A 195,691-nucleotide genomic window follows, 5' to 3' on the forward strand; every position below is an offset into this window, starting at 1 on the left:
AATGGGTCGCTCAAGCGGCCCTTTTGCATTCAAGCATAACGCGGGGTGGAGCAGCCCCGTCCGATCACAGGAAGCATCGCTTCCGAGAACGGACAAAACAAATAAACGACCGGGCTTCCGCCCAACGCCAGATCACTATTCCGCGGGGTGGAGCAGCCCGGTAGCTCGTCAGGCTCATAACCTGAAGGCCGCAGGTTCAAATCCTGCCCCCGCAACCAAATATCAAAAAAACCCCGTAGCACATGCTGCGGGGTTTTTTGATTCTTGGGGTGGACTACACCAGAAACCAAATCGCGCGGTCAACTTCCCGAGACCGCACGTTCAAGATCACTGGCTCTGAACAGCCCTTTCTGAACCAGAATATGTGAAGGTTAGAATCTGGGTTTGCTTACCGCTTCTGTCCTCTCATGAATAATCACATCTGGCGCTTTTATCCCGCGTGGTCTAAGCCATCGCGGGTTTGGCATGGAGAGTAGCTGTGAGCGATATCGACAGGAAACGAGCGGAGAGGTTGATGGGGGAGGTCGGGCTGGATGCTTTAGTCTTGTTTCAGCCAGAAGCCTTTCAATATGCAATCGGGGCTTCTGCTGGCGTTGCCACGATGTGGGGTAGGGCGGGCGCTGCGATTGCGCTGGTACCAGCGGATGCGATCTCGCCCCTTGGCGCGATTGCAAGTGATCATGCCGCAGGGGGCGTACGTCAGAAGGCACCCGATGTTGATCTTCGCACGCACCGTATATGGATCGATACGGTGGATCTCCTGGGGGTGAAGGATCCTGCTGACATTGACGATGCTTATAGAGCTGCCGGAGGAGGGGGAGCGAGGCCGGAAACATTCGATCGCGCCGTCAGCTTCAATCTCTTGTCTGATCTGTTGAACGAACGAGGCCTGGGTGGCGGAAAGATCGGGGTTGATCTCGAATTCATGCCTGCTGCCGATTTCGAGGCTTTGAAACGCGCCTTACCTCAAGTTCAGTGGGTTGATGGCTCACTCCTGTTGAGGCGCTTGCGCTCGGTCAAGACGCCGCGTGAAATAGCAAGGCTAAAGCGGGCGGCAATCGCCGCTGAGGGTGGGTTAAAGCGTATGATGGAGGCGGTTCGCCTGGAAGCATCTGTCAGAGATCTTTCCCAAGCCTGGCAGTCAGGTGCGCAAGATACGGCCACATCGGGTGATTTTACACTGAGTGGTCATTGGGATTTCATTTCTGTTGGGCCAAATCTTTCGGACGTGCGTGCCAAGGTCACGTCTGGTGCCCTTATCAAGGCAGACGTCGGAACGCTGGTGGAAGGCTATTCTTCTGATAGTGCCCGCACTTTTACCTATGGCCCGCCGTCGCCATTGGCGCGGGAGATCTTTAAAGCGCTCGAAACCGCTTTCCATGCCGGTCTCGAACAGATCAGACCGGGGAATAGTTTTGCGACGGTTCACGATGCAATGCTACGGTCCATGAGGCGCGATGGTTTTGGTGAATATTACAGGGGACATTTTGGGCACTCCGTTGGGGGTAGTGTCGGTATAGAGGAGTGGCCGTTCTTTTCGGCGAGCAACCAAGAGGTGATTGCGGCAGATATGGTGGTGGCGCTCGAAGCTCCATTCTATGGCCAGAATTTCGGTGCGTTGATGATCGAAGATCAGTTTCTGGTGACTCCGCATGGAGCCGAATGCATGAACAGTTTGCCGCGCGGACTGATCGATCTTGCCAGACGCGATGTTTGATGATGCGTCGCGATTGCGCGATGTTTGGCAAAGGCCCTTCCAATCTGCACTGTTCATCAATAATCATATCTATCAAAAGCCGGAGTTGCCCGCATGAAAGCTGTTCTGATCGAAGTCGACTGCCCTTGCCCCTAAGTTTTATCCAGTTTTGAGTTCGCTCCAGCGGTTTTGGTTTGCTGTATTTTGGTCAGTAGCGGCGGGTTGCGGTGCGGAGCCATTTCGGCTGCTTAAGCCCGCATCACTTTGCGGGTTTATTGCATGAGCGAAATCGGCAGGTGCCATCCAGCCGAGACCGGAGTGTGGCCGGTGATCATTGGCTGCCATCGGAACCAGCATCGGTGCTCGTGTACCTATTGCTCGCTTGCGACCGCCGCGCTTGTGCACTGTCAGCTTCGCGTTCTCGTCCTTCAGTGTCTTAAGCCGCTTGGCTTCCGAAACGTCCATGCCGCCGTATTTGGCCTTCCATTTATAGATGCTGACGGCAAAGCTCCAACACAGGCGTGCCGGCCTCATGCTCCTTCAATATCCCGATAATCTGCTCGTCTGTAAAACGGTTGCGCTTCATTCTCTGATCCTCTCAATCGGCCAGAGCTTACTTCAAAATCTATTCGTTCTAAGGGGCCAGGTCACGACGAACAGGAATCCGACTGCCTACGGATGGGTAAAGGTTTTATGAAAATATTTTCTGTATTGAAATTGAAGGCAAAAGCGAAGCGAGTGTTCGCAAGAGGCTTGTAACACGCTATTGGTGGTATATGATCGTGTTTCATGCCATTGGCTTGGTGTTTCAGGGAGGAGATAAAGCTATGTTCGGGATGGAAGCCAATTCCTATTCACAATTATCGCAGTGATAGTGAAAATATTTTTTTAATTTCACAGTTTGATGGCTTGTCCAGCAGATTGATCGACGCCGCTTTTGATGATGCAGGATTGAAAATCCATGAACCGAATCCGTAAACTCGACCACCTCCTGTCTCGTCTTCGGGAGCGTGTGTTTTTATCACTGGATTGCGATGTGCCGCTGGTGTTTCGCCAAGCCTTGTCCGGTGAGCGCGCAGCGGTGGCCTTGGAAAGTCGCGAGGGCTGGATACCGGTGTCGCGGGATCTGGTATGGGGTGAGCCAGATGGATATTACTGGTTTGGCGGTTCTGCGATTTTGCCGGCCGCCGCCGAGGGGCGTCGCATTGTCTGTCGGGTGGAAGCGGCGTTTGGCTCCGTGATGGGGCGGTGCGATCCGCAATGTCTGGTGCGCGTTAATGGACGCATCCAGCAGGGTGTTGATGGCAATCACCGGGAGTTTCTGCTGACGAACAGTGGCAAAGCGGGTGAGCAGTTCGATATTCTGATTGAGGCGGGCACGATTGAAGATCGTCGTCAGCTGGGGTTTGCGCTGCAAATGCAGGTGCATGATCTGGAGGTCGAGAACCTTTACTATGATCTGCGCGTGCCGCTGGATGTGGCGCGTTTGCTGAAAGAAGATGATCCGCGCCGTCATTTCATTTTGGGACGCTTGAATGCAGCCATTGATGTGCTGGATTTGCGCCCCGGCAATGATGCGCGCTTCAAGGCTTCGGTGGCTGCGGCGAGAGAGGTCGCGGCTGCGATCTATCAGGCGGTCGATTTCGAGGAAAAGCCGGTGATTGTTGCCACCGGCCATACGCATATTGACGTGGCATGGCTTTGGCGGGTGCGTGAAACGCGCCAGAAAATGGCCCGTTCCATGGCCACGGCTCTGTCCTTGATGCAGGATTTTCCCGATTACCAGTTCATGTATAACCAATGCGTGCTTTTGGATTATCTGCGCGAGGATTATCCCGAACTGTTCAGCCGCATCAAGGCTGAGGTTAAAACTGGCCGCTTTGAAATTGAAGGCGCGCTTTGGTTGGAGCCGGATGTGAACATCACCGGCGGCGAGGCGCTGGTGCGCCACATTCTCTATGGTGTGCGCTATCATCAGAAGACGTTTGATGTCCGGCCTCGGATGATCTGGCTGCCCGATACTTTTGGCTATTCGGCTGCTTTGCCGCAGCTGATGGCAAAATCCGGGCTGGATAGTTTTGTGACTCATAAACTGTCATGGAATGACACCAACCGGATGCCGAACGAGACCATGTTCTGGCAGGGCATTGATGGCTCACAGGTGGTGGCCTATTTCCTGACCACTCAGCCTTATGATTCCCAGACCTATAACACCACCTATTGCCCCAATCTCAAGCCAACCCATGTGATGGGGACGTGGCGGCGTCATGGCCAGCAGGATTTGAATTCTGAACTGTTTCTGGTCTACGGCCATGGCGATGGCGGCGGCGGCCCGACCCGCGAAATGCTGCACAATATTCGTCGCATGGAGCAGGGGATTCCGGGCTGCCCGACAGTAAAACACGCGCCGATGAGGCCGTTTTTTGAAGGCCTGATTGGCCGTATGCAGGCCAATCCAGAGCGTTATCCGGTGTGGGTGGGTGAGCTTTATGCGGAATTCCATCGTGGTACACTGACATCTGTTGCCAAAAACAAGCGCCATAACCGCAAGGCCGAGATTGAGCTGCGCGAATTGGAAACCTTGGCGGTGATGGCGCAGGTGCAGACCGGGGCGGCCTATCCCGCACAGGCTCTCAGAGCGCTGTGGGATATTGTGATGCTCAATCAGTTTCATGATATTTTGCCCGGTTCCTCGATTGGGGCGGTTTATGACGATAGTGATGTCGATTACGCCCGCTTTTTCGATGAGGCGAGTGTGCTGAAGCAATCTTTGCTGTCAGTATTGCCGCGCACCTCCGATGTGGTTGTGTTGAATGCCACGGCCCGCGCCCGCAGCGGTTTGATTTGCGATGATCAAAGCTTTGCCGCTCATGCCGAGCAGGTTCTTGTCGGTGCAGATGGAAAAACCCGTTTTGCGGCAATGGCGAGCGATGTTGCGCCGCTTGCTTTGGCAGAGCCTGCGACCGTGGTTTTACCGGTTGTTGCAGATGACCGGCTTTCGGTTTCGGTGCAGCACTTGACCAATGGTCTGGTGTCGGTGCGGTTTGATGAGGCCGGGCGCATCACAGCGTTGGTGGATGCAAAAACCGGGCGTGATATTTTGCCGCGCGGTGCTTTGGCCAACCGTTTGCAAGCCTTTCGCGATATGCCTGCCCAGTTTGACGCCTGGGATATTGATGATGATTTTGAAGATCAGATCTTTGAAATTGATCAGCTTGTGCGCGCAGAGGTGGTTGAAACAGGCCCCTTGCGGGCCGCAATCCGGTTTGAGTGGGCCTATGAGCGCTCAAAACTGGTGCAGGTCGTGTCTCTGCTGGCCGGTGCGCGGCAGGTGGAGATTGATACATTCATCGATTGGCATGAGCATAATACGTTGGTGAAAGCGGCGTTTCCGCTGGCCATCAACGCGGCGGCGGTGGATGCCGAAATTCAGTTTGGCCATGTCAAGCGCGCCACGCATCGCAACACATCCTGGGATCGTGCCCGCTTTGAATGCTCCATGCAGCGTTGGGTGGATATGAGCGAGCCGGATTTTGGTGTCGCGCTGCTCAATGATTGCAAATATGGTTATGATGCCAAAGGCACAGAGCTGCGCCTGACCTTGCTGCGCTCCCCCACCTATCCGTGGCCGGAGGCCGATCAGGGCGAGCACCATTTCCGCTATGCCTTGTTCATCCATGATGGCGACAAGAATGCGGTTCATTGCGCCGCTGAAGATTTCAACATGCCGCTTCGGCTGTTGCGCGGTGCGGTCAGCCCTGTTGCGGCAGATGTGTCGACAACGCCCCTGATTGAGGTGAAGACAAAAAATATCACGCTGGAAGCGGTTAAAAAGGCCGAGGACGATGATGGTGTGATCATTCGCCTGTGGGAGACAACGGGCGCGCGCCAATCCGCACATCTTGTGCCGGATGCACGTTTCAAAACGGCGAAGATTGTTGATCTGCTGGAAGAGGGCGGAGAAGCATTCGCTATTGGTAAGGATGGGCTAACGCTCACCTTCATGCCGTTTGAAGTCATCACGTTGAAATTGTCACAGCAACAGATTGCGCCGTAACACGTCAACGTTTTCAGGCAAAGGCGCAAACCCGCGCCTGAGAAGGCAAACAGCACACAATATTTTTGAAGTTGCCCGGTTCAAGATGAACCGGGCAGAATCTCGTGTCGAGGGAGAGCGACGTGGATACCTATCAAGATTTTCATCACATCATCGATCAGTTTCCGGAGGGCGAAAAATCCTTCATCGAAATTCCGTTTGAGGTTGGGGCGGATATCGAGCGGATTGATGTCAGCTATCACTTTCCTTTTGGTGGTGGTGGCAGCGTGATTGATCTTGGGGTTGCCCAGCATGGTCGCATGCGCGGCTGGACCGGGGCCGAGCGCGGCCATATCACGCTGGAAGCAGATCGTGCCACGCCCGGTTATGATAAAGGGCCGTTGCAAGGGTTCTGGCATGTGGTGCTGGGCATTGTCAAAATTGGCCCCGATTGCAAGGTGGATCTGCATATACGGCTGACGCCCAAACGGCAGCGCTGGCTGGTGGGCGATCTGCACAGCCACTCGGAACACTCCGATGGCGGGGTGACCGTGCTGGATGCGATTTATCGGGCGCGGGCATCCCGGCTCGATTTTGTGTCGATTACCGACCACAACACGGTGTCGCAAAATGCCATTTGCCCCGATGATCCGGGCATATTGGTCATTCCGGCGATGGAGTTGACGTCTTTTTACGGCCATACCAATTTCCACGGGTTGGCCCAGCCGCTCGAGGACTGGCGTTGTCGCTCGCCGAAAGACGTGGCAGACAAAATGCAGGAAGCGCACGATAAAGGGGCGACGATTGTCATCAATCATCCGTTCCAGAATTCCGCCGGTGGTCGCTGGCAATCCGGTTTTGATGTGGCCTTTGATGCCTATGAAATCTGGAATGGCAACTGGTCGGTGATGAACGAGCAAGGGCTGGCCTTCTGGCAGGAATTGCTGGTCGCTGGCCGTCGCATTCCAGCCACGGGTGGCAGTGATTTTCATTTAAAGAACCGCCGCCGCCATGGCTATCCCGCCAATAATCTCTATGCCGATAGCGGCTCGATTGCCGATATTCTCAAAGCCGTGCGCGATGGGCGCAATGTTGTCACCGCATCACCGGATGCGGTGATGGTGACGCCGCGGGGCGATGGCAGCCCGGTGTTTGGTGATCGGGTGGCCGCAGGCACAGCTTTGACATTTGCGTTTACCGGTCTTGTGGAAGGTGACGAAATTCGGGTTATCACCGAAGAGGGGGTGGTTGGCCATCGCCACGCTGATCAAACTACAATGACATTGGAGCGAACCTTCTCCGGCCGCTTTTTGCGCTTCGAGGTCTGGCGCGATCAAGCGCCGCAGCTGTTCACCAATCCCTTCTATGCGGAATAAATATATTTTTTTGACAGAAAATGAAATGAAAATATTTTTGTTCTTGATTTTTCGAGAGCGATCTACGAGCCTGTCTTAAAGGACGATTTTGCCCCCCATTGGAGGTGTGGGGTAGAATTTGGAAGAGGAGGGAAACATGACAATTAATAAAAATATTTTTACGGTATCGATTGCTGCGCTCATCATTGGCATGGGCGCGCAAGCCGCATTTGCGTTTCAACAATCCCCCATGCTGGATGCAGAGGTGAAGGCGGGCAAGCTGCCGCCGGTTGATCAGCGTTTGCCAGCTCATCCGCGTGTGCTGGATGTGGAAAGCATTGGCAAATTTGGCGGCACATGGCACCGCGCCTATAAAGGCCCCGGCGACCGCTGGGGACCGACCAAGCTGATTGAGGAGCGGGCGCTCAAATTCACCCAAGGGGCCGATGGCAAGCTAAAGATGATTCCGACCTTCATCGAAAGCTACAGCATGAGCCCGGATGGCAAGGAATTTACCTTCACGCTGCTCGACGGTTTGAAGTGGTCAGATGGCGTGCCTGTCACCACCGAAGACGTGAAGTTCTGGTACGAAGATGTCTTTATGAACAAGGATATCGTGCCGACCATTGATACGCTCTATGCGCCGGGCGGCAAGCCTTTGGAGGTGGAGATTGTTGATGGGCGCACCTTCAAGGTCAAATTTGCCCAGCCCTATGTGTATTTCCTCACCATTTTGGCGAAAGATTCCACCGGCGAGCCAAGTCTCGATCGTCCATCCTTCATTATGCCGAAGCATTATCTGAAGAATTTCATGCCGAAATATGCCGATAAGGCTGCCCTTGATAAGGTGGTGGCTGAAAAGGGCGTGAAGAAATGGTCTGACCTCTGGAGCTCCAAAGGACCGATTACGGCTTGGAACCAGAACCCCGATCTGCCTGTGATCACGCCGTGGAAAATTGTCACACCGCCGCCTGCCGATGTGATGGTGATGGAGCGCAACCCCTATTATTACATGGTTGATAAGGCGGGCAATCAGCTGCCCTATATCGACCGGATTGAGCACAAGCTGTTTGACGGTCAGGAAAATTTCAACCTGATGGTCGTTCAAGGCCAGATCGACATGCAGCAGCGCTACACTTTCAATGGTGATTTCACCTTCTATAAAGAAAATGAAAAGCGCGGTGATTACAAGGTTTTGAAGTGGATCAATGCGGAAACCTGGTCTCTGGTGCCCAATCTCACCGTCAAGGATCCGGGCCTGAATGCGCTGATCAACAACATCGATTTCCGGCACGCCTTGAGCATTGCCATTGATCGCGACACCATCAACGAATTGTCGCAATCGGGGCTTGGCAAGGCACGCTCTGCGTCGCCGGTTTCAAGTTCGCCCTATTATAATGAAGAGCTGGCCCAGCATTGGACCGAGCATGATGCGGATAAAGCCAACGAATTGCTCGACAAGATTGGCCTCACCAAGCGCGATGGCGATGGTTTCCGGCTGGACAAGGACGGCAAGCGGGTTTCCATTGTGGTGGAAACCTATCTGGATGCCTTTGCCAATACGCTGGAGATGATCCGCGATAATTGGCGTGACATTGGCGTGGAGCTGCTGCCGCGCGTGATTGACCGTACGCAATACGATTCCAATCGCGATAACAATAATTTCCAGATGCAATATACGCCGTTTGACCGGCTCTCGATTGTGCCTTCCGATCCTCGCCTGATGCTGGGTGACGATGGTTATGCCGAGCAATATTACACCTGGTATCAAACCAAGGGTGCTTCCGGCATGGAGCCGCCGAAGGATTCGCCCATTCGCTCGCTGTGGGCTGATTGGGATAAGGCGGCCGGTGCCAGCACGATTGAAGAGGCAGATGCTGCCACCAATCACATGATCAAAACCTTTGTGGAGCAGGGCTATGTCATTGGTTTGGTGGGTGAAACGCCAGCGCTGGTGATTGATAAAAACACCATGAAAAATGTCCGCGACGGTCTCATCAATGATGATGTGACCCGTGGTGAAGGCATTGCCTATCCGGCGCAGTTCTACTTCGACAAATAAGCGGGCAGGGCACTGTTGCGGTTGTGCCAAAATCCCCTCCCCCAACCCTCCCCACAAGGGGGAGGGAGCAGGTTGAGTGCTTTGCCACCCTTGTGGCAGCTCACAAGAAGGGTTGGGGAATTTATCCGGTTGCCCGGAACGCCAACAGACTCCCTCCCCCTTGTGGGGAGGGCTGGGGAGGGGTCTTTTTTTAACGCCCAACTTCTCGATTCTGCATCCAAAAAATATTCGGCCAACCCCATCACGGGCTGGCCTGACGTTCTGAAATTGGAACCGGCGGGTGTCATCACCCGGAGGAGGAGCCATGATCAACCTGATTGTCAGACGGATCCTGTGGGCCATACCCACATTGATTTTCGTCTCTTTTATATCTTTCGTCATCATCCAGCTGCCGCCGGGAGATTTTGTCACGGCCTATGTCGGACAATTGCGCCACAATGGTGAATATATCACCGATGTGCAGGAAGCCCTGATGCGCCAGCAATACGGGCTGAATGATCCGATTGTGCTGCAATATTGGCGATGGATCAGTGCGATTATCTTCCATGGTGATTTTGGCCGCTCGTTAGAGTGGAACATGGATGTCAAGGATATGATCTGGGATCGCCTGGGGCTCACGCTGGCCATCTCGTCGCTGTCCATGGTGTTTACCTGGATCATTGCCATCCCGATTGGCGTCTACTCGGCCACCCGGCAATATTCTTTTCTCGATTATGTTTTCACCATCTTTGGCTTTATCGGCAAGGGCGTGCCGGAGTTTCTGCTGGCGCTGATTTTGATGTGGCTCAGTTTCACCTATTTCAATCTCGATGTCGGCGGGCTGTTTTCGGCTGAATATGCCTCGGCGCCGTGGTCCTGGGCGCGGTTTGTCAATCTGCTGTCACACCTTTGGGTGCCGGTGGTGGTGCTGGGGGTGAGCAGCACGGCGGGGCTGATCCGCGTGATGCGCGCCAATATGCTGGACGAAATTGGCAAACCCTATGTAGAAACCGCTTACGCCCAAGGCATGACCGAGCGGCAGGTGGTGTGGCGCTATCCGGTGCGTATTGCCCTCAATCCGTTTATCTCGACGGTTGGCTGGGCGCTGCCAGCGCTGTTTTCCGGCGATATTATTGCCGCCGTGGTGCTGAACCTGCCCACCACCGGCCCGCTTTTGCTCAAAGCGCTTCAGATGCAGGACATGTATCTGGCAGGCAGTTTCATTCTCATTCTCAGCGTGTTCACCGTGATCGGCACAATGTTATCCGACATTCTGCTGGCCTGGTCCGACCCGCGCATTCGCTTCTCGTGAGGTGCCCATGACCGACTTGACCCAAAGTTCTCAAGCTGTTGTGGAGCCAAAGCAGCCCCCCTTGGCGGCAAGCGTCAATAAGGAAGAAGCGCTCTACACCGCCAAGCCTTGGACGCTGATCTGGTGGCGGTTCAAAAAGCACAGATTAGCCTTTGCCTCGATGATTTTTCTGGGCTTTTGCATTGTCATCACTGTGTTTGCCGATTTCATCTCGCCTTACAATCCGGGTGACATCAATAAGCTCAACACCTTTGTGCCGCCCACCCGTATTCACGTGATACATGATGGCAATCTGCAACGCCCGTTTATCTATGGCTTGAAGCGCAGCCGCGATCCTGAAACGGCGCGGGTGATCTATGTGGAAGACACTTCCAAGCCTTTGCCGATTTCGTTTTTCACCAAAGGCGATGCTTACGATCTTCTGGGTCTGTTTCCCACCAAGACACATTTGTTTGGTATTGAAGGCTCCAAGCAGAAGATCAACCTGATTGGCACGGATTCGCTGGGCCGCGATCTGTTTTCACGCATTCTCTATGGTGCCCGCGTCACGCTGTCTGCGGGCCTGATTGGCGTTGCCTTTGCCTTTTTCATCGGCATCTTCATGGGGGCTGTGTCCGGCTATTATGGCGGCGCGATTGATGGGGCGATCCAGCGGTTGATGGAATTTATCCGCTCCATTCCCACCATTCCGCTGTGGATGGGTCTTGCGGCGGCGCTTCCAATCACCTGGGATCCGTTGCTAGTCTATGTGCTGATCACCATTATTCTGGCCCTGATTGGCTGGACAAGCCTGGCGCGGGTGGTGCGTGGCCGGTTTTATTCGCTGAAAACCGAGGATTATATTTTGGCAGCGCGTCTATCGGGTGCCAGCGAATATCGCATTGTTACCAAGCATATGCTGCCCGCCATGACCAGCCATATCATTGCTGCCACCACGCTTGCTGTGCCGGAAATGATTTTGGGCGAAACAGCCTTGAGCTTTTTGGGCCTTGGGCTTCGCCCGCCGGTGGTGTCCTGGGGTGTGTTGCTTCAGGATGCGCAAAACCTGCGCTCGATTGCGCTGGCACCGTGGCTGTTGGCTCCGGGCATTGCGATTATTTTTGTTGTTCTCGCCTTCAACTTCTTGGGCGACGGTCTGCGCGATGCCGCTGATCCCTATGGCCATTGAGGAGGTAAGGAAACCATGACTCATTCTCCCATGCCACTCGAGCGTATTCTGCAATTAAACGATGTCGGCGTTCACTTCCCCACGCGCGACGGTCTGGTCAAAGCCGTCAATGGCGTGTCTTATCACGTCAATCGCGGCGAGGTGCTGGGCATTGTTGGCGAAAGCGGCTCTGGTAAATCGGTGACGGCGCGCTCCATCATGCGGCTCTTGCCGAAAAACGCGGTGGATGCAGGTGGTTCGGTGCAGTTTCGCAAGCGCGACGGTGAAGAAATCGTGCTGTCTGAGCAGGAGCGACTTGGCAAAACCATGCGCAGTTTGCGCGGCGGCGACATCGGCATGGTGTTTCAGGAGCCGATGACGGCGCTCTCGCCCGTGCACACCATCGGCACCCAGATCATGCGCACGGTGATGTTGCATCAAAAGGTGTCCAAAGCACAGGCGCGCCAACGGGCGATCGAGCTTTTGACCAAGGTGCAAATGCCGCGCCCGCAGGAGATTGTTGATAATTACCCGCACCATCTCTCGGGCGGCATGCGCCAAAGAGCAATGATTGCCTTGGCGCTGGCCTGTGATCCCTGTCTGCTGATTGCTGATGAGCCCACCACGGCGCTGGATGTGACCACGGAAGCGCAAATTCTGGAATTGCTGAAATCGCTTCAGCAAGAAATGGATATGGCGATTGTGTTCATCACCCATAATTTTGGCGTGGTGGCCGATATCGCCGATCGGATTGCGGTGATGTATCTGGGCCGGGTTGTGGAAACCGGCACGGTGGATGAGATTTTTTACGAGCCGAAACATCCCTATACGCAAGCGCTTCTCGGCTCCATTCCACGGCTTGGCAAAAGCCATGGCAAACGCCTGCGCACCATCTCTGGCATGGTGCCAGACCCCTATAATGTGCCGTCCGGCTGTTCCTTCCATCCCCGCTGCGAACGGGCGGTGGCGGGCGTGTGCAATGTGCGTGCGCCCGATGTGGTGCAATATGACAGCGGCCAGATTGCCCGCTGTCATTATCCCGGAACCGATATGCCCGACCCTGATCGCATGGAGGCAGCCCAATGAGCAATGCACTTCTCTCTCCGACATCCCAGGCTCTGGCCCCGATGGCAGAGGATACGCTTGTGTCTGTCCGCGAGGCCCGCAAGCATTTTCCCATTTATAAAGGTTGGATGCGCAAACAGGTTGGGAGCATCAAGGCCGTCGATGACATCAGCTTTGACATCAAGAAAGGTGAAACCTTTGGGCTGGTGGGCGAAAGCGGCTCAGGCAAATCCTCCATCGCCCGCCTGATCCTGCGTGCCTATGATGTCAGCGGTGGCTCCATTCTGTTTCGCCGTGGTGATGGCTCGGTGGTGGATATCACCGCGCTCAATGACTTCGAGATGCGCGATATTCGCCGCGAAATGCAGATGATTTTCCAAGACCCCTATTCGTCGCTCAATCCGCGCATGCGGCTTCTGGATCTGGTGGGCGAGCCTTTGGTCATTCATGGGTGGGGAACGCCTGCCGAAATCCGCGACCGCGTGGCTGAGCTTTTGGGATTGGTGGGTCTGCGCCCCGAATATGTGATGCGCTATCCGCATGCGTTTTCGGGTGGCCAACGCCAGCGTATTGGTATTGCCCGTGCCTTGGCATTGAACCCCAGTTTTATCGCCGCCGATGAAGCCGTCTCGGCGCTGGATGTGTCGGTGGCGGCGCAAAACATCAACCTGATGCAGGATTTGCAGGAAAAATTCGGCCTGACCTATCTGTTCATCACCCATGATCTTGGGATGGTGGAGCATATCTCGGATCGGGTGGGGGTGATGTATCTGGGTCGGTTGATGGAGGTGGGGCCAACAGCCGAGATGTTTGCAAAGCCGCTGCATCCCTACACCGAGGCCCTGTTGGCTGCCGTGCCGCAGCCCGATCCGCGTGGAAATCGCCTGCGTAAGCGTGTGCCGCTGAAGGGCGAAATTGCCGATGCCATGAATGTGCCAAAAGGCTGCGCCTTTCATCCGCGTTGCCCCTATGCTGATCAGACCTGCCGCGATGAAGTGCCTGCACTTCGCAAGATGGCAGGTGGGAGGTTGGCACGATGCCACCACGCCGAAAAGCTCGATTTGACCGGCGTTGCCGCCTCATAAACAGTATAGCGCGCGCAAAGAGCATTGACTCTGAATGGGATTACATCATGCTGATCGCAGTGATGCGGTTTTTTTGGTCTGTTTTCCCATCACGTTGATGCGATTTTACGGAATTTTGCCCGGCTTTTGTGCATTGCACCTTTGCGCGCGCGTTGACAGTGCTTATATTCCGTACCCTTGAACAGGCGGCTCTCGTGCTGCCTGACACTGCTTGTTGGGCCGCGTGAATATCTGACGATGGATAAAAGTCTTCTCCGTTACATTTGGCGGCACACGCGAAAACAGCAGATTTGGGTGCTGGCAATCGTCATCATTTCCATGCTGCCCTATTTTCTGGCGTTTGATTTGCCCAAGCGCATCATCAATGGACCCATTCAAGGCTCCGGCTTCGAGCAGCCAGATTCCCGTCAGGCCTTTCTGGCCTTTGATTACAAGGTACCCCTGACCGATTGGTCCTTGAATTTCGATGGAATTTCTCTTGATCGTTTGACCAGTCTCATGGCGCTCAGTGGCGTGTTTTTGCTGCTCGTCGTGATCAATGGTTTGTTCAAATTCTACATCAACACCTACAAGGGCCGTTTGGGTGAGCGATTGCTGCGCCGTATCCGCTATGAACTGGTTGACCGGATTTTGCGGTTTCCGCCCAGTTACGTGAAGCAGGTGCACTCGTCGGAGCTTTCCACCATCGTGCGAGACGAGGTGGAGCCGTTTGGCGGCTTTACCGGTGATGCCTTTGTGCAGCCCACATTGCTGGGCGGTCAGGCCATTGCGGCTCTGAGTTTTATTTTTTTGCAAAGCCTGTGGCTTGGCATGATTGCCGGCGTCATGGTCGCCTTGCAGGTCGGCATCATCCCCAAAATGCGCCGGCGCCTGATTGATCTTGGCCGCAGGCGTCAGATCACGGCGCGGCATTTTGCCGGGCGCGTTGGCGAAATTGTCGATGGCGTCGGCGCAATCCACGCCTATGATACCTCCAATTATGAACGCGCTGATATTGCCCAGCGATTGGGTCTGATTTACAAAATTCGCTACGATCTCTATCGTTGGAAGTTTTTTGTAAAATTTTTCAATAACTTCCTCTCGCAGTTGACGCCATTCCTGTTCTATTCGATCGGCGGTTATTTCGCGCTGCGCGGCAGTCTGGACGTCGGGCAGCTGGTGGCTGTTATCAATGCGTATAAAGACTTGCCGGGTCCGTTGAAGGAGTTGATCGATTGGGACCAGTCACGTCAGGATGTGCAGGTCAAATACGAGCAGGTTCTTGAGCAGTTCGAGCCGCAACATATGCTTGATCCCGCCTTGCTGGCCGTGGCCTTGACATCACCTCAAGGGCATGTGGGCCTGTTGCAGGCACAAAATGTGACGCTGCTGGATGGTAGTGGCGCAAAAGTTGTCGAGAATGTCAGCCTGAAATTGACACCCGGTGAAACGGTGGCGGTGATTGATAATCACGGCGGCGGTGGTGAGCTGCTGGCGGAAGCCTTCGGGCGCCAGAATTGGCCGGTGTCCGGCAAGGTCACGGTGGGGGATGTCGATATTCTCGAGCTGCCGGATTCAGTGGTTGGCCGGGCGATGTCTTACGTGTCTGCCGATGGCTATTTCTTCCATGCCAGTTTGAAAGACAATCTGATCTATGGATTGAAACATGCACCAACAAACTCAGTCAATTACACGGGTCGCGAGGCAGCGCAGCGGCGCTGGGATGTGCGCGAAGCGCAATTGGTTGACAACAGCGATCTGGATTTGAATGCCGATTGGCTGGATCGGCGCGCGACATCGGTGCTGAATGGCAAGCCGGGCGATTTGCGCGATTCAATTATTGGTGCGTTGGACGCGGTGCAGCTGACCAATGATGTGCTGGAATTGGCGTTGCATTCCATTGTTGATCCGCTGGAATATCCGGATCTGACCGAGCGGGTTGTCGAGCTGCGGCTGGCACTGCGCGAGGAGTTGCGCACCCTTGGACTGTCCAATCTCGTGGTTCATTTTGATCCCAGCAGCTACAATAGCGAAGCGACGGTCGGCGAAAATCTGTTGTTTGGCACGTTGAGGCCGGTCGCCGATATGCCGGTCTTCACCCATAAAAGCGATTATTTCTATGCCGTTCTGGAGCGGGCGGGACTTCTGAGCCTGTTCTATGAAATGGGCTTTATGATTGCCGAAAACCTTGTCGAGATCTTTGCGGGTTTGCCGGCCGATCACCCGTTTTTCCAGCAGCTCGATGTGCTGACCGCTGATGATGTCGTTTATTATCAGCAGATTCTTCAGCGTTTGCAGGGGCGCACCAAGCCCGCGCCGACCGAAGAAGAGCAGCGCGCCATGATTCGTCTGAGCTTCAATTATGTCGAGCCGCGTTATCGTCTGGGTGTGCTGACAGATGAAATCATGGATAAAATTGTCGTCTCGCGCGACCAGTTTCACGATAATTTATCACCTGAATTGCGCAATAGCATTGAACGCTACGATCCGCATCGCTACATGGCGTCGGCATCGTTGCGCGAAAACGTGATTTTTGGAAAACTGGCCCACCGTAACCCCGGAGCACTCGCGAAGTTTCGCGAAATTGCCCAGCGCCTTTCGATTCAAAAGGGTCTATCCGATCGCTTTCTGGCCCTTGGGCTGGAATTTGACGTGGGAAGTGGCGGGCGCCGCTTAACAATTGCCCAGCGCCATAAGCTTAATTTGGCGCGCGCCCTTGTGCGTCGCTGCGATTATTATATCTTTAATAAGCCATTGCCGGGTCTGGATCGGCGCGCCCAGGAAGATATTGTGCGAGATGTGCTTGCATTTTTGCAACAGCAGGACAATGATCCGACAATCATGTGGGTGTTGTCGAACACATCATTGTCAAAAAACTTTGATCGTGTTGTTGTATTCGACAATGGATCAGTGGTCGCGGACGGATCGTACGAGACTCTTGATAAAGAAAATGGTATCTTCAAAACGTTGGTGGCATAAAGTTTCATGCCACCTGCACAGAGGAGCTGGTGGCAAAGATGTTACTGAGAGACGAAGTGCAGTTATTGCGGAGCGTGCCCTACTTCAAGCATGTTGATCCATGCAAGTTGAAGTTGTTGGCTTTTGCCTCGCAACGGGTGACGTATAATGCCGGTGACGAGCTGTTTCATCAGGGTGACGGCGGGGATGCCGCCTACGTCATTTTGTGCGGACAGGTTGATCTTCTTAGCGAATTTCCCGGCGGCGAAACCAAATTGGGCGAAGCCAAGTGCCAATCGATCATCGGTGAAATGTCTTTGCTCTGCGACGGTCCGAGAACTGTCACTGCCCGTGCCACAACCCCGGTTGATGCGTTGCGCATTGGCAAGGAATGTCTTTCAAAAGTAATGTCTGATAGTCCACGGATGGGTCTTGAGATTAGCCGTGCCTTGGCCGAACGCTTGAGAACGGCAACGTCTGAGCTGGATAGCAGTCGCATGCGCCACGCTGATCCCGTCTGACTTGAGCTGTTTGAATGGCGTTTTGGGCTTTTCTAAGGCGTTTTAGTCTGTGGTATTTTGTCGCAGTTTTATCGGCTGCGACGATAGAGAAAATAGCGGTCCTTTTCGATCGTTTCCAACATGGGCAGCGCTTCCAGCCTGTCATGGTTCAGTGGCAGCCCGCACAGGGCAATTCCCCCAACAGTCAGCATTCCGGCCACCATATCCGGCAGCCACGTCAGCGTCACCGCGTCCTTGTCCGGGTAACCTGTGCCAATATCGGCGTGTACCATGGCAGCGCCGCAGCCGATGAAATCCTGACCTTTCTCGGCAATTTCACCCAAAACCAGATCACCTTCTGCTGGAATTGAGCTTTTGTGTGCGCCAAGCTGGCGGTCAAACGCGATAATGCGGTGGTTGGAAAAGTTTTCGCGCAGGTGGCTATAGGTGCGGCCATTGCCCAGACCCACTTCAAGAATGGGACCGTCTGGGAGGGGATAGGTGTCGCGAATGTGATTGAGCAGATCGCGCTGGGCGCTCATGCGGTTGATAAAGCTATCGAGACGGCTCATGAGGTTTCAAGCCTTTATAACAGTTTGGCCAGAAATCTGGCGACGGGCGAATGTGTTGCGGGTATCGACGATCAGCGGGCACCAATCGGCCAGCGTCTGGTAATCAACCGTGTCGTGGTCGGTGGCAATCAGCACTGCATCGAAGGATGAGAGATTGTCTTCACTCCACTCCACACTGCGCCGACCCTTCAGGTGGCTGTATTCGCGGGTCTTTGGAATTTCCGCAATAAACGGGTCAAAGTAGGAGACCTCCGCACCGCGTTCCAAAATGAGCTCCATCAGTCGCAGCGATGGGCTTTCGCGAATGTCAGGCACGTTTTTCTTATAGGCCAGCCCCATCACCAGCACACGCGAGCGGCTGAGCGCCTTGCCTGCCTTGCGATCCAGCGCTTCGGCCAACTTTTCCACCACATGATGGGGCATGGCGGTGTTGATCTCGCCAGCCAGCTCAATAAAGCGGGTGGGCTGGTCAAACTCGCGCGATTTCCACGTCAGGTAAAAGGGATCAATAGGAATGCAATGACCACCAAGGCCGGGGCCGGGGTAAAACGGCATATAGCCAAAGGGCTTGGTTTTGGCTGCATCAATCACTTCCCACACGTCGATGCCCATGGCGTCGTAAACCAGCTTCAACTCGTTCACCAGCGCAATATTGACGGCGCGGAAGATGTTTTCTGTCAGCTTCACGGCTTCGGCGGTGGCCGTGGACGATACCGGCACAATGGTTTTGACCACCGCGCCATAAAATGCCGCCATCATGGCCGATGCTTCTGCTCCATCACCGGCAATGACTTTCGGGATGGTGGAGGTTTCAAACTCGCGATTGCCGGGATCTTCACGCTCCGGCGAAAAGCCGAGGAAGAAATGCTCGCCTGCGCGCAATTCCGAGGTTTCCAGAATGGGCTTGACCACTTCCTCGGTGGTGCCGGGGTAAGTGGTGGATTCCAGCACAATCAATTGGCCGGGGCGCAAGGAGCGCGAAATCTGCCGACAGGTATTTTCCACGTAGGAAAGATCAGGATCGCGGTGGCGGGTGAGGGGAGTGGGCACGCAAATGGCAATCACATCATAATCGGCCAATTGCAAAAAATCTGTTGTGGCACTGAAACGGCCCGCCTCACATTCTGCTTCGAGAATATGATCCGGCACGGCTTCGATATAGCTTTTTCTGGCGTCAATGGCGTCGATTTTGCTGGCGTCAATATCAAAGCCCATCACGGTGAAACCGGCCCGTGCGATGCTCATGCCCAAGGGAAGACCCACGTAGCCAAGCCCGATAACGGCCGCTTTGGCGCTCTTGGACCGAATGCGTGCGAGCAAATCGGCGGCGATTGTGTGGTGAGACATGGCGGGATCAAACTCCGTGACACTTTTCGGATGTGCTTCAGTTGTCGTTGCCAAACCCATATGTCAAGGGTGCAGCATGGTGGTGACGGCGGATTGATGCTCTGTGATCGGTTTGAAAAATCATCTTCGCCTCTTGCAACTGCCATCAGAGTGGGCACATTGCGCCCATGAAAATAGCGTTTTATGCACCGTTGAAATCGCCGAACCATCCTGTACCGTCCGGTGATCGCCTGATGGCACGGTTGTTGCTGCGGGCTTTGCGTCTTGCCGGGCATGAGGTGGAGATTGCCTCGGACTTGCGCAGTTTTCATGCATCTTCAGATGTGGTCCTGCCAGATTTGCAGGGCTCAGCGACATCCGAGGTAACGCGACTGACGGCCTTGTATCAGAATGAGGGCAGACCCGATATCTGGTTTTGTTATCATCCCTATTACAAGGTTCCCGATCTGATTGGCCCTCGGCTGTGCCAGCAATTTGACATGGCCTATGTGACCGCCGAGGCATCCTATTCTCATCGGCGCAATCTGGGTATATGGGCTGGTTTTCAAGCGCAATTGCTGGAGCATGTGAAAACCGCAGTCTTGAACCTGTGTTTCACCGAGCGTGATTTTCGCGGCCTTCAAGCGGTGGCACCGGATGCGCATCTGGCACGCCTTGCACCTTTCATTGATGCGGCACCCTTTGTGTCCCGTTTGCCGCAGCCACAGCCGGGCGTGCTAGCCACCGTTGCCATGATGCGCCCCGGCGACAAGATGAGCAGCTATACGGGGCTGGCACAGGCGTTGGCAAAGCTGGGCGATACGTCATGGCGCTTGCGGGTGGTTGGGGACGGGCCGTGCCGGGACGAGGTGCAGGCGTTGTTCTCGCATTTTGCACCGGAACGGATTGAATGGTTGGGCGAGCAGCCGCCCGAAAGGGTGGCGGACGTTTTATCCACCGCGTCGCTCTATGTCTGGCCCGGTCATGGCGAAGCCTATGGTCTGGCCTATCTGGAAGCGCAGGCTGCGGGATTGCCGGTGGTGGCCGAAGCGGTGGCGGGCGTGCCTGAGGTGGTGGCGTCAGGCGTGAGCGGGCTGCTCACGCCGCCGGGTGATGCTGATGCGTTTGCCGAATCTGTTGCGCAATTGCTGAACAATGGCGCTCTGCGGGATACCATGGCCGAGGCGGCGCGGGCGCGTGTGAACATGCAACATGGACTGGAGGCAGCCTCAAAGCGCCTCTCCAGCCTGTTGCAGACTGCATTGGAGATACGTCATGTCTGAAGAGAGAGTGAAGCAGCGGCTCGATGCGCTGGCAAATCAAGGCCAGCAGGTAACATTCTGGCTGCGCGACGACGACGCCATAGAGCCAACGCCAGCGCTGGAGACGCTATTGCACCTGGCCAGCCGCTATCAAATCCCTCTAACACTTGCGGTGATCCCGCAAAACACCGGCGCGGCACTGGTGGAGCGCGTGGTGCAAGAGCCTGCCCTGTGTGTGAGTGTGCATGGTTGGAGCCATGTGAATCACGCCACCCCGCCCGAGAAAAAGCAGGAACTGGGTTTGCAGCGTCCGGCAGCGATGGTCCTAAATGAACTCAAAGCCGGGTTTGACAAGCTGAGAGACCTCTATGGAGCGCATTTCCTGCCGATGCTGGTGCCGCCATGGAACCGGATTGACGCAAGATTGCTGCCAGAGCTGTCCGCCCTTGGCTTTTCGGCGCTCTCTGTGTTTGGCCGCGAGAAAGTGCCAGCACCGATGCGGCTTCTCAACACCCATGTGGATGTGATGGATTGGCGCGGTACTGGCGGTGGACGCGATGCGGATGCCCTGTTTGCCGAGATTGCCGATTGGCTGGCGGCCGATGCCGAGCCGCTCAATGCGCTTGGCCTGCTGACCCACCATCTTGTGCATGATGCTGCGGTGTGGCGTTTTCTGGAGCGCTTGTTTCAACTGACGCATAATCACCCCGGCTGCCGCTGGATGTCAGCGAGAGCCATTCTTGCCACGGCATAATTCTTTGAATCGACATCGATTTCGAGAATTTTGCAAAAATCAGGACTGATTTTACCAGGATTTCCAGCCAATCAGCAGGCCGCCATCTTCTTGCTGTGCGGTTTCGCGTGCGGCTTCCACGGCTGAAAACTCGGCTTTTCGGGGCAGATTTGCCGCCACAAACTGCGCATCGGGCACGTTAAAGCTGGTGCCGCGAAACACCACGGTCAGCAAGACGGGGCCGGTTGACCACCAGGCTGGCGCATCCGGCAGGGCTGCCATGGCCTGGGGCATCGCCTTGATGATGCGGGTAAACACCGGATGAGCGGGCGGGCTGGCCAGCAGCGAATTGGTCAAAAGCAGGCTGCCCAGCCCCAGTTGACGCGGCGTGTCTTCTGCCAATGCGGTCAGGCCGGTCAGGGGCAGGCAATCGGCAAAGCTGATATCATCGCGGGCCGGATACCAATCGCAATCGAGATAGATTCCGCCAAAGCGTTCTAAAATCAGATAGCGGGCCACATCCACAGCACCCGGATAATCACCGCGCGCCAGCATATCTTGAAAACTCGGATGTTGGTCCAGCCCTTCGATGCGCAAATCGGCCTCACGCCAGAGGCGATAGGTCAAGCCATGACGAGCGCAATGGTCGGCCCAGGCGCTTGTGGCCAGCGGCAAAGCAAGGTCGCCCAGCCAGATTTGATGCAGCACCCGCGGCACCGGCAGCCGGTTAAGGGCTGCCATGGCCCGGCGCTCACCACTGTCAAACCGGGAAAACGGCAGAAGGATCGACGGTGGCGGCACCAGACTATATTGCAGGGCGATGATTTTGCTGCGGTCTTTTTCAAGCTTGGCAAGCTTCAGATAGGCCGCATGCAGTTTGCGCGGCAGACCCAATGCCGTACGAGGGCCAAGCCCGGCATGATCCAGCATGTTGTGGTCTGAGGCCAGCTGATTAAGTCGTTCATGGGCTTCCTCAAAGGAGCCTTGCTGTGCAAGGGCGATGCTCTGCGCGATCAGTGCGCGGCTCGCTTGTCTTAGGTTGCCGTCTTTTCCTGTGTCACGCATGACCTTCGTCCTGATATTTCTGAGTCCTGTTCGCCATCCATGGCTCAAAGAGCTCCCTTTACAGCGCATGCACCACATGTGGCACATAAAGGACGCTGTAGCATGTTATATCCACTTTATACGTCCTAAAACCTTTGCCGATCTCCGGAATGAATCCGTCGGCATCAGCTTCGCTCATGTATGAAGCCTTTATAGGCTGTTTCTAACCTTGTGGAATTTTGATGACGTGAAGGGAATTGATCTGAATGCATTTTGTTTTCATGCACCCGACTGGAAACGGCTACACTCCCGCTTCACCTTTGAACAAGCCCATGGGGGGAACGGAATCGGCCGTTGTCTATCTGAGCGCGGCGCTGGCGCGGGCAGGTGCCAAGGTCACCTTGCTCAACAATCCACAGGTTGAGGCCGTTATTGATGGCGTTCATCTGGTGCCGAACGATAAAATAAAGCCGGGCCTGATTGATCGCTGCGATGCGCTGGTGGTGGTGTCCACGGCTGTTGGCAGCCGCATTCGCGCCAGTTTCGGCAATAAGGTGCCGCTTTTGCTCTGGTGTCATCTCGATACGGATCAACCCTTCATTGGGGCCTTGCGCGAGGAAAAAGAACGGCAGGCATGGAATGCCTATGTCATGGTCAGTCAATGGCAGGCCTCGAAGTTTGTCGGTCATTTCGGTCTGGAGGCTGAACGCACCCATGTGATTGGCAATGCGGTCTCGCCCGCTTTTCTGGATTTGCCGCCCACACCGGCGTGGTTTGAAGCCGGGCAGGCTCCCACGCTGTTTTATGCCAGCACCCCCTATCGCGGGCTGGATATGCTGTTGCAGTGTTTTCCTTCCATTCGCGCCCGCGTGCCAGACGTGCGCTTGAAAATTCACTCCTCCATGGGAATTTACGGCGTGGGGGCGGCGTCAGACGGTTTTCGCTATCTTTATGAGCTGGCGCGTGGTCTTGATGGTGTCGATTATGTCGGCCCGGTGTCCCAGCCGGAGCTTGCTCTGTCCCTGCAATCGGCTGCGGCCTTGGCCTATCCCACCTCGTTTGAAGAAACCTCCTGCATTACTGTGATGGAGGCGATGGCGGCGGGTGCCGATGTGCTCACCACCAACAAGGGGGCGTTGCCGGAAACTTTGCATGGTTTTGGCTATATGCTGAACTCCGAAGACCTTAAAAATGAGTTCGGCACCCAGAACATGTTGGCCAACACGTTTATCGAGATGGTCGTTCATTCCCTTACCCAAGCCCGCGAGAACCCCGTTGAGGCGGGCTTGAAGCGAAAGGCACGGATGGAATTTGTGCGTGAAAACTATCTGTGGGACCGGCGTGCGCACCAGTGGATGGCTCTTGTTGAGCAATTGTCATCCCAAAAACGCGCTGCATCGCGTCGCTGATCCGAGGGCTATGGCGGGCATTGTATGTCCTGTACAAAATGCAGCGTTTCCGTCATAGACTTCACTGATATGCTAGGTTACGGTGGCCCGAATTTATACGGTGGGGTGGGAAGATAGACGCATGGCAGAATGCGCGGATCTGCTTTATGTGGATAAAATAAATGTGTCGTTTCCAATGCCCGGCGGCAATATTGAGGCGGTTAAATCCTTCAGTATGCGTGTGCGCCCCGGCAAGGTAACAGCTTTGGTGGGGGAATCCGGTTCAGGCAAGTCTGTGTTGGGTCGCTCGATCATGGGCATAGAAAGCCCGCTGGCGAAAGTCAGTGGCCATGTTTTCTTTCACGATCCCGAGATTGCCAAGACCGTGGATCTTTTGGCATTGCCGCATGACGGACGGCAAATCCGTCATATTCGCGGCAGCCGTGTCGGCATGATTTTTCAAGAGCCGATGACCTCTTTTTCGCCGGTGCATACGATCGGCAATCAGATCGAAGAGGTCCTCACCGTCCATGCGGTTTTATCGCCCAAGGAAAGACGGGCGCGCGTGGAAGAAATGCTCGGATTGGTCGGATTTGATAACCCGTCCCGCGTGTTTGACATGTATCCCTTTGAGCTGTCCGGCGGTATGCGTCAGCGCGCCATGATTGCCATGGCGCTGATTTGCAAGCCTGCCCTGCTGATTGCCGATGAGCCAACCACGGCGCTGGATGTGACCATTCAGGCCCAGATTCTCAAGCTTTTGATGGAGCTTCAGGAAAAGCTGGGCATGGCGATTTTGCTCATCACCCATGATCTTGGCGTGGTGGCTAGTCTGGCCGATGACGTGGTGGTGATCTACCGCGGTGAGGTGATGGAATCCGGCCCGGTTGAGGCGATTTTTCAAAATCCGCAACATCCCTATACCAAGGGCCTGATGGCCGCCGTGCCGCATTTTGACATGGATCGCGGCGAGCGCCTAAAGCCCTTGCGCGAGATCAAGGTTGACACAGCCGGTCTGATTGAGCGGCGTAGCACCCACCACAGCAGTTCCGATGTGCTATTGTCGGTGCGCAATGTCAGCAAGTCCTTTCAGACCAAGAATTCGAACGGGTTTTTCTCCAAGGCTTCGGCGGCAACCATTGCCGTCAATGATGTCTCTTTCGATATCATGCGCGGCGAAACGTTGGGGCTGGTGGGAGAAAGCGGCTGCGGCAAAACCACACTCAGCAAAATCTTGATGCGGGGCGTGAGCGCTGATCAGGGCTCGGTGCATTTTGATGATGGCAACGGCTCTATCGACGTGTTGAACGCCCAAGGCGCCGCCTTGCAGGCGCTTCGCACCAAGATCCAGATGGTGTTTCAAGACCCGGTGTCGTCACTGTCTCCGCGCATGACGGTGCGCGGCATTGTCGGAGAGCCCTTGGAAATTCACGGCCGTGGCAATCGTGCGTCGCGTCTGGATGTGGTGCGGCGGCTTATTCACTCGATCGGCCTGCCTGAATCGGCGCTGGGTCGTTATCCACACAGCTTTTCCGGTGGGCAGCGCCAGCGTATCGGTATTGCACGCGCACTCGCGCTGGGGCCTGATCTGGTGATCTGTGATGAGCCGGTGTCGGCGCTGGATGTGTCGGTGCAGGCGCAAATTCTCAATCTGATGAAGGATTTGAAAGCAGAACTGGGCCTGACCTATCTGTTCATCTCCCACAATCTGGCGGTGATCAATTATATGGCCGATCGGGTGGCCGTGATGTATGCGGGCCGCATTGTTGAGATTGCTCCGTGTGAGACCATCATGCGCAATCCGGTGCATCCCTATACCAAAAAACTATTGGCTGCCGTCCCCATGCCCAATCTCGATCACCCGCTGGATTTTGATCTGATTGGTCAGCCCTCAAAAGCGGCCAAGAAGCTCTGGGCCAAACAGTTTCATGATGGCGGGGATCCGCACAGTCTAACCCATGTGGATTTGGGGAATGGCCATCTGGTGCTGGCTCGGCGCAATGTGGATGCAAGGGAGTTACGCGCGTGATTACTCGGCGTCAAACCCTGGCTCTGCTCTCGGCCACTCTGCTGGCGCGGCCTGCCTTCAGCTTTGCTGCGCAAGATGTGGCGCGCGAGCCGGACAGTTTGAAAGAAGCGGTGGCGGCTGGCAAGCTGCCCCCCATGCAGGAGCGCTTGCCCAAGGTGCCGCGGGTTATTCCGCTGAGCGGTCCGGAGTTGTCGATTGGCCGTTATGGTGGCGATGTGCGCATGCTGATCGGCGGCCAGCGTGACATTCGCTACATCCCCATCATCAGCTATAGCCGCCTGATCGGCTATGATCTGCACTTCAACTTTCAGCCCGATATTCTGGAGCGGTTTGAGGTTGTTGAAGAGCGCATCTTCACCTTCCATTTGCGAAAAGGGCATCGCTGGTCGGATGGCAGCCCCTTCACCGCTGAGGATTTCCGCTATACTTGGGAGGATATGTTCCACGACAAGGAACTCTATGTCGGTGGCATTCCCACGGTGTTTCGCATCAATGACAAAGAGCCGGTGTTCGAGGTTCTTGACGAGGTTACGGTCCGCTATACGTGGGATGACCCCAATCCTGATTTTCTGGCCGAGCTGGCGTCGCCGGTTGCAACGCGCCTGATGATGCCATCAGCCTATCTCAAGCAATTCCATCGCAAATATCAAAAGCCGGAAAAACTGGCGAAGATGGTCGAGAAGAAAGGCTTGCAGGACTGGGTGGCGCTGCACCAGAAAATGTCACGCACGGTGCGGCCTGAAAATCCTGACCTGCCGACCCTCGATGCGTGGATGAACACCACCAAGCCGCCAGCGGGTCAATTTGTCTTTGTGCGCAATCCCTATTACCACCGGGTAGACGAAAACGGTTTGCAGCTGCCCTATCTGGACCGCATGGTGCTGGGGGTTGGCTCTGGTGATCTGGTGGCGGCCAAAACCGGCACAGGCGAGAGCGATCTGCAATTTACCAATCTGGATTTTACCGATTACACCTTTTTGAAAAGTGCCGAGAAGCGCTTTCCCATCAAGGTTGATCTTTGGAAGCGCACCCAAGGCTCGCGCATTGCCTTGATGCCCAATCTCAACTGCAAAGACCCGGTGTGGAATGCGCTGTTGCGCGATGTGCGGGTGCGGCGCGCCATGTCGCTGGCCATCAACCGCGATGAGGTCAATAAGGCGGTGTTTTTTGGCCTGGCCCAGCCAAGCGCCAATACGATTTTGCCAGAAAGCCCTCTTTTTAAACCTGAATATCGCGATGCTTACGCAAATTATGATGTCGATACCGCCAATGCGCTGTTGCAGGAGGCGGGCATTGTGCGCGAGGGCAAGCATGGAGTGCGAACCCTGCCGGACGGACGACCGGCGACATTGATTATCGAGACAACCGGCGACAGCGGCTTTGATTCCGATGTGCTCGAGCTGGTCACCGATCAATGGTACAAGATTGGCATTCGGGTGTTTGTGCATGTGGCCCACCGTGAGCTGTTTCGCCGCCGCATCACGGGTGGGGAAACGGTGATGTCGGTGTGGATGGGCTTGGACAATGGCATTCCGACGGCAGACATGTCGCCGCGTGAGCTGGCCCCGACCAGTGACGAGCAGTTGCAATGGCCGCTGTGGGGCCTGCACACCTTGTCCGGCGGCGGCGATGGCCGTCCTGCCAATCTGAAAGAAGCCAAGGCGCTGCTGGATCTGTTTTATGAATGGCGCCGCTCTGACACATTGGAAGAGCGCACCGCCATCTGGCATCAGATGTTGAGCCTCTATACCAGTCAGGTTTTCACCATCGGCATTGTCAATGGTGGTTTGCAGCCGGTGGTGCGGGCAAAAAAGCTGCGCAATCTTCCAGATAAGGGGCTCTATGGCTTTGATCCCACATCCTATCTCGGTGTCTATATGCCAGATACCTTCTGGTATGATGAGGAGGTGTAGATGATACGCTATATTCTCTGGCGCATTGCCGTGATGATCCCGACGCTGTTCATGATTTCGGTTTTGGTGTTCACCATTATCGAGCTGCCCCCTGGCGACTATTTTGAAAGCTATATCGAGGAAATGCGCGCGATTGGCGAAAAAGCCGATATGCAGCAGATTGATGAATTGCGCGCCCGCTATGGCTTTAACGAATCCGAGCCAGTGCGCTATTTTCATTGGATCACCGGCTTCGTTCAGGGTGATTTTGGCTATTCGTTTGAATATCGCCTGCCGGTGTCGGAAGTGGTGGGGGATCGGCTTTGGTTGACCATTCTGGTGTCCATGGTCACCATTATCATGACCTGGCTGATTGCCTTTCCGATTGGCATTTACTCGGCCACCCATCAATATAGCTGGGGCGATTACGGCCTGACATTTATGGGCCTGATTGGCATTGCCGTGCCCAATTTCATTCTGGCGCTCATTCTGATGTATTTTGCCAATATCTGGTTTGGCACCTCTATCGGCCATTTGATGGATCAGCAGTATCTCGGCCAGCCGATGAGCTGGGCCAAGGCCAAATCCATTCTGGAACATCTGTGGATTCCGGTGGTGATCATTGGCACGGCGGGCACGGCGGGCATGGTGCGCCGCGTGCGCGCCAATCTGCTGGACGAGCTGAACAAGCAATATGTGATGACCGCGCGCGCCAAAGGTCTGCATCCCTTCAAGGTTTTGATCAAATATCCGCTGCGGCTGTCTTTGAACTTCTTCATCTCCGACATTGGCTCGGTGCTGCCCACCATCATCTCCGGTGCCGAAATTACCGCCGTTGTGCTGTCATTGGAAACCACCGGACCGATGCTGATCCGCGCCTTGCAAAATCAGGACATGTATCTGGCGGGCTCGTTTTTGATGTTTCTGGCGGTGCTGACCGTGATCGGCGTGTTGGTCTCTGATATTGCGCTTGCCTTTCTGGACCCGCGCATCCGGCTTCAGGGCGGGAGAACGAAATGAGCGAGAGCGGTATGACATCTTCACCCACCGCGAACCATTATGTTTCCACGGCTCCGTTTGACCCTTATGCGGCGGAGCTTGGCGGAGCGGCGGAAGGCTCGGTCTTCAATCATGCCTCGCAGCTGAAATTGACCTGGTGGCGGTTCAAGCGACATAAGCCAGCACTTTTTGCCGGCATTTTGTTGCTGTTTGCCTATGCCATGATTGTCATTGTCGAGTTTCTGGCTCCCTATAATGTCCATACCCGCGATGTAGATCGCATTTATGCGCCACCGCAATCGGTGCATCTGTTTCATGATGGCTCCTTTGTTGGCCCCTTTGTGTATGGGCGCACCATGACGCTGGATATGGACACGTTGCGCCGCGTGTATACCGATGACAAAAATCGGGTCGAAAAACTGCGGTTTTTCTGCGCTGGCGACAGCTATCGCTTCTGGGGCATGGTTGATGCGAATGTTCATCTGGTCTGCCCGGCAGAGGGCGGCAGCCTGTTTATTCTGGGCACAGATCGCTTGGGTCGTGATGTGCTGTCGCGCATCCTTTATGGCGCGCGCATTTCGCTGACCATCGGCCTTCTGGGGGTGATGACCAGCTTTGTGCTCGGCATTGTCATTGGTGGTCTTGCAGGCTATTGGGGCGGCTGGTTTGATCTGATCGTCCAGCGCATTATTGAAGTGCTGCATTCCATTCCCAGCATCCCGCTTTGGCTGGCTCTGGCTGCGATTATGCCGGCGGATTGGTCACCGCTGGTGGTCTATCTGGGCATCACCTTCATTCTCGGCCTGCTGGATTGGACAGGATTGGCGCGGGCTGTGCGCTCCAAACTGTTGGCCTTGCGCGAGGAAGATTACGTGCTGGCCGCCCAGATGATGGGGGCTGGCAGCTCGCGCATCATTGGTCGCCATCTTATTCCCGGATTTATGTCCCATCTGATTGCCAGCGCCACTTTGACCATTCCCGGCATGATTTTGGGTGAAACCACCTTAAGCTTCCTAGGCTTGGGCCTGCGCCCGCCCATCACCAGCTGGGGCGTGTTGTTGACAGAGGCACGCTCTGTCAATGTGATCGCCCTTTATCCATGGCTGTTGTTTCCGGTGGTTCCAGTGATTGTGATTATCCTCGCCTTTAATTTTCTGGGGGATGGTTTAAGAGATGCCGCAGATCCATACAAATGACCAAAATCGCAATCTGGTCGTATAGGGTATGGAACACGGTTTGCCATACAACGTTAAATCGGCTGTATCACATCGCTTTGTCTGCGCTTTTGTCAAAAGCCCGATACAGTCATAAGGATATGTCGCATTGTCGGGTGCTCTAAACTCCGGTGCTCAGGAGATATTGTTTACATGTTGAAACGCCTTAGCAACGCGCGCATCTTGATGTACAGCCACGACACATTTGGTCTTGGCCATTTGCGACGCTGTCGCACCATTGCCCATTCGCTGGTCGAAGACTATCGCGGTGTGCAGGTTCTGATTATTTCGGGCGCAACCATTGCGGGTGCATTTGATTATCGTGCTCGGGTTGATTTTGTCAAGATTCCCAGCGTGATCAAGCTTCACAATGGCGAATATACATCGATGGATCGCCACATCGATCTGCATGAAACGCTGAAAATGCGTCAATCCATCATTCGTCACACGGCTGAGAGTTTCGAGCCGGATATGTTTATCATCGACAAGGAGCCGCTTGGCCTGCGCGGTGAGGTGGAAGACACGCTGGTTTACCTGAAAACCAAGGGCACGCGGCTGGTACTCGGCCTGCGCGACGTCATGGATGCGCCGCATCTTCTCGAGGCGGAATGGAAGCGCAATGATGTGCTGACCAAGATTGCCAGGCTCTATGATGATGTCTGGGTCTATGGTCCACCAGATTTTTATGACCCGCTGACCGGCATTGATGTGCCGCAGGCCCTGCGCGACAAGATGCAATTTGTCGGCTTTTTGCAGCGCAATGCGTTGACGGGCTCCCGTTCCGAGCATGCACCGGAGGGGGATTACCTGCTGGTTACCACCGGCGGTGGCGGTGATGGTGCCGATCTTGTGCGCGATGTGATTGCGGCCTATCAGGCCGATCCGACACTGGATCACAATGCGCTCGTGGTGCTTGGCCCCTATATGCCGGGCGAGATGCGGCAGAAATTCATGGAGGCGGCTGCAAGCCTGCCGAAACTCAAGATCATCGATTTTGACAATCGAATGGAAGATCTTATCTCGGGGGCCAAGGCCATTGTGGCCATGGGCGGCTATAATACCTATTGCGAAATTCTCTCCTTTGATAAACCAGCCTTGATTGTGCCGCGCACCGAGCCACGGCAAGAGCAGCTGATCCGGGCAACGCGGGCCGCTGAGCTTGGGCTGGTCAGCATGGTCTCTGCTGATGATTCCAGCAACAGCCTGGCCTTTGCACAGGCCATCAAGGATGTGATCAAGCGCGATCCGCCATCGGTCAACGCGCCGGGCATGCACCTTGAAGGCTTGCCGACGATTTCGCGTCTGGTGGCGGAAAGCATCGAAAATGGCGCAAAAAGCCACCTCTCGGTGGTGCAAGGATAAGTGAACGTGCAGTCTCCCCGGAAAATCACCGTTTTGCTCAAGGGCTATCCGCGCCTGTCCGAAACATTTATTGCGCAAGAACTGCTGGGTTTGGAAAAAGCGGGCTTTGAGCTGGAGCTGGTGGCCATGCGCCGCCCGACCGATAAAAAGCGTCATCCGGTGCATGATGAAATTCGCGCGCCCGTGCATTATCTGCCGGAATATCTGCATGAAGAGCCGTTGCGTGTTCTGAAAGCCTTGGTCAAGACCTGCCGCCTGCCGGGCTTTGGCACAATGCTCAAACAATTCTGCAAGGATCTGCCGCGGGATTTTTCGCGCAATCGCTTTCGGCGTCTGGGGCAGGCTATGGTGCTGGTGGCCGAATGGCCGGGCAAGGCCGAATGGTTGCACGCCCATTTCATCCACACACCGGCCTCTGTTGCTTTCTATGCCAGCCTGCTCGGCGGTTTGCGGTGGAGCGTTTCGGCTCATGCCAAGGATATCTGGACGTCAAAAGATTGGGATCTTGCCGATAAGCTCGCCCATGTGGATTGGGCCGTGACCTGCACTCGTGCCGGTTATGATCAGCTCAGCGCCTTGGCAAAAGACCGCCGGGCAGGCGACCGCAAGGTTGTGCATTTGAGCTATCACGGGCTGGACCTTCAGCGCTTTCCGCATTTCGATGGCCCGCGCTCAATGCGCGACGGATCGGACCCGCAAAATCCCGTGCGGCTGCTCTCGGTGGGGCGAGCCGTGAAAAAGAAGGGTTATGACGTGCTTTTGCGCGCTTTGGCCAGCTTGCCAGATGACATGGCATGGACCTTTACCCATATTGGCGGCGGTGATGAGCTTGCTCCCTTGAAGGCGCTGGCCAGCCAGCTTGGCATTGCCGATCGCATTACATGGAAAGGGGCAATGGATCAGCGCGATGTGCTGGCCCATTACCGCGACAGTGATGTGTTTGCGCTCGCCTGCCGCATCACCGCCGATGGCGACCGCGATGGCCTGCCCAATGTGCTGGTGGAGGCGGCAAGTCAGGGCTTGATGGCGGTTTCCACCACGGTGTCGGGCATATCGGAGCTGTTTGTGGATGGTGAGAATGGTCTTTTGGTCGCCCCTGATGACCCAACGGTTTTGGCCAATGCCTTGCAGCGGGCCATCTCCGATCCCGCCTTGCGCATAGGTTTGGGCCGCGCCGCCGAAGAGAAGGTGCGCCGGGATTTTGACTATCAAAACAGTATTCGCGATCTCACCACCTTGTTCAATATGAGCGCAAGGCAGAGCCGATGAGCAATTCCAAACGCCGCGTTTTATTTTACGTCCAGCATTTGTTGGGCATTGGCCATCTGGCACGCGCCAGCCGCATTGCCGATGCGGTGGTTGAAGCAGGCTTTGCGGTCACGCTGGTGACGGGCGGCACACCGGTCAAAGGCTTTCCGGGGGCAGGGGTGAACCATGTGCAATTGCCAACGGTGTTGGCGGCCACCGGCTTTTCCGGCCTCGTAGACAGTGAGGGTGTGCCGGTTGACGCTGCCTTTGAGCAAAAACGCACCGCAGTTTTGCTGGAAACCTTTCACACCGTTCAGCCCGATGTGGTGATCATCGAAGCCTTTCCCTTTGGTCGAAGACAGGTGCGGTTTGAACTTTTGCCTTTGCTGGACACGATCAAAGCGACAACGCCCAAGCCTCTGCTGTTGAGCTCGGTGCGCGATATTTTGCAAGAAAACCGAAAACCCGGACGTGATCAGGAAACCGCCGATCTGGTGCTCTCTCATTTTGATGGTGTGCTGGTGCATGGTGATCCCAATTTTGTGAAGCTGGAAGAGACGTTTCCTTTGGCCGCAAGCATCCGGGACAGGATTTACTACACTGGTCTGGTGGCGGCACCAAAGCCAGCACCCACCGATGATCAGTTTGATATTGTTGTCTCTGCGGGTGGCGGTGCCGTGGGGGCGGCGCTGATTGACGCTGCACTGGAAGCGCAAGCGATTTTGGGTGAAGACGACCGCTGGTGCCTGATCACCGGGCCAAATCTGCCGCAGGCGGATTATGATCGCTTTTCAGCAATGGCCCCGGATGCGGTAACACTCTATCGTTTTCGGCCCGATTTTCCGGCCCTTTTGCCGGGGGCAAAACTCTCCATTTCGCAAGCCGGTTACAACACCGTTTGTGATCTGTTGCGGGCAAAATGCCCAGCGCTTCTGGTGCCCTTTGCTGCCGGTGGCGAAACCGAGCAAACGGTGCGCGCCCAAAAGCTTGAAGCGCTTGGACTGGCCAAGGTGATTTTGGAAGACGGCATCAAGGGTGCCGCTATGGCAGAGGCGATCACCGCTGCCAAAGCCTTGCAATTTCCCGAAAACCTCACCGTGTCCCTCAATGGTGCCAGTGAGACGGCACGGCTGATCACCGAGCTGCTGGATCAAAGACCCAGCTGAGCATGATGCTCACGATACCATTCGACCGTGGCTCTTACCCCTTGCTCAAGGGTGATCATCGGCTTTTGGCCAGTGAGCGCCACCAAAAGATCGGGGCTGGCAAAGGTGCGGGGCACATCGCCCTGCTGCATGGGCAGCATCACGCGCTTGGCGGTCTGACCCATGATGGCTTCCAGCGTTTCAATGAAATCCATCAGCGCCACGGGCTGGCCCCCGCCAATGTTGATGACGCGAAACGGCGCGTTATGCGAGAGGGTATCCAGGCCTTCCGGTGCGCGCACGCGATTGTCTTCTGATGGCGCAATAGCAGAGAGGCGGATAATGCTGTCGATCAGATCATCAATATAGGTGAAATCTCGGCTCATCTTGCCTTCACCGTAAATCTCAATGGCTTCATCGGCCAGCATGGCTTTCATGAACTTGAACAGGGCCATATCCGGGCGGCCCCATGGACCGTAAACGGTGAAAAAGCGAAAAGCGGTGGTCGGCACTTTATAGAGATGGGCATAGCTATGGGCCATCAACTCCATGCCCTTTTTGCTGGCCGCATAAAAGGTCATCGGCTCGTCGGCGCGGTCCATTTCGCGAAACGGCACTTGTGGGTTGGCACCATAGATCGACGAGGTCGAGGCCAGCATCAAATGGCCGATTTGCAATTGCCGGGCAATTTCAACAATGTTCCACGAGCCAATCAGGTTGGAATCCAGATAGGCTTTGGGATTTTCAAGGCTGTAGCGCACGCCTGCTTGCGCCGCCAGATGAATGATGACATCGGGCTTGGCCGCATCGACGGCTTTTTCCAAGGCTGCCCGATCTTCCAGCATGGCGGTGACGCCGGTGAAATTGGGAAATTGCGCAAGTCCGGCATTGCGGGCTTCTTTCAGACGCAGGTTATAATAGGCCGTCATGCCATCATAGCCGGTCACGGTATGCCCGTCTTGCAGAAGACGACGGGCCAGATGAAAGCCAATGAAACCTGCGGTGCCAGTGATAAAATAGCGCACGATCAAAACCATATTGCTGGGGCGTAAAGCCCGGAATGACAGACTGCCGACGGCTGCATAGTGCAGTGTGACCTGATTGCCTGCTGCATAATTCCTTAAATCGGAATCGATTCAAGGAATTATGCAGCACATTAAAAATGTTACAGCGTCCTTCCTGCGCCATATATGGCGCATGTCGCTGTTGTGGCTGACGTTTAACAAAGGGTTGGGCCATCAAGTCAAGCGATTGGTGGAGAAAAGCGACAGGCTTTCGCTCTTTCTTTTTTCGCATGTAGATTATTGTTTTATCGAGGACAATAAAACGCGACATGCTTTATTGATGAAAATAAAAAACCGGCGCAATTTTGCGCCGGTTCCGTATTTCGCTGTGATGCTGTCGTCGTTCACGCCGCGTGGGCGGTCGTTGCACGGTGGGTTTGCTCGCTCCCCAGTTTGAACTGGTTGATCAAGGCCATCAGTGAATCGGCCTCGTCCGCCAATTGCCGGGTCGCGGCATTGGTTTCTTCCACCATGGCGGCATTGCGCTGGGTCATCTGGTCCATGCCATTGACGGCGGAGTTGACCTCGCCAAGAGCGGTGGATTGGTCGCGACTCGCCACGGCAATGGCTTCGACCCTTTCAGAAACAGTGACGATTTTGGTGGAGATTTCCGACAGCACCACGCCTGTACGCTGCACCAGTTCGGCGCCTGATGCGACTTCCGTGCTTGAGGCCGTGATCAATCCCTTGATCTGCTGGGCGGCACCAGCAGAGCGCTGGGCCAGTTCGCGCACTTCCTGTGCCACCACGGCAAAGCCGCGACCAGCCTCGCCAGCGCGTGCGGCTTCAATGCCCGCGTTCAAGGCCAGAAGATTGGTCTGAAAGGCAATTTCATCGATGACATCGATAATCTGCACAATCTGACCAGAAGCGGTTTCGATCCGCCCCATTGCGTCGATAGCGCTGGCGACAACATTGGAGGAGGTGTCGGCGGCACTCTTGGTTTCAGCCACAATGGTATTGGCTTCGTGGGCCTGTTCTGCCGAAAGCTTTACTGTTGTGGTGATTTCTTCCACGGCGGCTGCGGTCTGCTCCAGCGATGCGGCCTGCTGTTCGGTTCGTTTGGCCAGTTCATCCGCGGCAGCACTCATTTCACCGGCATTGCGCTGAATGGAATAGGTGTTGGAGCGGATCTGGCGCATGGTGTTTTGCAGATGCTCCAGAGAGGTGTTGAAGTCGGTCCGCAGTTGCTCAAGGCGACCGGTGAAAGGCGTATCAATGGTCGAAGAAATGTCTCCTTGCGCAAGGCGTCCAAGTCCAGAGGCCAGCGCATTGACAGCAAACTCAATCTGCCTATCCGTCTCCTGCTTTTCGAGATCGCGCAATTTGCGCTGCTCTTCCGCCTGACCGCGTTCTGCTTCGCTGCGATGTTCGATTTCAATTTTTGACAGCGCATTTTGCTTGAACACGCCAAGGGCGCGGGCCATTTCACCAATTTCGTCAACGCGGGTTTCTCCGCTGATCTTGGTTTCCAGCATACCATCGGCAAGGCGGCGCATGGCGGCGGTAATCTGCCCGATCGGGCCTTTGAAGGTTATCACAAGCCCGATGCCCGCAAAAATCGAGATGATAATTCCCAGCGTCATCGCGCCAATGGAGATGGAATTGACATCGCGGCGCTCTGCGTTGGCGTTGTTTTTCTGCACCTGCGCAAAGGCGGTCAATTGCTCCCAGATTTTATCGAGGTCATCATTGGCCTTGCCAAAACTCTTCTGACGCTCGCTGCGGATTTTGACCAGATCAGGGCTTGCGTTTTCCATCAGGTCGATGGCGTTGCTCACCTGTGTCTGTAGGGCTTCAAAAAAGTCGAGGGAGCCTGCGCTTCCTGCCAGCGTGGAGATATTGCTGCGGACGCCAATAAACTCGTCCTGGAGGTGCCTGAGGTTTTCTTCGGTCGGAGCGAGCATGAAGCTCGCGGCCATGATTTGGGTGGAATAGATGGAATTGACCAGATGACGTCCATCTTCCTGCACGGATTGCGCCAGAGACAGGGGCTGATCCAACTCACCAAACCGCTTTGTGGCGTCCTTCATTTTCTGCTGGGCGGCAAGACCGAGATAGGCGGACAATTGCACGAAATTGCGCAGCTTGGTTGCCATGGCATCGGCGGCTTCCGGTGATTTGTCGGTTGCTTTCACCATCTCATCCAACTGGACCAAAATAGTGCCGATGGTTTTTGCTGCCGACTTGTTTTTTTCCGGCAAGGCCATTTCCAGAAGATTGCGACGAAGGTTCATCTCTTTGAGATTTTTGGCAATCAGAGCAAATTTTTCTTCCGGGGTCGCAAGTTTGCCGAAACTGCGGTTGATATCGCCCAAAAATGTGCTTGTTTGTTCAATGGTGTCGGCATCGCGCAAAAGCTGCTTTGCGGCCCTGTCATCGCGCTGAATCGAGCTGGAGATGTCGCGCATGTGGTCGCTCAGGGTGGTTTGTGCCTGTACGATTTCACTGATGCCCTTTTTCATCTCCTCCGTCAGGCCCTCTTCCTTCTGGTGCAAAGACCAAAGCGTGCCAATCTGCGCCGAGACGCCATCGACCATGGTGATGGCCTGTTGCAGTTGATCGCGTCCTTCGGCGTCATCTGCCAATTGTTGCTGAGTTGTTTTCAGCATCTCCTGGGTTTTTGACAAATTGCCTGAAACAGCATCACGGGTTTGCACGGAGGCTTTGCCCAGAAATTTATCCATGGAGGCCGAGACATCGCGAAAGCCGCTCAGCGATTGCAGCACGCTGTTGGAAATCTCCATACGGCCTTGAAGCAGGCCGGATGCGTAAAGGCCCGTAAAGCCGACGGCGCTGATGCTGAGAACAAAAGGCAGAATAAAGATCAGGACTTTGGTCTGGATACGGAAACGTGACAACAATCGATCAACAAACATCGCTTCTAGGCCCCTCCAAAAGCCACGGCACCAAAGCCGAAATACCATTATGCCGGATCATTGCCTGATCACGACACGTTTTGAAAACCACCACGTTGCTACCTCACCCTTCAATCAATGCCTGAGCAAACCGCTTTATCGCAATAATCGAAAGGCTTGAGTGGTCTTCAACAGGTATCCTGATTACAGCGCCGTGCGCCATTTATGGCGCATAAAGGTTCGCTGTAACACTTTAAATCTACTGCATAATTCCTCAAATCGATTCCGATTTAAGGAATTATGCAGTAATCTACCGCGGCACCCATTTGGTAAAACAGGCTAAATACGGTAACGCTCCCATTTCGCTGCATGATGTCTTGAACCCACATGGTTTCGAGACCTTATGCAGCCATCAGTCCGCGGAACAATCATTGTGCCCGGCGCTGCTGCTTGGCTTACATCATTGCCACACTAAAATTTAGGGTATTTATATTAAGATAGGTTTAAATCCCTTGCGGTTCAGGGCATCTCACAGGATGGCAAGTTTTTGCTTACGCTTGCCTGGCCATGAAGCACTGTAAATTTTACAGCGCCTCTCACTCTATATGGCCGATATATGGCGCACAAAGGCTCAAAGTAACGCATTTAATCTGCTGCATAATTTTCACCTTAAACCGATTCTGATTTAAAGAATTATGCAGCAGGTTCGGCTGGTTCTATCTGAACCTGAGAGACCCTAAATCCCGTGGTCATGAATGGTATTTACTGCGAGCGGCTTTCGCTCTTTCTTTTTTCGCATGGACGTTCTCGTTTTACTGAGGACAATAGAACCCGATACGCTTTATACAAAGGCTCGAACATGCGAGAGCATCCTCGCCTTGAAGACATTGCAAATATCTCAAATGCATCAGACGCTTGAGATGTTTGCAAAAGGAATACCAAAAGTCATTTTCAATGACTTTTGGTATTAGAGTTTGTCAGGGAAAAGTGGAATCCGGTTTTCCCGAATAGACAAACGAAAACAAGGGAATCTAGAGTCTGTCAGGTTCAATCTCATAGTACACGACGCAAAGGCCTTTATGTGCCGTTTACCCCCCTCTGGCTTGCCAGCCATCTCCCCCACAAGGAGGGAGATCGGATAGGCGCTCCCGCTCGTTTTTAACAATGAACCTGTGATCTCCGACACATAGGACGTATGCTGTTGAGCAATAGGGCTGCTTTTGTCGATCTCCCTCCTTGTGGGGGAGATGCCCGGCAGGGCAGAGGGGGGTGAGCTATACGGTAAAACGTGTGCGTCGTGTACTCTGGTTCAATTTGAACCTGACAGACTCTAGCGCACGAAAACGCCTACGCTTGCGGTTCGGCCCAAAGCATCAATCACTGTCAAGGTCGAATAGCCGCTGCCCTTTGGCATCCAATTGGTGTTGCGGGTGCGCACAAGATCCGGCAGGGGCTGGCCATTGGCAAGCCAGCGGAAGGGCGCACGGCCTGCCTGCAATTTTAGCGCCAATGGCAAGGCCTGTCCGTCCTGATCTTTGCCCAGCTCCACATGGGAGCCTTCGGGCGGATAGACAATCACCGGGGCTTTTTCGCCAGCCCGCAGGCTGACCAATCCGTTGTTTTCTCTTGAAAACCGTTTCAGCCCGGCAGGCAAATCGGACTGTCTGGGGCGTTGGGTGCCGGAAAGTGCGGCGGGCAATGCGGCGTGTGCAATGCCGGACCTTGCGAAGGCCTGAAACAAAATGGGCGCGGCGGTGCCATAGCCGCTGAGGCCGGGAATGGCGCTGTTATCGGGCCTTCCGACCCACACGCCAATCACGGTGCGGCCGTCATAGCCAATCGACCAGCCATCACGATAACCATAACTGGTGCCGGTTTTATAGGCGATACGCTCTCTGGGGCTGCCAAGTGGTGGTGCGACGCCTGCGAGAATATCGGTGATGCTGGATGCGGCAGCCTTATCAAGCAATGGCTCTGGTTCAGGCGTATTGACACGCGAGGGCGTGCAGTTTCTCAGGCGTATGCTGCTGCCGTTGCGCGCCAGTGCGGTGTAGAGTGCCATCAGGTCTTTCAGCGTCGTGCCAGCCCCGCCAAGCGCCAGCGCCAGCCCCGGCGTTTCCTGCGACGGCAACTGGATTTTAATATTGGCTTTGCGCATCCGCGACAGCATCTGCGATGGACCAACCGCATTGAGCAGACGCACAGCGGGGACATTGAGCGACAGTTGCAACGCCTGCCGCACCGTGACATCGCCTTGATAGGTCATGTCAAAGTTTTTGGGTCGGTAGCCGTAGAAATCAGCAGGCCGATCTTCGATCATGGTTTCTTGGGCAATCATTCCCTGCTCAAACGCCAAGCCATAGATCAGCGGCTTGAGAGTGGAACCGGGGGAGCGTTCAGAATTTGTCATATCAATCCAGCCGGAGCGGCTGGCATCGAGATAATTGGCTGAACCGACATGGGCCAGAATCTCGCCGGTCTGGCTATCGGCCACCATGATAGCCACCGACACTTTCGGCGGAAGCCGCTGGGCCGCCTCTTGCGCCACGGTTTCCATGGCGACTTGAACGCTTTTGCGCAAAGTGGTGGGATAGAGATAGCTCTCTGGCCGCTTCCGCCGCTTTTCTTCCGCCAGATTGGCGGCCAGCAAGGGCAGTTCCAGACGGCGTCTCGGCAGGTGTGCGGCGCTTGCCTGTGTCCGATCAACGATGGAGACAATGCCTGCCGTTTCCATGCGCGCCAAGACGCGTTCACGGGCGTGAAGGGCGTTGTCGGCATAGCGGTCAGGCCTGCGGCGCTCCGGCAATTGGGGCAAGGCCACCAAAAGAGCGGCCTCGGCGGGTGTCAGATGTTTTGGCTCTTTGTTGAAATAGGCAAGGCTTGCCGCCCGCACCCCTTCCAGATTGCCGCCATAAGGCGCGTGGGTGAGGTAAAGATCAAGAATTTCTGCCTTGCTCAAGCGGCGTTCAATTTGCACAGCCCGCGCCATTTGCAGCAATTTCTGCGAAAAAGAGCGGGCTTTTCGCGGCTCGATCAGCCGTGCCACCTGCATGGAAAGGGTCGAAGCACCCGACACGATCCGGCCATGGCGGATCAATTGATAGGCCGCCCGCCCAATCGCCCAGGGATCGAGGCCCGAATGCTGATAGAAACGATGATCCTCATAGGCAATCACCATGCGGATCAACAGTGGATCGACATCGCTTGCTGTGGTTTTCAGCCGCCAGCGGCCTTCCGGCGTGGTGAAGGCGCGCAGCAATTGCCCATCGCGATCCTGCATCTCTGCCGAGTTCGCACCAATGCTGTCCAGCGGCGGAGGAAAGGCGCGATCAAGCCAGTTGAGCGCCAACCAGCTTGCTCCAGTCATCACCAGAACAACCAGTCCAACGACACCTATGATCCGACCACGCCGCCTCACGGGTTGGCTTTCACCTCCATGCGGCCAACGGCGGTGCGGGCATAGCGCTGCGGACGATACATATCTTCCACCGTGGCGGCTGGATGATCGTAAATGCCGGGGGTGACAGCCCGCACCACATAGGCAAGCACCATCTCGCCATTGTCCTGCCGGGTGCTATCGAGAGCCGCGACAAAACGATCGTTGCGGAATTCCAGATGGGCGGCTTGCGTGTCGCCGATCCAGTCGAAATTGGCGAGGCTGGCGCTGCCAACCAGCGCCGGATTGTCAATTTCAAGGCCTGCGGGCAAAAGATCGGTGATCAGCAATTGGGTTGGCAGGGGCTTGTCCTGCGTCACCTTCAGCACCACCACATAGCGCGTGTTCTGCGTGGCTTCGCTGATATTCACCGGCTCACCGTTGAGATCATAATAGCTGCGCTCAATGGTAAAGCCAGCGCTGGCTGCTGGCAGCGGATAACGCGGTGCTGCAACCGTTGTGACCGTGGTTGTGAGCGGTTCCTGACTGGTGTTTTGCAACACAACAGGCTGTTTCACCAAGGAATCGCCTTCAATCCGCGCCCGGTACGCGCCGGTATTGACCGCACCATTGACGGTCACGCTCATGCCGTCATCGCCCTTATCAACGGCGCGGGCGGCCAGCAGCAACCATGCCTCTTCCTGGGTGCTGGTGCTATCTTTAGCGTTCCAATCCTGAATGACCGATTTGCTCAACGCCGGAATGATGGACGGAACGGGACGCGATTCGGCAGCCAGCGCCAGAATGGCAGCACCATCGCGCAGTTGCGAACCATAATCGGAGCGCTCAAGGCTGACCGGCTTGATTGATCCTTGCTCGGACATGCTGGCGGCTTGCGCAAAAATGGTAGCTGCGCGGGCCGGATCGCCATAAAGCGACAGCGCTGCCGCCAGATGGGCTTTGGCCAGCGGCGTTGGGAAACGGTCCAGCATGGTATCGGCATAATAACGCAAATCACTGATGGCGGCCTTGCGATTTCTGGCCAGAACATAGAGCGCATAGGCAATGTCATTGCCCTTTGTCGCCACGTCCGTCTCGTAAGACAGCTTGTTGGAGAGATTATCCAGCGCCTGCACCAGCGCATTGTCTGGCACATCAAAGCCTTTTTCACGGGCGCGGGTCAGGAAATCACTGACATAGGCATCCAGCCACAGATCTTCCGAGCCGGGTGCCCAAAGGCCAAAGCTGCCCGCTGCGGCCTGATAGGACAGAACCCTATAGATGGCATCCTGCACCCGCCGCTTGATTTCGGCATCATCGGGCAGACCGGCCACTGAGGCCATCTCGTTGAAATAGAGCAGGGGCAGGGCGCGGCTGGTGGTTTGCTCGGCGCAGCCGTAAGGATAGCGATCCAGACTGGTGAGCAGTGCTGCGATATCCAAACTGGCACCACGCGACACAGACAGGCTGACAGAGGCACCCTCCATGATGCTATCGGCCAACAGATCAGCATCCACTTTCAGGCTTTGGCCAGCCGCCAGCGGTAGCTCACGGCGGGTGGTAACCGGCAGCGAGGCCGGGCGCACGGGCAGATCAAGCGACTGAGAGAGCGACAGGCCACTCGCATTGCTGAGCGCTACCGTAAGGACACCATCCCCGGTTTGAGTGGCGGTAATGGGCACGATCAGGCTTGTTTTGCCGCCAGCCGTCAAGGCAATGGTTTTTTGCGCATCCTTTGCGTCGACGCCAACTGCGGCATTGCCCGTGACAGAGAGGTTGTAATTGCCGTCTGGCGCATCGGTTGCCGCCAGATCAAGGCGCAAGCTGGAGGCATCGCCGGGGGCCAAAAAGCGCGGCAGCGAGGCGGTGACCACGACCGGATCGCGAATGATGACATCGCTTGTGGCATGGCCAACGCCGGTGCGCGACCACGCCACCGCCATCACCCGCACCGTGCCGTTAAACTGCGGAATGTCGAATTTGACCTCTGCCTTGCCATTGCGGTCAAGCTTGACCGGGCCGGAGAAGAAGGCCACCAGTTTTTCCTTGGGCGGGCTTGCCTGCAAGGCCATCATGCCGCCGTCGCCACCGCTGCGCAAAGCGCCGGTTTCACCCAGCGATCCATCAATGAGACGGCCATAGAGGTCGCGCATCTCAAGGCCCAATCGCCGCTGGCCAAAATACCAGCTTTCCGGGTCGGGAGCCTGATAGCGGGTGAGATTGAGAATGCCGACATCCACTGCGGCCACCATGACATAGGCGTCACTGCCGCCACCCGTCACCGACACCGGAATGGTCAGGGCTTGCCGCGGTTGCATCTGTTGCGGCGGATTGAGCTTCACCGCCAGCTTGCGCGGGCCGGGATCGATGTTGAGCCATGCCACACCAATGGAGCGGCTTGGCATGCGGCTTTCCTGCGCATCGCCGGGTCGCCACAGTGTTGCCGTGACATAGCTGCCCGCACCAAAACTCTCGGTGACCGGAATGGAAATCTCGCTATCACCCTCTGGCACGCTGGCTGTCTGGGTGGAAATCAGCGATTCCGAGCCAATGGTCAGCAAGACCTCGCCCGCAAAATGCGCAGAGATTTTCAGCTTGGCCGTGTCGCCCACCTTGTAGACGGGCTTATCGAGGGCAATCTCCAGCGCGTCTGGTGTCTCGGACGAGCTTGCCTCAACAAACCAGCCAGCGTTGAATTCTATGCTGCTTGCGGCAGCGCCCGCGCCTTGGCCATCAACCTCAAGCCGATAACGGCCCCAGTTCACCGAAACAGCTAAGTCTACGCCATCAGCGGCAATATCAACCACGCCATTGGCCACCTGTTTCGTGGTGGTGATCGGCTCATAGCGCCATGAATTGCCATCGCGATACCATTGGTAATTGCGCTCCAGCTGCACCAGCTTCCAACGGGCACCCGTGCTGGTTTCAGGCTTGCCGTTGGCGTCCAGCGCAATCACATGGAAATGGCCGGTGGCCCCTTCGCCCAGATCGCCAGAAAATTCGGGCTTGATGCCAATTGCGGGCTGCTCTGTCTGCACCGGCAGGGTCAATTGCCGCTCAACGGCGCGGCCGCTGCCTTCCTTCAGGCGCACTGAGAGTGTGGCCTCCAACAGGCGGGTGGTGGAGGGCAGATCATTCAGTTGCACATTGATCGTGCCATGGCCCTTGGCATCCAGTGGCTCAAGCCCGTCGAGCGTCAGGGTGGTGTTGTCACCTGCCTCTTCATCGGCAAGACCAAAAACGTATCCGGGCCATGACTTACTGCTGCGGGTGGGCTTGATCACCACATCGCCTTCCAGTGTCAGGCCTTCAGCTGGAGCACCATAAAGATAGCGGCCATCGACATCCACGGAAAGCGGTGTGCCGGGCGTAATCGCACTTTCCTTTGAGGTCAGATCAAACTCGATCCGGTCCGGCAGAAAATCGTCCACCAGGAAGGTTTTCTCGGCAATCGCCGCCTTTTTGGGATCGACATGGATGCCCAATGTCCATGTGCCGCGCATGACATTGCTATCGAGCGCCAGATCGACATTGTGGCCACCAAGGCCTGCACCGGTGCTGACCACGCGACGATATTCCACGCCGTCAGGCCGGGTGAAAATAAAGGTCAGCGGCAGGCCATCAATGGCTTCCGCGCCAATATCACGAGCCAGTGCGCCCACATGCACGGTCTCGCCGGGGCGATAGATGCCGCGCTCCGTCCAGGCATAAATATCAATGGCACCGGGGGCAGGCCTGCCGGTAACGCCGCGATCTGATAGATCAAAGCCTGCGCGGGTCATGTCCAGAAACACGTAGTCTTTGATGGGTTCTCCGGCTTTGCCGGGCTGTTCGGCGGTCAACACCGCAGGGGCAAGGGCGGCTCCGGCCCGCATCAGGCCGGGGGAGAAAATGGCGCGGCCATCGGCGTCGGTTGTGGCAGTGCCGAGGATTTCATTGTTCTTGGCCAGCAGTTTCAACTCAATACCGGCCAGCGGCTTGGCAGAGGCTAGGGAGCGGGCAAAGACATTCAGCCCGTCGGTTCCGGCAAAAGTGGACAGGCCGATGTCGGACACCAGAAACCATTGGGTGGCACGGTCGTCCCATTCATCGGACTTTCCGCTATTGGCAACTGCGGTCAGCACATAAATACCGGGCTTGCGCTCAGGCAAAACCTCGTCCACCGGAAAGCTGGTTGTCACTTCACGGTTCAGGCTGGTGGCAATGTCAATGCTGCCCTGCCAGATCAATTCACCATTGTCCTGCTCGATGCGGCTGGCGCTGTAGCCACTGAGCTGCGACAAAAACTGCGAATTGGTCATCAGCGGCGCAATGGCGCGATCACCGATGCGATAGAGCTTGAGATTGGCGCGATCCGTGTTCACCGACACCAGCGGAATGCCATGGCGGGCCGACGATGGCAGGACAAAATGGTCGCCGGTAAAGCGCACACTTGGGCTGCGGTCCCGCACATAGACCTGAATATCGGTCTTGGCAGTCAGTGGCTCATCCACGGAGGATGGCAGGCCTTCCCGCAATGAAATGGTATATCGCTTGCCATAGTCCAGCCCTTCCACGCAAAGCTGGCTGCCTTTGACCTCCATGGATTTTGGCGGCTGGCCATCCACAGTCACATAGGGTGTGTAATCGGTGCCCCGGGCAATCAGCGGATCGGAAAACTGGATGCAGGCGCGCGGAGATGCGCCATCGGCATCGACACTGTTGCCAGTGATGCGAAACCCCTTGGTGGATTTTAAAAGAAGATAGGCAGCACGCACAGAGGGGTTGGCATTCAGCTCCAGGCTGGCCTTATAGGCGCTTAAGCTTGCGCGATAGTTTTCATTGCCTTCCAGCCCCTTGGCCATCACCGCCAGCGCGGTGGCGCGCACTTTGGCATTGCGGGTCAGATCATAGCCGATGATGGCGGCATAGAGGCCCTGATTGGCGAGGTCGCGATTGTTTTTGATAGCATTTCCGGCGCGGGCAGCATCAATCCAAAGGGTGGCATCATCAGGGGCAATCAGCAGGGCTGAGAGAAAATCGCTCAAGGCGTCTTGCGCCTTACCGGCACTGAGTTTGCCATAGGCCTGCCCCATCAGGGTGTTGAGGCCAAGCTCCGAGGCGGTGGCTGTCTGTGGCAGATTTTCGCGAAAATCCTTGGCCTGCTGGCGCAAATCATCGGAAATAAAATCAAGCTTGGGCGCGCGGCCAAGATCTGGCTGCGCATCTTTGAGCACCACTTTGCCAGCAACGGCACCGGCAAAGCTGTTCAGCGTGTTGAAATCGGATTTGAGAAAGCACCAGCGGGCTTTGACATTATAGGTAAAGGCGCGGCAGGATTTGTCATCAACACAAGCGGTTTGGCATTGGGCCTGGGTGACATTTTGCAAGGTGCGAAGGTCAAACCCAGCATAGTCGCTATCGACTGTTGTTTCGACGATCCGGCTTTGATCTGCGGCCATAACAGGTTGGGTTTGCAGAGCGGAGATTACCACAAATCCCGCAATGGCCAATTTCAGATATGTGAACACGCCCAGGCTCCCCGTACCTGCACCACAGCAACGTTCGCCCCCAAAAGGCGCACAAAGCTTCGCTGTAGCACTCTATTTGCTGCATATTTTCGCCGTAAATCGATTCCCGTTTAAGGACTTATGCAGGACCAGTCATCGGCAAAATACTCTTCTTTTTTAACCGATTGGTGTCAATTGTCTTTTTCGGTTGTTGTCACATTCACATGCAGATTTCGGCCTGCCCGCCAGCCATGCCACGCAGCACCCAGACCAAGCGCCAGAAACAGCAGAGCAGAGGCGTTAAAACTGCCGGTGAAAGCGCGGATCAGCCCCACCAGAAGCGGGCCAATGGCAGCCAGACAATAGCCGACAAATTGCGCCATGCCAGATAGATGAGCGGCAATCTGCGGGCTGCCGGAGCGCAGCACAATGGTGGTCATGGCCAGTGCAATCAGACTGCCCTGGCCGACCCCTTGCAGGATGGCCCAGAGCCAGACGGTTTCGAGCGGCGCAAACAACAATCCGAACAGGGCAATCACCGCGACAAAAACAAAGGTGGCGTTGACCAATCGCTGATCTTTGCCGCGCACCGCCAATTGCGGCGCGATAATACAGGCGGCTGCCTGCACCATGACGGAGACCGACACAATACCCCCAGCGGTGACGCCATCCAGCCCGCGCTCGCGCAAAATCGGCACCAGCCAGCCAAACACGCAATAGGCCAAGGCCGATTGCAGGCCGGTGAACAGCGTGACATTCCATGCCAGCCGATCCTGCCACAGGCCTTTTACGCTGACGCGTATTTTCGCGCGTCTGGCATGGGTGGAAAAATTTTGCGGCAGCCACAGCAAAAACACCAAAAGGGCAGGCAGCGCCCAGATGGCAAGCCCAATGGAGTAGGAGCCGCTGGCATCCTTGATGGGCAAGGTGAGCCCGGCAGCCGCTGCGGCCCCACCACACAGGGCCATGGTGTAAAAGCCGGTCATCAGGGCTGTGCGGTTGGCAAAATCACGCTTGACCAATCCGGGCAGCAGCACATTGCCCACCGCAATGCAGCCACCGGCAAGGGCGGTTCCCAAAAACAGGGGTGTTGCCGCATGCAAGCCGCGCAAAGCGGTGCCGATGGTGAGCAGCAACATCATGACGCCCAGCGTTTTTTCTGCGCCAAACCGATCGGCAAGGCGTGGAGCGAGTGGTGAGAAGACGCCGAGGCAGACCACGGGCAAGGTTGTCAGCAGACTTGCGCCAAAGGCGGAAAGGCCGATCTGGTCGCGTATTTCGGGCAAAAGCGTGGAGGCGCTGGAAAACAGCGGGCGCAGATTAAAGGCAATCAACACAAGACTGATGCCGAGGATGATCCGCGAAAAGCGCGAGCGCGTCGCAGACACAGCGGGCACCTCATCGGGTTCGGCGTCGATCAAAAGCTCATCACCAAGGTCGAGCGTATCATGGGGCTGAGGCATTAATCGCGGCTTTCCGATGGAGTGTCTTGCGGTGTTGGTTGTGGTGCGGGCCGTGTTAGCACAAAAGTGGCGGAGGCGGCCAGAATGGTGGCGGTCAGAATGCGCACCCACAGCGGGGCGGAGGAGAAAAACCACATGACGCCAAGGCTGAGCGCCATCATTGAAACGGCGAGGATCTTGGCGCGTCTGGAAATCGCACCCTGTTTGCGCCAATCCATCAACGGTTGGCCAAAGCGGGGATGATCGAGCAACCAGCGCTCAAAGCGCGGCGAGGAGCGGGCAAACAGACCTGCGGCAAGAATCATGAACGGCGTGGTGGGCAAGAGCGGCAGAAAAATGCCAATCACGCCAAGCGCCACAAAAAACCAGCCAAGAGCAAACAACACCAGCCGCATTGTGCCTCCCAAAACGATACTGCCACCGGCTTTGAGGGGCCGGTGGCAGTGCATAGCACAGGTTTTGGTTTCAGGTTAGCCCTTGTGGGCTGCAACCGCTGCGTCATAGGCGGCCACTAGCTTGGCAGCTCTCGCCTTGACCACATCGGCCTTGTCGCCGGGCTTATAGAGGCTGGTGCCAATACCAAAGGCGCGGGCTCCGGCCTTGAGGTAATCGCCAAAATTGCTTTCACCCACGCCGCCCACGGCACCCAGCGGAATATGCGGTGGCAAAATCGCCTTGATGGCGTTGATGCCGCTTGGACCCAGCACGCTGGCGGGGAAGAATTTGATGGCGGAAGCACCCGCCTTGATGGCAGAAAGCGCCTCAGTAGGCGTAAACGCACCGGGCATGGAGACCATGCCAAGCCGTGCAGCCTGACCAATCACCGATGGGTCGGTGTTGGGTGTGACCACCAGATTGCCGCCGACATTGTGCAACTCTTCAACCGAGCCGGGCTCCAGAACGGTGCCTGCCCCAATCAGAATTTCGCTTGGTGCCAGCTTGCGGGCCTTTTCAATCGAAACAAAAGGTTCTGGCGAATTCAGCGGCACTTCAATGGCCTCAAAACCTTCTTCCAGCAGGGCTTCCACCACGCTTTCAATGTCAGCCGGGCCGATGCCGCGCAAAATCGCGACCAGTTCGCGCTTGAGGGTGGGCCATGGAACAATGGGAGAGGTCATGGGTATTATCCTACAAAAAGATGTTGGGCGGCCGCAAACAGGCCGTTGCGAACCAGCGCACTGCCATCAAGGCTTTGCGCCTTGGCACCAGCCAGCGTGAGAGCGCGAATATAAAGCGCTGACAATGATTTGGAAGCCACGATATGCACGGTTTTGCCGGAGGCGTAAAATTGTCGCATCCCGGCAATTTCTGCGCCGATCAACAGACCAGACAGACGGCTGGCGGCTTCATTCGGCTCCGGAGTGGATAGCAAACCGCCAGCACGGATCGAAAACAGGCTGGTGGTCAGCGAAAAGCCATCGCTCAATGCTTCAGCAACGGCGGCATCAAATGCCGCTTCATGGGTAGAGTGGTCGCCATCCTGTGGAATGGAAAGACGCAGGATCGATTGTTTGGACAGCAGATCAAACATCTCGCCCGTCATGGCGGTGCGAAAGCGTTTGACCACGCCATCGTCCAGATCCACCCATTTGCAATGGGTGCCGGGCATGCAGATGATGCCAGACGCTATGCCGCCAGCAACAACGCCTGCCAGCTGGGTTTCTTCGCCGCGCATCACATCAAACGGACCGGTGTCTTTCTGGCAAACACCGGGAAGAATGAAGACCTTGCGCGATGCTTTGGGCGAAACGGTATGCAGGTGCAGACCGGAAAGCGCAGTGGGCGTTTCCACATAGGGTGCTTCCAGCCATCCGGCCCGTGCGCCAGCCATGCCCGCGATCACCACGGGCAGATCGTCAGGCGCATTCAGCGCCTGAAGATTGTCTTCCAAAACGGTGGCAAACCGATTGTCTGCCGCGCAGGCTGACATGCCGTCTGCGGATTGGCGCTCGCCAAGGATTACCCCTTCAGCGTCCACCAGCCACAGACGAAAATTGCTGGTGCCCCAATCCACCAGAGCGGCAAAGGGGGCGTTTTGTGTGTTCATGTCAGCCATGCGAATAACCGTTACTGTTGCAGATCTTCTGGCAGCAGAGCGACCGGAATGTTCTGATAGCTCACCGGACGCAGGAAGCGACGGATCGCCATGGTGCCAACCGAAGTTGCGCCAAAGTTGGTGGTGGCCGGATAAGGACCGCCATGCACCATGGCATCGCAGACTTCCACGCCGGTCGGGAAGCCATTGGCCAGCACGCGGCCAGACTTGCGCTCCAGAATGGGCAGAAGCTTTTTCGCCGTTGGCGCGTCGTCATCATCCATATGCAGGGTGGTGGTCAATTGGCCGACAAAGCTTTCAGCAAGCTTCACCATTTCAGCTTCATCTTTGACGGTGACGAGAATGCCAAGCGGACCAAACACTTCCTCGCCCAACACATGGTTGGCCAACCAGTTTTCGCCGGTGGTTGCAAACAGGTAAGGCGTGGCGTTGCGCAAATCGCAAGTGGTGGTCAGAACGGCCTGAACGCCTTCGGTCGCGGCAATTTTGTCGGCACCCGCACGGTAGGCATTGGCAATACCATCGGTCAGCATGGTCTGGGCGTTGACGGCTGCCAGGGCCGTCTTGGCGGTTTCCAGGAAGGCGTCGGCCTCTGCACCCTCTGTGATGATGGCAATGCCGGGATTGGTGCAGAACTGGCCAGCGCCCATGGTGAGCGATCCAGCCCAGCCCTTGGCCAAGGCTTCGCCGCGTGCCGAGATAGCATTCGGTAGCAGGAACATCGGGTTGACCGAGCCCAGCTCGCCAAAGAACGGAATAGGCTCTGGACGACGCACGCACAGATCAAACAGCGCACGACCTCCTGCCAGCGAGCCGGTGAAGCCGACAGCGCGTGTCAGCGGATGCAGGCAGATGGCCTCGCCCGTTTCGCGGTTGCCACCCTGCACCAGCGAGAACACGCCGGGATGAACGCCGGTGCGCTTGATGGCGGCATCAATGGCTTGAGCAACGATTTCGGCAGTGCCGGGATGCGCTTCATGACCCTTGACCACAACCGGGCAACCAGCCGCCAAAGCGGAAGCGGTATCACCGCCAGCAGTGGAGAAAGCCAATGGGAAGTTGGATGCGCCAAACACGCCGACTGGGCCAATTGGCCGCTGCATCAGGCGAATGTCGGGGCGGGGCAGGGGCTGGCGGTCTGGCAGGGCAGCGTCAAAGCGGCGATCCAGATAGTCACCCTTGCGAATATGCTCGGCAAACAGTTTCAGCTGGCCGGTGGTGCGGCCGCGCTCGCCCTGCAGGCGGGCTTCGGGCAGGCCGGTTTCCTGAGAGCCAATGGCGGTGATGGCTTCGCCACGGGCGTCTATTTCTTCGGCAATGGCTTCGAGAAATTTTGCGCGCTCTTCACGCGATGAATAGCCGTAAGTGATAAATGCTTCTTCCGCAGCCTTGAAAGCGCGATCAACAAGCGCTGCCGAACCCGTGGCGTAAGAGCGGCTCTCTCCGCTTGATGGATGGGAGACGAAAGTGCCTGCGCCATCCACCCATTCGCCTGCGATCAGGTGCTTTCCGGTCAGATTCAATGTCATCCTGAATTCCTCTTTCTAAAAAATAAGATAGGGACACAAGCGCAAGGTCTGCTTGGGAGGTGCACTTGTGTCCTTTCAGAAGCTTTGAGTGCCTCTGTTATTCTATAAACGCTTCAACCTCGTGACGCTCTCCGGTGAGGAAAGCATCGGCAACAAGGCGAAGAGGCTGATAATCGGCATCGCTCTTGCGGGCGCGCACCAGTTCGGCAAAGCGGGTGTAGATGCGGGCATATTCGCGGTCCGGGCCTTCAACCGTCAGCTTGCCATCAATATAGAGTTCCGCACCGCCTTTTGCGAGGCGAAGCGTGCCTTTATCTGTCTCGACCACAATATCCCAGGTCTGTGGACCTTCCTGACGCCAGTCAAATTCGGCGCTGATGGGTGCTCCGGCGGCACTGCGCATCTTGAGACTGGCTGCAATTGGCTGCTGCCGATTGGAGGGAAAAGCCAGCGAGGCTTTTTCAACAATCGTCTGGCCGGGAATGATGGCGGTGAGAATGGAGAGCGCATTGATGCCCGGATCAAATACGCCAAAACCACCGGCTTCCCAGATCCATGCCTGACCGGGGTGCCAGCGGCGTACATCTTCTTTCCAGGTGATGGTGACGCTGGTGATTTTCTTGGTCGACAGCCATTCGCGGGCTGGCTCCACGCCATTGGCAAAGCGCGAATGCCAGGTGGCAAACAGCACAACACCGGCCATCTCTGCCATCTCAGCCAGCGCCTGCGCTTCGCCCATGGTGGCGGCTGGTGGCTTTTCCATCAACACGTCAAGGCCGGCAGCAATGGCCTTCTTGGCCATGTCAAAGCGCACTTCTGGCGGGGTGCAGAGCGAAATGGCGCGAATGTCTTTTCGGTTTTCCAAAAAGGCATCATAGCTTTCAAAATTCTCAGCGCCCTCAATTTTGCCGTTGCGGCTGATGGCAGCTTTGATGTCGAAATCGCGGCCTTCTTCGCAGGAAGGGATGTGCTGGTCACGGGCAATTTTGCCAACGCCAGCCAGGGCCAGCGCGATCTTTTGGGAGGAGGTCATGAGTTTGCCCCGATCTGATAATGCGTCAAAGAGAAATGCGCCGATCCGGCGCATTTCAGTGGCGACAAAGGATTAATGCGAGTCCTTGCCAACGGCTGAACCACGGCAGCCCTTGAGGAAGTCGAAGTCGGCCCCGGTATCGGCACCTTCCACATGGTCATGGAACAGCTTGGCATAGCCGCTTGGTGGTGCTTCCACATTCGGACGCCAATCGGCCAGGCGGCGCTGCATTTCCTCATCGGAAATATCCAGATGAATCTTGCGGGCATCCACATCCAGCTCGATGAAATCGCCATCCTTGACAATCGCCAGCGGGCCACCACGGGCGGCTTCCGGCGAGGTGTGCAACAGCACGGTGCCGTAAGCGGTGCCGGACATGCGCGCATCTGAGATACGCACCATATCGGTAATGCCCTTGCGCAGCACCTTGGGCGGCAGGCCCATGTTGCCCACTTCGGCCATGCCCGGATAGCCGCGCGGACCACAGTTTTTCAAAACCATCACGCAGGTTTCGTCAATGTCGAGCGCCTCGTCATTGATCTTGGCCTTGTAATCGTCAATGTCTTCAAACACCACAGCACGGCCGCGATGCTTCATCAGATGCTCGGACGCTGCCGATGGCTTCAGCACGCAGCCCTTGGGTGCCAGATTGCCGCGCAGAACAACGATACCGCCATGCTGGGTCAGGGCCTTTTCAACGGGCAGGATGACATCCTCGTTCCAGTTTTTGACATCCTTGACTTCGTCCCAGATGGTTTCGCCGGAAACGGTCAGGGCATCCTTGTTGAGCTTGCCTGCTTCGCCAAGACGCTTGATGACAACTGGCAGACCACCGGCATAGAAGAATTCTTCCATGAGGTATTTGCCCGATGGCATCAGATTGACGATGGTCGGGATGTCGCGGCCAAGGCGATCCCAATCGTCCAGCGTCAGATCAATGCCAACGCGGCCAGCCATGGCCAGCAGGTGCACAACCGCATTGGTCGAGCCACCGATGGCACCATTGACGCGGATGGCGTTTTCAAAAGCTGCCTTGGTCATGATGTCAGAGGGCTTCAAATCGTCCTTGACCATCTGCACAATGCGACGGCCAGACAGCTGCGCCATGACGCGGCGGCGGCTATCAACGGCTGGAATGGCGGCATTGCCAGACAGCGCCATGCCAAGGGCTTCGACCATGGATGCCATGGTGGATGCGGTGCCCATGGTGTTGCAGGTGCCGGAGGAGCGCGACATCGAGGCTTCGGCCTCGACAAACTCTTCCTGGGTCATTTCGCCCGCCTTGACGGCTTCCGAGAATTTCCACAGATGCGTGCCAGAGCCAACCCGCTCGCCACGGAAGTAACCGTTCAGCATCGGGCCGCCGGTGACGACGATGGAGGGGATGTCGGTAGAGGCTGCTGCCATTACCAGTGATGGCGTGGTCTTGTCACAACCTACCAGCAGCACCGCGCCATCAATCGGCTGGCCGCGCATGGCTTCTTCCACCGCCAGAGCCGCCAGATTGCGATACATCATCGCGGTTGGGCGGAAGGTGTTTTCAGAGGCCGAGAACACTGGCACTTCGACCGGAAAGCCACCGGCTTCCCACACGCCAGCTTTGACCTTTTCGGCCAGTTCGCGCAGGTGGCCGTTGCAAGGGGTCAGGTCCGACCAGGTGTTGAGGATGCCGATAATCGGGCGACCGTCGAACAGGTCGTGCGGATGGCCCTGATTTTTCATCCAGCCGCGGTGGTAGATGGTGTCGCGCGAGGTGCCGCCGTACCACGACTGCGAGCGCAGGGTGCGGGGCCATTCCTTAGGTTTGAAGCCACTCATGGTGTTTCTTCCCGTGTTTGGTGTTAACGCGGCGGCTTGATACCGCCTCTTGTTGTTCAGATTTTCTTCACTGCAAACGGCGTTTCCTCGGCAACCACCAGCGGGTTCTGCAAAGGCAGACCAAATTCTGGTGCGCTCACTTCAAACACATCACCAGCCTCAGTCTTGAAGCCATCGGCAAACGAGAGAGTGGCGGTGCCGAACATATGCACATGCAAATCGCCGGGCTGGCAGAACAGACCATATTTGAAGTGATGATATTCGAGATTGGCAATGGTGTGGGACATGTTGTCTTCACCCGACAGGAAAGGCTTTTCCCAAACCGTCTTGCCGTCGCGAAGGATTTTCGATGTGCCGTTGATGTTGGCAGGCAGATCCCCCACCAGCAATTCCGGGCCAAAAGAAGCCGGGCGCAGCTTGGAATGGGCGAGGTAGAGATAGTTGATCTTCTCGGTCACGTGGTCAGAAAATTCGTTGGCCAGCGTGAAGCCAATGCGCACCGGCGTGCCATCGGTATCGATAACATAAAAGCCCGCAATTTCCGGTTCCTCACCGCCATCAAGCGCGAAGGAAGGCGATTCCAGACCATCCAGCGGAGCCACGGCATTGACGCCCGTGCCCTTGTAGAACCATTCGGGCTGCACGCCCCAGGCTCCGTCCTTGGGCTTGCCGCCTTCCAGACCCATGCGGAACATTTTCATGCTGTCGCTCATGCCAGCCGTGTCAGCATGCATGCTGTCGCGGGCCGAGGCTGAACCGGTGTGGGTGAGGCCGGTTCCCGTGAGGAACATGTGGGCCGCATCGGGATGGCGCACCGGGCAATCCAGCTTGCCGCCAGCGGCAAGCGCTGCCAGATCAACTTTATCGCCTTCGCCCTGTTTGGCGATGAGGTCAGCAAGGCTCACCTTGGCAGCCAGCGCTGCCTTGGCGAGATCAAAGGTGGAGGAAAAGCCCGGAACGATACGCGCGACTTCACCCTGCCGGCAGATCACACCACCGGCTTTCAATTGCGAAAGATACATGACCCAGTTTCCTTAGGCTGCTTTGTTCTTGTTGTAGACGTCGAAGAAGACGGCGGCGAGAAGCACGAGACCCTTGACCATCTGCTGGAAATCAATCCCCAGACCAACGATGGACATGCCGTTGTTCATCACGCCCATGATAAAGGCACCAATCACGGCACCGGTAATTTTGCCAACGCCACCAGAGGCCGAAGCACCGCCGATAAAGCAGGCGGCAATCACGTCCAGCTCGAAACCACTACCGGCTTTCGGTGTGGCAGAGTTGAGGCGGGCTGCGATAATCATGCCGGCGAGGCCCGCCAGAACACCCATGTTGACAAAAGTCAGGAAGCTCAGACGCTCGGTGTTGATACCCGACAGCTTGGTAGCCTTTTCATTGCCACCCATGGCGTAAATGCGACGGCCAATTGTAGTGCGGCGTGTGACGAACGAGTAGAGAACGATCAGCGCCAGCATCACGACCAGCACGTTTGGCAGGCCGCGATAGGTGGACAGAAGATAACCAAGAGCCAGAACGGCACCGGATACCAGCAGGTTCTGCACGAGGAAGAAACCGAACGGCTCAACATCAATACCATGTTCGACGTTAACCTGACGACGACGCCAAGCGAGCACAAACAATGCGACAGCGCCGACCACAGTCAGAATGATCGATGTGGAGTGGAGGTCTCCCATATCCACCAGATCGGGCAAAAAGCCGGTGCTGATCAGCTGGAATTCCTTCGGGAAAGGACCGATGTTACGGCCACCGAGTACGAAAAGCGTCAGACCACGAAACACCAGCATCCCAGCCAATGTGACAATAAACGAAGGGATGCGGTGGTAGGCCACCCAATAACCCTGAGCCGCACCGATAATACCGCCGATCACCAAACAGATGAGTACGGTCGGGATAAACCCAAGCCCCCATTGTACGGTGAGAATGGCAGCCACAGCACCAATGAAACCAACAATAGAACCAACCGACAGATCGATGTGCCCTGCCACGATGACCAGCAACATGCCTAGCGCCATGATGACGATGAACGAGTTCTGCAAAACGAGGTTGGTCAGGTTGACGGGCTTGAACAAGATACCGCCGGTATAGAACTGGAAGAATACCATGATGGCCACGAGGGCAATCAGCATGCCGTATTCGCGGATATTGGCGCGAATGTAGGACGCGATCGACACCACGTTCTGCTCTTGCGAGGATGGATTGGCGGAACTCATTATTTATTCTCCCCTGAACGCATGATAGCGCGCATGATGCTTTCCTGGCTTGCCTCTTCTTTTGAAAGCTCTGCGACGATGCGTCCTTCGTTCATAACGTAGATGCGGTCACAGGTTCCAAGCAGTTCAGGCATTTCCGACGAGATCATCAGAACGCCCTTACCATCGGCCGCAAGCTGGTTGATAATGCTGTAGATTTCATATTTCGCGCCAACATCGATGCCGCGCGTCGGCTCATCCAGAATGAGCACTTCCGGGTTGGAAAACAGCCATTTGGACAAAACAACCTTTTGCTGGTTGCCGCCCGAAAGGTTGACCGTTTCCTGATAGATGCCGTGCGAGCGAATCCGCAGTTTTGAGCGATAATCGGTCGCAACCTTGATTTCCTTGATGTCATTGATGACACCGCCGCTGGAAACGCCAGGCAGGTTGGCAAGCGTCGTGTTGTGCAAGATCGTATCGGCCAGTACGAGACCCAGATGCTTGCGGTCTTCTGTCACATAGGCAAGGCCCGCATCAATGGCCTTGCGCACGGTCGATACGTCCACCGGCTTGCCATCCATATAGGCTTCACCGCTGATGCGGTGACCATAGGACTTGCCAAACAGGCTCATGGCAAATTCGGTGCGGCCTGCGCCCATAAGGCCAGCGATACCAACCACTTCACCACGCTTCACATGCACATTGATGTCGTGCAAGACTTGGCGTTCGCGGTGCTGGTGATGGAAGGCATTCCAGTTCTTGACCTCAAGAACGGTTTCGCCAATCGGCACGGAGCGCGGCGGATAACGATCTTCGAGATCGCGGCCCACCATATTGCGAATGATCACGTCTTCGCTGACTTCTTCCGCGTGACAGTCCAGTGTCTTCACGGTCATGCCGTCGCGCAACACGGTGATCTGGTCGGCCACTTTGCGCACTTCGTTCAGCTTGTGGGTGATGATGATCGAGGTAATGCCCTGTTTGCGGAACTCCATCAACAAATTGAGCAACGCATCCGAGTCGGTTTCATTCAGTGAAGCGGTCGGCTCGTCCAGAATGAGCAGTTTAACGCTCTTGGACAGCGCCTTGGCAATTTCTGCCAATTGCTGCTTGCCAACGCCGATATCCGTGACCAGCGTGCTCGGAGACTCCTTCAAGCCAACCATGGCGAGGAGTTTCTTGGTGCGACTGAACGTTTCTTCCCAGCTGATCACGCCTTTGGTGGCAATTTCATTGCCCAGGAAGATGTTTTCGGCAATCGACAACTGCGGCACAAGCGCCAGTTCCTGGTGAATGATGATGATGCCGATTTCTTCGCTGTCTTTGATAACTTTGAAGTTACGCACTTCGCCGTCATAGACAATATCGCCATCATAGCTGCCAGCGGGGTACACGCCGGAGAGAACTTTCATCAGGGTGGATTTGCCAGCCCCGTTCTCGCCCACCAATGCGTGGATCTCACCTTTGCGAACCTTCAGGTTCACATTCGCAAGCGCTTTCACGCCTGGGAACGTCTTGGTGATGTTCCGCATTTCGAGGATGGTATTTTCCATAATACTGTTCCAGAGCCACAGCCGCACGACCATGCTGATATCAGGCGCAAGCGCCGCAACTTTCAGCCATGATCTGCAACATACACTTGGAGCGCGATTTCATTTGAAAACCGCTCGCACTTAGCGCCATCTCAGCTTCCTGAGCGGATGGGCGAACAAAAAAGAAAGCCGGAATTTATGAGACATAAATTCCGGCTATTCCCTATTACTTCAGCTGGTCAGCCTTGTAGTAGCCGCCTTCAACCAGAACCTTCTCGTAGTTGGCCTTGGTCACAGCAACTGGCTTCAACAGGTAAGCTGGAACAACCTTCACGCCGTTGTCATAGGTCTTGGTGTCGTTGACTTCAGGTGTCTTGCCTTCCATCAGCGCGTTGACCATGTTGACGGTAACCTTTGCGAGGTCACGGGTGTCCTTGAAGATGGTCGAATACTGTTCGCCAGCAATGATCGACTTCACGGATGGGATTTCAGCGTCCTGACCCGAGATGTATGGCAGTGGCAGATCCTTGGTGCCGTAGCCTACGCCCTTGAGCGAGGAGATGATGCCGATGGAAATACCATCGTAAGGCGACAGAACTGCATTAACCTTGGCATCGGTGTAGTAAGCCGACAGCAGGTTATCCATACGGGCCTGTGCAACAGCACCGTCCCAACGCAGCGTACCAACCTTGTCCATGCCGGTCTGGCCAGACTTTACAACCAGAACACCGCTGTCGATGTAAGGCTGAAGAACCGACATCGCACCGTTGTAGAAGAAGAAGGCGTTGTTGTCGTCTGGCGAGCCACCGAACAGTTCAATGTTGAATGGACCCTTCTTGCCTTCCTTGAGGCCGAGGCCGTCAACCAATGTGCCAGCCTGCAACACGCCAACCTGGAAGTTGTCGAATGTTGCATAGTAGTCAACATTTGGTGTGTCACGGATCAGACGGTCATAAGCGATAACCTTGACGCCTGCATCATGAGCCTGCTTCAGCACGTCCGACAGCGTTGTGCCATCGATCGAAGCAATCACCAGAACCTTGTCGCCCTTGGTAACCATGTTCTCGATCTGCGAGAGCTGGTTTGGAATGTCGTCGTCAGCATACTGCAGGTCTGTCTTGTAGCCAGCTGCTTCGAGCTGCTTGACGATGTTGTTGCCGTCATCGATCCAGCGAGCCGAGGACTTTGTTGGCATGGCAATGCCAACCGTGCCCTTATCTGCTGCGAAAGCAGATGACGACAAAACAGCCGCGCCCAAAGCTACGGACGCAAAAAGCTTTACGATTTTATTCACGTGGAACCTCCCTTGGTTTCCAAATTTCATCCGCTGCATGTTTCCACCTCCGCTCCTTGAAGGTGTTGGACAATGCAGTAGCGGCCCCAGCTCCGTCTGTTCGCCGCGAAAGAATCCGGTAGGCTTTTTCAGCGCACATGATCCATACTGGACTCTTATAGCCGATTGTATGTCTTTCAAATGATTTATTTGACAATCCACATACCAAAGTTGATATATCGCCCATGGTCGCTCCGCTTCTCTCCCGCCTTCAGCCCAAGCACTTCAATCTGGTTCGCGCCATTTTTGAGCTTGGGCAGCTTAATCTTGCTGCCGTTCAACTTTCCATGACGCAGCCTGCGGCATCGCGTCTGCTGGCTGAAACCGAGCGCATTGTTGGTGCCGAGATCTTTGTGCGTACACCCAAGGGCATGGAGCCAACCGAGCTGGGGCAGGCCTTAGCGCGGCGTGCGGAAATCTTGCTGGAAGAAATGCGCGAAGCGATGCGCGAGGTGGATGCCATCAAGCGCGGCGCAACCGGCACGGTTCGGGTGGGGGCGGTGACTGGTGGTGCGCTTGGCTATATCGTGCCAGCCATTCGCGCCTTGAAAATCGAGGCGCGCACGGCTGATATTCATGTGGATGTGGCGCCCAGCGGCGCGCTGATTTCCAATCTGGTCTCGGGGCAGTTTGATTTCGTTCTGGGGCGCATTCCCGTTGGTGTTGATGCGCGGCAGTTTGATATTCGCCATGCGCGCACCGAAGAGGTGGATCTGATTGTGCATCAGACCCATCCGCTGGCCAATGCGACATCGTTGGGCATGGCGGATTTGCTGCATTTTCCCTGGGTGATGCAGGGGCCGGGCGCGCCGGTGCGGCAGGCGGTGGAACATGCTTTCATTCAGGCGGGTACCAGCCTGCCGGTTGATGTGGTCAACACCACATCGCTTTTGGTGATGATTGCGATGATTGCGACCTCAAATGCCATTGCGCCGCTGTCGCAGGAAGTGTCTGATTTGCTGTGTCGACAAACCACAGGTGCCGGCCTCAGTCGTCTTGCGGTCAAAATGCCGATTGTCGTCCTGCCTTATCACATGATCAGTCTGAAAAGCCGCAGCATGTCGACACTGGCTTCCCGGCTGCAAGATCTGGTGTTGCAGGAGTTTATGACCCGTTAGCGGCTCAAGCGTGAGATGGCGGTTTTTGTCTGCTGCCTTTCTTTTCGTGAATGCACCGTAAATGCGACATTTACTGTTCTGGAACGTACCGAAATCCTTAACAAAGGCTTGTGTCAGCAGTGTTAACTCTCTTTAATAACGCGACTGTGATGTGATCAGGACATCATGTCACGGAGACGTGGGAGGGGAGAGGCCGTAGCGTTTCAACCTACTCACATGGTGAGGGTCAGGAGGTGCGTTTTGACATTAAAAATTGGGTCGCCTAAAGAATTATATGCAGGCGAGGCGCGCGTCGCGATGACGCCCGATAGCGCGCAGGCTTTGCAGAAACTGGGGTATGAGTGCGTTGTTGAGGCTGGCGCTGGCAAGGCGGCGGGGTTTTCAGACGACGCTTATCGCGCGGCAGGCGTGACCGTGCTGAATACTGCGACCGAGCTCTATGCAAGTGCTGATGTGATCGCCAAGGTTCGCCCGCCTGAAGCATCAGAGGTGGAACACCTCACCCCCGGCAAAACGCTGATCTCCTTCTTCTATCCCGCCCAGAACAAAGATCTGCTGGAGCAGGCCAAGAACAAGGGTGCCGCCGTTATTGCCATGGATATGGTGCCGCGTATCTCGCGCGCCCAGAAAATGGATGCCCTGTCCTCCATGGCCAACATTGCCGGTTACCGTGCCGTCATTGAAGCGGGCAATAATTTTGGCCGTTTCTTCACCGGACAGGTGACGGCGGCTGGCAAGGTGCCACCGGCCAAGGTGCTGGTGATTGGTGCCGGTGTGGCCGGTCTGGCTGCCATTGGCACAGCCACCTCGCTGGGTGCGATTGTCTATGCTTTTGACGTTCGCCCGGAAGTGGCCGAGCAGATTGAAAGCATGGGTGCCAGCTTCGTTTATCTCGAATTTGAAGCCACTCAGGATGGTGCGGCAACGGGTGGCTATGCCGCACCGTCTTCGCCAGAGTTCCGCGAAAAGCAACTGGCGAAATTCCGCGAATTGGCCCCGGAGATGGATATTGTCATCACCACGGCGCTGATTCCGGGCCGCGATGCCCCAAAGCTGTGGCTGGCGGATATGGTCGCTTCGATGAAGCCGGGTTCGGTGATTGTTGACCTTGCCGCAGAGCGCGGCGGCAACTGCGATCTGACTGTGGCTGATCAGCGTGTGGTGTCGGACAATGGCGTGATTGTTGTTGGTTATACCGACTTCCCCAGCCGGATGGCGGCACAATCCTCGACGCTTTATTCCAACAACATTCGCCATATGTTGGCCGATCTGACGCCTGCCAAGGATGGCAAGCTGGTCCATAATATGGAAGATGACGTGATCCGTGGCGCGACGGTGACATTTGAAGGCGCGATCACCTTCCCGCCGCCGCCGCCCAAGGTGCAGGCCATTGCTGCCGCCAAGCCCAAGGAAAAAGCCAGGGAACTGACCCACGACGAAAAGCGGGCCAAGGAAGCGGCAGACTTCAAGGCGCAAACCACCAATCAGGTAAAACTGCTGGCGATTGGCACGGCGGTCATGCTGTTGGTGGGTGCCTTTGCCCCTGCAAGCTTCATGAGCCACTTCATTGTGTTTGTGCTCGCATGTTTCATCGGTTTCTCGGTGATCTGGAATGTCAGCCATTCGCTGCATACGCCGCTGATGGCGGTGACCAATGCCATTTCAGGCATCGTCATTCTGGGTGCATTGCTGCAAATCGGCTCCAGCAATTGGCTTGTGGTGATTTTAGCGGCGCTATCGGTGCTGATTGCGACGATCAATATCGTCGGTGGCTTCCTCGTGACACGGCGTATGCTCGCCATGTTCCAGAAGTCCTGAGGGGGAGAATAGATTATGGCAATTGGTATTGTTTCGGCGGCCTATATTGCGGCGGCTGTGCTGTTTATTCTCTCGCTGGGTGGCCTTTCTGGTCAGGAAAGCGCCAAGCGCGCCGTGTGGTACGGCATTGTCGGTATGGGGCTTGCGGTGATTGCTACCGTGTTTGGCCCGGATGTTGGTCACTGGTTTATCATTGTGTTGATGATCGCTGGTGGTTCGGTGCTGGGCTACTACGTGGCCTCGCGCGTGCAGATGACCGAAATGCCGCAGCTTGTGGCCGCTCTGCATAGTTTCGTGGGCTTGGCCGCGGTGTTTATCGGCTATAACGCCCATATCGAGGAAGCGCATGTGGCGCGCTTGGATGAGACGGCCCGTGCCTCGCTCACCGGCTTTGCCGCCATTCTGGCTCATAAACTGCCTGTCGAACTGGCGATCATGAAGGTCGAGGTGTTTCTCGGCGTGTTCATCGGTGCCGTGACCTTCACCGGTTCCGTCATTGCTTTCGGCAAGCTGGCTGGCAAGGTCGATGGCAAGGCCAAGAAATTGCCCGGCGGCCATATGCTCAATGCCGGTGCTGCGGCCTTGTCGCTCATTCTGTTGATCGCCTATTTCTATGGTGCAGGCGTCTGGACATTGATCCTGATGACGCTTTTGGCCTTCTTCATCGGCTATCACCTGATCATGGGCATCGGCGGGGCCGATATGCCGGTTGTGGTGTCGATGCTCAACAGCTATTCCGGCTGGGCGGCAGCGGCCATTGGCTTCACACTCGGCAATGATCTGCTGATCGTCACGGGTGCGCTGGTTGGCTCTTCCGGTGCCATCCTGTCCTACATCATGTGCAAGGCGATGAACCGTTCGTTCATCTCGGTTATCCTCGGCGGTTTTGGCACAACCACGGGTCCGGCCATGGAAATCACCGGCGAGCAGGTGGCCATTGATGCTGAAGGTGTGGCCGCCGCACTCAACGAAGCCGATAGCGTCATCATCGTCCCCGGTTACGGCATGGCGGTGGCGCAGGCGCAAGGCGCGGTGTCTGAACTGACTCGCAAGCTGCGCGATGCAGGCAAGAACGTGCGTTTTGCTATCCATCCGGTGGCTGGCCGCCTGCCGGGGCATATGAACGTGCTGCTGGCCGAAGCCAAGGTTCCTTACGACATCGTGATGGAAATGGACGAAATCAACGACGATTTCCCCGACACCGACGTGGTCATCGTCATCGGCTCCAACGACATCGTCAACCCGGCTGCCGAAGAAGATCCAAACAGCCCGATTGCTGGCATGCCTGTGTTGCAGGTGTGGAAGGCCAAGCAGGTGTTTGTGTCCAAGCGCGGCCAGGGCACCGGCTATTCCGGCATCGAGAACCCGCTGTTTTATAAGGAAAACACGCGGATGTTCTATGGGGATGCGAAGAAGTCGATCAATGATTTGCTGCCTATGATCAAGTAGGGTTTGTCGGGTCTGACAGACGCAAAGCCGGGTGGAGACGCCCGGCTTTTTTATGAATACGTGGGGCTTGCCAGCAAAAGCCCCTTTTGAATGCAGTCACGTCTGATGCTCCCAAGAATGGTGATCTCGAATTTGTGATATATCGTGACTTTTTCTATCGCTGCTCATAGAAATTTCTCACCAAAAGTAAAGGTAGGATTGAATCTATGAAAAAGCTCAATGTAATGCTCATCGCTTCCGTTGCATTTTTTGTGGCTGGTACAATTGCGCATGCTGAGGACCTAGTTTTTACCCTTAAAAATGGCACGCATTCGGTTTTGACAAACTTCTATACATCGCCCGTTGGCGTGAATGATTGGGAAGATGATGTCTTCGGTAAAGATGTACTCGAACCTGGCGAGAGCATTGAAATCACCATCGCCGATGGGCGCAGAACCTGCAAATATGACATGAAGTTTGAGTTTGAAGAAAATTCCGATCTCGACACAACAACGGATACGCAGGATCTTTGCAAATTGGGTTCCTATACGATCCACGAGTGAGACCTGCAAATGGTGGCGTCAGGCCTTTTCACGAGCTTGGCGCGATCGACTTTCAATCGAAGCTTGCAGACTTAAATGATGCAAGAGGCGGAGACGTTTGGGGGTATCTGACTGGCTACTGCATAAATCCTTAAATCGATTCTGATTTAAAGAATTATGCAGCAGCATATTGAGTGGGTGCGAAGAGCCTCCGCCGCGATCCCGTTCGTTGCGTTGTCGATAACGCAACGCGGTACTGAAAAATGCAGAGGTTTGGCATCACATAGGGGCTTGCTCGGCTGATTGCACCCGACTTATCAGCCGATAAAATTCACATCACCGCCCCGACCTGCCACGGCACAAATTCATTATCGCCCAAGCCCAGTATCTCCGACTTGGTCTTTTGTCCCGAAGCTGAGGCCAGTACCAAGTCGAGAATCTCGCGGCCCTTTTGCTCAATCGACACACCAGCGCTGATGATGTCGCCGCAATTGAGGTCCATGTCGTCGGGCATGTCTTCGAACAATTTGCTGTTGGTGGCGAGCTTGAGGGTGGGGGTGGGCTTGGAGCCAAAGGCCGAGCCGCGCCCGGTGGTGAACACCAGCATTTGCGCGCCGCCGGCAATCTGGCCGGTGGCTGATACCGGATCATAGCCGGGAGTGTCCATGAAGACAAAGCCGGGGATGTCGATGCGTTCGGCATAGTTCAGCACACCGGTGAGGGGTGTGCTACCTGCCTTGGCCGATGCACCGAGGGATTTTTCCAAAATGGTGGTCAGCCCGCCCAGTTTGTTGCCGGGGCTGGGGTTGTTGTCCATCGAGCCACGGTTCATTTTTGTGTAGTCTTCCCACCAGCGGATGCGCTCAATCAGTTTTTCGCCGATTTCAGCGGAGGCCGCACGGCGCAGCAGCAATTGCTCTGCGCCATAGATTTCCGGCGTCTCTGAGAGCACTACCGTGCCGCCCATGCCGACCAGCAGGTCAGAGGCCACGCCCAGCGCCGGATTGGCGGTAATGCCGGAAAAACCATCGGAGCCGCCGCATTGAAGTGCCAGTTTCAGTTCTGACGCTGGAATGGGTTCGCGCTGTACGGCATTGACGGTGGGCAGAATGCTTTTGATATGCTCGACAAGCTGGCGGATGGTGGCAGCCGTGCCGCCGCTGTCTTGAATGGTCAGGCCAAAGAAACGGCTGTCGTCGGCATTGCCGTAGAGGGTTTTCATCCGCGCCAGTTGCATCACTTCGCAGCCTAGGCCGACAAACACGGCAGCCCCGACATTGGGATGGGTGGCATAGCCCCAGAGCACCCGCTGCAAAAGATCGGCCCCTTCACCAGAGGAATCCATGCCGCAGCCCGTGCCGTGGGCAAAGGCGGCAACGCCATCGATGTTGGGGTAATCGGCCAGAATCCCAGAACGGTTGATCTCGTCGGCAGCGCGACGGATCACCGTGGCGGAACAGTTGACGGTGGCGCAAATGGCAATGAAATTGCGCGTTCCCGCCTGCCCATTGGCGCGGCGATAGCCCATGAATGTTGGGGTTTCAATGGCGGGAATAGCGGCCAGCGCCTTTTGATAATCCGCACCGACCTCATAATGTTGATCATGGGCACCAAAGGCGCAATTGTCGGTGTGGACATGCTCACCCGCTTTGATCGGGTGACTGGCATAGCCAATCACCTGACCGAATTTGATGATATTGCCGCCTTCAGCAATATCGGTTTTGGCAATCTTGTGGCCACGCGCCACAGGATGATCAAGGGCCTTCCCAAAGCCGAGCGGCTGCTCCCCGGCTTTGGCCGGATTGGTCAAAATCGCAACATTATCGTCAGGATGCAGCAGCACGGTTTTGGTGATGTCAGCCATAGCTTACGTTTCCATGTTCAAGGGCGCGGATCACACCGCGCAATTCGGCAAGACCGCGCAAACGGCCAATCAGCGGATAACCTACAACCGTGCCGCTGCCGATGTCAGACAGCAGCTCATGGCCGTGATCGGGCCGGAAGGGGATTTCCCAATCTGTGCGGCCTTCTGCCTTGCGGCGGGCTTCTTCTGCCACCAATGCTGCAATCAGCGCCACCATATCGGTGTCACCATCCAGATGGGCGGCTTCCTGGAAGGAGCCATCCGGCTCTTTGGCCACATTGCGCAAGTGGGCAAAGTGGATGCGGTCTGCAAAGCGCTTGGCAATCGCAGGCACATCATTGGCTGGGTTGGCCCCGAGAGAGCCTGAGCAAAGCGTTAGCCCATTGGCGCGGCTGTCTTGCTGCGCCATGATCCAGGCAATGTCGTCTTCGGTTGAGACAATGCGCGGCAGGCCCAGAATATCGCGTGGCGGATCATCGGGGTGCACACAAAAGCGCATGCCCAGGTCTTCTGCCGTTGGAATGATCTCGGCCAGAAACCGCGCATAGTTGGCACGGATTTCCGCGCGGCCAATGCCTTTGTAGCGCTTCAACGCCTCGCGCAAGCCGTTGATATCATAGCGATCGAAGGCACCGGGCAGGCCGGACATGATGCTGTTGAGCAGCGTTTGGCGGTCTTCCTCAGATGAAGCATCAAACCAGACTTTGGCCTCAGCCCGGACCTCTTCGCTGTAATCGGCCTCTGCACCCTCACGCTCCAGCATGTGGATTTCGAAGGCGGCCATATGCGGAGATGAGAAGCGCAAGGCCGTGCCGCCGCGATGGACGGGGGCATAAAGATGGGTGCGGGTCCAATCCAGCAGCGGCATGAAATTGTAGCAGATGGTGTGAATGCCATTGTCTGCCAGATTTTTCATCGATTGCCGATAATTGGCAAACAGCTGATCCAGATTGCCTTCGCCGCGCTTGATGTTTTCATGGATCGGCAGGCTTTCCACCACATTCCATGTCAGATCAAGGTCATTGCTGGCTATCTCATCACGCCGGGCGGCAATTGCCTCCGACGACCAGACTTCGCCATAGGGTATTTCATGCAGCGCGTTGACAATGCCATTGGCCCCTGTCTGGGCAATTTCACTCAGCGCGATCTTGTCGAACGGGCCATACCAGCGCCAGCTCTCTTTCATGCCTGCAATTCCTTTATTGTATCTCGCGCACCCTTGGTGGCAAGGCTTTCATAATGTTCCATCAAGCTCGATGTGAATGTTGGGTTGTCTGCTAATGTTGCCGGGAAAACCTCACGCACTGAGAGCAGCGCTGCGACCTTCTGTTTTGCGTCGGTTGCCCCATCACTCAAGCTTTTCAGTTTGGCAGCCAGCGGATCGCGCACATCAATGGCTTCGCCCTTTTCGTCCACGCCGCCAACGTAGCGCATCCATGCCGCAACGGCCAAAGCAAGGCCCTTGATAGAGCGGTTTGACGCCAGATTTTCAGTAATGGTGCCCAAAATCCGCTGCGGCAGCTTTTGTGATCCATCCATGGCAATCTGCCAGGTGCGATGGCGAATGGCCGGGTTGGAATAGCGCGAAAACAGCGCTGCGGTATAATCGGCAAGGCTCACACCTTTCGGTGCGTGCAGGCCGGGGGTGATTTCATTGTTCCAGAGGTTTTTGCAGAACGTCGCAAACACCGGATCAGCCACCGTCTCGGCAATGGTTTCATGGCCTGCCAGATAACCAAGGTAAGCCAGTGATGAATGGGTGCCGTTCAGGCAACGCAGCTTCATATGCTCAAACGGCGTCACGTTATCGACCAGTTGCACGCCAACCGCACCCAGATCAGGCCGCGCGCCATCGACAAACACATCTTCCACCACCCATTGGCGGAAAGGCTCGTGCATCACCGGCGAGGCGTCATAGGTGCCTGTTTTTGCGGTGAGGGCTGCAATGTCTTCCGGCTTGGTGGCGGGCACAATGCGATCCACCATGGTGGAGGGGAAGGCACCCTCAGCTGCAATCCAGTCTTTCAATTCAGCGGAAACCAGCCCGGCAAACTCCAGCACCACGCCACGCACCACCTTGCCGTTTTCCGGCAGGTTATCGCAGCACAACACCGTGAAGGGGCGGAGCCCTGCGGCTTTGCGCTTTTCAAGTGCGCGCACCAGAAAACCAATGGCCGAGGTCGGCTTTTCCGCATTCGCCAGATCGTGGATAATATCCGGATGGTTCTGGTTCAGCTTGCCGCTGGATGGTTCGTGGCAATAGCCCTTTTCCGTCACCGTCAGGCTGACGATTTTAACCGAAGGCGCAGTCATGGCCTCCAGCACAGCCGCCGGGTTTTCGCGGGCCACCAGCACACCGTTCAAAACGGTGACCACACGGGCGGTCTCGCCCTCTGGACCAAGTTCAACGGCGGTATAGGCAAAATCCTGCGGAGCCAGCGCATCACGCTGATCGGGCCGCATCAGGCTGACGCCAACAATGCCCCAGTCACCGCCGGATTTTTGCATGGCTTCTTCAATATAAACAGCCCCGTGGGCGCGGTAGAACGCGCCCAGACCCAGGTGGATAATTCCAGTTTCGGGTCTTTTGCCAGCCGGGCGGGTGAGGCGGGGGGAATTAGCGGGCAAGCCAGCCTCCATCAACATTCAAAATCGCACCATGGATATATTTGGCGGCAGGGGATGCCAGAAACACCGCAGCCCCGCCAATGTCTTCGGCATCACCCCAGCGGCCTGCGGGAATGCGCTCCAGAATGGCCTTGTTGCGGGCGGCATCATTGCGCAAAGCCTCGGTGTTGTTGGTTTCGATATAGCCCGGCGCAATGGCATTGACATTGATGCCTTTTGCCGCCCATTCATTGGCCAACAGCTTGGTCAGGCCCGCAACCCCGCTTTTGGATGCGGTGTAAGACGGCACGCGAATGCCGCCCTGAAACGACAGCATGGAGGCGATGTTGACCACTTTGCCGGTGCCATTGCGGGCAAACACCGCTCTGGCAAAAGCCTGAGTGAGGAAGAAAACCGCTTTCAGGTTCACATCCATCACCGCATCCCAGTCTTCCTCGGTAAAATCCACCGCATCGTTACGGCGGATAATGCCTGCATTGTTGACCAGAATATCAACCGGGCCGAGATGATCGAAAATATCCTTTCCGGCCATGGGGTCGGACAGATCAAGTTTGAGACTGGACGCTTTGCCGCCAGCCTTGGTGATCAGACCAATGGTCTCATCGACTGACGACCGGCCAGCGCAAATCACACTGGCGCCGGCCTTGGCAAGTGACACGGCAATGGCCTGACCAATGCCGGTGTTGGAGCCGGTGACAAGCGCCGTTTTATCTTTGAGAGAAAACAGATCGCTCACCGCAATGTCTCCATCGATACCATTTCCACATCCTTGTAATCAACATTGTCGCCAGCCATCGCCCAGATGAAGGTGTAATTGGCCGTGCCTGCGCCCGAATGGATCGACCATGGCGGCGAGATCGCCCCTTCTTCGTTTTTCAGCACCAGATGGCGGGTCTCGTCCGGCTCACCCATCATGTGGAAAGCGCGCTGGCCTTCTGGCAGATCGAAGTAGAGATAGGCTTCCATGCGCCGGTCATGCACATGGGCGGGCATGGTGTTCCAGATCGAGCCAGTGGCAAGCTTGGTCATGCCCACCACAAGCTGGCAGGATTTCATCACGTCGGGGTGGACAAACTGATAAATAGTGCGCTCGTTCGAGGTTTCCTGCGAGCCGAGCTTCACGTTGGCGGCCTCTTCAATCTTGATCAGGCGCGACGGGTAGGTGTGGTGAGCCGGGGCCGAGAGAATGTAAAAACGGCCAGCGCCTGAGAAGGTGATTTTGCCTGCACCCATGCCGAGATAGAGCATATCGCCCTTGCCCATGGTGTAGGTCGCGTCTGCTTCCACGGTGCCGTCGCCACCAATGTTGACGACGACCAGCTCGCGCCGATCAAGAATGGAGGCGGTGCCGCATTCCTTGACATGGTCCAGTGTCAGCGTGCCGCCCGCGGGCACAGCGCCACCCACAATCATGCGGTCATAATGGGTGTAGATCAGCTTGATTTCGCCATCTTTGAAAATATCGCCCACATGAAAGTGCTTGCGCAAATTGGTGGTGTCAAATGTCTTGGCCGTTTCCGGGTGAATGGCGTGGCGGGTTTCAACGCTGAGCATTGGGGCACTCCTTAAAAATTAGAGAAAATCATCACGACGGGGCGTGAAGGTATCAATCAGCACACCGGGCTGAAGTGCCCGACAGCCATGGAAGGCAAGAGAGGGAATGACAAAACTGTCACCGGGGCCGACTTCAAATCTGTCGTCACCAATGAAAAATTCAAACCGTCCCGATTGCACATAGGTAGACTGAATGTGGGGATGATTATGGCGGGCACCCTCGGCTCCTTCAGCAAAGGTAAAGCTGACCACCATCAATTCCGGGCTATCGGACAACACCTGCCGAATGACATTGTTGCCAGTGTCCACGGCTGGAAAGGTTTTCACGTAAGGCTCTGTCATCTTCAATCCTAATGAAACAGCTTTGGCAGCCACAGCGACAATGCCGGAATATAGGTGACCAGCATCAAGGTTGCGAAAGCGGCACCATAAAACGGCCAGATGGTGCGCATGGCCTGGGTAATCGGTATCTTACCAACAGCGCAGCCAACAAACAGCACGGCCCCCACCGGCGGTGTGCAAAGCCCGATACCGAGGTTGAGAATGAGGATGACGCCAAAATGCACCGGATCAACCCCGAATGCCGTGGCCACCGGCAGGAAGATGGGTGTGGTGATCACGATCAGCGGCGACATATCCATGAAGGTGCCAAGGATCAGCAACACGACATTCAAAAGCAGCAGGATGATGATCGGATTGTCGGAGACGCCTTTCAGCAGGGCCACCATCGAGGCTGGCACGCGGGTATAGGCCAAGAGCCAGCCGAAGGAAGAGGCGCAGCCAATCACCATCAGCACCATGGCGGTGGTGCGCACGGCACCCTTGGTGGCTTCCAAAAAATCATGCCAGCTCAAGGTGCGATAGACAAAAAAGGTGATGGCCAGCGCATAGACCACGGCGATGTTGGAGGATTCAGAGGCCGTGAAAATGCCGGAGCGAACGCCGCCGAAAATGATCGCCACCAGAATAAGACCCGGCACGGCTGAGACAAACAGATTGCCAAGGGCTTTCAGGCCGGGAAACGGCTCGGTGGGATAGCCACGGCGCTTGGCCACAAACCAGGCGGCAACCATCAAGGACAATGCCAGCAAAAGACCCGGAATAATGCCTGCGGTGAATAGATCGGCAATGGAAATGCGCCCGCCCGCCGAGATCGAATAGATGATCATGTTATGTGATGGCGGGATCATCAGCGCAATGATGGAGCCAACGACGGTGATGTTGACGGCATAGTCCACATCATAGCCGCGCGCTTTCATTTGCGGCACCATCAGGCCACCAACGGCAGAGGCATCGGCGGCAGCCGAGCCGGATACGCCACCAAACATCACCGAGGCCAGCACATTGACCTGGCCCAGACCACCGCGCAAATGCCCAACCAGAGCACCGGCCAGCGCCACAAGCCTGCGGGCAATATCGCCGCGCACCATCAGATCGCCAGCGTAGATGAAAAACGGAATGGCCATCAGCGCAAACACCGACACGCCGGAATTCAGCCGCTGAAACACCACAACGGGCGGCAGGCCGAGATAGAGCACGGTGGCAAAGCTGGAAATGCCAAGACAAAAGGCAACGGGTGTGCCGATCAGCAACAGGAAGACAAAGCTTCCAAACAGAACCCAAAGTTCCATGATTATTCCTCCACCGCTTCACCGAAGCGGGCAGTCGGCAGCCCTGCCAAGCGGCGTGCTATACGCTCAAGAGAAAACAAAACGACCAGAATGCCACCCAAAATCACGGGCACGAAATCAAAAAGCCCGGAAATGCCGAGGCTTGGAATGATATTGCCTGCAACATTGGCAGCCAGCGACCAGCCATACCAGACCATACCGCCGCCAAAACTGGCGACTGCCAGATCGGAAAGGCAATAAAATATCTGCTTGCCGCGCTCGGGAACAACATAGAGCAAGACGTCAAACGACAGGTGATAGCCTTCCTTGATGCCAACGGCCGCACCAAGGAAAATGAACCAGCCCATGATCATCACGGCAGAAGGCTCACTCCAGATAATACTACTGCCCAGCACATAGCGCCAGAACACCTGGGCGGCGATGATGGTTGTCATCAGCACAAGGCCAAGACCGGCCACCCAGAGCGCTGCCCGCGCCAAGGCACCGGTTACGGGTTCAAGAGATTTCATGAGAATTTGCAAGGCCGATACTCCGACACCATTGAAAATGGCCTGCGGAGACAATCCGCAGGCCGGAGCATTGCATTACTTGGTCGCCTGAATGCGGGCGACCATGTCCTTCAACTTGTCGGACTTGATATATTTGGCGTAGATCGGCTCCATGGCCTTGATGAAGGGGGCCTTGTCGATCTCGTCAACCACTTGCACACCAGCCGCACGGACTTTTGCTTCCGAGACTTTTTCCTGCTTCACCCAAAGGTCGCGCATGATCGGAACAGAGGCCTTGGCAGCTTCCTTGACCGCAGCCTGATCTTCCGGTGTCAGCTTGTCCCAGGATTTCCTCGACATCACCAGAACTTCCGGCACAATCAAATGCTGGTCGAGGGTGTAATATTTGGCCACTTCATAATGGCCGGAGCTGTCATAGGATGGCCAGTTGTTTTCGGCACCATCAATAACCCCGGTTTGCAAGGCGGAGTACACTTCGCCATAAGCCATGGGGGTTGCATTGGCACCCAGCGCCGAAACCATATCGACAAACATGTCGGACTGGATGACGCGGAACTTCATACCCTTCATATCCTCGAGGGATTTGATGGGCTTTTTGGTGTTGTAAAAGCTGCGCGAGCCGCTGTCGTAAAAGGCAAGGCCAATCAGATCATGCGCTTTGAAGGCGTCGAGAATTTCCTGACCGATCGGACCATCCATGACCTTGTGCATGTGATCGACCGAGCGGAAAATATAGGGCAGCGACGGCACTTGCGTTTCAGGCACAATATTGTTGAACGGTCCAAGTGAAACGCGATCAAGGTCAATCACGCCGTATTGGGTTTGCTCGATCGTGTCTTTTTCCTCACCAAGCTGCGATGACGAAAACACTTCAATGCTGATGCGACCCTTGGTCTTGTCCGACAGGATCTTGCCCATGGCCTTGACTGCCTCCACAGTCGGATAGCCATCGGGGTGGCTGTCAGCCGAGCGCAGCTTGATGTCAGCAGCGCTTGCAAACGCCACCGAAGCGACAAGCGCCACGGTGGTCATCATTGCTCGTCCCCAGTTGTTCAGAATGCTCATTTCCATATCCTCCCGTTTGGAAATCAAGGCTCTATCAGAGCCTGTAGGCCTTCTTTGCCAGCCCGTAGGCCAGATCATGTGCCACCTCTGGTGCTTCGTCCTCATCCAGACGGCCCGTCACCACGAGGTTGGCGAGATAGGCGCAATCCACCCGCCGGGCCACATCATGGCGGGCCGGGATCGAGCAAAAAGCGCGTGTGTCATCGTTGAAGCCAACGGTGTTATAAAAGCCTGCGGTCTCTGTTGTGCTTTCGCGGAACCGGCGCATGCCCTCAGGACTATCAAAGAACCACCAGGCCGGACCAAGCTTCAGCGCCGGATAGGCACCGGCCAGCGGAGCCAGCTCACGCGAATAGCTGGTTTCATCCAGTGTAAACAGAATGATGGTGAGGTCCGGGTTCATGCCCACGGCATCGAGAAGCGGTTTCAGCGCGCGCACATAGTCGGTGCGGGTGGGAATATCAAAGCCCTTGTCGCGTCCGTGTTTAGCCATGATGCCGGCAGAATGGTTGCGGTAGGAGCCAGGATGAATTTGCAGCACCAAGCCATCATCCAGGCTCATGCGGGCCATTTCGGTCAGCATATGGCCGCGAAAGGCATCGGCTTCGTCCGGGGTGATCTTGCCGCTCAGGGCTTTTTCAAACAGCGCCTTGGCTTGATCCTGCGGCAGATCTTCTGTGCGGGCCGTTGGGTGGCCGTGGTCGGAGCTGGTGGCACCATAGGATTTGAAAAAAGCGCGACGATTGCGGTGGGCCTCAAGATAGCCCTCCCATGTGGTGGCATCAACGCCCGCCAGAGCGCCAAACTTTTCAATATTCTCAGCAAAGCCTTCAAATTCCGGGTCTACCACCGGATCAGGCCGATAGGCGGTGACCACTCGGCCATTCCAGCCGGAGGCGCGGATCATCTCATGCCATTTCAGCTCATCCAGCGGGCTTTCGGTGGTGGCGATCACCTCAATATTGAAGCGCTCAAACAGGCTGCGCGGGCGAAACTCCGGCTTTTGCAGGCATTCGGCAATGTGGTCATAGGTCTCATCGGCGGTGGCAGCCGAGAGGCGCTTGGTGATGCCAAATACATCATGGAAGGCGTGTTCCAGCCACATGCGGCTGGGGGTTGCCCGCAGCAGGTGAAAATTGGAGGCAAACAGCTTCCAGATCTTGCGGCCATCGGTTTCTGTGGGGCCGCCATCCATGCGCGGCACGCCAAGCTGTGTCAGGTCAATGCCCTGGGAGTACAGCATGCGAAACACGTAATGATCAGGCACCACAAAAAGCTGGGCCGGATCGGGAAAGGCATTGTTTTCGGCAAACCAGCGCGGGTCGGTATGACCATGCGGGCTGACGATAGGCAGGGACTTGACCTGCTGATACAAGGAACGAGCAATGCTGCGGGAGGTTTCATCAATGGGAAAAAGTCTGTCGGGATGCAGCAATGTCTTGGCCTCCTCGCCCTTTCACAGCATGTGCAAAGGGCGCTATCAAGATGATCTCCTGTCTGGACAAACACAGACTGTCTGTGTGTGCTATCAGGCAGTTGCGAAACGGCAATTGCATTTCGCTGGTAATCTAATATGTTAGTATGCAAATTGAGTCAATGGAGCTTTCATGGTGGAACCTGTGAGTTTGCGAATTCTGGAGACGCAACGTGGCCCCTCGGTCACGGAGCAGGTTTTTGAGTTGCTCTATGCTCAGGTGGTCGAGCTTCTTCTGCCGCCAGGCACCAAGCTTTCTGAAGTGGAAGTGGCAAAGCAGATGGGGGTTTCGCGCCAGCCAGTGCGCGATGCGTTTTATCGCCTCTCCCAGCAGGGCTTTTTGCAGATCCGCCCGCAGCGCGCCACCGTGGTCACCCATATCTCCGAGCAAGGGGTGTTGCAGGCGCGTTTCATTCGCACAGCCCTTGAGATGGAAACGGTCAGAGCGGCGGCAGAACGTCTGAATGACGAACATCTTGCCGCACTTGATGATCTGGTGGCCCGGCAAATCAATGCCATTGAGGCTGGCGATAAAATGCTGTTTCACGGGCTGGATGATGAGTTTCATCGCCAGATCTGCGTGATGTCCGATCATGAATTTGCCTGGGCGCTGATCCGTGACAGCAAGGCCCATATGGACCGGGTGCGCTATTTAAGCCTGTCTTTCGGCGCGCAAAGCGCAATTGATGAGCACAAGCACATCATGGCAGCGCTTAAAGCGCGCGATGGCGATGCCGCCGCAGCCCATATGCGTGTTCACCTATCCGGCATTTTGTCGATTATCCGTCGCATTCGTGAAACGCACGGCCAGTATTTTGCCTTGGAATAATTGGCCTAGGTGAACTTGGCCTTGGTGATATATCCGCCTTCAAACAATTGAGTATGTTATGCGCAAACATCAGATTTTGACCATCGGCGAATGCATGGTGGAAATGGCTCCGCGACAGGATGAAGCCTACAATCGCAATTTCGCAGGCGACAGCTTCAATACCGCCTGGTATTTGCGGCAATTGCTGCCAGGCGATGATCAGGTCGGTTATTGTTCTGCTGTGGGCACCGACGGTATTTCCAATGCGATGCTGGCATTTATGCAGGCGGCTGGCATTTCGACGCATGCCGTGCGCCGTATCCCAAATCGCACCGTTGGCCTTTATATGATCGAGCTTGCCAATGGTGAGCGCAGTTTCAGCTACTGGCGGGGCGAATCGGCGGCAAAGCTTCTGGCCGAAGATCGGACCTTTTTGAGTGAGGCCGTGGCCGGGCAGGATTTGGTGCTGTTTTCCGGCATTACACTGGCGATTTTGTCAGAAACCCATCGCCAGCAATTGCTCAACGTATTGGGTGAAGCGCGCGCGCGTGGCACCACAATTGCCTTTGATCCCAATATGCGGCTTCGCCTGTGGCCAGATCAGCAGACCATGTGCCGAGCGGTTTCTGATGCTGCAAAACTTGCCGATATTGTCCTGCCATCTTTTGATGAAGATGGGCCAAATTATCAGGATGCATCGCCACAAGCCACGATTGAGCGCTACATTGCCGGGGGTGCCAAATGCGTCGTGGTCAAAAATGGACCAGATCGCATTCATGCCTTCTCCGAAGAGGAGGGGCATGTGGTGTTTGATCCGGTGCCGGTGGATGCGGTTGTCGATACCACGGCGGCCGGAGACAGCTTCAATGCCGGTTTTCTGGCGGCGCGCCTCACTGGCTCTGCCATGGTTGAGGCCTTGGCAAAGGGCGCATCGGTTTCGGCTCAGGTGATCAAAAGCCGGGGTGCTCTGGTGGCCATTGAGGGGTGAAATGCATCTATTCTTGGTTGCAAAAGACGATTAAGGCGGTATTTGCGGAATAATTTTCTGCATATTTTGGTGCGAAGCAATTTGTTTTCACTTGAACCGGCGCTTGGTTTGATTCTACGATGCCTTTCAAACGGTTTCAAAACCGTATTCTCTTTGTTTGTCAGCGATTTGTGTCTGGTCGGATCAATGCGTTGATAAATGTCAGGTCTTCATAGGATTCGCCATGCAACTGGTTTTCGATGGGCATAATGATGTCCTCCTGCGGCTCTGGAGGGCGCATTCGGCTGGTATTGATCCGGTGCGGCAGTTCATCAAAGGCACGAGCGAGGGGCATATTGATGCCCCACGCGCCAAGGCTGGCGGCTTGGCGGGCGGGCTTTGCGCCATTTACATCCCCTCCATGCATGATTTTGTGCTGACCGAGCCTGATGCACGCGGCCATTACAACACCCCGATGGATACGCCCCTGCCAAGGGCTTCATCGCTTGATATTGCCTTGCAAATGGCGGGCATTGCCTTTCGGCTGGAGCGCGCTGGAGGCTGGCGGTTGTGTCGCTCAACCACCGACATTCGTGCGGCCATGAAGGATGGCGCCTTTGCCGCCGTGCTGCATATGGAAGGCTGCGAGGCGCTTGATGCTGATCTGGCCACGCTGGAAACCTTGTATGCTGCGGGCCTGCGTTCGCTTGGGCCGGTGTGGAGTCGTCATAATATTTTTGGCCATGGTGTGCCTTTTGCCTATCCCATGTCGCCCGATACGGGGCCGGGCCTGACACCTTTGGGCTTTGAACTGGTGAGAGCTTGCAATAAGCTTGGTATCGCCATCGATCTGGCCCATATCACCGAAAAGGGCTTTTGGGATGTGGCCAGAACCACCGACAAGCCGTTGATTGCCAGCCACTCCAATGTTCACGCACTCACTCCTGTTGCCCGCAATCTCACCGATAAGCAGATGGATGCGATCAAAGAGAGCAAGGGGCTGGTGGGCTTGAACTATGCGGTGACCATGCTGCGCGATGATGCCCGTGATTTTGCCGAAACACCTCTGTCTGATATGGTGCGCCATATTGATTATATGGTGGAGCGGATGGGCATTGATTGCGTCGCACTTGGCTCTGATTTCGATGGGGCGACAGTGCCTGCGGAGATTGCGGATGCCAGCGGCAACCAAAACCTGATCGAGGCGTTGAGGCTTGCGGGCTATGGCGAGGCCGATCTTGCCAAGATTGCCCGCGAAAACTGGCTACGGGTGCTGGGCAGTGCCTGGCACGAATAATGTTCTTTGATCAAAACACGACACCTTAAAACACGGCAATAAGGGGACCGGCCTATGAAGATGACATTCGGCAATTCGATACGCCTTCTGACAACCAGCGCAGCAATGGCTTTGATGCTGGCAAGCGCGCCCAATGTGTTTGCGGCGACGCCCAAAGACACGGTGGTCGAGGCCTGGGCCTTTGATGACATTATTACGCTGGATCCCGGTGAGGCCTTTGAAATTTCGGCCGCTGAAATCACCGGCAACACTTATGACAATCTGGTCAAGCTCAACACCAAGGATACGTCCGAAGTGGTGCCCGGCATTGCCGAGAGCTGGAAAGTCTCCGACGATGGCCTGACCTATACGTTCAAGATCAAGCCTGACATCAAATTTGCCTCTGGAAATCCGATCACCGCGGCGGATGTGGCCTATTCGATTGAGCGCGCAGTCAAGCTCAACAAAAACCCGGCCTTCATTCTTCAGCAGTTTGGCCTCACCGGCGATAATGTGACAGAAAATGCCAAGGCGGTGGATGCATCCACCTTCCAGCTCAAGGTGGATAAGCCTTACGCCACCAGCTTTGTGCTCAACTGCCTGACGGCAACCGTGGGTGCGGTGGTTGATAAAAAGCTGGTTGAAAGCCACGCCGTGGCGGTAACACCATCCAAGGATTACAAATACGACACGGATTTTGGCAATGGCTGGCTGAAAACCCATTATGCCGGATCGGGCGCTTTCAAGCTGCGCGACTGGCGCGCCAATGAAATCATTGTCATGGAGCGCAACGATAATTATTACGGCGAAAAGGCCAAGGTTGCCCGCGTTATCTATCGCTTCATGAAGGAAAGCTCTGGTCAGCGTCTGGCGCTGGAAGCCGGTGACGTTGATGTTGCGCGCAATGTGTCACCCAATGATATTGCGGCTCTGTCCACCTCCAAGACCATCAAGCTGGATTCGGCCCCTAAAGGCACGGTCTACTATCTGGGCCTGAACCAGAAAAACCCCAATCTTGCCAAGCCGGAAGTGCGCGAAGCGCTGAAATATCTGGTCAATTATGATGCGATTGGCGGAACGTTGATCAAGGGCATTGGCACCATTCACCAAAGCTTCCTGCCCAAGGGTATTCTTGGCGCGATTGATGACAAACCGTATAAGCTGGATGTGGCCAAGGCCAAGGAATTGCTGGCCAAAGCCGGTTTGAAAGACGGCTTTACCGTGACCATGGATGTCCGCTCGATCGAGCCGATCACCAGCCTGGCCCAATCCATGCAGCAGACCTTTGCGCAAGCCGGTATCAAGCTGGAACTCATCCCCGGCGATGGTAAGCAGGTACTGACCAAATACCGCGCCCGCAACCACGACATCTATATTGGTGACTGGGGATCAGACTATTGGGACCCCAATTCCAATGCCGAAACCTTTACCAGCAACCCGGACAATTCCGACACGCCAAAATCAAAGACCCTGGCCTGGCGCAATTCCTGGGATGCACCTGAGTTGACCAAGGAAACGGCAGCGGCTCTTCTGGAGCGCGATACTGACAAGCGCAAGGCGATGTATGTTGACCTGCAAAAGAAGGTGCTGGCAGAGGGGCCGTTTGTGGTGATCTATCAGAAGACCGAAGTGGCGGGCTATCGCAACAATTTGCAGGGCTTCAAGCTGGGGCCAACCTTCGATTCCAACTTCATGAACACGGTCTCGAAAGACTGATTGAAAGGGTGCCGGATTGGCTTCTGTGGACCTTAAAGGCGGTGCCGGGCGTTCAAACGCTCGGTCTCGCCGACGCATTCGCACTGTGCTCGGCTTTGTCGTCACTGTTCTTACGACCTATATTGGCCTGCTGGCGGTGACGTTTTTCATCGGTCGGGTGATCCCGATCGATCCCGCCCTCACGATTTTGGGCGACCGCGCCCCACAAGCGGCGGTCGAGCAATTGCGCCGCACCATGGGGCTGGATCAGCCGCTCTATTATCAGTTCTACCTCTATATCAAAAACATTCTGGCTGGCGATTTTGGCACGTCTGTTTTGACCTCCAATCCGGTGATGGCGGATATTGCCCGGTTTTTTCCGGCCACCATCGAGCTTGCCACAGTCGGTACCCTCATTGGTGCGCTGGTGGGTATTCCCTTGGGCGTTCTGGCGGCGGTCAAGCGCGGCAGTCTTGCCGATCAGCTGGTGCGGGTGATTGGTCTTGTTGGCTATTCGGTACCCATCTTCTGGCTTGGCCTGCTGGCGCTGTTGGTGTTTTACGCCAAGCTGCAATGGGTTGCCTATCCGGGGCGGATGGATGTGGTTTATGAATATAGCTTCACGCCCATCACCGGCTTTTTCCTGCTGGATGCGATTATCCAGCAGCAATGGGATGTGCTGTGGGATCTGTTTCGCCATATCATCCTGCCCGGTGGCCTGCTGGGTTATTTTTCGCTGGCTTACATCAGCCGCATGACCCGCTCGTTCATGATCGCTGAGCTTTCGCAGGAATATATTGTTGCCGCCCGCGCCAAGGGCCTGTCGGAAACACGGATTATCTGGTTTCACGCGCTGCGCAATGCGGCCGTGCCGCTGCTGACGGTGATTGCTTTGTCTTATGCTGGCCTGCTGGAAGGCTCGGTGCTGACAGAATCAATCTTCTCGTGGCCGGGGATCGGGCTTTACATCACCAATTCCTTGCAAAATGCCGATATGAACGCGGTGCTGGGCGGAACCATTATCATTGGCTCTGTCTTCATTGGCATCAATCTTCTGTCGGATGTTCTCTATAAAACCCTTGATCCGAGGACGCGCAGCCGATGACTTTAACGGCCTCAAAAATTCCTTTGCGCGAGTGGCTGCTGTCTGATCGACCACAATCACGCCGACAGGCAAGGCTTGGTCGTGCTTATGTGATCTGGCGGCAGTTTTCAGCAAATCGGCTGGCTTTGCTGGGCTTGGGATTGATCCTGGCGCTGGTGTTTATCGCCATCTTCGCCAATCTTCTTGCCACCCACAATCCGGTTCAGGGCGATCTGGCGGGCGCACGGCTGTTGCCGCCAGGATCAAACGGCTTTTGGCTCGGCACAGACGATCAAGGCCGTGATATCTATTCCCGGCTGATTTACGGCTCGCGCCTCACGCTGCTGGTGGTGGTGTTGGTGGCCATCATTGCAGCCCCCATCGGGCTGATTGTCGGCACGGTCTCTGGCTATGCTGGCGGCTGGGTTGATGCCGTGTTGATGCGGATTACCGATATCTTTTTGGCCTTTCCCAAACTGGTGCTGGCTCTGGCCTTGGTGGCAGCCTTGGGACCGGGCATTGAAAATGCCATTTTGGCCATTGCTGTCACATCCTGGCCACCTTACGCGCGCATCGCGCGGGCCGAGACGATGACCTTTCGCAATTCCGATTATATTTCAGCCGTCAAGTTGATGGGGGCTTCACCCTTTCGCATCGTGCTGCGCCATATCATGCCCCTTTGTCTGTCCTCGCTGATCGTGCGGGTGACGCTGGATATGGCGGGCATTATCCTCACGGCCGCCGGCCTTGGCTTTCTGGGCCTCGGTGCACAGCCGCCCCTGCCGGAATGGGGAGCGATGATTGCCGATGGTCGCCGCTTTATTCTCGATCAATGGTGGGTTGCGGCCATGCCGGGCTTTGCCATTTTGCTGGTCAGCCTTGGCTTCAACCTGCTGGGCGATGGTCTGCGCGATGCGCTCGACCCCAAGGAGGCTGGCCAATGACACCTTTGTTGACGGTTGAAAATCTGAAAGTCAGTTTTCCAACTCGCACCGGGCTGGTCGAGGCGGTGCGCGGTGTGTCGTTTACCTTGGGCAAGGAGCGCCTCGGCATTGTCGGCGAATCCGGCTCTGGCAAATCCCAGACGGGGCGGGCGATTATGGGGCTGACACCCTCCCATGCGCGCATTACGGCAGACCGTTTGACCTTTGGCGATACCGATTTGTTGAGCCTGTCGGCCTCTAAGCGCCGCGCGTTGCGTGGCAAAAGCATGGCGATGATTTTGCAGGATCCGAAATATTCGCTCAATCCGGTGATGACCATTGGTCGGCAGATTGTTGAAACACTGTTGACCCATGAGCGGCTCTCAAAACGCGATGCGAAAACCCGTGCGCTGGCCATGCTGGAGGCGGTGCAAATCCATGACCCTGAGCGGGTGTTTGCGCTTTATCCGCATGAGGTTTCAGGCGGCATGGGCCAGCGGGTGATGATCGCGATGATGCTGGTGTGCGGCCCGCAATTGCTGATTGCCGATGAGCCAACCTCGGCGCTGGATGTGACTGTGCAGCTCGAGGTGCTGGATATTCTGGATGGGCTGGTGCGCGAGCGCGGCATGGGGTTGATTTTTGTCTCCCATGATTTGCGGCTTGTGTCGTCCTTTTGTGACCGCGTTTTGGTAATGTATGCAGGCCGAGTGGTGGAAGAGTTGGATGCTTCGAAACTCTCTGAGGCCAAGCACCCTTACACCCAAGGCCTGCTGAGCTGTCTGCCGCGACTTGAGGGTGATCAACACCCGCTGCCGACCCTGCAACGCAAAGCGGAGTGGGCGCTATGAGCACCGTGCTGTCAATTCAAAACATGTCGGTGCGCTTTGATGAATTTCTGGCGCTGGATGATGTCAGCCTTGATGTGCAGCAGGGCGAAAGCTTTGGTTTGGTGGGCGAGTCCGGGTCTGGCAAATCAACGCTGTTGCGCGCCGTTGCCGGCTTGAATGCTTTTGAAAGCGGCCGCCTGACGGTGGATGGCAAAGACTACACGGGCAAACGCCGTGATCAGGATTTTTATCGCACCGTGCAAATGGTGTTTCAGGACCCCTATGGCTCGCTTCATCCACGCCAGACGGTGGATCGTTTGCTGCTGGAGCCGCTGGTCATTCATGGTTTTAGCGATGTTGATCAGCGCATTGCCCGCGCTCTGGATGAGGTTGGCCTTGGCTCCGGCTTTCGGTTTCGCTTTTCCCATCAATTGTCCGGGGGGCAACGCCAGCGCATTGCCATTGCGCGGGCATTGATTGTCGAGCCGAAAATTCTGCTTTTGGATGAGCCAACCTCCGCGCTGGATGCGTCTATTCAAGCGGAAGTTCTCAATCTGCTGGAACAGGCGCGCAAGGATCGGGGATTGACCTTCGTGATGGTCAGTCATGATCTCGCAGTGATCAGCCATATGTGCGACCGGCTGGCGGTGATGCGTATGGGCAAAATGGTGGAAACCATGCCGGTGGATGCTTTGCGTCGCCGTGAGGTTGAGGCTGAGTATACGCATCAATTGATGACGGCCAGTGAGGGGTTTCGGCGCAAGTAAGCTGGAATGGCACTGATGTCAGCTTTGTCTTGCAAGAACCCCTCCCCAACCCTCCCCACAAGGGGGAGGGAGCAGGTTGAGGATCAGGCGAATGTTGTAAACCAGTCGTCCTATTGCCAAAAAAATCAAAAGCTTACTGGGGATTTCAGCAGAATCCCTCCCTCTTGTTCAGAGGGGTCTTTTTCGTCGATCTTGATGCTTGCGGTCCTTACGCCACCCGCCGTCCTTCGCGCCAGATTTGCTTGATGAAGGGGTGATCGTGCTGGTTGCCAACCTGCAATAGATCGGCCCTCTTGCCCACGGCAATTTCGCCACGATCAAACAGGCCTGCCGCCTCTGCTGGTGTTTTGCTGACCATGCGCACGGCGGCGGGCAGATCAAGGCGAAGCGCGCTATCTGCGGCGATCATGAAGGGTGCGTCAATCAGCGCGCGCGGCACATAATCGGAGGCGAGAATATCGCATAGGCCTTCCAGCAAGAGATCGCGCACGGCAATATTGCCCGATTGTGAGCCGCCGCGCACGATGTTGGGCGCACCACCGACAATCTGCATCCCCCGCCTTTGTGCCTCGCGGGCCGCTTCCAGTGTGCAGGGAAATTCGGAGATGCTGACACCTTCATCGGCGGCCATGTCCACATGCTCAATGTCGGTATCATCATGGCTGAGCATTGGCTTGTTGTGGCGCTTGGCAATCTCCACCACGTGCGGGCGCACATTTGCACCAATTGCTTTTTTGCGCTCAATCAGATCGGCCAGATGGGCACGCACCGCAGCTTCGCTCTGGCCCCAGGCCTTTTGCAATTTGACAATGTAGTCATCCAGATTGCGGGTTTGCCGGATACCGGGCAAATGTTCCATCACCGAGACCACCCGCACCAGATCATGGCTGATATTGGCCTCCATCAAGGCGGGGGTCTGCGGATCAATCACTTCGCAGCGCAGATGAATGAGGTGTTCGGCCCGAAACATGCCAGCGTTTTGGCATGTTTCCAGCGCCTCGATCATCGGGGCGAGAATTTCAGCGCGTTCGCTATCGTCATGGGCCGCACCCACACACAAACTGTCAAACACAGTGGTAATGCCCGCACCAATAATCTGCGCATCATGGGCCAAGGCGGCTTGCGCAAAGTTCCAGCGCACCGACGTGCGCGGATAGACGTGTTTTTCAAAATGGTCGGTGTGAATATCCACAAGGCCGGGCAATAGCAGATCACCACGAAGATCAATCGCGTCTCTGGCGTGGGTGATTGGCCCGATTGCAACGATGCGGCCGCCTTCGATTTCCACACAGCCGTTGACGATTTTATCGGCCAAAACAACACGGGCATTGGTGAGGACCAGGCGTTCTGTATTGGCTGCACGCATGTCCATAACCATCTTCTCCATTGTTTTGGGCCGCGACTCACAGCCTAGGCAAATCGTGCTGACGCTTTACAGCGCCGTGCGCCATATATGGCGCACAAAGGTTCGCTGTAGCACTTTATATCTGTTGCATAATTTTCTCTTTAAACCGATTCCGGTTTAAAGAATTATGCAATAGCGCTCTGTGATGACTGTTCTATGTCAGCCAAAGCAATCGCGCCATGCGCTTTGCGCATTTTCATACGGAAGGGCTGTCGCTTCATAGACACCACGGGCAATGGCACGGGCCATGACAAGGGTTGCCAGATGACAGAGCGCCATAAAATCAGAAGGTTGGGCCAGCGGTTTTGCCCCGGTTGCAGCCGCAAAGATTGTGTCGCCGTCAGCGGGTAGATGGGCAGGCAGCACGGCGCGCGCCAGACCATCCTGCGCCATGATGGAGAGCCGGTGGGCTTGTGCTTTGGTAAGCACGGCATCGGTGACAATCGCGCCAATGGTGGTGGCGGTAGGAGCAAGGCCTTTGGCGCGAAGGCAAATGTCATCATCGGTAAAAGACGCTGGCAGGCCGAAACCGCCAAATTCGCCCTTCTGCTCAAAGGGCGCGGCCCAAAAGTGCTTGGAGGTTCCAACCGTTGCTGTGCCCATGGCATTGACGGCAACAATGGCACCCACCGTATGGCCGCTGCTGCTGACGGCACTTGCCGAACCCAGCCCGCCTTTGAGGGTTGCAGTTGTCGCGCCCGTGCCAGCACCCACGGTGCCCAGCGCGAAAGCGCCTTGTTGTGCGGCGGTGAAAGCGTCAAAGCCCATATCGCGGTAAGGCGAATGCAGGCCCCAATCCTTGTTGCCACCGTTGAGCAGGTCCATCAAAATTGCCTGCGGAACAATGGGAACAGAAGTGGAGCCAACCGGATAACCACGGCCAATGCTGCGCAGGCCCGCCTGCACACCGCCTGCGGCATCGAGCCCAAAGGCGGAGCCGCCCGACAGCACCAGTGCGTCAACCTCAGTCACTGTCATTGCTGGATCAAGCAGAGCTGTATCACGCCCGCCCGGCGCACCGCCGAGCACGGAGCCGGAAGCACGAGCGGGTTGATCAAACACAATCACCGTGACACCGGAGCCAAGAGCCAGATCGGTGGCGTGACCAACAGCCAGACCGGCAATGTCTGTCAGCAGATTAAGCGGGCCGGGTCTCATGATGTCACTCCCGTATTATTTAAAAAAGCGCCCCGAAAGGCGCTTTTGATTTGGGTTCTAAACATGTCCGAACGCAAAACCGCGTCGCACTTTTGCTGGAAATGCTTACCGCTTCAACGACCGCGGATCGAGTGCATCGCGAATGCCATCGCCAATATAATTGACGCTGAGCACGGTGAGCGAAATCGCCAGTCCAGGCCAGATGGCGCGGGCAGGTGTGATCTGCAAGAAGTTCACGCCATCATAGAGCAGGCGGCCCCAGGTGGGGAAGTCGGATGGAAAGCCAAGGCCCAAGAAGCTGAGCGCAGATTCGGTAATGATCGCCGAGGCGATCCCCAATGTGGCCGACACCATGACCGAACTGAGCACGTTGGGCAGGATATGCTTGAGCAAAATCCGGTATTCGCGCATGCCGCTCGATTTGGCGGCCAGCACAAATTCCTGACTTTTGATGGTCAGCACATCGCCCCGCACAATGCGGGCCGTGTGCATCCAGCTGGTGATGCCAATGACGACAACGATCAGTAGGAAAATACCGGTGTTGGGACCAAAGGCCGAGCGCAGCGTATCGCGAAACAGCATGGTGATGACCAGAAGCAAAGGCAGAATGGGCAGCGCCAGAAACAGGTCTGTGATGCGCATCAAGATGCCGTCTATGCTCTTGAAATAGCCCGCCAGCATGCCAACGACCGTGCCGACAATCAACGCGATCAACATGGCGGTGATGCCCACGGCCAGCGAAATCTGTCCGCCTGCCAAAACTTGCGCGAACAGGTCGTGGCCGAGATTGTCGGTGCCAAACGGGTGAACCCAGGATGGTCCCTGATTTTTGTCACGGATATTCAGCTTGTTTGGGTCAACCGTATGGATCAACGGGCCAAGATAGACCGCCGCCACGATGAATACAAAAACGATCAGGCCAATGACGCCGCCGGTATGCCGCCTGAACTGACCCCATAGTTGCGCCGCGAAAGATTGCGAGCGCTGCGGTTCTGGTGCGGTTTCGAGTGTGGTTCCATCAGTCATAGCGGATCCTCGGGTCGAGAATGCCGTACAGCACGTCGGCAATAAGGTTGAACAGCACGATCAACACGGCGAAGATAAAGGTGAGTGTTTGCACCAGCGGCAGGTCACCACTTTGAATGGCGGTGATCAGCAATTGGCCAAGACCGTTGACGCGGAAAATCTGCTCGGTGATGATCGCACCGGAGAAAATGGTCGGAACGCCCAGCGCAATCACGGTGATCACCGGAATCATGCTGTTGCGCAGCACATGCACCAAAAGCACGGTCTTTTCTTTTACGCCTTTGGCGCGGGCTGTGCGAACATAGTCCTGATGCAGGTTATCCAGCATGGAGGCGCGCACAAACCGGCTGATCTGTGAGGTGTTGTAGAGTGTGAGCACCAGAACCGGTAACACCATCTGTTTGACTTGCAGCACAAACGAATTCCAGTCTGTCACCTGCAAGCTGGTATCGTACACGGAGGGGAACCAGTGCAGGGTGGAGCTGAACACCACAATCAGCAACACGCCGGTGAAGAAGGTGGGCACTGAATAGCCGACCATCGAGATGAAGGTGCCGATCTGGTCGAAGAATGAATATTGCTTGTAGGCCGAGATCACACCAAGCGGAATGGCCAGCATGACGCCAAACAGATAGGAAAGGCCGACAACCCAGAGCGTTTGCGGCATACGTTGCACGATCAGATCAACAACAGGGCTGCGGGTGGTCCACGACAGAACACGCAGGCGATTGCCATCGCCAATCTGCCAGCCGGTCACCTGTTGCAGAATATTCAAAGGCTCATTGATGAAGAACTGATGCAGCCATTTGAAGAACTGGATATACATTGGCTGATCAAGGCCAAGTGCCGCCTTCATCTGCTCCCGCACTTCCGGCGGAATCGTCAGGGGAAGATCGCCAAGGGGATTGTTGGGTGCCATCGCCAAAAGGGCGAAAATGATGAAACTGATGATCAGCAGGGTCGGGACTGCAAACATCAATCGCCGAAGTGTGTAGGTAAACATTTTTTTCCCGTCTCCGGTCGCGTCCCAAGCATCGGCATAACCGAAAAGTGTTGAGCGGCTTTCGGTCTATCCGATGCGTCAAGCAAATCCTTATCGGACCGAAAAATATCGAGCAGCTTTTGAATGATCTGGCCGCGAAACGCAATCCGCCCTGAACCGTATCGGGACCGAACGTATGACGATAGTTTGCGGACACACAGAATTACGCAGTCTGCATATGTGCATACAAGAAAAGCACTGGCCCTGCACGATTGCAGGGCCAGTTTTACGGATTATTTCTTGCGCGCCCAGTCAGCCACGTTCCACAGCTCGCTATCCCATGCGGTCATCTTGATGCCGGTGAGGGTATTGGCGAAGGCGGAAGGCTGACCACGATAGACCAGAGGGATCTGCGCCATGTCGTCAGTGAGCATGTCATTCAACTCTTTGACGATTTTCACGCGCTCATCCATCTTTGCCGTCTGGGAAAGCTTCTTGGACAATGCGTCATAGGCTTCATTGCAGTAGCGTGGCATGTTTTCACCCTGCCAGCCGGTCTTTGGCGAAGGGATCTTGTCGCAACGCCAGCCAGCCAGATAGGCTTCCGGGTCGGTGCCATCGAAGTTGTTGGTGTACATTTGCACATCCGCAAAGAACTTCTGGTACGTATCAGGGCTGGCCGGATCGCCACCGAAGAACACAGAGGCTGCAATGTTGCGCAGCTCAACGCCTACGCCAATCTGCGACCACATGTCCTTTACCAGAGCCTGCGTGCCCTGACGAACCGAGTTGGTCGAGGTTTGGTAGAGGAAGTTCAGCTTGACACCACCTTTGGCGCGGATGCCGTCAGAACCCTTCTTCCAGCCAGCGTCGTCCAGCAGCTTGTTGGCACCTTCGATATCCTGCTTCAGGCACCAGCTGTCGTTCTTGGTCGACACATAGGCGTCTGGACCGGGAACGATATTGCAGGTTGGCTTGCCGGAAAGGCCGTAGCCGGCTTCAACAATCACCTCACGGTCGATGGCCATGGAGAGCGCCTTGCGCACAGCCGGATCGGACAGGGCAGGGTGCGGACCAGCTTCCTTGGTGGAGCGCTTGTCGCCCAGCGATGGATCAACGGCGTAATGGTTGAGGTCGATACGCTCAACCTGACTGCCGAAAGATGTGATGATCTTGCCCTTGCCAGCCGCTTCCATGGTGGCCAGCACTTCCGGCTCAACCTGCATGTTCCAGGCGTAGTCATATTCGCCGGTTTCCAAAACGGCGCGCGCAGCAGACAGCGCATCACCGCCACCCTTGAGCGTGATGGACGCAAAGGCTGGCTTGGCTGCATCACGATAGTTCTCGTTGGCAACGAAGGTCACCACGTCGTTTGGCTTGAATTCCTTGACCTTGAATGGGCCTGTGCCAATCGGGCCAAAGTTTGCAGCCGTGCATTCCGGAGCCTTTGGTCCAAGGCAATCCTTGAACTGGGCTTCCTGAATAACAGGGGACTGGTAGCCAACAAAGGCGCTGTAAGGATAAGGCTTTGGACCTGTGAACGTCACCTTGACGCTGTCGTCACCGACGGCTTCAACATTTTTCACGCCTTCGAATTTCGCAGCCTGAGCGCAACCACCGCCTGGCGCTGTGCAATATTTCCAGGTGAAGATCACATCCTTTGGCGTCACAGGTGTGCCATCAGACCACTTGATGCCCTTGGCGAGCTTCCAGGTGATGCTGGTCATGTCTGCCGAAACGCCACCGTTTTCAATGGTTGGGATCGATTCAACCAGCTTTGGAATGATATTGCCTTTTTCATCAAAACCGGCGAGAGGCTCAAGCACGATCGATGAACTATAGCCTTCCTTGGTACCACCCGAAAGATAAGGGTTGAGCGTAGACACCGCCTGCCAGAACAGCAGTTTCAAATCACCATCGCTGCCGCGTTGGGCCATGGCGGGCGCCGTCGTCATCACGAGTGATGCGACAGATGCCGCCAAAATGAGCCTTACGTTACGCATATATGTTATCCCCTTGTTTTGTATGACTGCTTTCGGACGGGTTTCACAGTCTTGCTGCTTCACCAGGGTCGTCCTGTGGTGCCTTGTGGATATTGTGTGCCGTGCCGTGTCTAATCAGCACGAAGTTCCTGATGTGTGATGTTTTGTTGCGCTCCCCCTGCGCTCAACTTATGAGATATTCCCGTTGATATTGACTGGTTTGCCCAAATTTTGCGCTAGCAAAGCACAGGGTTATTTTTTGTTCAAGAAGAAAATTTTTTGAGAGGTCAATGTTTGATCCCCTTCGTCCGTCTTTGAAATTGCAAATGGCTTTTCTTGGCCTTTTCAAGTGATCTCAATGAGAGGCAACGCATTGTTTTTGCTTGATGATAAGCCCAATTTTTATCGCGACACTTTCACGCAATGGCATGTGCATAGCCGGTTTTTCCCCATTTCAGCGCAAGCTCGCAGCAGGTTTATTGCTGCGAGCTATTTTAGCGGCGCTGAAGATGTTACTTGGCTCTCTGCCAATCTGCAACATTCCAGAGCTGAGAATCCCAAGGGTTCAGCTTGGCATCTTTCAGCGTGTTGGAAATGGCCGATGGTTCACCACGATTGACCAGCGGAATCACCAGTCCGTCGTTGACGATCATGTCGTTCAGGGTGCGGATAATCTCTGCGCGGTTTTCAATGCCAGCGGTGGTGCGCAATTTGTCCACCAGGGCGTCATACTCCGCATTGCAATAGCGTGGGGTGTTCTGTCCCTGCCAGCTATTTTGCGGGGTTGGAATCTTGTCGCATTTGAAGTCCGTCATGAATTTTTCAGGATCGGTGCTTTCAAAGCCGCTGGCAAACATTTCCGCATCGGCATAAAATTTCTGGTAGGTGTCGGGGCTTGCCACATCGCCGCCGAAAAACACCGAGGCGCTGACATTGCGAAGTTCCACCTCGGCACCAATTTGCTGCCACATGTCCTTGATCAGCAATTGCGTAGTCTGGCGCACGGAATTGGTTGAGGTTTGGAACAGCAGCGACAATTTGACGCCGTTTTTGCTGCGAATGCCATCGGGACCGCGCTTCCAGCCCGCTTCATCCAGCAAGGCGTTGGCGGCAGGAATGTCCTGCTTCTCGCACCAGGTCTTGGCGGTTGATGCATAAATTTCAGGAGCGGGAATGATGTTGCAGGTTGGTGTGCCAGCCTTGCCGTAGCCTGCCTCAACAATCACGTCGCGGTCAATCGCCAGTGCCAGCGCGCGCCGCACCTTGGCATCGGACAGGAAAGGATGCGGCCCTGCTTCCTTGGTGGAGCGTTTGTCACCCAAAGATACATTGACCGCATAAGGGTTGAGCAGAATACGCTCAACAGTTGAGCTGAAGGCAGACGTGAGTGTGCCTTTGCCCTTCTGCGTCATGGCCTCCACAACTTCGGGCTCAATCACTGTGTTCCAGGCAAAGTCATATTCGCCGGTTTCCAGCACGGCGCGGGCAGCCGAGAGTGCATCACCACCACCCTTGAGAGTGACGGTGGCAAAGGCGGGCTTGGATGCGTCACGATAATTGGGGTTGGCTTTGAAATTGATAACGTCATTGGCCTTGAAATCGGTGACGACAAAAGGCCCGGTGCCTATGGGGCCAAAATTGGCGGCGGTGCATTGGGCGGCCAAGGCCCCAAGGCAATCCTTGAACTGGGCTTTTTGCAAAACGGGAGAAAGCTGACCGACAAAGGCGGTATAAGGGTAGGGGCGCGGTGTGGTGAAGGTGATTTTGACCGTGTGCGGATCGGGCGCGGTGATGGAAGAGACGCCATCAAATTTGGCGCGCTGGGCGCAGCCGCCGCCCGGTGCCATGCAATATTGCCAGGTGAAAATCACATCATCTGCGGTCACCGGGCTGCCATCTGACCATTTGACGTCTGGATTCAGCTTCCATGTAATGGTGGTCATGTCCTTGGAAACGCCGCCATTCTCGATGGTTGGAATCTCGCTCACCAGCCGTGGCATGAGATTGCCGTTTTCATCAAAGCCAGCCAGCGGCTCAATCACCATGGAGGCAGCATAGACTTCCTTGCTGCCGCCAGAGAGATAGGGGTTGAGGCTGGAAACGGCCTGCCAGAACAGGATTTTGACATTGCCATCCGTGCCGCGCGCGGCCATGGCTGGTGTTGCGGCAAGAAAGAGCGCGGTGGTCGAAGCCGCTGCCATAGCTTTCAGATATTTCATCGATATTGTCGCCCCATTGTCATTGCGCATAAGCGCCGATGCTTAAAAATTAAACCGTGTCGATGCAAGGCTAGTTTTTGGTCAGTTGATGCATTTCGAGCTTGCAAATCGTAAGCGTTGGTGAACAGTATGCCACTGAATATTGATGGGAACAGCATAAAAAGAGGTTATTCATGCCCATTTTGAACCGCGCCAGCGAATTGCAGGACGAAGTGACCGGTTGGCGTCGGCATCTGCACCAGAATCCTGAGCTGCTCTTTGATGTTCATCAGACGGCGGCATTTGTTGCGGACAAGCTCAAGGAATTTGGCTGTGACATCGTGGAAACCGGCATTGGCCGCACAGGCGTTGTCGGCATCATCAAGGGCAATCGCGGTGAAGGCAAAACCATTGGTATGCGCGCCGATATGGATGCGCTGCCGATTACCGAAATCACCGGCGCAGAATGGGCCTCAAAAGTGCCCGGAAAAATGCATGCCTGCGGTCATGATGGTCACACGGCCATGTTGCTGGGTGCGGCCAAATACCTGGCTGAAACTCGTAATTTTGCCGGATCTGTTGCGGTAATTTTCCAGCCTGCTGAAGAAGGCGGCGGCGGCGGTCTTGCCATGGTGCAGGACGGTATGATGGAGAAATTCAATATTTCGCAGGTCTATGGCATGCACAATTCGCCGGGCATTCCGCTGGGCAATTTCTCCACCCGCAAGGGCTCAACCATGGCGGCATCCGATACGTTCGAGATTGTCATCAAGGGCAAGGGCAGCCATGCGGCAGCGCCGCATTTGTCAGTCGATCCGGTATTGGTGTCGGCACATGTTATTCTTGCCTTGCAGTCGATTGTGTCGCGCGGCACCGATCCGCTGGAATCGCTGGTGATCTCGGTCACCACTACGCATGGTGGTGATGCTTACAATGTCATTCCGATGGATGTAACATTGACCGGCACCGTGCGCACACTGCTGCCGGAAATTCGCGATTTTGCGGAAAAGCGTTTGAGTGAGGTGGCAACGGCAACGGCCGCTGCCCATGGCGCTGTGGCCGAGGTGAGCTATCATCGCGGCTATCCGGTGACCTTCAACCACGACAATGAAACGGATTTTGCCATCGACATTGCCAGAAAAATTTCGGGCGAAAACCGGGTTGAAACCAATGCGGCCCCTAAAATGGGTGCGGAAGATTTTTCCTATATGCTGGAAAGCCGTCCGGGTGCTTTCATGTTCCTGGGCGTTGGCGATACGGCGGGGCTGCATCATCCGGCCTATGATTTTAACGACGAGGTCATTCCCTACGGTATCAGCTATTGGGTGACATTGGCCGAAACGAGCCTGGCGACTTGAAATAATCTTGCAGTCGGGCCATCCGGCTGCCACACTATAACGCTCCGGGACATGCCTCGAGGCTTGCCGGAGCGGCTTGATAAAAGGGGAAAACCAGCCGATGGCTGAAGACACAATGCAGGGGACGACGCCCGTTCTTTCCGTTCGCAATCTGACAACATCTTTCCGTGTCGGTGATCGCTGGAAAGCCGTTGTGCGGGACATGAGTTTTGATGTCGCGCCGCGTGAAACGGTGGCTATTGTTGGTGAATCGGGCTCGGGCAAGAGCGTGACATCGCTGTCGATCATGCAATTGTTGCAAAAAAACTTCAGCCGCATTGAAGGCAGTATCAAGCTCAATGGTCGCGAACTGTTGACGCTGGAGCCTGAACAGATGCGTCAGGTGCGCGGCAATGAAGTGGCGATGATTTTCCAGGAGCCGATGACCAGCCTCAACCCGATCTTTCCGATTGGAAAGCAGATCGCCGAGGCCATTCTTTGCCATCAGAATGTGTCAAAGGCTGAGGCAAAAGCCGAGGTTCTGCGTCTTCTGGACAAAGTGCGCATTCCCAATGCCAAGGGCCGGTTTGACGAATTTCCCCATCAGTTTTCGGGCGGCATGCGCCAGCGTGTGATGATTGCCATGGCGCTGGCGGCCAAGCCCAAATTGCTGATTGCCGATGAGCCGACCACGGCGCTGGACGTGACCATTCAGGGCCAGATTCTGGACCTGATCAAAGTGTTGCAAGACGAAGATGGCATGTCGGTGCTGTTCATCACCCACGATATGGGTGTGGTGGCCGAGATTGCCGATCGCACTCTGGTGATGCTGCGCGGTGAAATGGTGGAAAGCGGCACGACGGATGATATTTTCAACCGTGGCAAACACCCTTATACCCGCGCTTTGTTGTCTGCGGTGCCGAAGCTTGGCTCGATGAAGGGCCACGATTGCCCGCTGCGTTTTCCGGTGATTGACATCAAGACCGGCGATACCATTACCGAAGAATCTGAGGTGACGGATACGGTCGGTAGCAACCGTCCGATTCTTGAAGTGAAGAATCTGACTACCCGGTTTGACATTCGTGCTGGCATTCTGGGCCGCAAAGCCGGTGCCGTTCATGCGGTTGAAAATGTCAGTTTTGATCTGCGCCCCGGCGAAACCCTATCCTTGGTGGGTGAATCGGGCTGCGGAAAATCCACCACAGGACGTTCCATCACCCGCCTTGTTCAGCCAACCAGCGGTAATATTGAGTTGGATGGCTATAATGTCATGGGGCTTGGCAGCGGTGATTTGCGCAAAATGCGCCGCACCATTCAAATGGTATTCCAAGACCCCTTTGCCAGCCTTGATCCGCGCATGTCGGTGGGGGCCGCCGTCATGGAGCCCTATCTCGAACATAATCTTGGCACCAAGCAGCAGGCCCGCGAAAAGGCGGCTGATTTGCTGGAACGGGTTGGCTTGAGCGCGGATATGATGCGGCGTTATCCGCATGAATTTTCCGGTGGTCAGCGCCAGCGTGTGGCCATTGCCCGCACATTGATGCTGGATCCCAAGGTCATCGTTGCCGATGAAGCGGTGTCGGCGCTGGACGTGTCCATCAAGGCGCAGGTGTGCAATCTGTTGCTGGATTTGCAGGAGAGCTTTAATCTCGCCTATCTGTTTATCTCCCATGACATGGCCGTGGTGGAGCGGGTCAGTCACCGTGTTGCTGTGATGTATCTGGGTGAAATTGTTGAAATTGGTCCGCGTCAGGCAGTGTTTGAAAATCCGCAGCATCCGTACACCAAAAAGCTGATGGCAGCGGTGCCTGTACCGGATCCGGCGCGTCGCCACATTGCGCGTAATATCGCTAGCGATGAGATCAAAAGTCCGGTACGGCCCTTGGGCTTCCAGCCACCAAAGCGGGAGTATCGCGAAATCTCTGCGGGCCATCTGGTGCAGGTCTCCGAATAGCAAACTCTTGCTTTCTCACGTTTTTATGCTGGCATCCTGATGAAGGCTGCCAGCTTTTCTTTTTGTCAGTTCTGTGAAAGTTTTCGCTTTGTCATTGTAGTCTCGTCATGGCCTTTCCATATCAGTGCCGGTGTCTTGCATCGCAACGAAAAAGTCTGGAGTGTTCATGGTGGATTCTGAAAGCAGCGCGGGTGAACAGCACGCAGGTCATACCCATACAGATCATGGCCATGCTGTCCACGCCAACCGGCTCTCGGAAATCCTCAATCGTATTGCCAATGATGACACCCGTGAACGGGTATCGGTTGCCGACCTGTTCACAGCCATGGGCGATCGTGCTTTTGGCGCGCTGATCCTGATTTTTGCCCTCCCCAATATTGTGCCCACGCCACCCGGCACGTCGGCCATCACCGGGGCACCTCTGGTGTTTTTGTGTTTTCAGCTGATGCTGGGAATGCAGCCGTGGTTGCCGAAATTTATCGCCAATCGCTCCATGAGCCATGGCGATTTCAAAGCGATTATCACGCGGATTACACCCTGGCTGGCGCGTGGCGAGCGCTTTTTGAAGCCGCGATGGGAAGGCTTGGTGCGCCCCCCGGCTGAGTATGGCCTGGGCTTGATGGCCTTTATTCTGGCGATCCTTTTGGCACTGCCCATCCCCTTGGGCAATATGCTGCCCGCTTTGGCACTATCGCTGTTTGCGTTTGCTCTGCTTGAGAAAGATGGCATCTATGCCCTTGCGGGCAGCGTTGTTTTTGTCATCTCTCTTGTTGTGGTTGGCGGCGTTGTGCTGGCGCTTTTCAAAGCGGCGCTGTTGCTGCTGCACACCTCTTTTTGAGGCCGGGATGACAGACGGGTGTTGAGCTTTCACACCACACATCAAAACCGCATCCCGATAAAAATGATTTTTCTCCAGCATGGCGAAAGCTTGGGCTCCTAAGGTGGGGCCAAATGGCGCTGAGCGAGTGTGCGCGCAGGCGTCCGTTTGGCATCGCCCTACTGCATAATTTTCACCTTAAATCGGAATCGATTCAAGGTGAAAATTATGCAGCAACTTAAATGTGTTACAGCGTCCTTTGTGCGCCATGTGTGGCGCACGACGCTGTAGGTTTTCAGGCGATGACGCATGGATTGTGTTTTTTGAATACTGGAGTTTGCCAGGGAGAGGTGGAAACCGTTTTGCCGGGCAGACAAATTGCAACATGAGAATAGAGAGGCTTTCTGGCGGTTACTTCGCTTGCCAGATTGTTGAGGCAGAAACGACGCCGACCGCCTATGGCGCTTTTGCACTCGTCCGCAGACCGGGATCGGTTGAAGGATGGCGCATTTCAAAGCGATAGATCGGGTTTGGTGCCTGTGGATGCAACGTCGGAGCCTCCTTCTTGCACCAGACCGCAATGGCCTGGCTTTTTGCAAGGAGCATTGTCGGTGATGAGGGAAGGAATGCGGGTATCATGATGTCATTGCTCGGTTTTGTGCGGGGTTTTTCTGTCACGCGAGCCTATCATTTCGGCATGAAAAAGCTGGCCAACGGCCATATGCCTTTGGCCGCAGCAGCATTGAAGCGCGCGGCAAAGGGCGGTCATGTCGGTGCCTGCTATGAAATGGCGCGGCTGTATGAAATGGGCCGCGGGGTGATTTGCGATCTGGAGCAGGCCCGCCATCTGGCACAATTTGCAGCCGACGCAGGCCATGTGCCCTCGATGGCGCTGGCAGCCCGTTTGTTTTTGATCTCGCCCGAGCGCCGCGCTCAAACTTCTGGTAGCGCAGCCTCGCAATTGTTCTGTGAACCCGAACTGGCCCGCCATTATGCCCTTCTTGCCCATAGTCGCGGCAATGTGGATGGCTCCGCGCTGGCGGGCTATCTTCTGGCTTCAGGCATTGGTGGTGAGGTGGATGCCGAGACGGCTGTGGTGTGTTATGAACCCGCGGTCAAAGTCGGGCATGTGCGTGCCTTTTTAGGCATGGGCACGCTCTATGCTGGCGGTCATCTCGGTGAGGTGGATTATGCACGGGCATTGCCGTATTTCAAATATGCGGCAGCGGCAGGCAACAATACGGCCCGTCACTATCTTGCTTTGCAGTTTCTCAAAGGCCTCGGCACCGATGTGGATGAGGAGCGGGCGCTGCGCTTGTTGAGCGCCGCCGCCGCCAAGGGTTACCGCGCCTCCATTGAAGAATTGGCGACTTATTATCTGGATGAGACCCACCCGGAGCGTGATCGCCAGCGCGGTATGCGCTGGCTCACAGCCTTGGGGCGCATGGGCGACCAAAAGGCATGCCGAGAGCTGGAGCGGCGCTATCGGAACGGCATTGATGTGCCGGTCAATAGCATTGAAGCTGTGACATGGCTTGAAAAAGCTGCCTTGAAGGGCGATGTCGCAGCGCAGTTCCAAATGGCGGTGCTGGCGGCCACCGGAGGCGGCGAGGCCGAGCCGGATTATGCGCAGGCCAAGCTGTGGTTTGAAATGGCATCAGACAATGGCCACACCATTGCCATGGTCAATCTGGGGCGCTTCCGCATGAAGGGCGTCGGCGGCGATATTGATCTGGATGGCGCGCGTGACATTCTGGAACTTGCGATAGAATGTGGCGAAATGGCTGCCTTTGCTGTTTTGGGCGAGTTTTATGCCTATTACGCCGAACCAGCCGATCTTGATGCAGCAAGGGATATTCTCTTGCATGGCGTAGAGCGCGACGATCCTGTCTGCCGTGATCTTCTGTCGCGACTGGAAGACGATCTGGTCGCCAAAGTGGCCTGAATGGCCTTTGCTTGACGATTTTTCCTTGCCGCTGGGCTAGCGGATTCCCACATCAGGCTCAATTGTATGGAGAGCCTGATGATTCTTGATGCCGCCGCCTTGTCCTTTCGGAATTTGTTTGCGCCAGAAACCCGGTCTGTTTTCTGGAAAGTTCTGGGCCTGACGATTGCTGTGCTTGCCGCCTTGTGGCTTACACTGCGTGAAGCATTTGTCTTTTATCTGTGGCCGTGGTTTGCCAGCTTCTTTCCAGCCATGCCCGATTGGGCCGGATGGATGGTGTTTCTCATGGGGCTTTTTGCCAGCGTTGGGCTGGCTTTGGTGCTGGCGCTTTTGCTGGCCCCGGTCACCGCCATTATTGCCGGGCTGTTTCTGGATGATGTGGCCGAGGTGGTGGAGCGGCGCGATTATCCGTCTGATCCGGCAGGGTCGGCCATGCCGCTGTTTGATGCGCTTGTGCAATCGCTCCAGTTTTTCGGCATTGTCATTGTCGGCAATCTGATTGCACTGCTTCTCTTGTTTGTGCCGGGCATCAATATTGCCGCGTTTTTTCTGGTCAACGGCTATCTGCTGGGGCGCGAGTTTTTTGAATTTGCCGCCATGCGGCTGCGGCCCCGGCGCGAAGCCATGGAGTTTCGCCGCAAACATTCGGGCACCATTTTCCTTGCCGGTCTGGTGATTGCCGGCTTTTTGGCTATCCCGATTTTAAACCTGCTGACCCCTTTGTTTGCCGCGGGTTTTATGGTGCATGTGCATAAAAAGCTCTCGGCCAAGGATCCGCTGTTTTCAGCCGATAATTTGCGGCGGTAATTCTACCAGCGGCGCTGGCACATCGCAGGTCTTTTCCGGCGATTTGCACAGATCAGCCAGCACGCAGTTCTCGCATTCGGGCCTGCGTGCCTTGCAACAGTAACGCCCCAGCAGGATCAGCCAATGATGGGCGTGATAGAGATACTGTTTGGGAATAATCCGCATCAAGATTTCTTCAATCTCATCTGGCGTTTTGCCCGGTGCCAGCTTGATGCGGTTGCCAATGCGCAAAATATGGGTATCCACCGCCATGGTGGGAATACCAAAGGCCATGGACATCACCACATTGGCGGTCTTGCGGCCCACGCCGGGCAGCGTCATCAGCTCTTCGCGGGTTTTGGGCACTTCAGAGCCAAAATCATCAATCAGCTTTTGGCTCAGCAACATCACGTTTTTGGCCTTGTTGCGATAAAGGCCAATGGTTTTGATGTAATCCTGAATTTTCTCCTCGCCCAAAGCCACCATTTTTTCAGGCGTATCGGCCACTTTAAACAGCGCCCGCGTCGCCTTGTTGACGCCCGCATCGGTGGCCTGCGCTGAAAGCGCCACCGCCACCACCAGCGTAAACGGGTTCACATGCTCCAGCTCGCCTTTCGGCTCTGGCCGCTGCACCGAGAGGCGGCGAAACATCTCTTCCAACTCTGCCTTGGAATAAGCGCTGCGGGCCGCCCGTTTGGGTGCGGGTTTTGAAATTGACTTTTTCAAACTTTGGCTGCTTGATTTCATGCTATCGTCACAAAAAGGTTTGTGGGAGGGGACGTCGATGAACGAGACTGCCGATCAACCGATTTTCGCTGCCGAACTCGTACCCTATCGTTCGCTTGGCCGAAAGGGCTTTCGCATCATGCTGATGCTTTCCGGCCTGATTTGCTTTGGTTACGGTGGTTTTTTCCTCGCCACCGGCGCGTGGCCGATTGGCTTTTTCTTCGGGCTGGATTTTCTGCTGCTCTATGGCGCGTTTCGCATGAATTATCACGCTGCCAAAGCCCGTGAGGAAGTGACGGTGTCGCGCAGCCAAGTGATGGTTCGAAAATTCACCCCCGCTGGCAAAATGACCGAGTTTCAATGGCATCCGTTTTGGGCACGCTTCTTTGTGCGCCGCCATGAGGAGTTTGGCATTTTGTCCATGTCGGTCTACGGGCAGGGCCGCTCCACCGATATTGGCTCCTTTCTCAACCCCGATGATCGGGAAAGCTTTGCCAAAGCCTTTCGCGGCGCTTTGGCAACGGTCACGCGCCGCTTGTAATATTTGGCAAGAAACGGGTGGCGCTTTTTTGAAAGCCATGGTCAAGCTGTTGCAAGAGAAGGGCACGACCATGACATTTGCAAACGCTATTGATCTGAAAACGGCACAAGACATCACCCCGGACGGCGGCGATTATGAAACCGTGCGCCGGGTGATTGAAATGCTGACGCTGGACTATCGCGATCAGCCAGCCTTGGAAACCATTGCCGAAAAGCTTGGGCAATCCCCCAGCCAATTGCAAAAGACCTTCACCCGCTGGGCGGGCCTATCGCCAAAAGCCTTCTTGCAAGCGGTGACGCTGGACCACGCCAAACGCCTGCTGGGGCAGGAAGGCCTGCCGCTGCTGGAAGCATCGTTCGAGCTTGGCCTGTCCGGGCCGGGGCGGCTGCACGATCTGTTTGTCACCCACGAAGCCATGTCGCCCGGCGAGTGGAAGGCAAAGGGTTTTGGCCTCACCATTCGTCATGGTTTCCACCCGTCACCCTTTGGGCAAGCTCTGGTGATGGTCACAGATCGCGGCTTGGCAGGCCTTGGCTTTTGCGATCTCGGCGAGGAACAAGCCTGCTATCAGGATATGGCAGGACGCTGGCCCATGGCGACATTTGTTGAAGATCAGGCAGCCATCCAGACCTATGTGCAGCGGATTTTTGACCCCACCTGCTGGCAGGCCGAGCAGCCTTTGCGGGTGGTGCTGATTGGCTCGGATTTTCAGGTGCGCGTGTGGCAAAACCTGCTGACCATTCCCATGGGCAAAGCCGTCACCTATTCCAATATTGCCCAAAACATCGGCCAACCCACCGCCAGCCGCGCCGTCGGTGCCGCCGTGGGCCGCAACCCGATTTCCTTCGTGGTGCCATGCCATCGGGCGCTGGGGAAAAGCGGGGCGCTGACGGGGTATCATTGGGGGCTGACGCGGAAGCGGGCGATGTTGGGGTGGGAAGCGGGGCAGGTAGGGTGAGTTGGGCCCGCGCTTTTCGGCTTTGAGACATTGGAAAGCCGCTGATTCTGGCGGTCACATATGAATTCTTTCCCCCACATCCGCAATGGACAACTTGTCGGCAGAGAATATTCGGAAAGGCTCCAGCGGCAATTCATAGCCTCTAGCCTATTATGGCACTGGATATCTTTTCATGCAAGTCAATGATTTACGAGTGGCTTAAGGGGCTTTCTTACTGCGCTCCTGTAGATTACTCTTTCTTTTCATTCTTTGTTTGAACCGTGTTTGGTGATGCACAAGATGGTGTTTTGGCTTGCTGGTATTTTCAATTAACCAAGTCACCTTATCACGATCTATATAATCAGGAAGTTTGGTGTTTGCATTCCCAAAGGCCGAATTCACAGCATCAATAGATAGATTTAGAACACCGGACAGATCAGCACCGGACAAATCAGCTTCTGTCAAGTCTGCTCCTTCAAGATCGATAGAGCCTTTTACACTTAATCCTGTATAAGGATTTAACATATTATAACGCCCGCCAGTTGGGGCAACCACATTAGAAAAGTCTGCCTTACGGAGATCGCACGATCGCATGTCTACACCTTCAAATTTGGAATACGGAAACCTCGCTGCATATAAGCAGCACCCTCTTAGGTTTGTGTCAATGAATATAGCATTCGTGGCATCGAACCCCGACAGACTTGCATGCTCCAAGTTGGAGCCAATTAAAAGGCTCCATGTAGCAGTTGTGTAGCGGAGGTCAGCACCCTCAAGGTTCGTTCTACTTAGGCTACAATCCCAAAGGCTTTGGTCAGAAACGTTGATTCTGCGCAGTGCACCGATCACAGTTGTTTCAACTGACACTCCAATATTATTGAGCTGATCTTTTGTTGAAAATTTTTGAGATTTCGGCCAATCGATGTTCACTGTCCAAGGGGCGTTAAATTCAGCAGTGTCCCAATCACCGATCGGAATGACAGTTGCCATCGCTGAAGCGCTGGCGATAAGAGCGGAGACTGCGCAGCGCTGCTGCGTCGCAAGCTCGTTCCAAGATAATTCGGGTGCTATCTTGTTGACAGAAAAACCATGCATTAGCGCCCAGTTGATTAACTCAGTCAGTGAGTTTTTTTGCTTGGCCGCTGTATCTGGAGTTAGTTTCAAGCGCGCTTCATCATAGAGGAAACTAATAATTTCAGGTGTTAATTCGGCGAAACCAATGATTTGACACCACTGTTGTTCTAAGTCTTCTGGCTCATTTTCCTCGAGTGCTGTTGCTGTTTTCAAGGCGTGGTACAGTAGGCCTCGGGCAGCGAGGTACTCACCAAAGCTTTTGTGGATGAACTCAAAGCCGCTGCTTGCGTCTTCTTGCCCTGCACGGGTGTGAATATTTAAAGCAACAGATTTTAAGCTCGCTGCGGGAAAGTCCTTGAATTTCCTTTCGCGGTTCAAATGCAGTTTGCGGATTTGGCGAAAATCATTTTCGTCACCAGTGCGGCCATTGCCGCGCCATGCGGCAATCCCAAGGCATTCCATGAATTCAAAAAAAAGTGGCTCGTCGACACCCGCTGCCCGAAAATGCGGCTTGTTTTTGTTTCGCTCAAATATCTTCTGTAAGATGTCCTCATAAACGACGTTTTTGTTGTTAGCAGCAGTTTCCCAGTCATCTCCACAATATTTTGAGATAATCAAAAGATGCAGGAGAAGCGGCTCAACTGTAAGCTCTCTCATACTGGTGGATGTGATGGCATCTGGAATTTCTTTTGAGTTAAGACCTTTGAGAGTGGCCCAGTTCTTCCAGTAGTTCACACGTTGGTCAGCATCCATTAGATGCTCGGGGTCTCGAATATCGTCATCTGGTGACCTCATCATGCAAGTTGCATGATTCATCTTTGTGATGGGTGCGACGTTAAGCATGTGTTCTAAAGGTATGTTGGCAGCAGTCATTGCGGCTTGACATGCCAAATTGCGCCCCAAAACGAGTGCACGAATAGGCGTGCCATCGGTGTTCATTGGCGATAGCATAAGCTTGAGAGCAAGCAGGAGTTCGCGGGCGTTGCGCTCGCCCTCTTCATCTTTTGTCGACAGCTCATCCAGGCCGTCAAAGATCATTAGAATTGGTACTTCATCCGTTTTGCGCCAATCGAGGGGATTTCCGGGAAGGCCAGGACTGCCGGAGTGCCCGGTTGAAGTGTCACGGCGGTCAACATAGCGCGCAATGTCGTCATGTAGAGAACCTGTGAGTGTCATGTGCTGGAGCTGGAGAAACAGGACGCGATGCGCCCCCCGTTGGATCACTTCATGCGCGAAAGCACGGGCGAAAGAAGACTTGCCGCTGCCGGGGCCGCCAGTTACTACTCGAATGGGATTATGCCGTGCGTCACTGGCAAGCCAGTCGTGCGCGGTGCGGTGCAGGTTAGCTACATGGGCGGTCTTGTGTAATACTTCCGTACCATCCTTTTTCGCATCTTTTTTGGTTTGATGCCAAAAGCACCGCGGCGGGAGGTAAACAGCTTCCAACGGAATGATCTCCTCCTCATCGGGAGAAAATATAGGGGCGTCGGTGTATTGGTAAGAAACCCAATTCGCATGGCGTGCCCAGTGGCCATCACGGCGAGCACCTTCCCCGGCCAGTCCTGTAAGCCCGTCTTCAAGTACACGGAAATACACCGGATCTTCGCAAAGTGTACGACTTGAGCCTGTGCGTAAAGCCTGCTTAAAGCGTTCATCGAGAGTATCTACGCCTAAATCTGATCCTGTAGTCGCTTTCAGAATCATTGTCCCTAATGCTTTGTGAGCATTGTTAAATAGGGGTGATATGCCGGGGTTGGTCAATGCGAGGCCATCAAGCTCCTGCCCCTCGAACTGCGTTGAGGCTTCCAGAAATTCCTTTACAGCATCGTCTTTTTGTCCTGATAGCGGCGCTTTGATGAGTTGGGCTTTTAGTACATCGCTAGCTGCGTAGCTGAGTGTTTTATATGCCCAAATCCAGGCACGATGACCCGGTTCGTCTTCAGTTATACCTTTAAGTGCATCGAACCCTGATTTCAGATTTGAGAGAACGTTCGGGATATTAGGGCCGGTAGGGCCTAACGCCTCTAGAACGGCGACAATGCCGCTAAAGCCCGCATCGAAATAATTGGGCTTTTTCTTGGGAGCAGAAAGAATAATTGTCATCGATTAGCCTTTTCTTTGCACCATGTTAACCAATGGTTCCGAAGAGGCAGACCCACAAGTTGGAGCATCGTTTTAAATAGGTACCGCGGAGAATTTAGCTGTTATAGCTGGCGCTAAATGAGGCATCAATATATAAAATCTTAGGTTGAGGTTTGACGCAAAGTTTTGCGTATATTTTTTGCGTACTCAACTGATACCTGAAGCTGCATCGGTAGAGTATACCATGTGCTCTCGGAAGTTAGAGCTTTTATCTAAGCTACCCTCTCACCCAACCCCAACAACTCCCGCGCTGCCGCCTCATCAGTAATCAACGTATTACAGCCAATGCGGCGGATGGTGGCGCGGATGGCGGGGGCGCGGTGGGCACCGCCGGAGGCGATGACGATGTGTTTGGCTTTTTTCAGCGTGTCGAGATCGACAGACATCACCGTTTCATTGATCGGGTGATCGATGGTGCGACCGTCAGCGTCGAGAAAATTGAACATGGTGTCGCAGACGCAGCCAGCTTGTATCAGCTCTTCCAGCGTCTGGCGCGAGATAAACCCTTCTGAGAGCGAGGTGGATTGCGGGCGGATGTCGCCGCAGGAGACCACGGCGAGGTCGAGGTTTTCGGCCAGATCATAGATGGTTTTCAAGCCGCATTGCTCAATCAGCGCCCGTTTGGTGGCAATGGAATCCACCAGCAGCGGGGCCAGAAACATATAGCATTCCGCCCCAAGCTGGCTGGCCAGCCGCCATGTGTAATCAATCGGGTTGGTTTGGTGGACAGTGACAATGCCGCCCAGCAACGAGACGATTTTGCAATTTTCGCGGCGCGGCGGGCGAAAGCCGTTGAGCGAGGCCGTCATGGTGCGGCCCCAGCCGACGCCGATGGTGGTGTTATCGGTGATCACTTCGGTGAGAAACTGGCCAAGCGCCAGGCCAACGGCGCGGGCAATTGATGTTGCCTGCTGATCCTGCGGGGAGGGGACCACCACGGCCTCATCCAGCCCATAGGCCTTTTCCAGTTTTACCGCCAGTTCAACGCAATCATCAATGCCATCAGCAATCCAGATTTGCACTTCGGAGCGTTTCAGCGCCTCATCCAGCATACGAATAACGGTGGAGCGGCTAATGCCGAGCTTTTCCGCCACATCCTTTTGCGTCAGGCCTTGATTGTAGTAGAGCCATGCGGCGCGCAGCCGCTGCGATGACGCTTCGGATTGGGTGCTTTGGCTATCACGTCGCAGTTTGGCCACGGTGTCATGTCGTCCCCGTTTAGGATGGTTCACTATCGCAACGCGTGAAACATTTGTCAAATCGACAAGACAAATGTCTTGACTTCGCGCGGCTAACTGCCGATATTTGGAACAAAGAGGAGGCATTTTCGTTTGTTTTGCGAAACCAAATGCCCGATCAGCATTCACGCGAATGACCTGAAGGAATGAACGGATGACTTCGAAACTTGAACAGCTCCGCGCCATGACCACCGTTGTTGCCGACACCGGCGACATCGAAGCCGTGGCCCGCATCAAGCCGGTGGATTGCACCACCAATCCCTCAATTGTTCTGAAAGCCCTTGGCACAGAGATGTTTGCTGACGCCATTGAAGAGGCGGTCAAATGGGGCAAGGGCCAGAATGGCAGCTCTGAAGCGGTGACCGAAGCCGTTGCTGATCGTCTGGCCATCTCGGTGGGTGCGGCACTTGCCAAGCTGGTGCCCGGTCGCGTTTCCACCGAAGTGGATGCAGACCTTTCGTTTGACACACAAGCTTCGCTGACCAAGGCCCGCTCAATCATTGCTCAATACAAAGAGCGTGGCATTGAGAAGGATCGTATCCTGATCAAGCTGGCCTCCACCTGGGAAGGCATTCGCGCCGCCGAAGTGTTGCAGAAGGAAGGCATTGATTGCAATCTCACCCTGCTGTTCTCCAAGGCTCAGGCCATTGCCTGCGCCGATGCCAAGGTGTTTCTGATTTCGCCTTTCGTCGGCCGTATTCTCGATTGGTACAAGAAATCCACCGGCGAGAACTACACATCCGAGACCGATCCGGGCGTGGTGTCGGTGCGCTCAATCTACAATTACTACAAGGTCAATGGCATTGAGACCATTGTCATGGGCGCATCCTTCCGCAACGCGGGCGAAATTGAAGCGCTGGCCGGTTGCGACCGCCTGACCATTAGCCCGGCGCTGCTGGACGAGTTGGATTCGGCCACCGGCGATCTGCCCCGGCTGTTGTCTCCATCCAAGACCACGCCTGATCCGCGCGTGTCGCTGGATGAGAAGGCTTTCCGCTGGGCGATGAATGAAGATGCCATGGCAACAGAAAAGCTGGCGGAAGGTATTCGCGCCTTTGCGAAAGACCTGGGCACGCTGCGCGGCATGGTGGCCAAGAAGCTGGCTGCTTAAGGACGTTGAGAAAATGAAAAAAGGGCGCGGTGCAAACTGCGCCCTTTTTGCTTGCTCTTACTGATTGAAATCGTTTCTGCCCTTGCCAAAGGCATTCGGCACTTGCCAATCGCCATAGCGGTCGCGTTTGGGCCGAATTGGCATATCGAGATAAGGGCCGCCCGGCAGGCCGCCAATGCTGTCCTCCGGCTCACCGCCAGTCTTTTTCAAAAAGCGACCATCAACCCAGCCACTGATGCGCGGGCGATCATAGGTGGCAATGCGGCACCAATAGCCACCGCGGCTTTCCGTGCAGGTTTGCCGGTCCACAGGCGTGCCTTCATTCAACGTGTTGATAATGCGAAAATTGGGTCCGGCACCAGACAGCACCGGAAGGTCCGAGCCTTTCGGCAGACCTGTGACATGCCAGAGATAGGGATCAGGCATGCCGGTGGTGGGTGTCCGGGTTTGGCTGTCGCCGTCATTCATGGGCGGCGCTTCGATGACAGATTGGCTCATGGCAGGAGAGGTCGCGCACATCCATCCGAGACTGGTGACAATGAGCCCCGCTTTGATTGTCAACTGCATTGCCTTCTCCTTAACATCCGCATGCCGGATCATGATATTGCATAATTCTATAAATCAGAATCGGTTTAAGGAATTATGCAGCAGTGGCTGCGGCTTCTGGTTAAAACGTGCTGGGGGACGGACGTGATCGTATTTTAACGGCTGTCGTGCTCTATCTGCGGTTCTCTTGCGACAAAAAGCTGATATATCTTTGAAAAGGATAGACGTGTCCTTATCCATCTCCGAAAAGATTTTCATTTTTCGAGAGCGAACTCCAGACTTCGATGGCGTGAATGAAATCGAACCCGCTTGGCTATCTCTTTGCGTTCATCGCTTTCACGGTCTTTTCCATTCAGGATGGCATTTCCAAACATCTGGGTGACAGTTATTCGCCGATTGTGGTGGCCACGGTGCGCTATTGGGCCTTTGCCGCCTTTGCGCTTGTTATGGCCGCACGCTCCAAACAGGGCTTCAAGGTTGCGCTCAAAAGCACACGTCCTGTCTTGCAGATTGTGCGCGGTTTGCTGCTGGGTACGCAGATTCTGGTGTCGATATCTGCCTTTTATTATGTCGGGCTCGGTCAATCGCAGGCGATTTTTGCCTCCGGGCCGATTTTCATTGCCCTTTTGTCTGTTCCGCTGCTGGGCGAGAAAGTGGGCTGGCGGCGCTGGACGGCGATTTGTGTGGGGCTGGTCGGCGTGTTGCTGATTTTGTCACCGCGATCGGGAAGCTTTAACCCGGTGATGATTTTGCCGTTGATTTGCGCCGTATCTGGTGCGTTTTATGGCATCCTGACCCGGCTGGTCAGCCGCACGGATCCGCCCGTTACCAGCTTTTTTTACATGTGCATGGTCGGCTTTGTCGGGGCCAATTGCCTGGCACCTTTTTATTTTACGGCGGTTGCGCCTGCGGACTGGTTCTGGCTGGCGGCTCTTTGTTGCACGGGTATTGTCGGGCACCTTTGCCTGATCAAAGCCTATGAAAAGCTCGATGCGGTGGTGCTGCAACCGATTGGATATTTTCAGCTGGTGCTGGGATCGCTAATCGCCGTGGTTGTTTTTCAAGAGACGTTAAAAGTCAATATGGTGATTGGATCGATCATCGTTGTGGCGGCAGGTCTCTTCACCGTTTGGCGCGAACATGTGGTGTCGCGCCGGGCGAGCAACGCTAAAACCTGAATTTTATTCAATTTTTAGATGTAACCACGCGTTAACTACGCTGGTAAATTCCACCGTCTGTTGTGGCCCCTTACCGCCGAAATTAAGTGTTCCGCAATGCAATGAAGCCAATTGTCTCTTCAAGAGAAGTTGGAAAGGCGTGAAACAATGCGCCTTTTCCGCGGGATGTGGGTATCCTCATGAAGAAACTATTTGGCAAAATCCGCCTGACGCGGAAAATGTTATGGATATTTATCGGCGTATGCGTGGTGTGCAATGCCACGGGTGCGGCTGCCGTTTTCATTGGACGTGATCGACTGATCGGCCCATCCTATGCCGATTTGAATGGTCTTTCATGCATGGAGGTTGGCTCGGTTGATATTCATCACAAAGATCAGGTCTGGGTGCGCAAATACGTTTCTGTTGATCACGCCGATGGTGTAAATCGCATCAAAACTGCGTTGCGGGTGGCAAAAGCCGTTGCCGATAGCCGCAAAGTTGATCTGGTGCAGGTGGTGGTGCTCGATAAAAATGGCCCGACCGATCGTTCAGGCATCCGCGGCCACGCCATCGGGGCGGATGTTGTCTATATTCGGGATCCCAAGGCGCTTCCTTCGGGCGTGAACCGGCCAAAACTCACGGCGCGCTATGTGGATGCTAACGCGACAATCAACGGCGATTTTTACGGCACCACGGTGAACCTGCCAACCAACAATGCTGCGGCCATTATGGCCAAGATGACAGACAAGGTTGAATGCGAGAAGCCTGTTCCAGTTCTGCCCGAAGGCGAGCTGAAGGCCAAGGCCAGCGAAGGTGAAAAGGCAGCACCGGCCGAAAGCGCCCATGGTGGTGAAGGGGGCGCTGATGCAAAGCCAGCAGGCGAACACGGCACTGAGGCGGCAACGCCTGCCCCTGCGGAAGAAAAGCCCGGCATGATTGCCTCCATCAAGAACATGATTTTTGGAGCGGAAGAAAAGCCAGCGACTGACGCCCATGGCGACGCACAGCCAGCGGTGCCAAACATCGAAGGACCAAAGGCCGAGGCGCAGCCAAATTCGCATAGTGGCGAGGCATCTGCGAAAAAGCCTGAAGATCATGCCACACCAGAGCCTGTGACAAAGCCCGCAGAGATTGTTGCGACTGTCGAGCCGGTGGTCGATAACAGCGTGCTGACCTCTGTGAAGTCGATGATCTTTGGAGGCAAAAAATCCGAAGAGAATAGCAAGCCGGTGGTGGTAGACCAAAAGTCACATTAAAGGTTGTTGAGGAAACCATACAGCGCCGTGCGCCAAATATGGCGCACGGCGCTGTAACACATTTAATCTGCTGCATAATTTTCACCTTAAATCGATTCCGATTTAAGGAATTATGCAGTAGCCTCCGGCTTTTCTGATCAGACGGTCCCTATGGAAATGAAAAAAGCCCGCCGCGATCCTCTCGCGGCGGGCTTTTTTTGGTGGGTGGGTGGGGGGCTTTCTGATCAGTCTGCTTTGGCGCGGCGGGCCGGGAACAGAATGATGTCGCGGATCGATGGCGCGTTGGTCAACAGCATGATCAAGCGGTCGACGCCGATGCCAAGGCCGCCAGCCGGTGGCATGCCCTGATCAATGGCGTCGAGGAATTCATCGTCAAGCTGCTTGTCTTTTTCGCCTCGGGCATGGGCCTGCTCAAGCTGCTCGACCATGCGCTTGCGCTGCTCTTCCGGGTCGTTCAGCTCAGAGAAGGCGTTGCCGATTTCCCAGGCGTTGCAATAGGTTTCAAACCGCTCGACCAGACGTGGCTCGCCGGGGACTTCCTTGGCGAAAGGCGAAATGTCTTTCGGGAAATGGGTGACATGGCTTGGCTGGATCAGCGTGCCTTCGACCTTTTCTTCAAAGATGAAGGACAGGCATTCGCCCCAGGTCCAGTCTTTTTCAACCGCAAAACCTGCGGCCTTGGATGCCGCACGGGCTTCCTCGTCGGTCTTGATGGCCAGGAAATCAATGCCGGTGGCCTCCTTGACGGCATCGGGCATCGGCACGCGCTTGAACGGGCCCTTGAAGGAGATTTCCTTGTCACCAAAGGCAAATTCAGTGGAGCCGTGGATGCGCATGGCCAGATCAGCGAACAGGCGTTCCACCAGATCCATCACATCTTCATAGTCGGCGTAAGCCCAGTAGCATTCCATCATGGTGAATTCTGGATTATGCCGTGTGGAGACACCTTCATTGCGGAAGTTGCGGTTGATTTCAAAAATCTTGTCGGACAGGCCCGACACCAGCGTGCGCTTGAGGAAGAGTTCCGGCGCAATGCGCAGATACATGTCCTGCTTCAGCGTGTTGTGGTGGGTCTTGAACGGATCGGCAGACGCACCGCCGTAGATGGATTGCAGCATGGGGGTTTCCACCTCCATGAAGCCGTCGCTCTCCATAAAGCGGCGAATGCCGGAGACGATTTTGGAGCGCTGTTGAAAGCGCAGCTTGGATTCCTCATTGGTGAGAATATCCAGATGGCGCTTGCGATAGCGCACCTCGATGTCTGCCACGCCGTGGTATTTCTCCGGCATGGGCAGCAGCGTCTTGGTCAGCATGGTGATGGTTTCGGCATTGATGGTCAGCTCACCACGCTTGGTGCGGCGAACCTGACCTGTGACGCCGATAATATCACCGAGATCGATCATCGGCAGCATGGCGCGGGCCGCTTCCGGTGTCGTGTCCTTGTGGCTGAAAATCTGGATCTTGCCCGATGCATCGCGCAGGTCCATGAACATGCCGGAATTGCGCGAGGAATAGATGCGGCCAGCCACCGTCACCGTCTCGCCGGTCTCCGTGTCCGGCTCCAGCTCGGCGTATTTTTCCGCCAGTTCCGCTGTGGTTGTGGTGCGGTGAAAATGGGCGGGGTAGACATCGCCAATTTGTTCGCGCAGCAGCGCCAGTTTCTGGCGGCGCACTTCGGTGGCGTCGGAGGAGAGGGCGGTTTCGGTCTTTGTTTCGGTCATCTTGGTCGCCTATCGGGCACGGAATTTGAGATCAAGGGTGGTCACCCTCCCCGGTCGAGGGAGGGATGTGTTGCGCCAATCAGGCGGCACCAACCATAGTTTTCAGCACTTGAATGGCCACTTTAAGACGCTGACGCACCACAGAGCGGCCCAACAGCGCCATGCTGTCAAACAGCGGAAGTGAGCGCTGGCTGCCAGACACGGCCACAAACAGCGGCGGTGTCACCACGCGCAGCTTCTTGCCCATGCGCTCCGAGATGGCGCGCAGCTCTTCTTCAATGGTCGCCACATTCCATTCCAGAATTTTTTCCAGATCGGCCTGTACGGTGGTGACGATTTCCAATGTATCGGCAGGCGTGGTCTTGAGCCCGGCAAAAGAAGCGGGCGTCAGGCCGACATCGTTGGAGAGCATGAAGCCTGCAAGGTTTGGCAATTCGCCCAGCTTGGTCACGCGGCTCTGCGCCAGTTTCAGGGCTTCGGTCAGGCGGTCATTTTCGGATGCCCACTCAAACACCCGGCCCAAAAACTCTTCCGGTGTCAGCTTTTCGCGCAGCCAGCGGCCGTTCAGCCAATCCAATTTCTGAATGTCGAAAATCGCACCGGCCTTGGAGAGATTGTCTGGGTCGAAATTGGCAATCAGCTGGTCCATGTCCAAAAGCTCTTCGCCTTCGGCGATTTGCATGAAGAACAGGCCCAGGAAGTTCATCAGTGCTTCTGGCAGATAGCCCAGTGCCGAATAATAGGAAATCGAGGTCGGGTTCTTGCGCTTCGACAGTTTGGATTTGTCGGCATTGCGCATCAGGCTGAGGTGCATGAACACCGGCGGCTCAAGGCCGAGATATTTGTAGATCAGGATGTGCTTTGGCACCGAGGCCAGCCACTCTTCACCACGGGCCACATGGGTGATTTTCATCAGATGGTCATCGACCACATTGGCCATATGGTAGGTCGGCATGCCGTCTGCCTTGAGCAGAACCTGCATATCGACGCTTTCCCACGGAATCGACACATCGCCATAAACGCCATCGTGGAAATCACAAGAGCCGGAGGTGGGGATTTTCAGGCGCACAACCGAAGGCTCACCGGCTTCCATGCGGGCGGTGACTTCTTCGGCTTTCAAATTCAGGCAGTGGCCGTCATAGCCGGGCGGCTTGCCAGCAGCGCGCTGGGCTTCGCGCATCTGCTCCAGCCGCTCCGGCGTGCAGAAACAGCGAAATGCATTGCCTTCATTGACCATTTTATCGACGAAGGGACGATAGGTGTCCTTGCGCTCCGACTGGCGGTATGGGCCATAAGGGCCACCCACATCCGGGCCTTCGGCCCAGGACAAGCCGGTCCATTTCAGCGCATCCAGCACCTTTTGCTCAAACTCAGCCGTGGAGCGGGTCGCATCGGTATCTTCGATACGCAGGATGAACTCGCCACCGTGTTTTTTGGCAAACAGATAGTTGAACAGCGCGATGTAGGCGGTGCCAACATGGGGCTCGCCAGTGGGAGATGGAGCAATGCGGACGCGGACGCCGGAAGTGGTCATGGTTTTTCTCGTATTCGCATTCAGGCGGCCAAACGGGCACCTTGAGAATGATGATGTTAAAAAATGCAGAAATGCCCTTGGCAGGCATATTTTTCAGCAAATTTCCTTGTGCTTGCCTTAGGCCATATTCAAGGCCAAGCGTCAAGGAAAACCCATGAAACGCCCGCGCAGGTTAAGACTGGCGTGGCTTATAATAAAAATGGATTTGCGTGGAACCATTTTGAGCCACTCGCGTTTTTAGATCATAACACAGGTTGTGCCACGTATAGATGACGATAACAGCTGCGGCCGCCTTACCGCTTTTGACGTGATATATATGTGGCAACGGTTCCGCACTAACCGCGCAACCTTTGTTATGAAACCCTCCCCCAAGAGAGCCTGCGTACCCCACGCAGGCTCTTTTTCTTTTAAGAGCATCAATGCCCCCTCATCATGAGCGGAGGACACGTCGCCCTGATTGATCGTTTTAGGTCACTTTATCGGCCAGAACAGAATGAGGGTGGGGATGGCAACCACGATGATCAAAAATGACAGGGGCAGGCCAAGCCGTGGATAATCGCTAAAGCGATAGCCGCCCGGTCCCATCACTAGCGTGTTGCATTGATGGCCAATGGGGGTGAGAAAATCACAGCCCGCGCCAATGGCCACCGCCATCAGGAAGGCTTCGGGCCGATAGCCCAGATTTTGCGCAAAGCTTGCGGCAATCGGGGCCATGACCAGAACGGTGGCGGCGTTGTTGAGAAAGGGTGTGACGGCCATGGCGGTGACCAAAATCAGCGTCAACGCGCCATAGGGCGGAAGATTATGGGCAACATCACCAAGCCAGGCGGCAATGACGTCGCTGGCACCGGTTGTGCGCAAGGTGTCACTGACCGGAATCAGCGCTGCCAGCATCACCAGAATGGGGCCGTCCACGGCCTGATAAAGGTCATTGAGCGGAATGACCCGAAAAACCACCATGGCAACAGCGGCGGCAAAAAACGCAACCGCCACGGGCGCAATACCGAGCGCTGTTGACCCCATGGCGGCAATCAGGATCAAAACAGGGATCAACATGCTGCGGGTGGTGCCCAGCAAAATCTCGCGCTCGGCCAAAGGCAGACAGCCCAATTCTTTCAGCACAGCCGGCAACGCCTTGCGATGGCCTTGCAACACCACAACATCGCCGGGCCGCAGCATCACTTCGGCCAGACGCTCCTTGATGCGCTTGCCCTTGCGGCTGACGGCAAGAAGGTTGATCCCATAGGTATTGAAGAGCGAAATATCGCGCGCCGACAGGCCTTTGAGGGTTGAGGTTGGGCCAATCACCGCTTCAATCGCCGTCACTTCATTGCTGGAACCGCCTTTCTTGCCGGAAAGCTTGAGGGCGGACTGGCTGACCACCCGGTCCAATGCCTCGGAAGGGCCTTCGAGCAACAACGTGTCATTGGCTTGCAGCACGATATCGGGGAAGGGCGAGATACGGCTGTGGCCCCGCAAAATTGCCGTGGCAATGACCTCGCCAGAGGCGGGGCTAAGCAGATCACGCAGCGGCTTTCCCTTGAGGTTTGAGCCTTCGGGCAGGGTCGCTTCGGTGACAAAATTGGAACTGCCGAGCGCTTCTTGCACGGTTGGGTTCTGGTTTTGCCGCTTAGGCACCAGCCAGTAGAAAAACATCAGAAAGACCACACCTGCGGCAGCAAGCGTTGCCCCCACCGGGGTGAAGTCGAACATGGTAAAGGGCGTGCCAGTCAATTCGCCTCGCAGTCGCGAGACGACAATATTGGGTGAGGTGCCGATTTGAGTCATCAATCCACCCAGCAGGGCACCAAAGGCCATGGGCATCAGAAATATCGATGGAGGGTTGTTGGATTTACGGGCAAATTGAAAGGCAACCGGCATCATGATCGCCAAAGCGCCGATGTTTTTGATGAAGGCTGACAGCACCGTAACCGTCAGCACCAAAAGCAACATCTGGGCGCGCAGCGAAGTCAGATTGGGAAAGAATTTCTTGATGGCGGCATCAACAAGGCCGGAGCGGGCCACGCCCGCGCTGACCACAAGGGCGCTGCCAACAATGATAACAATGTCATCCGAAAAGCCGGAAAAGGCCTTGTCTGATGGCACGAGGCCAAGCGCAACGGCTGCCAGCAGGGTGAGCCCGGCGACCACGTCATAGCGTATCTTGTCCCACATGAATGCGAGCATCATGACGCCGATAACGGAAAAGGCGAGAATCTGTTGATGTGTCATGGATGTCCCGATGGTGCGAGGTCTTTGGCAGAATGCATCACACGGCGCATTTGTTCCAGCGTAGGTGCATGGCCAATCGCTGATCGACCATGCTGAGCGCCTGACAGACACTAATGCAGCGTATGCTGGTCTGGTGCCTTGCTTTGGCTTTTCTTTTTGCGGCGTGCCATCATGTTCAGCCCCTCGACCAGCGCCGAGAAGGCCATGGCGGCGTAAATATAGCCCTTTGGCACATGGAAGCCCATGCCATCGGCAATCAACGTCATGCCGATCATCATCAAAAAGCCCAGAGCCAGCATGACTACGGTGGGGTTTTTCTCAATGAAGCGCCCCAGCGGATTGGCGGCCAGCAACATAGCGGTGACGGCAACAATCACCGCAATAACCATGATGATGACATGCTCTGTCATGCCAACGGCGGTGATGATGCTATCGACCGAAAACACCAGATCGAGCAGCAAAATCTGACCAATCACCGCGCCCATTGTGGCTGTGGTTGAGGTGGTGAGAAACTCGCCGTCCTTGTCAACCGGGTCCACAGTATGGTGGATTTCCTTGGTGGCCTTCCAGACCAGAAAAAGACCACCAGCAATAAGGATCATGTCTTTCCATGAAAAGCCGTGGTCAAACAGCGTAAAGACTGGATCGGTGAGTTTGACGATCCAGGCCACGGTGCCCAGCAGGGCCAGTCGCATGACAAGGGCAAGACCAATGCCGATCCGCCTTGCTTTTTCCCGCTGTTGGGCCGGAAGTTTGTTGGTCAGGATGGAAATAAAAACCAGATTGTCGATGCCAAGCACAACCTCCATGGCGATGAGGCTGATAAGGGCGATCCACGCCGCTGGGCTGCTGGCTAAAACCAAAATGTCTTGCATATATGTCCCCGGTCTCCACTCCGCTGGTGATGGTGTGCGGAGTTTAACGCCTATATAAGCAGGAACATGCGCCTGAGTAGAGCCATCAACCGGCTTTATTTTGGACCGTAGCCGAGCATGAACAGGTGCAAAGCACTGTCAATCACCATATCGACCTCTTTTTCGAGGTCCTCTGCATTGGGCTGGCCAAACAGCCTTTCCTTGAAAAACGTGCCCGTGGCCAACTCAATATACTGGCGTGCCGCCAGTTGCACATTGTCAATGTGCAGATGCCCCAGACTGACTTGTTTGTGCAAAAAGACTTCCAGAACAGAGCGGGCATTTTCTGGCCCAAATTGCATGAAGCTGCGACAGAGGCCGGGCATGCGGTCAATCACACCCAGCAGGATGCGGATGGCGCCGGTCATCTCGCTTGTCAGAATATACATGGCAAATGTCTTGCCATATTTGTGCAGAAGATCTCGAACGTCGCCTTCTTCGGCCAAAATATCGCGCAAGGTGGCGGCAAATTTTTGCTTGTTGGTTTCAATCAAAGCCGAGAACAGGTCTTCCTTGTTCTCAAAATAAACATAGAGCGTTCCCTTGGAGACGCCAGCCTCGCGGGTGATGTGGTTCATGCTGGTGGCATCGAACCCATAGGTCATGAACGCACGCCTTGCGCCTTCGAGAATTTGCTCTCGTTTGGCCGGGTCTGCGCCGGCCGCGAAGCGACCTGCGCCGGGCTGGCAGCGCTTTTCTGCCTCCTGCTCTTCCTGAGTACCCGTCGCGATATTGGCTTCGTGTTCCAAAAATTAACCTCAAGATGTGTAATCGGCTGAATAAATCCTGATCGCGGCTTGATATGTGGCAAAAAACGCTCTATGTCAAATCGAACCGAACGGTTTCGTTCGATTAAATTTCTCTTTCGTTCCATTGATGGTGATTTTGATGTCTGTATCTCCCATAAAGGGCGCAGTTCGCGCTTCAGGTGTTTCTGATGATGCTGCGCTGCAACCTGGAAGTGGACAGGAAGAGACTGTGAGCAGGCAGTCAGGTGCCTCCGCCGAGGCTGCAAGCCCCGCCGGCAAGGTTGCTGCAAAATCTGCCAAAAAGCGCAGCCCGGTTTTGCCGGTGATCCTGTTGGCGCTTCTGGCTGGCGGTGGATATTTCGGCTACAACTGGTGGACCGAAGGCCGGTTCATGGTCGAAACGGATGACGCTTATATTTCGGGTGACATTGCAACAATTTCGCCAAAGGTGACGGGCTACGTTCAAACTGTTTCGATTGCGGATAACCAGCATGTCAAAGCGGGCGACGTCATGGTTACCCTTGATGATGGTGATTATCGCATTGCCCTTCAGCAGGCCCAGAGCCAGCTTGCCACCCAGAAGCTGACCGTTGACCGCGTGGCTGCACAAGTGATCGGCGGGGAAGCCGCTGTTCAGCAGGCGCAGGCGCAGCTGCTGGCCGCTCAGGCAACCCTGCATTCGGCAGAATTGACCTTCAAGCGTGTCACCGATCTTCGGGCGCAGTCTGTCATGTCACAGGCCGAGCTGGATTCGGCAACCTCTGCGCTGGAAACCGGCAAAGCCAATGTTGCGGCCGCCGTTGCGGCTGTTGCATCGGCCAACGCCAATCTTTCCGTGCTGAAAGCGCAAAAGGCTGAGGCCGAAGCGGGCGTGAAGACGCAGGAGTTGGCTGTTGCGCAGGCCCAGCGCAATCTGGATTTCACCGTTTTGCGCGCCCCCTATGATGGCGTCATTGGCAATCTGGGTGTGCAGGTGGGCAATCTGGTGTCGAGTGGTTCGCGGCTGGCGTCATTGGTGCCGGTTGACAAGCTCTATGTGGACGCCAATTTCAAGGAAACACAGATTTCCGATATTGTTCCTGGCTCGAAAGTGAAACTGCACGTCGATGCCTATGGCAAAACGCCGATTGAAGGCACGGTTGTGTCTTTGGCCGCTGGCTCTGGTTCGGTGTTTTCCATGCTGCCGCCTGAAAACGCCACCGGCAATTTCACCAAGATCATTCAGCGCGTTCCTGTTCGCATTGCTATCCCGCAAGACGTTCTGGACAAGGGCTTTCTGAAGGCGGGCTTAAGCGTTATTGCTGAAGTGGATACGCGCACGGCACCAAACAAGGACAGCGCAAAGTAAAGCGCGGAGTGCGAGGCAAGCGCTATGGCAGCGACAGTGACACCCACCGCGCAGGCGGCTCCATCCGACACCATTGATCCACGGGTCATGATTGGCTTTATTGCCATGGTGTTTGGCATGTTCATGGCGATCCTGGATATCCAGATCGTCTCGGCTTCCCTGTCCGAAATTCAGGCTGGCCTTGGGGCGGGCACGGAAGAGGTGGCCTGGGTGCAGACCGCCTATCTGATTGCCGAAGTGATCATGATTCCCTTGTCGGGGATTCTGGCGCGGATTCTGTCAACGCGGGTGCTTTTCACGCTGGCGGCCGCAGGCTTTACGCTGTCGAGCGCGCTGGCGGCGACCGCGACCGATATCAATCAGATGATCATCTATCGTGCCATTCAGGGCTTTATCGGCGGTGGTATGATTCCGTCGGTGTTTGCGGCAGCTTTCACGATCTTTCCGCCGTCAAAGCGCAGCTTTGTCTCGCCGTTGATTGGTCTTGTCGCGACCCTTGCGCCCACGATTGGCCCAACCGTTGGCGGCTATATTAGCCACGCCATGTCCTGGCACTGGCTGTTTCTGGTCAATGTTATTCCCGGCATCATCGTGTCTTTGACCGTTTGGTCCTTCGTGGATTTTGACAAGCCAGATCGCTCGCTGCTGAAGAAATTCGACTGGTGGGGGCTGTTGGCCATGGCGCTGTTTTTGGGTGCGATGGAATATGTGCTGGAAGAGGGCAACAGCAAGGACTGGTTCAATGACCAGCGGATTGTCTGGGGTGCCATTGTCATGACCGCAGGTGGCATCCTGTTTTTCTATCGGGCCTTCACCCAGGAATTGCCAATCGTTGATCTGAAAGCCTTCACCAATCGCAATTTTGCCTTTGGGTCGCTGTTTTCCTTCGTAATGGGCATTGGTCTCTATGGCTTGACCTATCTCTATCCTCTCTACCTCGCGCGGGTGCGTGGCTATGACAGTCTGGCCATCGGTGAAACCATGTTCGTATCCGGTCTCGCCATGTTCATGACGGCACCAATCGCGGGCAGGCTTTCGGTCAAGATGGACCCGCGCATCATGATGGCGTCAGGCTTTATCAGCTTTGGCGTGGGTACCTATATGGTCACCGGATTGACGGCTGATTGGGATTTTTATGAGCTGCTGATTCCGCAGATCTTGCGCGGCTGTGGTCTGATGATTTGCATGGTGCCGATCAACAATATTGCGCTGGGCACCTTGCCGCCAGAGCGCATCAAGAACGCGTCCGGGCTCTATAACCTCACCCGTAATCTGGGCGGTGCTGTTGGCCTTGCCATTATCAACACCATGCTGACCCAGCGCACCGATGAGCATTATGCCCGATTGGTTGAACATGTGAACCCCAGCAATCCGGCTGCCATGAACTGGCTTGCTCAGGTATCTGGTCGGCTTGGCATGTTTGGTCTGGATGGCGATGCCGCAGCGCTGAAAAAACTGGCAGGCATGGTCAATCAGCAGGCGTGGATCATGGCATTTATTGATGTGTTTCTTGGGCTTACCGTGCTTTTTTGTATCCTGACCGTGATGACGAGCCTGATTAAAAAGCCTTCTGCGGTGGTGCCCGCAGACGCGGGCCACTGATTTTTCGAAATCCACCGCCGTGGAGAAGCCGTCGCATTCCCCCCGATGCGGCGGCTTCTTTTTTCATAAATCTGAGGTACGTACATCAAAAAACCGTTTACGTGGTTTGCGTTCTCCTTTAAAGGAGATGTTGCGCTCAAGGAGGGGTGATGAAACCGACCGTTCACAGCATTGCCGCTCATGCCGGTGTCAGCCTCGCCACGGTGGATCGCGTGTTAAACGCGCGTCCCGGCGTTCGTGCTGCAACACGGGCGCGGGTGGAAGCGGCGGTGGAAGCCCTGGGCTTTGTGCGCGATGTGGCGGCGGCCAATCTGGCCAAGGGCCGAATTTATCCTTTCACCTTCATTTTGCCCGCCAACGACAATTCCTTCATGCGAGAATTGCGCAGCCAGGTGCTGGATGCCGCCAGCCGGGCAGGGGTGGAGCGGACCCGTATTGATATTGTCGATGTGCCCGCCTTTGATGGGGCGGCTCTTGTGGCTGCCCTTCAACAGGTGGCTGAAACCGGCCCCGCCGGTGTTGCGCTGGTGGCGGTGGATGCGCCCGAAGTTGCAGAAGCGGTCGCACAGCTTCGCCAATCAGGCGTTCCGGTGGTGACACTGGTGTCTGATCTCTCCAGCTCCGAGCGCGATCATTTTGCCGGCATTGATAATATTGCAGCGGGCCGCACGGCGGCAAGCTTGCTGGGGCGTTTTCTGAGCGGGTGCTCAGGCTCTGTCGCCATTTTGGCAGGCTCCATGCTGGTGCGCGACCATCGCGAGCGCTTTGAGGGTTTTTGTGCGGTGATGGCGGCAGAATTTCCATCGCTCACACTGCTGCCCGTACTGGAAGGGCTGGATGATCCGCTCCGGGTGGAGGCACTGTTGCGCGAGCAATTCGCAAGCCATGACATTCTTGGGCTTTACAGTCTGGGTGCCGGTAACCGTGGTCTGGTGCGGGCGCTGGAGACGTTGGAGGCCAGCAAGCGCCCTGCGGTGATTGCCCATGAGCTGACGCAGACGACGCGGGCAGCGCTGGAGAGGGGGTTGATGGATGCGGTGCTCAATCAGGATGCCGGCCATGAGGTGCGAAGCGCCATCCGGGTGCTGAAGGCCAAGGCCGATGGTGCGGCCGTGGTGGCAGCCCAAGAGCGTATTCGGCTCGACATATTTTTGAAGGATAACCTGCCTTAACGTGTGGCAGGTGATGGAGGAATAGATCATGTATCTCGGTTTGGATCTCGGCACCTCGGGTGTCAAAGCCATGTTGATGGACGGCGACCAAAAGGTGATCGGCTCTGGCCACGGCGCGCTCACCGTCTCGCGGCCGCATTCTGGCTGGTCGGAGCAGGCACCTCAGGATTGGATTTCGGCCTGTGAAGAGGCAATCGCTGGCCTCAAAGCGCAGTTTCCCAAAGAGCTTGCTGCCGTCAAGGGTATCGGCCTGTCCGGTCATATGCATGGCGCAACGCTGATTGATGCGCAAGATCAGGTGCTTCGCCCCTGCATTTTGTGGAATGACACGCGCTCCCATCAGGAGGCAGCCATGCTGGATGCCGATCCGCGCTTTCGCGCGTTGACCGGCAATATCGTCTTTCCGGGCTTCACTGCGCCCAAGCTGGTGTGGGTGAAAAACAACGAGCCTGAGATTTTCGGCAAAGTGGCCAAGGTGCTGCTGCCCAAGGATTATCTGCGGCTATGGCTGACGGGAGAATATCTCTCTGACATGTCGGATTCGGCGGGCACGTCCTGGCTGGATACCGGCAAGCGGGCTTGGTCAAAAGAGCTTCTGGATGCGACGGTTCTTTCCGAACAGCAGATGCCGAGGCTGGTGGAAGGCACCGCGCAGGCGGGCACATTGCGCAGCGAGCTTGCGAGCAAATGGGGCCTTGGTAGCAATGTTGTGGTGGCGGGTGGCGCTGGCGATAACGCGGCCTCTGCCTGCGGCATGGGTACGGTGGCCGAAGGCCACGCTTTTGTCTCGCTTGGCACATCGGGCGTGCTGTTTGCCGCCAATGGCTCCTATCTGCCCAAGCCGGAAAGTGCCGTGCATGCCTTTTGCCATGCGCTGCCCAATACATGGCACCAGATGGGCGTGATCTTGTCGGCCACCGATGCGCTCAACTGGTATTCCGGCATTAGCGGCCAATCGGCGGGCAATCTGACCGCAGAACTGGGGAATGAGTTGCAGGCACCCACTGGCGTGACCTTCCTGCCTTATCTCTCCGGCGAGCGTACTCCCCATAATGATGCGGCGATCCGGGGTGCCTTCATCGGCCTTGGTCATGATTCCTCTCGTTCCGTGCTCACCCAAGCCGTGCTGGAAGGCGTCAGCTTTGCCATTCGCGATAGCCTTGAAGCGCTGAAATCCGCAGGCACATCACTATCGCGCGTCACCGCCATCGGTGGTGGTTCGCGCTCGCGCTATTGGCTGGCATCCATTGCCACAGCCCTTGGCATTCCGGTGGATGTGCCAGCCGACGGCGATTTTGGTGCAGCCTTTGGTGCCGCCCGCCTGGGGCTGATTGCAGCAACAGGGGCTGATCCGGTTTCCGTCTGCTCGGCACCTGTGACGGAAGCGGTGGTGGAACCCGTATCCGCTTTGCAAGAGGGCTATGAGGCGGCCTATCAGCGCTATCGGGCGCTGTATCCAGCGATCAAGTCGCTTTGATCTGTTTGGGGATTGGCCATGACGCTGGTTTTGCAACGTATAGAAGACATCCTGCCCGTTGACGTCAACGACCTCGAGTTGTTGGCGCAGCAAGAGGGTTTTTCTCATGTTGCAAGGCTTGTTGCAGAGTGGAATGACGGGTTTCGGTTTGACCGTTTAGGGGAAATGTTAATGGCTGGCTGCCAAGGCGACATGCTTGTGGCCATTGGCGGGGTGACGATTGATCCGGCGCATCAAGACGCGCTGCGCATGCGTCGCTTTTATGTGCATCCCGATTACAGACGCCAGGGGATCGGGCGTATTTTGGCGAAAGCTTTGCTGGATCACGCCCTGTCTTTTCATCGGCCTTTGTTTGTTCATGCCGGAACGGCTGTTGCACCCGTGTTCTGGGAATCGCTGGGCTTCAGTAAGCATGAGCAGGACGGCCACACTCATCAATTCAAGAGAGTTTAAAATCAGGAGGAATACCCATGAGTACAGGTTTTTTTGGCGATATCACCAAAATCAAATATGAAGGCGAGGGCAGCACCAATCCGCTGGCCTTTCGCCACTACAATCCCGATGAAGTGGTGCTGGGCAAGCGGATGGAAGACCATTTGCGTTTTGCCATCGCCTATTGGCACACATTTGTTTGGCCGGGCACCGACCCGTTTGGCGGCAACACGTTTGAACGCCCGTGGTTTGAAGACAGCATGAAGGCTGCGAAATTGAAGGCCGATGTTGCCTTTGAATTCTTTCAGTTGCTTGGCACGCCTTACTATTGCTTCCACGACGCCGATGTGCGCCCTGAAGGTGCCAATTTTGCGGAAAACACCAAGAACCTCAACGAGATCGTTGATTATTTCGCCCAAAAGCAGGCTGACACCGGCGTGAAACTGCTGTGGGGCACGGCCAACATGTTCTCGCACCGCCGCTATATGTCGGGCGCTGCCACCAATCCTGATCCCGATGTGTTTGCTTTTGCAGCCGCCACGGTGAAGACCTGCCTTGACGCCACCCAAAAACTCGGCGGCGAAAACTACGTGCTCTGGGGCGGTCGTGAAGGTTATGAAACCCTGCTCAATACCGACCTGAAGCAGGAACTGGACCATATGGGCCGTTTCCTCAACATGGTGGTGGAGTATAAGCACAAGATCGGCTTCAAGGGCGCGATCCTGATCGAGCCAAAGCCGCAGGAACCTTCCAAGCACCAGTATGATTATGATGTGGCCACGGTTTATGGCTTCCTCAAGAATTATGGTCTTGAGAAGGAAGTGAAGGTCAATATCGAGCAGGGGCATGCGATTTTGGCCGGTCACACCTTTGAGCATGAGCTGGCGCTGGCCAATGCACTGGGCATTTTCGGCTCGATTGATATGAACCGCAACGATTACCAATCCGGCTGGGATACCGACCAGTTCCCCAACAATGTGCCGGAAATGGCGCTGGCCTATTATCAGGTGCTGCAAGCCGGTGGCTTCACCACAGGCGGTACCAATTTTGATGCCAAGCTGCGTCGCCAGTCGATTGATCCGGCGGATCTGCTGATCGGCCATATCGGCGGCATGGATTGCTGCGCGCGTGGCCTGAAGGCGGCTGCCAAAATGGTGGAGGACAAGGCTCTGTCTGCACCGCTGGACAAGCGCTACAGCGGCTGGAACAGCGATAGTGCCAAGGACATGCTGGCCAATGGCACGCTGGAAAGCATTGCCGCGCGCGTGGAGAAGGACAATATCAATCCGCAGCCAGTGTCCGGCCAGCAGGAATGGCTGGAAAACGTGGTCAATCGCTACGTTTAATCAACTTGCAGTCGTTGGCGGGGGAAGGTATTTGCCCCGCCAGCTTTTTGCCTTTGCCCGCTTTTCAGCGGCGATTTTTTCTTTTTCACCTTCGTGACCACAAAACCGCTTCACAGCGTCGAGAGAATTGAATACACCACCTGTAACGTTTCAGTATCATTTTGGAGGAGATGCATATGAAGACGATCAAGGGCCCCGGTCTGTTTTTGGGCCAGTTTGCGGGCGATGCCGCCCCCTTTAATTCCTGGGATTCTATTACCAAATGGGCCGCCGAAAAGGGCTATCTAGGCGTGCAGGTGCCCACATGGGCAGGCCAGCTTATCGATTTGAAAAAGGCGGCCGAATCCAAAGATTATTGTGACGAACTGGCCGGTATTGCGCGCCAGAACGGTGTCGAAATCACCGAACTGTCCACCCATTTGCAAGGCCAGTTGGTGGCCGTTAATCCCGTTTATGATGAAGCCTTTGATGGCTTTGCGGCCCCTGAAGTGCGCGGCAACCCCAAAGCTCGGCAGGAATGGGCGGTGGAACAGGTCAAATATGCGCTGAAGGCCTCCAACCATCTGGGTATTGCGGCCCACGCGACGTTTTCTGGCGCGCTGGCCTGGCCCTATATTTATCCTTGGCCGCAGCGGCCAGCGGGTCTGGTAGAAACCGCCTTTGATGAATTGGCCAAGCGCTGGTTGCCGATCCTCAACTATGCCGATGAGCAGGGCGTGGACGTTTGCTATGAAATTCACCCCGGTGAAGACCTGCACGATGGCGTAACATTCGAGATGTTTCTGGAGCGGGTCAAAAATCACTCCCGTGCCAATATGCTCTACGATCCTTCCCATTACGTGCTGCAATGCCTCGATTATCTTGACAACATCGATATCTACAAAGACCGTATCAAGATGTTCCACGTCAAGGATGCCGAGTTTAACCCCACAGGCCGTCAAGGCGTGTATGGCGGCTATCAGGGCTGGGTCAACCGCGCTGGCCGCTTCCGCTCGCCGGGCGATGGGCAGGTGGATTTCGGCGCTATCTTTTCCAAAATGGCCGCCAATGATTTTGACGGCTGGGCCGTGGTGGAATGGGAATGCGCGTTGAAACATCCAGAGGATGGCGCGCGCGAAGGCGCGGAATTCGTCAAGGCGCATATTATTCGGGTGACGGAACACGCCTTTGACGACTTTGCATCGAGTGGCACGGATGATGCCGCCAATCGGCGGATGTTGGGGCTTTAACAAAACGGAAAAGACCCCTCCCCAACCCCTCCCCACAAGGGGGAGGGGCTTAACCCGGCGGCTGGTCTTTTTATATCAGGCACAAGGTTGCAGCTCGGTTTCTCCCCCCTTGTGGGGGAGATGGCGGCAGCCAGAGGGGGTATCTCAGACCTCGAGGAGGACATTCCAATGACAATCGAAGCAAGCAAATCCGAACAACGCGCCCCAAAAATCCGCCTTGGCATGGTGGGTGGCGGGCAAGGGGCTTTTATTGGTGCTGTGCACCGCATGGCAGCAAGGCTGGATGATCATTATGATCTGGTGGCGGGGGCCTTGTCCTCAACGCCAGAAAAATCCTTAGCGTCTGGCCGCGATCTCGGTCTTGATCCTGAGCGCTGCTATGGATCGTTTGAAGAAATGGCGGAAAAAGAGGCCTCAAGGCCCGATGGCATTGAGGCCGTATCCATCGTCACGCCCAATCACGTGCATTTTGCCGCTGCCAAAGCCTTTTTGGAGCGCGGTATTCACGTGATCTGCGATAAGCCGCTGACCTCCAATCTGGAGGACGCCAGAAAGCTAAAAGAGGTCGCCGACAAGGCCAAGGCGCTGTTTATCCTCACCCACAATTACACCGGCTATCCCATGGTGCGCCATGCGCGCGAGCTGGTGCAAAGCGGAGAATTGGGCGATATCCGGCTGGTGCAGATGGAATATCCGCAAGATTGGCTGGCCGAACCCGTAGAACAGCAAGGCGCAAAACAGGCCGTCTGGCGCACCGATCCGGCTCAATCGGGCGTTGGCGGCTCGACCGGTGATATTGGCACCCACGCCTACAATCTCGGCTGCTTCATCTCGGGTTTGACCCTGCGTGAACTGGCCGCAGACGTGCACACCTTTGTGGATGGCCGCAGACTGGATGACAACGCCCACGTGATGCTGCGCTTTGAGGGCGGTGCCAAAGGTCTGCTCTGGTGCAGTCAGGTGGCTACTGGAAATGAAAACGGCTTGAAAGTGCGCATCTATGGCACCAAAGCCGGGATTGAATGGACTCAAGCCGATCCCAACTATCTGTGGTTTACCAAACTGGGTGAGCCAAAACAGTTGATCACCCGTGGCGGTGCCGGAGCAGGAAGCGCGGCAAGCCGCGTCACCCGCATTCCCGGCGGCCACCCGGAAGGCTATCTCGAAGCTTTTGCGACCATCTATAGCGAGGCAGCCCAAGCGATCAATGCTGCCAAGTCTGGTGTCGCGGTCGATCCAGCGGTTGTTTATCCAACCGTGGATGATGGCGTGAAGGGTGTGGCCTTTGTGACCGCCTGTATTGAATCGTCCAAGCAGAATGGCGCTTGGGTGAAAGTTTAAGGCCCGGAATCTGATATCGGCATGGGGAGAGAACAGGCTGCGCTTGCGGTGGTTTTTTCTTCCCCATGCCACCGCATTGGTCTAAACCGCTCTCTATATTAAATTGTGCCTGTCGATTGACCCTAAAGCCTGTCGCAGTGAATAGGATTAACTGCGACAGGCTTTAGGTCTTATTGTGTTGCATGTGCGTTATCGTTTCATTGAGGACAATGAAACGCGACATGCTTTAACGGGAGTTCCAGATGACCGATCCCAAGCTTCTTGCCGCTCGTTTTCCCAAAGATTTTCTGTTTGGCGTGGCCACGGCCGCTTACCAGATTGAGGGCGCAACCAAAGCCGATGGCCGCAAAGCCTGCATCTGGGATGCGTTTTCCAATATGCCGGGGCGGGTTTATCAGGGGCATAATGGCGATGTGGCCTGTGATCATTACAATCGCTGGGAAGCTGATCTGGATCTGATCAAGGATATGGGTGTGTCCGCCTATCGCTTTTCCATTGCCTGGCCGCGGATTATCCCGGATGGCACGGGCCGGGTGAATGAAACCGGTCTGGATTTCTATGACAAGCTGGTGGATGGGCTAAAAGATCGCGGCATCAAGGCCTATGCCACGCTCTACCATTGGGATCTGCCCTTGGCCTTGATGGGTGACGGCGGCTGGGCTGCGCGCTCCACGGCCTATGCCTTTCAACGCTATGCCAAATTGGTAATGGCGCGGCTGGGGGATCGGCTGGATGCAGTGGCGACCTTTAACGAGCCATGGTGCTCGGTGTGGCTGTCGCACCTTTACGGCATTCACGCGCCCGGCGAGCGCAATATGGATGCCGCCCTGCACGCATTGCATTACACCAATCTGGCCCATGGTTTGGGTGTTGATGCCATTCGCCAGGTCGCACCACAGGTGCCAGCCGGTCTGGTGCTGAATGCCCATTCGGTGATTGCGGGCTCCGACAGTGCGGCAGATAAGGCGGCTGCGGAACGCGCCCATCAGTTTCACAATGGCGTTTTCTTTGATCCGGTGTTCAAGGGCGAATACCCGGCAGAGTTCATGGAAGCGCTTGGCGACCGGATGCCAAAAATCGAAGACGGCGATATGGAGATCATTTCGCAAAAGCTCGATTGGTGGGGCCTGAATTATTACACGCCAATGCGGGTTGCGAATGACCCGACAGAGGGGGCCGAATTTCCGGCAACGGTTTCCGCACCACCGGTATCGGATGTCAAAACCGATATTGGCTGGGAGGTCTATGCACCTGCGCTGAAATCCTTGGTGGAAAATCTCTACGATCGCTACACTCTGCCGGTCTGCTACATCACCGAAAATGGGGCCTGCTACAATATGGGCGTCGAAGACGGTGAGGTTGATGACCAGCCCCGGCTCGATTACTACAAGGACCACATTGGCATTGTTGCTGATCTGATTGGCGATGGTTTTCCGATGAAGGGCTATTTTGCCTGGAGCCTTATGGATAATTTTGAATGGGCAGAGGGCTATAAAATGCGCTTTGGCCTTGTGCATGTGGATTACGACACGCAAACACGCACCGTGAAGAAATCCGGCAAATGGTATGGCACCTTGGCCTCGCTGTTTGGTGGCGGCAATCTCGGCTGAGTAAAAGCGTCACGCAAAGAGCAAAATTTTGCAGAAAAGACAGCCGGGAGGAAAAAATATCTCTCGGCTTTGGTCGCTAATTCCGTTTCAATGTCGCCATCCTTCAAAAGGCTAAATGAGCCTGATTTGAAAAGCGAGATGAACAATGACAATGCGGATTGATAATCGTCGAATGTGTCGCTGACCATCGTCGTAAATTCGCGCCTGTTTCATCCCTGAAAGCCACGTTCTGTGGCGCATCTATCCGAAAGAATGCCATGTTTTTGACTTTTGAGCCGAAACGCTCCTTGAAGGAGTTCGTTCGATGACGCTCGCTGCCACACCTGATCCGCACACCTTCGCTTCTCACAGCATGGTGGCCTTTGAAAGTGTTACCAAGCAATTTGGCGGGCGTGATGGGCAATCGGCTTTCACGGCGCTGGATGGCGTTGATCTCACCGTGCCAAAAGGCGCGATTACTGGTATTATTGGCCGTTCCGGTGCCGGAAAATCGACCTTGATCCGTCTGGTCAATGGTTTGGAGCTGCCTTCATCCGGCAAAGTGCTGGTGGACGATGTCGATGTGGCAAGCCTGGATGAAGCCGGTCTTCGCTCGCTGCGCCGCTCGGTTGGCATGATTTTTCAGCATTTCAACCTGCTGGCGTCGCGCACGGTTTATGACAATATCGCCCTGCCGCTGGAAATCGCCGGTTTGAAAAGCGCCGCGATAAAGGCGCGGGTGACACCGCTGATGGAGCTTGTTGGCCTGAGCGACAAGGCGGGCCGCTATCCGGCCGAATTGTCGGGCGGGCAAAAACAGCGCGTTGGCATTGCGCGGGCGCTGGCCACCGAGCCAAAATTGCTGCTCTCCGATGAGGCCACCTCGGCCCTCGACCCCGAAACCACCCAGTCTATTCTGGATCTGCTCAAAACCATCAATCGCGATCTTGATTTGACCGTGCTGCTGATCACCCACGAGATGGAAGTGGTGAAGGCCATTGCCTCGCATGTGGCGGTGATTGACAAGGGCCGGATTGTCGAAAATGGCCGCACCTTTGATGTTTTCACCCAGCCGCAACACGCGACAACGCAGGCGATGCTTTCCAGCCTCACCGGCTCGAAATTGCCGATCTGGATCACCAGCCGTCTGCATGACAGCCAGCAAGAGGCAGAGCGCATTTACGTTCGCCTGATCTTCTTTGGCGAAACCTCGGAACAGCCCCTGGTGTCGGGTCTGATCAGCGAGCTTGGGGTTGAGGTCAATATTCTGGCGGGCACGATTGATGAAATTGCTGGCGAGCCCTATGGCGCGCTGGTGGTATCCTATCCTGCAACGGCTGATATTTTGGCGCGGGCCGAGCAGTTTTTTGCCCGCACCGGTTTGAAAACGGAGGTGCTTGGCTATGGCGCTTGATATGTTGCTGTCGCTGCTGTCCAAGGCTCTGTGGCAGACGGTGCAAATGGTGGCCATTGCCGGTTTTATTGGCACGGTGATTGGTCTGCCCATCGGCGTGTTTTTGGCCAACAGCGCCAAGGGTGAGCTGTTTGCAGCACCTGTGACCAATCGCGTGGTTGGCCTGATTGTCAATGCCACCCGCTCCACGCCGTTTATCATTCTGGTGGTGGCAATTATTCCCTTCACCCGGCTGGTGGCGGGCACGTCGATTGGCACCAATGCCGCCATTGTGCCGTTGACCATTGCCACCATTCCCTTTGTGGCACGGCTGATTGAGGCCGCCATTCGCGAGGTCGATCGTGGCTTGATTGAGGCGGCCCGCGCCATGGGGGCGACGCGCTGGCAGATTGTCAGCAAAGTGCTGATTGCCGAGGCCATGCCCGCCATCATCATGGCGCTGACCATGACGGCGGTGAGCCTGATCGGCTATTCGGCCATGGTCGGTGCCGTTGGTGGCGGAGGGCTTGGTGATCTGGGCATTCGCTATGGCTATCAACGCTTTATGCCCGAAGTCATGGCGGCGGTGGTGATTCTGCTGATCGTGCTGGTGCAGGTGGTGCAGAGCTTTGGCGATGCGCTGGCAAGACACTTCGACAAGCGCCATCGTAAGGGCTGACGCACATACAATTATAATTTCAAAGGAGAGAGACCCATGAAGACATTGCTTTTTGCAGCATCGATTGCTGCTATTTTATCGGCTGGTAGCGCATTTGCGGAAACCATCAAGGTTGGCGTCAGCGCAGGGCCACACGCCCAGATCATGGAAGAAGTGAAGAAGGTGGCCAAGACCAAGGGCCTCGACATCGACATCATTGAATTCACCGATTATGTCATTCCCAATCAGGCTTTGGCTGACGGTGATTTGCAGGCCAATTCCTTCCAGCATCAGCCCTACCTCGACAATCAGGTCAAGGATCGCGGTTTCAAGCTGGTCAGCATTGCCAAGACCGTTAACTTCCCCATGGGCATCTATTCCAAGAAGGTCAAAAGCCTCGATGCTTTGAAGGATGGTGCCTCGGTTGCCATTCCGAATGACCCCACCAATGGCGGCCGCGCCCTGCTGATTTTGGCCGACAAAGGCCTGATCAAGTTCAAGGATGGTGCTGGCCTGAAGGTCACGCCTGCCGATGTGGTGGACAATCCAAAACACTTGACCTTTGCCGAACTGGACGCAGCCCAACTGCCACGCTCGCTGGATGATGTGGATGCTGCCGTGATCAACACCAATTACGCGCTGGAAGCTGGCCTTGATCCCGCCAAGGACCCGATTGCCCGTGAAGGCGAAAAGGCTCCCTATATCAATGTCATCGCCGTGCGCGATCAGGATAAGGATCAGCCTTGGGCCAAAACGCTGGTGGAGGCTTACCATAGCGCGGATGTGAAGGCCTTTATTGCCACCAAGTTCAAGGGCGCGGTTGTGCCTGCCTGGTAAGTGGTTGCAGATAGCTGATAACGAAAGACCGGCCAAGTGCCGGTCTCAGACTGCTGACAAACCCTAAATTTATCCTCGACGTCATGCTCGGCCCTGTGCCGAGCATCTAACCACGCTAATTTCATAAGCAAAGTCAATTGCTTATCCAGTCACGGCAGACCCTCGGGACAGGCCCGAGGGTGACGAAACGTCGAGCGAGAGGTTTGTCAATAAGCTGAGACCGGCCAAGTGCCGGTCTTTTTGTATGGATCATGCCTTGGATTGCTTTGGGTAAAAGGCGCATTGCATTCAATATTCATAGTCTTTGAAATAATTTTTTCAGTATTGTCGCATAGGCTTTCACTTGTTTCAGGTGGGGCCGTTCTATGAAAGCGTGCGCAGGTTGTCGGGATGGCGCAGGTTTTGCCACACCCTTTTCTATGGCATTTCAGCCGATTGTTGATCTGCACGGCGGCGACGTTTTTGCCTATGAAGCCTTGGTTCGAGGCGTGGATGGCGCAGGGGCATCCAGCATTCTCGCTCAGGTGAACAGCCAAAACCGCTATGCTTTTGATCAGAGCTGTCGCGTCAAAGCGCTGGAACTGGCGGCGACAGGATTGCAAACATCCAATGCCAAGCTCTCAATCAATTTCATGCCCAATGCGGTCTATGAACCGCGCGCCTGTATCCGTGCGACGCTGGAAACGGCCGAGCGTGTCGGCTTTCCGCTTGATCGCATCCTGTTTGAATTCACCGAGAGCGAGCAGATTGATACCGATCATCTGCTGAAAATTCTCACCGCCTATCGCGCTATGGGGTTCAAGACGGCGATTGATGATTTTGGTGCGGGCTATGCGGGCTTGACGTTGCTGACGAGATTTCAGCCGGATGTTGTCAAACTGGATATGGAACTGGTGCGCAATATTGATCAAAACCGGGAAAAGCGGGTAGTTTTGCGCCACACGTTGGCGATGCTGAATGAATTTGGCATCCTGCCTTTGTGTGAGGGGGTGGAAACGCTTCAAGAGCTGGTGGTGCTGAAAGATATGGGCGTGCGCTATATTCAGGGATACTTGTTCGCACGCCCGGCATTTGAACGCTTTGAGCAACCGGATCTTGCTGCTGCGGCGTGAAGGCCGCAGCATTTTTAGCTGCCGATGTGCTTTTCGCCACGCTGTTTTGCCAAGGCAATCTGCTTTTGGCGCTGGCGATAACGATCACGATCGGCCTGCGTGCGGGTCTCATAGCAATTGGGGCAGGAGACACCGGCCTCATAATGTGGTGAGGCCAGATCTTCCTCGGTAATCGGATGACGGCAGGCGTGGCAGAGCAGGTGGTTGCCCTCTTTCAGGCCATGGGTCACAGAGACGCGCTCGTCAAACACGAAGCAGGCCCCGTCCCACAGGCTTTCTTCTTCCGGCACGTTTTCCAGATATTTCAAAATGCCGCCCTTGAGGTGGTAAACATCCTCAAAGCCCTGTTGCTTCATGAAGGCCGTGGCCTTTTCGCAGCGGATGCCGCCGGTGCAATACATGGCAATTTTCGGCTTGTTGTGCAGGCCGGGATTGTTTTTCACCCAATCGGGAAACTCGCGAAAGGTTTTGGTATTGGGATCAACCGCACCGCGGAAAATACCAATCGCCGTTTCATAATCATTGCGGGTGTCGATCAGAATGGTATCAGGATCGGAAATCAGCTCGTTCCAATCTTTCGGGTCCACATAGGTGCCGACGATCTTGTTGGGGTCGATATCTTCGACACCCATGGTGACGATCTCTTTTTTCAGCTTCACCTTCATGCGCAGGAAAGGCATTTTGGAGGCGCGGCTTTCTTTGTGCTCAAGGGCGGCAAATTCCGGCTGGGCGCGCAAGTATGCCAGCATATTGGCAATGCCCGCATCGGAGCCCGCCACAGTGCCGTTGATGCCCTCATGCGCCAAAAGCAGGGTGCCCATGATGCCCTGCTCTTTGCAGAGCGCAAGCAGAGGCTCACGGAAGCTTTCGAACCGTGGGAAAGAGGCAAAATGATAGAGCGCGGCCACACAAAAGGTGCCGCCCTCTTCATGGCGTGGGATTTGAAGATCATCTGTCATGACCTGCGAAATACTGCCTCTTTCGCTCAGAATCAATTGATTTTAGCATGACGACGTTGCTTTGAGTTTTGTCAAGTCAATCGTGATCAGGCAGGCGGCGTGAAAACCCGGATCCGGTGGCCGTCCAGATCGACGGCCACAAAGGTGCGGCCAAACTCGGCATCGGTTGGTGGCTGGAGAATGGAAACATTCATGGCTTTCCACTGCGCATGAAGGGTGTCCACCTCAGAGCTTGCGGACGCACGAATGGCAATTTCACAGCCGCCGCCGGTCATGGTCGCCGAAGGCTCCACCGTGTGGCGCGACCACAGGCCAAACACCAGACCGCCTGGCAACACAAACATCGCAAAAGTGGGTGAGATTTCAACCGGCGCCAGATTGAAGAGCTTTTGATAAAATGCAGCGCTGGCTTCGGGGCTGTTGACGTAGAGAATGGTCATTGTCGGTGTCATGGTGTCTCTCCTTGGTTGACGGCCAAGGTGTAATCCACACTCCTGCCAAAAAATGGCAGGAGTGGTTAGAAGAGCCGCTCTGGTATCGCATTTTCCAAATGCCATTGTTTCAAAAGCACGGCCCGCCGTTTTGGCATACGCGCATCCTTTATCTGGCATTCCAGAATGCGGTCTGTGCGGAAATGGCGAAAGCTTTGCCGCAAACAGCACCACGCCATCAGCACCCGCGCGCCCTCAAAGAAACTGAGCGCAAAGGGCCAGACCTCGCGCAGCGTTTGCGTGCCACTGCCATCTTGATAGGAAATGCGCAAAACGCGCTCGAGGCGGATGGCCTCGCGCAAATCGGCAAGAGCGACAGGCTGTTGTTTGGGGGCTGCATTTTGACCGAAATTGCTGGGGCCAACAATCATTGCGGTGTCTTGCAAGGCTTGCCGCAAATCCTGTGGTAGAACGGCGGTAATTTTTGCCAGGGCATCGCGGGCCGCATGGGCCAATTGGTCGTCCGTGCGTTGAGCAACGAAGCGCGCGCCAAGCACCAGGGCGTCGATTTCATCCCGGCTGAACATCAAGGGCGGCAGCATATAGCTGGGGCGCAGCACATAGCCGAGGCCCGGCTCGCCTTCAATATCAGCGCCCTGGGCCTGCAAGCTGGCAATATCGCGATACAGCGTGCGGATAGAAATGCCCAACTCATCGGCCAGCGTCTGGCCACGCACCGGCTGGCGGTAACGACGTAAGACCTGCAACAGGGTTAAAAGACGCTCAGCACGGCTCATCGGGCACAGTCATTCTGTTATCGTGGCGTCATCCACTTTCAAGCGCCAAAGCTGGGCGATAATCGCAGGTTCCAGCCCAATGTCATCGCCAAACAGGGCCTTGGCCGCAACCAGCGCCTCCTCGCGCAGGGCTTGCTGTCTGCGGATAATCAGGCCCAGCAGATGCGATAGGGTTTCGGCGCTATCAAAGCGCGCCGCCTGCGCATCAATGGCAGCAGACAACATGGCAAGATCGTTTTCATGGCCGAGCACGTCGGCCAGTTGTTTGGCGCTTTGGCGTTTGAGCGCAAACGCACTGGGCCAAAGGCCGCGCAGCAAGGACAGATACATCCAATAGGTCTGCGTGGCCTTTCTAAGATCGTGAAAGCTTTCTGCCTCAAGGCCCTCTTCGCAGGCCAAAATGGCTTGCTGTGCTCTTGCCAGCAGCTTCTTCCAGGCTTTTTGCACAATGCGCGCGGCTTTTGCGCGACGAAGGGGAATGTCGGTGGAATGCAACAGATCGGCGGCATTGCGGCAGGCGGCGGCTGCATTTTGCATTGTCTGCTCGGCGCTGTCCGTGCTTTCAGCCGTTTGGATATCGAGTACTGACAAGGCCCGCTGCAAAGCCTGATGTTCATCCTCATTGTCAGCAAAGGATTGCAGATAGCGCAAGGATTCGATCAATGCGGATGCGTCACGCAAGGTTGCAAGCTGCCTGGCAATGTCGCGCAGACGGATGTTTTCACTTTTGCGCAAATCAGGTGCTGCGGCGGCAATGAGACGGTAAAGCGCACGGGCGCGTTTCAGTCGCCGCCTAGCCCGATGCACGGCATCATCAACACCATTTGGCGGATTTTCCAGAACAGCGGCTGCCGCCATCAACTGTTCATGCAAGATGGCTTTGGCGCTGATGATCAGCCCGTTTTCAGGCCTTAACTGATAGGTCATTGCGCCTTGCCGCCCTGGGAGCCGACATGGCCAACCATTGGTTGGAATAGCGCTTGTCGCCCGTCACTTCCTTGCCAATCCATGGCGGCAGGGCAGGGTCGTCGCTGGCGTCTTCCAGCTCAACTTCTGCCACAATAAGACCTGCGTGGGCCCCTTCGAACACATCAACTTCCCAGAGATAGCCGCCATACTCCACGTTGTAGCGGGTTTTCTCAATCACGCGGCCAAGTGCTTTTTCGATCATTTCCTGCGCATCTTGCATTGAAATGTCATATTCAAATTCATCACGGGTCAGGCCGACATGACCGATTTTGATGGTGAGCGTGGCAGCGCTGTCGTTTTTGATGCGCACACGCACAGACCTGTCGGTTTCCGACAGGATATAGCCTTGAACAAGGCGTGAGGACTGGCTGACATGTTTGCGCCAGACATCGCTGCGAACCAGAAATTTACGTTCAATTTCCTTGGCCATAACGCGCTTTTTCCCGCTTCCCTAACGTTAGTCTATAGAATTGCCGTTTTATGGCAATAGTTCCCTTAATTCTTCGTGCTTTGTTGCGGTGGGGTGCGCGCATTTGCCTCGACACAGGCAGCCTATCGCGCTAATCAGGGTGAAATTCAATCGTTTGAAGGGTGAAATCCTATGGCTACCAAGACGGATAAACTGCTGGCTGTTCTCAAGCTTCAGCCGGTTGTGCCGGTGTTGATCATTGATGATGTGGCCGATGCGGTGCCGCTGGCGAAAGCTTTGGTTGCCGGTGGTCTGAAGGCCATTGAAATCACCATGCGCACATCTGCTGCCCTTGAAGCCGTCAAGCGAGTAGCTGGCGAAGTGGAAGGCGCTGTTGTGGGTGCGGGCACCATTCTCAATGCTGCCCATTATGAAGCCGCTGTTGCAGCGGGTTCGCAGTTTATCGTCAGCCCCGGCACCACGGCTGAAGTTTTGGCCGCAGCTAACGCTTCGGATATTCCGCTTTTGCCCGGTGCTGCGACCGCCAGCGAAGTGATGAACCTGCGCGAAAAGGGCTATGAAGTTCTGAAATTCTTCCCGGCCGAACAGGCGGGCGGTGCGGCCTATCTGAAATCTTTGTCCTCACCTCTGGCGGGTACGCTGTTTTGCCCAACCGGCGGCATTTCGCTGAAAAACGCCATGGATTACCTGAACCTGCCCAATGTTGTGTGCGTCGGCGGCTCCTGGGTTGCTCCAAAGGATCTGGTGGCGGCTGGCGATTGGGCTGGCATCACCAAGCTTGCTTCTGAGGCTTGCGCCCTTAAGGGCTGATCTTCGCCTTTTGCTAAAAAGTGACGCCCGCACCTTGGGAGAGGCTGCGGGCGTTCCTATGTCTTGCTCAGAGACAATGGTTGAGGAGACATGGATGTTTGACGCAAAGAAGCTGCTGGAGCAGTTTTTGGGATCAAAAGTTCCGGGGCTTGGCGGCTCCGTGGGCGGAAAAGGACGCGACGCCATTAACATGGCCAAGGCCAACCCATGGAAAACCGGAGCATTGGCCTCGGTGCTGCTTGGCACCAAAACCGGACGCTCGATTGCAGGCGGTGCCTTGAAAATCGGTGGTCTCGCCTTGATTGCCGGTTTGGGCTACCAAGCCTATCGCAGCTATAAAAGCGGACAAGCGCCTGAAAACATTCCATCCTTGCCAGAACTGCCAGCGCCGCCCGCAGGCTCGGCGTTCAACACCGATACGGGCTTGAGCAATGATTTTGCCCTGACTCTGATCAAGGCGATGATTGCCGCTGCCAAGGCCGACGGCCATATTGATGCCGAGGAGCGGGCCAACATCATGGAAAAGCTGCATGTCGAAGAGCTGGGCGCAGAGGCCGAAGCCTTCATTGCCGAGGAACTGGCCAACCCGACCGATCTTGATGCGCTGGTCAATGCGGCCCGAAGTGAAGAGCAAAAGGTTGAGCTTTACACCGCATCGCGCCTGACAATCGAGCCGGATACACGCGCCGAGCGCGGTTATCTTGATCTTCTGGCCGGGCGGTTGGGTCTGGCCGATGGTCTGATTGACCATATTGAGGCAACTGTTGCTGCGGCCAAGGCGGGGCAGCCAGCTTAATTTTATTTGCGGGCGCGTGGCATCGATTTTCCTTTGCCTTCGCGCCCGCGCCGTCCTACTCATCTATCTATGAAGAGAGAGGATTGTTTCATGCAGGATCTGCGCAATTACAAGGTTCCGGCCCCGGCTCCGGTGACGCTTGAGGGGCGTTTCATCGTGATTGAGCCCTTTGCGCGCGATCGACATCTGCAATCGCTCTGGGATGGTTTGGGCGGCGATGCGGGCGTCAACGCATTGATCCGCTATTTCCCCAATGATGATTTCAAGGGTGTTGAAGACTTTGGCGATTGGCTGGAAGGTGCCAATGCCAGCGGCAGCCTGATCACCCATGTGTTTCGCAATAAAGCCGATAATGCTCTTGTGGGCATGGCCAGCCTGATGCGGCCTGATCCGAAAAACGGCGTGGTGGAGGTGGGGTCTGTGGCCCATGGCCCGGCCATGAAGCGCTCACCACTGTCAACAGAAGCGCATTATCTGCTGGCGCGCCATGTGTTTGAAGATTTGGGCTATCGCCGCTATGAGTGGAAATGCCACAATGAAAATGCGCCAAGCAAGATCACGGCGGCTCGATACGGTTTTACCTTTGAAGGGGTGTTTCGCCAGCATGTGATTTCCAAGGGCAAAAACCGCGACACGGCATGGTTTTCGATGATTGATGGTGAGTGGCCGTTGTTGAAAGCTGCCTTTGAGGCCTGGCTTGATCCGCAGAATTTTGATGATCAGGGCCAGCAAAAACAACGGCTGGAAGATATTCGAACCGCGCTTGGCGCGAAGGCTGTGCAATGACACCAAAAGATAAAAACTCTGCCATTGCAGCGGGCCTGATTATTCTCGGCTTTGGTTTTGCAATGTATTTTCTGCCAAAGCTGGTGCTGTGGATTGGCGAATTTTCGCCCCTTCTGGCAACGGCAATTGGCTCATTGATCCTGCTGTCGTTCTTTATGATCTTCTGGCTGCGGGCGCGCTATCAGCGGCGTCACAAGGACGACATATGATAGCCTTGCAATGAGGCCGCCAAAAGCAGGCTGCCGATCACAATCACAAACACGGCACCGCCCAGCTCAATGGCCGTGCCAACCCGATGCCCGGCCTTCGAGCCGGGACCAGCGATACGCACCGCAAGCCCCTTGGCGCTGACCGCGATGATGGCAAGCGCGGATACGGTGATGGCCGTGCCCGCTGCCATGGCAAACACAGAGAGGATGCCGCCAAGATAGAGGCTGTTGAGCATGGAAAAGGTCATCACCAGCAAAGCGCCGGAACAGGGCCGAAGGCCCACGGCCATAATGGCAGACCATGCCTCTTTCAGGTTGAAGTTTTCGGCGCTGACCATGCTGGGATCGGGCAGATGGCTGCGGCCGCAATCGACGCAAACCTCGCCATGTCGCAGCGATGTGTGGTCGTGGTCCAGCCCTTCTGCCTGAAAGCGTAAGCCGGTTTTCGGGCCGGTTTTGTGGCTGGTTTGCGGTGTTGAAACTGGCGCATCGCCAAACAGGCTGGCTGTCGCTGGTCCCGATGCAATGATGACCGGCTCAAGCCGTGTCCTTTGCCAGATCTCGCGCAGCTTGCGCCACAGCAGCCAAAGGCCAAACAGCACCACCAGCGCGAAACTGGCGGTTTCCATGGTGTTGGTGGCTTCGGTGAGGGTAATGCCGCTGCCACGCAGGGTGAGAAAAATAACCCCGACCGTTGCAATGGCAACAAAACCTTGCAGCAAAGACGAGATGATGGAGATGACAATGCCGCGCTTCAGCTCCAGCTCATTGGCAATCATGTAAGATGAGATCACCGCTTTGCCATGGCCGGGGCCTGCGGCATGAAAAACACCATATGCAAAGGACAGGCCAATCAGCGTCCACAGCGCATGGGTATTTTCGCGCATGTCGCGAAGGGCGGCGGTAAGTGTGCGGTAAAACTCTTCCTGATGAATGTTGATCCACAGCATGACCGGGGCCAGCGGGCCATTCATCTGGAAAGATGGCTCGGATGTGCCAATGCCCAGCGGTGATCCGGCATGGGCCAAGGCGGGCATAAGGAGGAGTGCAAAGCTGAGGAAGGGCAGATATTTTAATGGAGAAACGTGTGGTCTATCCTGGCTCCGTCGCCCAATCATATCAAACCCAAGCCTCAACATGCCAGATCAAGCCTTGTGGCATAGAGTTTGCCCATATCGGTTCCGGTTGGATCATTGAAGAAGGCTTCGGTCAGGCTGGCCTGATTTTGCTTGATCACGTCATTGGGGTTTGGGCGCACCACGGTATGCTTGCATTTTTTAAAGGCGTCGCCGGTTGCCACCAGATCGCTGTCGCTTTTGAAATCAATAGCGGTGTAGAGGGTTGGGTCGTGCACGCCAAAGCTCAAATTGCCCTTGATGGGAATGGGCTTTTCCGGCTTGGTGATAAAATACACCAGCAAGCGGTTGTTCTTGTAATCGGCATTGAACACCTGTGGCTTGGCCGCCTTGATGGTGGCACCGCTGGCGGTAATGAAGGTGAAATAGCCGTAATCGCCCAGCGATGAGCGGATGGTGTTGGCGATATCGTGCAGCTCGCTGGCATCGAGCTTCAGATCGGCGTTTTTGTCAAAATCCATCAGCACACTTGAGGAGAAGACTTCATCGAAACGCCAGGTGTTGCGGAGTTCTTTGACTGTATTGTCGGGGCCAGCCACGACCTCCAGCCGGGCATCAACAAACACATGCGGATGCGCGAGAGCAGACGAGGCGCTGGCGCAGAGCAGGCCAGTGACGAGCAGTTTTTGAGCAGTTTTCATCATCTCATTTTCAATGGCGCTGGTTTATCTGTCTATGGTTCAGCAATCGGACAGAAATGGGGCGTGCCTGATCACGAACCTGTTCCGTTGCCTCCGGGCGTGCAGGGGCCATTGCGCTTGAACCAATTGTGCATGAAATCCACCAGGGCACGCACCTTGGCAGGCAAATAACGCCGGTGCGGATAGACGGCATAAATGCCGCGGCCCGTGGGCATGTATTCTTCAAACAAAGAGATCAAGGCACCGCTTTCAATGTGGGAGCGCGCCACAAAATCCGGCAGCATGGCGGCACCCAAGCCGGAAAGCGCACCGCGCAAGGTGGTTTGCGGACTGTTGACCACCAGCGGGCCGGAAATATTAACGGTGAAGGCGTCTCCGGTTGGTCCTTGCAGGCGAATGCTGTTGTGGCTGCGGCTGTTGGTGTCAATCAGCATGGGGATATTGGCAAGATCCTGCGGGTGATTGAGGGGGCCGTATTTTTCCAAAAGCTTGGGGCTGACGCAGGCATAGATTTTGAAATCGGCCAGCTTGCGGGCAATCATGCCCGAATCATCCAGCTTGGTCACGCGAATGCCGAGATCAAAGCCTTCTTCGATCAAATCAACGAATCGGTCTTCGGCAGCAATTTCGATGGAAAGGTCCGGGTGCTCCAGCGCAAAATCGATCAGGGATTGCCCCACTTCGGCATCGGTGAAGCTGCGCGGCACGGTGATGCGAATTTTGCCGCGAATATCGGCATTGTTCTCACGCACCAGATCAGCGAGGTTGTCGATCTCTTTCAAAATGTCGGCGGCAGAGCGAAAATAGGTATGTCCGGCCTCTGTCATGGAAAACTGACGGGTGGTGCGGTTGAGCAAAAGCGCGCCCAATTCATCTTCCAGTTCCCGAACATATTTGGATAACAAGGCTTTAGAACGCCCGGTCTTTCGGGCCGCCGCTGAAAATCCCTCGGCTTCAACAACGTCAATAAACGCACGAATACGGGTGAGGGTGTCCAAAAGGTGATCTCCAAATCTTTGCGCAACGGGTGAACAATAGCGCGTTATCGTTCAACTTTCACGCCCCAAAAAAACCGGCAATAAAAAAATATGCGGGCTTGCAAAAAACGCTTGATTATGACGGCGTGTTTTCATACATCCCTCCTTGCCCAAAGTCGCACGTGCCTGTGGGTGTCCGCCGACCCTCTATTTGGTGAGGAAATCGGTAAGGTACCTGGAATTAACCCCTCCAGTCGCTATCTCGGCCATCCGGGAAATGCGAGGACATCTTGAAGCAACGACGGTGCGGGCCTTTCTAGTCTCTTCCGGCTTTCCATCAGCCGGGATAACTGTAGAGGCACACCATCATTGCCGGAAGTGCGGTAGGGTCTCCCTCCAATCCATGGCAGACAAAGCGGATAATATGCTCTCAGGCAAGAGGGCGTTTATCCACCGTTCCGCGTTCATTCGCTTACACGTTACCAGTGTCTCCACCGACTGGTTCCGAGTGAGTGTCTGTCGCACTTTGTCCATCTGGCGCTGCTATACAGCACCGGTAACCTTTGGAATATGGAAGGGATCAGCCGATGACCACCGCTCGCATCCGTGACTTCATCAACACCCACCGTCCAGAAGGCCCTTGCCTTGTCGTGGACCTTGATGTCGTGCGTGACAATTTCGGCGCATTCCGCCATGCGCTGCCCGATAGCGCCATTTACTATGCTGTTAAGGCCAATCCTGCGCCGGAAGTGCTGTCGCTGCTGGCCTCGCTCGGCTCCAATTTCGATTGCGCCTCCGTGGCTGAAATCGAAATGGCGCTGGCCGCTGGCGCAACACCGGCACGCATTTCTTATGGCAACACCATCAAGAAAGAACGGGATGTGGCCCGCGCGCATGCGCTCGGCATCAACCTGTTTGCTGTCGATTGCCATGAAGAAGTCGAGAAAATCGCCCGCTCCGCTCCCGGTGCCCGCGTGTTCTGCCGCGTTCTGACCGATGGTGAAGGCGCTGAATGGCCGCTCAGCCGCAAGTTCGGCTGCGTGCCACAGATGGCGGTTGACGTTCTGGTTTATGCTCACCAACAGGGTCTGGAATCCTATGGGGTTTCTTTCCACGTTGGTTCGCAGATGACCAAGGTTGATGCTTGGGATGCAGCCCTTGGCGATGCCAAGCGCGTGTTTGCGCAGCTGGCCAAGCAGGGCATTACGCTGAAAATGGTCAACATGGGTGGTGGTTTCCCCACCAAATACCTGCGTGATATCCCATCGGCGGAAGCCTATGGTCAGGCCATCAATGCCTCGCTGAAGAAGCATTTCGGCAACAACATTCCGCAGACCATCATTGAACCCGGTCGCGGCATGGTGGGCAATGCCGGTGTGATCAAGGCCGAAGTGGTGCTGATCTCCAAGAAGTCCGACAATGATGCACACCGCTGGGTGTTCCTCGACATCGGCAAGTTTGGTGGTCTGGCCGAAACCATGGACGAAGCGATCCGCTACCCGATCCGCACTGAGCGTGATGGTGACGAAATGGAGCCTTGCGTTTTGGCAGGCCCCACCTGCGACAGCGCTGATGTTCTCTACGAGAAGAACATGTATCCGCTGCCGCTGACCCTGACCATTGGCGATGAAGTGCTGATCGAAGGCACGGGTGCTTACACCACGACCTATTCGGCGGTGGCATTTAACGGCTTTGATCCGTTGAAGGCCTATATCATCTGAGCTTGTCTCGGATGATTCCAGCCGTGCCGGTTTGAAACCGGCACGGAAAAAACAACAAAATATTGGAAACTCCCGTGGATAGGAGGTCACTATGGCCGCTGTTCTGAATGCCGTGCGCGCTTTTTTTGCGCAGCCAAGCTTTAAAATCGACACTGAAAACGCCGCCGATGTTGTGGCGCGTGAAACGCTGCTGGATCGCGTCATGGGCGCAGATCGCACCAAGAAGTCCTCGGAAAAAATCCGCCGTGGCCGCATTCCTGCGGAAGGTCTGGCGCTGGTGGCACGTGATCGCAAGGGCCATGTGATTGGCACCGTGCGGCTGTGGAATATTGAAGCGGGCGTCAATGCTGAAGGGCACGCAATTGATGCGCTGTTGCTTGGGCCTTTGGCGGTCGATTGCGCCCATGAAGGCAAAGGCATCGGCTCGGCCTTGATGCGGGCAGCGCTTATGGAAGCCAAAAACCGTGGCCATGGTGCCGTGTTGTTGGTGGGCGATGCGCCTTACTATGAGCGCTTTGGCTTTTTCGCCAGCAAAACAGCGCATCTGGTGATGCCCGGTCCTTTTGCGCGAGATCGTTTCCTGGCGCTGGAGCTTGTGCCCGGCTGGCTCGATGGGGCGGCGGGCATGATCACAGCAACTGGCCGTCGCCTGACGCAGCCTTCGATGCGCAAGGTGGCCTAACTGAACCTGTAAGCCCAATGAACTCCAGTCGTTGGCCGGAAAAGCCCTTTCCAGAGACGGAAAGGGCTTTTTTGTATTGAGACCGTCAGATTCAAAATATCAATCACTTGCTATTTCTGCTTCTGATTAATGTTTTATAACATAGTCAGTAATCTGCGATTTCACCATGTCATATGCTGTCAAGCCGGGGAGACGTGAAAAGAACAGATTGCGATCGGCTGTCTCTGGCCAAGCGGACCAGAGAGTGAGTATCCAGAGACGCCCCGAATGCCAGATGAATGTTGCTTCTATGTCTCCGTCACTGTCTCCATTCTCATCGGTTGCAGAAAAAAGAAAACTCTTGTTTTTGACCCCGGCGTCAAGAAGTTGTGCGTTATCGCGTGTTCCGATCAGCTTGAGTTCAGTTTTTGTCGGAGATTGTTTGTCAAAATACTCACGAACGAGGGGTAGGCTCAGGCTGTCAATGTTCGGTTCTAGTTGTTGTTCCAGCACGGATAACCAAATTGCGCCAACTGCTTTCCCGCCTTGTTGTCGGATCATATGGAGTTCCGCAGGCAACGCTCCGTGAAAGTCATTTATTGGTATGTCCCACCCTGCGGGAATACGAAGATTTAGGCTGTTTTTGCCAATTTCGACTGGCACCTGCTGCATATTGTCGCCAAGACTGGCTGTTTCTCCGTTCGAAAAAACAAGATTGTCGATGAAGGCATCTGCGTGTTTTTGGGCCTGCGTGACCTTGTCACGTATAGTCTCTTGCGATTCTGTTTTACTCAGGTTTGCAACAATGCTTATCGCAAGAGCCTTGGTTCCTCGCGAGAAGCAATACATGAAAACTGCCCCGGTGGTATTTTCTTCTTCGCCATCCGTTGCGAATACTCTAGCTTCGCTAAAATCGGGTTTCACCCTAACGTTTAGCGGCGTATAAGAGGCTAACTTTGCTTCGAATTCACAAAGGCGGGCAGCGTTTGAAGGTGCAAGTAAATCAAAGCCCAAAATCGTTGTTTCTATTTTTTGGTCTTTTTCTACTGAATTCATTTTTCCAATAATTTTGATTGCCCCGATTGTGCCTGCCTCTGCCTTATTCATCGGCACTGTAGCGACTTTTGCATCAGGGGGCACTTTGCTTACAAAATTAAGTTCGGGGGAGTCGAAATCAAAGGCTTTTTGTACCCAATCGCTTTCATGAAAATCGGGTGCGTTGACCTGCCCATAGACAGTACATATGGGCAGCAATAGCATGGCCAATGCGAAAAAAACGACACCCTTTGTATGGGCTGTAGAACTTTGCTTCTCGCCTTTTAAAGGAAGTCTTCGGACAATAATTTCAATGTATTTGCGCATAAAATACCGCCACTTTTGCTTAAAACAATTTATGTTTTTTGAAGTAGCGCTTGTGGTGAGCAAATCCATAGCTTGGCTCACATCATATGAGATAGTTTTCAAATCGGCGAAGTTGATGTGAAGGATCGCGTCTTGGAACGTGGTGCAGCGTCTCAAGGCTTTTTCGAATCCCAGCCGTCGGTAAGCGTCTTTAAGAAGGCAACGACATCCTTGATCTCAGCCTCGTTTAATGCAGGCGGTTGGCCCGGTTTGCGATCCATGGGCGCATCGATGACGTCGATATTGGCCTTGTCGCTGTCGGGCATATCGTTGAACTTGTCCACAGTGCCATCCGGTTTTTTGGGGTAGATTCGGCCCGGATCGGTGTCGCGGAGAACATAGAAGCGGGTGGTGTCTTCCAGCGTGTTGTAGACGCCATTGTGGAAATAGACTTTGCGGGTGGCGACATTGCGCAAGGTTGGGGTTTTGAACAGCCCGCAATTTTGCGGCTGTTTGGAAAATTCGTCCTTGCGAAAGGGGCCACAAATGCCGCGATCAAAAAATGTCGGGTCAGCATTGGCGGGAATGGCGGGATTGCGTGGCACGCCCAGCGCTTCATATTCGTAATCGGTAAAATCGGGCATTTGTCCATCGCCCGTCATCTTGTCCAGATGGCAGGAGGCGCAATTGCCCTTCTTGGGGTCGTCAAACAATGCAAGCCCTCTTGCCTCTGCCGGGGTCAATGTCGCCTTGCCGCGCAAATAAGCGTCATATTTGCTGGAATAGGGATGGAAATCGACATCTTCCACCTGATAGCGCGCCAGTGCAAAGCCGACTTCTGCAAGAGCCATGGACGGATCATCCAGCACCTGTTTGCCAAACAGTGCTTCAAGTTGCGTACCATAGGTGGTTTTGATTTTGCGATAAAGATCGGCCTCATCGCGATTGGCCATTTCAAAAGGCGATAGCAGTGGGCCAAGTGCCTGTTCTTGCAGGCTATCGACCCGACCATCCCAAAACATGCCGCCCTGCGGCACGGCATTGTCGGCGCTAGCCACCGCCTTCACCACAGGCCGGCCTGTCACAGGCCCGCCAGCCGGTGCGCTCTGGCTGGCAAGGGCCACGCCGGATGCTTCCGCCATGGGGGCCGCTTCAGCCGCTTCTTCAGCAGAGTTTTCCGGGCCAACCGAAAAAGCGGGCGTTGCCATTTTATAGGCAAGGCTTGGCGGCGGGCGAAGCCCCGGCTGATTGAGCTGCGGGCCACCAAATTGCACGGGCAGGGCATTGGCAGGGGAATAGTGATTGGCAGGCTCATGGCAGGTGGCGCAGGACATGGTGCCGCTGCCGGACAGGGATTGATCGTAAAAAATGGCCTTGCCGAGCTTTGCCACGGCGCTCAGGGGCGCGGCTTGAGCGGCCGCAGTTTCATGTTTTTGTGCGGCAATGCCGAGGCCCGCCCCCGCGAGGCAAAGCCCCGCGAGTGCCAGCAGCGTCAGGCCGGACGTTTTATAGGTCTGTATCATGCATCCGGTCCTGTCTGATCCTATCAGCCTTTGAGGCCGGTTTTGGGGTCAAGGATCAAGGTGTCGGTGCGTGCTTTGGACCAATTGAACATGTTGTTGAGGGAGCCTGCGACGGCATCAAACGAGCCACCGCCCAGACGTTGACCACCCATCCAGTTGTCCTCGATAAATCGCATGACGGAGGTTTGATCGGTCACGGTATGGTCGACAAAATTCTGCTTGGCATAGGGCGAAATCACCAGCAGCGGCTGGCGCGTGCCATAGCCACAACGGCCCTGAGCGGGCTGACCATTCACACCGGGCATGGGCGTGCCAGTGCCGCAGGCAGCACCGTTCAACACATCATAGCCTTTGACCGGAATGTTGGAAGGGTTGATGACGTGGTGGGCGTGATCGTACCAGCCATCCGAGTCGTCATAGAGGATGATAACAGCGGTATCCTTCCAGTCTTTCGACTGTTGCAGCTTGTTGACCACATCTGCCACAAATTCCTGCTCGTCCAGCGGGTCGGAATAACCAGCATGGCCATCCTGATAGGCCGGTGCCTTGAGAAAGCTGACAGCAGGCATATTGCCGTTTTTCAAAACGGCGTAGAAATCATTGATATCATACTGGTGGTTGGCTCCGCCATCATGGCTGGTGCCAATCACATCCACCGAGCTGGGGCGAATATGCTGCGGATTGGCGGTGGATGGATAGTATTGGAACGGCTGATGGTGGGGGATGTAATCGACCTGATCAACCTTGGTGATCGCCGATGTGGTCGAGCGCTTGCAGGCGGTGGTGCCATTGGGGTTCTTGACGGTGAGATCAAAGCCGCCCTCAAAAAAGCCCCAGGTAATGCCCTTGTCATTGAGCAGATCGCCAATATTGCGGCCCGTCATCAACGCTGTCTTGCCTTGCGAGCAGATGTCCCCGGTGGGATCAAGATCGCTGATCAGCGTCCAGTTGCCGTTGCCATCGGGCACAATGCGGCCCTTGGAATAGGTGCCGTCCGTTTCCAGCGTGTAGCCGGGGGGCAGGCTGATGCCGTTGGTCTGGCCGGAAATCAGATTGATCGCACCCGGCGTGGACGGGCCGAAATTGGTGGAGAACGAATGGTCGTTCAGGGCAAAATGCTGGGCATAGTTCCAAAAGGCCGTGACAGTGTTGCCGTCATAATAGCCCATCACCTGGCCCTTGGTGCCAAAAGCGCCCGCTGCACCCTTGGTGCCGCGTCCGGTATTGGCGGGGAACAGATCCATGGCAAAATTATCATAGGCGGCCTGTTCAGCCGTGTAGCCGTGGTTTTGTGAATTGGTGGCGGCCTGCGTGCGATCGAGCCGGAAAGGGGCAGCCGCATCGGCTCCGTTACCGGCATTGGTCTTGTTGGGGTTGTTTTCCAAAAGCCCGGCATTGGCCAGCGTATCAATATCCTTTGGTGTGTTTGCAGCCGCCGCAAAGGCGGGCTCACCTTCGATATTGGATGCCTTTGGGTAGGTGGCAAAATAATGATCAAACGACACATTCTCCTGGAAAATCACCACGAGATGCTTGATGGGCGTTGCCGTGTTGACGATTGGCTCCGCTGCAAAGCCGGGTGTCGCCCCTGAGAATTGAGCCAGAGAGAATGGGCCAAGACAGAGCGATGCTGACAGAAATACGGTGCCTGCACGCAAGGCCGTGCGGCGTAAGTGAGATGCCATGGTGGTTCCCTTTTGAAACGTCCAGTTTGCTCGACAGGATGTGGCTGGATCTGGGCGGAGGCTAGGATTGGTTTTTATCAGTTCCATGACAGTCGGGCAGTGTCGTGCCGTCCTTTCGTCATTTGCCCATCACAAGTGGTTGATCCGGCGGCAGGCGCGGTGCGGATTTGATCCTCGTCAAATCAACTGATGCAAAGCAGCAACAGGCGGGTGCCTGATGCTCTTTTCATTTTAGAGGGTGTTAAAATATTGATTTATCTCAAGGGAAAGAGCGCTCCGGTTGTGAATAGTCCTGCCATGACGCGGCGGGGGACCCTGTCGCCTATTCGACAATCAGGAGAGACGATATGTCATTGAACCGGACTTTGAGCCTGACGGCAGTTGCCCTTGCAGCATTGGCTTGCACGGCCCCGATCGTATCGGCGGCTGATCTTGCACCTGTGTCAAAGGCCCCGGAGGCTGAATCCCCTTTGACACCGCATAGCCCCTGGCAGATCCGCGCCCGTGCGCTTGGTGTGGTGACAAGAGACAGCGGCAAGGTTGATGGTATTGCCGGATCTGGCCTGTCGTCCAGCGATAGCGTGACGCCAGAATTGGATTTCAGCTATTACTTCACCGACAATATCGCCGCAGAATTGATCCTGGGCACAACCTCGTCGCGGATTGATGGTAAGGGATCGATTGCAGGTCTGGGCAATATCGGCAAAACATGGATTCTGCCGCCCACACTGACCTTGCAATATCATTTCACCGATCTCGGTGCGTTTAAGCCTTATGTTGGTGCAGGTATCAACTACACCGCATTCTACAATCAATCGGCCCGCGGTGCGGCCACCGATCTTGATGTTAAAAACACCTTTGGCGCAGCTTTGCAGGTCGGTTTCGATTACATGATCGATCAGCATTGGGGCTTTAACTTTGACGTGAAGAAGTTGTACCTGCGCCCAGACTTTGAAGCCACGGTGGGCGGTGCCCGCGTCAAGGGATCGGCCAAGCTCGATCCATGGTTGATCGGCACAGGTGTAACTTACCGCTTCTAATCAACAGCAATCCTGTTGATCCATTTGAACACCCTCGTCGCTTGCGGCGGGGGTGTTTTTACATGATGAACGCGGTGTTTTCTTCAACATTCCGTGTTCAGGCGCCAATTTCGGCACCCAAGGTGCTTCAGTCACGAAAGGTTTATTGTGCGCGCCTTGAACCATTTCCGGCGAGCGCAATTATAAATCTGGTAAGCGCATTGTTGCCAACTCTGGCGCATTCCACCAGCGAAGGATGCAGCAATGCAGTCAGACGCAGAGAACATTGGCCACATGGTTTGTTCGCTCGCGCCGATACTGCATAATTCCTTAAATCGGAATCGATTTAAGGAGAAAATTATGCAGCAGATTAAAAATGTTACAGCGTCCTTTGTGCGCCATATATGGCGCACGGCGCTGTAAGGAACGGTGTCGCGGCGCAGCCCCTCTTCGTTCCTTTCTTGAAGGAGGAGGCCTTATGTCTGTTCTCGCAGATCTTCGCGGATTAACACCCCAACAACGCAACACCATCATTGCCAGCTATCTTGGCTGGACCCTTGATGCCTTTGATTTTTTCATTCTTGTTTTTGTTCTCAAGGACATCGCCAAAGAGTTTAACACCGATGTCTCGGCGGTGTCCGTGGCGGTGTTTCTCACACTCGCCATGCGACCGCTGGGGGCTTTGCTGTTTGGGCTTGCGGCAGAAAAATTTGGTCGGCGCAACACCTTGATGGTCGATGTTTTGCTCTACTCGTTGTTCGAGCTGCTCTCGGGCTTTTCAACCGGGCTGACCATGCTGATTGTCTTGCGCATGCTCTATGGCATTGCCATGGGCGGCGAGTGGGGGGTGGGAGCCTCGCTCACCATGGAAACCATTCCTGAGCGCACCCGTGGCATTGTTTCAGGCCTGTTGCAGGCGGGCTATCCCAGCGGTTATCTGCTGGCCTCGCTGGTGTTTTTCTTTCTTTATCCGCTGATTGGCTGGCGGGGCATGTTCTTTGTGGGTGTGGCACCAGCACTGCTGGTGCTCTACATTCGCCGCAATGTCGAGGAATCCCCGGCATTTCTTGCCAGTCGCGGCCGGGAGCGCCAGCCCTTCATGGCGGTGGTGAAAGGCAATATGAAACTGTTCATCTGGGCTGTGGTGCTGATGACTGCCTTCAATTTCCTCAGCCACGGCACGCAGGATATCTATCCAACATTCCTGGAGGTTCAGCGCGATTATTCTGCCCATACCGTCGGTGCCATCGCCATGTTCTACAATGTCGGTGCCATCCTTGGCGGGCTGTTTTTCGGCGCTCTTTCGCAAAAGATCGGGCGGCGCAAAGGCATTGTGATTGCGGCGCTGCTGGTGCTTCCCGTCGCACCTTTGTGGGTTTATGCCTCAACACCCATCCTGCTGGCGATCGGTGCCTTCCTTGTGCAGTTTTTCGTGCAGGGGGCCTGGGGCATTATTCCTGCTCACCTCAATGAGCTATCGCCCGATGAAGTGCGCAGCACCTTTCCGGGCTTTATCTACCAGCTCGGCAACCTGCTGGCATCGGGCAATGCCACGCTTCAGGCAACGCTGGCCCAGCACTGGAACGGCGATTATGCCCTTGCGCTTCTGGTTGTTGCGGTGATTGTTGCCGTGGCTGTGGCCGCCCTTGCAGGCTTCGGCTTTGAGCGTAAAGGCGTTGATTTTGAAGCGGGTGATCGTGGCGCAAAACCGGCCTGATCTGAACACGCACAAAGGCCAGAAGGTCCGTTCTGGCCTTTGTGCGCCATATTTGGCGCACGGCGCTGTAAAGACTGCGATCATGCAGCCCGATGCTGGTTTGGTCTGTGCTGTTCATCACTGTTTGGCAATTGAAACCGGTTTACCAGCACGGTCAGCGTCACCGCGCCATCGGCAATGGTCTGGCTGATCGCATTGGTTTCTTCCACCATGGCAGCATTTTGCTGGGTCATCTGGTCCAGACTATGAACAGAGCTGCTGATTTGTTGCAGGCCACTGGCCTGTTCTTCCGCAACACTCGACATCCTGTCGATATTCTCATCAATCTGGGCCACAAACTGACCAATCTGCTCAAGCACGCTACCGGCTGCGCCCACAAGCTGCACGCCGCTGGCCACTTCCTGGCCGGAGCGTTCAATCAGCCCCTTGATCTGGCGGGCGGCGCCTGCCGAACGCTGTGCCAGTTCGCGCACTTCCTGCGCCACCACAGCAAAGCCCTTGCCAGCTTCCCCGGCGCGGGCCGCCTCGACACCAGCGTTAAGGGCCAGCAGGTTGGTTTGAAAGGCAATCTCATCAATCACGCTGATGATGGAGCTGATTTCCGAGGAGGCAGCTTCGATCCGCTCCATGGCTGTAACAGCATCCCTGACCACGCCGCTTGATGCGGTTGCCGATTGGCGGGCTTCCTTGACCAGATTGCGGGTGTCGCGCGTGCGGCTGGCCGAGCTGGCAACGGTGGAGGCTACCTGCTCGAGGGCGGCAGCTGTTTCTTCCAGCGCTGCGGCCTGTTGTTCGGTGCGCCGGGCGAGATTGTCAGAAGCGTCGCGCATTTCGCGGCTGTTGGTTTGCAATAGTACGGTCTCGGCCTGCACTTTCTCAAGCGTTGCCCGGAAAATGACGATGGTTTTGTTGAAATCGGTGCGCAATTCCTCAAAGCGCCGGTCGAAGGCGTTATCGAGGGTCATGCGCATATTGCAATCCGCAAGACAGTTCAGTCCTGCGCTCAATTCCTCGACCACAAACCGCAACGTGTCGGCCTCAACCATACGCTCACGCTCGCGCACACGGCGCTGTTCATTGGCGGCTGCCCGCGACAGCTCGGCGTCCTCTTCCATCTGGCGTTTTTCAAGACCGGCATTGCGAAAGATGGCGAGGGCCTTGGCAATATCGCCAATTTCATCATGGCGGTTGAGATACGGCGGCTCTTTTTGCAGATCGCCCATGGCCATTGTTGTCATGGCGTCGGTGATGCCGCGCAGCGGGCGAAGCGCCCGGCGGCGAACAAACACCAAAGAGCCAAGAGACAGCAAAATAAGCGCGCCACCCAGCGCATAGCTCATGGTCTCCAGCCTTTTGGACACGTCTGCCGCTTCGCGTTCTTTTTGCTTGCCATAAGCATCGCCCATGGCAACCAGCTCATTAACCGCCTTCTCATGGATGTGAAACGCTATTTTAAGCGGGTTTATCTGCTCGGATACATTGCGACCGGCAAGAGTGTTCAGATCAATATTATCAAGGATCTTCCAAAAGGCATCGCCTTTCACCAGCACATCGGTTTGCAGCTTTTGCTTCATACTGTCAGGCAGGGTCGATGTTTTCCAATATTCCCGACGTTCCTTATATTGGCTGCGCAAGACACTCAGGCGTTCAGCGTTCTGCGCCACCGTTTCGGGATTGAGGGCCGCTTCGCTCACCAGAGAATAGGCTTCAACCACATAGAGCGGCGGCGGCAAGATATCAGCAATCAGGTCTTTGCTATCAATGATCTGATTGTAAACGGGACCATTGACCTTCAAATGTTGAAGGGTTCTCATATCCATTGCCAGAGCAAGAACAATACCAAGCGCCAAAAGAATGCCGCTGGTTGTGACTGCTGATGAAATGCTGAACTTCAAGGTTACACCCTTTGCCGATGGTCGAAATATTGGCCATGTCATAGCACTTCAGGTTGTTTGAAGTGGCAATGACTTTCAAATATTAGAATTCATTAATGCAGATGTTTGTATCGTTTCCGGATATTTATACTTGCTTATGCAACCAGACTTTTTTTATTCCAGAGATCGATAGAATAGTGTTATTACGATTCAGATTTATTTTTAATTAATTTAGAGATAGGTTGTTATTTTCAAAAAAAAACCAGAGCGTGAGCTCTGGTTTTTATGTCAATTTCATCAAGTTTAACTACTGATGTCTATCACACCACAATCACCTGCCTCTGAGGCAAAGCAAAGCAATTTGCCGCTGGCGCTCCAGCCCATGCTGGTGATAGCCCCCTTGCCGGGGCGCCGCAAAAGCGCTTCCTTGCCATCGGCAAGGCGTACAGCCAAAATCATGCCATCGATAAAGCCGATGGCCAGCACTTCTTCTGCCGGGTGAAAAGCCACTTGCGTCACCATGATATTGGCGCGGGTGCCCAGCTCTTGCGGTGCCTTGCCCATCGGGCCATCTTTACCGGCAAAGGGCCAGACAATGGCCGCAGGCGCGCCAGACGATGCAAGCCATTTGCCCTTCGTCGACCAGGAGGTGGATTTGACCTTGGCGGGATAGCCGGTCATACGCATATGACGGGTATCGGTACCAGCCCCGTCGAGTTTCCAGCCATGCAGCGCATTTTCCTGCATGGCGGTGACCACAAAGCGGTTGTCGGGTGAAAAGCTGACGCCGGTGTGTGCGCCCTTCCACTCGAGATCCAGCGGCTTGCTCTCAGCGCCGACAAAGCGCAGCGTGACGCCATTGTAGCGCGCAATGGCAAGACGAAGACCCTTGGGCGCAAAGGCTAGACCTTCGACACTGCGTTCTTCCTGATATTCATGCACCACGCCGCTGGCCAGACGCACAAAGGCCGACTTGCCATGGGCATAGGCCACAGCGCCTTGCGGACCAGCCGCCAGCACCGAAATCCACTTGCGCGGAGCATGGGCCAGCTCGGTTACGCTGCCATCATGGGCAATGCGCAGCACTTTGCCGTCTTCACCACCGGTAAGCAGGGTCTGGTTATGGTCATCCTTGATCGCAACCAACAGACCGGCATTCACGTCCGTGATTTTTTCACCGCCATCGAGACGGTGAACTGCGCCAGCAGCGGTGACGAAAACGGGGATATCCCCCAGGAAGGCCGCGAATAAAACGTGGCCTTCCAGATCAAGCGGAGCAACTGTTGGCATCAGGCGGTTGCCTCACAGGCCTTGAAGCTGTTTTCCAGCTTTTCGCGGTCGAGGTCGCGACCAATGAACACAAGACGGCTCTCGTGCTTTTCGCCCTCTTTCCAGGGGCGCTGGTGATCACCTTCAATGATCATGTGCACGCCTTGCACCACATAACGCTCAGGGTCACCCTTGAAGGCGATAATGCCCTTGAGACGCAGGATTTTCGGGCCATCAACCTGTGTGACTTTCTGAATCCATGGGAAGAAGCGCTCAGGATTCATCTCGCCACCGCGCAGCGAAATGGATGTAACGGTCACATCATGGATCGCAGAGGGCGCATGGCTGTGGCCATGATGATGGTGATCATGCCCGTGGTCATGATGGTGGTGATGGTCGTGATCATGGTGATGATGGCCGTGGTCGTGATTGCAATCGGGGCCACACACATGGTCCGGGTCATCGTGATCAAGGAAGTGCGGATCATTTTCCAAGGCGCGCTCAAGGTTGAAAGCACCCTGATTGAGCACCTTGGACAGATCAACGCCGGAGCGGGTGGTGGTGTAAATGCGTGCCGATGGATTGATGGCGCGCACAATGTCTTCAATCTGGTGCAGCTCGTCATGGGTGACGAGATCGGCCTTATTGACCACAACCACATCGGCAAAGGCAATCTGGTCTTCTGCTTCGCGGCTGTCTTTCAGGCGCAAAGGCAGATGCTTGGCATCGACCAAGGCAATCACGGCATCCAGCTCGGTCTTGCTGCGCACGTCATCATCCATGAAGAAGGTCTGCGCGACAGGAACCGGATCGGCGAGGCCAGTGGTTTCCACAATAATCCCGTCAAAGCGGCCGGGGCGGCGCATCAGGCCTTCGACCACGCGGATCAAATCGCCACGCACTGTGCAGCAGACGCAGCCATTGTTCATTTCATAGATTTCTTCGTCCGATTCGACGATCAGATCATTATCAATGCCGATTTCACCAAATTCATTGACGATGACGGCATATTTCTTGCCATGGCTCTCGGTCAAAATCCGGTTCAACAGCGTGGTTTTGCCCGAGCCAAGATAGCCGGTCAGCACGGTAACGGGTGTGGGTTTTGCGGCAGCTTCGCTCATTCGAACCTCGATAGATGGTCAGGGCAGGGGGTGCCCAATTGTTATGGTGTTACCTCATATAGGGGCTGTTTCATGTCAGTTCAAAGGCTTTCTCAACATTGAAGCTGTCGATGTCGTGAAGCAGTTCCACAAGCCCCTGAATGCAATGGGAAAGCAGCGCTTCGCCTTTTTCAGCTGTTGCCACCTTGGCATTGCCTGCAACGCCAAGAGGGTTGAGATCCGACATTTTCCAGCCAAAGGCATGCGGCCCATAGGCGCGCAGGTGCTTGAAGCGATCCATGAAGAGGGATTGCTGCGACGAAAATGCATCGGCTCTGTCCATTGCCACCAGATCGGGCCGCAGTGCCAGCATCACCGAGGTTTCAATGTCACCACCATGAATGTCGATGGCCTTGTCTTTGGGATCAATCCAGCCCTCGGGTTGGCCAAAGCGTGTCCAGCTGGTGGCCACCGCCAGCATGTTGAAGCGCACGCGGGCTTCGGTGGCAACAATGGTCATCAGCGGGGCATTGCCCCCATGGGCATTGAGCATGAGAAATTTGCGGATGCCAAGTGTGCTGAGGTGTTGGGCAATGCCGAGCCAGCGGGTGATGGCCTCTTGATAGCTCAGGGTTTTTGTACCCTCAACGTCCATATGTTCAATCGAATAGCCAATCGGCTCAACCGGCAGAAATGTCACTGGCAATGGGTCCGGTACTGCCTTGATAAGCCGTTCAACCACGCCTTCCGCAATAATCCTATCGGTCTCAAACGGCAGATGTGGCCCGTGTTGCTCATGGGCCCCCAGAGGCAAAACGGCAATCCAGTGGGCGCGATCCGATGGCAAAAGATCAGGATCGTTCATTTCAAAGCGTGGGTTGGGGCGATGCATCTGGTTTCCCGGTCGGTTTTTGGCTATGGATCAAGGTGATAGACAGATCTGACAGTGATATCAGCACTCACGCTCGCGACTGTAGAGGAAAAATGGCCAAAAAGGACAAGTCCGAAAAGAAGAAAAAGTCCGGCAAGCTGAAAACGGCACCGAAAGACGATATGCTTCTGGCCCATGGCGATCTGGGCATGATGATGACACAAGCCGCGCGCAGTTTTCGCACCGCGCAGACGCGCAGACTGGCCCAATGCGGTCTCTATGCCGGGCAGGAAGGTGTTGTGTTGTTGTTGGCCAGCGAGAATGGCTTGAGCACCGGCGTTCTGGCACAAAAACTGGGGGTCAAGGCACCCACCATGACCCGCACCATTGGCCGCATGGAGGCGCAAGGATTTCTTGAACGTAAGGGATCGGATACGGATGCCCGGCTGACAAAAGTCTATTTGACGCCCATGGGACAGGCCACGGTGGAGCGGATTTTTGCGGCAAACAAGGCCGCCGAGCAGCAGGCGACACAGGGCATGAGCGGCAAGGATGTCAAACAACTTTTAAAACTATTGGCCTTGATGGATCGCAATCTTCATGGAGCCCGAGTGGAGATTGAGGAAAATATGGAAGAGCCCATCGGGTGAGACGGTTTTTACTTTTGAAAATTATTGCCTTCTGCTATTCAACACTTTAATTAAAAATTTTAATTGGGGTATCGGAGAGGATTTGCAACGGGGTCCGATGCTTGAGGCCGATGCTTGAGGGAGGGGAAATGTGGCGCAAAAAATAAAACTCTCGACGATTGCCGATAGTTTGGGTCTATCGACCGCAACCGTGTCTTTGGCGCTGCGCGACAGTCCGCTGGTTGCGGCTGAAACGCGCGAGAAGATCAAGGATCAGGCCCGCGCGCTGGGCTATATCTACAATCGCCGTGCGGCCAGCCTGCGCACCTCGCGCTCAGGCATTATCGGTGTTGTGGTGCATGACATCATGAACCCGTTTTACGGCGAGATTCTCAAAGCCATTGAAAGCGAGCTGGATCGCAGCCGCCAGACCTTCATTTTGTCCAACCACTATGACTCGGTGGAAAAACAGCGCAACTTCATTGAGACGCTGCTGCAACTGGGTGGTGATGGGGTGATCATGTCGCCTGCCATCGGCTCGCCGCCGGAAGATGTGATGCTGGCTGAAGACAACGGCATGCCCGCCATTTTGATTGCCCGCTCCATGGAGGGCCTCGCGCTGCCCACCTATCGCGGTGATGACACCTATGGCATTTCGCTGGCCACCAACCATTTGATTGGCCTTGGCCACCGGGTGATTGCCATGGTCGGTGGCACGGACCAGACCTCCACCGGGCGTGACCGCTATCAGGGCTACGTCAATGCGCTGCGAAAGGCGGGCATTGAGGTTGATCCCGAATTGCGCATTCCCGGCCCGCGCACCAAGCAGGGCGGTTTTGAGGCGGCGGTGAATTTTCTGTCTTTGCCACAAAAGCCAACGGCTGCGGTCTGTTGGAATGATCTGGTGGCGATTGGCCTGATGAATGGCGTGTCTCGGGCTGGCTTTGTGCCGGGGCGCGATATTTCCGTGACTGGCTATGACGATCTTGAGGAGGCCTCGATTGCAACGCCATCGCTGACCACAGTTTGGAATGGTCAGGCCGAAGTGGGCAGGCTTGCAGCGCGCGCACTTCTGGATAAGCTGGCGGGTAGCCACGAACCGGATGGCATGCATCTGATCAAGCCTGAAATGCGCATCCGCCAATCAACCGGGCCGATCAAACACCGAGATTAATAGAGATTGATATGAGTGCTGAAAAACCTGTTATTTTGATCCCCGGAAAAATTCATCCGCGGGTGCTGGAGCGTTTAACCCCTGTTTTTGAAATATTACAGACACCGGCTGGTCAACCGGTCGATCTGAGCGCGGCCGATGCCGCCCGCGTGCGCGGCATTGCCGTTGCGGGGTCTGTCTCTGCGACTTTGATGGAAAAACTGCCCAATCTGCAAGTGATCGCCAATTTCGGTGTGGGGTATGACGGAGTTGATGTGACGGCTGCCGCCAACCGCGGTGTGATTGTCACCAACACACCGGATGTGCTCGATGATGAGGTGGCCGACACCACCATCGCGCTGCTGCTCAACACGCTGCGGCAATTTTATGCGGCAGAAAGCTATTTGCGCGCCGGGCGCTGGGAAAAAGAAGGGGCGTTTCCGCTGACACCTCTCTCCTTGCGCGGCCGTCATGTCGGCCTGTATGGCCTTGGCCGTATTGGTGGCGAAATTGCCAGTCGTCTGGAGCCGTTCAAGGTCAAGATCAGCTATCACACTCGTAATCCGAAGCCCGGTGTATCCTATGGCTACCAGCCCTCGCTGAAAGCGTTGGCAGAAGCGGTTGATACGCTGATCTGTATTGTGCCGAAAACCGAGCAGACCCATAAGGCCATCAACGCCGATATTCTCAAGGCGCTTGGGCCGAATGGCGTATTGATCAATGTGGGGCGTGGCTGGAGCGTGGACGATGCAGCGCTGATAGCCGCCCTGAAGGACGGCACAATTGCCGCCGCTGGCCTTGATGTGTTCTACGACGAGCCGAAAGTGCCGAAAGACTATCTCGATCTGCCCAATATGTCACTCTTGCCGCATGTGGCATCGGCGTCGGTGCATACCCGCAATGCCATGGCCGATCTGGTGGCAGACAACCTGATCGGCTGGTTCGACAATGGCGTGGTGAAAACGCCAGTGCCGGAAACGCCTGTAAAAGGCTGACGCCTGTTAAGGCTTAACGGCCTTTGACGCCGCATACTCTCGCGCTGCCGCCCCAAAGGCTTCAAACAGGGCGCGGGAGGGGGCATCGCTCTCAGCCCAATATTCCGGGTGCCATTGCACGCCGACGGCAAAGCCCTTGGCATCGATGACCGATACGGCTTCAATGGTGCCGTCTTCTGCCACGGCCTCGACTTGGAGGCGCGGAGCAATCGTCGAGATGGCCTGCCGATGCAGCGAATTGATCTGAATGCTGCCATCAGTGCCCAGATAGCGGGCAATGCAGGAGCCTTGCTTGATCGTCACCGGCTGGCGGATGGCATAGGCTTGGTCGCGATCTTCGGTTGGCGGTTTGCGGTGGTCCCAATTGCCGGGCTGCTCTTGAATTTCGGTGGCCAGCGTGCCGCCCAGCGCCACGTTTAACTCCTGAATACCCCGGCAGATGGCCAAGAGCGGCACCCCGCGCTCAATCGCACGGCGAATCAGCGGCAGGGATGTGGCATCACGGGCAGGATCAAATGGCCCATAGGCCTCGGTTGCCTCCACGCCATAGAGCGATGGATGCACATTGCTGGGCGAGCCGGACACCACCACGCCGTCAACGCGGTCCAGCACCGCATCAATATCGGCACCCGTTTCAAGAGCAGGGATCAGCACCGGCATAGCCGCTGCCACTTTCAGCGTGGCATTGACATATTGATCCAGCACGCAATGCCAGTTTGATCCGTTGATGTCTTTAAAATCGGCAGGAATAGCAACAAGAGGCTTAGACATGGGAGGCTTTCGAAAAATCGATGGAATGATGCTGTTTTTGACCTGTTTGAAAATGAAGTCAACGGCGATGAGAAATGCCCATGAACTTTAGTTGTAACAAGGGGGTGTGCTTGCTTGCGTTGCCGCACGCAACATGGTTACTTCCATGCATGATCTCTCGGAGGGGAGACGAGACGTGAGTTTAACCGCAATGGGGAGGATCTGATGGATCGTCGTGGATTTTTGAAAAATGCTGGTGTTGGCACTGTGGGGACAGTGGCTGCTGCGACACTGGCAGCACCGGCAATTGCGCAATCATTGCCCAAAATTACCTGGCGTTTGACGTCGTCTTTCCCCAAATCACTGGATACGATTTATGGCGGCGCAGAAGATATTGCCGCCCGCGTTGCTGCCGCAACCGATGGCAATTTCCAAATTCAGGTGTTTGCAGCCGGTGAAGTGGTGCCGGGCTTGCAGGCGGCTGACGCAGTCGGCGCAGGCACGGTCGAGATGTGCCACACCTGCTCTTACTATTACGTGGGTAAAGACCCAACCTTTGCCATTGGCTCGGCCATTCCTTTTGGTTTGAATGCGCGTCTGACCAATGCCTGGTTCTATCAGGGTAATGGCAACAAGCTGATGAATGAGTTCTGGGCCAAGCACAAGCTTTACGGCATTGTGGCAGGCAACACCGGTGCGCAGATGGGCGGCTGGTTCCGCCGCGAGATCAACACGGTGGATGACATCAAGGGCGTGAAAATGCGCATTGCCGGCCTGGCTGGCAAGGTCATTGAAAAGCTCGGCGGCGTGCCGCAGCAGATTGCCGGTGGTGATATTTATCCAGCCCTTGAAAAAGGCACGATTGATGCCGCTGAGTGGATCGGCCCCTATGACGACCACAAGCTGGGCTTCTATAAGGTGGCGAAATACTACTACTACCCAGCCTTCTGGGAAGGTGGTCTTGCCATCCACGCCTTTGTCAATCTCGACAAATGGAACGAGCTGCCACCTGCCTACAAGACCGCTCTGGAAGACGCCTGCGCCTTTGCCAACACCAATATGATGGCGAAATACGACCTGAAAAACCCGGTTGCGATCAAGCAGATTGTCTCGGAAGGGGCGGTTCTCAAGCCGTTCAGTCAGGATATTCTCGACGCCTGCTTCAAGGCTTCCATGGAAGTCTATGCCGAGATCAATGCGAAAAACCCTGACTTCAAAAAGATTTATGACGACCAGAACGCCTTCAAGCGCGAGGCCTATCTGTGGATGCAGCTGTCTGAATATACCTATGATACGTTCATGATGATCCAGCAGCGCGGTGGCAAACTGTAAGGTTTTTCGAGATTTTCGGCCCGCCAAAAAGGCGGGCTCAGACTGCTGACAAACCCTAAATTTATCCTCGACGTCATGCTCGGCCCTGTGCCGAGCATCTAACCACGTTAATTTCACAAGCAAAGTCAATCGCTTATCTAGCGCTTATCTAGCCATGGCAGACCCTCGGGACAGGCCCGAGGGTGACGAAACGTCGAGCGAGAAGTTTGTCAATAACCTGGGCCCGCCAAAAAGGGCGGGCTGTTTGCTGCTTAAAGATTTGACTGTAGCTCAATCACCAGCAGATGAAGGATGTCGCTGGCAGTGATGGTGATGTCGTCGCCAGCGCTGAGTACTACACTTGAAAAGGGCGTGGTGCTGATCACGCCCTCTCTTGTTTTGATCTCTGCCGCTGATTTAAACACCAATATCGTGTCGCTATCCGCCCGGATGCGCAATGGCTCGACACTGCGATAACGGTGCATGCTATGCTGATAGCATCCGCGCCGGGTCATGATGTTGAGATCGATCGTCGGACCACCAATATTGCTGCTGGAGATGGCCCATTCACCCGCAAAGGCGAAGGGCTCTCCGTAGGGGCGCAGCACTTTGCTGTCCCCATTGGGCAAATCAAGGCGTAGGCCCTCGCCATCCAAAAGCGCAATGCTACGATCCACGCCGGGGAAGATGGAAAATGGTCCATCCTCGCCGACATGAGCAATGGAGAGACGCCAGTCAAACGTCTCCATCGTGCTGCCTAACGGAGCGACTATCACCTCTTCAGTCAGGCCCTTGCCGTTTTTCCAGGGCATCCGCTGATAGCTGCTGCGCGGGATGATCTGCATATCAATTGCCCAATATGCCGGGCAGACGCAGACCCTTTTCCTTGGCGCAATCCAGTGCAATGTCATAGCCCGCATCGGCATGGCGCATCACGCCGGTGGCCGGGTCGTTCCACAGCACCCGCTCCAGACGCCGGGCGGCATCATCGGTGCCATCGGCGCAGATCACCATGCCAGAGTGCTGGCTAAAGCCCATGCCGACCCCGCCACCATGGTGCAGTGACACCCATGTGGCACCCGAGGCGCAGTTGAGCAGCGCGTTCAGGAGCGGCCAGTCCGACACGGCATCCGAGCCATCTCTCATCGCTTCGGTTTCGCGGTTGGGTGAGGCAACCGAGCCAGAATCCAGATGGTCACGACCAATCACCACCGGGGCTTTCAGCTCGCCATTGCGCACCATTTCATTGAAAGCCAGACCCAGCTTGTGACGGTCACCCAGACCCACCCAGCAGATACGAGCAGGCAGGCCCTGAAAGGCAATGCGCTCACGCGCCATGTCCAGCCAATTGTGGAGGTGCTTATTATCAGGCAGCAATTCCTTCACCTTGGCATCGGTCTTGTAAATATCCTCTGGATCACCAGACAGCGCCGCCCAACGGAACGGACCAATGCCCCGGCAAAACAGCGGGCGGATATAGGCGGGCACAAAGCCGGGGAAGGCAAAGGCATTTTCCAGCCCTTCTTCCTTGGCGACCTGGCGGATATTGTTGCCATAATCCAGTGTCGGAACGCCCATGTTCCAGAAATCGACCATGGCCTGAACATGCACTTTCATCGAAGCGCGCGCGGCCGCTTCGACGGCTTTCGGATCGCTTTCCTGCTTGGCGCGCCATTCGGCCACGGTCCAGCCAGAGGGTAGGTAACCATTGATCGGATCGTGTGCCGAGGTCTGGTCGGTAACAATATCGGGGCGGATACCGCGCTTCACCAGTTCCGGGAAAATATCAGCAGCATTGCCGATCAGGCCCACGGACTTGGCTTCTCCGGCCTTGGTCCATTGGTCAATCAGCGCCAAAGCTTCATCCAGCGTGTGGGCCTTGGCATCGACATAGCGGGTGCGAAGGCGAAAATCCACACGGGTTTCATCGCATTCCACCGCAAGGCAGCAGGCCCCGGCCATTACAGCCGCGAGCGGCTGTGCGCCACCCATGCCGCCCAGACCACCTGTAAGTATCCACTTACCTTTTAGATTGCCATTATAGTGCTGGCGACCGGCCTCCACGAAGGTTTCATAGGTGCCCTGCACAATGCCTTGGGTGCCGATGTAAATCCACGAACCAGCGGTCATCTGGCCATACATGGCCAGTCCCTTCTTATCCAGCTCGTTGAAATGGTCCCATGTGGCCCAATGGGGCACGAGGTTGGAATTGGCAATCAGCACCCGAGGCGCATCCTTGTGGGTGCGAAACACACCCACCGGCTTACCGGATTGCACCACCAGCGTTTCTTCTTCGGTCAGGGTTTTCAGCGTGGCAACGATGCGATCAAAATCCTCCCAGGTGCGGGCGGCGCGGCCAATGCCGCCATAGACCACCAGTTCATGCGGGCGCTCGGCCACGTCGGGGTCAAGATTGTTCATCAACATGCGCAGAGGGGCTTCGGTCATCCAGCTTTTGGCGGAAAGCTCCGTGCCGGTTGCGGCCCGCACATCGCGGATATTGTGGCGTGGGTTGGTCATGATCATTCCCCCTTCTTTTGTTTCAGTTGAAACGCGATCTGCTCGATCCGCTCCAGAATAGCTTTGAGATGCACCCGTAAACGGCCCGCCTTTTCCTCGTCATAGGCAAAGGGTGGGGCCTCTGTGGCAAGGTGTGAGCCTTGCGCCAGCTCCATCTGAATGGCGTGAATGCCGTTTTCTGGCTTGCCATACTGGCGGGTGGTCCAGCCGCCTTTGAAGCGGCCATTGAGAATGGATGTGTAACCGTTTGCTGACGCTGCAATTTCAACGGTCGCCGCTTCAATCGCGGCATCACAGGTGCGGCCCATATCGGTACCGATGTTGAAATCCGGCAGGCGGCCCTCAAACAGATAGGGGATGTTGCCGCGAATGGAGTGGCAATCATACAGCACCGCCACGCCATGAATGGCTTTGACGCGCTCAATCTCAGCCAAAAGGGCGGCGTGATAGGGGGCGTGAAAGGCGCTCAAACGCTCAGCAATATCTGCCTCGGTTGGTTCCTGTCCTGCCTTCCAGATCGATATGCCATCGAAATCTGTTTCGGGAATCAGGCCCGTGGTGTTCTGCCCCGGATAAAGGCTTACCCCCGCCGGATCACGATTGGCATCAATGACATAGCGATGGAAGGTGGCGCGCACGGTGGTGACGTTTGGCAGCAGGCTATCGTACAGATGGTGGATATGCCAATCAGTATCGGCCAGCAGCTTGCCGTTGTCGTTGAGGCGATCCCAGATGGGGGGCGGCACATCGGTGCCCGTGTGCGGGAAGGCGAGGATGACGGGGGAGGTGCCTTGGGTGATTTGAAAAATACTGGACATTTAGAACCCCTCCCCAACCCCTCCCCACAAGGGGGAGGGGCTTTGGCCGTTGCGCTGTCGTGCTTCATGCAAACGCGGCATCCGCTGATCGGGTGCCGCGTTGTGAAAACGGTGCGGCATCTTAAGCCCCTCCCCCTTGTGGGGAGGGGTTGGGGAGGGGCCTTTCACCCCGAATACATGCAAAAAAGGCATCATCACTTCACCCCTCCAACCCTGGCAAAATCCCAGCCGACACACTGCCCACCAAAGCCCCATCGGCCACCAACGCAGAGGCCGCAGCCAAATCCGGTGCCATAAACCGATCAACCTCCAGCGTTGGCACTTTGTCGCGCAAGGTCGCAATTGCCTTTTGCAATTCCGGGCTGGTGGTCAGGGGGGAGCGAAACTCCACGCCCTGCGCTGCCGTCAAAGCCTCAATGCCAATGATGGCAAACAGGTTTTCGGTCATTTGCAACAGCCGCCGCGCACCATGGCAGGCCATGGACACATGGTCTTCCTGATTGGCCGAGGTCGGGGTTGAATCGACGGAGGCAGGATGGGCCATCTGCTTGTTTTCACTCATCAATGCAGCAGAGGTCACTTCGGCAATCATCAGGCCGGAATTGAGGCCCGGCTTTTTCGCCAAAAACGCAGGCAGGCCGTAAGACAAAGCCGGATCAACCAGAAGTGCGATGCGTCGTTGAGAAATGGCTCCGATTTCACAAACCGCAATCGCAATCTGATCGGCAGCAAACGCCACTGGCTCGGCATGGAAATTGCCGCCAGACACCACGCTGTCATCGGAGAGCACCAGCGGATTATCCGTCACCGCATTGGCTTCAATTTCCAACGTGCGGGCCGTCATTCGCAGCAGATCAAGGCAAGCGCCATCCACCTGCGGCTGGCAGCGGATGCAATAAGGATCTTGCACCCGCTCATCGCCATCCAGATGGCTCTGGCGGATAACAGAGCCTTCCAACAAGGCGCGCAAGCTGGCCGCCGTATCAATCTGGCCCTTGTGGCCGCGAAGCGTGTGAATATCGGCGGTAAACGGTGCCGAAGACCCCATGGCGGCATCGGTAGACATGGCCCCGGTAATCAATGCTGCTTGTGCTGCGCGATGGGCGCGGAAAAGCCCGGCCAAGGCCAGCGCGGTGGAGGCTTGCGTGCCATTGATCAGCGCCAAACCTTCTTTGGCGGCCAAAATCACTGGCGTGAGTCCAGCCCGTTCCAGCGCCAGTTTGCCCGGCAGTTTCTCGCCTTGATAAAAGGCTTCGGCCTCGCCCATCATCACCGCCGCCATATGGGCAAGCGGGGCCAGATCGCCGGAAGCGCCGACCGAGCCCTTTTCCGGGATCAGCGGAATCACGCCCTTTTCCAGCATGGCCTCAATCAACCGCACCAGCTCCAGCCGCACGCCGGAGGCTCCACGGCCCAGCGAGATCAGCTTGAGCGACAGGATCAGCCTTACTATGTTTTCCGGCAAGGGGGCACCGACACCGCAGCAATGGGAGAGAATGAGATTGCGCTGAAGCGTGGCGGTATCGGCAGCATCAATCTTGATGGAGGCCAGTTTGCCAAAGCCAGTGTTGACGCCATAAACCGGCTCATTGCCCGCCGCAATGGCGGCAATGCGGTTGGCGGCCCGCTCAATGCCCGCATCAAAGCTGCGATCCAGCACGGCAGGTTCGCCCTGCCAATAGATTTTCGCCAGATCGGCCAGCGGCACGGTGCCGGGATGAAGGGTAATGGTCATGATGGCCCCTTGTTGTTATGTGTCTTGGCCGCGCCACACCCGCTGGTGCAGCGGGTTAAAGCCCATGCGGTAGACAAGCTCCGACAGTTCAGAAATATCCCAGATGGCGAGATCAGCCGATTTTCCGGCCTCCAGCGTGCCAATCTCATCCAGCCGACCGAGTGCGCGGGCAGCCTCGCGGGTGACGCCCGCGATGCACTCTTCCACCGTCATGCCAAACAGGGTGGCCCCCATGTTCATGGTCAGCAGCAGCGAGGTGAGCGGCGAGGTGCCGGGGTTGTTGTCGGTGGCCAGCGCCATTTTGGTGCCGTGCTGGCGGAAGAGATCGACGGGCGGCTTTTTTGTTTCGCGGATAAAGTAAAAAGCACCCGGCAAAAGCACCGCAACCGTGCCTGCCTCTGCCATGGCTTTTGCACCTGCCGCATCGATATATTCCAGATGATCGGCAGACAGCGCGCCATATTCGGCGGCAAGGGCTGCCCCGGAGAGATTGGAAAGCTGATCGGCATGCAGTTTCACCGGCAGGCCGAGCGCTTTGGCAGCATCAAAAACCACGCGCATTTCATCCGGTGAAAAAGCAATGCCTTCGCAAAACCCGTCCACGGCATCGACCAGATGCTCAGCGTGGGCGGCACTTAAGCCCGGCAACACAACATCGCGGATAAAATCACCATTGCGGCCCTTATAGTCTGCGGGCGTGGCATGAGCACCGAGATAGGTGGTGGTTATGGACACGGGCCGTTTATCGCCAAGCTGTCGTGCAGCCCGCAGCATTTTCAGCTCATCTTGCACCGTCAGCCCATAGCCGGATTTGACCTCAACCGTGGTGACCCCTTCGGCCAGCAGCGCATCCAGACGCGGCAGGCTTTCGCGCAGCAAATCTGCTTCGCTAGCAGCGCGGACCTTGGAGACGGAAGAGACAATGCCACCGCCAGCGCGGGCAATTTCCTCATAACTTGCACCCGCTAGGCGCATTTCAAACTCATGAGCGCGGTTGCCTGCGTGCACCAGATGGGTGTGGCAATCCACCAGGCCGGGGGTGATCCAGCGGCCCTCGCAGTCGGTGATCTCTGCCGTGTTGAGCAGGTTGATGGGCAGCTCGCTCATCGGGCCAGCATAGACAATCTGCCCATTGCGAACCATCAGCGCGCCGTCCTCGATGATACCGATGCCGGGGAGTTGCGGATTGAGCGTTGCCAACCGCGCATTGGTCAAAATGCGATCCCGATGTGTCATGCTGATCCCTTGTTATTATGGCTCACGCGACGTTGCGCCCAATCGATTTTCCTATTATGTATATACTTAATGAAGCGAGGCGCAAGTCGAAAAATGAGAGGGGAAAGCCGTGACGACACTCCACGCAAAACAGGCGCTGCTGCCGGATGGCTGGGCCAACGATGTGCGGCTGACGCTGAAAGACCGCAGAATTTCCGCGATTGAGCAGGGTGTTGAAGCCAAAGTGGGCGATGAGCGGCATGACGTCTTGCTGCCCACAATGGCCAATCTGCACAGCCACGCCTTTCAACGCGGCATGGCGGGTCTGGCGGAATTGCGCGGGCCGGATAGTGACAGTTTCTGGAGCTGGCGCACGGTGATGTATCGCTTTGCGCTGACCATGAATCCGGAGCAAATGCAGGCCATTGCCGCTCAGCTTTATGTGGAAATGCTGGAAGCTGGTTTTGGCCGGGTGGGGGAGTTTCACTATCTCCATCATGATCGTGATGGTAGTGCTTTCACCAACCGTGCCGAGATGGCGGAGCGCATTGTGGCGGCCTGTGATGAAACCGGAATTGGCCTCACGCTGCTGCCGGTCTTCTATGCCCATTCCGGCTTTGGCGGTCAGGTTCCCAATGAAGGGCAGCGGCGGTTTATCAATGATCTTGATGGTTTTGCAGCGCTGTTGGATGGGGCAAAAAAGGCGACTTCACGCTTACCCTGTAGCGTCACCGGCATAGCGCCTCACAGCCTGCGGGCCGTGACACCAGAACAACTCTCTGCCTTGCAACAGCTTTCTTTCGATGGCCCCATCCATATTCATGTCGCCGAGCAGGTGAAGGAAGTGGAAGATTGCGTGGCGTGGTCGGGCAAGCGCCCCGTGGCCTGGTTGCTGGACAATGCCGCGCTGACTGATCGCTGGTGCCTGATCCACGCAACCCATATGACCGAGGATGAAACTGTGCGTATGGCGAAAGCCGGTGCCATTGCCGGGCTTTGCCCGATCACCGAGGCCAATCTGGGCGATGGCACGTTCAATGCCGAGGTGTTTCTCAAGGCAGGCGGGCGCTTTGGTGTGGGGTCGGACTCCAATATTCTGATTGGCATTGCCGATGAATTGCGTCAGCTGGAATATTCGCAGCGCCTTAGCCATCGCGCCCGCAATGTTCTGGCTTTGCCGGGTGGCTCGACAGGTCGGTATTTGTTTGACGGTGCCGTTATAGGTGGTGCTGCGGCCTTGATGGCAGAGAGTGGCTTGGCCGTGGGCAAGCCCGCAGATGTTGTCAGCCTCAAACCGCGCCATGATCTTGGTTTGAGTGGCGATCAGGTTATGGACGGTTTCATCTTTGCCAATGGTGCTCTAGTGGATTGCGTCTGGGTGGGCGGTGTCAAGCAGGTTGAAGCCGGGCGGCATAAGGCGCGGGAGAAAGTTGCCGCGCGGTTTGTGGGGGTGATGCGGGAGTTGATGGCGGCGTTTTGAGGATGGCTGCATTCACTTCGAAATGAAAAGAAGAGACCCCTCCCCAACCCTCCCCACAAGGGGGAGGGAGTATGTTGCATTCTTGGTAAATCTCTGTTTCATTTATTAAATGTTCAATGGGCGCAAGGATGGCGGCGTTCTCAACCTGCTCCCTCCCCCCTGTGGGGAGGGTTGGGGAGGGGCCGCCGCCCATTGATTATTGAGCCAACTGTCAGCCACCATTCCTGGCCGCCGCATAGCGATTAACCGGCATCGACAGCCCCAAATTCTCCCGCAACGTATTGCCTTCATATTCCTCGCGAAACAGCCCGCGCCTGCGCAATTCCGGCAGCACCAGACGTACAAAATCATTCAAGCTGGCGGGCAGGGTGGGCAGCATCAGAATAAACCCATCGGCGGCCCCAGCCTGAAACCACTCTTCCATGAAATCGGCGATTTCGGTGGGGGTGCCGGTGATGCCATTGCCGGTGCTTTTCTCGGCATAGAAGCGGATCAGCTCGCCAACGGTATGGCCTTCCATGATGAAATCGCGCAGCCATTCAAACATGGCTTTTGAGCCTTTTGGCTCGGCGGGCAGGCGCTCCAGCGGGAAGGGCTGATCAAGCGCTACGCCAGACAGATCGGCTTCCAGAAATTCGCCCAGCATCCAGCGGCCGACATCGGGGTGTAGATTGTCGATCAGGAAATCGACCTTGGCCTGGGCTTCGGCTTTGGTTTCTCCAACATTGACCACAAGGCCGGGCATGAGCTTCAAATCATTGGTGGAGCGGCCATATTTGGCCATGCGGCCCTTGATATTGTCGGCAAAGGCCTTGTTACGCTCCAGATTGGAGGCGAGGCTGAAGACAATTTCGGCAGTGCGGGCGGCCAATTCCATGCCAGCTTCCGAGCCGCCAGCCTGCGCAATCACCGGGCGGCCTTGCGGCGAAGCTGCAATGTTGAGCGGCCCGCGCACTTGAAAATGCTTGCCCTTATGGTTCAGCGTGTGCAGCTTATCTTTGTCGTGATATAGCCCGTTGGCCTTGTCCAGCACCAGTGCATCCGGCTCAAAACTGTCCCAGAGGCCAAAGACGACATCGACAAATTCCGAGCCGCGCTCATAGCGCAGAGCATGCGGCGGCAGGCCTTCAAAACCGTAGTTATAGCCGGTTTCGTCATGGTCAGAGGTCACCACATTCCAGCAGGCACGGCCGCCGCTGAGATGATCGATGGAGGCAAAGATGCGGGCAATGTTATAGGGTTCGTAATAGCTGGTGGAGGCGGTGGCGACAAAGCCGAGCTTTTCGGTGAGCACCGACAGCGCCGAAATCAGCGACAATGGCTCAAACCGGTTCATTTTGGTGGGCGAGCGGGCCAGTGCATCGGCATCGCCAATGGCGGCGGCAGGGGAATCGGCCAGAAACATGAAATCGAATTTGGCCGCTTCTGAAATTTTCGCCACATTCAGCAGATGATCAATCTTGTTGGCCCCATGCACATCGGCGTCCGGGTGCCGCCACGCCGCCGGGTTGAAGCCGAAGGTGTAGACGAAGGTTCCCAGTTTCAGCGTATCGGTGCGGGCCATGGTGATCTCTTCTTTCTGATCAGGCGGGATTGAGAAGGCGTTGCGATGGGGTAAACCGGGCGGTGACGGCATGGCTTGCACCGGGGTAGGTGAGGCGCACCTGTGTGACGGTTTCCTCCAGCCGCCACGTCTGGCGCTCCACCACCAGAACCGGGGTGTTGGCAGCGATGTTCAATGTTTGCGCGGCGGCATCATTGGCCGCTTCGGCGGCAATGCGGTGCTCGGCAGCGCTCCAGGGGATATGGTCCAGCAGCCACGGGCCGGGGGCAAGATCAGCAAAATCCGCCTCAGCCGCCTGCGGCACCACGCCGAGATTGATAATGCGCTCTTCCAGACAAAAGGGCTTGTCATCGGCATAGTGCAGGCAGGTCAAAGCCAGCAGCTTGCGGCGCGGCCCAAGCGACAGGTTATCTGCTTCCGCCTTGGTGGGGGCGCGGATGGTTCGCGCAAGAATGCCGTGATGATAGCGTTTGTCCAAAGCGCTGACTTCATCGCGGATGTCGTAAATTTCCAGAATGGCGCTTTGCGAATTTTGCGGCATGACAATGCTGCCGGTTTTGCGCTTGCGCAGCACCAGACCTGCGCGGGCAAGCTGGGTCAGCACCTTGTTCACGGTCATGCGTGAGCATGCATATTGCTCGGTCAGCACCTGTTCGGAAGGGATTTTATAGCCCGGCGGCCAGCGGCCTGAGAGGATATTGCTTTCAATATCATCCAGAATGCGTTGATGCAGCGATTTGCTGCTTGTGTCTATCGTGTCTGTCATCATGCCAGCATCGATGCGCCGCGATCCAGATAGGTGTCAAGAAATTGTTCCAACCTTGGGTGGCGGGGTTTGGCAAAAACATCCGATGGTGCGCCGGTGAACAATAGCTTGCCCTGATCCAGAAAGCTGATCTGTTGGCCCACGGTTGCGGCAAAGCCAATCTCGTGGCTGACCACCACCATGGTCATGCCCTCAGCCGCAAGATCACGCATAACGTTGAGCACTTCGCCAGTCAATTCCGGGTCGAGCGCCGAGGTCGGCTCATCAAACAGCATGATTTTCGGTTGCAAGGCCAGAGCGCGGGCAATGGCCACGCGCTGCTGCTGGCCGCCAGAAAGTTGCGATGGATAATGGCCTGCCCGGTTTTCCAGCCCCACCTTTTTCAGCTGCACCATGGCGCGGTCTTCGGCCTCGCGTTTTGGCACTTTATGCACTGTTTTCAGTGCTTCAGAGACATTGCCCAGCGCCGTCATATGTGGCCAGAGATTGAATTGTTGAAACACCATGCCGATTTTGGAGCGCACAGCACGGATTTGCGAAGCTGGCAGGCGTTCGCGCTGGCCATCAGGCCGCTCGAAATAGCCCAGTGCTTCGCCGTTGACCGTGATCATGCCTTCGCTGGCCTCTTCCAGAAAAGCCATGCAGCGCAGCAGCGTGCTTTTGCCAGAACCGGAAGGGCCAATCAGGCAGGAGACCTTGCCCTCTGGGATGACGAGATTGATGTCACTCAACACAGTGTTGGAGCCAAAGCGCTTGACGAGCTTGGAGACGGAAATGGCGGGAAGCGTCATGGCGCGGAAAACCTCAATCTGCTCAAACGGGATTCAGCCTGGCGGGCCGCCCAGGCTGTGGCCTCGACAATGACCCAGTAAATCACCGCCAGAATGAATATGGCCTCCAGAAAGGCATATTGGGCCGAGCCAATCGCGCTGACGGTGGCGGTGAGTTCGGGCACGGTGATGATCGACAACACTGCCGATTCTTTTAAAAGAATGATTGCCAAATTAACGCAAGGCGGCAGCACAATCAGCGCCATTTCCGGCAGTAGAATCCGACGAATGATCTGAAAGCGGCTCAAGCCCAGACATTCCGCGGCTTCCACATGGCCGTGGGGAACCGAGCCATAGCCCGCGCGGAAAATTTCGGAATAGTAGGCGGCGGAATAGATCGTCAGGCCAATCAATCCGCAAGGGATCGGGTCCAGCGACAGGCCAACATAGGGGCCGCCATAATAAACGAGGAAAATCTGGATCAGAAACGGTGTGCCGCGCAGCACTTCCACAATGAACCCCAGCGGAATATCCAGAAATCTGCCACCGTAGCGACGCCCGGTTGCCACCAGAAATCCAACGAAGACACCGGCTATCATGCCGACAATCCAGATCCACAGAGTGGTGAGCGCCCCACTGGCAATTTCTGGAAGGTGATCGAGAATAACTTTGGGATCAAATATCATTTGACACCTCCAGGAAGGGCGCGTTCAGCCGCCCGGCTCAACAGCGCCACGCTCCAGCAGATGATCAGATAAATCAGCGCTGCCGAAGAAAACAGCTCCAGCGGCAGATAGGTGGAGGCGGCAAGATCCTGCGCCATACGGGTCAACTCAACAATGCCGACCACCGACACCAGCGAGGAGGATTTGAGGATCATGATCGCTTCATTGACCAAGGCGGGGAAGGTCAGCCGAAGGGCAATGGGAAGTTTTATGCGCAAAAATGTCTGACGTGCGGAGAAGCCAGCTATATCAGCAGCCTCAACCAAACCCTTCGGTACGCTCTCAAAGCCACCACGCAGGTTTTCGGCCTGATAGGCAGCCGTGCAGAGTGATAGGCCGATAATGGCGGCCACCACGCTTGGCACGTTGATGCCGATAAACGGCAGAAGATTGTAAATCAGCAGCAATTGCACAAGCAGTGGCACACCGCGAAAGAAGCTTATGAACAGTTTGGTCGGAGCCTGATAGAGCGCTTTGCCAGAAAGCATTGCACCGGAGAGGAGGACTGCCAGTAAAAAGCCAAGTGCAATCGAAATCACGCTGATGCCCAGCGTCCACCCGGCAGCCTTGACGAGCAGGAAGAAGAGTTTGAACGACATGGCTCTCCGGTCTTTGCGGTTGCGGACCACAATACATCATAGTGTGTGGGATACCCCCTCGGTCCTGCCGGACATCTCCCCCTCAAGGGGGGAGATTGACTTGGGGCAAGCGACGATTTCCTCAACCAATGTCGTCTCATGGCATTTGTGTCGGATTAAGCTGATTGTGTTCGTCTATCTAATCTCCCCCCTTGAGGGGAGATGCCTGGCAAGGCAGAGGGGGGTAAACGGCATACTCAGAAATCATCTGTTGTTCCAAAGGCAAAGCCTCAGGGTAGTTGACCTCAAAACGCAGGATCTTTCACGCTATCAGGCGTATCAAATTTGGTGCCAAACCACTTTTCCTGCAATTTCGCCATGCGGCCGTCGCCCTTCATCTTGATCAGAGCGGCATCGACGGCATCCATCAGGCTGGCGTGGTCTGCGTCCTTGGTGCCGATAAAGCCGAAATAGCTCTTTTTGCCAAAGGGCGGCAGCACCACTTCAAAGGCACCGTTGCGCTGTTTTGCCACGAAAGCAATGTTTGGCAGCGAATTGGCAACAGCCACCACCCGGCCAGCCGCCATATCGGCATAGGCATCGTTGAAAGACACGTATTCGCGGACATCAATTTTCTTGGGCAGGGTTGCCGAAAATTCCTGAAGCTGGGCCATCTGTGATGTGGCCTTGCCAACGCCCACGGCTTTGCCCGCCAGATCCTCGGGCTTGGTGATGGTCTTGTCGCTGGCTTTTTTCAGGATGGCAACGGTTGCCTCAGCGATGGGAGCCGTGAAGCGATAGCGCTCCATGCGGGCTTTTGTGATGGTGGCAGGGCCAGCAACCATGTCAAACTTGCCAGCTTCCAGCGCAGGCAGAACACCATCCCATGGCAGGGCCACCCACTCGATTTTCACACCGAGTTCCTTGCCGATTTCAGCAAAAAGATCGACGTTGAGGCCAACGTGATCACCAGCATCAATGAAATCGAAGGGGGCAAAAGCGGTCTCGGTGCCGACCTTCAAGGTGCCAGCGGCTTTGATCTTGCTCAGCGCGTCTTCGGCATGGGCTGACACGCTTGCACCAAACAACAGGGCAGCACCCAGCGCCGCCTTCAAAAACAGTCTTTTTTGCATCACGATTTCTCCCGTTTTACCCGCGCCCGTCATGCGCTGTCAGGCCGCGCCATTCCCCGTGTGTTGCCAATTGTTTTGGCCTTTTTGACTATACAAATAGAGCGAGGTTCAGGGCTGCTGTCAACAAAATTGTGCAAAAAAAAGCCGTGCTTATTTTGTAAGCACGGCTTTGGATTTTGTCGAGAGAAGAATTCGCTTTATTTCAGATCAATCACGTCGACGCTGATGTCGGCTGACCGTGATTTTTCAATCACCAAGCGGCCATTGGGCAGGTCATTGCCGTTGAGCTTCCATTCAATTGCAGCGTCATCCAGCCCATAATGCACCCAACGTTCCCGAAGGCGCTGTTCCAGCACGTTCAATGGCGGGCCGACAAACAGGGTGAGGTCAAAGCATGGGGCAAGCCGGTTCCAGGGAGCCTGATCCAGCAAAAGGTAATTCCCCTCAACCAGAATAAAGCGGGTGGCGGGCGAAATCGCCCGCGCTGATGCAATGGCCAGCTCGCGGGAGCGGTCAAACACCGGCACCAGTACCTCTTCATTGCCGCGTTTTACGGCGGTGACAATGTCGAGAAAGCCACGAACATCAAAGGTTTCGGGTGCGCCCTTGCGGGGCAAAAGGCCGCGCTCTTCCAGAATGCCATTGTCCATGTGAAATCCATCCATGGGAAGGATTTCCGCCGTTTCACCACGGGCAATCAGCGCATCGCGCAAGGCATCCGACAGAGTGGATTTGCCAGCACCCGGAGGACCGGCAATGCCAATCATGAAGCGGCTGGCACCTTGCGCCAGCCGTGCGATTTCCTCAAGAAGGGAGGAAATGGATGTTGTCATGCGGCAATCGCTTCCGCAGGTGCTTCCTTGGCACCTGTCATGAAGGCAACCGCGTCCGACATGCTGTAATCCTTCGGATTGATCACGCACAGACGCTTGCCAAGGCGGTGAATGTGGATGCGGTCAGCAACCTCAAACACATGCGGCATGTTGTGCGAGATCAGCACAATCGGCAGACCGCGCGAGCGCACGTCCTGAATAAGCTCCAGAACGCGGCGGCTTTCCTTGACGCCGAGCGCCGCCGTTGGTTCATCGAGAATAACCACCTTGGAGCCGAAAGCAGCAGCACGCGCTACAGCCACGCCCTGTCGCTGGCCCCCCGAGAGGGTTTCCACCGCCTGATTGATGTTTTGAATGGTCATCAGGCCAAGCTCCGACAGCTTTTCGCGAGAGAACTTGTCCATCGCCGCCTTGTCGAGTGAGCGAAACAGGCTGCCCATGATGCCGGGCTTGCGAATTTCGCGGCCCAGAAACATGTTATCGGAAATGGAGAGCGCTGGCGACAGAGCAAGGTTTTGATAAACCGTCTCGATACCGGCCTTGCGCGCATCGATAGGAGAGCGGAAATGAACAGGCTTGCCTTCCAGCCTGATCTCACCTTCATCCGGTGTTACAGCACCGGAAATGGCCTTGATCAATGAGGATTTGCCAGCGCCATTGTCGCCAATCACAGCCAGAATTTCGCCCGGATAGAGATCGAAATCGGCTTTGTCGAGGGCGGTCACACGGCCGTAGCGTTTGACGAGACCGCGAGCGGTGAGGATGGGTTCTTGTGCCATTAGCCTGCTACCTTTCTGATCCATTGGTCAATTGCGACGGCGGCGATGATCAGCACACCAATCAGCATATAGGTCCATTGTGGGTCGGTGCCTGCCATGCGCAAGCCAAGCTGGAACACGCCAACAATCAGCGCACCAAACAACATGCCGAGGATGGAGCCGCGACCGCCAAACAGCGACATGCCGCCAATCACCACAGCGGTGATGGATTCAATATTGGCAAACTGGCCCGCCGTTGGCGAAATGGAGCCAATACGGCCGATCATCACCCAGCCGCCGAGCGCACAGATGATACCTGCCAGAGTGTAGACCGAAATCAGCATGCGCTTGACGTTAACGCCAGACAGTTCTGCCGCATCAGGATCATCACCAACTGCATAAAGATGGCGGCCCCAGGCGGTGTTATTCAGCACATACCACAGCACGGCAACCAGCACCGCCAGGGCAATGACGCCATAGGTAAACACGGCACCGCCAATTTTGACGCTCTGGCCAAAAATCTGCAACAGTGCAGCGCTATCGCCAAGATCCTGCGAGCGGATGGTTTCATTGGCCGAATAGAGGAAGTTGGTGGCCAGAACGATCTGCCACATGCCGAGTGTGACGATGAACGGAGGCAGCTTCACGCGGGCAATAAGGAAACCGTTGATAAAGCCGCAGACAGCACCAACGACAAAACCACAAAGAACAGCCAGCGGCGCAGGAACGCCATAATGCACGGCAACCTGACCCATGATGACAGATGACAGCACCATGATCGCACCGACAGACAGGTCGATGCCGGCGGTGAGAATCACCAGAGTCTGAGCAGCACCGATAACGCCGGTAATGGCCACCTGTTGCAAGATCAGGGTCAATGCGAAGGGCGAGAAAAACTTGGCCCCCAGAATCGATGCAAACACAGCAAGCGACAGGATCAGAACGATCAAGGGCACGGCGGCCGGACTCGAATGCAGGAAATATTGAAATTTCTGCAAAGGTGTCTTTTCGTTTGTATCGAATTGCGCGACCTGCTTTGAACTGCCGGACAGCACATTTTCATATTCAAGATGGGGTTTTGTGGCGGCTTTCGGCTCGCTCATCGGTTTTCCTCCCGTCGGCCTCTATTGAGGATGAGGGCCGGGCCTGCCTGCTGCAACAATTTGCCTGCGGCGGCCTTCGGCTTTTAAGATCGTCTCTTTTATTGTTGTTACGACCACAGGTTGGGTCGGCCTATTGTGAGAAAGGCGGCCTGAGCCGCCCTTCGATGTTCAGATTGAGCGATTGGGTATTAGCCCCAGCACTTCTTCAGGCCTTCAGCAACGCTGATGGATGGAACGCCCTTGGCTGGCTTGTCGGTGACCAGCGACACGCCGGTGTCAAAGAAGTTCTTGCCTTCGGTTGGCTTTGGCTTTTCGCCAGTGTCAGCAAACTTCTTGATGGCCTCGATGCCGAGAGCCGCCATCATCAGCGGGTACTGCTGCGAGGTTGCGCCGATCACGCCTTCCTGCACGTTTTTCACGCCGGGGCAGCCACCGTCAACCGACACGATCAACACGCCCTTTTCCTTGCCAACAGACTTCAGCGCTTCATAAGCGCCAGCAGCGGCAGGCTCGTTGATGGTGTGAACAACGTTGATGTTCGGGTTCTTCTGGAGAAGGTTTTCCATGGCTGTACGGCCACCTTCTTCATTGCCGTTGGTGATGTCGTGGCCCACGATGCGTGGATCGGTTTCATCGCCAATCTTGGTTGGATCCTTCGGGTCGATGCCGAAGCCCATCATGAAGCCCTGGTCGCGCATAACGTCAACCGATGGCTGGGCAGGGGTCAGGTCGAGGAAGGCAACCTTGGCATCCTTGGCCTTGTCGCCCAGCGTTGCGGCAGCCCATTGACCAATCAACTTGCCAGCCAGCAGGTTGTCGGTTGCAAAGGTTGCGTCGGCCGCATCAATGGGGTCAAGCGGGGTGTCGAGTGCAATCACCAGAAGGCCAGCGTCGCGGGCTTCCTTAACGGCAGGCACGATGCCCTTGGTGTCGGATGCGGTGATCAGGATACCCTTTGCGCCGTCGGCAATGCAGGTTTCAATCGCTGCAACCTGGCTTTCGCTGTCGCCGTCGATCTTGCCAGCGTAGGACTTCAGCGTGACGCCAAGTTCCTTGGCCTTGGCTTCAGCGCCTTCCTTCATCTTGACGAAAAATGGGTTTGTATCGGTCTTGGTGATCAGGCAGGCAGAAACGCCTGCGGCATGTGCGCCGGATGAAAAAACGACGCCGAGAGCCAAGGCACCAAGCGTGGCACCGATCAAATTGGTCTTCATAAAGGATCCCTCCCAAGGATAAACAATGAACCGCCCTCCTCAGGGCTGTTCGGTTCACATGGCTCAACACGTCTTTTGAAGGTCGTCCATGCTTCCAGATTGAAAAAACCACTAAAAGAAATGCCTGTCAATAAATAAATCGAATTGAATTATTAATTTCCTGTGCCATGCTAAGGAAAGTCGCAAGTTTGGCGGAGGAGCACGTGCCAAGCTGGCACTGTCTGGAATTGCGGTGACAAAAACCCCTGAGAAGAGGGTGGGAGGATAAGGAAATGGCAGAGAGGATGTATGCGAGCGAGGCTGTGCCCGCCGCGATCCTCGAGACAAGCGGCGGTGCCAATCAGGTTGGTGTGCGCGCCTATAACGAGCGGCTGGTGATGTCGCTGGTGCGCCGTCACGGCAGTTTGTCCAAGGCTGAAATTGCACGGCGCAGTGGTCTTTCTGCGCAGACCGTCACTGTGATCATGCGGGTGCTGGAGCGTGAGGGCCTGCTGATCCGTGGTGAGCCGGTGCGCGGGCGCGTGGGTCAGCCATCGGTGCCCATGCGGCTCAATCCCGATGGCGCCTATTCGTTTGGCGTCAAGATTGGCCGTCGCAGTGCCAATCTGGTGTTGATGGATTTTGTTGGCAAAATCCGCCACGAAGTGCGCCGGACCTATTCTTATCCCATGCCGGATGTCCTGCTCGATTTTATGGTTGAGGGCATTGCCGAGATCGAAGCGCGTCTGGATTATACTGAGCGTGCCCGCATTGCTGGTGTGGGTATTGCCGCTCCGTTTGAGTTGTGGAATTGGGCCGAAGAAACCGGCGCGCCAGCGAAAGACATGGATGCCTGGCGCAAGGCCGATCTTCACGCTGATGCTGCGGCCCGCATCGCTTATCCGGTGTTTTTACAAAATGATGCCACCTCGGCCTGTGCCGCAGAGCTGGTGTTTGGTGTTGGTCCGCAATATCCTGATTTTATTTACTTTTTTGTCGGGTCGTTTATTGGCGGCGGCATTGTGCTCAATGCCTCACTGTTTTCTGGCCGGTCTGGAACGGCGGGTGCCGTGGGTCCATTGCCGGTGCAAAGGCGTGATGGCAAGACGGTGCAATTGTTGAAAATCGCTTCGATTTTTGTGCTTGAGAATTTGCTGCGTGAGCACGGCCATGACCCGAAAGCACTGTGGTATTCACCGAACGACTGGATTGATTACGGCGAGCCGCTGGAAATCTGGATCAGGGATTCGGCGGCGGCCCTTGCGCAGGCCATTGTTGCGTCCGCGTCGGTTATTGACTTTTCGGCAGCGGTGATTGATGGCGGTTTTCCCGATTGGGTTCGCCAGCGTCTGGTTGCGGCCACGCGCGATGCCGTGCGTGAACTGGATCTGCAGGGTGTGTTGATGCCCGAGATTGTGGAAGGGATTGTCGGGCATCAGGCCCGGTCGGTTGGCGGTGCCAGCCTGCCGCTGTTTTCCCGCTATCTTTTGGATCAGAATGTTTTGTTCAAGGAGCTTGTGTAATGCTAAAGGGTCTCAACCCCATTCTTAATCCCGACCTTTTGGCCACCTTGCGGGCCATGGGTCACGGCGATGAAATTGCCATTGTTGATGGCAATTATCCCGGCCTTGAGCATGCGCGACGTCTGGTGCGTCTGGACGGCCTGGGCCTCATTCCTGTGCTGGATGCGATTTTGTCGGTGTTGCCGATTGATGATTTTGTGCCGGAAGCCATCTTCCGCTCGACAGTTGGCAAAGATCGTGATCTGCTCGATCCCGTTCATCAGGAAATCATCGATTGCTGCAAAGCCCATGAGCCAAAACAGCCGGTGGTGCCATTGCTGGGGCCGGATTTTTATCCGCGCGTCAAGGCCGCCCATACGGTGGTGCAGACGGGCGAGCCGCGCCTTTATGCCAATGTTATCTTGCGCAAGGGCGTGATTTATCCTTGACCCTCATTTAATTAAGTGTTAACTAAAATATAAAGCAACACATGCAAACGCGGACTTGCATTTGCTGCTGGCGAGGCGCTTCTGGGAGGGGCAATCGTAAAACTGACCGCGTGGATGTCTCCACGCGGTCTTTTTTCTTTTTCAGATGGCCGTGAAGCCATTGTCGACAAAAAGATGCGCGCCGTTGACGAATTTAGACTCATCGCTGGCCAGATAGAGGGCGGCTCGGGCTACATCTTCTGGCTCGCCAATGCGGCCCTGGGCGGCTTTGATGGCATCATCAGACACATCAACGCCAAGTGCTTGCAACTCTTCCACCTCGCGCAAGCCATGGGGGGTGCGAATGAAGCCGGGGCACACCGCATTGCAGCGGATGTTGCGATCTCTAAACTCGACACCAATGGCGCGGGCAAACATATGCACAGCCCCTTTGGTGGTGTCGTAGAGCACTTCCATCGGGGTTGCCGCCACCGCCGAAATGGAGGAGGTGCAGACAATCGAGCCGCCGCCCGCCGAAATCATGCCGGGCAAAACGGCTTTGGTCATCAAAAACATCGAGCGCACATTGACGGCGTGCAGCCAGTCCCATTCCTCCAGCGTGGTTTCCAAAAAGGGCTTGATGACAATGGTGCCAGCGTGATTGAACAGCACGGTGACCGGGCCGAAGGTTTCTTCCACGCCCTTGACTGCGGCATTGACGGCATCTTCCTGCGAGACATCAGCGGTCCAGAATTCGGCCGTGCCACCAAGGGCGCGGATGTCTGCCACGGTTTTGGCAGCCTCAGCCTCATTACGATCAATAATCGCAACTTTTGCGCCTTCCGCTGCAAACAGTTTTGAGGCCGCTCCGCCCATGCCTGTCGCGCCGCCGGAGATGACGGTAATTTTGCCCTTTAATCGGTCTGTCATGGTGCCCCTTGTTGTGTTTTGTTTCGATAGCATTGTCCTCACAATGCAACATGCTCAGGTATTTTCAATGGTTTGCTTGCTGGCATCCAAAATCGTGATCGCTCTATGTTTTGCGCGGCTACCTGACATTTTTGATCACCAGATTAGCAAAATGTCACATCTGTCCATCATACTGCACAAAATGCATGGTTCAAACGCACAGGTCCGTGTGCTGTAATTGCACCATCAAAGGGAGTTTGCGATGAAATGTACGTTGATTGGTGCGCCTGTGCAGATTGGCGCTGGCCGTCTTGGCTGTGAAATGGGGCCTAGCGCTTTGCGCATTGCCGGGCTGGCATCGATGTTGACCGAGCTTGGCCATGAGGTTGGCGATATTGGCAACGTTGCCCCAACGCCGCTTAAACCCCTGCTGCATCCCAATCCCGCCATTCACCATCTGCCCGAAACGGTTGGCTGGATTGAAGTGCTGGAGCAGGCCGCCTATCGTGAGAGCGAAGCAGCCATGCCGATTTTTCTGGGTGGTGATCATGCTTTGTCGGCGGGCACCGTGCCGGGACTGGCACGGCGCGCAAAAGAGCTTGGTCGTCCGCTGTTTGTGTTGTGGCTAGATGCGCACACGGATTTTCATACGCTGGACACCACCCAAAGCGGCAATCTGCATGGCACGCCGGTGGCTTATTTTACCGGCCGTTCAGGCTTTCAGGGCTATTACCCAAAGCTGACCCATGCCGTGGACCCAGCTAATGTCGCCATGATTGGCATCCGCAGCGTTGATCCGGCAGAAAGAGCGGCCTTGCGCGAAACCGGCATAACGGTGCATGACATGCGCATGATTGATGAGCATGGCGTGGGCGTATTGCTGCGTCCCTTCTTGGAAAAGGTCAAAGCCGCCAATGGCCTTTTGCACGTCAGCTTTGATGTGGATTTTCTCGACCCGTCGATTGCGCCAGCCGTTGGCACCACGGTGCCGGGTGGTGCCACCTTCCGTGAAGCGCATCTGGTCATGGAAATGCTGCATGATAGCGGCTTGGTGTCTAGCCTCGATCTGGTGGAGCTGAACCCGTTTCTGGATGAACGCGGCCGCACGGCGATGTTGATGGCCGATCTGACCGCCAGCCTGATGGGTCGGCAGGTGATGGATCGCCCAACGCCGGATTATGCGGGGGGCATTGTGTAATAATAGTGTGTAATAATAGTCGAAAATGAACTCTTTCGACGTTCGTGCGTTGTCACTTTAATTGCTTTTTTATGGAGGCTGCATGGACGTCGTTCGTATTCTCTTCGCTATTCTTTTGCCGCCGGTAGGTGTGTTTTTGCAAGTCGGGCTGGGCTTACACTTCTGGCTCAATATCTTGCTGACGCTGTGCGGATATGTGCCCGGTATTATTCACGCCATCTGGGTAATTCTGCGAAAATAAACGGACTGAGGTGATCAGCTTGGGCGGCGCTGGAGCGGGTAAATCACCTTTCCATCTTCTTCGCCGCGCGGAAATTGCCCATCCCGATGGCGGCGTTCAGCCGCCTTATAGCCTGCGGGGCTTACGCCAATATAATGTTTGAACATGCGCGAGAAATAATAGGGGTCGCCAAACCCGCTGAGTTCGGCGGCTCTTTTCACCGATAGCCCGCCTGCCAACAGGCCCATGGCGCGCTCCATGCGCTTGAACTCCTGATATTTCAAAGGCGTAAATCCCACCTGCCGCCGAAAGATGCGGCGGAAATAATCATGATTGTAGGGAATGCTCTCCAGCACTTGCTCTACGATATGATCATCCAGCGGATCGGCGGCAATGCGGCTGGCGGCCACCATAACGGCCAGCGAGAGCTGGTCCGAATTGTCGAGGGCCGCTTCCTGCTGCGGTCGCCAGCCTTGAAACGCCGCTTCCAAAAACTCAATCAGCAACACCATGAACATATGGTGCTGATTGAGCGTGGTGGAGGATAAAGGCACACTCTCGCGATAATAACGCACCAGCGGCTCCAGCATCGTCCAGTGAGGCAGGGCTACACTGCGGCGGAGTTTCATGTGCGAAATCAAATCCATCTGGCCAAACACTTCCAAAGTGAAATGTTGCGCGAGGCCGGTATAGGGATCTTGCGAGATGGATTGCCCGCGAAACGGCATATTGGCCTCAATCAGCATGGCGCAGCCAGGCTCCATCACAATGTCTTCGCCATCAATGACATAGCGCGCGCGCCCCGTCAGACAGATGAGCAAATCATGCACCGTATTGACCTTATCCACGCTCCAGCGCGGCGTATGCTGCATCTTGATGGCCGAGCGCGTCAGGGTCAGGCTCACCGCATTGACGGGAATGCCTGCTAAAACTGTCTGTTCAGTTTTATCCATCTTTTTGTCCCATATTCTCTATTCTCGCAAACCAGTATGCTAGTATACTACGATCACACGAGGAAGATCTATAAAGGCGTATCGACCCTGCCACGTTGGAGCTCTGGCGGGAAAATACATTGAATCAATATGTTATGTTGATATCGGGCCTGATGGGTTGAAAGAAATATGTGGAGTCTGGCCACTGGGAGGAGCGGGACAATAGACAAGGCTACCCGTAAAAATCGTGCAGCTGATGTTTTCCCGATTGAATAAATGCACAAATTCGAAAACATATTTTCTGCTTTCATTGGCGGGAGGGGCGCTGCATGAGTGGCGAAAACCGTTTCATGGGGCTGGTTTATCTGTCGCCCTATATTGTCGGCTTGTTGGTGTTTACCGCGTTGCCGTTTGTGGTGTCGTTTTATCTCAGCTTCACCGATTATAATTTGATGAGCAAGCCGGTGTTCACGGGTCTTGCCAATTACATCAAACTGTTCACGGCAGACCGCACCTTTCGCAAATCGCTGTCCGTCACCTTGTTTTACGTGCTGCTGACGGTGCCGCTGAAGTTGATCTTCGCGCTGTTTATCGCGGTTATTCTCAATTATCGGCTGAAATTCATCAATTTCTTCCGCACTGCCTTTTATGTGCCTTCCATTCTTGGTGGCTCCATCGCCATTGCGGTGATGTGGCGCTATATTTTTGCCGATACCGGCATCGTCAATATGGCGCTGACCTCGCTTGGGTTTGAAGCGGTCAACTGGTTTGGCGATCCCACCAATGCGCTGTTTACCATCACGCTTCTGCGCTTGTGGCAGTTTGGCTCGGCCATGGTGATCTTTCTGGCAGCTTTGCAAAGTGTTGATAAATCGCTCTATGAGGCCGCTGCTATTGATGGGGCCAACCGCTGGCGCGCCTTTGTCCATATCACTCTGCCTTTGATCACGCCGGTGATTTTCTTCAACCTGATCATGCAGATGGTGCAGGCATTTCAAGAGTTTAACGGACCCTACATCATCACCCAGGGCGGACCTTTGAAATCCACCTATCTGCTGCCGCTGTATATTTATGACGAGGCCTTCAAGCGCTTTGACATGGGCTATGCCTCGGCCATCGCCTGGGTTCTGTTTGCCATCATCATGGTGCTCACCGTCATTGCCTTCTGGTCGTCGCGCCATTGGGTCTATTACGCTGGCGATAAGAGGAGCTGATTGCATGACTGACCACGTTCTTCACTCTTCGATTGTCAGTGCTGACGATGCTGATGTCATCCGCCGCAAACAGGCGCGCCGCCAAGTCATTGGTGCGGTGATCCGCTATGGCATTCTGACTGCCGTTGGCCTGTTGATGCTCTATCCACTGATCTGGCTGGTGGGTGCATCGTTTAAAACCAATGCGGAAATGTTTGCCAATCCCGGCCCGTGGCCCAATTCGCCAACGCTGGATGGTTATATCAAAGGCTGGCAAACCTCGACGGCTTACACCTTCGGCCATTTCTTTCTCAACACTGCCTATATCATTGTGCCCAAGGTGATTGGCACGGCCATTTCCTGCACGGCGGTGGCCTATGGCTTTGCAAGGTTTGACTTTCCGGGCAAGAAAATCCTGTTTGGCTCGCTGATTGCCACGCTGCTTTTGCCCAATGTTGTCACCCGCATTCCGCAATATCTGCTGTTTCGCGATATGGGCTGGCTGGATAGTTTTCTGCCGCTTTGGGTGCCATCCGCTTTGGCCGGTGATGCTTTCTTTGTCTTCATGCTGGTGCAGTTTTTGCGTGCCATTCCGCGCGATATGGAAGAGGCAGCGCGGGTGGATGGGGCCAATAGCTGGCAGGTGCTGATCTTCATTGTGGTGCCGATGCTGGCCCCGGCACTGATTTCGGTCTGCCTGTTTCAGTTCATGTGGAGCATGAACGACTTTCTCGGCCCGCTGATCTACATCTCATCCGTGGATAAATTCCCGGTGTCGCTTGCGCTGAAACTCTCCATCGACACCACGGAAGCGTTTGAATGGAACCGCATTCTGGCGATGTCCGTCGTCACCATCATGCCAGCCCTGATCGTGTTCTTCCTGTCGCAGAAATATTTCATCGAAGGCATCTCGTCGGGCGGGGTCAAAGGATAAAACAATGGCACGTTTGCAACTGAAAAATCTCGAAAAGACCTATGGTGGCTTCAAGGCCGTGCACGGCATCAATCTGGATGTGGCCGATGGTGAATTCATGGTGCTGGTGGGGCCGTCGGGCTGCGCCAAATCCACCACGCTGCGCATGATTGCCGGGCTGGAGCAGGTGAGCGGCGGTGAAATCCGCATTGGTGACAGCCTCGTCAATGACAAGGCTCCCGGCGAGCGCGGCATTGCCATGGTGTTTCAAAATTATGCCCTCTATCCGCATATGAAAGTGCGTAAAAACCTGTCCTTTGGCCTGCGGCTCAAGCGCCGTCCCAGTGAAGAGATTGAGGCCTCCACACAGGAGGTGGCCGGTCTTTTGGAGATTGGTGAGTATCTCGAGCGCCTGCCCAAGCAGCTTTCCGGCGGGCAAGCCCAGCGTGTGGCGGTGGGCCGCGCGTTGATCAAAAAGCCGCAGGTGTTTTTGTTTGATGAGCCGCTCTCCAATCTGGATGCGAAATTGCGCGCTTCCATGCGGGTGCGCATCACCGATCTGCACAAGCAGCTCAAGGCCAATGGCCTGCAATCTACCGTGGTTTACGTCACCCACGATCAGACCGAAGCCATGACCATGGGCGACCGCATCTGCGTGATGAAAGAGGGCGTGATCATGCAGGTGGCCGATCCGGTGACACTGTATAACCGCCCGGCCAATGCCTTTGTGGCGGGCTTTATCGGCAGCCCGGAAATGAACCTGATGGATTGCGAGTTGCGCGGTGATCGGGTGACAATCGGTGAGCAGAGCTTGCAGCTGCCGGCAGAGATGATGAGCAGGCTTTCACCCAAATCCGGTGGGCAAGTGACGCTGGGCGTGCGTCCGCAACATTTTACCATGGTCGATCCGACAACTGACAACGGTTTGAACGGCCGGGTGTCGCATGTCGAATTCATGGGCCATGAGGTCTATCTGCACGTCAATGTCGAGGGGCGCGCCCTGATCGCCGTGACAGAAGCCAGCCGCTATGAGCGCGGCAAGATCAGCGGTGACATGGTTCGGCTTATGCCACAGCCGGGGGCAGCCCATATTTTTGATCGCGCATCGGGCGAGAATATCTCGCTGGCAAATATACAGTAATTGCAATGGGTTCTGGGAGGAGCAACATGAAAAAGATCACAGCAGCATTTTTGGGCCTTGCCATGGCCGCCACCAGCTTAGGCACCGCCCACGCCGCCACCTTGCGCATGTCTTGGTGGGGCAGCGATGATCGCCATAAAGCCACGCAGGAAGCCCTGAAGGTTTGCGGTGAAAAATTTGGTCACACCATCAACCCCGAATTCACCGGCTGGACCGGCCATCAGGAAAAGATCACCACCCAGATTGCTGGTGGCACTGAGGCCGATATCATGCAGATCAATTGGCCCTGGTTGCCAATTTTCAGCAAGAATGGCGATGGCTTTGCCGACCTCAACCAGTTCAAGGATATTATTGATCTCAGCCAGTGGAGCCAGGCCGATCTTGACGGCGGCACTGTCAAAGGCAAGCTGAATGGCATTCCTGTCTCAACGACAGGCCGGGTTTTCTTCTTCAACAAGACCACGTTTGAAAAGGCTGGCCTGAAGGTGCCAACAACCTGGGACGAGTTGTTGGCAGATACACCGATTATCAAGGAAAAGATCGGCGCGGATGCCTATCCGTTTGAAGGCGCGGCACTGGATGCCCGCATGCAGTTGACCCTGCGCGTGACGCAAAAAACCGGCAAATCCTTCATTGATCCCGAGACCAACAAAGTGGCCTGGACACCGGCTGAACTAGCGGAAGGCCTGAAATTCTACAAGACCATGGTGGACAAGGGCACCATCATGTCGTGGAAGCAGGTGGCAGGCACCGGCAATATTTTGCTGCACGAAAACCCCAATTGGGCCGATGGCAAGATTGCCGGAACCTATCAATGGGATAGCGTTTACAGCAAAATTGCGACACCCCTGCAAAAGGGGCAGGAACTGGTGCCGGTTCCGCTGTTGACGGTGGCGGATGCCAAGACACAAGGGGTCTATCGCAAGCCCTCGATGTTGTTTGCCATTTCCAAGCATAGCAAAGAGCCAAAGGCGGCAGCACAAATTATCAATTGCCTGCTGAATGATCCGGAGGCTGTGAAGATTTTGGGTGCGACACGCGGCATTCCATCCAGCAAGGCAGCGCTTGCCGTGTTGGAAAAGGACGGCAAAATCAAGCCTGAGCAGATTCTGGCCCATAAGCTGGTGATGGATGCGACGGGGCCGAAGATCTCGCCACTCTATGAGCATCCGCGCGTTACCGAAGCCTTTGATTCGGTTTTCGAGGCTTATTCTTACGGCAATATCTCTGCCGATGATGCCGCGCAGGAGATTATCGACAGCGTCGATGACGCGCTTTCAGGTCTTTAAGGCTTAAAATGGATGCCAGATCATCGGTCTGGCATCCGTTCCAGAAAGGATGGGTCATGGCTGAGTTACAGTGTTTGACGGTGACTGCGCGAACCGCGTGTTTTGCTTTTTCAGCATCGGACAACCTCTATGCGCTGAAAGCAACGGCAAGCTGGTCGCTGTTTGACGGTGATCGTGCTCCGGTGCAAAAGGGTGAGACCGCCAATGTGGTCTTCATGCTCAGTAATCTCCAGCCGGATCGCCATTATCTCTTGCGCGTTGGTGATGCAGAATATGCCTTTGCAACGCCGGTTGAATCTGCGCTGATTGATATTGCCGAATATGGCGCGCGCTTTGAAGCAGAGGATAATACGGCAGTTATTCAGGCTGCCATCAACGCTTTGCCAGACCATGGCACATTGCACGTGCCTGCTGGCGACTGGCACTGCGGCCCGCTGTTCTTAAAAAGCCGCATGACCTTGCTGCTGGAGAAAAATGCACGATTGATGGGGATTGCCGATCGCAGCCGCTATCCCATTTTGCCGCCCCGTGATGAGAAGGGCCGGGTGCTTGGCACATGGGAAGGGGTGGCCGAGGCCTGTTTTGCCAGCCTGATCACCGCAGTGGATTGCACCGATCTTGCCATTACCGGCGAGGGCACCATTGATGGCGGCGGCGATCGGGGCGATTGGTGGACATGGCCAAAGGAAACCCGCGATGGCGCAAGGCGGCCGCGCACCGTGTTTATCTCCCATTGTGAGCGGGTGACCCTATCGGGCATTACCGTTTGCAATTCACCGTCGTGGACGATTCATCCGGTCTTATCTCAGGCTGTCCGCGCCTTTGGCATTTTTGTGCGCAACGATCCGCTTTCGCCCAACACCGATGGCTTTGATCCGGAATGCTGCACGGATGTCAGCCTCAAGGGCGTGTTCTTCTCGGTCGGCGATGATTGCATTGCCATCAAGGCGGGCAAGCGTGATCCCAAAGGGGGATTGGATCAGGTTTGTGAAAATATTCTGATTGAAAATTGCCGGATGGAACGCGGCCATGGCGGGGTTGTGATCGGCAGCGAAATGAGTGGCTCGGTGCGCAATGTGACTGTGCGGCGCTGTAGCCTGAGCGAGACCGATCGCGGTTTGCGAATAAAGACCCGGCGGGGTCGCGGCGGTGTGGTGGAAAACATCGTGATGGAAGATTGTGTGATGGATGCGGTGCTGACGCCGCTGGCCATCAATGCCTTTTACTTCTGCGATGCGGATGGCAAATCGGATGCGGTGCAAACCCGAACACCGCAGCCGGTCACCGAGACGACACCGCATATTGCCAATATCACGGTGCGCAATCTGGCGGCCCATAATGTGGCTGTGGCGGCTGCCGCCTTTTTTGGCCTGCCGGAAGCGCCGATCATGGGCATCACGCTTGAAAACATCCGCATCACCTATGATCCCAAAGCTGTTGCTGATGTGCCGGTGATGGCCTGTCAGGTTGAGCCGGTGCGCCACGGCGGCATTATTGCCGAATATGCGCAATTCGACAGCCAGTGCGGCCTCGTGTTTGGCCCCTCCAATCGATCTCTGCCTGAAAGTCTTGCCGTATGAGTGACCCTTTTCTGGACTATTTTGATGCTTACGCCCGTGATTACGCACCCTATAAGGGCGGCAGCTGGTGCTACGAAGATGGCTGCCTCTATCGTGGTTTGATTGCCTTGTTTGACGCCACGGGTGAGGTGCGCTGGTATGACCATTTGAAACGCCTGGTCGATGCGCAGGTCGATGCTGAGGGGCAGCTGAGTGGCTATGTTCTGACGGAATATAACATTGACAATATCCTGCCGGGGCGGGCGCTGATCACCCTGTTTCAACGCACAGGCGATCAGCGTTATCGCAAGGCGGCAGATCGTCTGGCGCGGCAGTTGCAAAGCCATCCGCGCATTGCCGCCGGGCCGTATTGGCATAAATTGCGCTATCCCCATCAGGTCTGGCTGGATGGTCTCTATATGGGGCTGGCGTTCAAGGCCGAGTATGGTGCGCTGACCAATCAGCCCATGATGATGTGGGATGCCCTGGAGGAATTGCTGATTTCGCTGGATTTGACCGCAGATCAAACCAGCGGCCTTTACCGCCACGGTTACGATGAGCAGCGTCTCCAAAGCTGGGCGGATGCAAAAACCGGCCTGTCGCCCGCCCATTGGGCGCGTGCGCTTGGCTGGCTTGCCATGGCGATGGTGGATCTGTTTGACCTCTTGCCAGACAGTGCCAACAAGGTTGTTTTACAACAACGGATGACGGCTCTTTTCGACCGCTTATGCGCTCTTCGCACCAAAGACGGGCGCTGGTTGCAGGTGATTGATCAACCGGATCTCGCTGGCAATTATGCGGAAAGCTCGGCAACGGCGATGTTTGCCTATGCCTTTCTCAAAGCGGCCCGATTGGGGCTGGGGCAGGCCTATGCCGAGGCTGGCCTTGATGCTTTACGCAGTCTGAAGAGCAATGCCCTGCATGCCAATAAGGCGGGCCGGATCGTGCTGCATGACATCTGCTGCGTTGCCGGTCTTGGTGGCTTTGGTGATGTTTATCGTGATGGCACACCCGCTTATTATCTCTCGGAAGCGCTCAATGATGATGACATCAAGGGCGTTGGCCCATTGATGATGGCACAGGCTGAGACCTACCGCCGCAAGGCCGAAAAACCGCTGATCACGGCGGCGTAAAAGGGATACGGCTTTGGACCAAAGCGGTAGGTTTTAACAAACACGACCTCCTTATGGAGACAGTCAGGCTGTGGACAATCCTTGGTTTTATCCTCGACGTCATGCTCGGCCTTGTGCCGAGCATCTAATCACGTTTATTTTACAATAAAAATCAATTGTTTGGTTGGTCTCGGCAGATCCTCGGGACAGGCCCGAGGATGACGAAACGTCGTGCGAGAGGTTTGTCAGCAGTCTGACGGCCTCCTTGTGGAGGCCGCGCTTATCGCAGGTTGAACTTGAAAGGCACGGTAATGGTTTTTCCGGCTTCCGGTGGCGGTGCCGGAACAGGGGATGCTTCACGGATCATGTCGAGAATGGCTTGATCCAGGCCGGCAAAACCGGAGGAACGGGTAATCGAAACCGACAAGACATTGCCTCTGTCATCAATCTGGAAACGGGCATAGACGGTGCCTTCTTCCTTGTTGCGCTGGGATTCACGCGGATAGCGTTTACGCCGTTGCAGATAGGCGCTTAACTGCGCCTGCCATTTCGCAGGTGTAGCGGATGAAGAAAACAGACCCGAACTGGTGGTTTTCGCAGCCGTGCGCTCCGATTGCTTCACTTCCGCCTTTGCCTCCCGCGCAGCGGCTTGCGCTTTGGGCGGCGGCGGGGTGGATGCTCTTTGCTTGATGACCGGTTTTGGTTTTTCGGCCCGCTTTTGCTCAACCTTCGGCTCAGGTGGCCGAACAAGAGGCAGTGGAACTGCAACATTGTCCAGCTCTTCCGTCACCTGTTGTTCCACAGGTGGCGGCTCCGGCGCAGGTTCAGGCTTTTGCTCCACCGGCGGTATCACGGGTGGCGGCGGTTCCTCGATTTTTTCCGGCACGGGTGGCGTGGGTTCGGGCTCGGGTTGGGGCTGCACCACGGGTTCCGGTGGTGGCTCCACCGGCGGCGGTGTCAAGCTTTCCGACTTGACCTCCTGCGCATCGTGCTGATCTGGCGTAATCTGGTTTTCATCGACTTTGGTGGCTTCCGGCTCAGCCGCCATTTCAATCATGATGGCGGCGGGCGGCTCGTTGGAGCCTGCCACGTCTACCGGCTCCTGCATCAACAGCACCACAGCACCGGCATGGGCTGCAAAGGCCACAATGCCCGCCACTGTCCACAGCAGAAGATCTGTTGCAGCAAAATGGCTGCTTTTCGCATCAACGCTGGTTTTCATGGAGTGCCCGTGGCCTCAGTCGGGGCGGAGGGCTCGCTAAACGTTGCTTGCGGCAATGTTTCCAGCCCCACCAGCGCAATTTTCAAATAACCGGCATCGCGCAGCAGGTTCATCACAGTCATGAAGTCGCCGTAGCCCACAGATTTATCGGCACGCAGGAAAATCCGTGCATCCTTGTCTCCCTTTGCCACGCGCTCCAGTGCGGCGGGCAAAGCCTCCCGGCTGATCACATCATTGCCCAGAGACAGGCTCAAATCCTGTTTTAATGTCAGATAGATCGGCTCATCCGGCCGCTTGGCAGGTGCCGCGCTCGAGGCTGGAAGATCAACATTGACATCGACCGTGGCCAAAGGAGCCGCAACCATAAAAATGATCATCAGCACCAGCATGACGTCGATAAAAGGGGTGACGTTGATTTCGTGGCTCTCAACGAGATCATCACCGGATTGTTCGCGAATGCCGCCTGCCATGATCCTACTCCGTCACCACCTTGAGACGAGCAGCGCGCACCTCGGCGGGCATTTTGCGAAAGTCCAGATCGCGGCTGAGCAGGCGCTCAACGGCGGCACCTGCATCCACCAATTGTTGGCGATAGCCGGTCACGGCGCGGGCAAAAACATTGTAAATCACCACCGCTGGAATGGCAGCAACAAGCCCGATGGCCGTTGCCAGAAGGGCTTCGGCAATACCGGGAGCAACAACGGCCAGATTGGTGGTTTGCGATTCGGAAATGCCGATAAACGCGTTCATAATGCCCCAAACGGTGCCAAACAGACCAACAAAAGGACCAATGGAACCAATGGTGGCCAAGATGCCCGTACCGGCGGCCATGCGGCGTCCGGCACGCGCTTCAATGCGGGAAAGGGCAGATGTCAAACGCTCTTTCACGCCGTCATTTCCCGCATGATCGAGGGCGGGTTCAGAAAGTTTCAGCTCCTGAACGGCGGTGGTCAACATCAGGGAGACCGTGCCGCGGTGTTTCTCAAGGCCAATTGCGGCCTGATGCAGCGACCGTGCCTGCTGAAGAACAGCAAGGCCGCGTCGCGCTTGCGCCTTTGCCCTGCTGAGTTGCAGTGCCTTGGCAATCAGGATGGTCCATGTGGCAACGGATGCAAGTCCAAGCGAGATCATCACGCCTTTGACGATCCAGTCTGCGGCCATGAACATGCCAATCGGCGACAGATTATGGGGAATATCGGCGCGCGCTTGAGGGGCCGCTTCGGTCTCTATTGCCTTTGTTGCGGTCTCTGCCGGGGATGATGTCTCTGCCACTTGTGATGCGGATTGTGATGCGGGTGGCATCTGCTGGGCAGCAACAGTGAGCGGCAACAACAGGGAGCCTGTCGCAATCAAAAGGGCAAGACCTGCATGAATGAGCCGAGATGAGCAGCGCGACGCCATGAGACATCCTTCCAGACGAAAATTGATTTCAGGCGTCGTCACCGGCATGCGCGTGATCGAGCCATTAACACAGTCTTCGATATTAAACTTGAATAAGAATTTCAAGTAATAATCTGGCTTTGGCACAACCTAAAATCCGGCCATAAAATAGAAGTTGTGAATATATATATTTCTAATATCATTTTTGCGGGTGTTTCTCAAATATTTATTCAACCTTAGAGTGCGTTTATTAAAATGGCAAATCGAAAAAAGAAACGGAGGCTTTTGAAAAAAATCAAATATAAAACAGGAGCCTGGATCGGCAGAGCATTCCGATTTCGCCTTTATGACGATTTTCTAGTATTTTTTTAACGGTATGAAACTACGCGTTGTCCCAGTGCAGTGAGGGACACCCATGAAAAAAATTCGTATTGGTTGGCAACTGTTTTCGGTTGTCGGAATTCTCGTTTTCGGATTTTCCGTTGTTTTATTTTATCAAATCAGCACATCCAGCAAGAATATTTATGATCAAAAATATGATATGCAGCGGATTATGGCGGAAAGCGCCTTGTCTGTTTTGAAGTTTTACCACGCAAAAGAGGTCAAAGGCGAGCTGGATACAAAGCAGGCGAAGGCTTTGGCTTTCGACGCCATTTCGGCGATGCGTTATAACCCTGATGGCTATGTCTTCGCTTATGATTACAGCGGAACACGCCTTGCTTATCCTGATCAGGTTGGGGTTGGCAAAAATTATATCAACACCGCCGACAAATTTGGCACCCGGCTGATTGCTGATCTGATCGACGTCGGCCGCAAGGGCGGCGGCTGGACCAAGTATTATTGGACGCGCCCAACGCAACCTCCTGAGATGGTGTTTCCGAAAGTCGGTTATGGATTGGCATTTGAGCCTTGGGGTGTGATGGTGGGCACAGGTGCCTATCTGGATGATTTGCAAGAGTATGTTCAATCAGGCACCAACAAGGTGCTTGTCGCAGCCGCTGTTGTTTTGATCTTTTCGCTGGCGATTGCTTTCTGGCTTATTCGCGGCATCACAGGCTCTCTCGGTCGGCTGCGCGGCGCTCTTGATGAGGTTGCCAATGGCAATACCAGCTTTGAAATTCCTCATGCTGATATGAGCAATGAAGTTGGGATGATGGCGAAAGCCACGAAGGAGCTTCAGGAAAAGGTGCGTGAGCGTCAGGCAATGGCTGCGCGTGAGCAACAGCAGCAGCAGGCGCTGGATTTGGAGCGCCAAAACAATGCGGACATTCAGGCCCAAGAGGCCAGAAAACAGGCGCATGTTGTTGCCACCATTGGCGCATCGCTGGAGAAACTGACAACCGGCGATCTCACTGTGCGCTGCGCTGATCTTGGCGCCGAATATGAAAGCTTGCGCCAAAACTTCAACAACGCAATCTCCGGTCTGGAGCAGGCCATGGGCCGTGTCAGCCTGAAAGGCAATGACATCGCCGTCAGCAAGGAAGAAATCCGCCGCGCCTCTGGCGATCTGGCTCAACGCACCGAGCGCCAGGCAGCAAACCTTGAAGAAACATCAGCGGCTTTGGATGAATTGACCGTTGCCATCCGTCAGACCGCCGATGGAGCGAAGGAAGCGGCAAATCGGGTGCAATCCGTCAGCAAGGAAGCCCAGCAGAGCGATGGCATTGTGGAGCACGCCATTGAGGCCATGAGCGGCATTGAGAAATCCTCGGAAGAGATCACCAAGATCATTGGCGTGATTGATGAGATTGCCTTCCAGACCAACCTGCTTGCCCTCAATGCGGGCGTTGAAGCGGCACGGGCTGGCGAAAGCGGCAAGGGCTTTGCGGTGGTGGCGCAGGAAGTGCGCGAACTGGCCCAGCGCTCTGCGGCAGCCGCCAAAGAGATCAAGGACCAGATTGCCCGCTCATCAGCACAGGTCAATGAAGGTGTGCAGCTTGTTGGTAAAACCGGGGAAGCGTTGAAGCGAATCTCCAACCAGATCACCGAAGCAAACGAGGTGGTTGCCCGCATTGCCGCAAGCGCTGCCGAGCAGGATACCACCATCCGCTCCATCTCATCGGCACTGAACCAGCTCGACACCGCAACCCAGCAGAATGCGGCGATGGCGGAAGAAACCACAGCCTCTGCCGAAGTGCTGGCCAATGACACTGGCGATCTGCTGGAGCTTATTCAGGGCTTCAAAGTCTCAGGCCAGAGCGGCCAATTGCATGGCATGGCCCAGCAGATGCGCCGGGCAAGCTAATAAAGACTGCATCTGCCAAGACAAAAGCCGCTGGAGCAATCTGGCGGTTTTTGTCGTTTCAGGGCTCATACCCAGAGAAATTGAAAATCACTCTTATACCAAGACTCGAAGATGCTGACGCATCCTCGCCTTGCATAGTACACGACACAAACGCCTTTATGCGCCGTTTACCCCCCCCCCCTCTGGCTTGCCAGCCATCTCCCCCACAAGGAGGGAGATCGGATAGGCGCTCCCGCTGGTTTTTAACAATGAACCTGTGATTTCCGACACATACAGCGTCCTTTGTGCGTTTTATAAAACGCACAAAGGACGCTGTAGCGCTTTAAATATGCTGCATAATTTTTACCTTAAATCGATTAGGATTTAAGCAATTATGCAGTAGGACGTATGCTGTTGAGCAATAGGGTTGCTTTTTGTCGATCTCCCTCCTTGTGGCAGGCCTATCGCATATGGTGAATGAGCTCGAGTAGGTATTTCTCGTTCCATGCGGCCTTTTTGAGTTTTCGTCGCATGGGAACTCTTTCTGGATGCATGGTGGCAATGTTGAGTGCGAGCCGTCG

General features: G+C 55.6%; 158 protein-coding genes, 1 tRNA gene and 1 pseudogene. 80 read left to right on the forward strand and 80 right to left on the reverse strand.

The features are described 5' to 3' along the window. Positions 1 to 141 precede the first annotated feature (141 nt). Positions 142 to 218 (forward strand) — tRNA-Met (locus tag E6C51_RS14385). A 260-nt stretch (positions 219 to 478) separates the two neighbouring features. Further along, positions 479 to 1,717 (forward strand): M24 family metallopeptidase, encoded by a 1,239-nt coding sequence (locus E6C51_RS14390; protein ID WP_190236470.1) that lies wholly within the window; start codon positions 479 to 481, stop codon positions 1,715 to 1,717. Between the two features lie 387 nt (positions 1,718 to 2,104). Here the strand turns inward: E6C51_RS14390 and E6C51_RS20180 are convergent. After that, positions 2,105 to 2,282 (reverse strand): annotated as a pseudogene (locus E6C51_RS20180) (transposase); the annotation flags it as partial. Positions 2,283 to 2,657: 375 nt separating this feature from the next. On the opposite strand from E6C51_RS20180, the gene E6C51_RS14400 reads away from it, so the two are divergent. From E6C51_RS14400 to E6C51_RS14440, 9 genes are all read left to right on the forward strand, one after another. After that, positions 2,658 to 5,753 carry an alpha-mannosidase gene (locus tag E6C51_RS14400; RefSeq protein WP_190236471.1) on the forward strand — a complete coding sequence of 1,032 codons (3,096 nt, stop codon included), beginning with the start codon at positions 2,658 to 2,660 and terminating at the stop codon, positions 5,751 to 5,753. A gap of 122 nt (positions 5,754 to 5,875) precedes the next feature. Beyond that, complete coding sequence (locus E6C51_RS14405; protein ID WP_190236472.1) at positions 5,876 to 7,108, forward strand: CehA/McbA family metallohydrolase; 1,233 nt, start codon at positions 5,876 to 5,878, stop codon at positions 7,106 to 7,108. A 136-nt stretch (positions 7,109 to 7,244) separates the two neighbouring features. Next, positions 7,245 to 9,149 carry an ABC transporter substrate-binding protein gene (locus E6C51_RS14410; protein WP_190236473.1) on the forward strand — a complete coding sequence of 635 codons (1,905 nt, stop codon included), beginning with the start codon at positions 7,245 to 7,247 and terminating at the stop codon, positions 9,147 to 9,149. Between the two features lie 304 nt (positions 9,150 to 9,453). After that, positions 9,454 to 10,440 (forward strand): ABC transporter permease, encoded by a 987-nt coding sequence (locus E6C51_RS14415; RefSeq protein WP_190236474.1) that lies wholly within the window; start codon positions 9,454 to 9,456, stop codon positions 10,438 to 10,440. 7 nt (positions 10,441 to 10,447) lie between these two features. Beyond that, entirely contained in the window at positions 10,448 to 11,608 is a 1,161-nt protein-coding gene (locus E6C51_RS14420; RefSeq protein ID WP_190236475.1) for an ABC transporter permease, read from the forward strand. Between the two features lie 15 nt (positions 11,609 to 11,623). Next, a complete protein-coding gene (locus E6C51_RS14425; protein WP_210235008.1) occupies positions 11,624 to 12,673 on the forward strand; it encodes an ABC transporter ATP-binding protein in 1,050 nt (349 codons plus the stop codon). Continuing rightward, on the forward strand, positions 12,670 to 13,737 hold the full coding sequence (locus tag E6C51_RS14430) for an ABC transporter ATP-binding protein (RefSeq protein WP_230987331.1): 1,068 nt from the start codon (positions 12,670 to 12,672) through the stop codon (positions 13,735 to 13,737). Before E6C51_RS14425 ends, E6C51_RS14430 begins: the two co-directional genes overlap by 4 nt. Positions 13,738 to 13,974: 237 nt before the next feature. After that, positions 13,975 to 16,695: an ABC transporter transmembrane domain-containing protein gene (locus E6C51_RS14435; protein WP_146937160.1), complete on the forward strand. Its 2,721-nt coding sequence runs from the start codon at positions 13,975 to 13,977 to the stop codon at positions 16,693 to 16,695. 38 nt (positions 16,696 to 16,733) lie between these two features. Next, a complete protein-coding gene (locus E6C51_RS14440; protein ID WP_146937158.1) occupies positions 16,734 to 17,195 on the forward strand; it encodes a cyclic nucleotide-binding domain-containing protein in 462 nt (153 codons plus the stop codon). 68 nt (positions 17,196 to 17,263) lie between these two features. On the opposite strand, the gene E6C51_RS14445 is transcribed toward E6C51_RS14440, so the two are convergent. Continuing rightward, positions 17,264 to 17,746 (reverse strand): class I SAM-dependent methyltransferase, encoded by a 483-nt coding sequence (locus E6C51_RS14445; RefSeq protein ID WP_190236476.1) that lies wholly within the window; start codon positions 17,744 to 17,746, stop codon positions 17,264 to 17,266. 6 nt (positions 17,747 to 17,752) lie between these two features. After that, on the reverse strand, positions 17,753 to 19,093 hold the full coding sequence (locus E6C51_RS14450; protein ID WP_190236477.1) for a nucleotide sugar dehydrogenase: 1,341 nt from the start codon (positions 19,091 to 19,093) through the stop codon (positions 17,753 to 17,755). A 167-nt stretch (positions 19,094 to 19,260) separates the two neighbouring features. Between E6C51_RS14450 and E6C51_RS14455 the strand changes: the two genes are divergently transcribed. Together E6C51_RS14455 and E6C51_RS14460 are read left to right on the forward strand one after the other, a co-directional pair. Then, positions 19,261 to 20,355: a glycosyltransferase family 4 protein gene (locus E6C51_RS14455; protein ID WP_190236478.1), complete on the forward strand. Its 1,095-nt coding sequence runs from the start codon at positions 19,261 to 19,263 to the stop codon at positions 20,353 to 20,355. After that, positions 20,348 to 21,088 (forward strand): polysaccharide deacetylase family protein, encoded by a 741-nt coding sequence (locus E6C51_RS14460; protein WP_190236479.1) that lies wholly within the window; start codon positions 20,348 to 20,350, stop codon positions 21,086 to 21,088. The genes E6C51_RS14455 and E6C51_RS14460 overlap by 8 nt, the downstream gene beginning before the upstream one ends. Before the next feature lie 51 nt (positions 21,089 to 21,139). Here the strand turns inward: E6C51_RS14460 and E6C51_RS14465 are convergent, their stop codons facing one another. Continuing rightward, complete coding sequence (locus E6C51_RS14465; protein ID WP_230987333.1) at positions 21,140 to 22,132, reverse strand: glycosyltransferase family 32 protein; 993 nt, start codon at positions 22,130 to 22,132, stop codon at positions 21,140 to 21,142. A 311-nt stretch (positions 22,133 to 22,443) separates the two neighbouring features. On the opposite strand from E6C51_RS14465, the gene E6C51_RS14470 reads away from it, so the two are divergent. From E6C51_RS14470 to E6C51_RS14505, 8 genes are all read left to right on the forward strand, one after another. After that, a complete protein-coding gene (locus E6C51_RS14470; RefSeq protein WP_190236480.1) occupies positions 22,444 to 23,520 on the forward strand; it encodes a glycosyltransferase family 4 protein in 1,077 nt (358 codons plus the stop codon). 121 nt (positions 23,521 to 23,641) lie between these two features. After that, a complete protein-coding gene (locus tag E6C51_RS14475) occupies positions 23,642 to 25,528 on the forward strand; it encodes an ABC transporter ATP-binding protein (RefSeq protein ID WP_190236481.1) in 1,887 nt (628 codons plus the stop codon). Next, entirely contained in the window at positions 25,525 to 27,441 is a 1,917-nt protein-coding gene (locus tag E6C51_RS14480) for an ABC transporter substrate-binding protein (RefSeq protein WP_190236482.1), read from the forward strand. Before E6C51_RS14475 ends, E6C51_RS14480 begins: the two co-directional genes overlap by 4 nt. After that, positions 27,442 to 28,440, forward strand: a complete 999-nt coding sequence (locus tag E6C51_RS14485) for an ABC transporter permease (protein ID WP_146937144.1) — start codon at positions 27,442 to 27,444, stop codon at positions 28,438 to 28,440. Positions 28,441 to 28,451: 11 nt separating this feature from the next. Beyond that, on the forward strand, positions 28,452 to 29,615 hold the full coding sequence (locus E6C51_RS14490) for an ABC transporter permease (RefSeq protein ID WP_407920819.1): 1,164 nt from the start codon (positions 28,452 to 28,454) through the stop codon (positions 29,613 to 29,615). 171 nt (positions 29,616 to 29,786) lie between these two features. Beyond that, complete coding sequence (locus E6C51_RS14495; RefSeq protein WP_146937140.1) at positions 29,787 to 30,995, forward strand: glycosyltransferase family protein; 1,209 nt, start codon at positions 29,787 to 29,789, stop codon at positions 30,993 to 30,995. A 6-nt stretch (positions 30,996 to 31,001) separates the two neighbouring features. Next, positions 31,002 to 32,264, forward strand: coding sequence for a glycosyltransferase family 4 protein (locus E6C51_RS14500; protein WP_190236484.1), 1,263 nt, complete (start codon positions 31,002 to 31,004; stop codon positions 32,262 to 32,264). After that, the gene (locus E6C51_RS14505) at positions 32,261 to 33,409 is read left to right on the forward strand and encodes a glycosyltransferase family protein (RefSeq protein ID WP_190236485.1); all 1,149 of its coding nucleotides are present in this window, start codon (positions 32,261 to 32,263) and stop codon (positions 33,407 to 33,409) included. The genes E6C51_RS14500 and E6C51_RS14505 overlap by 4 nt, the downstream gene beginning before the upstream one ends. Here the strand turns inward: E6C51_RS14505 and E6C51_RS14510 are convergent. The 15 genes from E6C51_RS14510 to chvE all read right to left on the reverse strand — a co-directional run bounded on the left by E6C51_RS14510 (position 33,394) and on the right by chvE (position 59,116). Beyond that, complete coding sequence (locus tag E6C51_RS14510; protein ID WP_190236486.1) at positions 33,394 to 34,413, reverse strand: NAD-dependent epimerase/dehydratase family protein; 1,020 nt, start codon at positions 34,411 to 34,413, stop codon at positions 33,394 to 33,396. The genes E6C51_RS14505 and E6C51_RS14510 overlap by 16 nt on opposite strands. A 383-nt stretch (positions 34,414 to 34,796) precedes the next feature. After that, positions 34,797 to 37,331, reverse strand: a complete 2,535-nt coding sequence (locus tag E6C51_RS14515; protein ID WP_190236487.1) for a methyl-accepting chemotaxis protein — start codon at positions 37,329 to 37,331, stop codon at positions 34,797 to 34,799. A 1,309-nt stretch (positions 37,332 to 38,640) separates the two neighbouring features. Continuing rightward, positions 38,641 to 40,677, reverse strand: a complete 2,037-nt coding sequence (gene pbpC, locus E6C51_RS14520; RefSeq protein ID WP_190236578.1) for a penicillin-binding protein 1C — start codon at positions 40,675 to 40,677, stop codon at positions 38,641 to 38,643. A 47-nt stretch (positions 40,678 to 40,724) separates the two neighbouring features. Then, positions 40,725 to 46,202 (reverse strand): alpha-2-macroglobulin family protein, encoded by a 5,478-nt coding sequence (locus E6C51_RS14525; RefSeq protein ID WP_456236719.1) that lies wholly within the window; start codon positions 46,200 to 46,202, stop codon positions 40,725 to 40,727. 164 nt (positions 46,203 to 46,366) lie between these two features. Further along, positions 46,367 to 47,638, reverse strand: a complete 1,272-nt coding sequence (locus E6C51_RS14530) for a CynX/NimT family MFS transporter (RefSeq protein ID WP_190236488.1) — start codon at positions 47,636 to 47,638, stop codon at positions 46,367 to 46,369. After that, positions 47,638 to 48,045 carry a YbaN family protein gene (locus E6C51_RS14535; protein WP_190236580.1) on the reverse strand — a complete coding sequence of 136 codons (408 nt, stop codon included), beginning with the start codon at positions 48,043 to 48,045 and terminating at the stop codon, positions 47,638 to 47,640. The genes E6C51_RS14530 and E6C51_RS14535 overlap by 1 nt, the downstream gene beginning before the upstream one ends. A 63-nt stretch (positions 48,046 to 48,108) precedes the next feature. Continuing rightward, a complete protein-coding gene (locus E6C51_RS14540) occupies positions 48,109 to 48,756 on the reverse strand; it encodes a 2-dehydro-3-deoxy-6-phosphogalactonate aldolase (protein WP_190236489.1) in 648 nt (215 codons plus the stop codon). 5 nt (positions 48,757 to 48,761) lie between these two features. Continuing rightward, positions 48,762 to 49,694, reverse strand: a complete 933-nt coding sequence (locus E6C51_RS14545) for a 2-dehydro-3-deoxygalactonokinase (RefSeq protein ID WP_230987335.1) — start codon at positions 49,692 to 49,694, stop codon at positions 48,762 to 48,764. Positions 49,695 to 49,705: 11 nt separating this feature from the next. Beyond that, positions 49,706 to 51,223, reverse strand: coding sequence for an aldehyde dehydrogenase (NADP(+)) (locus tag E6C51_RS14550; RefSeq protein ID WP_190236490.1), 1,518 nt, complete (start codon positions 51,221 to 51,223; stop codon positions 49,706 to 49,708). A 97-nt stretch (positions 51,224 to 51,320) separates the two neighbouring features. Beyond that, positions 51,321 to 52,256: a Gfo/Idh/MocA family protein gene (locus E6C51_RS14555; RefSeq protein WP_190236491.1), complete on the reverse strand. Its 936-nt coding sequence runs from the start codon at positions 52,254 to 52,256 to the stop codon at positions 51,321 to 51,323. Between the two features lie 72 nt (positions 52,257 to 52,328). Beyond that, a complete protein-coding gene (gene araD / locus E6C51_RS14560; RefSeq protein ID WP_146937122.1) occupies positions 52,329 to 54,074 on the reverse strand; it encodes an L-arabinonate dehydratase in 1,746 nt (581 codons plus the stop codon). A gap of 56 nt (positions 54,075 to 54,130) precedes the next feature. Next, positions 54,131 to 55,096: an AraD1 family protein gene (gene araD1, locus E6C51_RS14565; RefSeq protein ID WP_190236492.1), complete on the reverse strand. Its 966-nt coding sequence runs from the start codon at positions 55,094 to 55,096 to the stop codon at positions 54,131 to 54,133. 12 nt (positions 55,097 to 55,108) lie between these two features. Continuing rightward, positions 55,109 to 56,308, reverse strand: a complete 1,200-nt coding sequence (gene mmsB, locus E6C51_RS14570) for a multiple monosaccharide ABC transporter permease (RefSeq protein ID WP_190236493.1) — start codon at positions 56,306 to 56,308, stop codon at positions 55,109 to 55,111. Continuing rightward, positions 56,308 to 57,843: a multiple monosaccharide ABC transporter ATP-binding protein gene (gene mmsA / locus E6C51_RS14575; protein WP_190236494.1), complete on the reverse strand. Its 1,536-nt coding sequence runs from the start codon at positions 57,841 to 57,843 to the stop codon at positions 56,308 to 56,310. The genes mmsB and mmsA overlap by 1 nt, the downstream gene beginning before the upstream one ends. Before the next feature lie 205 nt (positions 57,844 to 58,048). After that, positions 58,049 to 59,116: a multiple monosaccharide ABC transporter substrate-binding protein gene (gene chvE / locus E6C51_RS14580; protein WP_146937114.1), complete on the reverse strand. Its 1,068-nt coding sequence runs from the start codon at positions 59,114 to 59,116 to the stop codon at positions 58,049 to 58,051. Between the two features lie 224 nt (positions 59,117 to 59,340). On the opposite strand from chvE, the gene E6C51_RS14585 reads away from it, so the two are divergent. The 4 genes from E6C51_RS14585 to E6C51_RS14600 all read left to right on the forward strand — a co-directional run bounded on the left by E6C51_RS14585 (position 59,341) and on the right by E6C51_RS14600 (position 64,082). Further along, positions 59,341 to 60,273, forward strand: coding sequence for a LysR family transcriptional regulator (locus E6C51_RS14585; protein WP_146937113.1), 933 nt, complete (start codon positions 59,341 to 59,343; stop codon positions 60,271 to 60,273). A gap of 216 nt (positions 60,274 to 60,489) precedes the next feature. Continuing rightward, a complete protein-coding gene (locus E6C51_RS14590) occupies positions 60,490 to 62,091 on the forward strand; it encodes a Re/Si-specific NAD(P)(+) transhydrogenase subunit alpha (protein ID WP_190236495.1) in 1,602 nt (533 codons plus the stop codon). Between the two features lie 15 nt (positions 62,092 to 62,106). Further along, positions 62,107 to 63,540 (forward strand): NAD(P)(+) transhydrogenase (Re/Si-specific) subunit beta, encoded by a 1,434-nt coding sequence (locus tag E6C51_RS14595; protein ID WP_190236496.1) that lies wholly within the window; start codon positions 62,107 to 62,109, stop codon positions 63,538 to 63,540. A gap of 206 nt (positions 63,541 to 63,746) precedes the next feature. Beyond that, on the forward strand, positions 63,747 to 64,082 hold the full coding sequence (locus E6C51_RS14600; protein ID WP_186827829.1) for a hypothetical protein: 336 nt from the start codon (positions 63,747 to 63,749) through the stop codon (positions 64,080 to 64,082). A 310-nt stretch (positions 64,083 to 64,392) separates the two neighbouring features. On the opposite strand, the gene E6C51_RS14605 is transcribed toward E6C51_RS14600, so the two are convergent. The 10 genes from E6C51_RS14605 to uxaC form a co-directional block, all read right to left on the reverse strand. After that, on the reverse strand, positions 64,393 to 65,925 hold the full coding sequence (locus tag E6C51_RS14605; protein WP_190236497.1) for a UxaA family hydrolase: 1,533 nt from the start codon (positions 65,923 to 65,925) through the stop codon (positions 64,393 to 64,395). After that, the gene (gene uxuA, locus E6C51_RS14610; protein ID WP_190236498.1) at positions 65,918 to 67,111 is read right to left on the reverse strand and encodes a mannonate dehydratase; all 1,194 of its coding nucleotides are present in this window, start codon (positions 67,109 to 67,111) and stop codon (positions 65,918 to 65,920) included. The genes E6C51_RS14605 and uxuA overlap by 8 nt, the downstream gene beginning before the upstream one ends. After that, complete coding sequence (locus E6C51_RS14615; RefSeq protein WP_190236582.1) at positions 67,108 to 68,565, reverse strand: mannitol dehydrogenase family protein; 1,458 nt, start codon at positions 68,563 to 68,565, stop codon at positions 67,108 to 67,110. Before E6C51_RS14615 ends, uxuA begins: the two co-directional genes overlap by 4 nt. Further along, a complete protein-coding gene (gene kduD, locus E6C51_RS14620; RefSeq protein ID WP_190236499.1) occupies positions 68,543 to 69,289 on the reverse strand; it encodes a 2-dehydro-3-deoxy-D-gluconate 5-dehydrogenase KduD in 747 nt (248 codons plus the stop codon). Before kduD ends, E6C51_RS14615 begins: the two co-directional genes overlap by 23 nt. After that, positions 69,286 to 70,107, reverse strand: coding sequence for a 5-dehydro-4-deoxy-D-glucuronate isomerase (kduI, locus tag E6C51_RS14625; protein WP_190236500.1), 822 nt, complete (start codon positions 70,105 to 70,107; stop codon positions 69,286 to 69,288). The genes kduD and kduI overlap by 4 nt, the downstream gene beginning before the upstream one ends. A gap of 18 nt (positions 70,108 to 70,125) precedes the next feature. Continuing rightward, positions 70,126 to 70,449 carry a cupin domain-containing protein gene (locus E6C51_RS14630; protein WP_190236501.1) on the reverse strand — a complete coding sequence of 108 codons (324 nt, stop codon included), beginning with the start codon at positions 70,447 to 70,449 and terminating at the stop codon, positions 70,126 to 70,128. An 8-nt stretch (positions 70,450 to 70,457) separates the two neighbouring features. Next, a complete protein-coding gene (locus tag E6C51_RS14635; protein ID WP_146937101.1) occupies positions 70,458 to 71,738 on the reverse strand; it encodes a TRAP transporter large permease in 1,281 nt (426 codons plus the stop codon). 2 nt (positions 71,739 to 71,740) lie between these two features. Then, a complete protein-coding gene (locus E6C51_RS14640; protein WP_146937099.1) occupies positions 71,741 to 72,247 on the reverse strand; it encodes a TRAP transporter small permease in 507 nt (168 codons plus the stop codon). 75 nt (positions 72,248 to 72,322) lie between these two features. After that, complete coding sequence (locus E6C51_RS14645; RefSeq protein ID WP_210235009.1) at positions 72,323 to 73,282, reverse strand: TRAP transporter substrate-binding protein; 960 nt, start codon at positions 73,280 to 73,282, stop codon at positions 72,323 to 72,325. Between the two features lie 64 nt (positions 73,283 to 73,346). Continuing rightward, positions 73,347 to 74,747 carry a glucuronate isomerase gene (uxaC, locus tag E6C51_RS14650; protein WP_190236502.1) on the reverse strand — a complete coding sequence of 467 codons (1,401 nt, stop codon included), beginning with the start codon at positions 74,745 to 74,747 and terminating at the stop codon, positions 73,347 to 73,349. A gap of 172 nt (positions 74,748 to 74,919) precedes the next feature. Between uxaC and E6C51_RS14655 the strand changes: the two genes are divergently transcribed. The 8 genes from E6C51_RS14655 to E6C51_RS14690 all read left to right on the forward strand — a co-directional run bounded on the left by E6C51_RS14655 (position 74,920) and on the right by E6C51_RS14690 (position 83,136). Further along, entirely contained in the window at positions 74,920 to 75,615 is a 696-nt protein-coding gene (locus tag E6C51_RS14655) for a GntR family transcriptional regulator (protein ID WP_146937095.1), read from the forward strand. Positions 75,616 to 75,673: 58 nt separating this feature from the next. After that, positions 75,674 to 76,582 carry a sugar kinase gene (locus E6C51_RS14660; RefSeq protein ID WP_190236503.1) on the forward strand — a complete coding sequence of 303 codons (909 nt, stop codon included), beginning with the start codon at positions 75,674 to 75,676 and terminating at the stop codon, positions 76,580 to 76,582. A gap of 223 nt (positions 76,583 to 76,805) precedes the next feature. Continuing rightward, positions 76,806 to 77,858, forward strand: coding sequence for a dipeptidase (locus tag E6C51_RS14665; protein ID WP_190236504.1), 1,053 nt, complete (start codon positions 76,806 to 76,808; stop codon positions 77,856 to 77,858). A 54-nt stretch (positions 77,859 to 77,912) separates the two neighbouring features. Further along, a complete protein-coding gene (locus tag E6C51_RS14670; RefSeq protein WP_407920816.1) occupies positions 77,913 to 79,553 on the forward strand; it encodes an ABC transporter substrate-binding protein in 1,641 nt (546 codons plus the stop codon). A gap of 25 nt (positions 79,554 to 79,578) precedes the next feature. Next, on the forward strand, positions 79,579 to 80,637 hold the full coding sequence (locus E6C51_RS14675) for an ABC transporter permease (RefSeq protein WP_230987342.1): 1,059 nt from the start codon (positions 79,579 to 79,581) through the stop codon (positions 80,635 to 80,637). Further along, positions 80,634 to 81,560, forward strand: a complete 927-nt coding sequence (gene nikC / locus E6C51_RS14680) for a nickel transporter permease (RefSeq protein WP_146937089.1) — start codon at positions 80,634 to 80,636, stop codon at positions 81,558 to 81,560. Before E6C51_RS14675 ends, nikC begins: the two co-directional genes overlap by 4 nt. Next, complete coding sequence (locus E6C51_RS14685) at positions 81,557 to 82,390, forward strand: ABC transporter ATP-binding protein (protein ID WP_146937087.1); 834 nt, start codon at positions 81,557 to 81,559, stop codon at positions 82,388 to 82,390. Before nikC ends, E6C51_RS14685 begins: the two co-directional genes overlap by 4 nt. Further along, complete coding sequence (locus tag E6C51_RS14690; protein WP_190236506.1) at positions 82,387 to 83,136, forward strand: ABC transporter ATP-binding protein; 750 nt, start codon at positions 82,387 to 82,389, stop codon at positions 83,134 to 83,136. Before E6C51_RS14685 ends, E6C51_RS14690 begins: the two co-directional genes overlap by 4 nt. Before the next feature lie 208 nt (positions 83,137 to 83,344). Here E6C51_RS14690 and E6C51_RS14695 read toward each other — a convergent pair whose 3' ends face one another. From E6C51_RS14695 to E6C51_RS14720, 6 genes are all read right to left on the reverse strand, one after another. Next, the gene (locus E6C51_RS14695) at positions 83,345 to 84,508 is read right to left on the reverse strand and encodes an alpha-D-ribose 1-methylphosphonate 5-triphosphate diphosphatase (RefSeq protein WP_190236507.1); all 1,164 of its coding nucleotides are present in this window, start codon (positions 84,506 to 84,508) and stop codon (positions 83,345 to 83,347) included. Between the two features lie 192 nt (positions 84,509 to 84,700). After that, entirely contained in the window at positions 84,701 to 85,699 is a 999-nt protein-coding gene (locus E6C51_RS14700) for a P1 family peptidase (RefSeq protein WP_190236508.1), read from the reverse strand. Between the two features lie 105 nt (positions 85,700 to 85,804). Next, positions 85,805 to 86,725 (reverse strand): ABC transporter permease, encoded by a 921-nt coding sequence (locus E6C51_RS14705; RefSeq protein ID WP_146937079.1) that lies wholly within the window; start codon positions 86,723 to 86,725, stop codon positions 85,805 to 85,807. Further along, positions 86,718 to 87,728 (reverse strand): ABC transporter permease, encoded by a 1,011-nt coding sequence (locus E6C51_RS14710; RefSeq protein ID WP_146937077.1) that lies wholly within the window; start codon positions 87,726 to 87,728, stop codon positions 86,718 to 86,720. The genes E6C51_RS14705 and E6C51_RS14710 overlap by 8 nt, the downstream gene beginning before the upstream one ends. A 272-nt stretch (positions 87,729 to 88,000) precedes the next feature. Then, positions 88,001 to 89,662 carry a peptide ABC transporter substrate-binding protein gene (locus E6C51_RS14715; RefSeq protein ID WP_407920817.1) on the reverse strand — a complete coding sequence of 554 codons (1,662 nt, stop codon included), beginning with the start codon at positions 89,660 to 89,662 and terminating at the stop codon, positions 88,001 to 88,003. Positions 89,663 to 90,201: 539 nt separating this feature from the next. Then, positions 90,202 to 91,908, reverse strand: a complete 1,707-nt coding sequence (locus tag E6C51_RS14720; RefSeq protein WP_190236510.1) for a peptide ABC transporter substrate-binding protein — start codon at positions 91,906 to 91,908, stop codon at positions 90,202 to 90,204. A gap of 173 nt (positions 91,909 to 92,081) precedes the next feature. On the opposite strand from E6C51_RS14720, the gene E6C51_RS14725 reads away from it, so the two are divergent. The 5 genes from E6C51_RS14725 (at position 92,082) to E6C51_RS14745 (ending at position 98,747) form a co-directional block, all read left to right on the forward strand. After that, a complete protein-coding gene (locus tag E6C51_RS14725; protein WP_190236511.1) occupies positions 92,082 to 93,245 on the forward strand; it encodes a M20 aminoacylase family protein in 1,164 nt (387 codons plus the stop codon). 100 nt (positions 93,246 to 93,345) lie between these two features. Next, on the forward strand, positions 93,346 to 95,178 hold the full coding sequence (locus E6C51_RS14730; RefSeq protein WP_190236512.1) for an ABC transporter ATP-binding protein: 1,833 nt from the start codon (positions 93,346 to 93,348) through the stop codon (positions 95,176 to 95,178). Positions 95,179 to 95,344: 166 nt separating this feature from the next. After that, the gene (locus E6C51_RS14735) at positions 95,345 to 96,016 is read left to right on the forward strand and encodes an exopolysaccharide biosynthesis protein (RefSeq protein WP_146937069.1); all 672 of its coding nucleotides are present in this window, start codon (positions 95,345 to 95,347) and stop codon (positions 96,014 to 96,016) included. 616 nt (positions 96,017 to 96,632) lie between these two features. After that, positions 96,633 to 97,940 (forward strand): SEL1-like repeat protein, encoded by a 1,308-nt coding sequence (locus E6C51_RS14740; protein ID WP_190236513.1) that lies wholly within the window; start codon positions 96,633 to 96,635, stop codon positions 97,938 to 97,940. Positions 97,941 to 98,018: 78 nt separating this feature from the next. Next, positions 98,019 to 98,747 (forward strand): sulfate transporter family protein, encoded by a 729-nt coding sequence (locus E6C51_RS14745; protein WP_190236514.1) that lies wholly within the window; start codon positions 98,019 to 98,021, stop codon positions 98,745 to 98,747. Here E6C51_RS14745 and nth read toward each other — a convergent pair. Beyond that, positions 98,724 to 99,473 carry an endonuclease III gene (nth, locus tag E6C51_RS14750; protein ID WP_146937063.1) on the reverse strand — a complete coding sequence of 250 codons (750 nt, stop codon included), beginning with the start codon at positions 99,471 to 99,473 and terminating at the stop codon, positions 98,724 to 98,726. The two genes, E6C51_RS14745 and nth, sit on opposite strands and share 24 nt — an antisense overlap. Positions 99,474 to 99,510: 37 nt before the next feature. Here nth and E6C51_RS14755 point away from each other — a divergent pair, with 37 nt between their 5' ends. Next, on the forward strand, positions 99,511 to 99,993 hold the full coding sequence (locus tag E6C51_RS14755) for a DUF2244 domain-containing protein (protein WP_146937061.1): 483 nt from the start codon (positions 99,511 to 99,513) through the stop codon (positions 99,991 to 99,993). Positions 99,994 to 100,063: 70 nt separating this feature from the next. Next, positions 100,064 to 100,951, forward strand: coding sequence for a methylated-DNA--[protein]-cysteine S-methyltransferase (locus E6C51_RS14760; protein WP_190236515.1), 888 nt, complete (start codon positions 100,064 to 100,066; stop codon positions 100,949 to 100,951). Positions 100,952 to 101,149: 198 nt separating this feature from the next. On the opposite strand, the gene E6C51_RS14765 is transcribed toward E6C51_RS14760, so the two are convergent. Together E6C51_RS14765 and E6C51_RS14770 are read right to left on the reverse strand one after the other, a co-directional pair. Next, a complete protein-coding gene (locus E6C51_RS14765) occupies positions 101,150 to 104,104 on the reverse strand; it encodes an NACHT domain-containing protein (RefSeq protein ID WP_190236516.1) in 2,955 nt (984 codons plus the stop codon). 251 nt (positions 104,105 to 104,355) lie between these two features. Further along, the gene (locus E6C51_RS14770) at positions 104,356 to 105,342 is read right to left on the reverse strand and encodes a sugar-binding transcriptional regulator (RefSeq protein WP_190236517.1); all 987 of its coding nucleotides are present in this window, start codon (positions 105,340 to 105,342) and stop codon (positions 104,356 to 104,358) included. Positions 105,343 to 105,535: 193 nt separating this feature from the next. Here E6C51_RS14770 and tal point away from each other — a divergent pair, with 193 nt between their 5' ends. After that, positions 105,536 to 106,492, forward strand: a complete 957-nt coding sequence (tal, locus tag E6C51_RS14775; RefSeq protein ID WP_190236518.1) for a transaldolase — start codon at positions 105,536 to 105,538, stop codon at positions 106,490 to 106,492. Between the two features lie 57 nt (positions 106,493 to 106,549). On the opposite strand, the gene E6C51_RS14780 is transcribed toward tal, so the two are convergent. Continuing rightward, positions 106,550 to 107,059 (reverse strand): SH3 domain-containing protein, encoded by a 510-nt coding sequence (locus tag E6C51_RS14780; protein ID WP_190236519.1) that lies wholly within the window; start codon positions 107,057 to 107,059, stop codon positions 106,550 to 106,552. Positions 107,060 to 107,331: 272 nt separating this feature from the next. Here E6C51_RS14780 and E6C51_RS14785 point away from each other — a divergent pair, with 272 nt between their 5' ends. Together E6C51_RS14785 and E6C51_RS14790 are read left to right on the forward strand one after the other, a co-directional pair. Then, positions 107,332 to 108,216: a DMT family transporter gene (locus E6C51_RS14785; RefSeq protein ID WP_190236520.1), complete on the forward strand. Its 885-nt coding sequence runs from the start codon at positions 107,332 to 107,334 to the stop codon at positions 108,214 to 108,216. A 179-nt stretch (positions 108,217 to 108,395) separates the two neighbouring features. Next, on the forward strand, positions 108,396 to 109,451 hold the full coding sequence (locus E6C51_RS14790) for a hypothetical protein (RefSeq protein ID WP_190236521.1): 1,056 nt from the start codon (positions 108,396 to 108,398) through the stop codon (positions 109,449 to 109,451). A gap of 224 nt (positions 109,452 to 109,675) precedes the next feature. On the opposite strand, the gene lysS is transcribed toward E6C51_RS14790, so the two are convergent. From lysS to E6C51_RS14815, 5 genes are all read right to left on the reverse strand, one after another. After that, positions 109,676 to 111,172, reverse strand: coding sequence for a lysine--tRNA ligase (gene lysS, locus E6C51_RS14795; RefSeq protein ID WP_146936643.1), 1,497 nt, complete (start codon positions 111,170 to 111,172; stop codon positions 109,676 to 109,678). 79 nt (positions 111,173 to 111,251) lie between these two features. Continuing rightward, complete coding sequence (gene gltX / locus E6C51_RS14800; RefSeq protein WP_190236522.1) at positions 111,252 to 112,706, reverse strand: glutamate--tRNA ligase; 1,455 nt, start codon at positions 112,704 to 112,706, stop codon at positions 111,252 to 111,254. A 471-nt stretch (positions 112,707 to 113,177) separates the two neighbouring features. Further along, the gene (locus E6C51_RS14805) at positions 113,178 to 114,938 is read right to left on the reverse strand and encodes an SLC13 family permease (protein ID WP_190236523.1); all 1,761 of its coding nucleotides are present in this window, start codon (positions 114,936 to 114,938) and stop codon (positions 113,178 to 113,180) included. Positions 114,939 to 115,048: 110 nt separating this feature from the next. Further along, positions 115,049 to 115,813 (reverse strand): TerC family protein, encoded by a 765-nt coding sequence (locus E6C51_RS14810; protein ID WP_190236524.1) that lies wholly within the window; start codon positions 115,811 to 115,813, stop codon positions 115,049 to 115,051. Positions 115,814 to 115,908: 95 nt separating this feature from the next. Then, positions 115,909 to 116,601, reverse strand: coding sequence for a TetR/AcrR family transcriptional regulator (locus E6C51_RS14815; protein ID WP_407920818.1), 693 nt, complete (start codon positions 116,599 to 116,601; stop codon positions 115,909 to 115,911). A 127-nt stretch (positions 116,602 to 116,728) separates the two neighbouring features. Here E6C51_RS14815 and E6C51_RS14820 point away from each other — a divergent pair, with 127 nt between their 5' ends. The 13 genes from E6C51_RS14820 (at position 116,729) to E6C51_RS14880 (ending at position 132,137) form a co-directional block, all read left to right on the forward strand. Beyond that, on the forward strand, positions 116,729 to 117,949 hold the full coding sequence (locus tag E6C51_RS14820) for an HlyD family efflux transporter periplasmic adaptor subunit (protein WP_456236718.1): 1,221 nt from the start codon (positions 116,729 to 116,731) through the stop codon (positions 117,947 to 117,949). 24 nt (positions 117,950 to 117,973) lie between these two features. Then, positions 117,974 to 119,551, forward strand: a complete 1,578-nt coding sequence (locus E6C51_RS14825) for a DHA2 family efflux MFS transporter permease subunit (protein WP_146936653.1) — start codon at positions 117,974 to 117,976, stop codon at positions 119,549 to 119,551. A gap of 149 nt (positions 119,552 to 119,700) precedes the next feature. Next, positions 119,701 to 120,723 carry a LacI family DNA-binding transcriptional regulator gene (locus E6C51_RS14830; protein ID WP_190236526.1) on the forward strand — a complete coding sequence of 341 codons (1,023 nt, stop codon included), beginning with the start codon at positions 119,701 to 119,703 and terminating at the stop codon, positions 120,721 to 120,723. 28 nt (positions 120,724 to 120,751) lie between these two features. After that, entirely contained in the window at positions 120,752 to 122,200 is a 1,449-nt protein-coding gene (xylB, locus tag E6C51_RS14835; protein ID WP_190236527.1) for a xylulokinase, read from the forward strand. An 18-nt stretch (positions 122,201 to 122,218) separates the two neighbouring features. Next, complete coding sequence (locus E6C51_RS14840) at positions 122,219 to 122,653, forward strand: GNAT family N-acetyltransferase (RefSeq protein ID WP_190236528.1); 435 nt, start codon at positions 122,219 to 122,221, stop codon at positions 122,651 to 122,653. Positions 122,654 to 122,670: 17 nt separating this feature from the next. Continuing rightward, positions 122,671 to 123,978 (forward strand): xylose isomerase, encoded by a 1,308-nt coding sequence (xylA, locus tag E6C51_RS14845; RefSeq protein WP_190236529.1) that lies wholly within the window; start codon positions 122,671 to 122,673, stop codon positions 123,976 to 123,978. Positions 123,979 to 124,154: 176 nt separating this feature from the next. Further along, positions 124,155 to 125,207 carry a sugar phosphate isomerase/epimerase family protein gene (locus E6C51_RS14850; RefSeq protein ID WP_146936663.1) on the forward strand — a complete coding sequence of 351 codons (1,053 nt, stop codon included), beginning with the start codon at positions 124,155 to 124,157 and terminating at the stop codon, positions 125,205 to 125,207. Positions 125,208 to 125,375: 168 nt separating this feature from the next. Continuing rightward, positions 125,376 to 126,548, forward strand: coding sequence for a Gfo/Idh/MocA family protein (locus tag E6C51_RS14855; RefSeq protein WP_190236530.1), 1,173 nt, complete (start codon positions 125,376 to 125,378; stop codon positions 126,546 to 126,548). 242 nt (positions 126,549 to 126,790) lie between these two features. Next, positions 126,791 to 128,158 (forward strand): GH1 family beta-glucosidase, encoded by a 1,368-nt coding sequence (locus tag E6C51_RS14860; protein ID WP_190236531.1) that lies wholly within the window; start codon positions 126,791 to 126,793, stop codon positions 128,156 to 128,158. Between the two features lie 352 nt (positions 128,159 to 128,510). Further along, on the forward strand, positions 128,511 to 129,551 hold the full coding sequence (locus tag E6C51_RS14865) for a methionine ABC transporter ATP-binding protein (protein ID WP_190236583.1): 1,041 nt from the start codon (positions 128,511 to 128,513) through the stop codon (positions 129,549 to 129,551). Then, on the forward strand, positions 129,541 to 130,209 hold the full coding sequence (locus tag E6C51_RS14870) for a methionine ABC transporter permease (RefSeq protein ID WP_146936669.1): 669 nt from the start codon (positions 129,541 to 129,543) through the stop codon (positions 130,207 to 130,209). The genes E6C51_RS14865 and E6C51_RS14870 overlap by 11 nt, the downstream gene beginning before the upstream one ends. A 36-nt stretch (positions 130,210 to 130,245) precedes the next feature. Further along, the gene (locus E6C51_RS14875; protein ID WP_190236532.1) at positions 130,246 to 131,025 is read left to right on the forward strand and encodes a MetQ/NlpA family ABC transporter substrate-binding protein; all 780 of its coding nucleotides are present in this window, start codon (positions 130,246 to 130,248) and stop codon (positions 131,023 to 131,025) included. Between the two features lie 365 nt (positions 131,026 to 131,390). Beyond that, positions 131,391 to 132,137 (forward strand): EAL domain-containing protein, encoded by a 747-nt coding sequence (locus E6C51_RS14880; protein WP_190236533.1) that lies wholly within the window; start codon positions 131,391 to 131,393, stop codon positions 132,135 to 132,137. Between the two features lie 14 nt (positions 132,138 to 132,151). Here the strand turns inward: E6C51_RS14880 and trhO are convergent, their stop codons facing one another. From trhO to E6C51_RS14905, 5 genes are all read right to left on the reverse strand, one after another. Continuing rightward, complete coding sequence (trhO, locus tag E6C51_RS14885) at positions 132,152 to 133,096, reverse strand: oxygen-dependent tRNA uridine(34) hydroxylase TrhO (protein ID WP_190236534.1); 945 nt, start codon at positions 133,094 to 133,096, stop codon at positions 132,152 to 132,154. Positions 133,097 to 133,182: 86 nt separating this feature from the next. Next, positions 133,183 to 133,548, reverse strand: coding sequence for a VOC family protein (locus tag E6C51_RS14890; RefSeq protein ID WP_190236535.1), 366 nt, complete (start codon positions 133,546 to 133,548; stop codon positions 133,183 to 133,185). Positions 133,549 to 133,613: 65 nt separating this feature from the next. After that, positions 133,614 to 134,324: a helix-turn-helix transcriptional regulator gene (locus tag E6C51_RS14895; protein WP_190236536.1), complete on the reverse strand. Its 711-nt coding sequence runs from the start codon at positions 134,322 to 134,324 to the stop codon at positions 133,614 to 133,616. Between the two features lie 9 nt (positions 134,325 to 134,333). Next, on the reverse strand, positions 134,334 to 135,251 hold the full coding sequence (locus E6C51_RS14900) for a CHAD domain-containing protein (RefSeq protein WP_190236537.1): 918 nt from the start codon (positions 135,249 to 135,251) through the stop codon (positions 134,334 to 134,336). Then, positions 135,229 to 135,723, reverse strand: a complete 495-nt coding sequence (locus E6C51_RS14905; RefSeq protein ID WP_190236538.1) for a CYTH domain-containing protein — start codon at positions 135,721 to 135,723, stop codon at positions 135,229 to 135,231. The genes E6C51_RS14900 and E6C51_RS14905 overlap by 23 nt, the downstream gene beginning before the upstream one ends. Positions 135,724 to 135,894: 171 nt before the next feature. On the opposite strand from E6C51_RS14905, the gene E6C51_RS14910 reads away from it, so the two are divergent. From E6C51_RS14910 to E6C51_RS14925, 4 genes are all read left to right on the forward strand, one after another. Continuing rightward, complete coding sequence (locus tag E6C51_RS14910; RefSeq protein WP_190236539.1) at positions 135,895 to 136,533, forward strand: 2-dehydro-3-deoxy-phosphogluconate aldolase; 639 nt, start codon at positions 135,895 to 135,897, stop codon at positions 136,531 to 136,533. A gap of 94 nt (positions 136,534 to 136,627) precedes the next feature. After that, entirely contained in the window at positions 136,628 to 137,329 is a 702-nt protein-coding gene (locus E6C51_RS14915; RefSeq protein ID WP_190236540.1) for a tellurite resistance TerB family protein, read from the forward strand. 90 nt (positions 137,330 to 137,419) lie between these two features. Next, entirely contained in the window at positions 137,420 to 138,115 is a 696-nt protein-coding gene (locus E6C51_RS14920) for a GNAT family N-acetyltransferase (protein WP_190236541.1), read from the forward strand. Beyond that, entirely contained in the window at positions 138,112 to 138,324 is a 213-nt protein-coding gene (locus tag E6C51_RS14925; protein WP_146936692.1) for a hypothetical protein, read from the forward strand. Before E6C51_RS14920 ends, E6C51_RS14925 begins: the two co-directional genes overlap by 4 nt. On the opposite strand, the gene E6C51_RS14930 is transcribed toward E6C51_RS14925, so the two are convergent. From E6C51_RS14930 to E6C51_RS14940, 3 genes are all read right to left on the reverse strand, one after another. Further along, the gene (locus E6C51_RS14930; RefSeq protein ID WP_230987339.1) at positions 138,306 to 139,361 is read right to left on the reverse strand and encodes a nickel/cobalt transporter; all 1,056 of its coding nucleotides are present in this window, start codon (positions 139,359 to 139,361) and stop codon (positions 138,306 to 138,308) included. The two genes, E6C51_RS14925 and E6C51_RS14930, sit on opposite strands and share 19 nt — an antisense overlap. Positions 139,362 to 139,456: 95 nt before the next feature. Beyond that, on the reverse strand, positions 139,457 to 140,101 hold the full coding sequence (locus E6C51_RS14935) for a DUF1007 family protein (RefSeq protein ID WP_146936845.1): 645 nt from the start codon (positions 140,099 to 140,101) through the stop codon (positions 139,457 to 139,459). Positions 140,102 to 140,172: 71 nt separating this feature from the next. Further along, on the reverse strand, positions 140,173 to 141,099 hold the full coding sequence (locus E6C51_RS14940; RefSeq protein WP_146936696.1) for a LysR family transcriptional regulator: 927 nt from the start codon (positions 141,097 to 141,099) through the stop codon (positions 140,173 to 140,175). A 566-nt stretch (positions 141,100 to 141,665) separates the two neighbouring features. On the opposite strand from E6C51_RS14940, the gene odc2 reads away from it, so the two are divergent. Both odc2 and E6C51_RS14950 read left to right on the forward strand, forming a co-directional pair. Next, positions 141,666 to 142,799: an ornithine/lysine decarboxylase gene (gene odc2, locus E6C51_RS14945; RefSeq protein WP_146936698.1), complete on the forward strand. Its 1,134-nt coding sequence runs from the start codon at positions 141,666 to 141,668 to the stop codon at positions 142,797 to 142,799. A 91-nt stretch (positions 142,800 to 142,890) separates the two neighbouring features. Beyond that, positions 142,891 to 143,481, forward strand: a complete 591-nt coding sequence (locus E6C51_RS14950; RefSeq protein WP_190236543.1) for a GNAT family N-acetyltransferase — start codon at positions 142,891 to 142,893, stop codon at positions 143,479 to 143,481. A 126-nt stretch (positions 143,482 to 143,607) separates the two neighbouring features. Here the strand turns inward: E6C51_RS14950 and E6C51_RS14955 are convergent, their stop codons facing one another. The 3 genes from E6C51_RS14955 to E6C51_RS14965 form a co-directional block, all read right to left on the reverse strand. Next, entirely contained in the window at positions 143,608 to 144,891 is a 1,284-nt protein-coding gene (locus E6C51_RS14955) for a hypothetical protein (protein WP_190236544.1), read from the reverse strand. 83 nt (positions 144,892 to 144,974) lie between these two features. Then, entirely contained in the window at positions 144,975 to 146,324 is a 1,350-nt protein-coding gene (locus tag E6C51_RS14960) for a cytochrome-c peroxidase (RefSeq protein ID WP_190236545.1), read from the reverse strand. Between the two features lie 23 nt (positions 146,325 to 146,347). After that, entirely contained in the window at positions 146,348 to 148,009 is a 1,662-nt protein-coding gene (locus E6C51_RS14965; RefSeq protein ID WP_190236546.1) for a phospholipase C, read from the reverse strand. A 347-nt stretch (positions 148,010 to 148,356) separates the two neighbouring features. On the opposite strand from E6C51_RS14965, the gene E6C51_RS14970 reads away from it, so the two are divergent. Both E6C51_RS14970 and E6C51_RS14975 read left to right on the forward strand, forming a co-directional pair. Next, positions 148,357 to 149,049, forward strand: coding sequence for an OmpW/AlkL family protein (locus E6C51_RS14970; protein ID WP_146936707.1), 693 nt, complete (start codon positions 148,357 to 148,359; stop codon positions 149,047 to 149,049). Positions 149,050 to 149,506: 457 nt separating this feature from the next. Then, a complete protein-coding gene (locus E6C51_RS14975) occupies positions 149,507 to 150,745 on the forward strand; it encodes an MFS transporter (protein ID WP_146936709.1) in 1,239 nt (412 codons plus the stop codon). Between the two features lie 80 nt (positions 150,746 to 150,825). On the opposite strand, the gene E6C51_RS14980 is transcribed toward E6C51_RS14975, so the two are convergent. The 4 genes from E6C51_RS14980 to E6C51_RS14995 form a co-directional block, all read right to left on the reverse strand. Further along, entirely contained in the window at positions 150,826 to 152,640 is a 1,815-nt protein-coding gene (locus tag E6C51_RS14980) for a methyl-accepting chemotaxis protein (RefSeq protein ID WP_190236547.1), read from the reverse strand. Positions 152,641 to 152,922: 282 nt separating this feature from the next. Continuing rightward, positions 152,923 to 153,909 carry a WD40 repeat domain-containing protein gene (locus tag E6C51_RS14985; protein ID WP_146936713.1) on the reverse strand — a complete coding sequence of 329 codons (987 nt, stop codon included), beginning with the start codon at positions 153,907 to 153,909 and terminating at the stop codon, positions 152,923 to 152,925. Further along, complete coding sequence (locus E6C51_RS14990; protein WP_190236548.1) at positions 153,909 to 155,009, reverse strand: CobW family GTP-binding protein; 1,101 nt, start codon at positions 155,007 to 155,009, stop codon at positions 153,909 to 153,911. Before E6C51_RS14990 ends, E6C51_RS14985 begins: the two co-directional genes overlap by 1 nt. A 70-nt stretch (positions 155,010 to 155,079) precedes the next feature. Further along, entirely contained in the window at positions 155,080 to 155,880 is an 801-nt protein-coding gene (locus E6C51_RS14995) for a creatininase family protein (protein WP_190236549.1), read from the reverse strand. Between the two features lie 92 nt (positions 155,881 to 155,972). Here E6C51_RS14995 and E6C51_RS15000 point away from each other — a divergent pair, with 92 nt between their 5' ends. The 3 genes from E6C51_RS15000 (at position 155,973) to E6C51_RS15010 (ending at position 158,636) form a co-directional block, all read left to right on the forward strand. Further along, positions 155,973 to 156,509, forward strand: coding sequence for a MarR family winged helix-turn-helix transcriptional regulator (locus tag E6C51_RS15000; protein ID WP_146936719.1), 537 nt, complete (start codon positions 155,973 to 155,975; stop codon positions 156,507 to 156,509). Between the two features lie 130 nt (positions 156,510 to 156,639). Beyond that, a complete protein-coding gene (locus E6C51_RS15005) occupies positions 156,640 to 157,662 on the forward strand; it encodes a LacI family DNA-binding transcriptional regulator (RefSeq protein ID WP_146936721.1) in 1,023 nt (340 codons plus the stop codon). A gap of 11 nt (positions 157,663 to 157,673) precedes the next feature. Further along, the gene (locus E6C51_RS15010; protein WP_190236550.1) at positions 157,674 to 158,636 is read left to right on the forward strand and encodes a 2-hydroxyacid dehydrogenase; all 963 of its coding nucleotides are present in this window, start codon (positions 157,674 to 157,676) and stop codon (positions 158,634 to 158,636) included. A 6-nt stretch (positions 158,637 to 158,642) separates the two neighbouring features. On the opposite strand, the gene E6C51_RS15015 is transcribed toward E6C51_RS15010, so the two are convergent. After that, positions 158,643 to 159,407 carry a gamma-glutamyl-gamma-aminobutyrate hydrolase family protein gene (locus E6C51_RS15015; RefSeq protein ID WP_190236551.1) on the reverse strand — a complete coding sequence of 255 codons (765 nt, stop codon included), beginning with the start codon at positions 159,405 to 159,407 and terminating at the stop codon, positions 158,643 to 158,645. 204 nt (positions 159,408 to 159,611) lie between these two features. Between E6C51_RS15015 and E6C51_RS15020 the strand changes: the two genes are divergently transcribed. After that, complete coding sequence (locus tag E6C51_RS15020) at positions 159,612 to 160,718, forward strand: TRAP transporter substrate-binding protein (protein ID WP_146936727.1); 1,107 nt, start codon at positions 159,612 to 159,614, stop codon at positions 160,716 to 160,718. Between the two features lie 251 nt (positions 160,719 to 160,969). Here the strand turns inward: E6C51_RS15020 and E6C51_RS15025 are convergent, their stop codons facing one another. The 5 genes from E6C51_RS15025 to hutI all read right to left on the reverse strand — a co-directional run bounded on the left by E6C51_RS15025 (position 160,970) and on the right by hutI (position 167,006). Continuing rightward, positions 160,970 to 161,542 carry a HutD/Ves family protein gene (locus E6C51_RS15025; protein WP_190236552.1) on the reverse strand — a complete coding sequence of 191 codons (573 nt, stop codon included), beginning with the start codon at positions 161,540 to 161,542 and terminating at the stop codon, positions 160,970 to 160,972. A 1-nt stretch (position 161,543) separates the two neighbouring features. Next, the gene (gene hutU / locus E6C51_RS15030) at positions 161,544 to 163,217 is read right to left on the reverse strand and encodes a urocanate hydratase (protein WP_190236553.1); all 1,674 of its coding nucleotides are present in this window, start codon (positions 163,215 to 163,217) and stop codon (positions 161,544 to 161,546) included. A gap of 2 nt (positions 163,218 to 163,219) precedes the next feature. Beyond that, on the reverse strand, positions 163,220 to 164,035 hold the full coding sequence (gene hutG, locus E6C51_RS15035) for an N-formylglutamate deformylase (RefSeq protein WP_190236554.1): 816 nt from the start codon (positions 164,033 to 164,035) through the stop codon (positions 163,220 to 163,222). Positions 164,036 to 164,234: 199 nt separating this feature from the next. Next, on the reverse strand, positions 164,235 to 165,770 hold the full coding sequence (gene hutH, locus E6C51_RS15040) for a histidine ammonia-lyase (RefSeq protein WP_190236555.1): 1,536 nt from the start codon (positions 165,768 to 165,770) through the stop codon (positions 164,235 to 164,237). A gap of 15 nt (positions 165,771 to 165,785) precedes the next feature. Then, positions 165,786 to 167,006 (reverse strand): imidazolonepropionase, encoded by a 1,221-nt coding sequence (gene hutI / locus E6C51_RS15045; RefSeq protein ID WP_190236556.1) that lies wholly within the window; start codon positions 167,004 to 167,006, stop codon positions 165,786 to 165,788. Positions 167,007 to 167,115: 109 nt separating this feature from the next. Here hutI and E6C51_RS15050 point away from each other — a divergent pair, with 109 nt between their 5' ends. After that, on the forward strand, positions 167,116 to 168,465 hold the full coding sequence (locus E6C51_RS15050; RefSeq protein WP_190236557.1) for a formimidoylglutamate deiminase: 1,350 nt from the start codon (positions 167,116 to 167,118) through the stop codon (positions 168,463 to 168,465). Between the two features lie 211 nt (positions 168,466 to 168,676). On the opposite strand, the gene E6C51_RS15055 is transcribed toward E6C51_RS15050, so the two are convergent. The 10 genes from E6C51_RS15055 to E6C51_RS15100 all read right to left on the reverse strand — a co-directional run bounded on the left by E6C51_RS15055 (position 168,677) and on the right by E6C51_RS15100 (position 177,909). Then, positions 168,677 to 170,029, reverse strand: a complete 1,353-nt coding sequence (locus tag E6C51_RS15055; protein WP_190236584.1) for an LLM class flavin-dependent oxidoreductase — start codon at positions 170,027 to 170,029, stop codon at positions 168,677 to 168,679. Positions 170,030 to 170,048: 19 nt separating this feature from the next. Continuing rightward, complete coding sequence (gene hutC, locus E6C51_RS15060; protein WP_190236558.1) at positions 170,049 to 170,798, reverse strand: histidine utilization repressor; 750 nt, start codon at positions 170,796 to 170,798, stop codon at positions 170,049 to 170,051. Then, positions 170,795 to 171,586: an amino acid ABC transporter ATP-binding protein gene (locus E6C51_RS15065; protein ID WP_190236559.1), complete on the reverse strand. Its 792-nt coding sequence runs from the start codon at positions 171,584 to 171,586 to the stop codon at positions 170,795 to 170,797. The genes hutC and E6C51_RS15065 overlap by 4 nt, the downstream gene beginning before the upstream one ends. Further along, complete coding sequence (locus tag E6C51_RS15070; protein ID WP_190236560.1) at positions 171,583 to 172,251, reverse strand: amino acid ABC transporter permease; 669 nt, start codon at positions 172,249 to 172,251, stop codon at positions 171,583 to 171,585. The genes E6C51_RS15065 and E6C51_RS15070 overlap by 4 nt, the downstream gene beginning before the upstream one ends. Further along, positions 172,248 to 172,889: an amino acid ABC transporter permease gene (locus E6C51_RS15075; RefSeq protein WP_190236561.1), complete on the reverse strand. Its 642-nt coding sequence runs from the start codon at positions 172,887 to 172,889 to the stop codon at positions 172,248 to 172,250. Before E6C51_RS15075 ends, E6C51_RS15070 begins: the two co-directional genes overlap by 4 nt. A gap of 284 nt (positions 172,890 to 173,173) precedes the next feature. Next, a complete protein-coding gene (locus E6C51_RS15080; RefSeq protein ID WP_146936752.1) occupies positions 173,174 to 174,001 on the reverse strand; it encodes a transporter substrate-binding domain-containing protein in 828 nt (275 codons plus the stop codon). A 197-nt stretch (positions 174,002 to 174,198) separates the two neighbouring features. After that, on the reverse strand, positions 174,199 to 174,834 hold the full coding sequence (locus E6C51_RS15085) for a nucleoside triphosphate hydrolase (protein WP_190236562.1): 636 nt from the start codon (positions 174,832 to 174,834) through the stop codon (positions 174,199 to 174,201). Then, the gene (locus E6C51_RS15090) at positions 174,831 to 175,613 is read right to left on the reverse strand and encodes an ATP-binding cassette domain-containing protein (RefSeq protein WP_146936756.1); all 783 of its coding nucleotides are present in this window, start codon (positions 175,611 to 175,613) and stop codon (positions 174,831 to 174,833) included. The genes E6C51_RS15085 and E6C51_RS15090 overlap by 4 nt, the downstream gene beginning before the upstream one ends. Further along, positions 175,613 to 176,695: an ABC transporter permease gene (locus tag E6C51_RS15095; protein WP_146936759.1), complete on the reverse strand. Its 1,083-nt coding sequence runs from the start codon at positions 176,693 to 176,695 to the stop codon at positions 175,613 to 175,615. The genes E6C51_RS15090 and E6C51_RS15095 overlap by 1 nt, the downstream gene beginning before the upstream one ends. Before the next feature lie 188 nt (positions 176,696 to 176,883). Beyond that, positions 176,884 to 177,909 (reverse strand): sugar ABC transporter substrate-binding protein, encoded by a 1,026-nt coding sequence (locus E6C51_RS15100; protein WP_146936761.1) that lies wholly within the window; start codon positions 177,907 to 177,909, stop codon positions 176,884 to 176,886. Positions 177,910 to 178,181: 272 nt separating this feature from the next. Between E6C51_RS15100 and E6C51_RS15105 the strand changes: the two genes are divergently transcribed. Continuing rightward, on the forward strand, positions 178,182 to 179,411 hold the full coding sequence (locus E6C51_RS15105; protein ID WP_146936762.1) for an ROK family transcriptional regulator: 1,230 nt from the start codon (positions 178,182 to 178,184) through the stop codon (positions 179,409 to 179,411). Further along, positions 179,411 to 179,839 (forward strand): RbsD/FucU family protein, encoded by a 429-nt coding sequence (locus tag E6C51_RS15110; RefSeq protein ID WP_190236563.1) that lies wholly within the window; start codon positions 179,411 to 179,413, stop codon positions 179,837 to 179,839. The genes E6C51_RS15105 and E6C51_RS15110 overlap by 1 nt, the downstream gene beginning before the upstream one ends. A 141-nt stretch (positions 179,840 to 179,980) precedes the next feature. Here E6C51_RS15110 and E6C51_RS15115 read toward each other — a convergent pair whose 3' ends face one another. Next, a complete protein-coding gene (locus tag E6C51_RS15115; RefSeq protein ID WP_190236564.1) occupies positions 179,981 to 180,748 on the reverse strand; it encodes an SDR family NAD(P)-dependent oxidoreductase in 768 nt (255 codons plus the stop codon). 241 nt (positions 180,749 to 180,989) lie between these two features. Between E6C51_RS15115 and rocF the strand changes: the two genes are divergently transcribed. Both rocF and E6C51_RS15125 read left to right on the forward strand, forming a co-directional pair. Then, positions 180,990 to 181,925, forward strand: a complete 936-nt coding sequence (gene rocF / locus E6C51_RS15120; RefSeq protein WP_190236565.1) for an arginase — start codon at positions 180,990 to 180,992, stop codon at positions 181,923 to 181,925. 82 nt (positions 181,926 to 182,007) lie between these two features. Then, the gene (locus tag E6C51_RS15125) at positions 182,008 to 182,166 is read left to right on the forward strand and encodes a YqaE/Pmp3 family membrane protein (RefSeq protein ID WP_190236566.1); all 159 of its coding nucleotides are present in this window, start codon (positions 182,008 to 182,010) and stop codon (positions 182,164 to 182,166) included. 14 nt (positions 182,167 to 182,180) lie between these two features. On the opposite strand, the gene E6C51_RS15130 is transcribed toward E6C51_RS15125, so the two are convergent. Continuing rightward, positions 182,181 to 183,098 (reverse strand): helix-turn-helix domain-containing protein, encoded by a 918-nt coding sequence (locus E6C51_RS15130; RefSeq protein WP_190236567.1) that lies wholly within the window; start codon positions 183,096 to 183,098, stop codon positions 182,181 to 182,183. Positions 183,099 to 183,406: 308 nt separating this feature from the next. On the opposite strand from E6C51_RS15130, the gene E6C51_RS15135 reads away from it, so the two are divergent. From E6C51_RS15135 to E6C51_RS15160, 6 genes are read left to right on the forward strand one after another with little or no spacing between them, the layout of a single operon-like run. Next, positions 183,407 to 184,291: a carbohydrate ABC transporter permease gene (locus E6C51_RS15135; protein WP_190236568.1), complete on the forward strand. Its 885-nt coding sequence runs from the start codon at positions 183,407 to 183,409 to the stop codon at positions 184,289 to 184,291. Positions 184,292 to 184,295: 4 nt separating this feature from the next. After that, positions 184,296 to 185,204 carry a carbohydrate ABC transporter permease gene (locus E6C51_RS15140; protein ID WP_190236569.1) on the forward strand — a complete coding sequence of 303 codons (909 nt, stop codon included), beginning with the start codon at positions 184,296 to 184,298 and terminating at the stop codon, positions 185,202 to 185,204. 4 nt (positions 185,205 to 185,208) lie between these two features. Further along, complete coding sequence (locus E6C51_RS15145) at positions 185,209 to 186,324, forward strand: ABC transporter ATP-binding protein (protein ID WP_190236570.1); 1,116 nt, start codon at positions 185,209 to 185,211, stop codon at positions 186,322 to 186,324. Between the two features lie 26 nt (positions 186,325 to 186,350). Beyond that, complete coding sequence (locus E6C51_RS15150; protein WP_146936780.1) at positions 186,351 to 187,613, forward strand: ABC transporter substrate-binding protein; 1,263 nt, start codon at positions 186,351 to 186,353, stop codon at positions 187,611 to 187,613. Between the two features lie 56 nt (positions 187,614 to 187,669). Next, the gene (gene pglA / locus E6C51_RS15155) at positions 187,670 to 189,193 is read left to right on the forward strand and encodes a polygalacturonase PglA (RefSeq protein WP_190236571.1); all 1,524 of its coding nucleotides are present in this window, start codon (positions 187,670 to 187,672) and stop codon (positions 189,191 to 189,193) included. After that, the gene (locus tag E6C51_RS15160; protein ID WP_190236572.1) at positions 189,190 to 190,305 is read left to right on the forward strand and encodes a glycoside hydrolase family 88/105 protein; all 1,116 of its coding nucleotides are present in this window, start codon (positions 189,190 to 189,192) and stop codon (positions 190,303 to 190,305) included. The genes pglA and E6C51_RS15160 overlap by 4 nt, the downstream gene beginning before the upstream one ends. Positions 190,306 to 190,564: 259 nt before the next feature. Here E6C51_RS15160 and E6C51_RS15165 read toward each other — a convergent pair whose 3' ends face one another. The 3 genes from E6C51_RS15165 to exbB are packed head-to-tail and all read right to left on the reverse strand — an operon-like array spanning position 190,565 to position 192,907. Next, positions 190,565 to 191,506 carry an energy transducer TonB family protein gene (locus E6C51_RS15165; RefSeq protein WP_190236573.1) on the reverse strand — a complete coding sequence of 314 codons (942 nt, stop codon included), beginning with the start codon at positions 191,504 to 191,506 and terminating at the stop codon, positions 190,565 to 190,567. Beyond that, positions 191,503 to 191,976, reverse strand: a complete 474-nt coding sequence (gene exbD, locus E6C51_RS15170) for a TonB system transport protein ExbD (RefSeq protein ID WP_146936787.1) — start codon at positions 191,974 to 191,976, stop codon at positions 191,503 to 191,505. The genes E6C51_RS15165 and exbD overlap by 4 nt, the downstream gene beginning before the upstream one ends. Positions 191,977 to 191,980: 4 nt before the next feature. Continuing rightward, the gene (gene exbB / locus E6C51_RS15175) at positions 191,981 to 192,907 is read right to left on the reverse strand and encodes a tonB-system energizer ExbB (RefSeq protein WP_146936789.1); all 927 of its coding nucleotides are present in this window, start codon (positions 192,905 to 192,907) and stop codon (positions 191,981 to 191,983) included. Positions 192,908 to 193,301: 394 nt separating this feature from the next. On the opposite strand from exbB, the gene E6C51_RS15180 reads away from it, so the two are divergent. After that, positions 193,302 to 195,131, forward strand: coding sequence for a methyl-accepting chemotaxis protein (locus E6C51_RS15180; protein ID WP_190236574.1), 1,830 nt, complete (start codon positions 193,302 to 193,304; stop codon positions 195,129 to 195,131). The last annotated feature ends 560 nt before the right edge of the window (positions 195,132 to 195,691 follow it).

It is taken from the genome of Gillisella terrae (assembly GCF_004801395.1).
GTDB lineage: Bacteria > Pseudomonadota > Alphaproteobacteria > Rhizobiales > Rhizobiaceae > Allorhizobium > Allorhizobium terrae.

Coding starts and splice junctions, on each gene's coding strand:
- E6C51_RS14400 (WP_190236471.1), top strand. CDS start 2,658: ATGAACCGAATCCGTAAACTCGACCACCTCCTGTCTCGTCTTCGGGAG.
- E6C51_RS14410 (WP_190236473.1), top strand. CDS start 7,245: ATGACAATTAATAAAAATATTTTTACGGTATCGATTGCTGCGCTCATC.
- E6C51_RS14415 (WP_190236474.1), top strand. CDS start 9,454: ATGATCAACCTGATTGTCAGACGGATCCTGTGGGCCATACCCACATTG.
- E6C51_RS14420 (WP_190236475.1), top strand. CDS start 10,448: ATGACCGACTTGACCCAAAGTTCTCAAGCTGTTGTGGAGCCAAAGCAG.
- E6C51_RS14425 (WP_210235008.1), top strand. CDS start 11,624: ATGACTCATTCTCCCATGCCACTCGAGCGTATTCTGCAATTAAACGAT.
- E6C51_RS14430 (WP_230987331.1), top strand. CDS start 12,670: ATGAGCAATGCACTTCTCTCTCCGACATCCCAGGCTCTGGCCCCGATG.
- E6C51_RS14435 (WP_146937160.1), top strand. CDS start 13,975: ATGGATAAAAGTCTTCTCCGTTACATTTGGCGGCACACGCGAAAACAG.
- E6C51_RS14440 (WP_146937158.1), top strand. CDS start 16,734: ATGTTACTGAGAGACGAAGTGCAGTTATTGCGGAGCGTGCCCTACTTC.
- E6C51_RS14445 (WP_190236476.1), bottom strand. CDS start 17,746: ATGAGCCGTCTCGATAGCTTTATCAACCGCATGAGCGCCCAGCGCGAT.
- E6C51_RS14450 (WP_190236477.1), bottom strand. CDS start 19,093: ATGTCTCACCACACAATCGCCGCCGATTTGCTCGCACGCATTCGGTCC.
- E6C51_RS14455 (WP_190236478.1), top strand. CDS start 19,261: ATGAAAATAGCGTTTTATGCACCGTTGAAATCGCCGAACCATCCTGTA.
- E6C51_RS14460 (WP_190236479.1), top strand. CDS start 20,348: ATGTCTGAAGAGAGAGTGAAGCAGCGGCTCGATGCGCTGGCAAATCAA.
- E6C51_RS14465 (WP_230987333.1), bottom strand. CDS start 22,132: ATGCGTGACACAGGAAAAGACGGCAACCTAAGACAAGCGAGCCGCGCA.
- E6C51_RS14470 (WP_190236480.1), top strand. CDS start 22,444: ATGGGGGGAACGGAATCGGCCGTTGTCTATCTGAGCGCGGCGCTGGCG.
- E6C51_RS14475 (WP_190236481.1), top strand. CDS start 23,642: ATGGCAGAATGCGCGGATCTGCTTTATGTGGATAAAATAAATGTGTCG.
- E6C51_RS14485 (WP_146937144.1), top strand. CDS start 27,442: ATGATACGCTATATTCTCTGGCGCATTGCCGTGATGATCCCGACGCTG.
- E6C51_RS14490 (WP_407920819.1), top strand. CDS start 28,452: ATGACATCTTCACCCACCGCGAACCATTATGTTTCCACGGCTCCGTTT.
- E6C51_RS14495 (WP_146937140.1), top strand. CDS start 29,787: ATGTTGAAACGCCTTAGCAACGCGCGCATCTTGATGTACAGCCACGAC.
- E6C51_RS14505 (WP_190236485.1), top strand. CDS start 32,261: ATGAGCAATTCCAAACGCCGCGTTTTATTTTACGTCCAGCATTTGTTG.
- E6C51_RS14515 (WP_190236487.1), bottom strand. CDS start 37,331: ATGTTTGTTGATCGATTGTTGTCACGTTTCCGTATCCAGACCAAAGTC.
- pbpC (WP_190236578.1), bottom strand. CDS start 40,677: ATGACTGGAGCAAGCTGGTTGGCGCTCAACTGGCTTGATCGCGCCTTT.
- E6C51_RS14530 (WP_190236488.1), bottom strand. CDS start 47,638: ATGCCTCAGCCCCATGATACGCTCGACCTTGGTGATGAGCTTTTGATC.
- E6C51_RS14540 (WP_190236489.1), bottom strand. CDS start 48,756: ATGACCTCTCCCATTGTTCCATGGCCCACCCTCAAGCGCGAACTGGTC.
- E6C51_RS14545 (WP_230987335.1), bottom strand. CDS start 49,694: ATGGCTGACATGAACACACAAAACGCCCCCTTTGCCGCTCTGGTGGAT.
- E6C51_RS14550 (WP_190236490.1), bottom strand. CDS start 51,223: ATGACATTGAATCTGACCGGAAAGCACCTGATCGCAGGCGAATGGGTG.
- E6C51_RS14555 (WP_190236491.1), bottom strand. CDS start 52,256: ATGACCTCCTCCCAAAAGATCGCGCTGGCCCTGGCTGGCGTTGGCAAA.
- araD (WP_146937122.1), bottom strand. CDS start 54,074: ATGAGTGGCTTCAAACCTAAGGAATGGCCCCGCACCCTGCGCTCGCAG.
- araD1 (WP_190236492.1), bottom strand. CDS start 55,096: ATGTATCTTTCGCAATTGAAAGCCGGTGGTGTGATCTGCCGGCAGGGT.
- mmsB (WP_190236493.1), bottom strand. CDS start 56,308: ATGAGTTCCGCCAATCCATCCTCGCAAGAGCAGAACGTGGTGTCGATC.
- mmsA (WP_190236494.1), bottom strand. CDS start 57,843: ATGGAAAATACCATCCTCGAAATGCGGAACATCACCAAGACGTTCCCA.
- E6C51_RS14585 (WP_146937113.1), top strand. CDS start 59,341: ATGGTCGCTCCGCTTCTCTCCCGCCTTCAGCCCAAGCACTTCAATCTG.
- E6C51_RS14590 (WP_190236495.1), top strand. CDS start 60,490: ATGGTGAGGGTCAGGAGGTGCGTTTTGACATTAAAAATTGGGTCGCCT.
- E6C51_RS14595 (WP_190236496.1), top strand. CDS start 62,107: ATGGCAATTGGTATTGTTTCGGCGGCCTATATTGCGGCGGCTGTGCTG.
- E6C51_RS14600 (WP_186827829.1), top strand. CDS start 63,747: ATGAAAAAGCTCAATGTAATGCTCATCGCTTCCGTTGCATTTTTTGTG.
- E6C51_RS14605 (WP_190236497.1), bottom strand. CDS start 65,925: ATGGCTGACATCACCAAAACCGTGCTGCTGCATCCTGACGATAATGTT.
- uxuA (WP_190236498.1), bottom strand. CDS start 67,111: ATGAAAGAGAGCTGGCGCTGGTATGGCCCGTTCGACAAGATCGCGCTG.
- E6C51_RS14615 (WP_190236582.1), bottom strand. CDS start 68,565: ATGGAGGCTGGCTTGCCCGCTAATTCCCCCCGCCTCACCCGCCCGGCT.
- kduI (WP_190236500.1), bottom strand. CDS start 70,107: ATGCTCAGCGTTGAAACCCGCCACGCCATTCACCCGGAAACGGCCAAG.
- E6C51_RS14630 (WP_190236501.1), bottom strand. CDS start 70,449: ATGACAGAGCCTTACGTGAAAACCTTTCCAGCCGTGGACACTGGCAAC.
- E6C51_RS14635 (WP_146937101.1), bottom strand. CDS start 71,738: ATGGAACTTTGGGTTCTGTTTGGAAGCTTTGTCTTCCTGTTGCTGATC.
- E6C51_RS14640 (WP_146937099.1), bottom strand. CDS start 72,247: ATGAAATCTCTTGAACCCGTAACCGGTGCCTTGGCGCGGGCAGCGCTC.
- E6C51_RS14645 (WP_210235009.1), bottom strand. CDS start 73,282: ATGATGACCACCGTGGCGCTTGTCGCTTCGGTGGCGTTTGCAAGCGCT.
- E6C51_RS14655 (WP_146937095.1), top strand. CDS start 74,920: ATGGTGGAACCTGTGAGTTTGCGAATTCTGGAGACGCAACGTGGCCCC.
- E6C51_RS14660 (WP_190236503.1), top strand. CDS start 75,674: ATGCGCAAACATCAGATTTTGACCATCGGCGAATGCATGGTGGAAATG.
- E6C51_RS14665 (WP_190236504.1), top strand. CDS start 76,806: ATGCAACTGGTTTTCGATGGGCATAATGATGTCCTCCTGCGGCTCTGG.
- E6C51_RS14670 (WP_407920816.1), top strand. CDS start 77,913: ATGAAGATGACATTCGGCAATTCGATACGCCTTCTGACAACCAGCGCA.
- nikC (WP_146937089.1), top strand. CDS start 80,634: ATGACTTTAACGGCCTCAAAAATTCCTTTGCGCGAGTGGCTGCTGTCT.
- E6C51_RS14685 (WP_146937087.1), top strand. CDS start 81,557: ATGACACCTTTGTTGACGGTTGAAAATCTGAAAGTCAGTTTTCCAACT.
- E6C51_RS14690 (WP_190236506.1), top strand. CDS start 82,387: ATGAGCACCGTGCTGTCAATTCAAAACATGTCGGTGCGCTTTGATGAA.
- E6C51_RS14695 (WP_190236507.1), bottom strand. CDS start 84,508: ATGGACATGCGTGCAGCCAATACAGAACGCCTGGTCCTCACCAATGCC.
- E6C51_RS14700 (WP_190236508.1), bottom strand. CDS start 85,699: ATGAGACCCGGCCCGCTTAATCTGCTGACAGACATTGCCGGTCTGGCT.
- E6C51_RS14705 (WP_146937079.1), bottom strand. CDS start 86,725: ATGACTGATGGAACCACACTCGAAACCGCACCAGAACCGCAGCGCTCG.
- E6C51_RS14710 (WP_146937077.1), bottom strand. CDS start 87,728: ATGTTTACCTACACACTTCGGCGATTGATGTTTGCAGTCCCGACCCTG.
- E6C51_RS14715 (WP_407920817.1), bottom strand. CDS start 89,662: ATGACGACGGCGCCCGCCATGGCCCAACGCGGCAGCGATGGTGATTTG.
- E6C51_RS14720 (WP_190236510.1), bottom strand. CDS start 91,908: ATGAAATATCTGAAAGCTATGGCAGCGGCTTCGACCACCGCGCTCTTT.
- E6C51_RS14725 (WP_190236511.1), top strand. CDS start 92,082: ATGCCCATTTTGAACCGCGCCAGCGAATTGCAGGACGAAGTGACCGGT.
- E6C51_RS14730 (WP_190236512.1), top strand. CDS start 93,346: ATGGCTGAAGACACAATGCAGGGGACGACGCCCGTTCTTTCCGTTCGC.
- E6C51_RS14735 (WP_146937069.1), top strand. CDS start 95,345: ATGGTGGATTCTGAAAGCAGCGCGGGTGAACAGCACGCAGGTCATACC.
- E6C51_RS14740 (WP_190236513.1), top strand. CDS start 96,633: ATGATGTCATTGCTCGGTTTTGTGCGGGGTTTTTCTGTCACGCGAGCC.
- E6C51_RS14745 (WP_190236514.1), top strand. CDS start 98,019: ATGATTCTTGATGCCGCCGCCTTGTCCTTTCGGAATTTGTTTGCGCCA.
- nth (WP_146937063.1), bottom strand. CDS start 99,473: ATGAAATCAAGCAGCCAAAGTTTGAAAAAGTCAATTTCAAAACCCGCA.
- E6C51_RS14755 (WP_146937061.1), top strand. CDS start 99,511: ATGAACGAGACTGCCGATCAACCGATTTTCGCTGCCGAACTCGTACCC.
- E6C51_RS14760 (WP_190236515.1), top strand. CDS start 100,064: ATGACATTTGCAAACGCTATTGATCTGAAAACGGCACAAGACATCACC.
- E6C51_RS14765 (WP_190236516.1), bottom strand. CDS start 104,104: ATGACAATTATTCTTTCTGCTCCCAAGAAAAAGCCCAATTATTTCGAT.
- tal (WP_190236518.1), top strand. CDS start 105,536: ATGACTTCGAAACTTGAACAGCTCCGCGCCATGACCACCGTTGTTGCC.
- E6C51_RS14780 (WP_190236519.1), bottom strand. CDS start 107,059: ATGCAGTTGACAATCAAAGCGGGGCTCATTGTCACCAGTCTCGGATGG.
- E6C51_RS14785 (WP_190236520.1), top strand. CDS start 107,332: ATGAAATCGAACCCGCTTGGCTATCTCTTTGCGTTCATCGCTTTCACG.
- E6C51_RS14790 (WP_190236521.1), top strand. CDS start 108,396: ATGAAGAAACTATTTGGCAAAATCCGCCTGACGCGGAAAATGTTATGG.
- lysS (WP_146936643.1), bottom strand. CDS start 111,172: ATGACCGAAACAAAGACCGAAACCGCCCTCTCCTCCGACGCCACCGAA.
- gltX (WP_190236522.1), bottom strand. CDS start 112,706: ATGACCACTTCCGGCGTCCGCGTCCGCATTGCTCCATCTCCCACTGGC.
- E6C51_RS14805 (WP_190236523.1), bottom strand. CDS start 114,938: ATGACACATCAACAGATTCTCGCCTTTTCCGTTATCGGCGTCATGATG.
- E6C51_RS14810 (WP_190236524.1), bottom strand. CDS start 115,813: ATGCAAGACATTTTGGTTTTAGCCAGCAGCCCAGCGGCGTGGATCGCC.
- E6C51_RS14820 (WP_456236718.1), top strand. CDS start 116,729: ATGGTGATTTTGATGTCTGTATCTCCCATAAAGGGCGCAGTTCGCGCT.
- E6C51_RS14825 (WP_146936653.1), top strand. CDS start 117,974: ATGGCAGCGACAGTGACACCCACCGCGCAGGCGGCTCCATCCGACACC.
- E6C51_RS14830 (WP_190236526.1), top strand. CDS start 119,701: ATGAAACCGACCGTTCACAGCATTGCCGCTCATGCCGGTGTCAGCCTC.
- xylB (WP_190236527.1), top strand. CDS start 120,752: ATGTATCTCGGTTTGGATCTCGGCACCTCGGGTGTCAAAGCCATGTTG.
- E6C51_RS14840 (WP_190236528.1), top strand. CDS start 122,219: ATGACGCTGGTTTTGCAACGTATAGAAGACATCCTGCCCGTTGACGTC.
- xylA (WP_190236529.1), top strand. CDS start 122,671: ATGAGTACAGGTTTTTTTGGCGATATCACCAAAATCAAATATGAAGGC.
- E6C51_RS14850 (WP_146936663.1), top strand. CDS start 124,155: ATGAAGACGATCAAGGGCCCCGGTCTGTTTTTGGGCCAGTTTGCGGGC.
- E6C51_RS14855 (WP_190236530.1), top strand. CDS start 125,376: ATGACAATCGAAGCAAGCAAATCCGAACAACGCGCCCCAAAAATCCGC.
- E6C51_RS14860 (WP_190236531.1), top strand. CDS start 126,791: ATGACCGATCCCAAGCTTCTTGCCGCTCGTTTTCCCAAAGATTTTCTG.
- E6C51_RS14865 (WP_190236583.1), top strand. CDS start 128,511: ATGGTGGCCTTTGAAAGTGTTACCAAGCAATTTGGCGGGCGTGATGGG.
- E6C51_RS14870 (WP_146936669.1), top strand. CDS start 129,541: ATGGCGCTTGATATGTTGCTGTCGCTGCTGTCCAAGGCTCTGTGGCAG.
- E6C51_RS14875 (WP_190236532.1), top strand. CDS start 130,246: ATGAAGACATTGCTTTTTGCAGCATCGATTGCTGCTATTTTATCGGCT.
- E6C51_RS14880 (WP_190236533.1), top strand. CDS start 131,391: ATGAAAGCGTGCGCAGGTTGTCGGGATGGCGCAGGTTTTGCCACACCC.
- trhO (WP_190236534.1), bottom strand. CDS start 133,096: ATGACAGATGATCTTCAAATCCCACGCCATGAAGAGGGCGGCACCTTT.
- E6C51_RS14890 (WP_190236535.1), bottom strand. CDS start 133,548: ATGACACCGACAATGACCATTCTCTACGTCAACAGCCCCGAAGCCAGC.
- E6C51_RS14895 (WP_190236536.1), bottom strand. CDS start 134,324: ATGAGCCGTGCTGAGCGTCTTTTAACCCTGTTGCAGGTCTTACGTCGT.
- E6C51_RS14900 (WP_190236537.1), bottom strand. CDS start 135,251: ATGACCTATCAGTTAAGGCCTGAAAACGGGCTGATCATCAGCGCCAAA.
- E6C51_RS14905 (WP_190236538.1), bottom strand. CDS start 135,723: ATGGCCAAGGAAATTGAACGTAAATTTCTGGTTCGCAGCGATGTCTGG.
- E6C51_RS14910 (WP_190236539.1), top strand. CDS start 135,895: ATGGCTACCAAGACGGATAAACTGCTGGCTGTTCTCAAGCTTCAGCCG.
- E6C51_RS14915 (WP_190236540.1), top strand. CDS start 136,628: ATGTTTGACGCAAAGAAGCTGCTGGAGCAGTTTTTGGGATCAAAAGTT.
- E6C51_RS14920 (WP_190236541.1), top strand. CDS start 137,420: ATGCAGGATCTGCGCAATTACAAGGTTCCGGCCCCGGCTCCGGTGACG.
- E6C51_RS14925 (WP_146936692.1), top strand. CDS start 138,112: ATGACACCAAAAGATAAAAACTCTGCCATTGCAGCGGGCCTGATTATT.
- E6C51_RS14930 (WP_230987339.1), bottom strand. CDS start 139,361: ATGCCCGCCTTGGCCCATGCCGGATCACCGCTGGGCATTGGCACATCC.
- E6C51_RS14935 (WP_146936845.1), bottom strand. CDS start 140,101: ATGAAAACTGCTCAAAAACTGCTCGTCACTGGCCTGCTCTGCGCCAGC.
- odc2 (WP_146936698.1), top strand. CDS start 141,666: ATGACCACCGCTCGCATCCGTGACTTCATCAACACCCACCGTCCAGAA.
- E6C51_RS14950 (WP_190236543.1), top strand. CDS start 142,891: ATGGCCGCTGTTCTGAATGCCGTGCGCGCTTTTTTTGCGCAGCCAAGC.
- E6C51_RS14955 (WP_190236544.1), bottom strand. CDS start 144,891: ATGGATTTGCTCACCACAAGCGCTACTTCAAAAAACATAAATTGTTTT.
- E6C51_RS14960 (WP_190236545.1), bottom strand. CDS start 146,324: ATGATACAGACCTATAAAACGTCCGGCCTGACGCTGCTGGCACTCGCG.
- E6C51_RS14965 (WP_190236546.1), bottom strand. CDS start 148,009: ATGGCATCTCACTTACGCCGCACGGCCTTGCGTGCAGGCACCGTATTT.
- E6C51_RS14970 (WP_146936707.1), top strand. CDS start 148,357: ATGTCATTGAACCGGACTTTGAGCCTGACGGCAGTTGCCCTTGCAGCA.
- E6C51_RS14975 (WP_146936709.1), top strand. CDS start 149,507: ATGTCTGTTCTCGCAGATCTTCGCGGATTAACACCCCAACAACGCAAC.
- E6C51_RS14985 (WP_146936713.1), bottom strand. CDS start 153,909: ATGCCAACAGTTGCTCCGCTTGATCTGGAAGGCCACGTTTTATTCGCG.
- E6C51_RS14990 (WP_190236548.1), bottom strand. CDS start 155,009: ATGAGCGAAGCTGCCGCAAAACCCACACCCGTTACCGTGCTGACCGGC.
- E6C51_RS14995 (WP_190236549.1), bottom strand. CDS start 155,880: ATGCATCGCCCCAACCCACGCTTTGAAATGAACGATCCTGATCTTTTG.
- E6C51_RS15000 (WP_146936719.1), top strand. CDS start 155,973: ATGGCCAAAAAGGACAAGTCCGAAAAGAAGAAAAAGTCCGGCAAGCTG.
- E6C51_RS15010 (WP_190236550.1), top strand. CDS start 157,674: ATGAGTGCTGAAAAACCTGTTATTTTGATCCCCGGAAAAATTCATCCG.
- E6C51_RS15015 (WP_190236551.1), bottom strand. CDS start 159,407: ATGTCTAAGCCTCTTGTTGCTATTCCTGCCGATTTTAAAGACATCAAC.
- E6C51_RS15020 (WP_146936727.1), top strand. CDS start 159,612: ATGGATCGTCGTGGATTTTTGAAAAATGCTGGTGTTGGCACTGTGGGG.
- E6C51_RS15025 (WP_190236552.1), bottom strand. CDS start 161,542: ATGCAGATCATCCCGCGCAGCAGCTATCAGCGGATGCCCTGGAAAAAC.
- hutU (WP_190236553.1), bottom strand. CDS start 163,217: ATGACCAACCCACGCCACAATATCCGCGATGTGCGGGCCGCAACCGGC.
- hutG (WP_190236554.1), bottom strand. CDS start 164,035: ATGTCCAGTATTTTTCAAATCACCCAAGGCACCTCCCCCGTCATCCTC.
- hutH (WP_190236555.1), bottom strand. CDS start 165,770: ATGACCATTACCCTTCATCCCGGCACCGTGCCGCTGGCCGATCTGGCG.
- hutI (WP_190236556.1), bottom strand. CDS start 167,006: ATGACACATCGGGATCGCATTTTGACCAATGCGCGGTTGGCAACGCTC.
- E6C51_RS15055 (WP_190236584.1), bottom strand. CDS start 170,029: ATGGCCCGCACCGATACGCTGAAACTGGGAACCTTCGTCTACACCTTC.
- hutC (WP_190236558.1), bottom strand. CDS start 170,798: ATGATGACAGACACGATAGACACAAGCAGCAAATCGCTGCATCAACGC.
- E6C51_RS15065 (WP_190236559.1), bottom strand. CDS start 171,586: ATGACGCTTCCCGCCATTTCCGTCTCCAAGCTCGTCAAGCGCTTTGGC.
- E6C51_RS15070 (WP_190236560.1), bottom strand. CDS start 172,251: ATGATATTTGATCCCAAAGTTATTCTCGATCACCTTCCAGAAATTGCC.
- E6C51_RS15075 (WP_190236561.1), bottom strand. CDS start 172,889: ATGTCGTTCAAACTCTTCTTCCTGCTCGTCAAGGCTGCCGGGTGGACG.
- E6C51_RS15080 (WP_146936752.1), bottom strand. CDS start 174,001: ATGCAAAAAAGACTGTTTTTGAAGGCGGCGCTGGGTGCTGCCCTGTTG.
- E6C51_RS15085 (WP_190236562.1), bottom strand. CDS start 174,834: ATGACAACATCCATTTCCTCCCTTCTTGAGGAAATCGCACGGCTGGCG.
- E6C51_RS15090 (WP_146936756.1), bottom strand. CDS start 175,613: ATGGCACAAGAACCCATCCTCACCGCTCGCGGTCTCGTCAAACGCTAC.
- E6C51_RS15095 (WP_146936759.1), bottom strand. CDS start 176,695: ATGAGCGAGCCGAAAGCCGCCACAAAACCCCATCTTGAATATGAAAAT.
- E6C51_RS15100 (WP_146936761.1), bottom strand. CDS start 177,909: ATGAAGACCAATTTGATCGGTGCCACGCTTGGTGCCTTGGCTCTCGGC.
- E6C51_RS15105 (WP_146936762.1), top strand. CDS start 178,182: ATGGCAGAGAGGATGTATGCGAGCGAGGCTGTGCCCGCCGCGATCCTC.
- E6C51_RS15110 (WP_190236563.1), top strand. CDS start 179,411: ATGCTAAAGGGTCTCAACCCCATTCTTAATCCCGACCTTTTGGCCACC.
- E6C51_RS15115 (WP_190236564.1), bottom strand. CDS start 180,748: ATGACAGACCGATTAAAGGGCAAAATTACCGTCATCTCCGGCGGCGCG.
- rocF (WP_190236565.1), top strand. CDS start 180,990: ATGAAATGTACGTTGATTGGTGCGCCTGTGCAGATTGGCGCTGGCCGT.
- E6C51_RS15125 (WP_190236566.1), top strand. CDS start 182,008: ATGGACGTCGTTCGTATTCTCTTCGCTATTCTTTTGCCGCCGGTAGGT.
- E6C51_RS15130 (WP_190236567.1), bottom strand. CDS start 183,098: ATGGATAAAACTGAACAGACAGTTTTAGCAGGCATTCCCGTCAATGCG.
- E6C51_RS15135 (WP_190236568.1), top strand. CDS start 183,407: ATGAGTGGCGAAAACCGTTTCATGGGGCTGGTTTATCTGTCGCCCTAT.
- E6C51_RS15140 (WP_190236569.1), top strand. CDS start 184,296: ATGACTGACCACGTTCTTCACTCTTCGATTGTCAGTGCTGACGATGCT.
- E6C51_RS15145 (WP_190236570.1), top strand. CDS start 185,209: ATGGCACGTTTGCAACTGAAAAATCTCGAAAAGACCTATGGTGGCTTC.
- E6C51_RS15150 (WP_146936780.1), top strand. CDS start 186,351: ATGAAAAAGATCACAGCAGCATTTTTGGGCCTTGCCATGGCCGCCACC.
- pglA (WP_190236571.1), top strand. CDS start 187,670: ATGGCTGAGTTACAGTGTTTGACGGTGACTGCGCGAACCGCGTGTTTT.
- E6C51_RS15160 (WP_190236572.1), top strand. CDS start 189,190: ATGAGTGACCCTTTTCTGGACTATTTTGATGCTTACGCCCGTGATTAC.
- E6C51_RS15165 (WP_190236573.1), bottom strand. CDS start 191,506: ATGAAAACCAGCGTTGATGCGAAAAGCAGCCATTTTGCTGCAACAGAT.
- exbD (WP_146936787.1), bottom strand. CDS start 191,976: ATGGCAGGCGGCATTCGCGAACAATCCGGTGATGATCTCGTTGAGAGC.
- exbB (WP_146936789.1), bottom strand. CDS start 192,907: ATGGCGTCGCGCTGCTCATCTCGGCTCATTCATGCAGGTCTTGCCCTT.
- E6C51_RS15180 (WP_190236574.1), top strand. CDS start 193,302: ATGAAAAAAATTCGTATTGGTTGGCAACTGTTTTCGGTTGTCGGAATT.